This window comes from Acinetobacter sp. CIP 101934 (assembly GCF_000369585.1).
Classification (GTDB): Bacteria; Pseudomonadota; Gammaproteobacteria; order Pseudomonadales; family Moraxellaceae; genus Acinetobacter; species Acinetobacter schindleri.
This window is the reverse complement of sequence record NZ_KB850094.1, coordinates 1,877,198-2,089,516: the sequence shown is the minus strand read 5'-3', so window position 1 is coordinate 2,089,516 and position 212,319 is coordinate 1,877,198. Positions and strand designations below refer to the sequence as shown.

The 212,319-nt window shown below is 42.4% G+C and carries 206 protein-coding genes, 1 tRNA gene and 3 pseudogenes; 124 read left to right on the top strand and 86 right to left on the bottom strand.

Annotation, left to right across the window (positions count from 1 at the left end):
• Window positions 1–939 (bottom strand): annotated as a pseudogene (locus F899_RS15810) (hypothetical protein); the annotation flags it as partial.
• A 359-nt stretch (window positions 940–1,298) separates the two neighbouring features.
• Between F899_RS15810 and F899_RS10265 the strand changes: the two are divergent.
• Window positions 1,299–1,769, top strand: coding sequence for an Lrp/AsnC family transcriptional regulator (locus F899_RS10265; RefSeq protein WP_004815486.1), 471 nt, complete (start codon window positions 1,299–1,301; stop codon window positions 1,767–1,769).
• A gap of 135 nt (window positions 1,770–1,904) precedes the next feature.
• Here F899_RS10265 and F899_RS10260 read toward each other — a convergent pair whose 3' ends face one another.
• Complete coding sequence (locus F899_RS10260) at window positions 1,905–2,654, bottom strand: YebC/PmpR family DNA-binding transcriptional regulator (RefSeq protein ID WP_004815488.1); 750 nt, start codon at window positions 2,652–2,654, stop codon at window positions 1,905–1,907.
• A gap of 257 nt (window positions 2,655–2,911) precedes the next feature.
• Window positions 2,912–3,472, bottom strand: a complete 561-nt coding sequence (locus tag F899_RS10255) for a 1-acyl-sn-glycerol-3-phosphate acyltransferase (protein WP_005222602.1) — start codon at window positions 3,470–3,472, stop codon at window positions 2,912–2,914.
• A 778-nt stretch (window positions 3,473–4,250) separates the two neighbouring features.
• Between F899_RS10255 and F899_RS10250 the strand changes: the two genes are divergently transcribed.
• A tRNA-Ile gene (locus F899_RS10250) sits at window positions 4,251–4,327 on the top strand.
• Between the two features lie 201 nt (window positions 4,328–4,528).
• Window positions 4,529–5,701, top strand: coding sequence for an iron-dependent methanol dehydrogenase (gene mdh / locus F899_RS10245; protein ID WP_005222600.1), 1,173 nt, complete (start codon window positions 4,529–4,531; stop codon window positions 5,699–5,701).
• Window positions 5,702–6,141: 440 nt separating this feature from the next.
• Here the strand turns inward: mdh and F899_RS10240 are convergent, their stop codons facing one another.
• Entirely contained in the window at window positions 6,142–7,323 is a 1,182-nt protein-coding gene (locus tag F899_RS10240) for a hypothetical protein (protein WP_005222598.1), read from the bottom strand.
• Between the two features lie 206 nt (window positions 7,324–7,529).
• Between F899_RS10240 and F899_RS10235 the strand changes: the two genes are divergently transcribed.
• Both F899_RS10235 and F899_RS10230 read left to right on the top strand, forming a co-directional pair.
• A complete protein-coding gene (locus F899_RS10235) occupies window positions 7,530–9,041 on the top strand; it encodes an acetaldehyde dehydrogenase ExaC (protein ID WP_005222596.1) in 1,512 nt (503 codons plus the stop codon).
• Window positions 9,042–9,535: 494 nt separating this feature from the next.
• Window positions 9,536–9,775, top strand: a complete 240-nt coding sequence (locus F899_RS10230; RefSeq protein ID WP_005222593.1) for a hypothetical protein — start codon at window positions 9,536–9,538, stop codon at window positions 9,773–9,775.
• A gap of 158 nt (window positions 9,776–9,933) precedes the next feature.
• Here F899_RS10230 and F899_RS10225 read toward each other — a convergent pair whose 3' ends face one another.
• Both F899_RS10225 and queG read right to left on the bottom strand, forming a co-directional pair.
• On the bottom strand, window positions 9,934–10,143 hold the full coding sequence (locus F899_RS10225; protein ID WP_005222592.1) for a hypothetical protein: 210 nt from the start codon (window positions 10,141–10,143) through the stop codon (window positions 9,934–9,936).
• A 106-nt stretch (window positions 10,144–10,249) separates the two neighbouring features.
• Window positions 10,250–11,344, bottom strand: coding sequence for a tRNA epoxyqueuosine(34) reductase QueG (gene queG, locus F899_RS10220; protein ID WP_005222590.1), 1,095 nt, complete (start codon window positions 11,342–11,344; stop codon window positions 10,250–10,252).
• Between the two features lie 23 nt (window positions 11,345–11,367).
• Here queG and F899_RS10215 point away from each other — a divergent pair, with 23 nt between their 5' ends.
• Window positions 11,368–12,840, top strand: coding sequence for a bifunctional ADP-dependent NAD(P)H-hydrate dehydratase/NAD(P)H-hydrate epimerase (locus tag F899_RS10215; RefSeq protein WP_005222589.1), 1,473 nt, complete (start codon window positions 11,368–11,370; stop codon window positions 12,838–12,840).
• A gap of 7 nt (window positions 12,841–12,847) precedes the next feature.
• Entirely contained in the window at window positions 12,848–13,138 is a 291-nt protein-coding gene (locus F899_RS10210; RefSeq protein ID WP_005222587.1) for an acylphosphatase, read from the top strand.
• Here F899_RS10210 and ruvC read toward each other — a convergent pair.
• Window positions 13,135–13,677, bottom strand: a complete 543-nt coding sequence (gene ruvC / locus F899_RS10205) for a crossover junction endodeoxyribonuclease RuvC (RefSeq protein ID WP_004815506.1) — start codon at window positions 13,675–13,677, stop codon at window positions 13,135–13,137. The genes F899_RS10210 and ruvC overlap by 4 nt on opposite strands.
• A 120-nt stretch (window positions 13,678–13,797) precedes the next feature.
• On the opposite strand from ruvC, the gene F899_RS10200 reads away from it, so the two are divergent.
• Together F899_RS10200 and F899_RS10195 are read left to right on the top strand one after the other, a co-directional pair.
• Window positions 13,798–14,364, top strand: a complete 567-nt coding sequence (locus F899_RS10200) for an FxsA family protein (protein ID WP_004892709.1) — start codon at window positions 13,798–13,800, stop codon at window positions 14,362–14,364.
• Between the two features lie 132 nt (window positions 14,365–14,496).
• Entirely contained in the window at window positions 14,497–15,135 is a 639-nt protein-coding gene (locus tag F899_RS10195; RefSeq protein WP_005222585.1) for a LysE family transporter, read from the top strand.
• A gap of 5 nt (window positions 15,136–15,140) precedes the next feature.
• Here the strand turns inward: F899_RS10195 and F899_RS10190 are convergent, their stop codons facing one another.
• The 3 genes from F899_RS10190 to ahpF form a co-directional block, all read right to left on the bottom strand.
• Window positions 15,141–15,332: a hypothetical protein gene (locus F899_RS10190; RefSeq protein WP_005222584.1), complete on the bottom strand. Its 192-nt coding sequence runs from the start codon at window positions 15,330–15,332 to the stop codon at window positions 15,141–15,143.
• A 174-nt stretch (window positions 15,333–15,506) separates the two neighbouring features.
• Window positions 15,507–15,755, bottom strand: a complete 249-nt coding sequence (locus tag F899_RS10185; RefSeq protein ID WP_005222579.1) for a hypothetical protein — start codon at window positions 15,753–15,755, stop codon at window positions 15,507–15,509.
• 299 nt (window positions 15,756–16,054) lie between these two features.
• On the bottom strand, window positions 16,055–17,620 hold the full coding sequence (gene ahpF / locus F899_RS10180; RefSeq protein ID WP_005222577.1) for an alkyl hydroperoxide reductase subunit F: 1,566 nt from the start codon (window positions 17,618–17,620) through the stop codon (window positions 16,055–16,057).
• A 235-nt stretch (window positions 17,621–17,855) separates the two neighbouring features.
• Here ahpF and F899_RS10175 point away from each other — a divergent pair, with 235 nt between their 5' ends.
• Window positions 17,856–18,074 (top strand): DUF1653 domain-containing protein, encoded by a 219-nt coding sequence (locus tag F899_RS10175; RefSeq protein ID WP_005222572.1) that lies wholly within the window; start codon window positions 17,856–17,858, stop codon window positions 18,072–18,074.
• A gap of 27 nt (window positions 18,075–18,101) precedes the next feature.
• Window positions 18,102–18,692, top strand: a complete 591-nt coding sequence (locus tag F899_RS10170) for an O-methyltransferase (protein ID WP_005222567.1) — start codon at window positions 18,102–18,104, stop codon at window positions 18,690–18,692.
• Window positions 18,693–18,715: 23 nt separating this feature from the next.
• On the opposite strand, the gene F899_RS10165 is transcribed toward F899_RS10170, so the two are convergent.
• A complete protein-coding gene (locus tag F899_RS10165) occupies window positions 18,716–18,922 on the bottom strand; it encodes a KTSC domain-containing protein (protein WP_005222566.1) in 207 nt (68 codons plus the stop codon).
• Between the two features lie 310 nt (window positions 18,923–19,232).
• On the opposite strand from F899_RS10165, the gene F899_RS10160 reads away from it, so the two are divergent.
• Window positions 19,233–20,324, top strand: coding sequence for a zinc-binding metallopeptidase family protein (locus F899_RS10160; RefSeq protein WP_005222565.1), 1,092 nt, complete (start codon window positions 19,233–19,235; stop codon window positions 20,322–20,324).
• A 66-nt stretch (window positions 20,325–20,390) separates the two neighbouring features.
• On the opposite strand, the gene ahpC is transcribed toward F899_RS10160, so the two are convergent.
• A complete protein-coding gene (gene ahpC / locus F899_RS10155; RefSeq protein WP_005222564.1) occupies window positions 20,391–20,954 on the bottom strand; it encodes an alkyl hydroperoxide reductase subunit C in 564 nt (187 codons plus the stop codon).
• Between the two features lie 690 nt (window positions 20,955–21,644).
• On the opposite strand from ahpC, the gene hrpA reads away from it, so the two are divergent.
• The 6 genes and pseudogenes from hrpA to F899_RS10125 all read left to right on the top strand — a co-directional run bounded on the left by hrpA (window position 21,645) and on the right by F899_RS10125 (window position 31,779).
• Window positions 21,645–25,532 carry an ATP-dependent RNA helicase HrpA gene (gene hrpA / locus F899_RS10150; protein WP_034434259.1) on the top strand — a complete coding sequence of 1,296 codons (3,888 nt, stop codon included), beginning with the start codon at window positions 21,645–21,647 and terminating at the stop codon, window positions 25,530–25,532.
• Between the two features lie 30 nt (window positions 25,533–25,562).
• Window positions 25,563–26,675, top strand: a complete 1,113-nt coding sequence (locus F899_RS10145) for a beta-ketoacyl-ACP synthase III (RefSeq protein ID WP_004892730.1) — start codon at window positions 25,563–25,565, stop codon at window positions 26,673–26,675.
• 15 nt (window positions 26,676–26,690) lie between these two features.
• Window positions 26,691–27,458 carry a lysophospholipid acyltransferase family protein gene (locus F899_RS10140; protein WP_005222562.1) on the top strand — a complete coding sequence of 256 codons (768 nt, stop codon included), beginning with the start codon at window positions 26,691–26,693 and terminating at the stop codon, window positions 27,456–27,458.
• A 149-nt stretch (window positions 27,459–27,607) separates the two neighbouring features.
• The gene (locus tag F899_RS10135) at window positions 27,608–29,653 is read left to right on the top strand and encodes a hypothetical protein (protein ID WP_005222561.1); all 2,046 of its coding nucleotides are present in this window, start codon (window positions 27,608–27,610) and stop codon (window positions 29,651–29,653) included.
• A gap of 53 nt (window positions 29,654–29,706) precedes the next feature.
• Window positions 29,707–31,422 (top strand): AAA family ATPase, encoded by a 1,716-nt coding sequence (locus F899_RS10130; protein ID WP_005222560.1) that lies wholly within the window; start codon window positions 29,707–29,709, stop codon window positions 31,420–31,422.
• 30 nt (window positions 31,423–31,452) lie between these two features.
• Window positions 31,453–31,779, top strand: a pseudogene (locus F899_RS10125) (gamma-glutamylcyclotransferase family protein).
• Window positions 31,780–32,067: 288 nt separating this feature from the next.
• On the opposite strand, the gene F899_RS10120 reads toward F899_RS10125, so the two are convergent.
• On the bottom strand, window positions 32,068–32,520 hold the full coding sequence (locus tag F899_RS10120; protein ID WP_005222558.1) for a DUF441 domain-containing protein: 453 nt from the start codon (window positions 32,518–32,520) through the stop codon (window positions 32,068–32,070).
• A 137-nt stretch (window positions 32,521–32,657) separates the two neighbouring features.
• On the opposite strand from F899_RS10120, the gene F899_RS10115 reads away from it, so the two are divergent.
• Window positions 32,658–33,365, top strand: coding sequence for a pseudouridine synthase (locus tag F899_RS10115; RefSeq protein WP_005222557.1), 708 nt, complete (start codon window positions 32,658–32,660; stop codon window positions 33,363–33,365).
• Window positions 33,366–33,375: 10 nt separating this feature from the next.
• Here F899_RS10115 and F899_RS10110 read toward each other — a convergent pair whose 3' ends face one another.
• From F899_RS10110 to F899_RS10100, 3 genes are all read right to left on the bottom strand, one after another.
• Complete coding sequence (locus F899_RS10110; protein ID WP_005222556.1) at window positions 33,376–33,819, bottom strand: GNAT family N-acetyltransferase; 444 nt, start codon at window positions 33,817–33,819, stop codon at window positions 33,376–33,378.
• Window positions 33,820–33,912: 93 nt separating this feature from the next.
• Window positions 33,913–34,257 carry a type II toxin-antitoxin system RelB/DinJ family antitoxin gene (locus F899_RS10105; RefSeq protein WP_004892749.1) on the bottom strand — a complete coding sequence of 115 codons (345 nt, stop codon included), beginning with the start codon at window positions 34,255–34,257 and terminating at the stop codon, window positions 33,913–33,915.
• A 114-nt stretch (window positions 34,258–34,371) separates the two neighbouring features.
• Entirely contained in the window at window positions 34,372–35,274 is a 903-nt protein-coding gene (locus F899_RS10100; protein WP_005222555.1) for a pseudouridine synthase, read from the bottom strand.
• Window positions 35,275–35,401: 127 nt separating this feature from the next.
• On the opposite strand from F899_RS10100, the gene tsaE reads away from it, so the two are divergent.
• The 4 genes from tsaE (at window position 35,402) to hfq (ending at window position 39,427) form a co-directional block, all read left to right on the top strand.
• Window positions 35,402–35,881, top strand: coding sequence for a tRNA (adenosine(37)-N6)-threonylcarbamoyltransferase complex ATPase subunit type 1 TsaE (gene tsaE / locus F899_RS10095; RefSeq protein ID WP_034434048.1), 480 nt, complete (start codon window positions 35,402–35,404; stop codon window positions 35,879–35,881).
• A complete protein-coding gene (gene mutL / locus F899_RS10090; protein WP_005222553.1) occupies window positions 35,871–37,862 on the top strand; it encodes a DNA mismatch repair endonuclease MutL in 1,992 nt (663 codons plus the stop codon). The genes tsaE and mutL overlap by 11 nt, the downstream gene beginning before the upstream one ends.
• Before the next feature lie 6 nt (window positions 37,863–37,868).
• Entirely contained in the window at window positions 37,869–38,813 is a 945-nt protein-coding gene (gene miaA, locus F899_RS10085; protein WP_005222552.1) for a tRNA (adenosine(37)-N6)-dimethylallyltransferase MiaA, read from the top strand.
• Window positions 38,814–38,905: 92 nt separating this feature from the next.
• The gene (gene hfq, locus F899_RS10080; RefSeq protein ID WP_004892762.1) at window positions 38,906–39,427 is read left to right on the top strand and encodes an RNA chaperone Hfq; all 522 of its coding nucleotides are present in this window, start codon (window positions 38,906–38,908) and stop codon (window positions 39,425–39,427) included.
• 114 nt (window positions 39,428–39,541) lie between these two features.
• On the opposite strand, the gene F899_RS10075 is transcribed toward hfq, so the two are convergent.
• Entirely contained in the window at window positions 39,542–40,846 is a 1,305-nt protein-coding gene (locus F899_RS10075) for a peptidylprolyl isomerase (RefSeq protein WP_004892764.1), read from the bottom strand.
• Window positions 40,846–43,305, bottom strand: a complete 2,460-nt coding sequence (locus tag F899_RS10070; RefSeq protein WP_034434044.1) for an LPS-assembly protein LptD — start codon at window positions 43,303–43,305, stop codon at window positions 40,846–40,848. The genes F899_RS10075 and F899_RS10070 overlap by 1 nt, the downstream gene beginning before the upstream one ends.
• A gap of 121 nt (window positions 43,306–43,426) precedes the next feature.
• Here F899_RS10070 and F899_RS10065 point away from each other — a divergent pair, with 121 nt between their 5' ends.
• The 29 genes from F899_RS10065 (at window position 43,427) to F899_RS09925 (ending at window position 66,029) form a co-directional block, all read left to right on the top strand.
• Window positions 43,427–44,440 (top strand): aminoglycoside phosphotransferase family protein, encoded by a 1,014-nt coding sequence (locus F899_RS10065; protein ID WP_005222545.1) that lies wholly within the window; start codon window positions 43,427–43,429, stop codon window positions 44,438–44,440.
• The gene (gene murU, locus F899_RS10060) at window positions 44,441–45,130 is read left to right on the top strand and encodes an N-acetylmuramate alpha-1-phosphate uridylyltransferase MurU (RefSeq protein WP_005222544.1); all 690 of its coding nucleotides are present in this window, start codon (window positions 44,441–44,443) and stop codon (window positions 45,128–45,130) included. It begins immediately after the preceding gene.
• 85 nt (window positions 45,131–45,215) lie between these two features.
• Window positions 45,216–45,848 (top strand): 16S rRNA (guanine(527)-N(7))-methyltransferase RsmG, encoded by a 633-nt coding sequence (rsmG, locus tag F899_RS10055; protein WP_005222543.1) that lies wholly within the window; start codon window positions 45,216–45,218, stop codon window positions 45,846–45,848.
• A 25-nt stretch (window positions 45,849–45,873) separates the two neighbouring features.
• Window positions 45,874–46,656 carry a ParA family protein gene (locus F899_RS10050; protein WP_004815561.1) on the top strand — a complete coding sequence of 261 codons (783 nt, stop codon included), beginning with the start codon at window positions 45,874–45,876 and terminating at the stop codon, window positions 46,654–46,656.
• Window positions 46,653–47,540: a ParB/RepB/Spo0J family partition protein gene (locus F899_RS10045; RefSeq protein ID WP_005222541.1), complete on the top strand. Its 888-nt coding sequence runs from the start codon at window positions 46,653–46,655 to the stop codon at window positions 47,538–47,540. The genes F899_RS10050 and F899_RS10045 overlap by 4 nt, the downstream gene beginning before the upstream one ends.
• A 29-nt stretch (window positions 47,541–47,569) precedes the next feature.
• Window positions 47,570–48,208, top strand: coding sequence for a MotA/TolQ/ExbB proton channel family protein (locus tag F899_RS10040; RefSeq protein ID WP_005222540.1), 639 nt, complete (start codon window positions 47,570–47,572; stop codon window positions 48,206–48,208).
• Between the two features lie 8 nt (window positions 48,209–48,216).
• The gene (locus F899_RS10035) at window positions 48,217–48,639 is read left to right on the top strand and encodes an ExbD/TolR family protein (RefSeq protein WP_004815566.1); all 423 of its coding nucleotides are present in this window, start codon (window positions 48,217–48,219) and stop codon (window positions 48,637–48,639) included.
• The gene (gene msbA, locus F899_RS10030; protein WP_005222538.1) at window positions 48,639–50,366 is read left to right on the top strand and encodes a lipid A export permease/ATP-binding protein MsbA; all 1,728 of its coding nucleotides are present in this window, start codon (window positions 48,639–48,641) and stop codon (window positions 50,364–50,366) included. The genes F899_RS10035 and msbA overlap by 1 nt, the downstream gene beginning before the upstream one ends.
• Window positions 50,367–50,368: 2 nt before the next feature.
• Window positions 50,369–51,373 carry a tetraacyldisaccharide 4'-kinase gene (gene lpxK, locus F899_RS10025; RefSeq protein ID WP_005222536.1) on the top strand — a complete coding sequence of 335 codons (1,005 nt, stop codon included), beginning with the start codon at window positions 50,369–50,371 and terminating at the stop codon, window positions 51,371–51,373.
• Between the two features lie 12 nt (window positions 51,374–51,385).
• Window positions 51,386–52,147 carry a 3-deoxy-manno-octulosonate cytidylyltransferase gene (gene kdsB, locus F899_RS10020; protein ID WP_005222534.1) on the top strand — a complete coding sequence of 254 codons (762 nt, stop codon included), beginning with the start codon at window positions 51,386–51,388 and terminating at the stop codon, window positions 52,145–52,147.
• Between the two features lie 14 nt (window positions 52,148–52,161).
• Window positions 52,162–53,145, top strand: a complete 984-nt coding sequence (locus F899_RS10015; RefSeq protein ID WP_005222532.1) for a hypothetical protein — start codon at window positions 52,162–52,164, stop codon at window positions 53,143–53,145.
• Between the two features lie 17 nt (window positions 53,146–53,162).
• On the top strand, window positions 53,163–53,504 hold the full coding sequence (locus F899_RS10010) for a PilZ domain-containing protein (protein ID WP_005222530.1): 342 nt from the start codon (window positions 53,163–53,165) through the stop codon (window positions 53,502–53,504).
• Window positions 53,505–53,531: 27 nt separating this feature from the next.
• Window positions 53,532–54,305, top strand: coding sequence for a TatD family hydrolase (locus tag F899_RS10005; protein WP_005222522.1), 774 nt, complete (start codon window positions 53,532–53,534; stop codon window positions 54,303–54,305).
• Window positions 54,306–54,345: 40 nt separating this feature from the next.
• On the top strand, window positions 54,346–54,960 hold the full coding sequence (locus F899_RS10000) for a TetR/AcrR family transcriptional regulator (protein ID WP_004892793.1): 615 nt from the start codon (window positions 54,346–54,348) through the stop codon (window positions 54,958–54,960).
• A gap of 9 nt (window positions 54,961–54,969) precedes the next feature.
• Window positions 54,970–55,527: a type II secretion system protein gene (locus F899_RS09995; protein WP_005222521.1), complete on the top strand. Its 558-nt coding sequence runs from the start codon at window positions 54,970–54,972 to the stop codon at window positions 55,525–55,527.
• A gap of 169 nt (window positions 55,528–55,696) precedes the next feature.
• Complete coding sequence (gene gspI / locus F899_RS09990) at window positions 55,697–56,245, top strand: type II secretion system minor pseudopilin GspI (protein WP_171063882.1); 549 nt, start codon at window positions 55,697–55,699, stop codon at window positions 56,243–56,245.
• The gene (gspJ, locus tag F899_RS09985) at window positions 56,242–56,877 is read left to right on the top strand and encodes a type II secretion system minor pseudopilin GspJ (protein WP_005222519.1); all 636 of its coding nucleotides are present in this window, start codon (window positions 56,242–56,244) and stop codon (window positions 56,875–56,877) included. Before gspI ends, gspJ begins: the two co-directional genes overlap by 4 nt.
• A gap of 9 nt (window positions 56,878–56,886) precedes the next feature.
• The gene (gspK, locus tag F899_RS09980; RefSeq protein ID WP_005222518.1) at window positions 56,887–57,834 is read left to right on the top strand and encodes a type II secretion system minor pseudopilin GspK; all 948 of its coding nucleotides are present in this window, start codon (window positions 56,887–56,889) and stop codon (window positions 57,832–57,834) included.
• A gap of 147 nt (window positions 57,835–57,981) precedes the next feature.
• Window positions 57,982–58,578, top strand: a complete 597-nt coding sequence (locus tag F899_RS09975; protein WP_004892805.1) for a 6-pyruvoyl trahydropterin synthase family protein — start codon at window positions 57,982–57,984, stop codon at window positions 58,576–58,578.
• Between the two features lie 45 nt (window positions 58,579–58,623).
• The gene (gene ung, locus F899_RS09970) at window positions 58,624–59,340 is read left to right on the top strand and encodes a uracil-DNA glycosylase (RefSeq protein ID WP_005222516.1); all 717 of its coding nucleotides are present in this window, start codon (window positions 58,624–58,626) and stop codon (window positions 59,338–59,340) included.
• Window positions 59,337–60,461 carry an enoyl-CoA hydratase/isomerase family protein gene (locus tag F899_RS09965; protein ID WP_005222514.1) on the top strand — a complete coding sequence of 375 codons (1,125 nt, stop codon included), beginning with the start codon at window positions 59,337–59,339 and terminating at the stop codon, window positions 60,459–60,461. The genes ung and F899_RS09965 overlap by 4 nt, the downstream gene beginning before the upstream one ends.
• Before the next feature lie 3 nt (window positions 60,462–60,464).
• Window positions 60,465–60,986, top strand: coding sequence for a tRNA adenosine(34) deaminase TadA (gene tadA / locus F899_RS09960; protein WP_004815596.1), 522 nt, complete (start codon window positions 60,465–60,467; stop codon window positions 60,984–60,986).
• 51 nt (window positions 60,987–61,037) lie between these two features.
• A complete protein-coding gene (locus tag F899_RS09955; RefSeq protein ID WP_004892812.1) occupies window positions 61,038–61,469 on the top strand; it encodes an SRPBCC family protein in 432 nt (143 codons plus the stop codon).
• A gap of 17 nt (window positions 61,470–61,486) precedes the next feature.
• A complete protein-coding gene (cmk, locus tag F899_RS09950) occupies window positions 61,487–62,170 on the top strand; it encodes a (d)CMP kinase (RefSeq protein ID WP_004892814.1) in 684 nt (227 codons plus the stop codon).
• Window positions 62,171–62,285: 115 nt separating this feature from the next.
• The gene (gene rpsA, locus F899_RS09945; protein ID WP_004815604.1) at window positions 62,286–63,962 is read left to right on the top strand and encodes a 30S ribosomal protein S1; all 1,677 of its coding nucleotides are present in this window, start codon (window positions 62,286–62,288) and stop codon (window positions 63,960–63,962) included.
• Window positions 63,963–64,125: 163 nt separating this feature from the next.
• Window positions 64,126–64,431: an integration host factor subunit beta gene (locus tag F899_RS09940; RefSeq protein ID WP_004815605.1), complete on the top strand. Its 306-nt coding sequence runs from the start codon at window positions 64,126–64,128 to the stop codon at window positions 64,429–64,431.
• A gap of 15 nt (window positions 64,432–64,446) precedes the next feature.
• Window positions 64,447–64,812: a lipopolysaccharide assembly protein LapA domain-containing protein gene (locus F899_RS09935; protein WP_004815608.1), complete on the top strand. Its 366-nt coding sequence runs from the start codon at window positions 64,447–64,449 to the stop codon at window positions 64,810–64,812.
• Window positions 64,813–65,063: 251 nt separating this feature from the next.
• The gene (gene pyrF, locus F899_RS09930; protein WP_005222508.1) at window positions 65,064–65,744 is read left to right on the top strand and encodes an orotidine-5'-phosphate decarboxylase; all 681 of its coding nucleotides are present in this window, start codon (window positions 65,064–65,066) and stop codon (window positions 65,742–65,744) included.
• A gap of 87 nt (window positions 65,745–65,831) precedes the next feature.
• Window positions 65,832–66,029 carry a hypothetical protein gene (locus F899_RS09925; RefSeq protein WP_005222507.1) on the top strand — a complete coding sequence of 66 codons (198 nt, stop codon included), beginning with the start codon at window positions 65,832–65,834 and terminating at the stop codon, window positions 66,027–66,029.
• A gap of 154 nt (window positions 66,030–66,183) precedes the next feature.
• On the opposite strand, the gene F899_RS09920 is transcribed toward F899_RS09925, so the two are convergent.
• Both F899_RS09920 and F899_RS09915 read right to left on the bottom strand, forming a co-directional pair.
• Window positions 66,184–67,092, bottom strand: a complete 909-nt coding sequence (locus F899_RS09920) for a LysO family transporter (RefSeq protein WP_005222498.1) — start codon at window positions 67,090–67,092, stop codon at window positions 66,184–66,186.
• A 60-nt stretch (window positions 67,093–67,152) separates the two neighbouring features.
• Window positions 67,153–68,637 (bottom strand): flavin-containing monooxygenase, encoded by a 1,485-nt coding sequence (locus F899_RS09915; protein ID WP_005222496.1) that lies wholly within the window; start codon window positions 68,635–68,637, stop codon window positions 67,153–67,155.
• A gap of 154 nt (window positions 68,638–68,791) precedes the next feature.
• On the opposite strand from F899_RS09915, the gene F899_RS09910 reads away from it, so the two are divergent.
• From F899_RS09910 to F899_RS09890, 5 genes are all read left to right on the top strand, one after another.
• Window positions 68,792–69,799: a helix-turn-helix domain-containing protein gene (locus tag F899_RS09910; protein WP_034434039.1), complete on the top strand. Its 1,008-nt coding sequence runs from the start codon at window positions 68,792–68,794 to the stop codon at window positions 69,797–69,799.
• An 85-nt stretch (window positions 69,800–69,884) separates the two neighbouring features.
• Window positions 69,885–71,036, top strand: a complete 1,152-nt coding sequence (gene zapE / locus F899_RS09905) for a cell division protein ZapE (protein ID WP_005222492.1) — start codon at window positions 69,885–69,887, stop codon at window positions 71,034–71,036.
• Between the two features lie 359 nt (window positions 71,037–71,395).
• Window positions 71,396–73,561 (top strand): malate synthase G, encoded by a 2,166-nt coding sequence (locus tag F899_RS09900; RefSeq protein WP_005222491.1) that lies wholly within the window; start codon window positions 71,396–71,398, stop codon window positions 73,559–73,561.
• A 182-nt stretch (window positions 73,562–73,743) separates the two neighbouring features.
• The gene (locus tag F899_RS09895) at window positions 73,744–75,189 is read left to right on the top strand and encodes an aldehyde dehydrogenase family protein (protein WP_005222489.1); all 1,446 of its coding nucleotides are present in this window, start codon (window positions 73,744–73,746) and stop codon (window positions 75,187–75,189) included.
• 79 nt (window positions 75,190–75,268) lie between these two features.
• Window positions 75,269–75,928: an SOS response-associated peptidase gene (locus F899_RS09890; RefSeq protein ID WP_005222488.1), complete on the top strand. Its 660-nt coding sequence runs from the start codon at window positions 75,269–75,271 to the stop codon at window positions 75,926–75,928.
• A 93-nt stretch (window positions 75,929–76,021) separates the two neighbouring features.
• On the opposite strand, the gene F899_RS09885 is transcribed toward F899_RS09890, so the two are convergent.
• Window positions 76,022–76,486, bottom strand: a complete 465-nt coding sequence (locus F899_RS09885; protein ID WP_005222487.1) for a MarR family winged helix-turn-helix transcriptional regulator — start codon at window positions 76,484–76,486, stop codon at window positions 76,022–76,024.
• Window positions 76,487–77,307: 821 nt separating this feature from the next.
• Here F899_RS09885 and F899_RS09880 point away from each other — a divergent pair.
• Both F899_RS09880 and F899_RS09875 read left to right on the top strand, forming a co-directional pair.
• Window positions 77,308–78,834: a TerC family protein gene (locus tag F899_RS09880; protein ID WP_004892844.1), complete on the top strand. Its 1,527-nt coding sequence runs from the start codon at window positions 77,308–77,310 to the stop codon at window positions 78,832–78,834.
• A gap of 425 nt (window positions 78,835–79,259) precedes the next feature.
• Complete coding sequence (locus F899_RS09875) at window positions 79,260–79,991, top strand: hypothetical protein (protein ID WP_004892847.1); 732 nt, start codon at window positions 79,260–79,262, stop codon at window positions 79,989–79,991.
• Between the two features lie 26 nt (window positions 79,992–80,017).
• On the opposite strand, the gene thiM is transcribed toward F899_RS09875, so the two are convergent.
• From thiM to F899_RS09855, 4 genes are all read right to left on the bottom strand, one after another.
• Window positions 80,018–80,845, bottom strand: a complete 828-nt coding sequence (thiM, locus tag F899_RS09870; protein WP_034434257.1) for a hydroxyethylthiazole kinase — start codon at window positions 80,843–80,845, stop codon at window positions 80,018–80,020.
• Window positions 80,846–80,877: 32 nt separating this feature from the next.
• Window positions 80,878–82,038 (bottom strand): hypothetical protein, encoded by a 1,161-nt coding sequence (locus tag F899_RS09865; protein ID WP_004892852.1) that lies wholly within the window; start codon window positions 82,036–82,038, stop codon window positions 80,878–80,880.
• Window positions 82,039–82,192: 154 nt separating this feature from the next.
• Window positions 82,193–82,450: a hypothetical protein gene (locus F899_RS09860; RefSeq protein WP_004815641.1), complete on the bottom strand. Its 258-nt coding sequence runs from the start codon at window positions 82,448–82,450 to the stop codon at window positions 82,193–82,195.
• 255 nt (window positions 82,451–82,705) lie between these two features.
• The gene (locus tag F899_RS09855) at window positions 82,706–83,152 is read right to left on the bottom strand and encodes a hypothetical protein (protein ID WP_005222485.1); all 447 of its coding nucleotides are present in this window, start codon (window positions 83,150–83,152) and stop codon (window positions 82,706–82,708) included.
• A 223-nt stretch (window positions 83,153–83,375) separates the two neighbouring features.
• On the opposite strand from F899_RS09855, the gene pepN reads away from it, so the two are divergent.
• Both pepN and F899_RS09845 read left to right on the top strand, forming a co-directional pair.
• Window positions 83,376–85,982 (top strand): aminopeptidase N, encoded by a 2,607-nt coding sequence (pepN, locus tag F899_RS09850; protein WP_005222483.1) that lies wholly within the window; start codon window positions 83,376–83,378, stop codon window positions 85,980–85,982.
• A gap of 200 nt (window positions 85,983–86,182) precedes the next feature.
• Window positions 86,183–86,392 (top strand): hypothetical protein, encoded by a 210-nt coding sequence (locus F899_RS09845; RefSeq protein ID WP_034434255.1) that lies wholly within the window; start codon window positions 86,183–86,185, stop codon window positions 86,390–86,392.
• 57 nt (window positions 86,393–86,449) lie between these two features.
• Here the strand turns inward: F899_RS09845 and F899_RS09840 are convergent, their stop codons facing one another.
• Both F899_RS09840 and F899_RS09835 read right to left on the bottom strand, forming a co-directional pair.
• A complete protein-coding gene (locus tag F899_RS09840; RefSeq protein ID WP_004815649.1) occupies window positions 86,450–86,896 on the bottom strand; it encodes a universal stress protein in 447 nt (148 codons plus the stop codon).
• Between the two features lie 123 nt (window positions 86,897–87,019).
• A complete protein-coding gene (locus tag F899_RS09835) occupies window positions 87,020–87,463 on the bottom strand; it encodes a universal stress protein (protein ID WP_004892860.1) in 444 nt (147 codons plus the stop codon).
• Window positions 87,464–87,730: 267 nt separating this feature from the next.
• On the opposite strand from F899_RS09835, the gene F899_RS09830 reads away from it, so the two are divergent.
• Entirely contained in the window at window positions 87,731–88,756 is a 1,026-nt protein-coding gene (locus tag F899_RS09830; RefSeq protein ID WP_005222479.1) for an alpha/beta hydrolase, read from the top strand.
• 10 nt (window positions 88,757–88,766) lie between these two features.
• Here the strand turns inward: F899_RS09830 and F899_RS09825 are convergent, their stop codons facing one another.
• The 4 genes from F899_RS09825 to F899_RS09810 form a co-directional block, all read right to left on the bottom strand.
• A complete protein-coding gene (locus F899_RS09825) occupies window positions 88,767–89,939 on the bottom strand; it encodes a benzoate/H(+) symporter BenE family transporter (RefSeq protein WP_005222477.1) in 1,173 nt (390 codons plus the stop codon).
• Window positions 89,940–90,063: 124 nt separating this feature from the next.
• Window positions 90,064–90,714, bottom strand: a complete 651-nt coding sequence (gene leuE, locus F899_RS09820) for a leucine efflux protein LeuE (RefSeq protein ID WP_005222476.1) — start codon at window positions 90,712–90,714, stop codon at window positions 90,064–90,066.
• Between the two features lie 67 nt (window positions 90,715–90,781).
• A complete protein-coding gene (gene tal / locus F899_RS09815) occupies window positions 90,782–91,765 on the bottom strand; it encodes a transaldolase (protein ID WP_005222474.1) in 984 nt (327 codons plus the stop codon).
• Between the two features lie 88 nt (window positions 91,766–91,853).
• Window positions 91,854–92,744 (bottom strand): HTH-type transcriptional regulator AceR, encoded by an 891-nt coding sequence (locus tag F899_RS09810; RefSeq protein ID WP_005222469.1) that lies wholly within the window; start codon window positions 92,742–92,744, stop codon window positions 91,854–91,856.
• A 98-nt stretch (window positions 92,745–92,842) separates the two neighbouring features.
• Here F899_RS09810 and aceI point away from each other — a divergent pair, with 98 nt between their 5' ends.
• Window positions 92,843–93,274 carry a chlorhexidine efflux PACE transporter AceI gene (gene aceI, locus F899_RS09805; protein ID WP_004815658.1) on the top strand — a complete coding sequence of 144 codons (432 nt, stop codon included), beginning with the start codon at window positions 92,843–92,845 and terminating at the stop codon, window positions 93,272–93,274.
• Between the two features lie 73 nt (window positions 93,275–93,347).
• Here aceI and F899_RS09800 read toward each other — a convergent pair whose 3' ends face one another.
• Window positions 93,348–94,862, bottom strand: coding sequence for an acetyl-CoA C-acetyltransferase (locus F899_RS09800; RefSeq protein ID WP_004815659.1), 1,515 nt, complete (start codon window positions 94,860–94,862; stop codon window positions 93,348–93,350).
• A gap of 240 nt (window positions 94,863–95,102) precedes the next feature.
• Between F899_RS09800 and F899_RS09795 the strand changes: the two genes are divergently transcribed.
• The 5 genes from F899_RS09795 (at window position 95,103) to dnaX (ending at window position 101,639) form a co-directional block, all read left to right on the top strand.
• A complete protein-coding gene (locus F899_RS09795) occupies window positions 95,103–96,494 on the top strand; it encodes a 3-oxoacyl-ACP reductase (protein ID WP_005222466.1) in 1,392 nt (463 codons plus the stop codon).
• A gap of 191 nt (window positions 96,495–96,685) precedes the next feature.
• Window positions 96,686–97,540 carry a MaoC family dehydratase gene (locus F899_RS09790; RefSeq protein WP_004815662.1) on the top strand — a complete coding sequence of 285 codons (855 nt, stop codon included), beginning with the start codon at window positions 96,686–96,688 and terminating at the stop codon, window positions 97,538–97,540.
• 93 nt (window positions 97,541–97,633) lie between these two features.
• Window positions 97,634–98,884, top strand: coding sequence for a serine hydrolase domain-containing protein (locus F899_RS09785; protein ID WP_005222463.1), 1,251 nt, complete (start codon window positions 97,634–97,636; stop codon window positions 98,882–98,884).
• An 83-nt stretch (window positions 98,885–98,967) separates the two neighbouring features.
• Window positions 98,968–99,417 carry a copper resistance protein NlpE N-terminal domain-containing protein gene (locus tag F899_RS09780; protein ID WP_034434252.1) on the top strand — a complete coding sequence of 150 codons (450 nt, stop codon included), beginning with the start codon at window positions 98,968–98,970 and terminating at the stop codon, window positions 99,415–99,417.
• A 128-nt stretch (window positions 99,418–99,545) separates the two neighbouring features.
• Window positions 99,546–101,639, top strand: coding sequence for a DNA polymerase III subunit gamma/tau (gene dnaX, locus F899_RS09775; protein WP_005222460.1), 2,094 nt, complete (start codon window positions 99,546–99,548; stop codon window positions 101,637–101,639).
• A gap of 3 nt (window positions 101,640–101,642) precedes the next feature.
• Here the strand turns inward: dnaX and F899_RS09770 are convergent, their stop codons facing one another.
• Both F899_RS09770 and F899_RS09765 read right to left on the bottom strand, forming a co-directional pair.
• The gene (locus F899_RS09770; protein ID WP_004815666.1) at window positions 101,643–102,092 is read right to left on the bottom strand and encodes an acyl-CoA thioesterase; all 450 of its coding nucleotides are present in this window, start codon (window positions 102,090–102,092) and stop codon (window positions 101,643–101,645) included.
• Window positions 102,093–102,144: 52 nt separating this feature from the next.
• Window positions 102,145–103,305: an iron-containing alcohol dehydrogenase gene (locus tag F899_RS09765; RefSeq protein ID WP_005222457.1), complete on the bottom strand. Its 1,161-nt coding sequence runs from the start codon at window positions 103,303–103,305 to the stop codon at window positions 102,145–102,147.
• Window positions 103,306–103,421: 116 nt separating this feature from the next.
• Here F899_RS09765 and F899_RS09760 point away from each other — a divergent pair, with 116 nt between their 5' ends.
• The 4 genes from F899_RS09760 to F899_RS09745 are packed head-to-tail and all read left to right on the top strand — an operon-like array spanning window position 103,422 to window position 107,157.
• A complete protein-coding gene (locus F899_RS09760) occupies window positions 103,422–103,934 on the top strand; it encodes a low molecular weight protein-tyrosine-phosphatase (RefSeq protein WP_005222455.1) in 513 nt (170 codons plus the stop codon).
• Between the two features lie 3 nt (window positions 103,935–103,937).
• Window positions 103,938–104,972 carry a UDP-N-acetylmuramate dehydrogenase gene (gene murB / locus F899_RS09755; RefSeq protein WP_004815672.1) on the top strand — a complete coding sequence of 345 codons (1,035 nt, stop codon included), beginning with the start codon at window positions 103,938–103,940 and terminating at the stop codon, window positions 104,970–104,972.
• Between the two features lie 11 nt (window positions 104,973–104,983).
• Window positions 104,984–106,114 (top strand): YdcF family protein, encoded by a 1,131-nt coding sequence (locus F899_RS09750; RefSeq protein WP_005222452.1) that lies wholly within the window; start codon window positions 104,984–104,986, stop codon window positions 106,112–106,114.
• The gene (locus F899_RS09745; RefSeq protein WP_005222451.1) at window positions 106,114–107,157 is read left to right on the top strand and encodes an alpha/beta hydrolase; all 1,044 of its coding nucleotides are present in this window, start codon (window positions 106,114–106,116) and stop codon (window positions 107,155–107,157) included. The genes F899_RS09750 and F899_RS09745 overlap by 1 nt, the downstream gene beginning before the upstream one ends.
• Window positions 107,158–107,219: 62 nt before the next feature.
• On the opposite strand, the gene F899_RS09740 is transcribed toward F899_RS09745, so the two are convergent.
• Both F899_RS09740 and F899_RS09735 read right to left on the bottom strand, forming a co-directional pair.
• A complete protein-coding gene (locus F899_RS09740; RefSeq protein ID WP_004815676.1) occupies window positions 107,220–108,890 on the bottom strand; it encodes an FMN-binding glutamate synthase family protein in 1,671 nt (556 codons plus the stop codon).
• A 459-nt stretch (window positions 108,891–109,349) separates the two neighbouring features.
• Window positions 109,350–110,351: a helix-turn-helix transcriptional regulator gene (locus tag F899_RS09735; RefSeq protein ID WP_005222449.1), complete on the bottom strand. Its 1,002-nt coding sequence runs from the start codon at window positions 110,349–110,351 to the stop codon at window positions 109,350–109,352.
• 233 nt (window positions 110,352–110,584) lie between these two features.
• Here F899_RS09735 and F899_RS09730 point away from each other — a divergent pair, with 233 nt between their 5' ends.
• The 5 genes from F899_RS09730 (at window position 110,585) to F899_RS09710 (ending at window position 114,798) form a co-directional block, all read left to right on the top strand.
• Window positions 110,585–112,144 (top strand): circularly permuted type 2 ATP-grasp protein, encoded by a 1,560-nt coding sequence (locus tag F899_RS09730; RefSeq protein WP_005222447.1) that lies wholly within the window; start codon window positions 110,585–110,587, stop codon window positions 112,142–112,144.
• 23 nt (window positions 112,145–112,167) lie between these two features.
• Complete coding sequence (locus F899_RS09725; RefSeq protein WP_004892897.1) at window positions 112,168–112,770, top strand: alpha-E domain-containing protein; 603 nt, start codon at window positions 112,168–112,170, stop codon at window positions 112,768–112,770.
• Window positions 112,767–113,549: a transglutaminase family protein gene (locus F899_RS09720; protein ID WP_005222444.1), complete on the top strand. Its 783-nt coding sequence runs from the start codon at window positions 112,767–112,769 to the stop codon at window positions 113,547–113,549. The genes F899_RS09725 and F899_RS09720 overlap by 4 nt, the downstream gene beginning before the upstream one ends.
• A 12-nt stretch (window positions 113,550–113,561) precedes the next feature.
• Window positions 113,562–114,296, top strand: a complete 735-nt coding sequence (locus F899_RS09715; RefSeq protein ID WP_005222442.1) for a proteasome-type protease — start codon at window positions 113,562–113,564, stop codon at window positions 114,294–114,296.
• A gap of 73 nt (window positions 114,297–114,369) precedes the next feature.
• Complete coding sequence (locus tag F899_RS09710) at window positions 114,370–114,798, top strand: BLUF domain-containing protein (protein WP_004815687.1); 429 nt, start codon at window positions 114,370–114,372, stop codon at window positions 114,796–114,798.
• A 44-nt stretch (window positions 114,799–114,842) separates the two neighbouring features.
• Here the strand turns inward: F899_RS09710 and alr are convergent, their stop codons facing one another.
• The 12 genes from alr to ppsA form a co-directional block, all read right to left on the bottom strand.
• Entirely contained in the window at window positions 114,843–115,913 is a 1,071-nt protein-coding gene (gene alr / locus F899_RS09705) for an alanine racemase (protein ID WP_005222437.1), read from the bottom strand.
• 230 nt (window positions 115,914–116,143) lie between these two features.
• Window positions 116,144–117,583: a replicative DNA helicase gene (dnaB, locus tag F899_RS09700; RefSeq protein WP_005222435.1), complete on the bottom strand. Its 1,440-nt coding sequence runs from the start codon at window positions 117,581–117,583 to the stop codon at window positions 116,144–116,146.
• A 217-nt stretch (window positions 117,584–117,800) separates the two neighbouring features.
• Window positions 117,801–118,247, bottom strand: a complete 447-nt coding sequence (gene rplI, locus F899_RS09695) for a 50S ribosomal protein L9 (RefSeq protein ID WP_004815692.1) — start codon at window positions 118,245–118,247, stop codon at window positions 117,801–117,803.
• Between the two features lie 9 nt (window positions 118,248–118,256).
• Window positions 118,257–118,484: a 30S ribosomal protein S18 gene (gene rpsR / locus F899_RS09690; protein ID WP_004278792.1), complete on the bottom strand. Its 228-nt coding sequence runs from the start codon at window positions 118,482–118,484 to the stop codon at window positions 118,257–118,259.
• A 12-nt stretch (window positions 118,485–118,496) separates the two neighbouring features.
• Window positions 118,497–118,883, bottom strand: coding sequence for a 30S ribosomal protein S6 (gene rpsF, locus F899_RS09685; protein WP_004278789.1), 387 nt, complete (start codon window positions 118,881–118,883; stop codon window positions 118,497–118,499).
• Between the two features lie 506 nt (window positions 118,884–119,389).
• The gene (cyoE, locus tag F899_RS09680; RefSeq protein ID WP_005222432.1) at window positions 119,390–120,268 is read right to left on the bottom strand and encodes a heme o synthase; all 879 of its coding nucleotides are present in this window, start codon (window positions 120,266–120,268) and stop codon (window positions 119,390–119,392) included.
• A 10-nt stretch (window positions 120,269–120,278) separates the two neighbouring features.
• The gene (locus tag F899_RS09675; RefSeq protein WP_004815696.1) at window positions 120,279–120,605 is read right to left on the bottom strand and encodes a cytochrome o ubiquinol oxidase subunit IV; all 327 of its coding nucleotides are present in this window, start codon (window positions 120,603–120,605) and stop codon (window positions 120,279–120,281) included.
• Window positions 120,605–121,225 (bottom strand): cytochrome o ubiquinol oxidase subunit III, encoded by a 621-nt coding sequence (cyoC, locus tag F899_RS09670; protein WP_004815698.1) that lies wholly within the window; start codon window positions 121,223–121,225, stop codon window positions 120,605–120,607. Before cyoC ends, F899_RS09675 begins: the two co-directional genes overlap by 1 nt.
• A 4-nt stretch (window positions 121,226–121,229) precedes the next feature.
• On the bottom strand, window positions 121,230–123,218 hold the full coding sequence (gene cyoB, locus F899_RS09665; RefSeq protein WP_005222430.1) for a cytochrome o ubiquinol oxidase subunit I: 1,989 nt from the start codon (window positions 123,216–123,218) through the stop codon (window positions 121,230–121,232).
• Window positions 123,219–123,221: 3 nt separating this feature from the next.
• Window positions 123,222–124,310: a ubiquinol oxidase subunit II gene (gene cyoA / locus F899_RS09660; RefSeq protein WP_005222428.1), complete on the bottom strand. Its 1,089-nt coding sequence runs from the start codon at window positions 124,308–124,310 to the stop codon at window positions 123,222–123,224.
• 302 nt (window positions 124,311–124,612) lie between these two features.
• Window positions 124,613–125,407, bottom strand: a complete 795-nt coding sequence (locus F899_RS09655; RefSeq protein ID WP_005222427.1) for an RDD family protein — start codon at window positions 125,405–125,407, stop codon at window positions 124,613–124,615.
• 383 nt (window positions 125,408–125,790) lie between these two features.
• On the bottom strand, window positions 125,791–128,163 hold the full coding sequence (gene ppsA, locus F899_RS09650) for a phosphoenolpyruvate synthase (RefSeq protein WP_004892929.1): 2,373 nt from the start codon (window positions 128,161–128,163) through the stop codon (window positions 125,791–125,793).
• 154 nt (window positions 128,164–128,317) lie between these two features.
• Here ppsA and F899_RS09645 point away from each other — a divergent pair, with 154 nt between their 5' ends.
• Window positions 128,318–129,154: a posphoenolpyruvate synthetase regulatory kinase/phosphorylase PpsR gene (locus tag F899_RS09645; protein WP_004815709.1), complete on the top strand. Its 837-nt coding sequence runs from the start codon at window positions 128,318–128,320 to the stop codon at window positions 129,152–129,154.
• A 261-nt stretch (window positions 129,155–129,415) separates the two neighbouring features.
• On the opposite strand, the gene F899_RS09640 is transcribed toward F899_RS09645, so the two are convergent.
• The 4 genes from F899_RS09640 to F899_RS09625 form a co-directional block, all read right to left on the bottom strand.
• Window positions 129,416–129,970, bottom strand: a complete 555-nt coding sequence (locus tag F899_RS09640; protein ID WP_005222425.1) for an NAD(P)/FAD-dependent oxidoreductase — start codon at window positions 129,968–129,970, stop codon at window positions 129,416–129,418.
• A gap of 419 nt (window positions 129,971–130,389) precedes the next feature.
• Window positions 130,390–131,394, bottom strand: coding sequence for an LLM class flavin-dependent oxidoreductase (locus F899_RS09635; RefSeq protein ID WP_005222423.1), 1,005 nt, complete (start codon window positions 131,392–131,394; stop codon window positions 130,390–130,392).
• 169 nt (window positions 131,395–131,563) lie between these two features.
• Window positions 131,564–132,028 carry a glycine zipper domain-containing protein gene (locus F899_RS09630; protein WP_005222421.1) on the bottom strand — a complete coding sequence of 155 codons (465 nt, stop codon included), beginning with the start codon at window positions 132,026–132,028 and terminating at the stop codon, window positions 131,564–131,566.
• Between the two features lie 245 nt (window positions 132,029–132,273).
• A complete protein-coding gene (locus F899_RS09625; protein ID WP_005222420.1) occupies window positions 132,274–132,702 on the bottom strand; it encodes a glycine zipper domain-containing protein in 429 nt (142 codons plus the stop codon).
• Window positions 132,703–133,043: 341 nt separating this feature from the next.
• Between F899_RS09625 and prfA the strand changes: the two genes are divergently transcribed.
• Window positions 133,044–134,132, top strand: a complete 1,089-nt coding sequence (prfA, locus tag F899_RS09620) for a peptide chain release factor 1 (RefSeq protein ID WP_005222418.1) — start codon at window positions 133,044–133,046, stop codon at window positions 134,130–134,132.
• Entirely contained in the window at window positions 134,132–134,950 is an 819-nt protein-coding gene (gene prmC / locus F899_RS09615) for a peptide chain release factor N(5)-glutamine methyltransferase (protein ID WP_005222416.1), read from the top strand. Before prfA ends, prmC begins: the two co-directional genes overlap by 1 nt.
• Window positions 134,951–135,005: 55 nt before the next feature.
• Here prmC and F899_RS09610 read toward each other — a convergent pair whose 3' ends face one another.
• From F899_RS09610 to F899_RS09600, 3 genes are all read right to left on the bottom strand, one after another.
• Window positions 135,006–135,833, bottom strand: a complete 828-nt coding sequence (locus tag F899_RS09610; RefSeq protein ID WP_004892943.1) for an ABC transporter permease — start codon at window positions 135,831–135,833, stop codon at window positions 135,006–135,008.
• Window positions 135,833–136,804, bottom strand: a complete 972-nt coding sequence (locus F899_RS09605) for an aliphatic sulfonate ABC transporter substrate-binding protein (RefSeq protein ID WP_005222414.1) — start codon at window positions 136,802–136,804, stop codon at window positions 135,833–135,835. Before F899_RS09605 ends, F899_RS09610 begins: the two co-directional genes overlap by 1 nt.
• A gap of 301 nt (window positions 136,805–137,105) precedes the next feature.
• Entirely contained in the window at window positions 137,106–137,459 is a 354-nt protein-coding gene (locus F899_RS09600; RefSeq protein WP_004815725.1) for a hypothetical protein, read from the bottom strand.
• A gap of 312 nt (window positions 137,460–137,771) precedes the next feature.
• Between F899_RS09600 and F899_RS09595 the strand changes: the two genes are divergently transcribed.
• A complete protein-coding gene (locus F899_RS09595) occupies window positions 137,772–138,542 on the top strand; it encodes a 3-hydroxyacyl-CoA dehydrogenase (RefSeq protein ID WP_005222411.1) in 771 nt (256 codons plus the stop codon).
• A 184-nt stretch (window positions 138,543–138,726) separates the two neighbouring features.
• On the opposite strand, the gene F899_RS09590 is transcribed toward F899_RS09595, so the two are convergent.
• On the bottom strand, window positions 138,727–139,239 hold the full coding sequence (locus F899_RS09590) for a pyridoxamine 5'-phosphate oxidase family protein (protein ID WP_004815728.1): 513 nt from the start codon (window positions 139,237–139,239) through the stop codon (window positions 138,727–138,729).
• A gap of 478 nt (window positions 139,240–139,717) precedes the next feature.
• Window positions 139,718–140,359, bottom strand: a complete 642-nt coding sequence (locus tag F899_RS15805) for a hypothetical protein (RefSeq protein ID WP_005222407.1) — start codon at window positions 140,357–140,359, stop codon at window positions 139,718–139,720.
• A 155-nt stretch (window positions 140,360–140,514) separates the two neighbouring features.
• On the opposite strand from F899_RS15805, the gene F899_RS09575 reads away from it, so the two are divergent.
• The 5 genes from F899_RS09575 (at window position 140,515) to F899_RS09555 (ending at window position 145,062) form a co-directional block, all read left to right on the top strand.
• On the top strand, window positions 140,515–141,243 hold the full coding sequence (locus F899_RS09575; RefSeq protein WP_171063880.1) for a HesA/MoeB/ThiF family protein: 729 nt from the start codon (window positions 140,515–140,517) through the stop codon (window positions 141,241–141,243).
• Window positions 141,244–141,300: 57 nt separating this feature from the next.
• Window positions 141,301–142,599, top strand: coding sequence for an ABC1 kinase family protein (locus F899_RS09570; protein ID WP_004892962.1), 1,299 nt, complete (start codon window positions 141,301–141,303; stop codon window positions 142,597–142,599).
• Between the two features lie 148 nt (window positions 142,600–142,747).
• Entirely contained in the window at window positions 142,748–143,128 is a 381-nt protein-coding gene (folB, locus tag F899_RS09565; protein WP_005222405.1) for a dihydroneopterin aldolase, read from the top strand.
• Window positions 143,085–143,531 carry a 2-amino-4-hydroxy-6-hydroxymethyldihydropteridine diphosphokinase gene (locus F899_RS09560; RefSeq protein ID WP_005222404.1) on the top strand — a complete coding sequence of 149 codons (447 nt, stop codon included), beginning with the start codon at window positions 143,085–143,087 and terminating at the stop codon, window positions 143,529–143,531. Before folB ends, F899_RS09560 begins: the two co-directional genes overlap by 44 nt.
• 829 nt (window positions 143,532–144,360) lie before the next feature.
• A complete protein-coding gene (locus tag F899_RS09555) occupies window positions 144,361–145,062 on the top strand; it encodes a DUF1003 domain-containing protein (protein ID WP_005222403.1) in 702 nt (233 codons plus the stop codon).
• A gap of 88 nt (window positions 145,063–145,150) precedes the next feature.
• On the opposite strand, the gene coq7 is transcribed toward F899_RS09555, so the two are convergent.
• A complete protein-coding gene (gene coq7, locus F899_RS09550) occupies window positions 145,151–145,786 on the bottom strand; it encodes a 2-polyprenyl-3-methyl-6-methoxy-1,4-benzoquinone monooxygenase (protein ID WP_004815744.1) in 636 nt (211 codons plus the stop codon).
• 3 nt (window positions 145,787–145,789) lie between these two features.
• Window positions 145,790–147,106, bottom strand: coding sequence for an MFS transporter (locus F899_RS09545; protein ID WP_005222402.1), 1,317 nt, complete (start codon window positions 147,104–147,106; stop codon window positions 145,790–145,792).
• A 176-nt stretch (window positions 147,107–147,282) separates the two neighbouring features.
• On the opposite strand from F899_RS09545, the gene F899_RS09540 reads away from it, so the two are divergent.
• From F899_RS09540 to F899_RS15670, 3 genes are all read left to right on the top strand, one after another.
• The gene (locus F899_RS09540) at window positions 147,283–150,036 is read left to right on the top strand and encodes an autotransporter assembly complex protein TamA (RefSeq protein ID WP_005222401.1); all 2,754 of its coding nucleotides are present in this window, start codon (window positions 147,283–147,285) and stop codon (window positions 150,034–150,036) included.
• A gap of 38 nt (window positions 150,037–150,074) precedes the next feature.
• Window positions 150,075–154,592, top strand: coding sequence for a translocation/assembly module TamB domain-containing protein (locus F899_RS09535; RefSeq protein ID WP_005222400.1), 4,518 nt, complete (start codon window positions 150,075–150,077; stop codon window positions 154,590–154,592).
• Window positions 154,593–154,750: 158 nt separating this feature from the next.
• On the top strand, window positions 154,751–154,900 hold the full coding sequence (locus F899_RS15670) for a hypothetical protein (RefSeq protein WP_004892982.1): 150 nt from the start codon (window positions 154,751–154,753) through the stop codon (window positions 154,898–154,900).
• A gap of 125 nt (window positions 154,901–155,025) precedes the next feature.
• Here F899_RS15670 and xseB read toward each other — a convergent pair whose 3' ends face one another.
• Together xseB and xseA are read right to left on the bottom strand one after the other, a co-directional pair.
• Entirely contained in the window at window positions 155,026–155,223 is a 198-nt protein-coding gene (gene xseB / locus F899_RS09530) for an exodeoxyribonuclease VII small subunit (RefSeq protein ID WP_004892985.1), read from the bottom strand.
• Window positions 155,216–156,475, bottom strand: coding sequence for an exodeoxyribonuclease VII large subunit (gene xseA / locus F899_RS09525; RefSeq protein WP_005222399.1), 1,260 nt, complete (start codon window positions 156,473–156,475; stop codon window positions 155,216–155,218). Before xseA ends, xseB begins: the two co-directional genes overlap by 8 nt.
• A gap of 227 nt (window positions 156,476–156,702) precedes the next feature.
• Here xseA and F899_RS09520 point away from each other — a divergent pair, with 227 nt between their 5' ends.
• The 7 genes from F899_RS09520 (at window position 156,703) to gltS (ending at window position 163,548) form a co-directional block, all read left to right on the top strand.
• Entirely contained in the window at window positions 156,703–157,131 is a 429-nt protein-coding gene (locus F899_RS09520; RefSeq protein ID WP_004815758.1) for an I78 family peptidase inhibitor, read from the top strand.
• A 112-nt stretch (window positions 157,132–157,243) separates the two neighbouring features.
• On the top strand, window positions 157,244–157,603 hold the full coding sequence (locus F899_RS09515) for a hypothetical protein (protein WP_004892990.1): 360 nt from the start codon (window positions 157,244–157,246) through the stop codon (window positions 157,601–157,603).
• A 203-nt stretch (window positions 157,604–157,806) separates the two neighbouring features.
• Window positions 157,807–158,076 carry a hypothetical protein gene (locus F899_RS09510; RefSeq protein WP_005222398.1) on the top strand — a complete coding sequence of 90 codons (270 nt, stop codon included), beginning with the start codon at window positions 157,807–157,809 and terminating at the stop codon, window positions 158,074–158,076.
• 294 nt (window positions 158,077–158,370) lie between these two features.
• Window positions 158,371–161,010 (top strand): bifunctional aconitate hydratase 2/2-methylisocitrate dehydratase, encoded by a 2,640-nt coding sequence (locus F899_RS09505; protein WP_005222397.1) that lies wholly within the window; start codon window positions 158,371–158,373, stop codon window positions 161,008–161,010.
• A 137-nt stretch (window positions 161,011–161,147) separates the two neighbouring features.
• The gene (locus F899_RS09500; RefSeq protein ID WP_005222395.1) at window positions 161,148–161,969 is read left to right on the top strand and encodes a hypothetical protein; all 822 of its coding nucleotides are present in this window, start codon (window positions 161,148–161,150) and stop codon (window positions 161,967–161,969) included.
• 9 nt (window positions 161,970–161,978) lie between these two features.
• The gene (locus tag F899_RS09495; RefSeq protein WP_005222393.1) at window positions 161,979–162,200 is read left to right on the top strand and encodes a hypothetical protein; all 222 of its coding nucleotides are present in this window, start codon (window positions 161,979–161,981) and stop codon (window positions 162,198–162,200) included.
• Window positions 162,201–162,324: 124 nt separating this feature from the next.
• Window positions 162,325–163,548, top strand: a complete 1,224-nt coding sequence (gltS, locus tag F899_RS09490; RefSeq protein WP_005222389.1) for a sodium/glutamate symporter — start codon at window positions 162,325–162,327, stop codon at window positions 163,546–163,548.
• 348 nt (window positions 163,549–163,896) lie between these two features.
• On the opposite strand, the pseudogene F899_RS15425 reads toward gltS, so the two are convergent.
• Window positions 163,897–164,544, bottom strand: a pseudogene (locus F899_RS15425) (IS3 family transposase); the annotation flags it as partial.
• Window positions 164,545–164,746: 202 nt separating this feature from the next.
• On the opposite strand from F899_RS15425, the gene F899_RS09480 reads away from it, so the two are divergent.
• Window positions 164,747–165,757 (top strand): sensor domain-containing diguanylate cyclase, encoded by a 1,011-nt coding sequence (locus F899_RS09480; RefSeq protein ID WP_005222387.1) that lies wholly within the window; start codon window positions 164,747–164,749, stop codon window positions 165,755–165,757.
• A gap of 34 nt (window positions 165,758–165,791) precedes the next feature.
• On the opposite strand, the gene F899_RS09475 is transcribed toward F899_RS09480, so the two are convergent.
• Window positions 165,792–166,661 (bottom strand): alpha/beta hydrolase family protein, encoded by an 870-nt coding sequence (locus F899_RS09475; RefSeq protein WP_005222386.1) that lies wholly within the window; start codon window positions 166,659–166,661, stop codon window positions 165,792–165,794.
• Between the two features lie 116 nt (window positions 166,662–166,777).
• On the opposite strand from F899_RS09475, the gene F899_RS09470 reads away from it, so the two are divergent.
• On the top strand, window positions 166,778–167,236 hold the full coding sequence (locus F899_RS09470) for a hypothetical protein (protein ID WP_005222384.1): 459 nt from the start codon (window positions 166,778–166,780) through the stop codon (window positions 167,234–167,236).
• A gap of 107 nt (window positions 167,237–167,343) precedes the next feature.
• On the opposite strand, the gene F899_RS09465 is transcribed toward F899_RS09470, so the two are convergent.
• Both F899_RS09465 and brnQ read right to left on the bottom strand, forming a co-directional pair.
• The gene (locus tag F899_RS09465; RefSeq protein ID WP_004893017.1) at window positions 167,344–167,559 is read right to left on the bottom strand and encodes a hypothetical protein; all 216 of its coding nucleotides are present in this window, start codon (window positions 167,557–167,559) and stop codon (window positions 167,344–167,346) included.
• Window positions 167,560–168,145: 586 nt separating this feature from the next.
• Window positions 168,146–169,432: a branched-chain amino acid transport system II carrier protein gene (gene brnQ, locus F899_RS09460; RefSeq protein ID WP_005222381.1), complete on the bottom strand. Its 1,287-nt coding sequence runs from the start codon at window positions 169,430–169,432 to the stop codon at window positions 168,146–168,148.
• A gap of 349 nt (window positions 169,433–169,781) precedes the next feature.
• Between brnQ and map the strand changes: the two genes are divergently transcribed.
• Window positions 169,782–170,576, top strand: a complete 795-nt coding sequence (gene map, locus F899_RS09455) for a type I methionyl aminopeptidase (protein ID WP_005222379.1) — start codon at window positions 169,782–169,784, stop codon at window positions 170,574–170,576.
• Window positions 170,577–170,917: 341 nt separating this feature from the next.
• Here map and F899_RS09450 read toward each other — a convergent pair whose 3' ends face one another.
• The 4 genes from F899_RS09450 to F899_RS09435 form a co-directional block, all read right to left on the bottom strand.
• Window positions 170,918–171,817: a LysR substrate-binding domain-containing protein gene (locus F899_RS09450; protein WP_005222377.1), complete on the bottom strand. Its 900-nt coding sequence runs from the start codon at window positions 171,815–171,817 to the stop codon at window positions 170,918–170,920.
• 83 nt (window positions 171,818–171,900) lie between these two features.
• Window positions 171,901–172,608 (bottom strand): SIR2 family NAD-dependent protein deacylase, encoded by a 708-nt coding sequence (locus F899_RS09445; RefSeq protein ID WP_005222375.1) that lies wholly within the window; start codon window positions 172,606–172,608, stop codon window positions 171,901–171,903.
• Window positions 172,609–172,625: 17 nt separating this feature from the next.
• Window positions 172,626–173,555 carry an alpha/beta fold hydrolase gene (locus F899_RS09440; RefSeq protein ID WP_004893031.1) on the bottom strand — a complete coding sequence of 310 codons (930 nt, stop codon included), beginning with the start codon at window positions 173,553–173,555 and terminating at the stop codon, window positions 172,626–172,628.
• Window positions 173,556–173,579: 24 nt separating this feature from the next.
• A complete protein-coding gene (locus F899_RS09435; protein WP_005222373.1) occupies window positions 173,580–174,131 on the bottom strand; it encodes a PadR family transcriptional regulator in 552 nt (183 codons plus the stop codon).
• A 167-nt stretch (window positions 174,132–174,298) separates the two neighbouring features.
• Here F899_RS09435 and F899_RS09430 point away from each other — a divergent pair, with 167 nt between their 5' ends.
• From F899_RS09430 to F899_RS09420, 3 genes are all read left to right on the top strand, one after another.
• Window positions 174,299–176,323 (top strand): NADPH-dependent 2,4-dienoyl-CoA reductase, encoded by a 2,025-nt coding sequence (locus tag F899_RS09430; RefSeq protein ID WP_004815791.1) that lies wholly within the window; start codon window positions 174,299–174,301, stop codon window positions 176,321–176,323.
• 271 nt (window positions 176,324–176,594) lie between these two features.
• Entirely contained in the window at window positions 176,595–176,999 is a 405-nt protein-coding gene (locus tag F899_RS09425; protein ID WP_005222372.1) for a nuclear transport factor 2 family protein, read from the top strand.
• Between the two features lie 74 nt (window positions 177,000–177,073).
• Window positions 177,074–178,222, top strand: a complete 1,149-nt coding sequence (locus tag F899_RS09420) for a YheT family hydrolase (protein ID WP_034434246.1) — start codon at window positions 177,074–177,076, stop codon at window positions 178,220–178,222.
• A gap of 25 nt (window positions 178,223–178,247) precedes the next feature.
• Here the strand turns inward: F899_RS09420 and F899_RS09415 are convergent, their stop codons facing one another.
• Window positions 178,248–178,682, bottom strand: coding sequence for a hypothetical protein (locus F899_RS09415; protein WP_008304156.1), 435 nt, complete (start codon window positions 178,680–178,682; stop codon window positions 178,248–178,250).
• Window positions 178,683–178,909: 227 nt separating this feature from the next.
• Here F899_RS09415 and F899_RS09410 point away from each other — a divergent pair, with 227 nt between their 5' ends.
• The 7 genes from F899_RS09410 (at window position 178,910) to F899_RS09380 (ending at window position 185,581) form a co-directional block, all read left to right on the top strand.
• Window positions 178,910–180,550, top strand: coding sequence for a CTP synthase (locus F899_RS09410; RefSeq protein WP_005222370.1), 1,641 nt, complete (start codon window positions 178,910–178,912; stop codon window positions 180,548–180,550).
• 30 nt (window positions 180,551–180,580) lie between these two features.
• Entirely contained in the window at window positions 180,581–181,438 is an 858-nt protein-coding gene (gene kdsA / locus F899_RS09405; RefSeq protein ID WP_005222369.1) for a 3-deoxy-8-phosphooctulonate synthase, read from the top strand.
• A 64-nt stretch (window positions 181,439–181,502) separates the two neighbouring features.
• Window positions 181,503–182,792 carry a phosphopyruvate hydratase gene (gene eno, locus F899_RS09400; protein WP_004893069.1) on the top strand — a complete coding sequence of 430 codons (1,290 nt, stop codon included), beginning with the start codon at window positions 181,503–181,505 and terminating at the stop codon, window positions 182,790–182,792.
• Window positions 182,793–182,805: 13 nt separating this feature from the next.
• Window positions 182,806–183,192, top strand: coding sequence for a septum formation initiator family protein (locus tag F899_RS09395; RefSeq protein ID WP_005222368.1), 387 nt, complete (start codon window positions 182,806–182,808; stop codon window positions 183,190–183,192).
• Window positions 183,161–183,874, top strand: coding sequence for a 2-C-methyl-D-erythritol 4-phosphate cytidylyltransferase (ispD, locus tag F899_RS09390; protein WP_005222367.1), 714 nt, complete (start codon window positions 183,161–183,163; stop codon window positions 183,872–183,874). The genes F899_RS09395 and ispD overlap by 32 nt, the downstream gene beginning before the upstream one ends.
• Before the next feature lie 101 nt (window positions 183,875–183,975).
• Complete coding sequence (rodA, locus tag F899_RS09385; protein ID WP_004893075.1) at window positions 183,976–185,112, top strand: rod shape-determining protein RodA; 1,137 nt, start codon at window positions 183,976–183,978, stop codon at window positions 185,110–185,112.
• Between the two features lie 115 nt (window positions 185,113–185,227).
• Complete coding sequence (locus tag F899_RS09380; protein WP_228127801.1) at window positions 185,228–185,581, top strand: hypothetical protein; 354 nt, start codon at window positions 185,228–185,230, stop codon at window positions 185,579–185,581.
• A 106-nt stretch (window positions 185,582–185,687) separates the two neighbouring features.
• Here F899_RS09380 and yddG read toward each other — a convergent pair whose 3' ends face one another.
• The 11 genes from yddG to F899_RS09325 form a co-directional block, all read right to left on the bottom strand.
• Entirely contained in the window at window positions 185,688–186,572 is an 885-nt protein-coding gene (gene yddG / locus F899_RS09375; RefSeq protein ID WP_005222364.1) for an aromatic amino acid DMT transporter YddG, read from the bottom strand.
• Window positions 186,573–186,716: 144 nt separating this feature from the next.
• Window positions 186,717–187,019: a cyd operon YbgE family protein gene (locus F899_RS09370; RefSeq protein WP_004815813.1), complete on the bottom strand. Its 303-nt coding sequence runs from the start codon at window positions 187,017–187,019 to the stop codon at window positions 186,717–186,719.
• A 3-nt stretch (window positions 187,020–187,022) separates the two neighbouring features.
• The gene (gene cydX, locus F899_RS15420; protein ID WP_004278713.1) at window positions 187,023–187,124 is read right to left on the bottom strand and encodes a cytochrome bd-I oxidase subunit CydX; all 102 of its coding nucleotides are present in this window, start codon (window positions 187,122–187,124) and stop codon (window positions 187,023–187,025) included.
• A 25-nt stretch (window positions 187,125–187,149) separates the two neighbouring features.
• Complete coding sequence (cydB, locus tag F899_RS09360; protein ID WP_004815815.1) at window positions 187,150–188,295, bottom strand: cytochrome d ubiquinol oxidase subunit II; 1,146 nt, start codon at window positions 188,293–188,295, stop codon at window positions 187,150–187,152.
• Window positions 188,292–189,917, bottom strand: coding sequence for a cytochrome ubiquinol oxidase subunit I (locus F899_RS09355; RefSeq protein WP_004815816.1), 1,626 nt, complete (start codon window positions 189,915–189,917; stop codon window positions 188,292–188,294). The genes cydB and F899_RS09355 overlap by 4 nt, the downstream gene beginning before the upstream one ends.
• Window positions 189,917–190,108 carry a cytochrome oxidase putative small subunit CydP gene (gene cydP / locus F899_RS09350; RefSeq protein ID WP_005222361.1) on the bottom strand — a complete coding sequence of 64 codons (192 nt, stop codon included), beginning with the start codon at window positions 190,106–190,108 and terminating at the stop codon, window positions 189,917–189,919. Before cydP ends, F899_RS09355 begins: the two co-directional genes overlap by 1 nt.
• Window positions 190,109–190,564: 456 nt before the next feature.
• Window positions 190,565–191,644: a porin gene (locus F899_RS09345; protein WP_004815820.1), complete on the bottom strand. Its 1,080-nt coding sequence runs from the start codon at window positions 191,642–191,644 to the stop codon at window positions 190,565–190,567.
• A gap of 316 nt (window positions 191,645–191,960) precedes the next feature.
• Complete coding sequence (locus tag F899_RS09340) at window positions 191,961–192,374, bottom strand: HIT family protein (protein WP_004815822.1); 414 nt, start codon at window positions 192,372–192,374, stop codon at window positions 191,961–191,963.
• A gap of 31 nt (window positions 192,375–192,405) precedes the next feature.
• On the bottom strand, window positions 192,406–192,648 hold the full coding sequence (locus F899_RS09335) for a YARHG domain-containing protein (RefSeq protein WP_372510725.1): 243 nt from the start codon (window positions 192,646–192,648) through the stop codon (window positions 192,406–192,408).
• 109 nt (window positions 192,649–192,757) lie between these two features.
• The gene (locus tag F899_RS09330; RefSeq protein ID WP_005222360.1) at window positions 192,758–193,630 is read right to left on the bottom strand and encodes an NAD(P)-dependent oxidoreductase; all 873 of its coding nucleotides are present in this window, start codon (window positions 193,628–193,630) and stop codon (window positions 192,758–192,760) included.
• A gap of 55 nt (window positions 193,631–193,685) precedes the next feature.
• Window positions 193,686–194,783: an alpha/beta fold hydrolase gene (locus F899_RS09325; protein WP_005222359.1), complete on the bottom strand. Its 1,098-nt coding sequence runs from the start codon at window positions 194,781–194,783 to the stop codon at window positions 193,686–193,688.
• A gap of 143 nt (window positions 194,784–194,926) precedes the next feature.
• Here F899_RS09325 and F899_RS09320 point away from each other — a divergent pair, with 143 nt between their 5' ends.
• From F899_RS09320 to trpB, 9 genes are all read left to right on the top strand, one after another.
• Window positions 194,927–196,108: an O-succinylhomoserine sulfhydrylase gene (locus tag F899_RS09320; protein ID WP_005222358.1), complete on the top strand. Its 1,182-nt coding sequence runs from the start codon at window positions 194,927–194,929 to the stop codon at window positions 196,106–196,108.
• Between the two features lie 29 nt (window positions 196,109–196,137).
• Window positions 196,138–196,467: a YbaB/EbfC family nucleoid-associated protein gene (locus tag F899_RS09315; protein ID WP_004815831.1), complete on the top strand. Its 330-nt coding sequence runs from the start codon at window positions 196,138–196,140 to the stop codon at window positions 196,465–196,467.
• Between the two features lie 13 nt (window positions 196,468–196,480).
• Complete coding sequence (gene recR / locus F899_RS09310) at window positions 196,481–197,077, top strand: recombination mediator RecR (RefSeq protein WP_004815833.1); 597 nt, start codon at window positions 196,481–196,483, stop codon at window positions 197,075–197,077.
• 191 nt (window positions 197,078–197,268) lie between these two features.
• Complete coding sequence (locus tag F899_RS09305; protein WP_005222357.1) at window positions 197,269–198,411, top strand: ribonuclease D; 1,143 nt, start codon at window positions 197,269–197,271, stop codon at window positions 198,409–198,411.
• A 151-nt stretch (window positions 198,412–198,562) separates the two neighbouring features.
• Window positions 198,563–198,868, top strand: a complete 306-nt coding sequence (locus F899_RS09300; RefSeq protein ID WP_026056700.1) for a YcgL domain-containing protein — start codon at window positions 198,563–198,565, stop codon at window positions 198,866–198,868.
• Between the two features lie 21 nt (window positions 198,869–198,889).
• Entirely contained in the window at window positions 198,890–199,273 is a 384-nt protein-coding gene (locus F899_RS09295) for a hypothetical protein (protein WP_004815838.1), read from the top strand.
• A gap of 21 nt (window positions 199,274–199,294) precedes the next feature.
• The gene (locus F899_RS09290) at window positions 199,295–200,146 is read left to right on the top strand and encodes an AAA family ATPase (RefSeq protein WP_004815840.1); all 852 of its coding nucleotides are present in this window, start codon (window positions 199,295–199,297) and stop codon (window positions 200,144–200,146) included.
• A 13-nt stretch (window positions 200,147–200,159) separates the two neighbouring features.
• Window positions 200,160–201,347, top strand: coding sequence for a vWA domain-containing protein (locus F899_RS09285; protein WP_005222354.1), 1,188 nt, complete (start codon window positions 200,160–200,162; stop codon window positions 201,345–201,347).
• Window positions 201,348–201,455: 108 nt separating this feature from the next.
• Window positions 201,456–202,664, top strand: a complete 1,209-nt coding sequence (trpB, locus tag F899_RS09280) for a tryptophan synthase subunit beta (RefSeq protein WP_005222352.1) — start codon at window positions 201,456–201,458, stop codon at window positions 202,662–202,664.
• A gap of 107 nt (window positions 202,665–202,771) precedes the next feature.
• Here trpB and F899_RS09275 read toward each other — a convergent pair whose 3' ends face one another.
• The 3 genes from F899_RS09275 to F899_RS09265 all read right to left on the bottom strand — a co-directional run bounded on the left by F899_RS09275 (window position 202,772) and on the right by F899_RS09265 (window position 204,058).
• Window positions 202,772–203,203: a CBS domain-containing protein gene (locus tag F899_RS09275; protein WP_004815846.1), complete on the bottom strand. Its 432-nt coding sequence runs from the start codon at window positions 203,201–203,203 to the stop codon at window positions 202,772–202,774.
• An 87-nt stretch (window positions 203,204–203,290) separates the two neighbouring features.
• Window positions 203,291–203,674, bottom strand: a complete 384-nt coding sequence (locus F899_RS09270) for a DUF2750 domain-containing protein (RefSeq protein ID WP_008304198.1) — start codon at window positions 203,672–203,674, stop codon at window positions 203,291–203,293.
• A 150-nt stretch (window positions 203,675–203,824) separates the two neighbouring features.
• On the bottom strand, window positions 203,825–204,058 hold the full coding sequence (locus F899_RS09265; RefSeq protein ID WP_004815850.1) for an SEL1-like repeat protein: 234 nt from the start codon (window positions 204,056–204,058) through the stop codon (window positions 203,825–203,827).
• Window positions 204,059–204,277: 219 nt separating this feature from the next.
• On the opposite strand from F899_RS09265, the gene F899_RS09260 reads away from it, so the two are divergent.
• Both F899_RS09260 and F899_RS09255 read left to right on the top strand, forming a co-directional pair.
• Window positions 204,278–204,637 (top strand): hypothetical protein, encoded by a 360-nt coding sequence (locus tag F899_RS09260; RefSeq protein WP_004815853.1) that lies wholly within the window; start codon window positions 204,278–204,280, stop codon window positions 204,635–204,637.
• Between the two features lie 111 nt (window positions 204,638–204,748).
• Window positions 204,749–205,072 carry a hypothetical protein gene (locus F899_RS09255; protein ID WP_004815854.1) on the top strand — a complete coding sequence of 108 codons (324 nt, stop codon included), beginning with the start codon at window positions 204,749–204,751 and terminating at the stop codon, window positions 205,070–205,072.
• Between the two features lie 3 nt (window positions 205,073–205,075).
• Here F899_RS09255 and F899_RS09250 read toward each other — a convergent pair whose 3' ends face one another.
• A complete protein-coding gene (locus tag F899_RS09250) occupies window positions 205,076–206,593 on the bottom strand; it encodes a M16 family metallopeptidase (protein ID WP_005222350.1) in 1,518 nt (505 codons plus the stop codon).
• On the bottom strand, window positions 206,590–207,975 hold the full coding sequence (locus F899_RS09245) for a M16 family metallopeptidase (RefSeq protein WP_171063238.1): 1,386 nt from the start codon (window positions 207,973–207,975) through the stop codon (window positions 206,590–206,592). Before F899_RS09245 ends, F899_RS09250 begins: the two co-directional genes overlap by 4 nt.
• A gap of 198 nt (window positions 207,976–208,173) precedes the next feature.
• Between F899_RS09245 and ftsY the strand changes: the two genes are divergently transcribed.
• From ftsY to F899_RS09225, 4 genes are all read left to right on the top strand, one after another.
• Entirely contained in the window at window positions 208,174–209,280 is a 1,107-nt protein-coding gene (ftsY, locus tag F899_RS09240) for a signal recognition particle-docking protein FtsY (protein WP_004815860.1), read from the top strand.
• 175 nt (window positions 209,281–209,455) lie between these two features.
• Window positions 209,456–210,145, top strand: a complete 690-nt coding sequence (locus F899_RS09235) for a nitroreductase family protein (RefSeq protein ID WP_004815863.1) — start codon at window positions 209,456–209,458, stop codon at window positions 210,143–210,145.
• A 190-nt stretch (window positions 210,146–210,335) separates the two neighbouring features.
• Window positions 210,336–210,929, top strand: a complete 594-nt coding sequence (locus tag F899_RS09230) for a nitroreductase family protein (RefSeq protein ID WP_004815864.1) — start codon at window positions 210,336–210,338, stop codon at window positions 210,927–210,929.
• 198 nt (window positions 210,930–211,127) lie between these two features.
• Window positions 211,128–211,790 (top strand): DUF2057 domain-containing protein, encoded by a 663-nt coding sequence (locus F899_RS09225; protein ID WP_004815866.1) that lies wholly within the window; start codon window positions 211,128–211,130, stop codon window positions 211,788–211,790.
• The last annotated feature ends 529 nt before the right edge of the window (window positions 211,791–212,319 follow it).

Here is a 212,319-nt window from a genome sequence, read left to right as displayed (position 1 = left end):
AACCAAGCCTGCAATTGCCCCGATGTCGATACCTTCAAGACCACCAGAGCCACCGATTAAGCCACCAACGAGTTGAGCGATCTGCGCGATATCAATATCACCATTCCCGCCAATCAGATTGCCGACTAGTCCTGCAATTGCACCAATATCAACACCTTCAAGACCACCAGAACCATTAATTAGGCCACCGACAAGCTGGGCAATTTGCGCGATGTCGATGTCACCACCTTGGATTAAGCCGCCAACAAGACCTGCGATTGCCCCGATGTCGATACCTTCAAGACCGCCAGAACCACCAATTAAGCCACCAACGAGTTGAGCGATCTGCGCGATATCAATATCACCATTCCCGCCAATCAGATTGCCAACTAGTCCTGCAATTGCGCCAATATCAACACCTTCAAGACCACCAGAGCCACCGATCAGGCCACCGACGAGCTGAGCAATTTGCGCGATATCAATGTCACCGCCTTGCAGAAGGTTACCAGCCAGGTCAGCAATTTTACTGAGATCTAAATTACCGGAACTACCACCAATTAACCCACTGACTAATTTAATCACGGCATTTAAATCTAAATTTGATGTATTGCTACCCATTAAACTACCCAGCAGATTACTGATCGAACCCAGATCAAAACTGCCGCCGTTGGCTTGAGTGAGTTTGCTAATTAAACTGTTAATATCGAGTTTTGTAGCATTCGAACCGGTAAATTGAGTAATTAAATCAGTCAGGGAGCTTGAACTTAAACTCTTACCTGAAAGTAAGCTATTTAAGAGGGAATCTAGGGAAGGAGTAGCGGGAGTAGAACCCGTGATAGAACCAATAATGCCAGAAAGACTGCCACCTAAAAAACCGCTAAGTAAACTCTTGTTTTGCGTCTCTGTCGTGAGCACCGGGCTGAGTTTACTTTTAATTGAACTAAAAATACTGAAAGCCATAACCGTTCCTTGCGTTTTTGTCTTGTTTTGATTATTTTGCGTTGTAAATAAAACGACTAATTTTTATTCAATTTCTATACAAGTGTAAATCTAAGCATGAATAATCACGTTTTGAAAATAGTATTATTTGCCTGGATAAAGCTTTAAACAGATTAATTTATGATAAATAATAATGGTTTATTAGATATTTGCGTTTATCTAAAATATATTTTATGCGATGAATGGCTATCGAAAGGACTTAAATTTCCTCTAGATCATCATCTGGTATTTTTTTGCAAATATCTGGTAATTTATGAAAAAAATATCAATATTATGCGTAAAATAATGAGGTATTTTAATAAAGTGGCAAGAGATTAAAGATGGAATTAGATCGTTTTGATAAGCACATTCTTGAAATTTTGACCCATGAAGATGTCAATTTGAATGAACTCTCTGAACGGGTGAATCTTTCGGTCAGCTCGGTTCATCGCCGTATTAAACAGTTGATTGACCATAATATTATTAGTGGTCTAAAACGGGAAATTAATTATCAAAAGCTTGGTTTCAGTCTGCATGTACTTTTGCAGGTTTCCTTAAGCAAACATGATAGTGACACTTTTGCCAAATTTCTGGGTGAGCTGGAAAGTATTCCTGAAGTGATTAATGCCTTTCTGGTAACAGGGCAGTCGGCAGATTTTATTGTCGAAGTAGTTGCACGTGATATGGAAAACTATAGTGAGATCCTGCTTAACAAGATCGGCAAGATTGAACATGTGGTCGCACTGCATTCCAGCTTCGTGATCAAGGAATATAATGTTTTTAACTGCAGTGGCTTACTCAATAAAGTTTAATTGAAGAGATTGCACTATCTAAATATTTGTCTCCGAATAACTAAGTAAATTGATTGAAATCACCTACAAAATGATTTAATAAGATAGATCAAAATAAAAAACGCACCCAAAAGTGCGTTTTTGTTTTCCTGAAGATTAAGCGTCTAGCTGAGCCAATACTTCTTCAGAGAATTCAACGTTGGTATAAACGTTTTGAACATCGTCCAGATCTTCAAGCATATCAATCATTTTCATGATTTTTTTCGCTTGATCTATATCCGTGATTTCAGCTTTGGTGGAAGGGCTCATCACAACTTCAGCATTATCAGATTTTAAACCTGCAGCAGCTAAAGCATCCTGAACTGTACCGAAGCTTTCTGGTGTAGTAATGACCAGGATTTCATCTTCATTAACTTCGATGTCTTCAGCACCAGCTTCAAGAGCGACTTCCATGATTTGATCTTCTAAAGACACATCTTCAAAAGTAATCTCACCACGTTTGGTGAACAGGAATGCAACTGAACCATTAGTCCCTAAGTTACCATCAGTTTTAGAGAAGCAGTGACGTACGTCAGGTACAGTGCGGTTCAGGTTGTCTGTCATTGTTTCTACAATTACGGCAACACCACCTACGCCATATCCTTCGTAAGTTACTTCTTTAAGATCGTCGTTATCTTCGCCGCCTGCGCCACGTTGAATCGCACGGTTGATCACATCACGTGTCATGTTTACAGACAATGCTTTTTCGACAACAGCACGTAAACGTGGGTTGCTACCCGCATCTGGTCCGCCGAGTTTTGCAGCAGTAGTTAATTCACGAATATATTTGGTAAAAAGTTTACCGCGGCTAGCATCTTGTTTTGCTTTACGATGCTTAATATTGGCCCACTTGGAATGACCCGCCATGCGAAATATGCTCCTTGTAGATTGGCTGTATGCCTATCGAATTGGGCAAATTCTACCATAAGGGCTTTTTTTAAAAAAAGAGCCTGGTTTTTAGATTTAACGATAATGACAAAAAAATAGACGCACTGAGAAATTTATTCGGGGATTAAAGGTAATAATTTAGTTTAAAAATAAAAAAATATTTATTGTGGAAAAGAGTATAGAAGGAGAAGAAGAAATGAGATGCTAGGTCATGCATAACATCTCATGGACATACATTATTTTTTTTCAGGGATCACGATATCCAGACCGACATTGTCTTTATAAAGCTGTTTCATTAAAGCCAAGTCATGTTCAAGGTCTGTTGGATAAATTTTTCCGAAAATGCCACCCTGTTTGGTTTTAGAGTTGGCATACATGAGTACAATCGGCACATTCGCTGCTTTGGCAATATGCCAAAAACCGGTACGAATTGGTCGACGCTCTTCACCATTTTTGGCACGAGTCGCTTCAGGTGCAATCACCAAATTGAATTTTTCATTACTCTGAAAAAGTTCAACCATCTGGGTCACAATATCCTTGCTCGATTTACGATCTACCGGAATACCGCCAATGCTTTCTAATAATGGCTTAAATGGACCTTTAAATAATTCTTTTTTAATCAAAGTATGAATTTTGATGTCGTATATCTGAAATAAGGCCAGAGAAAGCACGGCATCCATCATTGAAGTATGCTCAAAGCCCACAATCACTTGCTTGTCTTCAAGCACATTTGGTTCAACGTGATATTGCCAGCCTGCAAGTTTAAACGCAGATTCGCCAATGAATTTCTTAAACATAGGGGATGGAGTGTGTGAAAAAAAACATAATTTGTGCTTGTTCTTATATTTCGTCAAGTGGAATTAATTTAAAAGCCTTAAATACCTTCAAAAAGCAAGTAAATAAATATATTGAGTAATGGTTAATTAAGATCTAAAAACAATAACAAAATTAATGTTAATTAGTTAAATGTCTTATAAGAGATAAAAATACTCTTAAAAATGCTAAAAAATGGCTGTTCAGTACAAAAAATAGTTATTAGACTTTTGTCGAAGCCTAAGGATATGTTTCGGCTTTAAGACACTTCCAATCATGGTCGCGAGAGAGGATAAAGAATGACTTACTTAACGGCTTTGGTGCTCTCATTGTTCATTTTTGCACTCATTGTTGTATGGTCTTTGATCGAAATTTATCTGGATATGCGCAAAGAAGAGAATTTGGAGCACGAAGCTTAAGCTTTTAATTAATTTCATAGCTGAATTGATCCGGATATAAAAATTAATTCAGCCATTCAAAGTATTTAAATAATTATATATAAAAAGTATAAAAGCATAGTCGAAAGTTAATTTTTAAATATATTTTGATAGCAGCTCTGTTTTGTAAAGAAATGGAAATTTTCCTTCTGAATGACTATGAGAGCCTTCTAAAGTATGAGGAATTTCCAAAGTGTCTATTTTTTCTAATTTATAATTGCTGATGAAGTGTGCAAGTGGGCATAAAAAGGCTTGTCTTTTAAAAAAATCTTAGCTAGTATTCTTGTCGCCTAAACCTATTGATAAATAAGGTTTTCAGCATATAGGGCCTATAGCTCAGTTGGTTAGAGCAGCGGACTCATAATCCGTTGGTCCACAGTTCAAGTCTGTGTGGGCCCACCAAATTCTTAAGCACTTAGAAGTAAATGTCTAGGTGCTTTTTTATTTATCCCTTTCATCAAACTAACTATCTAAAATAATTAAAAATACAAAGTCTTATAAAAGGTTGGATTTTGGTAGGTAGGATTCTTTTATTGTTCATTGAATACTCAAATCACGGTGAGGGTCACCGATAATAAGATGAATGGTAGAAGGAATCGCACCATGGCTTTTAAGAATATTGCAGATCAAACCAACGGTTTTTATATCCCTTGTGTTTCACTTTTCGGTCCAGGATGTGCCAAAGAAATTGGTGTTAAAGCCCAAAATCTAGGTGCCAAAAAAGCCCTGATTGTTACCGATGAAGGCTTATACAAATTTGGTGTCGCAGATACCATCGCAACTTATTTAAAAGAGGCTGGTGTAGACAGCCATATCTTCCCGGGCGCAGAGCCAAACCCAACTGATATTAACGTCCATAACGGCGTGCAAGCTTACAATGACAATGGCTGTGATTTCATTGTCTCGCTAGGCGGCGGTTCATCACATGACTGTGCCAAGGGTATTGGACTAGTCACAGCAGGTGGTGGTCATATCCGCGACTACGAAGGTATTGATAAAAGTACAGTGCCGATGACGCCACTGATCGCCATCAATACTACAGCAGGTACAGCTTCGGAAATGACCCGCTTCTGTATCATTACCAATACCGATACCCATGTCAAAATGGCAATTGTGGACTGGCGTTGTACACCGCTAATCGCAATCGATGATCCTAAACTGATGATTGCTAAGCCTGCCGGACTCACTGCAGCAACTGGTATGGATGCCTTGACACATGCGGTAGAAGCTTATGTATCAACTGCGGCCAATCCGATTACCGATGCCTGTGCAGAAAAAGCCATTACCATGATCAGTGAATGGCTGAGTCAAGCAGTAGCGAATGGCGACAATATCGAAGCGCGTGATGCGATGAGTTATGCGCAGTATCTGGCAGGTATGGCATTTAACAATGCATCTTTAGGATATGTGCATGCGATGGCACACCAGCTCGGTGGCTTCTATAACCTGCCGCATGGTGTATGTAATGCCATTTTGCTCCCACATGTATGCGAATTTAACCTGATTGCCTGTCCAGATCGTTATGCAAAAATCGCTCAGCTGATGGGTGTCAATATAGAAGGACTAACAGTCACTAAAGCAGCCTATGAAGCAATCAATGCCATTCGCCAGCTTTCAGCTTCTATTGGAATTCCATCTGGTCTGGCAGGACTCGGTGTAAAAGAAACAGACCTTGGCATCATGGCAGAAAATGCGCAAAAAGATGCCTGCATGCTGACCAACCCTCGTAAGGCCAGTCATGCGCAAGTGGTCGACATTTTTAAAGCGGCAATGTAATGCCTCAATGTAAGTCATCTCTCCACTCGGCAGACTTACATTTTTTGCAACCCTGCTCGCACTTCTTATGAAGTGTGCCAAGACAAGCGTATCCCCATATGTTTGTCTTGGCTTATCCTAAATCCTTGAGAGGATAAGGAGCAGACGTTGCTCTTTTTTTTGCTTAAAATATCAGTTACTTCGAAGATATATCAACGGTTATTCCATCTGGGAGTGACAGATTAAGAGAGGATGAGTGATTTTTCAAAAATAAAAATGATTAAATAATATACCTTGCTACAAGGTGATTCTTGTCATGGATTCAGTGAAAAAGTTTTATAAAAATTATAATTTTAAAGTGTTTAATGACTTTTTATATTGAGCTAAATTAAAAAATTTATTGTTAGATAAATCAAATCTATTGTTGACTGAAAAGTTAAAAGCCCAACAAATTCTGATGTTTAAATATCTTGAAACTTAAGTAGTGTCTGATGCACTGGATGGTTTTTCGGCATCAATTCAATCAAACGTTCTACTGCATCAATCGCTTCAGGAAAACGTGCCACATGCTTGAGTAGTACATCAGTTTCATTGGCCTTGAAAATGGCATCACTAAGACGTGATTCCAGACAATCCCGCCAGGCACATAAAAATGGACTTTCGGTTTTTGCCAGAAATACGCCAGTATAGAGTTTTAAGGCAGAATCGATATAACCAGCATCTAACGACTGTTCTGTTTGCAGGAAATCCGCTTCCACATGGGCGAGTAAACGATAAGGTCTGGAACCGAGCATACCGCCTAATAGATCTCGCAGTTGTGACATTTCCGCTTTTAAGGTGCCGATGCTGACTTTACGTTCTCCATAGAGTGCCTGGTGCAGACTATCCAGACTTAGACCTTGTGGACATAAAGCTAGAATCGCTAAAATTTCAGTTTGACGAGGTGTTAAGACCAGCGCCTTGCCATTAAAAATTACCTGAGGCACTGAAAAAGCCCGAATATACAATCGCTGTTTCTGGTATTCCAATAAGGCTGATTGAATAAGTGTGGAGCAATGCTCAGCAGCAAGCAGCCCTAAATTGTTATGTTTATGCCAGGTTGTTGACAGATCAATCACACCCAGGATTTGTTTCGAATAAGGATCAATAATCGGTGCGGCATAACAGACCAGGTCATGTGCTGATGACATGTAATGTTCACTGGAAAACACACAACTCGACTGCTGGATTTTGATCGACAGGGCGAGGGCATTGGTGCCGACCAGTTCCTCCCGCCATTGACCACCTTCGATCAGGTGCACATTTTCAGCAACTTTGCGCATTTCAGGACAGGATGCTGTCCAGAGAACGGTGCTACCAATATCTCCCACAGCCAATACCATAGAAGACTGTTTGGCAATATGCCTTAGATTTTCAGCACAATATTGTAAAGCATGGCTTAAAGTCGAGGATGAACCGACTTTCTGGATATCGACCAGTGGGGCGGCCAAACGATCCTTCGGTATATCTGCTGAAGATGAGCGTTGCCAGGAGCTGACAATGCTCTGTTCTAACTGTGCAGCATGCAATGGCGATAAACTGCTGCTTTGACGTAGCTGGTCAATTTTTTGCCTGTGTTGTATCAAATTCTGCTCTGTCATCATTCCTTATCCTCACAATAATTCATGATTTACATCCGATGTAATTATTATTGTTTTTATGAAGAATCAATAGAAATGTAAACCTGCTGAGTTCCAACCTTTCTCCAACCTTATACAGGTTATGTTAATCAAATAATGTACGGGTGTACCTTATACCAAAGCTGTAGATGCGGCTTTTTTATAGATTAAAATAAGCAAAGGAAATACATATGCGTTATATCGATCCGAATCAGCCTGGCTCAAAAGTTCATTTCAAAGCCCAGTATGAAAATTTTATTGGAGGGCAATGGATCGCTCCAATTAAAGGCGAATATTTTGATAATCTCTCACCTGTAGACGGTAAAGTATTTACCCGAGTGCCGCGTTCCAGTGTAGAAGATATTGAGCTGGCGCTAGATGCTGCGCACAAAGCCAAAGTGCAATGGAATAAATCTTCTCCAACGACGCGTTCTAATATTCTGTTAAAAATTGCGGATCGTCTGGAAGCCAATCTTGAGCAGCTGGCAGTTGCTGAAACTTGGGACAACGGCAAGCCGATCCGTGAAACCCTGGCGGCTGATATTCCTTTAGCAATTGACCATTTCCGTTATTTTGCTGGCTGTATCCGTGCACAGGAAGGCGGCATTTCAGAAATCGATGAAGATACCATTGCCTACCACTTCCATGAACCTTTGGGTGTGGTCGGTCAGATCATTCCATGGAATTTCCCGATTCTTATGGCAGCATGGAAACTGGCACCGGCTTTAGCTGCGGGCAACTGTATCGTACTGAAACCGGCTGAGCAGACACCAGTCAGCATCCTAGTGCTGGTAGAGCTGATTCAGGACCTGTTGCCAGAAGGCGTATTAAACATCGTTAATGGTTACGGTGTAGAAGTGGGCCGTCCACTGGCGACCAATCCGCGTATCGCGAAAATTGCCTTTACCGGTTCTACCGCTGTGGGCCAGCAGATCATGCAATATGCCACTGAAAATATTATTCCGGTAACGCTGGAGCTGGGTGGAAAATCACCGAATATTTTCTTTGAAGATGTCATGGCACAGCAGGATGATTATCTGGAAAAAGCCTTGGAAGGCTTTACCATGTTCGCCCTGAATCAGGGGGAAATCTGTACCTGTCCATCGCGTGCGCTGGTACAAGAAAGTATCGCAGATCAATTCCTGGGACTGGCAATCGACAGAGTAAAGCGTATTAAAACCGGGCATCCGCTGGATACTGAAACCATGATTGGCGCTCAGGCATCTCAAGAGCAACAGGACAAAATTCTGGGCTGTATTGCCACAGGCCGCGGTGAAGGAGCTGAAGTTTTGGTAGGTGGCGGTGCACGTCATGAAGTAGGTCAGGGGTACTATATTGAACCGACCATCTTTAAAGGTACCAACGACATGCGTACTTTCCAGGAAGAAATTTTTGGACCAGTGCTTGCAGTCACTACCTTTAAGGATTTTGACGATGCGATCAAAATTGCCAACGATACTATCTATGGTCTAGGAGCTGGTGTATGGTCACGTTCAACCCATACTGCTTATCGCGCTGGTCGTGCCATTGAAGCGGGTCGTGTCTGGACTAACTGCTATCACATCTATCCGGCACATGCGGCCTTCGGTGGTTATAAAAAATCAGGCATTGGTCGTGAAAACCACAAGATGATGCTGGATCATTATCAGCAGACCAAAAACCTGCTGGTCAGCTACTCGACCAAACCGGCTGGTTTCTTCTAAAAATAATGCAAAAAGCGGACTTCGGTTCGCTTTTTTATCCTGGTGATTCTTCAATATGTAGCAGTTGCGATGTTTATCACAGTTGCTGTTTAAAAGTATGAATCAATTGAAATTTAACTTTATCGGAAAGTTGAAAAAATGCATGAAATTGATTTTACATTTCGAAAAAAGATGATTATAAGTAAGAGGTGGTTTTTTAATCAAAACAACAATAGACACTCAGGAAGAGTGGGCTACAGAAGCGTATTTAAATAATGATGAAACGGGAGTTTTGACAATGCTTCAGCTTTTGAAAAAAATATTTTGCTTGCATATTTATGAATATCAACACATGGAAGAAATTGGCACACAGCGAGAATGTCGCAAGTGTGGCATCAGTAAAGATTAAAACCTAACCCTAAGAAAAAGTGAGCATTTGCTCGCTTTTTTTATACCTGAAATTAAGAATATTCCGTTAAAATACGACATATATAAAGAGCTTAAATTGGTGTGCAATGAGCAAAGATTTTCAGGCTGAAACCTATATTGTCGATGAAAATCTGGCAGATACTTTACATTGGCTGAGTCTGCATCAGGAGAGTTTTGATTCATTCCATTATGATGCAATTACTCAGACACTTACGGTAGAACATGCCAGTGGCAGTGATGTGATTCGGATAGGGGATTATCTTAATGCGAAATATGGCATCCTGATTACAGCACATAATTTTGCTGCAAGTGGAAGTCAGAAATAACAGACCTATTAAAAACTTTATTTGATTTAAGTTGAAGAAACTAAATAACTGACTTTATACGTGATTAATATCGTTGTTGTTTTCATATCAATGAATTTTATCTTTCTCTAAAAGCGAAGCCCACAAAAAAAGTGGGCTTTGCTTGTTCAGTAAATCGATTATTTACTATGGTTGCCATGCGTGTCTTGTCCATGTAGATCTTTACGGTGCTGTTTGTTGAACACGCGTTGATCCTGTTCATGCTGGTTATTTTTTGGGGAATTAATCGGCCCATGTTGAGGCTGCTGTTGCTGCTGCATTTGCTCTTTCTGATGTTCCTGCTGCAACTGTTCCAATAGCTCTTGATTTGGATTTCTTGATGACATCATCGTTCCTCCATTTCCTTTCTGAGACTGTTTAAATTTATGACATAGTCTGGAACAGAGGTGTGTAAGACTTTTAATGGAATCTGTGACACCAGGTAAAGATAGAAAATTATCTGGATTTGGAAAGTTGTTCCTGAATCGACCAATCGATATGTACCTGTACAACTTCATCATGTTGAGCGCGAGAGTTTTGCAAGGCCTGAATAATCGCTGGATTAAACGGCGCATTGCCTAAACCAATAGCAATATTGCGCATAAAGCTTTGATAACCGGTACGCCGTAGTGGACTACCTTCTGTCGAAGCTAAAAAGGTGGGCTCATCCCATTGCCATAAATCCAGCAGGCTGGCTTGATCCAGTCCATGCCGTGGATGAAAGTCTGCAATGGTCGTCGTCTTGGCAAAGCTGTTCCATGGACAAATCAACTGACAGTCATCACAACCAAATACCCGGTTACCAATGCCACGACGAAGATCCTCAGGGATAATACCTTTATATTCAATGGTCAGATAGGCAATACAGCGCCGTGCATCCAGCATATACGGCTCAACAATCGCCTGTGTCGGGCAGATATCGATACAGGCCGTACAAGAACCACAGTGTTTGGTCGTCGGTTCATCAAATGGCAGTTCCAGTGAAGTAAACAGTTCGCCGAGTACAAAGAAAGAACCGGATTTTTTATGAATCAGCAGCGTATGTTTACCAGTCCAGCCCATACCGGCATTTTCAGCCAGAGACTTTTCAAAAACGGGTGCTGAATCGGCAAAAGGACGTGATTCAAATTCTCCGACTTTTTCTTTGATTTTAGCCGATAGCATTTTTAGCCGACCACGCATGGTCTTGTGATAATCACGACCACGGGCATAGCGGGCAATAATCGCCGAGTTTGGCGCATCTGGGACCATTCGCGGTTCAGGTGTTTCGACCAGATAATCTATACGAACACAGATGATTGATCTAGTATTTGGAATTAATAGCGTTGGATCAGCGCGTTTTTCCAGATTTTCTTCCAGAAATTTCATATCGCCATGATAACCACGCTCCAGATATTCCTTCAGGCGTGGCAATTCTGCTTGAGCATCCGGCCGGGCAATGACACAATCAGAAAAACCCAATTCCAGCGCTTGTACTTTGATCCATGCTTTGAGGACTTCTGGATCCTCTTGAAAAACCTGAATTTGCGCGGGAGAATCGGGTGTAGTCATAAACCGGGAACAGGGAATAAAAAATGCAGCAACGAGTTTACCATAGCCCCGTTTATCATAGCCAAAGTATTCAAGCTTGGGAGCAGCGTTGGTTTGCCCGAAAAAACAGTTCTTATGGTCTGATGCAGCAAGTGGCCTGGAGCATTGTACAGCGCCTGATTCCTTTATTTGTTGAAGAGAATGTTCAAAAGGTCGCGGTCTGTTGTGGGCAGGGTAATAATGCCGGAGATGGATATCTGGTCGGGAAGTACCTACAGCAGGCTGGTTTTGAGATAGAGATTTATGCAGCAGAAAAGGGTGGTTCACAGGATCTGGCTTCGGCGAGTCAGGAAGCACTTGATGCAGGCATAAAAGTCTATCCGCATTTTGATTTTCAGACTGAATATGATGCCTATATTGATGCGTTATTTGGGATAGGTCTTAACCGTGATCTCAATGACACATGGCAACAGATAATTCTAAGTATTAATGCTCAAAAGGGCTTAAAAATCGCAATTGACATTCCAAGTGGTCTCCATGCTAATACTGGGCAACCTTTGCCAGTCGCTATTCAAGCTGATTATACTTATACGGCACTGGGGCTTAAAACAGGTTTGTTTACCGGGCAGGCGAAAGCCTACGTTGGGCAAGTGGAATGTATATCTGCAATTCCAACCGATGCTGAATTGAAACCTGTTGCTCAATTATCTGGTACTCACATCCATTTACCCAAACGTCAGGCCTTTGGACATAAGGGCAGCTATGGACATGTACTGGTGATTGGCGGTCATGCTGATATGGGTGGTGCAGTAATCATGTCAGCTGAAGCTGCATTTGCAGCAGGAGCGGGTAAAGTGACTGTTATTTGTGATGCCAAACATCATACGGCAATCCTTTCACGGGCACCAAATATCATGCTTCGGGATATGAATGCCCTAGATGAAAATCAGCGTGACAATCTGTTGCAGCAAGTAGATGCCGTTTGTTTTGGTATGGGCTTAGGACGTGATCTCTGGGCTGAACAGCAGTATCAGTTCTGGTTTTCTGCACTTCAGCAATCAGAACTGGAAATCATATTAGATGCAGATGCACTCTGGTTTCTATCAACACAACCAGAACAATTAAATCCACGAACCTATTGCACCCCTCATCCGGGCGAAGCCGCGACTTTATTGAAATCTAAAACTCAAGAAATCGAAGCTGACCGAATCGCTGCCATTCATACCTTACAGCAGAAATTCCAAGGACAGTGGGTCTTGAAAGGCTCAGGTAGTCTGATTCTGGAAGATCAGCTGTATATCTGTACGGCTGGCAATCCGGGTATGGGCACTGGAGGGATGGGTGATGTACTGGCTGGCATGATTGCCAGTCTGAAAGCCCAGTTGCATGAGGATATTCATCTGCATGAAGTCGTGACTTTACATGCCTTGGCCGGAGATGAGTTGGCAAAATATGGTCAGCGTGGTTTGCAGGCACAGGATATGAAACAAGCCATTTATAAAGTGGTTAATCTTTAGGGAAGTCATGATGCAGGCCGTGAAACTGATTATTTCAGGAACAGTGCAGAAAGTAGGCCATCGAAATTGGTTTGAAGTTCAGGCAGTAGAACTGGAATTAAAAGGCTATGTACAAAATCTGCCAACTGCACAGGTAGAGACTGTAGTGGTTGGAGATGAGAGGAAAATTCAGGAGATGATTATACGTAGTCAAAAGGGACCAATTCATGCGGATGTAGCTGATATTCAGCAACTTGAATTAAATCCTGCTGAATATCAGTTTGACAATTTTCAGATCAAACGTTCATTTAATGATTAACGACGTCTGCTGACACGGCTACGTCCACGTGCCATGCCACCTAAAGCATTCAGTACTGCCATCTTGCTCATGCTACCCGAAGCATGGGCATGACAGATTGCCGCAGCCAAGGCATCCGCTGCATCCTGTTGGGGTTTGATGCTGAGGTTTAGAATTTTCATGACCATCATCTGTACCTGTTCTTTTTCTGCTGCACCGTAGCCAACCACAGACTGCTTGATCTGACGTGCCGTATATTCAGCGACTTGCAGATCCAGATTGACCAGTGCTGCAATGGCCGCACCACGGGCCTGGCCGAGTTTCAGGGCAGAGTCCGGGTTTTGTGCCATAAACACCTGTTCTACGGCCGCTTCTGTCGGACCATAGAATTTAACAATACGTTCAACCCCGGCAAAAATTCGCTTTAATCGCTCAGGCATTTCCGCAGTTTCCGTCCTGATGGTTCCTGCATCCACAAAAGACAGTTTGGAACCTTCTTTTTGAATAATGCCATACCCTGTAAGACGTGAACCTGGGTCAATCCCAATAATTAATGACATGCCTGCACTTTAAAAATAAAATAATGCCCATATTGTTACATAAGCGTATCAAAAAAGCTTGATCCTGATGAAGCAGTTGATTACATCCTTAATTATTGAATAGAGATTAGATTAATTTTCATGAAATTATTTCTTATTATCCTTGCTGGCGTAATCCTGGAAGTATTTGTGTGGATTGGCGTGGGCGACCTCGTCGGGAGCATGTGGTACGTCTTTTTCTGGTTTGTGGCCGCATTCTTTATCGGTATGAACCTGATTCGTAAATATGCCACCGGACTCATGCCGCAGATGCAACAAATGCAAATGGGCCAGATGAGTGCCGATCCGGCCATGACCAATAATCTGCCGAAAATTCTAGCTGGTTTTTTCCTGCTGATTCCAGGTCTGATTACAGACGTGTTGGCGGTATTAATGCTGATCCCCGCTGTACAACAGGCATTTAAAGCGACGATGATGAAAGTCATGATGAAACGCCAGCAAGCCATGATGGAAAAAATGATGGGTGGCATGATGGGCGATATGGGCGGTGCTCAAGGTCAGAATCCATTTGCAGAAATGATGCGTCAGATGCAGGAAATGCAAAATCAGCAAGGTGGTCGTGGCGATTCAACCATTATTGATGGTGAAGCACGTGAAGTGACGCCAGAAGCGAAAAAGATTGAAATGAAAGATGTGAATCCAAAATAATTTCGATTTACATTTATGCAGCCGGATCCCATGATTCGGCTTTTTTATGTGAGTAAATTAAGATAAAAGTACTGCGAAAATTTAAACAAAAGTTATAATGCTGCGGTTTCAGTCATTGCTAATAGAAGAAATATGTCTTTGTTGTTAACCATTTGTGGTTTGCATTTTATTGCTCAACTGAGCCCCGGACCGGACGTCCTGCTGATTGCACGAAGTGCAGCATCTACTACCCGTGCCAATACCTTAAAAATTATTGCCGGCATTTCGGCAGGGATCGTGGTTTGGGTAGTGCTGACCCTGGCTGGTTTTACCGTGCTGATTGACCAATTCCCCTGGATTCAGCAAGTACTCATGATTGTGGGTGGAGCATTTCTGGCAAGAATGGGCTGGGCGATGCTCAAAGGCGGATTACAGGCATTTAAACAACGTCATGAAACTAGCGACGATCAGATAGTAATGAATGAACCGAAAAATTATTTTACTTTGGGTTTATTGACCAATCTATCTAATCCTAAAACACTAATTTATTTTAGCAGTGTATTTTCGCTGGCATTGAGCTCATCTGCTTCAGATTATTTGAAATCACAACTGGCGGTGATTATTCCATTACAAACCTTTTTGACTTTTGCTTTACTGATGCTGCTTATTTCACAGCCTAAAATCAAAGTGCTGTACCAACGTGCGGGCAACTATATTGATCTGATTTCAGGCGTACTGTTCCTGATCTTTGCGATCTGGCTTTGGTATGATGCATTAGTATTGATGAATTAAGACGATCAATCCTGACGAGATGAATCTTGATCAGCCGGAACAGGGGAAACCGCAGTTTCCTCTTTTTTTTCTTCTGTTTTTTGTGAATTGCTGTATCGGTTTGGCTTGAGCGTGGCTTCTGTATTTTCTGAACCCTGATAGCTACGACTGCGATTGGCACGTTCTCTTAAACCACCTTTGCGAATTAACTGCACCATACTCAATACCTCAATAAGACTCGCATTATTGTAAATCAACTAGGCAGAGTGTTGCTGAATTTCTAAGGGATATAGCTAGGCTTTTGAGAATCAGTGTTTATAAAATGATTAGGCCTGATACTCAATATCAGGCCCCTGAGGAGAACGAACCGTGAAAATGAATCGTTATTAGAATTATGAAGATTGTTGTTTTACTTCAAGTTGTAATGCATTAAAAATCACATCTTTGGTGGGTACATCCTGATGTTCTTGTGAATAGACATGAACCACTTTAAACACGACTGCTGCAGCTAAGCAGGTCAATAAGCAAAACATCCAGAAACCATAGGGACTTCTGATGCTATGTGAGCCACAATTCGGGCATGAAGTATCAGTGGATGTAACAGCTTTATTGCAGCATGCACAATGATATTGATACTGCATATTTTTCTCCTTATTTTACTAGTTTTTATGGTTATTATTTTTAAACATCAATCCTTGGATGTTTGTTTATATTATGTGAGAGATTGTTTGTATTCGATAGCGTGTAATGAGGTTAAACGTGTAAGCGATTGTGGACAATCCTTTATTCAGAAAGAATGCTGCTTGAATTTAATGATTTGATAGTTAAAAGAATAATTGCCAAGAAATTATAGTCACTTAATTCAATTATGTCGTCCATTTAGCATGATCTCGAAATAGCAAAAAGCCTGCATAAAGCAGGCTTTTTGTTTCGCTCTGGCTTATTGACCAGAACGGATGATGTAATCAAATGCAGACAGTGATGCTTTAGCACCTTCACCTGTAGCGATAATGATCTGCTTGTAAGGCACTGTGGTACAGTCGCCTGCAGCAAATACACCTTTCACATTGGTTTCGTTACGTTCGTTAATCACAATCTCGCCACGGTTAGTTAACTCAACTTTAGTTTCTTTTAAGAAATCAGTGTTAGGTAATAAACCGATCTGAACAAAGATCCCTGCAAGCTCAACAGTGTGCTCTTCATCAGTCGCACGGTCTTTGTATTTCAATGCAGTCACTTGTTGACCATCACCCACCACTTCAGTCGACAAGGCATTTTTAATGACTGTTGTGTTTGACAAACTGTTCAATTTGTCTTGCAGTACTTGGTCAGCACGAAGTTTAGTGTCGAACTCCACCAGAGTCACATGCTCAACGATACCAGCCAGGTCAATCGCCGCTTCTACACCTGAGTTACCACCACCAATCACGGCAACACGTTTGCCTTTGAACAGTGGACCGTCACAGTGTGGGCAGTATGCTACACCACGAGTTTTGTATTCCGTTTCACCTGGAACATTCATTTCTCTCCAGCGTGCACCAGTAGACAGAATCACAGTTTTGGATTCAAGTTTTGCACCATTTTCTAAAGTGACTTCAACCAGACCGTTGGCAGTTTCATCTGCACCTTTGATGTTCGATACACGTTGCAGGTTCATGATATCAACACCATATTCACGAACGTGTGCTTCCATCTCAGCCGCAAATTTAGGACCTTGAGTCTTTTGCACTGAAGTGAAGTTCTCAATGTCCATGGTATCCATTACCTGACCGCCCATGCGTTCAGCGACGATCCCGGTTTTAATGCCTTTACGAGCAGCGTAGATTGCAGAGGTATTCCCTGCAGGACCACCACCGATCACCAATACATCAAATGCTTCTTTGGCATTGAGCTTTTCAGCATCTTTGGCTGCAGAGTTGGTATCCAGTTTGGCTACGATTTCTTCCAAAGTCATGCGGCCTTGACCGATATGTTCATTGTCCTGGAACACCATTGGCACTGCCATGATTTTGCGTTCTTCTACTTCGTCCTGGAAGAAAGCACCATCAATCATGGTTGCTGTTGTACCTGGGTTATAGATCGCAATCAGGTTCAATGCCTGAACCACGTCTGGGCAGTTATGGCAGCTAAGAGATACGAATACATCAAAGTCAGATTGAATGCCTAGACCTTTAATAGATTCCAGAACTTCAGCAGACACTTTTGGTGCATAACCTGAAGTTTGTAACAATGCCAAGATCAAAGATGTGAACTCATGACCCATCGGCAGACCTGCGAAGAACACGCGAGGCTGTTCACCGGCTTTTGCCACACCAAAGCTTGGTGCACGTTTGTTAGTACCATCAAAACGGGCAGTCACTAGGTCAGAAAGAGCAGCGATTTCCTCTACAAGTTCTTTGATTTTTGCAGATTTATCTGATGCATCTAAAGTAGCTACCAGTTCGATTGGACCTTCAAGGCGTTCTAAAAGGGCTTTTAATTGAGCTGTTGTATTTTGATCTAACATTGCTAACTTCCCCATAGGAGTAATAATTCATTCGATGAAGTCATATTACGTGAAATAGATGAATAGGTAAAACAGGTAGTTTTTATTTATTCAATCGGATTTGCAGATAAAATGAAAATTTCATCATTTATTTCAATCTTCTATATGTGGGTAATGTTGGAAATTTCAAGTGTTCTGCTGGTCTGAAACGGATTTTCAGTTAAGATGAGCACTACCGGAATTAGTGAGTATAACTATGGAACTTCAGCGCGGCATTTATCAACATTACAAAGGTAAACTTTATCAGGTCTTGCATGTAGCAACCCACAGTGAAACCGAAGAAAAGCTAGTGGTTTATCAATGCCTATATGGTGATTATTCGATCTGGGTACGTCCACTCAGTATGTTCACTGAAACAATCACTTTAGATGATGACCGTGAACTAGAGCGCTTTAAACTGATCACGCCACTATAAAAAATAATTTGAATAAGAGAGTAAAGCATGGAGCAGCTAAATAATTTTCAGAACTACGTCAGTGGATTATATGCGCGCTTTAGTGCGCATGATGCTGGTCTGAGCGATCGACTACAACGCTATCGTAATATCGAGCCGGAATCAGCGCAGTTCCTCTCTATTCTTATTCGTGCTCAGCAATCTAAACGAGTTTTAGAAATTGGAACTTCTACAGGTTATTCCACTTTATGGCTGGCTGAAGCCTTATCGGATACCCAAGGTCATATGGTGACTTTGGAGATTGATGCCGAACGCTCGAAAGAAGCTGAGCAACATGCCCAGCATCTAAAGCTGGATCATTGTATTGATTTTCAGGTAATGGATGCTTTGAACTATTTAAAGTCCTGTCAGAAACAGTTTGATTTTATTCTGCTCGATGCTGAGCGTGATGCGTATGTTGAGTATTGGAATTACCTGCCGCAACTGTTGCAACGGCAGGGTGGATTGCTCGTGGTAGATAATGTACTTTCCCATGCGGAACAAGTGGCAGAATTTAAGGCATTGGTCGATCAGGATGAGCGCTTTGTGTCTTCTACAATTAATATCGGTGCAGGACTACTACTGATCACGTTCCAATAATAGTATTTAATAAATGACCGGTTTTAATCACTATAAATCCGGGTAAAGTTAAGATCATATTCTAGGTATTTTTTCACAAAAGCAGCTTTGTCACGCCTCCTGAGCAGATTGTCATAAATATATTCAGGCACTGGGTGATAAAGCTCGGTCAAGCCATTGTCATAGAAAATTTTAAGGTGGCGGCTAGAAGGATTATATTTCCAGGAAATTACCGTTAAAAGTAGAGCCATACTGCACCTCCAATAGATAGGAAGATTTAGATTTAATTCTTATTGGTCTATGTCTTGAACTTAATTCAAGGGCACTGATTTCTATATAGTCGCTTTGTAAATTGTGTATCTTTCTCAGACTTTCCAAAATCATTAATTTAATAAATACAGCATGGCAAAGTCTTTATCAAGAAACTATACATTTCCATTAAGCAAAAAATATGCAAACTCTTGATACCTATTGCAAGAAAATGCTACAAAAAATTTAAAGTAGGCCAAAAAAACTGCTTTAAGATGAAGGGAAAACAAGAACGAATCAGAGTTTTTTAACATGCAATTATTCAAGTGCTCCCACTGTCATCAACCTGTTTATTTTGATAATAATTACTGTACTGCATGTCAGCATATGCTGGGCTTTGATAGCTCGACCATGTTGATCGTGGCTTTAGAACCAGATACAGATGGATCAATTTTGACAGAGCCGGATACGCAGGCTAAATACCGTTATTGTTCCAATGCTGAATATGCTGTGTGTAACTGGGTCATTCCGCAAGAAGATCCGCATGACTTTTGTCTAGCTTGTCGTTTGAACCGTGTCATTCCCAATTTAAATGAACCGCAATATCGACTGCGCTGGCATAAAATTGAACTTGCGAAACATCGTCTAGTATATTCCTTATTACGCTGGAAGTTACCGTTGCAGTCCCGACAGGAAAATCCTGAATCTGGTTTAGCTTTTGATTTTAAAGCCAATCCAAATAGCCCAGATGAACCTAAGGTGATGACAGGACATGATAATGGCGTGATTACCCTGAATATTGCAGAAGCGGATGATGTCGAGCGTGCCATGGAGCGCAAGAATATGGAGGAGCTTTATCGTACCTTGCTTGGGCATTTCCGGCATGAAATTGGGCATTATTATTGGGATGTGTTGGTCGATAACACCGAGTTTCTGGAACCCTGTCGGCAATTGTTTGGTGACGAACGTATGGATTATCAGGAAGCTTTAGACCGACATTATCATCAAGGGCCCCCTGCAGACTGGATGGAGCGTTATATCAGTACTTATGCCACCATGCATCCATGGGAGGATTGGGCAGAAACCTGGGCACATTACCTACATATCGTTGATGTTCTGGAAACGGCAGATTCCTTCGGCATGCAGATTCGTCCGCATGTCGTCGAAGAACGTGATGATCAGTTAATGACATTAACGAAACGGATTAATCCTTATTACACCTCTAGCTTTGATGAAATTTACCAGGCCTGGTTACCCGTAGCATTTGCCATGAATAGCCTAAATCGCAGTATGGGGCAGGAGGATTTTTATCCTTTCCTGATCAATCCGGTGGTGCAACAGAAATTGAAATTCATCCATGATGTGATTCAGAAAACAGCGGGTGCGCAGCGTAAAGTTGCTTAAAATCTTGCCAATAAAAAAGCCACGCAAAATGCGTGGCTTTTTCGAATCAGTTTAATCTAATACAGATTAGATTTTACCAACTAGGTCGATTGAAGGAGCAAGAGTTGCATCGCCTTCTTTCCATTTAGCTGGGCAAACTTCGCCTGGGTGAGCGTGTACGTATTGAGCTGCTTTAACTTTACGAAGAAGTTCTTGAGCATCACGACCGATACCACCAGCGTTGATTTCAACGATTTGGATTTTACCTTCTGGATCGATAACGAAAGTACCACGGTCAGCAAGGCCGTCAGCTTCGATTAGTACGTCGAAGTTTTTAGCAAGAGTCCAAGTAGGATCACCAACCATTACGTATTGGATTTTTTTGATTTCTTCAGAAGAATCGTGCCAAGCTTTGTGAGTGAAGTGAGTGTCAGTAGAAACTGAGTAGATTTCAACACCAAGTTTTTTGAATTCTTCGTAGTTGTCAGCAAGGTCACCAAGTTCAGTTGGGCAAACAAAAGTGAAGTCAGCTGGGTAGAAGAATACTACAGACCATTTACCTTTAAGGTCAGCTTCAGTAACTTCAACAAATTGGCCATTTTGGAATGCAGTTGCTTTAAATGGTTTAACTTCAGTATTAATCAAGCTCATCATTGTCTCCATGATTGAGGTTAGTCTTTAATTTTGAATAAGAATAGCGAACTTTGGGTCTTAGCTAAAATGGTATTTTTACATTACAAGAATCGGAAAAACCGAATTATGTAACTGACGCCAGTTTACCCAAGTCTTCTTTATGTACATTCGGCACAGCCAAAGCTGTCTGGATGACAAATCATGTTCGGTCATCAACCCGCATAAGAACATGATGTTTTACGAAGCAAAATTCAAGGGTAAAACTTAAAAAATTCATATTTTTTTTAAATAAATTTATCGGATTTGGAAATATTAATAGATACAAACTACTGATTTTATGAATATATTTCATTGTTATAATAGGTGAAAAGTGAAGTATGTTAGACGTAAGCAAAGGTGTCTTATTTAAATAGCCTAAGCATTATTATCGCTTATTTCAAATTTTGACTTGAAATGAATAGTTCGAGGTATTGAAAAAGAGGGTGGAGTATTTGTTTACTTGCTGTAATATTTTAAAAATACGAATCAGCTCCAGATCCAAGCGCAATGTAAATCATGGCTTTTAGTCACGCGGCGACAACTGAATTACGATCTAAGTGCACATAAGTACATTGGGAAAATGCATGAAAGTGAGTAGAATACTGTGTTTTAGAATAGTTGTAGGGCGCTGACTTGGCTGCGAAAGGTTTAAATGTCGAAAACTGGGTGATGGCACGTGACCTTCATCGTTTAAATCGTTTACGTAAAGGTAAGGACGCCAATGAAAAACAATACCAAGAATTATTCGAAAAATCGCATTTAAAAGTTTTGGAACGTGTTGAACGCATTCCCAATATCAAGCTGAATCAGGATTTGCCGGTTACCCAATATGCTGATAAACTGATTGAAGCCATTCAAAAGCACCAGGTCATTATTGTTGCCGGTGAAACCGGTTCTGGTAAAACCACGCAGTTACCCCAAATTGCCATGCTGGCAGGACGAGGCCTGACTGGTCTGATTGGTCATACCCAGCCACGTCGTCTGGCGGCACGTAGCGTATCACAGCGTATTGCGGAAGAAGTGGGAGAAACGCTCGGTGAGTCGATTTCCTTTAAAGTCCGTTTTAATGAGCAGGGTTCACAGGACTCTTTAGTTCGTTTGATGACAGACGGTATTCTGTTAGCAGAGCTGGCGAATGACCGCTTCCTGACCAAATATGACACCATAATTATCGATGAAGCGCATGAACGTTCATTAAACATCGACTTCATCATGGGTTATCTGAAGCAGTTGCTGCCACGTCGTAAAGACCTAAAAGTCATCATTACGTCGGCCACGCTGGATGTAAATCGCTTTAGTAATTATTTCAATGGCGCGCCAATCTTTGAAGTAGAAGGCCGTAGCTATCCGGTTGAATTGCGTTATCGCCCAATTTCAGAAATGACCATCGGTGGCAGTGATGACGATGAATTTGATGATTTCGAAGAAAACCTGCCCCGTGCAGTCGTAGCCGCTGTAGAAGAATGTTTTCAGGATGCACAAGATAAAGGTCATCCGGAACATGCAGATATCCTGATTTTTGCCAGTACTGAACAGGAAATTCGCGAGTTACAGGAAACCCTGATCAAGCATGGTCCAAGACATACAGAAGTTCTGCCTTTGTATGCACGTCTGGCTTTGGCTGAACAGCAAAAAATCTTTAATCCATCTGGTGGCGGGCGACGCATTATCATCGCGACCAACGTGGCAGAAACTGCGCTCACAGTTCCGAATATCCGTTATGTGATCGATAGCGGTTTTGCTCGTATTTCGCGCTATAACTATCGCTCACGTGTTCAGCGTCTACCGATTGAAGCGATTTCCCAAGCAGCAGCGAACCAGCGTAAAGGCCGTTGTGGTCGTATTGCACCGGGTGTGTGTATTCGCCTTTATTCCGAAGAAGACTTTTTAAGTCGTCCGGAATTTACTGAACCGGAAATCAAGCGTACCAACCTGGCATCGGTGATTCTGCAAATGCAGAGCCTGAAACTGGGTTCACTGGAAGAATTCGATTTTATTGAACCACCAGATCACCGTCTGGTGAATGATGGTCGCAAACTCTTAATTGAGCTTGGGGCGATGACGGAAAAGAATCCCCCTAAAGTTGCCGACGAAAAGCAGTCGACAACTTCTTCCCCCTTTAACAAAGGGGGAACACAAGGGGGATTAACCAAAATCGGCTATCAAATGGCGAAAATGCCGATTGATCCACGCTTGGCGCGAATGATTCTGGGTGGAGCACATTTCGGTGTTTTAAATGAAGTGCTGGTGATTGTTGCTGCGCTTGCCGTGCAAGATCCGCGTGAACGTCCCGCTGATAAGCAGATGCAGGCTGATCAAAAACATGCACTTTTCCGTGAAGCGGATTCCGATTTCCTGTTTTATATCAAACTGTGGGAAACCTTACATAATAACCGCGAAAGTATGAGCGAGAATAAACGCCGTACTTTTGCGCGTAATCATTTCCTCAGCTGGCTGCGTCTACGTGAATGGAAGAAAACCCATGAGCAATTGGTTGACCTCGCGAAGGGACTGAATCTGTCCTTTAATGAAAAGAAAGCCAGTTATGAAAATCTGCATCGTGCATTGTTAACCGGTTTGTTATCTTTCATTGCCAATAAGACCGATGAGCGTAACGTGTTTATGGCCGTGCGTCAGCAGAAGGCGCGTGTCTTCCCGGCATCTACTTTGCACAAGACCAATACCCCTTGGGTGATGGCTTTTGAAATGGTCGAAACCTCGCAGGTGTATTTGCGTACGCTTGCCAAGATTGAGCCGGAATGGATTTTGCTGGCTGCACGAGATCTGGTCAAACACCATTACTTTGAACCACATTGGTCGAAGAAAGCCGGTGTAGTGAATGCCTATGACCAGATTTCGCTCTTCGGTCTGATCATTGAACCGAAACGTCAAATTAATTATGAGAAAGTGGATCAGGAAGCTGCGCATGAAATCTTCCTGCGAGATGCACTGACCACAGGGTATTTGGGTATTACTCCGCCATTTTTAAAGCATAACCTGCTCAAACTTGAAGAAGTGGAACGGGTAGAAGACAAACTGCGCCGTCGCGATCTGGTGGTGGATGAAGAAACTATTTATCAGTTCTATGCCTCCAAAGTACCGCCAGAAGTGGCAAGTCGTCGTAGCTTTGAGGACTGGCGGGCTACGGTAGAACCGCAAGATCCCCGTTATCTGTTTATTGATGATGATGCCTTGTGGCTGAATGATCGTCCGACCACACAGCAATTCCCGGACTATCTGCGTAATGGTGAATTGCGTCTGGCGGCCAGCTATCGTTTTGATCCAAGCCATGATGAAGATGGGGCGACCGTTCGTATTCCGCTACAGGCCTTGCCGCAGGTAGATGAAAACCTCTGGTCTTGGGGAATTCCAGGCTGGCGTCAGGATCTCATTGAAGCCTTGTTAAAAGCTTTACCAAAAGACAAACGCCGTAATCTGGTACCGATTCCGGATACAGCACGTAAGCTGATGGCACGCATTGATGCGACCGATTTGCAAAAGCATATCTTTAGCTTCCTGGCATTCCAGTTGCGTGGTGAACAGATCACTGAGAAAGACTTTTCACTGGAACGTGTCGAGCAGTATCTATTGCCTTTAATCAAGGTGATCGATGAGAAAGGTCGTGTAATTGAACAGGGCCGTGATCTGGAAGAGTTAAAAGCCCGTTGTCGTACAGAAACGCATAGTCCAGTCAAACAGCTGAAAGGCGAACACAAAACCTTCCCGGAAAGCTTTGTCTTTGAAGCATCGCAAAAAGTGACAGGCGTGGTGGTGAAGCAGTATCAGGCACTGGTACCAACTAAAGACTTTGCTGCGCTAGAACAGAAAGATGAATCTGGTGTGGTCATTCAGACCTTTAATGACCAGGCTGAAGCGATTCGTCAGCACCGTGCCGGTGTCATTCGTCTGGTGCACATGCAGCTGGGTGATCTGATTCGTCAACTGAAAAAACAGATTTCCAAGCCATTGGCATTGGCATATTCCCCATTGGGTGATAAAGCCAAATTGGAACAAATGTTAGTTTATGCCACACTGCAGATGGCAATAAAAGAGCTTCCTGTCAATGCGCAAGAGTTCCAAAAGTTGTTGGAAGATGTAAAAAAATCTTTCTTAACGCATGGTCAAACTGCCTTGCGCGATATCACTGATATCTATACCCAGTGGCAGGAAATACGCCGGAAATTGTTGGTTTTAGACGGTTCTGTCTTTGGCAAGAACATTGATGACATTGAGGATCAGCTGGATTTGATGAATCTTTCTGACTTTGTTTATTCAGTGCCAGCGGATGTCTGGATTGAATTTACACGTTATCTCAAAGCACTGATTTTGCGTCTTGACCGTTTGCCAAATAATTTACAAAGGGATGATTCTGCCATTGATCAAATTGACCCTTGGATGGAAAAATTGTTCCAGTTTAAAAATGACGCTCGCCTGAAAGAACTGTATTTCATGGTTGAGGAATTGCGGATCTCTTTATTTTCACAACCGATGAAAACTAAAGCACCAGTTTCTCCGAATCGCCTACAAAAAGTATGGGATCGTCTTGGAATCAGTTAACATATAGGTAATTTCTAAAAGGAGTTTTACATGGGCATCCGCATTACAGGTACTGGTCTGTTCCATCCAACAGATTTCATTACCAATGAAGAGTTAGTTGAAAGTTTAAATGCTTATGTGGAACAGTATAACCTCGAGAATGCTGACAAAATCGCTGCGGGCGAAATTGAAGAATTGCGTGGTTCGAGTGCAGAATTTATTGAAAAAGCTTCTGGCATCAAACGCCGTTATGTCGCTGAGAAAACTGGTATTCTGGATCCAAAACGTCTTCGTCCTTTACTGCATGAACGTTCAAATGATGAATTGTCTATTCAGGCAGAGTGGGGCGTGGCTGCAGCGAAACAGGCGATGGAAAATGCAGGTGTAACTGCAGAAGACATCGATGTTGTGATTCTGTCATGTTCGAATATTCAGCGTGCTTATCCAGCGCTTGCAATTGAAATCCAGACCGCTCTGGGTATTCAAGGCTATGCATATGACATGAACGTGGCATGTTCTGCAGCAACTTTCGGGATTAAGCAGGCCGCTGATGCGATCAAGTCTGGTGCGCGCCGCGTATTAATGGTAAATGTTGAAATCACCTCTGGTCATACCGATTTCCGTTCACGTGACTGTCACTTCATCTTTGGTGATGTCGCTACTGCTTCAATCATTGAAGAAACTGAAACTAAAACTGGTTTCGAAATTGAAGATATTGAACTGTTCACCCAGTTCTCAAACAACATTCGCAATAACTTTGGTTACCTGAACCTAAGCGAAGTGGATGCTGATATCGATAACAACCGTTTCCGTCAGGACGGTCGTAAGGTATTTAAAGAAGTTTGTCCGCTGGTTGCGAAGATGATCACCAAGCAGCTGGAAAAGAACCAGATTGAACCGACTAATGTAAAACGTTTCTGGTTGCACCAGGCGAACGTGAATATGAATGAGCTGATTCTGAAACTGATCGTAGGTAAAGAACACGCGAAGTCAGAACTGGTACCATTGATTTTGGACGAGTTCGCAAATACATCTTCAGCAGGTGTCATCATTGCATTGCACCGTACGGCAAATGAAGTAAATGACGGCGAATATGGTGTGTTATGTTCATTCGGTGCGGGCTACTCTGTAGGCTCAATCCTGGTGAAAAAGCACGTCGCTTAAGCTAGAGCAGACATCTTGCAGGTTCAGCATGATGCAGCCTGGATCAAACGCTTAAGCGGGTTGTCCAAACTGTATTTTACGCCGACTTTTTTCGGTGCTGAGCACATTGATGCTTCACGACCAGCAATGTATGTCGGTAATCATTCGATCTATGGGGTGTTTGATTCACCCATGATTATTGATTACCTGTACAACGAACATAAAGTGGCTGTGGTCAGTATTGCGGACCATAGCCACTTTTATATTCCGCTCTGGCGGGAAATCTTCAGGAAGTTTGGTGCGATTGATGGTGTGCAGGAATATGTACGCGAAGTTATGCGCCAAGGTTATTCGATTCTGGTCTTCCCGGGTGGGGGGCGAGAAGTGCTGAAACGTCAAGGCGAGCAGTACCAGCTGATCTGGAAACAGCGTTATGGCTTCTTAAGGCTGGCGCAAGAATTTGACTACGATATCATACCGTTTGCTGCTCTGGGCGGTGATGAAATTTTCGAAATTGGCTTTGATGCCCGTCATGTCGTGGAAAATAAATATTTCCAGAAATTACTCAAAGTTTCTGCACTTAATAAACTCTTGCGTAAAGGGGATGTCATTCCTTCCTTGCCGAAAAGTCTTTTTCCAAAACGGTTACCTTTCTATTTTCAGTTCCAGCCAGCTTTATCTGTCTCTCATATCCAAAGCCAAGAAGATATGACACTATTCCGTGATCAGATTCAGCAACAGATCTATCAGGCAATTGAAGAATTAAAAAATATCCGGGCATCCGAGCTATCACCTAAATCCTGAAAAATAAAAATGAACTGGGTTTAAATGCGAGCTGTTTATCTGATTTATTTTATTTTGTGAATTATTTTTCTATATGAGCTATTTTACTGGTCTGTGTCAGATGACTTGAATATGCTTAAATGAGTTTATAGTCCATTTTAGGTGCGTGTATGGAACAGGAGAGTTTAGTACCGCAGTATCAGCAGCTCGCCAAGCAGTTGCTTCGTATTTCAGATTGCTTGCATGATATTTATCAGGATCAGTGGGACATTGTGGGGAATTTAAATGCCCAGAATATGTTCAAGCTGGATCATGAGCGATATCGGATCGTCTTGGCAAATGGCCTGTTTCATATCCAGCTGCATACGCCTCAGCACATTCAGCAGGGCACAGCGCAATTGCTGGCAGAACCACATTTTAGTGTGCAGCATCACAAGTCAGACACTCTGGAAGAGTTCTTTTTACAGGATATCCATTTCCTGACTGGTGATTTAAAACCCCAGCATTCCCTATTCTTGCGTGATAAAGCGCAACAGTTAAGTAAACTGCTGTTCGAACAGGTCTATCAATGGGTCAATGGGCCTGCACGTGTGCTGAAATTCGTGCAGCAACTTTCCGTTGTGCAGGCAGAAATCATTGATCATCTGATGAGAAGAGCGGGTCTGTATACCACGCCAGTAATGAGTGACTATGTCTTATATGGAAAAGAACCATCTCAAAACATCTTGCAGCAAATGCAGAAGATTTTTTCCTTAGAATATTTAGCGCCCGCTGACTTTCTTTCGATTCAGGGACTCATGCACAGTCTGGATGAATTCTGTTTTAGCGCAGCACAATTTCTGCATCCGGCAATCTACCGTATTATGAGTTTATCCTTTGAGGAGCGTTTTAATCTGCATGAGTTGAATGATCATGTAAACGATATTGAACTCCTGTTCAGGCACACCTTGGAGCATAGCAATATGCTGGGTTTCGTGCGTTTGATGAACCGTGATACCTGGGGACGGGATGATCTGCTGAGCAAGAAGCATTTTCTGGAAAATAATCATCAGTTATGGCAGAAAAAAGTCGCGAAACTGCCATTGTTTGACTGTAATCGGGCGATCAACTGGCTGTTCAAGCAGTCTGCTGAAGTGTTGGACTGGATTAGTACGAATATTCAGCACAGTAGTGTACGGGTTACAGTCACGGCGATCAGTTTCCTGAATACTCATCAGGTTCATCCACAGGTGCTGCTGGCGACCTTGCAATATTTTCAATATGCTTCGGCGCGGTTATTTATTCATAGTGTGCATCAGCATGCCATACAGTATAAATGGTTCACGCATCCGGATAATAAATCCGTAGTATTAAAAGGAACACGTCAGGCGATTAATGACCACCGTATTGCTATCAGTCCGTCAATTCTGTATCTGGACGAGTGGATCGGCCTGATGCGCGAAGTAGTCAAGATGGATGATTGCACCACCAAGAAGGTATATATGGGTTTAAGCCGGGTCATGCAGGCCTATATGCAGCATTTACATAAAGCAACTTCTCATCTGCCTGAAGCGGTACAGCAATATATTAGGCCAGCTACTCAACAAAATCGTGATTTTTATACCGAGTTGCAGCGTTATCGGATTCAGTTGACTGAGTTTCGACAGCTGTTTTATCTGCAAGATGCCAATGTGCGCGAATCAATTTTTGACAGTTATGTACGTGACTATCTGGCAGAATATTTTGCTATATATAAAAATATTCCAAAAAGTCTGACCTGGAAGGGTTTGTTTATTCAGGCCATTGCCTGGCATGACCAGATTCAGAAGCAGGAAATTATTGCCCGACTGAAAAAGGACTTTGCACTTAAGGACTGGAAAACTCTGACGAATGAAGCAAATTTCTATTATTTTGACTGGAAATTTGAAGAGTTAAAAAATATAGACCAGATTATTGAGGAAGCTCGGATTTTTCAGAACTGTCTGGCCGCCAGTTATGCACAGCGGATCATAGAAGGGGAATATGTTGCTTTTCATGTCAGTCATGCAGAATTATCTACGCCACTGCTCTTGGGTTGTCATATACAGGATCAGGAAATTATTTTTGATCAGCTGGAATATCCCCACAACCAAAAAGCAGATCCGCAATATATCGATATGGCAATTCATTTCATCAGCTGGTTTAACAGACGACTGCATACGTCGTGTATAGATTCTGATTTGGACCTGAATACTTAACTTTTGCCGGAAAAGTCGTTAGGCTATAGCCGTTCTTTCACGGTATAGGTCATATGAAACAGGAAACTGCACTTAAGTTACTCAAAGCGGGCGAAAATGTATTTTTAACAGGCTCGGCTGGTGCAGGGAAAACCTATACCCTGAATCAATATATCAATTATTTGAAAGCACGTAAGGTATCTGTTGCGATTACAGCGTCTACAGGTATCGCGGCAACGCACATGAATGGCATGACCATTCATACCTGGGCCGGTATCGGGATTAAGGACTTCTTGTCAGAAGAAGACCTGAAGCGTATGAAAGAGCGCAAATATCTGAAAGAGCATCTGGAAAATGCTCAGGTACTGATTATTGATGAGATTTCTATGCTGCATGCCAAGCAGCTAAATCTGGTTAATCAGGTATTAAAGTATTTCAAAGAATCTGATGAAGCTTTTGGTGGCATTCAGGTGATTGTTGCTGGCGATTTCTTTCAGTTGCCTCCAGTGGGTAAAAATGATGAACGCAACCGGGATAAATTCTGCTTTATGTCAGATGCCTGGGTCGAAGCCAAATTTCGCGTTTGCTATCTGACCGAACAGCACCGTCAGGGCAATGACTATCTGAATGATATTCTAAATGCAATCCGTGCGCAGGCGATTGGTACAGAACATCGAAATGCCTTGCAAAGAACACGTCATCAGGAGATTGGCGACACTTATACGCGTCTGTATACGCATAATATGGATGTGGACAGTATCAACTTCCGGCATTTAAATGAAATTGATAATGAGCCGCGCCAGTTTGATGCCCAGTGCGACGGCAATGACAAGTTGATCGAAACACTGAAATCTTCAGTGCGTGCACCAGAAACCTTAACGCTGAAAAAGCATGCTAAAGTCATGTTTGTCAAAAACAATTTTGACTTGGGTTATATCAATGGCAGTTTGGGTGAAGTTATTGGTTTTGAAGAAGATGATGAATTTGGGGTATTGCCTAAAGTCAAACTCACAGATGGGACGACGTTGCTGGTTGAGCCAGAAACCTGGTCAGTAGACAATGAAGCCGGTAAGACTATTGCCAGTTTCCAGCAAATTCCCTTACGTTTAGCGTGGGCGATTACGATTCATAAATCACAGGGTATGACCTTAGAAGCTGCCGAAATTGACTTGAGTCATACTTTTGAAAAAGGACAGGGCTATGTGGCACTTTCGCGTTTAAAAACTTTAGATGGTCTACGTCTAAAAGGTTTTAATGAGCAGGCATTGGAACTGGATAGTCTGGCAATTAAGGCAGACCGCCGTTTTCAGGAGTTGTCGAGTGAAGCCGAAGAACACTTTGAAAATATTGATTTAACCAAACAACATAATGCCTTTATCCGTCATTGCGGTGGTACGCTGAATGAAACTGAAATTCAGCGTAATGAAAAAAAACTGGCGAAAAATGGCGGCAAGCAGAATTATGCTGCTGCAACGCTGGATGAAACGCGTGAGCTGTTTGAAGAAGGTTATGATATTGCCGATATCGCCACTGAGCGTGGCTTAACACCGGCAACGATTATCAACCATTTAGGTCGACTGCATAAAGAGCAAGGTTTAGATATATCTGTAGCTCATCCGGGTGAGGAAGTGGTTGAACAAGTGCGTAAGATCTATAAACGTCTGACTAAGCGACAGGATACCGATCATTTCAATGATGATGGGTCTATTAAACTGCGTCCGATTGTCGAGTTAACCAGTCCACGTATGGGTTATGACCAGGTGCGTTTGGCGCTACTATTTGTGGAATAATCATCAAGATTATATTTAAGAGTTCTTAAGATGCACAGTTTATTTGTATACGGCACGCTTCGTCCGCAGCAACCCAATGCCCATGTCATGGAAGGGATTGGAGGAAGCTGGAAAGCCGATTATATTTGTGGACATTTGCAGCAGCGTGGTTGGAGTGCTGAACTGGGTAGCCCGGGTATTCAGCTCAGTGATTTGGGAGAGACTGTTCCGGGTTAGGTATTCATATCCGAGAACCTTCCCCAATATTGGGATGAGCTGGATAAGTTTGAAGGTGATGAATATCAACGTATTCCGGTTAAAGTATATTTGGAAAATGGCGAGATGATAGAAAGTCTGGTCTATGCTTTGAAAGATTAGACTGGTATGTATCATTTATTGAATTTCAAATTTTTATCAGGTCAACGCTTTTAAAAATCATTCACTTTATTTTGCTTGAATTTCGAAAGGTCGAATTAATAAAGTATTCTGTTGATCTGATAGTATCTTCTGAGCAAGCCTGAAGTACTGCTTTATAGCTTGCGTAAGGTAATCAATGTGCAACCTCTATGTCGCTAGTCATATAATTTGATCTCTAAATATTTTTAGAAATCCGAGAAAGGTGGATGTTTGAATTCGTGTTAACTGAATAGAAATTTTATTTTAAACTTATTGCGTACTAATCAACAAAGATAAAATCCCAGCCGCAATTAAAGGACCGACTGGAACACCGCGTAATACTGCTACACCTGCTACTGTGCCTAATAATAGTCCGGCTACCACATCTGGCTGATTGGACATCAGCTTCACTCCACGTCCGCCCAGCCAGGCGACAAAGACGCCAATGACGATTGCTAGTAAAGACTTCCAGCTCAGGAAAGATTTGAGAATACTTTCTCCTGGAATTTTGCCACTGGCAATTGGTGCTAATACGCCAATGGTTAAAATAATCACGCCGATATTCAGGCCATGTGTCTGGACATAGGGCAGCATTTCATTCAGCGGTGTGATTTTTAATACGAGCAGCACACCTGCAGCAATCGTCACAGCGGTATTGTGGCTGAAGATACCACACGCCAGTAAAATCAAAAGTACCAGCAAATTCAGATCGAGTTGAGGCATAAGATAGGAGTTGAGAGAATAATCACGCTATTGTAGCCATTTTCAGCAACCGAAACTAACCTTATATAAAGCTGAATCCAGAGTGCACGGTTTCGGTATAGAATAGAGCTTGAATGAAATATCAGAGATTGAAGTTTATGCTTCTGGAAAAAATGTTGCAGTCACAAGGTTTTGGCTCGCGTAAGTATTGCCAGCAACTGATCAAGAATGGCGCTGTGAGCATCCAGGGTGAAATCATTGATAATCCAAAGCATAAACTTGATTTGGATCAGCTAGAGTTCAATGTGTATGACGAAATCTATCAATATCGGGAAAAAGTCTATATTGCCTTAAACAAGCCACAAGGTTATGAGTGTTCGCATCAGGCAACCCATCATTTTAGTGTCTTTGAGCTGTTTGATGACTTGCTCATGAATCGTGGAATTCAGTGTGTAGGTCGTTTAGACCAGGATACGACAGGCTTGCTGTTACTGACTGATGATGGTCAATTTTTGCAGGCATTAACTCATCCTAAAAAGCATGTTGCCAAGATTTACCAGATGGATACCGCAGACCCTGTTACGGATGAGCAGATCAAGCAGCTAGAACAAGGTGTTGAGTTACGCAATGAAAAAGGTATGTATGCTGCTACGGATGTCATTCGTCTGGAAGAAAAGCGTTTGCAAATGACAGTGCATCAAGGTGTTTATCATCAGGTGAAACGTATGCTGGCAGCTGTGGGGAATAAAGTTGAAAAACTACATCGGGCTCAAATAGGTCAATTGACTTTGAATGATTTGCCAGAAGGTGAGTGGATTTATTTAACTGAAGATCAAGTGATTCAAGCTAAATACCGTGCCGAATAAAGCGCTGGATTTACTTGAGAAAACAATGAAAAGTGACAAATTCATCATCTCGCATAAATCCCATTGATTCATAGAGTTTATGCGATTGGTGGTTGTTTTTCTGGGTATCCAGGCTAATACGCAGTGCATTTTCATGTCGGGCAAATAAAATAGCGGTATCAATCAGTTGTCGTGCAGCGCCATGACGGCGATACAGTGGAGTGATATACACATCATCCAGCACATAAAACTTTGAACAAGCTACTGAGGAAAATCTTAAATAAAGCAGAATAAATCCGGTAAAAATATCATCCTTGGTGTTGATAAAAATCACTGTTTGCTGGTCTTCAAATCGCTGTTTTAGAAACTGATAAGAAAGTTCCTGATTTGAGGAAGCTCCATAAAACTGGCGATATTCATTAAATAAAACTGAAAGCTGTTGCAGGTCTTTTACCTGAGCACGTCGAACAAGCATTCCTTACTCCATGTCTTATTATTATGTATTCATGGAGCATAACGAAATTTTGGGGAGGAGTAGCGTATGAAATTGTTTGAAAATGCGACAGTGTTAAATTTTGTCACTTTCACCCAGAATGGCATTCAGTTCTTCAAATAAATCAAAATGATCATCATCAGCATGTAGATCCAATGCTTCCTGTTCTGCAGTGTCTGCAATCAATCCGGCAGATGCAGGTTTGGATTCGCTTTGCTTTAGTTTGCGCAGCTTGATTAATTGTTCCAAGTTGATATTCTGATTTTCAATAGAGAAGGGGATAGATTTAGTCAGCACTACCTGCTTAAAAAACAGGCGGACTGCTTGAGCTGGTGTAATTCCCAATTGCTTAAATACGGCAAAGGCTTGTTTCTTTTCTTGAGAATCCAGGCGTATTTGGTAGACTTCAGTTTTTCTCATAATATATTCAAGACTTTAAAATACTTAACTTTTCGCATTCATTTTAATCCATTACATTTGAAATACAATCCTTATACGAATCAATTCTGAAAATAAATCGTAATGACAGCTGCATTACAGTGTCAGCACTTGCTCGGAAGAAAATTGCATCAATTGCTGGGTAATAGGGTCAACAAACTGGATATATTTGGCCAATAACTGTAAGGGCGCAGAAAAATCATTATCTGCTTTATGTGCAACGCTAGGATAAAACGGATCATTCAGAATCGGTATACCCAAAAAGTTTAAGTGCACACGTAATTGGTGCTGCTTGCCAGTATGCGGTTTCAGTTCGTATTTGGCTAAATGATCTTGCTGTTCTAATAAGGTGATTTCGGTTTCACTATTAGGCTCACCTTCCAAAACCTGCATAGTATAGAAAGGCTGACCTTTATCCATGCGTAAACGCACAATTTGCGGAAAGCGAAATTCTTCACGGTAACCTGCAATCGCATGATAGGTTTTCTGTACTTGGCGTGTAGCAAACAACTGCTGATAAAGTCCACGCGATGCTACATTTTTAGAGATAAGCACTACGCCAGCCGTCTCCCGATCCAGTCGGTGAATCGGAGTTAGGTGCTCAATCCCGGTCTGTTTCTTTAGACGAACCAGCAGGGTTTCCTGTACATATTGTCCGGTCGGGCTCATGGTTAGAAAATGTGGTTTATCAATCACCATAAAATGTTCATTTTCGAACAGGATTTGGTGTTCGAAAGGAACATGCACTTCGTGTCCCAGAAAGCGATAATAAAAACAGTGGCTATTCGCCTGAAAGAGGCTATTTAGATTTAAGCTATTTCCCTGTGCATCATAAACCAGACCCTCCTGAAAACGAGATTGCCATTCACTGGTCTGGATATGCGGAAACTGTGTACATAAATAGTCATAGACTGTTGCAGCAGTGGATGGTTGCAAGAAAACTTTGCTGGCACTGACGCCGTTGATCATCGGTGGGATAAATTCAGCAGAAGTATTCATATGGGGAAGTGGATCTCATTCAGGAAACAAATGCTATGAAAAAATACAGTTTCTCATGCGGCGGAATAGGCTTTTAAACTGCGGCGATGCTATCATATTTGTTCCTTTGAATCATGTCGTGAGTCATATGCCTTATTCATTTACTGTCACCTTAAATCATGAAGAAGATACCCAACAGCTGGCTAAGGTATTGGCCGCGAATTTTAGTACGGGAGTGATCTATCTGATCGGTGATCTGGGAGCAGGCAAGACGACATTGACGCGCTATTATTTACAACAGCTCGGTCATGAGGGTTCGGTCAAAAGTCCAACCTATACATTGGTAGAACCTTATAATATTCAAGGGAAGGATATTTTCCACTTTGACCTGTACCGTTTAAATGATCCCTATGAACTGGAACTGATGGGTATTCGGGATTATCTTGAAACCCCAAAGGCATTATTCTTGTTTGAATGGCCATCTAAAGGTGGTGATGAAATACCTGAAGCAGATCTGATCATTGAAATTCTTAAATCCGAAGATGAGTTGACTCGTACTGCAACGTTGACTTCATCAAACTCAGTATTACAGCAGGCTTTGGAGCAGCAATTCCCATATGTCGAATGATTTAAGCGTACGCCGTATCCGTTCACTTGATCCTGCACTGGCGAACCAGATTGCAGCGGGTGAAGTGATTGAACGACCTGCATCTGTAGTGAAAGAACTGCTCGAAAACTCGATTGATGCTGGTGCGACTGAACTGGTGATTCGTGTAGAACAGGGCGGTAGTACACTGATCGAAATTATTGACAATGGTCGAGGAATTCACCCGGAAGATTTAGCGCTGGCGGTCATGCGTCATGCCACCAGTAAAATTCAGACAGCAGAGGAATTGCATGCCATCACCAGTCTGGGTTTCCGTGGTGAGGCGCTGGCTTCGATTGCAGCCGTATCGCGTCTAACCTTGACCAGTAGCCAAAGCGAAGATGGCATTGGTTATCAGGTTGAAGTGAATGGTACTGCTTTTGACCATCAGGAAATTCAGGCAGTTGCTACTTCACGTGGTACCCATATCCGGGTGCAGGATCTGTTCTTTAATGTACCGGCACGTCGTAAATTTCTAAAAAAACCGGGCACTGAATTTGGTCATATTGAAGAGATTGTACGTCGTCTGGCACTGACCCATTTCGATATCCGTTTTGTGCTGGAACATAATGAAAGTATCAAGCTGAATCTGCCTGTGGCAGACAGTGGAGCATTACGTTTCCAGCGTGTGCAGCAGTTATTGGGGCGCCAATTTACTGAAAATGCTTACTGGATGGATGCAGATAGTATCAACATGCGTTTGTCTGGCTGGCTCGGTCATCCTTCGGATGCGCGTGCGCAAGCCGATATGCAATATGTCTATGTAAATGGTCGTATCGTAAGAGACAAGACCATTTCTCATGCATTGCGTATGGCGTATGACGGCATTCTGCATGGAAACCAGCATGCAGCTTATCTGCTGTTTCTGGAAGTAGATCCGGAAAATATTGATGTCAATGTACATCCAACTAAACATGAAATCCGTTTCCTGAATCAGCGTGAAGTACATGAGTTTGTACGTCATTATGCCAAAGAAACGCTAGCACAGTTCCAGACCGCAACAGCTAATCTGGCTGATGCAATGAAAACTGAGGAACCTGCACCACTTACGCCTCAGCCGCGTTATCAGGAACAGTTTAGCCTGCATCAGGCTGCACCGCAGTCCCCTCCTGAACCTTATGCAGTTCAGCAGCATCTACATCCTCGTAATACGCATAAATATATAGAAGCTGAAGCTTCAGATGTGCTGACTGACTTTGAATCTTCGCGTCCACAAACTGTGCATTATGTGCAGGATTATACCAAGCCTTATAGTGGTTCACAGCAGCTTAACAATGCCTTACAAAGCTATTTGGCACCACTTAGAGCAAACTCCGAAACTGAGCAGCTGAGCCCTGAGCAGTCTTTTCAGACACATGTGCAGGCCAAAGTAGATGAGCATCCTTTAGGCATTGCGATTGCACAGCTGCATGGGATTTATATCCTTGCACAAAACACAGAAGGTCTGATTATTGTAGATATGCATGCAGCACATGAGCGTATCGTCTTGCAGCAAATGAAGTCTGCCTGGGATAAACCGGAGTTCTGGACATCGCAGCAGCTTTTAATTCCTAAGGTGGTGTCTATCAGTCGTATGCAGGCCATGCGTGTAGAAGAGTTGAAGGAACAGCTGGCCCGATTTGGTCTGGAGATTGACCAGTATGGTGATGAACAGGTGATCGTGCGCGGAGTTCCTGCGATCCTGCACAAGGCAGATTTTGATGCCTTGATTCCTGAATTACTGGATGATCTGGACCCAACGGATCAGGCGCAAGGCCTGTTGCAAAAGCGTGACCAGATCTTGGCGGGCATGGCCTGTCATGGTGCGGTACGTGCAAACCGTATTTTAAGCCTGTCTGAAATGAATGCCTTATTGCGTCAGATGGAACAAACTGAATTTGCCAGCCAGTGTAATCATGGACGTCCAACATGGCGTGCTTTCCCACTGGCTCAACTAGATAAACTTTTTGCTCGAGGAGAGTAGTGGTACATGTCAAATCAATTGCCGGTCATCAACTTAATGGGACCAACTGCAAGTGGTAAAACCGCTTTGGCATGTGAACTCTATGAGCAAGGAAATTTTGAGCTGATTTCCGTCGATTCTGCACTGGTTTACCGGGAAATGGACATTGGTACAGCCAAGCCAACCAAAGCGGAATTAGAGCAATATCCGCATCATCTGATTGATATTATTAGTCCTTTAGAGGTCTATTCAGCAGCCAATTTTGTCGAAGATGCCTGTCGCCTGATTGATGATATGCATGCACGTGGCAAAACTCCAATTTTGGTTGGTGGAACAATGCTTTATTTCAAAGCATTGCTAGAAGGATTATCTGATAATCTACCCAGTGCAGATTATAAGGTACGTGCGGAAATTGAAGCAAAAGCCGAACGGGAAGGGTGGGAAGCAGTTTATGCGGAATTATGTACGGTAGACCCAATTGCAGGGCAAAAATTTAAAGTAAGTGACAAACAGCGCATTATTCGTGCTTTAGAGGTTTATAAGCTGACTGGCCAAGCTATAACAAAACTACAAGCAGAACAACCAAAAAATCAACCATATCGTTACAGTTTTCATAATTACGCGCTGATCCCAGACCGAGTAGAATTACACAAGCGTATTGAAAAACGATTAGAAATTATGTGGGAAATCGGTTTTTTAAATGAAGTGGAAAACTTGATGAAAAAATACGATTTTGATGAAAATCTTCCATCCATGCGTTCCGTTGGTTACCGTCAGGCGATCGAATTTATAAAAAACAGTGAGCGAAGTATTGAAAAACAGCGAGAAATGGAAGACAAGGCATTGTTTGCAACACGACAACTGGCTAAACGTCAATACACATGGTTAAGATCTTTGCAAGATAAGCATAAATTTACTACATATTTTACCGCACAGCAGGCTCAAGAAGACTTGCGAAACTGTTACGGATAAAGCAAAATTTACAGACTATCTTTTTTATAATTTTTAATTGAAAAATAAAGATAGTTTTTTGCGCTGATTTTAAAATTTTTTGGAGTTATAACATGTCTAAAGGTCAAACTTTACAAGATCCGTTCTTGAATTCCCTACGTAAAGAACGTATTCCTGTTTCTATCTTCCTGGTTAACGGTATCAAACTACAAGGTCATATCGAATCATTTGACCAATACGTTGTATTATTAAAAAATACTGTAAGCCAAATGGTTTACAAACACGCGATTTCTACCGTAGTTCCTGCACGTAACCCACGTCCTGCTGGTGCTCCTGCTGGTCCTCAAGGTGCTGGCTTCGGCGGTCAAGGTGGCTTCGGTGGCGGCCAACCTGGCGGCTTCGGTGGTCAAGGCGGCTTCGGTGGCGGCCAACCTGGCGGCTTCGGTGGTCAAGGAGGCTTCGGTGGCGGTCAACCTGGTGGCTTCGGTGGTCAAGGCGGCTTCGGTGGCGGCCAACCTGGCGGCTTTGGTGGACAAGGTGGCTTCGGTGGACAAGGCGGCTTCGGTGGTCAAGGTGCTGGCTTTAGTGACGATGCAAAATTCGAAGATTCTCAAGATGACGAAAACAACCGTTAATCTGATTTAAGAATCTAAAAAACCTCTCAGAAATGAGAGGTTTTTTTATGGTAATAGTCTTATATAGATAATAAAAAACCGGCCAAAAGCCGGTTTTTTTAAAGATGCTGAATATTAATTCTTTTTACGGTCCAGTTGTGGATCTTTAATCTCAACAAAGGCATTACTGCGGGTCTCACGTAACCAGCTATCCAGTTCTGTATCAAACTGACGTTCGCCTAAAAGCTGACGTGCCATACGTTCCTGGTATTCTGAAGTCATATCCTGTTGGCGCGTATCTGTCACCTGTAGAATATGCCAGCCAAACTGAGACTGGAACGGTTCACTGATTTGGCCCACAGGTGTTTTTTTCATACGTTCTTCAAATTCTGGGACCATCACACCTGGATTCACCCAGCCTAGACTACCACTGTCACGTGCTGAACCAGGATCATTGGAGAAGGTAGCCGCCAGTACGGCAAAGTCTTCACCATTTTTTAGGCGGGTATACAGACTGTCAATCATCTGTTTGGCATTTTCAGGACTCACTACTTCCGAAGGCTGAATCAGAATATGACGCGTCTGATATTGTTGTACGAGTGCACGCTTTTCACCCGCTTTACGATCAATCAGCTTAAGAATGTGAGCACCATCGCGGGCTTCAATCAGTTCAGAGGTTTGACCAGGCTGAAGGCTGGTTACACGTGATGCGAGCTCATCTGGAATATCTGAAATATTACGGAAGCCCATGTCAGCAGCTTCAACTTTGACACCATTTTTGGAGTATTTCTTCTCAATTGCTTTCAGGTCGGTAGAGCTTTCTAACTCTTTCTTTACCTCTGCTGCAACTTGAGCTGTATTGTCACCAGAAACACGGACATGTTGTACATGAACCTGACTACCGAGTAATGCCTGACCTTGCGGGGTTTTCAGGAAGTTTTCCACATCCTGATCGCTGATTTTGATACGGGAAGTCACAATCTGTTGACGTAAACGGTTAATCGCAAGGTCTTCTGCGATACGGTTACGTAGAGCAGCATAAGTATTTGGTGCAATTGAATCCAGCTTTTGCTGGAAAGCTTCCAGGCTGGAAGAACCAGAGTCGCGTGCAACTTTTAATACTGCATCATTAAGCGCTTTTTCATCAGGACGAACATTATAACGCTTTACCTGTTCAAGTTGAGCCTGACGTAAAATCAGTTGCTCTAAGGCTTGTTGTTGCAGGATTTGTTGTGACGGTGCAGGCTTCTTTTGCTTTTCGAGTTGATGAGAAATCTCTGCAATGCTTTGATCCAGGTCACTACGAAGAATCACGCTATTGTCGACAACAGCTACAACTTCATCCTTGGTCTGTGCAACAGCAAAAGTAGGTATTGCTGCAGAAAGGCATAGCGCAAGTGTGGTTGCTTTAAAAAAATGTTTTAACTGTTTTGTCTTCATTAACGTTCTGTCCAAGTCTGATTGATATTATTAAAGCCCAGAATACGGTTTTCCAGTAGTGATGCCAATTTATTGTTGAATCCACCTAAGCCTCTAAGGCTGAGTTCTGCCATGATCATGCGTTTTGGTTTAACACCCGCTTCATTGATGTCATCCAGATCATTGTAATATGAGCGGCCATAGACGGAAACACCCCAACAGCATGACTCATAGTTCACGCCAAGTAAATATTCACGTGCAACGTTGTTTTCCAGATCGTATTGAGCATGACCAATCAGACGCCAGTTATTGAAAACAGGCTGAATGAATGAACCAACCACCTGATCATAGCTTTTTTGACGGTCAGTAATTTCTTTGCGATAGAAATAGCCTACATTGTAGAGATTACCTTGTTCACCAGTGTAATAGGCTTGCACATCGCGCTGTGCATTCTGACCATTCGACATCCATGCTGAGTTAAAGTTGACATGGAAATTATTGGAAAGCTGGCTGGATAGTTGAATTACAGGACCAGTATGCGTTTCACGGTCATATTCATCAATATCCCGTTCTAAAGTCACGCGACGGTCTTCGAAGAAGAAACTTTGGCCTATACTGGCACGCAGGCGTTCTAAACCAACATCATTGAACAGGCTGTAGCTTAAGCCTACGGATGCAAAGTTATTGTCTTCTAAACGGTCATGACCATAGAAACGACGTGGGCTGAATAGCTGATCATAGCTGATCGAAGCATTCACTGAGTCAAAATTTGGCTGATCTTCTTGATTCTCGTAAGGTGCGTAAGCATAAAACAGACGAGGTGTTAGTGTCTGTAAATAGCGTCCTTCTTTTTCAAAAATCAAACCAGCATCGAGAGTGAATTCTGGCACTACAATAGATTTATCTTCACTTGAAGAATTAGTTTGGTTCTGGTCTAAAAGATCAATCGTGTCCTTGTCATAGAAGGTATTAATGTTGCGCAAGGACAATTGAGGAAGCAGGAATAAACCAGGTGTTCGATGATTATAGCGAACTGCTAGATCGTTATAGATACGTGTACCACTCGGTTCGTAACTGCCTGTAGCTGGATTTATATTATTAACATCTTTTTTGAAATAGGCAGTATCGTGATTGGCTTCGAATTGCCAACCGAGCGGGTTGCCCGTTTTATAGTTGACTAGGAATTGTGGCAAACGCGCATAAGGACGGTCTTCATCTGCAACTTCTGGGTCTAGGGTCTGGAAATCTTCTACTTTTAACTGTGCTTTCAAGCCTGGAATACCATTTTTATAGTTAATTTCCCAAGCACGACGTAAATTCAGATCAGTTTTAGAATTTGGATTATTATTGAGATCTGAGAAGAAGTCTTTATCTGAAGCATAGTTATATTCAAGATTGGTTGAGAACTGCTCGTTAATCTGCCAGTCATGACGGAAATGCAGGTCTTTACGGTCTTGATCATCATAGCTACGATCTGAAGGTAAAATGCCCCCCCAGATTTGACCATAGCCAAAGTTCTCGGTTAAATAACGGAACTGACCATCCAGCATTGCACCACGGTCAGCGATATAACGTGGTGTAATGGTAGCATCGTAATTTGGTGCTAGATTTAAATATACTGGAACGCCCAGTTCTAAGCCACCATCATTGGTAAAACCAAAACTAGGGGTCAGAATCCCGGTGGTGCGACGATCATCAATCGGGAAGTTAAAATAAGGTACTGCAAGAACAGGCACATCTTTAACGTATATTTTGGTATTACGAGTTTCACCACGCCCAGTTTCCTGATTTAACTTGATACGATCTGCCTGAATTTTCCAGGTTGGCTTCTGTTCAGGTGGGCAAGTAGTATAGGTCGCATTTTCCAGTTCAACTGTTTCAGTGGAGGTTCTGGCGATTTTTTCTGCACGTCCATGCGCATGTTGTTCTTCTGCAATATAAAAGCTGTTATTTAAGTCGCCTTGTTGGGTTTTTAGGTTGTAATTAATGTCATCACTTTGTGAGAGCAGACCTGCTTGTGCCAGCTGTACTCGACCTTGAGCTTTTGCGTAGGTCTGGGTCTGGTCAATGGTCACTTGATCTGCACGAATCTGACGACCTTGCTGATCAATGATGACATTGCCTTCTAAGTAAGAATCGCCATTCGGATTATAGTGGCCATAGTCAGCAGTAACGGTAGAAGTCGCTTGATCTGGAGCAACTGCTTCAACTGCAGGTGAAACCGGAGTAATCCAGGTGCCTTGACAATAGGCAGAACTTAAATACTGTCCCTGTCGTTGTTGTGCTTCAGGCGTGGATTTGTCAACATAATATTGAGAGAAAAATGCTTCACCAGGATAGGTTTCCTGTAAGCTTTGTTTAAGCTGCTGATTGTTGCTGTTGGATGAGTCATTTTCTGCAGCATAGCTTGAAATTGAGCTACCACATAACAAAGTTAAGATCGCAGTCGCTAAAGGATTATATTTAAACTGATGCTTCATTTGTCTCATTAACCAATCATGCTTTTATCGCAATTAATTATTGTCGCATCATAGAGAAAAAGTTGATAAGTAGCTACACTTAGCACTTTAAAAACTCAGCCTGTACTAGAATTTATTGCAAATGAATACTCAACGCGAACAATTGATACAATCTTGGATTGCTTCTGTACTCGGTTCAGATCAATTTGAAACTCATTTTTTAGCAGGCGATGCCAGTTTTCGTCGTTATGCACGAATCAAACTGAATAATAAAACATTTATGCTAATGGATGCACCACCAGAAAAAGAAGATTGTGTGCCTTTTGTGACGATAGATGAATTTTTTGATGCGAATGGTGTTCGCGTGCCGCACATTGTGGCGAAAGATCTGGAAAATGGTCTATTACTGCTCGAAGATTTCGGCAATGTGATGCTGTCTGATCTGCTTAATGACGCCACTGTCGATGCTTATTATGAACAGAGTTTTAAACAGTTAGTTCAGTTACAGTCTATTCAAGGCCAAGGTCATTTTCCTGAGTATTCTTATGAAAAACTGATCTCGGAAATGGAATTGCTGACTGACTGGATGTTGCCCGCTTTAAAAGTCATTCCGACCGCAGCGGAAAGTGCGCTGATTAAGCGTACCTTTGCCATTCTGGCGAATGCAGCATTAGCTCAACCTCAAGTGATTGTGCACCGTGATTTCCATAGCCGTAACCTGATGCAGATTGCAGGTGAAACAGATCTGGGCGTGATCGATTTTCAGGATGCAGTCATTGGTGCGGATACTTATGACCTGATCTCGATTACCCGCGATGCCTATGTACAGTGGAATGCTGACCGTGTCTATCGCTGGTTTGAAACTTTCTACAATTTATTGCCGGCTTCTGCCAAAGAGGGTCGTGATTTTGGACAGTTCAAGAAAGATGCCGACATGATGGCCATTCAACGTCATATCAAGATTTTAGGTATTTTTGTGCGCCTGTTTGAACGTGATGGTAAATCGGGATATTTGAAAGATTTGCCGCGTGTGATGTGGTATCTGCTGGAAGAAAGTAAACCTTATGCAGAATTGCAGCCGTTTATGCAATTTATCAATGAGCGCGTATTGCCAGCTTTTGAAGAAAAATATGGTTCATATGAGGTGGCTGCATAAATGAAAGCGATGATTTTGGCTGCAGGCCTAGGTAATCGCATGCGCCCTTTAACGCTGCATACACCAAAGCCACTTTTGGAAGTAGGTGACAAGCCTCTGATCGTCTGGCATATCGAAAAGTTGACGGCGATCGGTGTGAATGAAATCGTCATCAATACCGCATGGTTAGGTGAAAAACTTGTGGAAGCTTTGGGTGATGGTTCGCAGTTTGGTGTCAAGATTTTATGGTCACATGAAGGTGAGGGACTGGAAACTGCTGGTGGTATTATCAACGCTTTGCCTTTATTAGGGGATCAGCCTTTTATTCTGGTGAATGGTGATGTCTGGACCACCATGGATTTTGCGCCATTATTGACAGTGGAGCTGGGTGAAAACCTGGCACATCTGGTGTTGGTGCAAAATCCACCTCAGCACCCACAAGGTGATTTTAGCCTGGCTGAAGGTAAAGCTTATACCTTTGATCAGAATGTTCAGGGTGAAAATCTGACCTTTAGTGGTGTCTCTTTGATTGACCCGAAAATGTTTGCAGGTCTGGAAGCAGGTAAGTGTCCACTGGCGCCATTACTCAAAGAGGCGATGCTGGCAAATCAAGTCGCTGCCTCAAAGTTGATTGGTGACTGGGTTGATGTAGGGACGCCAGAGCGTTTGGCTGCACTGGATGCTGAAATTCGTGAAGGGAAATATGCTTAAGTGAATATTCACTAAGCACTCCCTACTGTGCCAATATAGAGAAAGCGGTATACTTTCTTCTAATTTTTTCGAGCGTTAATTGTTTATGCATACGTTTTTTCAGGAATTAAAGCAGGGTAGCCAGGCTTTAGGTTTAGCATTGAGTGATGAAACTTTAAATTTATTACTCAAGTACCAAGACGCTTTGGTACTGTGGAATAAGGCATACAATCTGACTGCCATTCGTGATCCGAAAGAAATGCTGGTCAAGCATCTGCTAGACAGCTTAAGTATTTTAAAGGATTTGCCATCAGGCCGTTTGCTCGATATTGGTACCGGCGGCGGGATGCCGGGCATGATCATTGCATTATGTCAGCCGGAACGTAACTGCGTACTATTAGATTCAAATGGCAAGAAAATCCGTTTCCTGAAGCAGTTTATTGCTGACTTGAAGCTAAAAAATGTGATTGCGGTGCAAACACGCGTTGAAAATGAAGACAGTATTAATGAACTCGGTCAGTTTGATGTGATTACCAGTCGTGCCTTTGCATCATTGACCGATTTTGTAGATGCATCAAAACCTTATATGCATGAGCAAAGTATTATTGCATCGATGAAAGGTTTAATTCCTGAAGATGAAGTTAGTGCTTTAAAAGATGAATTTAGTTGTGAGATTATTGAACTTAAAGTTCCGCGCTTAGACGAACAACGTCATTTACTTTTATTAAAACGTATTTAAGATTTTCAAAGGAATTGGGGTCAACATGGCACAAATTATTGCGATTGCAAACCAGAAGGGTGGCGTTGGCAAAACCACAACCGCAGTAAATTTGGCGGCATCTCTCGCAGTATTAAAAAAACGTGTGCTGCTTGTGGATATGGATTCACAAGGTAATGCTACGATGGGCTCGGGCATTCAGAAAAATGATTTACTTTATTCAGTAACGGATGTGTTGCTTGGTGAAGTGCCGATTGAAACGGCAATTACTAAGGCGGAAGTTGGATATAAAGTATTAGGCGCTAACCGTGATCTGGCAGGTGTAGAGCTGGCAATTGCCGAACAGGAAGGCCGTGAATTTATTCTGCGTGATGCCCTGCAGGAAATTGAAAAATCATTTGATTATATTATTGTAGATTGTGCACCAAGTTTAAGCCTGATTACCGTGAACGCCTTGGCTGCCGTCGATGGCGTGATTATTCCAATGCAATGTGAGTATTATGCATTAGAAGGATTGGCTGATTTGACTCAGACCATTGACCGGATTCAGCAGGCTTTAAATCCTGATCTGCAAATCGTGGGTGTATTACGTACCATGTATGATGCGCGTAATGCACTGACACGTGATGTCTCTGAAGAATTACAACAATATTTTGGCAAGAAACTTTACGATACCGTGATTCCACGTAATATCCGTCTGGCTGAAGCACCAGCACATGGTTTGCCAGTGATTTATTTTGAAAAAAGTTCCAAGGGTGCAGTTGCTTACCTCAATCTGGCGGCTGAAATGTTAAAGAAAAGCAAAGTGAAAAAAGGAAGTAAAGCATGACCGTGAAGAAACGTGGACTCGCCAAAGGTCGTGGTTTGGATGCATTACTGGGGTCAATTCAAAAAGAAAAATTACAGCTTGAAGCACAAGGTCTGGATCATGGTCAGCTGAAGCAGATTGATGTGAATCTGTTGAAACGTGGCGAATACCAGCCACGTCGCTATATCAATGAACAGGATTTGCAGGAACTGGCTGCTTCAATTGAGAAGCATGGCATCATGCAGCCGATCGTCATCCGTCCGGTAGATGATGAACGCCATCCTTATGAAATTATTGCGGGTGAGCGTCGCTGGCGTGCAGCACAATTGGCAGGCCTTACAGAAGTTCCTGCGATTGTACGTGATCTGAATGATCAGGTGGCAATTGCGCTGGCTTTGATTGAAAATATCCAGCGTCAAGATCTGAATCCAATTGATCAGGCAATGGCGCTGCAACGTTTCCATGAAGAATTTGGTCTGAGCCATCAGGAGATTGCCGATACAGTAGGCAAGGCGCGTACGACAGTCAGTAATTTACTGCGTTTGCTGACCTTAGCTGAAGAGGTCAAAGACTTTATGCAGCAAGGGCTGTTTGATATGGGGCATGCGCGTGCGATCCTGACTTTGAAAGCCAAAGACCAGCTGAAAGTGGCTGAAATGGTAATTGAGAAGAGCCTGTCCGTACGCCAGACTGAGCAATTAGTGCGTGATTTTAATACTCCAAAACAGGATAAACCAAAGCCAGTCGTAGCGCCGGATATTCAACAACTGACACAACGTCTGTCAGAACGTTTTAGTGCAGAAGTAAAAATTGATTATAACAAGCAGGGCAAAGGCAAACTGGTCATTAGCTATCATTCACTGGAAGAGCTAGACGGTATTCTTTCGATCCTGGATGACGAATAAAACTTGATTCTTGATTGGGGATAAATCAGATGTGGGAATTGGTAAAAGCAGGTGGGTGGCTGATGCTACCCCTCGTATTATGTTCGATTTTCATGGTGGCCATCTCGTTAGAGCGATTTATTCGCCTGAAAAAGAGCCTGATATTACCTAAAGCGCTTTTGATGGGTCCCGGGCAAAATGCCAATCAGGTGATGCAAAAACTAAATGTAGATAAATCCCTGCAAGGGAGTACATTAGGCCGTGTTTTTGCAGCAGGTGCTGCCAGCCAGCAACAGACCGAGCAATATGCACGTGCCCAGATGGAAGTCGTTGCTTCGCAGGAAATTGGTTATCTGGAAAGAAATATTAATTTTTTGGGAACTTTAAGTGCAGTTGCACCTTTGCTGGGTTTGCTCGGTACAGTGATCGGAATTATTGAATCTTTCCTCATGATCGATGTGGGTACCACCAGCGATCCAGTACTGATGATGCCGGGGATTTCCAAGGCGTTAATTACGACAGCTGCCGGGATGCTGATCGCGATCCCTGCCTTATTTGCACATCGTTATTTCCAGCGTCTGGTACAGGAATATGTGGCCGAGCTGGAGCAGCAGGCCACTTTATTTCATGCTGACCTGTTTTATTCGCATGCTTCAGAAGCGGATGAAAGTCTTCAGAAGGCGAGCTGAGGTGAGTCATGAAATTCAAACGCAATCAGGTTGAAGATGTTCATATCAACCTCACTCCGATGATTGACTGTCTGTTATTTATCTTGGTATTTCTATTGCTTTCTACGACTTTCAGTCAACTCAGCCGTATGAATTTGACCTTGCCAGACGCGCAAGGAGTTCCACCGAAAAACTTTGATCAAAAGGTTGAAGTCACTGTGGATGCAAATGGGCACTATGCAGTGAATGGGCAGTCATTGGCGAGCAAAGAAGTGGCTGATTTAAATACCGCAATTAAACAGATTTCTAACGAACGACGTGATTTAATGTTCGTGATTGCTGCTGATGCAAAAGCAGCACATCAGGATGTGATTCGCGTTATGGATGTTGCAGGGCAACTTGGCTTTGTGAACATCAACATCAGTACGAAAGTACCTACCCGAGGTTATTAGTGAAGCAAGATTTAAAAGTCTATTTACGTCTTCTCAGTTATTTAAAACAATTTTGGGGATTGGCCTTACTGGTTATCCTGGGTTTTGCCATCAATGCTGCAACAGAAGTCTCCGTTGCCAAGTTGCTGGAATATATTATTGAAGCGATTCAGACTCGTGATCAGGGTTTTACAACGATCTTCCCGTTTCTGGTGGTCTTGCTGATCTTTTTCCGCGGTGTAGGTTTGTTTTTGGGTGGCTATTTTACTGCAGTCATTTCCCGAAATCTGGTCTTTAATATTCGTCAGGAAGTCTTTGCCAAGCTGATGCGTCTGCCTTCGCAATATTTTCTGGATAATACCAGTGGTCATATTACTGCTAAAATCATGTATAACGTTGAGCAGCTGACTGCTGCCTCAAGTGATTCACTTAAAGTGATTGTGCAGCAAGGTTTAATCACAATCGCGCTGATTGGCTATCTGCTTTATACAAACTGGCGTTTAACGTTAATTATTCTGATTTTTGCACCGATCATTGGTCTGCTTATTCGCAAAGCTGCACAGCGTATGCGTAAGCTGTCCAAGCAAGTGCAGAACACCATGGGGGATGTGAACCATGTGGTACAGGAATCTGTAAATGCCAATATGGTGGTAAAAGCCTTTGGCGGTCAAACGTACGAGCAGGAACGTTTTAGAAAGCACTCTCTAGAAAACTTGCGTCGTGGCTTGAAAATGGTTGTGGTGAAAGAGCTCAACAGCCCGATCGTACAGCTCATTATGTCTATTGCGCTGAGTATTGTCATGTTCCTGGCTTTGCGCCCGGAAATTTTACGTGACACGACTGCAGGTGAATTTGTCGCTTATATTACCGTGGCAGGTATGTTGTCTAAACCGATCAAGGCACTTACTGAAGTCAATGAAAAAATTCAGCGTGGTATGGCGGCAGCTTATTCAGTGTTTGAATTACTGGATATGCCGGAAGAAAAAAATGCAGGTACTTTTAAAGATACTTTAAAAGGTAATATCCAGCTGAAAAATGTGAACTTGACTTATTCTGATGGGTATCAGGCATTAACCGATCTGAATCTTGATGTAAAAGCCGGACAAACAGTAGCATTGGTAGGTCGCTCAGGTGCAGGTAAAACTTCACTGGTGAACCTTTTAATGCGCTATCAGGAAGCAAGCTCCGGTCAAATCCTGTTTGATGGCAAAGATATTGAAGATTTTGAGCTGAATGCTTTGCGTACCCAGATTTCGATGGTAAACCAGCAGGTGGTGCTATTTAACCGTACCGTGCGTGAAAACATTGCTTATGGTCAGCTGGAAGATGCTGCAGAAGAAGATATTATTGCCGCGGCTAAAGCTGCTTATGCCCATGATTTTATTATGGCTTTGCCAAATGGTTATGATACTGAGCTGGGCGCACAAGGTCTGAATCTGTCTGGCGGTCAGCGCCAGCGTATTGCGATTGCGCGTGCTATTCTGAAAAATGCACCAATTTTAATTCTGGATGAAGCAACCAGTGCGCTGGATAATGAATCTGAATACTTCATTCAGCGTGCTTTTGATGCGGCAATGCAGGATCGTACCACTATCGTTATTGCTCACCGCTTATCTACGATTGAAAATGCCGACAGTATTGTTGTCATGGATCAAGGTCGCATTCTGGAGCAGGGGACCCACCAGGAATTGATCAACCGCAAGGGTGCTTATTACCAGTTGCATCAACGCAACTTCGAGGAACAATAAGTATGTCACTGGCACAGGTCATTCAGGATGCCTGGAATACACAGGCTAAATGGCTGATTGTATTTCGACCATTGTCCTGGCTGTACCAGATCGGATTTAGCTTAAATAAAGCCTTATATGATAAAGGTTTTAAAGCAAGTTATACCGCACCTGTACCTGTGATGGTGATTGGTAATATTACTGTGGGTGGGAGTGGGAAAACTCCATTACTGATCCATTTGGTTGAATATCTAGAAAAACAAAATGTCCGGGTTGGCGTGATCAGCCGGGGTTATGGAGGTAAAGGTCCATTTCCTTGCTATGTCGATACGCAGGCGACCGCAGAAAGTGTGGGGGATGAACCCACACTGATTGTCCAGTCGACGGGTGTACCGATGGCTGTTGGTCCTAATCGTCAGCAGAGTATAGAGCTGCTATTGTCCAAACATAATCTGGATTTGATTATTTGTGATGATGGTTTACAGCATTGGGCTTTGAATCGTCAGATTGAGTGGATCGTACTGGATAATAATCGTGGTCTGGGCAATCAGAAACTTCTGCCTGAAGGTTATTTACGTGAGCCGGTTGAACGTCTAGAAACTGGTACTGTAATTGAACATACGGCTTATCCGCAATCTGACTTGCATATGCATTTGGCTCCCTCACAGCCTTATTTACTCAATCGGGCAGGGTCGCAGACTTTTGATCCAAACTTACCTTTTTATGCCGTCGTCGGGATTGGTTTTCCACAGCGTTTCTATCAGACCTTGGAAAGCCTGGGTATTCAGCAATTCCAGTGCCATGAATTTCCAGATCATCATGACTATGAAATTGAAGATCTGCAGTTTGAAGATAATTATCCGATCATTACCACTGAGAAAGATGCAGTAAAGATTATGACTTTACTCAAACAGAATCCGGAATTTAATCGTGATATCTGGGTGGTGCCTGTTGAGGCAATATTATCGCCAGCCTGTTATGCGACCTTGCAGCAACAACTTGGTGAATACGGTATTTCTATTTCTTAAGGTTTATTCATTATGAAACACATTGTTATTCCTGCACGCTTTGCCAGCTCACGTCTGCCGGGTAAACCTTTATTAGAGATTCATGGTCATCCAATGATTCTGCGTGTGGTTGATCAGGCGCGTAAAGTAGAAGGTTTTGATGATCTATGTGTGGCGACGGATGATGAACGTATTGCAGCAGTATGTCGTGCTGAGGGTGTGGATGTTGTCATTACTTCACCTGATCATCCATCGGGAACCGACCGCCTAAGTGAAGTAGCAAAAATTAAAGGTTGGGCAAGTGATGATATTATTGTCAATGTGCAAGGCGATGAACCGTTATTACCTGCGCAACTGGTTCAGCAGGTGGCTCAGCTACTGGTCGATCAGCCAGAATCGTCTATGTCGACACTTTGTGAGCCGATTCATCAGCTTGAAGAATTCCAGCGTGACAGTATCGTGAAAGTGGTGATGTCAAAGCACAATCAGGCGCTGTATTTTAGCCGTGCAACGATTCCTTATGATCGTGATGGAGCAAAACAAGCTGAGCAGAAACTGCATGATCAGGCCTATCGTCATTTGGGGCTGTATGCTTATCGGGTGAAGTTGCTTCAGGAATATGTAACCTGGGAAATGGGTGTTCTGGAAAAGCTGGAATCTTTAGAACAGTTACGAGTGCTGGAAAATGGTCACCGTATTGCCATCTCTGTTGCTGAAGTGAGTTTGCCCCCTGGTGTAGATACCCAGCAAGATCTGGATCGTCTGAACCAGCTTGATCCATCTGTATTCGCCTAATTTGAGAATTTAGCATGCCGCTTGATGCCACCGCAGAAATTTATCCTTGGCAACAACAAGTCTGGGATACGCTTACTGGGCGTTTTCCCCAGCTTGGGCATGGACTACTGTTTTATGGCAAAAAGGGCTGTGGTAAGGAAGCTTTTACCCAGCAATTTCTGGCATGGGTACTATGTCAAAATCGTCATATACGCAATTTGCCATGTGGTGAATGTGGCAGTTGTCAGTGGCTTAAAGCAGATACTCATCCCAATTATGTTTACATCAGTACCGATGAAGACAACAAAAAACAGAATGCCAAAATCAAGATTGAAAAGATCCGGGATTTATTGCCATTTGTGCAGCAAACTGTTGATGGTTGGCGTGTTATTGTCATAGAACCCGCTGAAGCACTGAATATTGCCTCTTCCAATGCTTTGCTGAAAACCCTGGAAGAGCCAGGTGAAAATATTGTCATTATGCTGCTGGCTGATCATTACTTAAAATTACCCGCGACAATTCGCAGCCGTTTACAGCATTTTGCATTGGATCGCATTACATCAGATCAGGCCACAAATTATTTAAACGAATATTTACCGGATGCAGGATCTTCCCAACAGCAATTATTAATGAATCTGGCCAATCAGATGCCGTTGCAGGCGATTGAAGTGGCTCAGAGTGCCTGGATGCCGATGCGTCAGGATTTTTTGCAAGACTGGAAAAAACTGGTCATAGAAAAAAATATGCCGATCGCAATTGCGACGCGATGGAACAAAAGCCTAAGTTTTAATGATTTTGGGCAGATGTTTGAATACTTGTTGTCGGATTTGATTTGTGTCAAGCTAAATCAAGCCGTTAAAAACATCGATTTGGAATTTGATGTATTGGCTGAATATTATTCATTAGAACAGCTTTTTGATATTTATGGGGAATTTCAGCATTCCAAACAGTATCTGGAACAGAATGTACAAAGCAATCTGGTTCTGGACCAACTCTGTATTCGACTGATGAATCTTTAACGAACAAGGAGAAGAATATGCAATCACGTATGGGGGGTATTATTCAAGCGAATATTCCTGATATTGAAACTCTATTTGCCAGCTATATGCCATTTGTTGCAGGCGGCGGTCTTTTTATTCCTTCCAATCAGACAGTAAAGCTCGGGGATGAAGTTTTCGTCCTGACTACTTTACCTGAACAATCACAAAAAATTCCTTTAACCGGTAAAGTCATCTGGGTATCACAAAAACAAAATGGCATTAAACCACAAGGTTTTGGTATCCAGTTAAGCGGTGATAAAGGCATTTTCTTTAAAAATGAGGCAGAACGACTGATTACGGGGCTTAAATCTGCAGGGCGTAGAAGCTACACTATGTAGATTCTCCCTGCTGAAAAGGACTGCACCGTGTTTGTAGATACGCATTGTCATTTAACTTTACTCGACCTAACGCCTTACAGCGGTGATCTGGATCTGGCATTGGCACAGGCACGTGAAGCAAGTGTTTCCAGGTTTATGAGTATTTCGGTAGATCTTGATGATCATATCGAACTGGCCAAGATTGCGGCGCGACATGCTGATGTAGGCTATACCGTAGGTGTGCATCCTTGTGAAGATGCTGCAACCATGGCGCGCGCAACTACGGATTATCTGGTTGAACTGGCACAGCCAGAAAAAGTTTGGGCTTTAGGTGAAACAGGTCTAGATTATTTCCATAGCACTGATTTTATCCAAGAACAGAAAGAATGTTTTGCACGCCACATCCATGCTTCACAAGTCGTGAAAAAACCGGTGGTGGTCCACACCCGTTCAGCCAAGCATGACACAGTAGATATCATTCGCGCTGAAAAATCTACACATGGCATCTTGCACTGTTTTACCGAAGACTGGGAAACAGCCAAAGCAGTTCTTGACTGTGGTTATTATGTCTCTTTCTCAGGCATTGTTTCTTTCAAAAATGCGCAGGATTTACGTGATGTGGCAAAACAGGTTCCACTGGATCGCGTGTTGATAGAGACAGATAGTCCTTATCTGGCACCCGTGCCTTATCGGGGTAAATCAAATGAACCGAAATACGTTCCATTTGTAGCCAAAGCCTTATGTGATGTATATGATAAGAGCTTGGAAGAAATGGCTGCAATCACAATGCAGAATTTTGAAAATCTTCTAAGTTTTAAGTAATACGAATTAAATAAGAGCAGAAGAGAGTTATAGGGTGAAGATGGATCGTCAGGCTCAGTTTCGAGCAAGAGAAACCTTGATTTTTCAAGTGGCAGAACAGCTGCTACTTGAAAATGGTGAAGCCGGTATGACGCTAGATGCGTTGGCTGCAGAACTGGATTTGGCTAAAGGCACACTCTATAAACATTTCCAAAGCAAAGATGAGCTGTACATGCTGCTCATTATCCGTAATGAACGTATGCTGCTGGAAATGATCCAGGATGCGGAAAAGGCTTTTCCAGAACATTTGGCTTTCTTCATGTTGCATCATCTGCATCATCCGGAGCGTACGGTACTGTTTCATCAGATTGAGGAGCGCTTATCGACGACTGGGGTGGGTATTCAGCAATTATTTACTGAGCTTTACCAGATCCGGAAACAGCGTTTACGTCTGATTATTCGCATGACAGAAAGCTATCTGGAATCAATTCAAAGCAGTATGCCAGTACGTGATTATCTTGCTTCGATCTGGTCGCTAACTCATGGTGCAGCTGCAATCCTGAACTCCAGTTTCTATCAGCGTTACCTTGGTTCTCGTGATACTTTACGTGTGGCCTATATCGACCAGGCTCTGGCTTTACCCAAAAAAATTAATTCGGTTGAGCAGTTTGCTTAAAGGCATTCCATGAAAATCCAGTCTCTATCATCAAATCGTGGTTTTACACTCATTGAATTGATGGTGGTGATTGTCATTATGGGAATTCTGGCATCTCTGGTGATGCTGAATATAGGTGGGGTAGATCAGCGTAAAGCGATGCAGGCACGTGAAGTGTTTATGCTGGATTCACAACGCATTTTACGTGAAGCGAATGATCAGGCGCGGGTGCTCGCCTTGCAGACCCAGCCGGCAACGGATGTCAGCCCATTTCAGTACACTGTGGTGGAATATCAAAAAAATTCTGCCAATACTGATTTTAGCTTAAGTAGCACATCACAGAAATGGATTCACTATACTGAATTTAAGACCCAAGCTTTGCCAGATAAAGTATCTTTGCAGATTCAGCTCTTGGACCAGCGTTATGAAAATGCACAAAACCGGGATTTGACCATGCAGGATGCGCCAAAATTGATTTGGCTCGGCAATGGGGAAGTGAAGCCGGTACGGATTCAGTTTTATCTTGATAATAATGAAGTCGGCTCTGCGATTGAAATCGACCACCTGGGTAAAATCAATGAAATTTAAATATTTCAAGCAAAGTGCTGGAGCTGATGCAATCAAGTCATTTAAGACGAGTACTGATCGATTTCATTATGTGTACCTCGAGCATAGCTCTTTATCTTACACAGCGGTGAAGCAGCATTACACTCATCGCAGTTCCTCAAGCACAGCTTTCGGACTTTCTTGTGCGACAATGCCGCTCAAGTCGAGTATTGCTCGATTTAATCGTATGCACTCCGAACAGAGTTCGTCATCTTGCGCTCGAACGAAACGTTGTTTTGTTTATCGCTGCTCCTCAAGCATAGCTTTCGGACTTTCTTGCGCGACGATGCCGCTCAGGTCGAGTGTTACTCGACTTAATCGTGCCTCAGGTTTTACTTTGCTGGAAGTCATGGTCGCACTGGCAATCTTTGCTACCGCAGCCATGGCACTGACTAAAGTGGCAATGCAATATACCCAGTCGACTTCCCATGCCATCTTACGCACCAAAGCTCAGTTTGTTGCTTTAAATGAAGCAGCACAAATGGAAGTCAATCAGGAATGGCTAACAGGAACTTCATCCCGGCAGATTACCCAGCAGGGTGAGTCCTGGCAGATTGATAAGAAATCTGAACCAACTATTAGCCCAAATGTACAGCGTGTTGATATTCAGGTCGGTATTGTCGATGCTGATACTGGGCAACTGGAATCTGGTGTCAGTAGTCTGGTGTTTTTTAATCATCGGGTGAATCAGATACAATGAAAAAAAATGGATTTACCCTGGTTGAGCTGCTGGTTGCGATTGCGATCTTTGCCGTATTGTCTGCATTAGGATGGCAGGTCTTTGATCATATCCGGGTCACGCGCGATCAAAATACCCTTCATGAACAAAAGTTAAATCAATTACAGCAGGGCTATCAGCAGATTCTGCGTGATATGGTGCAAACAGTACCCTTAACCGCAAATGTAAATGGTGATATTCAGCCAGCTTTAGTATTGCAAGATGGTCGTTTTAATTTTAGTAAGACTGGTGTTAAGGATCCACTGGAACAAGGCATTGCACCGGATGAGCGGGTAGAATATCAATATCGGGCGGATGAGCAAAAAGTCTATCGGCTTAAATTCAGGAACCTGAACCAGACCGGACGCGATCAACCGGAATCGAGCATATTGCTGAGCGATGTAGAACAGTTTCAAATTACTGCACTGAATCCAAATGAAATCACACAATGGCCGGAAAGTGGACTGGATTTAAATCGTACTGAAAACAAGCAGCTTTTACCGAAAGGCATCAAGATCAATCTGATTGTACAGGGTGTGCAATATGAATGGTTGTTCAGTCTGCTGAACACAGATTATCTGTCAAATAATACCAATAATATAGGCAGCTCATAGGATCGAAGTATGAAGCAGCAACAGGGCATCGCATTAATAACCATTCTGGTGATGGTTGCACTGGCAACCATCCTGGCGGCAACGATTGCCAAACGTCAGGCTGCGACTGCGGAAAGTACAGCTTATCTGATGCGCCAGAATCAGTCCTTGATGTATGCCAAAAGTGCTGAAGCCTTCTTTTCCGAATTGCTTGTAAATGACGCTGAAAATGCCGCTGATATTGATCATCTGAACGAAACCTGGGCACAACAGATGCCTCCTTTTCCTGTGGATGATGGCTATATTGCTGGCAGGCTAGAGGATGAGTCGGGCAAGTTTAATCTGAACAGTCTGGTGGCTGAAGATGGAACCGTAAATGAACCGGCGAAAAAATGGTTTGAACTGATTTTGAAACGGGTTGGATTACCGGAACAATTAAGTGAAGCAGTGATTGACTGGCAGGATCAAGATGAACTGCCAATTGGTGCTATGGGAGCAGAATCCATTCATTATCAAGGTTTGCCAAATGCTGCATTGCCACCCAATGCCAATTTTCATAGTATAGAACAACTCAAGCTGGTACGAGGTTTTGAAGAGAGCCGCTATAAACTGCTGCTAAAATACGTAACGGCAGCCCCGCTAAAGGATACGCAAGTGAATATCAATACGGCACCAGCGGCTTTGCTGGCAAGTCTGGATGACAAGCTGGATGTGAATGCTGTGCAACAAGCTTTGGATCTTAAATTTGGTAAACAGGAGCACTTTGCTAATGTATCTGAACTTTGGCAAGTTGCTCCTTTTGATCAGATAGCTGCTGAAAATCGTAACCAGTTTGCCACATTATTGGGCGTAAAGTCCCAGTTCTTTAAAGCACGGATTGAAGTGATGCTGAGTGAACGTAAGCGTCAGTTTAGCAGTGATCTGATACGGCAAGATAAGCAAGTCTATGTCTCGTATCGCAGTATGGCGCCATTTTAAATTATATTCATACTTCAGCCAGAGTGCGTAGAAGCTGTATATGATCCGTTTTGTCTATTAACGTGAACTGCAAAATTAATCCTCCTTCTTCTAGTTTTGCTTTATAATTGTAGTGAATTCACCTATTTTTTGACGACATTACGGCACATGTTAATTCGTAAGCTATTTAAGTTTGAAAATGCTCATATCGTGCGAAATTGCACATCGGATCGCTGTAAGCGTTCGATCCATGGTCATAGTTATAAAGTAGAATTATTACTGAAAGCCTCTAAGCTCGATCATGGTCAGATGGTATATGACTTTGGCTTGCTAAAAGGTGTCATTAAGGACTTTTTTGATTCATTCGATCATGCTATCTGCTTTTGGCAGGACGATAATCCCGAATACATTCAGGCCTGCAAGAATTTTAGTGCACGTTGGGTGTCATTGCCAGTATCGCCGTCTGCTGAACAGTTCTCGCGTATTTTCTTCTTTTTAGCGCAGCAAGTGCTGGCTTCAACCATTACCCAGAATGGTGAAGGAGATGTCGAGGTGTATTCCGTGATTGTGCATGAAACCGATACCGGTTACGCGCAAAGCTTTTTGGAAGATATCGAAAATGAGCAAATGGGGCTACTTAACCTGGATCAGATTGAATTTTCTGAACAGGTACAAGCTGAATGGACTGATCCTGATATGTTCAGCAAGTTGAAACAGGGGATTCCATTCCACAATCCAACCGTAGACTTACAGGTAAAAGTTTAAGCTGTTTCAGTTTTAAACTGCATGACATCAATTTAGGATGAAAAAATGTCTTTATTAACTGAACAGCAAATTGCAAAACTGAATAAAGTCCAGCTGGATGAAAGCTGGAAATATAGCCTGAGTGATTTTTTACTCGGTGCAAAAATGGATGCACTTAAAAATTTTCTGATTGAAGAAAAAAAAGCAGATAAAGTTATTTATCCACCGAATCATCTGATTTTTAATGCGCTAAATACGACACCGCTGGATCAGGTGAAAGTGGTGATTTTAGGGCAAGATCCTTATCATGGTCCAAATCAAGCACATGGCTTGAGTTTCTCGGTGCAAAAAGGGGTTGCATTGCCTCCATCTTTGCGTAATATTTTTCATGAGTTGCACTCGGATCTGGGCGTGCCTATTCCTAAACATGGCAACTTGACCCATTGGGCAGAGCAAGGTGTATTGCTCCTGAATGCAGTATTAACCGTAGAAGCGGGCCAGCCGACTTCACATCAAAAACGTGGCTGGGAAGAATTTACTGATCACGTGATTGATGTCATTAATGAACAACGTGAAAATGTAGTCTTTATTCTTTGGGGTGCTTACGCGCAGCGTAAAGGACAACGCATTGACCAGAATAAACACCTTGTACTTAAAGCCGCACACCCGTCGCCGTTGTCGGCAAACCGTGGCGGATTCTTTGGTTGTAAGGTATTTTCCAAAGCAAACAATTATCTTAAACAACATGGCATTGAGCCTATAGATTGGCAGCTGGACGCATGACATATTCTCCTGTATCAAAACAATATCACTCGGATCTGATTGTCGAAGAAGCCCAAAATGGATGGCGCATCGTTCGATTAAATCGTCCGAAATCACTACATGCACTGGATGAAACCATTGCATCGGCCTTGCTTGAGGTTTTTGAAGATTTTCATCACGATGACAATGTAAAAGCAATCTGGTTCGATTCGACTACCCCTAAAGCATTCTGTGCAGGTGGGGATGTACGTAAATTGCGTCAGTTAGTCATTAATGACGAAGTTGCAACTGCGAACAAATTCTTTGAGCAGGAATATGCTTTAGATCTGTTGCTACATAACTATGCCAAACCAGTGCTGGTATGGGGTGAAGGTTATGTGATGGGTGGTGGTCTAGGTTTATTTATGGCGGCACCGTTCCGTCTGGTAACGCCATATTCCCGTCTGGCCATGCCTGAAATCAATATCGGTCTGTATCCAGATGTTGGTGCAACGCGTTTCCTAGCAGACCGTGGTGCGATTGGTTTATTTACCGGTTTAACTGGTTCAATCATGACTGCGGCTGGTGCTTATGGTATTGGCTGGGCAACCCATATCTGCGATATGCAGCGCGATGCCGTTCTGCACAAAATGGTCAATGTTGACTGGGATCATTATCCGGCGGGAGATTTCCGCGCTATTGATGATACGTTAAACAGTATGCATCGTCCTGTAGGGCCTGGACCATTGCAAAATTCACTTGATGTTATTCATAGTGTCTGCCGTGGCGTTAATTTTGAACATGATTATGAAGCTATTGTTGGTTTAAGGGATGCGCGCAGCGACTGGCTGCGTCAAGCCAGTGAAAATCTTCAAAAAGGCTCTCCAGCAACTGCTGCTTTAACTTGGCTATTATGGCAATGGGGTAAACAGGTACATTCCTGGAATGAAGTTTTTGAGCTGGAAATCCAGATTTCTGACTGGAAAATTCGTCATCCGGACTTTGTCGAAGGTGTGCGTGCACGTCTGGTCGATAAGGACCTATCTCCGGAATGGGAGAAAGGTGCTGACCTGAGTCTGAAAGGTATCTTTGGCAATAATCCGCCAGTTACTCAAATTGACAGCTGGAATGCGCTATTAAGACAGTATGGTGTCATTAGCTGATTCATGACTGAATATATTAAAACCGATGCAGAATGGATGCAGTTTGCCTACGAGCAGGCTGCATTAGCGGCAGCGCAGGGAGAAATTCCTGTGGGTGCAATTATTGTCAGTAATAACCAGATTATTGGTCAAGGCTTCAATTCTCCAATTTCATTGAATGACCCTACCGCACATGCAGAGATTGTGGCCATTCGTGAAGCCTGTCAAGCTATTCAAAACTACCGTCTACCTGATGATGCAGTTCTCTACGTGACTTTGGAGCCTTGCACCATGTGTGTAGGGGCACTGGTACATTCACGGATTTCCCGCGTGGTTTTTGGTACCACAGAGCCGAAAGCAGGCTCACTGATCAGTGCACGTAAGCTCTTTGAAACTGGCTACTACAATCATGTTTTTGAGTTTGAATCGGGATGCTTGCAAGCTCAGTGTGCCGGGCAGCTCAGCGATTTCTTTAGAATGCGCCGGGAACAGAAAAGACAATTAAAGTTACAAGAAAGGCAAATGAATGCTCAGAATCAGGCCTGAATTCTGTTTAATATTAACCCTTAAAAATAACAACCCCAACCAGGACTTATGATGAACGCCATACAAGTAAAAAAAGAATTTCCTGCACCTTTAGCGCAGGTGTTTGACCTGTTGTCTAAACACGCAACTTATAATGTAGCCTTTGCCCCGATTCAGGTGGAACGTATCAAGGATTCTGCGGATCCTGAACGTCCTGATGGTCTGGGGTCAATTCGTAGCCTGGGCATTGGGCCGATCAAACCGTTAAAGGAACAGATCACACTGCTTGAGCCGAATTCGCGGATTGAATATAAAATTATTAAAAATCCGCTGGTGAAACATCACTTGGGTATTATTGAGTTTGAAGCAGTTTCAGATGATAAAACGCTGGTGACCTATACTATTGAATTACAGACTCGTGCACCCTTTGTCAGCAAATTAATCCTTGCACAGCTAAAAGCAGGGATTAAACTAGGCTTCGCGAAACTCGCAAAATCTGTTTAAACAACAATGGAAAAGCAATGACAGTTCAAATTATTACCATTGATGGACCAAGTGGTTCGGGCAAGGGGACACTCGCTGCGAAAATTGCAGCACATTACGGTTTCCATCTGTTAGATTCAGGTGCGTTATATCGCCTGCTTGGATTGTCATTGCAGCAGCAGGATTTGCTGGACTCATTAGATAATGAACTGGAAAAATGCGTACACATTGCTACAAATTTAGACATCCAGTTTACAAGTACTGCAACCGGAATACAGGTATGGTTAGAAGGTGAGGATGTGACCCATACTATCCGTACTGAACGTGTTGGTGAGTTTGCCTCAAAAGTTGCCGCAATTCCTGAACTTAGAGCTGCTTTAGTGGGTCGTCAGCATGCTTTTGCACAAGAACCAGGTCTGGTGGCAGATGGTCGTGACATGGCAACCAGTATCTTTCCGAATGCCCAAGCCAAGATATATTTGACCGCATCGGCTGAATCACGTGCGAACAGACGAGTAAAGCAGTTGCAGGGCATGGGGCTGGATGCTAAAATAAGCGACATTTTAGCTAATATACAGGCTCGAGATAAAAGAGATATGGAACGCACGGTCGCTCCGCTCAAGCCGGCAACAGATGCTTATATCATCGACAGCTCAGAACTGGGTATCGATGAAGTATTTAATCTGATGACCGCTTATATCGACAGCCAGTTAGCTCATTAACCGAATTATCAAATTCAGCAGACGCATAGCTCGATCAGTTTTATATGGGACTATGTAGACGCTTAACTAAACCGGCCTTGTCTGATCCAAGACCGCTGACTTTATCGGAAATATCATGACCGAATCTTTTGCAGCCCTCTTTGAAGAAAGCGAATTAAACCTCAACGTTGAAAAGGGTGCAGTCATCCAAGGCGTTGTAGTAAGCATCGACTCTGACTGGGTAACTGTTGACACTGGCCTTAAATCTGAAGGCGTTGTTGACCGTGCTGAGTTCTTAAATGAACAACGCGAACTTGAAGTTCAAGTTGGCGACACTGTAGACGTAGTTGTTGAAGCACTTGACAACGGTATGGGTCAAACTGTTCTTTCTCGCGAAAAAGCTAAACGCGCTGAGACTTGGACTAAACTTGAAAAAATCTTTGAAGACGGCGAAATCGTTACTGGTGTTATCTCTGGTAAAGTTAAAGGCGGTTTCACTGTTGACATCGGTCCAGTACGTGCGTTCCTTCCTGGTTCTTTAGTTGATACTCGTCCTATTCGTGATACGACTCACTTAGAAGGCAAAGAGTTAGAATTCAAAGTAATCAAGCTTGACGCTAAACGTAACAACGTTGTTGTTTCACGTCGTGCTGTTATGGAAGCTGAATCTTCAGCTGACCGTGAAGCGCTTCTTGCTCAGCTTGAAGAAGGTCAAACAGTTACTGGTACGATTAAGAACCTTACTGACTACGGCGCGTTCGTTGACCTTGGCGGTATCGACGGTCTTCTTCACATCACTGACATGGCTTGGAAACGTATCAAGCACCCATCAGAAGTTGTTGAAGTTGGTCAAGAAGTTACTGTTAAAGTACTTAAATTCGACCGCGAACGTAACCGCGTATCTTTAGGCCTTAAACAATTAGGCGAAGATCCATGGTTAGCGATCATGAGCCGTTACCCTAAAGGTTCTATCGTTAAAGCTCGCGTAACTAACCTAACTGACTACGGCTGTTTCGCAGAAATCGCTGAAGGCGTTGAAGGTCTAGTACACGTGTCTGAAATGGACCACACTAACAAAAACATCCACCCATCTAAAGTAGTTCAGATCGGTGACGAAGTTGACGTTATGGTTCTTGAAGTAGACGAAGAGCGTCGTCGTATTTCTCTTGGTATCAAACAAACTCGTGCTAACCCATGGGAAGAGTTTGCTAAGAACCACGACAAAGGCGAGAAAGTATCTGGTACGATCAAGTCTATCACTGACTTCGGTATCTTCATCGGTTTACCAGGCGGTATCGATGGTCTAGTTCACTTGTCTGACATCTCTTGGAACGAACAAGGCGAAGAAGCGATTCGTCGTTACAAGAAAGGTGACACAGTTGAAGCGGTTATCTTGTCTGTAGATGCTGAAGGCAACCGTATCAGCCTTGGTATCAAACAATTGAACAGCGATCCATTCAACGATTTCTTAGCTGCTAACGAACGCGGTGCGCTTGTTAAAGGTACTGTAACTGCTGTTGACGCTAAAGGCGCTACAGTTAAGTTAGCTGACGAAGTTGAAGCGACTCTTAAAGCATCTGAAATCAACCGCGACCGCGTTGAAGATGCAACTAAGTTCCTTGAAGTTGGTCAAGAAGTTGAAGCTAAGATCATCAATGTAGATCGTAAATCTCGCTCTATCAATTTGTCTATCAAAGCGAAAGACGAAGCTGAAGAGAAAGAAGCTGTTGCTAACTTGAAAACAGCTGCTGCTGGTCAAGAAAATGGTCCTAAGACTATTGGTGACCTGATCAAGGCGCAAATGAGCAACTAAGTAAGCACAGGAAATGTATTGTTAATGTAAGTTAACTAATATTTTCTGAACGATTACTGTAAACGGTAGCGTAGTATTTAATTATTGCGCTACCGTTTTGTATTTAAACAGGTTATTATCGCCATAGAGAGTCCAAGTAGCTTGATAATTAAAGAGGTCGCAGATGACTACTGAAGCACTTAATAAGTCTGATTTAATAGAGCGTATTTCCCTAAAGAACCCGCATTTAGCTGAGCCTTTAGTTGAAGAAGCTGTGAAGATCATGATCGATCAAATGATCGAAGCATTATCGACAGACAACCGTATTGAGATTCGTGGGTTTGGCAGCTTCGCATTGCATCATCGAGAGCCACGTATTGGCCGAAACCCGAAAACCGGTAAGTCTGTTGAAGTCGCAGCAAAAGCAGTTCCACACTTCAAACCAGGTAAGGCACTACGTGATGCTGTAAACGAATCAGCAAACAAATAATTCAAGGGGCGTGTTATGCGTTACGTACTCGTCGTTTTATTACTCGTTGTATTTGGGTATTCACTGGCACTGGTATTGCAAAATGGAACTGAACTATCTGTAGACCTGTTATTTACTCAGGTTCCTGCAATGCGTTTAGGCCTGTTATTGTTGTTGACACTGTCATTGGGTGTCATTCTTGGCCTACTGCTGGGTGTACAGGTATTTAAAGTTTTCCAAAACAGCTGGGAAATTAAGCGACTGCGTAAAGACATAGACCATCTTCGTAAAGAGCAGCTGAATACAGCGAAACTGATGGCAGCAGAAGCAGCTGCTCATTCACGCCATGAAAAGACAGTTGTTGATATCCATCCTCAGGATCGACCTTCGACACCTTTATAAGGATGTGATGTCATAACTTTGACTATTTAAACTTCTCCTGATTATATTTAAAGCACTCTGAGTCTTGCTCAGGGTGCTTTTTTATGCCTTTAAGTTTTATAAACCCATTGAAAATAAAATTAATTAAAAAAATTGTTTTACAAATAAGAGATTTAAATTGAATTAGGAAACGGTTTTCATAATTTATATATTTGTTCATACAGCTGAAATCCGTATAATGCCTTAATTTTGTCAATTTGAAGGGTCTTGTTATGAGTATTATCGTTGCCTTGGATGCAAAAAGCCAATATGACGCATTAACGATTGCCGAGCAATTAGACCCTGAGCTTTGCCGTGTAAAAGTTGGTAAAGAGTTATTTACCCATGAAGGCCCATCAGTCGTCAAAGCACTGCAAGATAAAGGTTTTGAAGTTTTCCTTGATTTGAAATTTCACGATATTCCAAATACTACTGCGCAGGCAGTATGTGCAGCCGCAGACCTGGGTATATGGATGGTGAATGTACATGCTTCTGGCGGTCGTAAAATGATGGAAACCTGTGTCGAGCGTCTTAAAGCTGGGAATTATAATACTCAACTGATCGCGGTAACGGTATTAACTTCAATGGGTCGTGAAGATTTAAAAGATATTGGTCTGGATATTGAACCCTTTGAGCATGTGAAACGTCTTGCTACTTTGACCAAAGACAGTGGTCTAGATGGTGTGGTGTGTTCAGCACAAGAAGCAAAAATGCTACGTGAAACTTTAGGACAAGATTTTGCTTTGGTAACGCCGGGGATCCGTCCGGAAGGCTCAAATGCAGACGACCAAAAGCGTATTGTGACACCGAAACAAGCAATGTTGGATGGTTCCACACATTTAGTGATTGGTCGTCCGATTACCAAATCTGAAAATATGCGTCAGACTTTAAAAGATATTCTGGCAACCTTGTAATTCTATCAATCCGATAAAAAGCCTTTCAAACGAAAGGCTTTTTTTATACATTGAAAAAACAGTATAAAAATAAAAAAGGAATTTACAGTGAAAACGCGAGAACAAAAATTACTGGAACAAAATCATGAATTGGAAAAAATAGCAGATCAGCTTGAACGGCAAACACTTCAGAAACAGTATAACTCTGCGAGTTCATGGAATTGGATGGCACGTCTTGATGGCGTTGATATTGTAGAGCTGGCTTCAGAGATGGTTGATACAGTGGAAGAGCTATTAGGAGATTAACTTAAGTATTTGAAAATGATTCTTCAATATTTTCCCTCACCTTTGCGAACTCAAAATATATTTTGAGGCTCCTCATTTCCCAAGGGGGCTTCTTCTATTATTTTAAAAGCTTCACTTCTCTCCCTTTGGGAGAGATTTAAAGAGAGCTAATGCATTAGATGGCTGCTAAAACACTGACCGTCATCGGTGCCAATACCGACAAAATAAAACCGCTTAACATGGCATGCGGAATAAAATCATTCCCACAGGCCTGTTTTACCATCGGTAAGGTGACATCCATAGATGTTGCACCTGCAGCTGCAATTGCGGCACGTGGATAGCGCCAGCCAAGACAATACATCAGTAAAATTGCAAAGATTTCCCGAAACAGATCATTCATCAGTGCAATACTGCCCAATTCAGCATTTCTGAGTTCAGTTATCACAATACCGCTCATCGAGTAGAAGCCATAACCTTGCGATAGCATAATCAGGTCTTGAAGTCTGATATCAGATTGCCATGTCGCATAGAGCAGTACACTCAGTAGTGAACCGAGAATACAACCGAGTGGTACCAGCAGAATTTTCCAGTTTAGCCATGAGCGGTCGAGTGGGGAATAGGCAAGATCGAGTCCGATCAGGAACATAAATACCAGCAGTAAATGCCAGGTACTGATTTGTGCCTGAATATTTAAGCTACCTAAACCCGCATGCAGCAAATAACCTATGCCGAGCGCAATAAAGGCATAACTGATATTGATGAGTGATTTAATTACCAGTTGTGTAGAAACCCGTCCTGAGGAAGGTTGATAGCCTGCCCACTTAAACAGTAGATAACAACAGGTAAAGGCACCCAGTGAAGTGATTGCTGCAATACTGAGAGAGGTACTCAGAATTTGATAAGGGTGCTTTAGTTCGTCGAGAAGTTGTGAAAACTCAAAAGCTATCGCGATCAGTAGCACATAACTAAAATAGGGTAGAACGGCAAAAGATACTTTAACAACAGTTTGAGGTAACTTTCTGGCACACAAAAAGCCGATCGCCAGACAGAACAGTAATTGGAAGATAAGCCAAAAGGATTGCATAATCGGGAAAAATAAAAATTTTCTATATTATGCCATCCCTTTAACGAATATGTTGTTGCTTTAACTGGCTTTACTCAGTAAGTGGTAATCTGATGGATTAGCCCACTTGGTTTTCAGCCAGTATTTCCAGGTGTAGGTGGGCCATAAGGCAAAATTTTTGCCGCCATCCTGTTGATACCAGCTCACGCAGCCCGATTGCCAGACAGTATTCTCCATCATGTGTTGTACCTGTGCGTTAAACTGCTCATGTACTTCATCTTTGACCAAGATTGCCTCAGTATGCGATCGTTCAACCATCTGGATTAACTGCAGGATATATTCTATTTGTGACTCGATCATAAACAGTACCGAGTTATGCGCCAGCACAGTATTTGGACCAAGCAGTTGGAACAAATTCGGAAAACTCTTGATACAGATACCATAATAGCTTTCCGCACCATCTTTCCAGACCTCATTGAGCTTGATGCCATTTAGACCAGTGCATTCAAAGTTTTTCAGATAAATACGCGGATCAGTAATAAAACCTGTGCCATAAATCAGGCAGTCAATCGGCCGTTTTTTACCATCTGCAGTAATAATGCTGTCTTCTGTCAGTTCCCGAATTGTGTCAGTGACCAGTTCGACATTAGGTCGATTAAAGGTGGGGAAATATTTATTGGAAACCAGAATCCGTTTACAACCCATGATGTAATCTGGGATTAACTTTTGTGCAACTTCCTTATCTTTGACCTGATAGCGGATATAAGCTTCAGCCAGTTTCTGTGTATATTTCATCACGGTCGGTTTTACGATGGGGACGACACGAGATTCATTCGACCAGTACAGACGAATACGATGTAATTTACGAAACCAGTCAAAGCGTGTAAAAAGCTTCTTTTCAAAATCATGATACAGCCGCTCATCACGTGGAATCACCCATGCTGCGGTTCGTTGCATCACATAGAGCTGTTTGCATTGTGGAGCGATTTCTGGAATGTACTGAATGGCACTGCCACCTGTTCCAATCGAAGCGACATTTTTACCAGTGAGGTCATAGCTGTGATCCCATTGAGAGGAGTGAAAGATTTTACCTTTAAATTTTTCGATTCCGCTAATCTTCGGAATTTGCGGTACATGCAAAGGGCCGGATGCAAAAATGACATATTGTGCTTCCAGCTGTTCATCTTTATTTAAAGTTAATGCCCAGCGACAACGCTTTTCATCATAATGTGCAGCTTTAACTTCGGTATTTAGACGGGTAAATGCAGGAACATTGAATTCTTTGACCAGTTGTTGAATATAGGCAAAGATTTCCGGCGCTTCCGCATATCTTTTTGACCAGTCAGCTTTCGGTGCATAAGATAGAGAATACATGTGAGATTGCACATCACAGGCTGCACCTGGATACTGATTTTCACGCCAAGTACCGCCAAAATCATTGGACTTTTCAAGAATTATAAAGTCTGTAATTCCTTGTTGTTGCAAACGAATGGCCATTGCAATTCCGCCAAAACCTGCACCAATAATAGCAATTTTGGTTGTGTTATTTTTCTTTGTAGTATTCATGCTGTGCAATCCGTGCATATTCAGATTTATTAGAATATTGTAAAGTTCTAAGATCAAACATGATTAATAAGACGACAAAATTGATCAAAACGGCAATAGAGAATTTGTAAAATTTATAGTAAAACAGGAACAATCCTATTAAATTCAAATCGCAATGAAGAGATCGATACTCAGTTTGATGTACTTGATTCAGGGGATGCGCAAGGCAGGCATTGCATTGGAGCATAAGCTGGACAATATCGGGCTGCGTATAGATGACCTTGATCCTACGTCGATCATTCATCCCAGTCTGGAATATGATGTACTCAAAGTTGTAGGTGAGGGAGTTGCACCAGAAAAAGGGATCTTGATCGGACAGCATTATGCACTGGCAGGATATGGCCCGCTGCTCATGCTACTGGTGACTAGTCCTACCGTGAGAGATGCACTAGTTCATGGTATCCGTTTTCAGCAGTTAACCCATCTGACTGGGGAAATGAGTTTCAAGCAGGCTGGGCATCGCATTGCACTTTGCTATTGTCCAAGTAATGTGCAGGACCAATTAGGTCAGCTGGTCGCGCAGGCTGAAATCTCTGGGACTTACAAGTTTATTCAGGACCTGTACAAGATGATGGGGCTTTCGGTGCCTGAAGTAAGGATTGAATTGCCATTTCCAAAGCCGGAAGAGTTAAAACAGTTACAGCTTTACCATGATTATTATGGGCATCAGGTACAGTTCAATACCGATCAGGCTGCTTTCTGGTTTGATGAAGCGGTGTTAAATGTCAAGATTCCTTCAGCAGATGAGATGACCTTCAAGCTGTATGAAAAGAAGTGTATTGCTGAACTGGAACGATTGCGTGAAGATGAAAAGACACCTTCATTAATCCAACGGGTGCAGGACTATCTGGAGCTGCAAAGTGGAGGAATGCCGACCATGGCAGAAACTGCGCAAGCCTTGAATATTCCGGAACGGACCTTACGGCACCAGCTACAGCAGCTGAATACCAGTTATAAGCAGATCCGTGAAGATATCATTAAGGATAAAGCCTTAAGAATGATTGAATATAAACAATATTCAATTGAAATGATTGCAGAACTGCTAGGATATTCTGAACCGGCGGCGTTTAATCACGCATTTAAACGCTGGTTTGGTCAGAGTCCGCGTCAATATGTAAAATAGCCTAAGTTTGCTAATGCCAAAGTGTTATGGCTTGAAGTTAAATCTTCGCTATAATTTTTTATGAATCTCAATAGTAATGAACCTTATGTCCGACTTAAATTCACATCAGCACAACGCCTTTAGCCCCTTATCTCCTGCAGAACGTTATGCACAGGCACTGTCTTCGGGTCAGTTCATGCCGGATGATGCACAAGCGATTGCAGTACATGAGCTAGACCGTGTCTGGGTGGAGTTAATTCAACGCTTTAAGGCTTCCAAGAAAGCATTCCGCCGTTTCCGCCGTCAAACCTCACCGAAAGGTGTGTATATGTGGGGTGGTGTAGGTCGTGGTAAAACCTGGCTGATGGATCAGTTCTACGATTCCATTCCATTTCGCCGTAAAATCCGCATGCATTTTCACCACTTTATGCAGCATGTGCATCGTGAGCTGAACAAATTATCCGGTCAACGTAACCCGCTAGATTTAGTGGCAGACCAGATTTATAAAGATGCCGTGGTCATCTGTTTTGATGAATTTTTCGTATCGAATGTAACCGATGCCATGATCCTTAGTGATCTGTTCCAGAAACTGTTTGAGCGCGGCATTACCTTGGTCGCGACCTCGAATATTGCCCCAGATGGCCTATATAAAAATGGCATCCACCGTGACCGTTTTATTCCGACCATTGAGCTGGTAAAAAAGAATTGTGTAATTCTAAATGTCGATGCAGGTGTGGATTATCGTTTGCGTGTACTCAAACAGGCACAGTTATTCAAGTTCCCGTTAACGCATGATAATAAAAACTGGATGGCACAGCGTTTTAGCGCACTGACCCAGACCCAGCAGCATTCCGATGAACCGATCATCATCAATAATCGTATTGTCGAAACTGTGGCACATACCGAAGATGTATTGTGGTGTGAATTCGCAGAACTGTGCCTGAAACCGCGTAGTCCAGCTGACTTTATTGAAATCGCCAATATCTATAATACTGTGCTGGTCAGCAATGTGCCGCACCTGACCGACTTCTTGAATGATGGTACACGCCGTTTCATTTACCTGGTAGATGAATTCTATGACCGTGGTGTGAAATTGTTACTCACTTCTGAAGACAATATCGTCGACATCTACCAAGGTGAAAAACTGGCTTTCGAGATTGAACGGACCCGTTCACGTCTGCTGGAAATGCAATCAGATGAATACTTGCATTCGGAGCATCGTCAGATTGAGAAAATTGCCTCCAGCAATACTGAATAAAGCTTCAAAAAGCGTCGGTTAACCGGCGCTTTTTTTATGCAAAATTACTGGGCAGTTTATCGACAATAAGCACATTTCATGGCTTAATCGGACTTCAAGAATGACAATGTATATGGAAATGCGTGATTTTTGCGCGAAAATCTGAACTTAAGTCTAATTTCTACATTTCGAAAACTTTATACACTGTCATTAGGGTATTTAGTGAATTGATGACGAAACATTCTGATCAATATTAGCGGACATGAGGGTGACGCTAAATAAAATGATCATTATTTAGGAATGTGATAGTACTATTCAGCTAAATTTTAATCGTTATACTAGAATCTCTTGTATAAAAAGTAGCAATATCAGGAAAGACAATGACTGCACGTATTCAAAAAGGCAAGTTAGCGATTGCTAAAGAACTTTACGATTTTATCGAAAATGAAGCACTACCAGGTTCTGGTTTGGACAGCGAAACATACTGGAAGAACTTTGAACAAGTCGTTGTTGATCTTAGCCCTAAAAACAAAGCACTTTTGGCTAAGCGTGATGACATTCAGGCGAAAATCGATGAATGGCACCGCAATAACACATTTGAATTACAAGCTTACAAAGCTTTCTTGTCTGAAATTGGCTACTTGCTACCAGAAGTAGAAGATTTTCAAATTACGACTGAAAACGTAGATGAAGAAATTGCACTATTGGCAGGCCCACAGTTAGTGGTACCTGTACGTAATGCACGTTACTGCTTAAATGCGGCAAACGCACGTTGGGGTTCATTATATGATGCACTTTATGGTTTTGACGTTATCTCTGAAGAAGATGGCGCAGAAAAAGGTAAAGGCTATAATCCAAAACGTGGCGAAAAAGTTATCGCATTTGCGAAAAACTATCTTGACCAAACTTTCCCATTGGCAAATGGTTCACATGCCGATGCAACCAAATATGCGGTTGAAGGAAATGCGCTTGTTGTAACTTTAAAAGATGGCTCTACAACAACTGTTGCAGATGCATCTAAATTCGTCGGTTATAACGGCGAAGCTTCTGCACCAACAGAAGTTGTACTTAAAAACAATGGTCTACATGCAATCATCCAAATTGATGCAGCAAGCGCAATTGGTCAAACTGATGCAGCTGGCGTAAAAGACGTAGTTCTTGAAGCTGCTGTAACGACAATCCAAGACCTGGAAGACTCAGTTGCAGCTGTTGATGCTGAAGAAAAAGTAGAAGGCTACCGTAACTGGTTAGGCTTGATGCGCGGTACGCTTGAAGAGTCAATTGAAAAGAATGGTAAGACAGTTACCCGTAAACTGAATGCTGACCGTACCTTCAAAAATCTTGAAGGTGGTGAGACAAAAGTTCATGGCCGTTCATTGATGTTACTTCGTAATGTAGGTCACTTGATGACTAACCCGGCGATCTTGGTAGATGGCGAAGAAATCTATGAAGGCATCATGGATGCATTGGTTACTCCGCTTCTTACGATTGCTGACATTCGTGGTGAAAACACGATCAAGAACTCACGCAAAGGTTCGATGTACATCGTGAAGCCAAAAATGCATGGCCCTGAAGAAGTGGCATTTGCAGTTGAACTGTTCGAGCGTGCTGAACAAGCGCTTGGCTTGCCTGAAAAAACCCTGAAAATCGGTATCATGGATGAAGAACGCCGTACTTCTGTTAACCTGAAAAACTGTATTGCTCAGGCCAAAGACCGCACGATCTTCATTAATACCGGTTTCATGGACCGTACTGGTGACGAAATCCATACCTTCATGGAAGCAGGTCCATTCGTACGTAAGGGCGAAATCAAAGGTCAAAAATGGTTCCCGGCTTATGAAAACCGTAACGTAATGATCGGTTTGCAAACAGGTTTACGTGGTAAAGCACAGATTGGTAAAGGTATGTGGCCGAAACCGGATATGCTATTAGACATGTACAAAACCAAGACTGAGCATCCAGAAGCAGGTGCAAGCTGTGCATGGGTACCGTCTCCAACAGGCGCAGTGATTCACGCGATTCACTACCATCAAATTAATGTGGCAAACCGTCAGCAAGAATTACTTGCAACTGAAGCATTGCCTCTTGATGACTTGTTAACACCACCATTGGCGGCCAACACCAACTGGACAGAAGAAGAGAAACTGAAAGAACTGGAAAATAACTGTCAGGGTATCCTGGGTTATGTGGTTCGTTGGGTTGATCTGGGTGTGGGTTGTTCAAAAGTGCCTGATATTAACGATGTAGGTTTGATGGAAGACCGCGCAACTTTACGTATCTCTTCTCAACACGTTGCAAACTGGTTACGTCACGGTATCGTAACTCGTGAACAGGTTGAAGAAGTGATGCAGCGTATGGCAAAAATTGTGGATGAGCAAAATGCCAATGATCCATTCTATACGCCAATGGCAGCTGACTTTGATAACAATATTGCATTCCAGGCTGCTTCTGACCTGATTTTCAAGGGTGGTGAGCAACCTGCAGGTTATACAGAGCCTTTACTTCATGCAGCGCGTTTAAAATTGAAAGGTTATACAGGTGACTAATCCTGTCTGATCTAAAAAAGCCTCTTCGGAGGCTTTTTTGTTGGCTGTCTAAAATGAATCAGTTATTAAAAATAGAGAACATATAAATTTGTCGATAAAAGCGTAACAATTCGTCGCTCAGCTCTGATCTATAAAATTGTTCTGATAAAGTAGAGAAAAATTCACAAGTTGTAGGGATGGAAATGACAGCCTATCAAAATCTAGATCAACAATTTATTGGCGGGCAATGGCAGCAAGGCGGCTCGATCCACACGATTCAAAATTTTAATCCCTATACTCAACAGGAAATTTTTACCTTGCAGGCAGCAAGTACTGAAGATGTAGATACTGCTTATCAGGCAGCGCTGGCAGCGTTTGAGCAAGGTGCCTTAACTTCGGTTCAGGTGCGTAAAGGGCTGATCCAAAACCTGGCCAATATCATTCAGCGGCGCCGTGAAGAGATTGTAGACTGGTTGATCCAGGAATCTGGTAGTACGCGCTTTAAGGCAAATCTTGAAGTAGATGCATCGCTGGGAATCATTCAGGAAAGTGCCAAATTCCCGGATCTAATCCAGCCAGAAGAGCTGGAAAGTCGAGATCCTGCACGTAAAAGTATTGTGATACGTAAACCGCTTGGTGTGATTGCAGTAATCAGCCCTTGGAATTTCCCTTTTCATTTATCCATGCGTTCAGTTATTACCGCAATCGCTTGCGGAAATACGGTGGTACTCAAGCCGGCCAGCGATACGCCAGTCACGGGTGGAACACTGCTTGGAAAATTATTTGAAGAAGCGGGTACACCACATGGCGTCTTTAATGTGGTAGTCGGTGCTGGTAAAGAAATCGGTGATTATTTTGTCGAACATCCTATTCCAAAAATGATTTCATTTACCGGTTCAACTGAAGTTGGGCAGGGTGTGGGAAGTAAAGCACTGTCAAGTTCGCGTATGAAACGTCTTGCACTGGAATTGGGTGGTAATGCACCACTAGTAATTCTGGATGATGCGGATCTGGATCTGGCAGTAGAACTCACCGTGATGGGACGCTTTATGCATCAAGGACAGATCTGCATGAGCACCAATCGGGTCATTGTTGATCAGAGCCTGCATGATGCTTATGTAGATAAACTGATAGAGCGGGTGAAAACCATCCCTGTGGGTAATCCAGACTTGCCAGAAACCATCATTGGACCAATTATTAATCAGAGCCAAGTTGAAAAGCATCGCAAGGTTATCGAACATGCTAAACAACTAGATGCACAGTTGGTCTATGAAGGCGGTATAGAAGGAAATGTAGTGGCACCGCATATCTTTACTCATGTCGATCCTTACTTTGAAATCGCTCAGGAAGAAAGTTTTGGTCCGATTCTACCGATCCTAAAAGCAGATGATGAAGAACATGCAGTGAATTTGGCAAATAACTCTCGCTTTGGGCTTTCCAGCGCAGTCTGTACCTCAAATATTGAACGCGGTGAACGTTTTGCTGCTCAGATAGATGCGGGTATGACGCACATTAATGGAATTACGGTTGCAGACCAACCAAATGCACCATTTGGTGGGGAGAAAAACTCAGGTCTGGGGCGTTTTAATGGACGTTGGATCTTTGAGGAATTTACCCGTACACATTGGATGACCTTGCCAAAACAATAGTCCTGTTAGCAAAAACACACAGGTCTGTGATCACCGAAGTATTATAATATTTCGGTGATTTTTTGTTTTTAAAGATTTTATGTGCGCTAACTTTAAACCGCTCACCTTGCAGCAACTGCATGACCTTAATCTTCCTGAAATTCCGTTTGAATATCCAGAAGAAGTCTATCCCAATTATCAGCTGCCTTTATTATTCAAGTCAGAATTTGGTTTGGAATGGCGCTCGGTGAATTTTGGTTTGATTCCAAAATGGGCTGAGGATAAAACCATCGGAACTCGCACTTATAATGCCCGTAATGAAACCTTGCTACAGAAGCCTAGTTTTGCCGAGGCAACAGCGAAATGTAAATTTGGCGTAATCCCGGTAACAGAGTTTTATGAGTCTAAATATTTCGATAATAAGCCACAGCGCTGGGGTGTAAGACGTAAGGATGGGAAAGCATTTTATATTGCTGCCCTATATGAAATTGCGCGCGTGCAGGATGAGATCGTACGTTCAAGCACCATGATTACCATGGACGCAATTGATCATCCTATGATGAAGGATTTCCATGAACCGGGAAATATCAAGCGTTCTGTTATTGTGATTCCACATCAGCGTATGGATGAATGGCTAAATCTGAAATCACCGAATATACAGTCTTTTGTTGAGGGATTTCCCGTAGAGGAGTTTGAGTGTTCACATGTACCCAAGGAGGTGATCAAAAAATTCAGTCCCCAAATGAATTTTTTTGAATGATTCCTGGAGAAGCAGAAAGATAAATCTAGCCTATGAATTCATCTTTCTGCTTAAGTCACGCTAGTGCCTGATCAGTTTTTTATAATTTTTAGATCAGCGCGCAAGGTTTTTGAAGATGTGACGTAAACTTTCCATGGTTTTTTCGATTTGAAGTGGTGTTAGGCCTTCAAATGACTGTTCCAGAACAATGTTAGTCAGGTCATTAATCTTATGGAACATCTCATGCCCTTTTTCTGTAAGAACCACACGCGTAATACGTGCATCGTCTTCACAAGAATAAGTATCAACCAGGCCTTCGTCTTTAAGACGATAGACGATTTTCGTGGTGGTCGACATTTTAGAAACCACCATCTCGGAAAGATCAGACACGCTTGCATGTGGTTTCGCTTTTAAGGCAAGCAGAATACGGCGACGTGAATTGTCAACGCCATATTTCTTGAGCGCGTGATCAACATTTAAAACATATTGTGCGTGGACTTGAGTAACCCAATAGTAGGGAAAATTTTCTAAAGTAAATTCTTCTGTTGAAGGTAAAAACTTCGCATACTTTTTAGTCATGGTAGATTCCTTGTATTTATTTTTGTAAGGCAGTTACATTCTATGAAAATGTTTATATAAGTTTCAACCATTATTTTTAAAAAATGCGACAAAATGTGAATCAATGTTTTTAATAATGCTAATAATTGACACAAATTATCGGCTGGTCGAGAAAGACCTAAGTTTACCTATTTTTAACTCATCTGTTACCTATTCACTTCTGCCATACATCGGGAAATTTGTTATGAATTTTGATCCAATTAGAAATAAAATTATATGAAAGAAAGATTTAGTAATAAGAGTTAAACTTGAAGGTGTATTTAACCCGATGAATGTCATTTTAATTTTTAAAATAAAATAAGAAAACGTGGGGAAGATCACTGATGTGAGGATAGTGCCGTCTTTATTAAGTCATTCTTCATTCCGCTATTCAGAAATTTGTTACTAAAACTATTTATGAAAATATCTCTAAGTGTTATCTCTATTTAGGGATATATCTGAGAAAAGCTGGTACTGATATTGATGATGAGAGGGTGATTGTTTACGAAAACTGATGAGTGACTTGGAAAGCAACATTTTTTTCGTATATCAGCTAAATTAATACGACGACAGGGATTAAGTGAAGCACTGAAGAACAATCCTGGCTATTAATTACTGACCAGTTTGCATAGACTTCTATATAAACAAGTATTTACCGAATTAATATAAAAAGACCATTACAAATTAAAAGCTTTGTGCATAATAAGAGAGTCTTAAGTCAAAAAGGTTAAAATTATGGATCCCTCGCCGTGCGTTGATCTTCCATCTTTATTTCTAGCTTACTCGAACGGGGTAATTCTCTAATGGAGTTTTTATTAGATCCCGGAATCTGGGTGGGTTTAATTACACTTATTATTCTTGAAATCGTTTTAGGTATTGATAACCTAGTCTTTATTGCCATTCTGGCTGAAAAATTACCTCCTGAACAACGCGATAAAGCCCGTGTGATTGGTTTATCTCTGGCGTTGTTTATGCGTTTAGGATTGTTATTTGCAATCTCTTGGTTGGTTACCTTAACCGAACCTTTAATTACCATATTTGATAAAACATTCTCTGGTCGAGATCTGATTCTCTTGGGTGGTGGCTTGTTCCTGGTCTACAAGGCTGTGGGAGAGCTGCATGAGAAGATGGAAGGCAAGCCCGAAGTCAAAGTCACAACGAATGTCGTCTATGCAGGTTTTACTGCCGTTGTTGCTCAAATTGTGATTCTAGATGCAGTCTTCTCGCTCGATTCGGTGATTACCGCAATTGGTATGGTCGACAACATCTATGTGATGATGGTGGCAATGGTTGTCGCAATGATGGTGATGTTGCTTGCATCCAAACCTTTAACTGCCTTTGTCAATCGTCATCCAACCGTCGTGATTTTGTGTTTAAGTTTCTTACTGTTAATCGGTATCAGCTTGATTGCAGAAGGTTTTGGCTTCCATATTCCAAAAGGCTATATCTATTCAGGTATTGGTGTTGCTATTGCTATTGAGGCGTTTAACCAGTTTGGTCAGCGCAATGTTGCAAAACATGAAGCAAAAATTCCATTACGTCATCGTACTGCCGACTCAATTTTAAAATTGATGGGTGGCCGAGTAGAAACCAGCAGTCCAGATATGAATGCTGAAGCACAAGAAACCTTTGCAGATGAAGAGCGCTATATGATTGGTGGCGTGCTCACTTTAGCGGAACGTTCTGTAGCATCTATTATGACACCGCGGGGCCATATTTCCTGGGTAAATCTTGATGATAGCCCAGAGCAGATTCGTGAAAAAATCTTGTCAGTACCGCATAGTCTGTTTCCAGTCTGTCGTGGCAGTCTGGATAAGGTGATCAGCGTTGTTCGTGCCAAAGAATTGCTGGATGTACTGGAAGAACCAGAAGCGTTAAAAGCATTGATTAAGCGTCATCGTCCTATCTTTATCTTTGAAAATATGAAGGTTATTGATGCAATTAATACCTTGCGGACTTCTAAAGGTTCTTTGGTTCTGGTGAGTGATGAGTTTGGTCATGTACAGGGTCTGATTTCACCACTAGATGTATTTGAAGCGATTGCAGGGGAATTCCCGGATGCAGACGAACAGCTGGATTTAGTTCGTGTGGATGATACGCATTGGATTGCTTCAGGCATGCTGGATCTGTATCAGCTGGAACTAGAGCTAGGTATGCTGGATCTGATTGAAGAAGATGCTGGTTATATCAGTGTTGCAGGTCTGATTCTGGATAAAACCAATGGTCATGTAGAAGTTGGTACAACACTGGAGCATCAACAGGTTACTTTCCAAGTGACTGAAATGGAAAACAATCGTATTAAGTCGGTGAATATCCATTACCAAGGTTAAGTTTGATGTTCTGACTTAAACTGGTTTATCCAGGAAAAGCCAGCAAGTAGTTACTTGCTGGCTTTTTTATGCCTAAATACTGTGATACAGACAGTAGAATAATTTTAAGCTTGGAAATTAGTCAGTCAGCTAAAAACTATAAAAATTGCTTATTTTCTTCAAAAAATTAAGGTTAAAAATACATAATTAAATAAAAGCTTGATACAGGTCTCATAATTTATATATAATAACTATTAAATTCAATAACTTAAATTTATAGTGAACTATTTGGTAACTGATAAGTCTGATATTGTGTATAAGAACTTAAAAATCCTATGCTAATCTGCCAAATCAGAAGATTTACTAATCACACGCTTTTAGCTCGGAATCAGTAGAAAAGTATCATGAATTAACTGATCTGCCTGCCGCTTCAATGGATGACATACATGAAAATCAGAGAAACCATCATTGATTTTGCAACTTTGCCAGCCCAGCAGAAACATGATTTTTTTCAGCAGATGCTGGAATTTGATCAACTCATTTTTCCCTTTGCGCCTGTTGAACAGCTATATCAATATGTACATGATCCAGAAGCAGTTTCTGTACCAGTCATACAGTATTTCGTCGGAGAGCGGCTGATTGGCCAGAATATTATGCCAATTCTCAAATTGCAGCTGCAGGACAAGCCTGTTTTTGTGGTGACTTCACGTGCCGGCGTACTGGAACAGTATCGTCGTAGTAATCTGACTTTAAAGACTGCCATTCGTGTGGCTTTGCGCTATCGTTTACGTTATCCGGCCATTCCACTTTGGTTTGTCACCACCTTGATGCAGCCGAAGGTCTATACCTTGTTTGCCTCACGTAGTCGTTATTTTTATCCAAGAAAAGGTTACACCATGCCGACTGCTCATCAATCCGTACTTGAGCTGATGCACAGATACAAGTCTCAGGTAGATAAACGTGGGCAGGGTATTTATGTTGCACCGGCACTGATGCCTAAAGTCACGCCAGATCAGTTGATTCGACTGCGCAAACGCAGTGATGTTCATTACCAGTTCTTTATGCAGCACGTGCCAGACTATTTTGATGGGAAAGGATTGATGTGTGTTTGCCGCTTAGATTTCAAAACAATTTCTGAAACAATTATGAATCTGGCTTTCGGGAAATCTGTGCACTAGACATAGCTTTCCTTAATGATAATAAATTAAAGCAGCTCAAAATCAGCATATTGTTGAATAATTTCAGGATTCAACAGATGAATCTGATCGATAAAGGCAACATTAAAGCTGCCCAGTGTAGAGGTAATTTCAGCAGCCCTTTTACCGGCAATCGCGAAATGCAGATGTGCAGCAGTTGCCGCAATTACCGGGTTAGCCACAGCACTATAAGCTGCAATCAATGCACCCAAGGCACAACCTGTTGCAGTCACACGTGGCTGTAATTCTGATCCGCCCATCACCTTAATCACAGGATAATTCTGGGAGATGATGTAATCTGATTCTCCGGAAATGGCGATGCACTGGCATTGTGCCAGTAATGATTTAGCTTGTTGATAGACTTCTGAGCTGTCTAATGTCGTACCTACACCTTTGCCTGTAACCTGTTTGCCTGCCAGAGTACCGATCTCGGAGGCATTGCCACGTACGATAGTTGGCTGAAATGCCATTAATTGATCAGTCACTTCTGAGCGCCAGTGCAGAATTGAACCATAACCAACGGGATCGAGCACCCAAGGTTTTTTAATCGCATTCGCAGTCTGTGCAGCAATCAGCATGGCCTGAACTTGTTCAGATGTGGGTGTTCCCAGATTCAAACTGACGGCCGCTGCAATTCGGGCAAAATTTTCAGCTTCAAAAGGATTGTCAATCATGGCAGGTGCAGCATTCGCAGCCAGCAGAACATTCGCTACATAATTACTGGCAACAGCATTGGTCATGATATGCACTAAGGGTTGCTGTTGTTGTAATGCTATCCAGGCATCACAAACACCTTCTAGAATGTCATGGTGCAGTTGAGAAAGATTGGTATTCATATTGATATTCACAGTGCGTCTGGCTGAATCCATCAGCGGGTAAAATAATGGTCTTGATGTTTGCAGTTGCGGCAGCAGAGACTGACATAGTCCGTGGCATCATAATCCACGGTCAGTTCCTCAGAACCACAATGCATACAGCGTTTATTGGAATAGAATTTTAAACGAGGCTCAATCTGCTGCCATGAACGCCAGATTGGCTGGAAGAAAATATTTTCATCATAGCCAAGAAAATGAAAGAACAGAATTGCACTCATTTTGCTTAAAGGCAATTGTGGTGGGCGCGGCAGGGTAGAGGTTTCCCATTTTTCGTTGATGGCACGTTCACGGTACTGCTGCAGGGTTTTTTTTAGCAAATTGGTATTGATGAAATTTTCATTGCGAGCTTGCAAGGCTTTCTGTTTGTATAAGTATTCCAGCGCCGTTTGTACCAGATAATAAATCTGGCCGACTGCCAATACATCCAGCATACGGTAGCAGAAAGTCTGAAAACTTTTATTACCCGCAATCTGAATGCCCCAGCTACGACAATAAAACTGGGCAAATTGAATCACTTCCTGATACAGCAGAAAATATAGGGTTTCTTTAACTTCATCTGCACTTTTAAAAGGCACGCCTTTGCTTAAGTTCTCAAAGAACCAATGGCGTAATTGCTGGGTAATGCTGAACAGGCTCGGCTCTGAATAACCATCCAGACGCACATTAATATAATAGTGCTGCTGATCGGCATTAAAGTCTTTCAGACTTAGAATATTTTCCTTGCTGAGGCGTTTAACCAAAGCATTTTGCATCAGATAATTTGGACTGATGTTGTGATATTTGATCTGATCCCAGTCTATATATTCAGCGTGCTGACTGTGCTCATGTACATGATCATCCAGAATCGCTAACAGAAATAACTTGTTTAAAAAGCTGAGCTGACCTAATTCATATTGATGTACATCTTTTTTACTTTGATGCTGGCGATTTTCCTGCAGACGTGTTTCCTTCATTTGACGTCTACGATTGGCCAGACATTTTTCACAGAAGCAATTATGTTTTTGGTCAGGATAAAGCTGATGATGACAGTGACTGCATTCGTGATAATTCAGTTCCTGATCAAATTGTTCTGCCTCGACCCAGTACATTGCTGCCTGACACAAGGGACATGCGGTACTTTCATCAAGCTGTTTCTGCAAAACATTAAGCGTCATATCAACTAGCAATCGTAAAATGAAGAAGGAAAATCATTATACACAGTGCAGCTTGGGCGAGTGTGGTTCAGGCTAAAGTTTTCATCATGAGCTGATAATCAAACATGCAAGAGGACCACTTAAGTGGCCCTCTATTTATTGTTGAAAATGGTCTTTAGACTGGGCAAGGCAGGGTTTCGTCCTCTTCACCCAGATGTTTGGCATTAATTAAAGCTTGGACTTTTTTAGGCTGAACCTTTTTGGAACCAAGTGCATTATAGCTGTTCAGAATAGCACCCACTTCATAGGCTTGCATCTTGATGCCCTCACAGCTCATAAACAGTGCAATTACTTTATGGTCAATATTGGCTTGATCGAGTGCTTGCAGGGTCTTGATGTTTTCAACACGTACGATATGTTCTTTAAGATACATAGTTCACCTCATTTTTTATTGTAGATATAGTTGTGTAATCTGCACGTTTAAATAAAAGCAAGAAGTATGCACAAAACTGTTTTTATGTATTGAACTTTTGAAATACAGAATAAATTGAATGTAGGATATTGATTTATTTAATATTAAAAATATTTAAAATCATTATTGAAATGAATGGTTTCTGGCTTGGAGATACTTAATTCCATATTAATGTGCTTTTTCAATGCAGCCTTGCGCATGAAAATGTACATAGGCTTAAATACATGTACGCAACTGATTGGCTAGCTTGCGATTCAGTGCTTCCTTTCTTGCCAGATTTAGCTGTATTCCAAACGAGATTGGCATACTCAGTTGTGGGCTGGTATACACGGCAAAAAGAATTTTATTGTCTTTATTTACAGCAAAAGTATATTCACCTGTCTGTTTTTCTTTGATCATTTCAAAGTAGGAATAGTGTATGAGCAGAGGCGGATTCCCCACACCCATCGCAGAGTCGTAGGACAGGTTAATCTTTTTTAAATGTGGAAAATACATCACATCCTGAATCTGGTCAGGTTCAGAGTTGGCGACACTGATCATAAGAATTGTATTGGTTTGTGTGGAAGCCAGACATTGATAGGGTATTTTCCCTGAATAGTTTGCAGCCTGAACAGAAGCGATATGGAAAACAGAAAAGCCGGCAAGCATTAGAATTTTTTTCATATTTATTTTAGTAATATCTTAAGACGGCATATTTTTGTTTATTGTTTAAATATAAGTCAATTACTTTCAGTAATTTAAATACCTGAATTGAAATAACTCCAGTTTAGTCCCATATATAAAAACACAATGAAATGCACAGACAGGCAGATTAAGTTGTCGTATGATCAATATGATTAACATTTTTTGCTTTACATAAGCTGTGTAAAAAGATCAGGACATTAATATGAATATTGCGGCTAATCCAGCGATCGAAGCAGATCAAACCATTTATTTAAAAGACTATCAAAAACCTTCTTATATCGTTGACTCGGTTGAGCTCAATATTCAGGTTTATGCAGATCATACGCTGGTCAGCGCTACACTGGTAATGCAGCGTCAGACTGAAGGTGAGCTGGTTTTACTCGGTCGTGATCTGGAACTGCAATCAATTCATGTTAATGGTAAGCCACTTTCTGAAAGTGAGTACAAGCTTGATACTGAACAGTTAGTGATTGGCAATGCACCGGATCAGGCTACGATTGAAACTGTTGTTCGTATTCATCCTGAATCCAATACCCAATTAGAAGGCCTGTATCAAGCCAGTTCGGATCTGTTTGTGACTCAGAATGAACCAGAAGGCTTCCGTAAAATTACCTTCTATCCGGACCGTCCAGATGTCCTGTCTGTTTTTACTACACGTGTTGAAGCAGACAAGAAATTCCCAGTACTTCTTGCCAATGGTAACCTGATTGAAACGGGTGAAGCGGGGGAAGGCCGTCACTATGCAATCTGGCAAGATCCAACCAAAAAACCAAGTTACCTGTTTGCCTGCGTGATTGGTGATCTGGCGGTGATGAAAGATCGCTATACCACTTCTGAAGGCCGTGATGTAGCACTTGAAATTTATGCTGAAGAGAAAGACATTCCAAAGTGTAAAATTGCCATGGAAGCCTTAAAGCACTCTATGCGTTGGGATGAAGAACACTATGGTCGTCCTTATGATCTCGATAATTACATGATTGTTGCCACGAGCGCGTTTAATATGGGCGCAATGGAAAATAAAGGTCTGAATATCTTTAATACTTCATGTGTACTGGCAGATGAAGAATTTACCACTGATGCTGCAATCATGCGGGTACAGTCAGTGATCGCACATGAATATTTCCATAACTGGACCGGTAACCGTATTACCTGCCGTGACTGGTTCCAGTTGTGTTTAAAAGAAGGTTTGACTGTCTTCCGTGACCAGTCTTTCTCTGAAGATCTGCAGTCTGCAGCCGTACAGCGTATTGATGATGTTGCAGTGCTTAAGGCGCATCAGTTCCCTGAAGATTCAGGTCCATTGTCGCATCCACCGCGTCCAGACCATTTTGTAGAAATTAATAACTTCTATACTGCGACGGTGTATGAAAAAGGTGCGGAAATTAACCGTATGATGGCGACCTTGCTCGGCAAAGCCAAATTCCGTATGGGTACAGATGAATATTTCCGCCGTCATGATGGTGAGGCAGTGACGGTGGAAGACTGGGTTGCAGCATTAAGCGCAGGTTCTGGTGTCGATCTATCTAGCTTCCTGATCTGGTATAACCAGCCAGGTACCCCAAAGCTGGAAGTGCATGGTGAATATGATGCAGAAGCACAGACCTATTGCCTGAACTTTAAACAAAGCCTGAAAGCACACCCGAAATATCCAAATCTGCAAGCTGTCCCGATTCCGGTGGCATTGGCCCTGTTTGATGCAGAGAGTGGTGAACAACTGACTTTGAATTCAACAGCGCTGTTTGAAAATGGTGTCAAAGATGGGGTGTACCTGTTTGATCAGGAGCAGTCACGTATCGAATTTACTGGGGTAAAAGCAAAACCAGTGGTGTCATTACTGCGTAACTTCTCGGCACCAGTCAATCTGGAATTTAACTATTCGGATAAAGAGCTGGCCTTCTTGCTACAGTATGAAACCAATGGTTTTAATCGCTGGCAGGCGACCCAGACTTTACTTGAGCGTATTCTCCTGAATGATCAGCCTGCGGACATTTATGTTCAGGCGATGTTGAATACCTTGCCGGGGGTAATTGAACAGGATCCGTTATTGGCATCTCGTCTGTTTGATGTGCCAACTGAGGGTTATCTTGGCAGCCGGATTGATGTGGACTATCGTCCAAGCAAAATTCAGGAAAAACGTAACGCCTTACTGAATAAATTGGCACGTGCTTTTGCTGATACTGCCAAAGAAATTTACCTGTCACTTGATCCAGATCTGCAATCTGATTTCTCTCAGGCAATGGGTACCCGTGCATTAAGAAATATCATGCTTACCATGATCGCACGTCAAGGGGATGACTCTGCTTTTGATTTGGCTTATGAGCAGTATCATACCGGGAACATGTCTGAACGTCTGGGAGCGCTTAAAGTCCTGGTCTGGAATGATGCACCACAAGCCCAAGAAGTTCTAGTAGACTTCTATAGCCGTTTTGAAGATGAAGCTTTATCTTTAGATCAATGGTTTATGGTGCAGGCGGCGCATCCTCAAGCAACTGCTGAAACGATTGCTTATCTGACACAGCATCCTGATTATGATCTGGCTGTGCCGAACCGTATTCGTGCTGTAAGTGGTGGTTTGAATGCAAATCCGGTCAATACTTGGGGTTTTGGTGTACAGCACTATATTACTTTGGCGAAATATCTGGATGAGAAAAACCCGATTGTCGGTTCACGTCTGCTTCAAGTTCTCTCTCGTTGGTATACTCTGGCTGAACCACAACGTAGTGAAGTGAAAGCTCAACTTGAAGCTCTGAAACCCCTGGTAAAATCTAAAAATGTTTGTGAAACCTTGAACAGTATGCTCAGTGTTTAATTAAACCTTGTTGAAAAAGCCGGGTTTAATATCCGGCTTTTTTATTTAGAGCATCAGTAATATTTATTCAATATGTTATTAAAGAAAGTATGTATTAAATTTTGCTTTACTATAGCAACACATATCGAAGTATGTGTGACGCCAATTTCAGGCGCTCACAATGTAAAGATCAAGATGATCTGATAATTGGGCGAATTGAAATGTTATTTAAAATTGAGGATGGATTTTATTTAAATACTCAACACATTATTGCTGTGCGAGTCATCAAGGACAGTGCGCGTGGAGTATTCGAACTTCATCTGGAATACACTCCAAATTCGGTACAGAAATCTGGTGAATATATCAAAGTGTTCAGCTCCCAGTTGGAAGCGGAAATGTTCCTCAACCAATTGAACCAGAAAATTCGCTAGTTTCTAGAAAATCAAAAAGCCTGTCATTAAGACAGGCTTTTTGATGAGCAAGGGTATTTATTCTTTGACAATTAGTATTGGAGTTTCAGCCAAGCCGAGTACATTTTGTGCCACGCTGCCTAAAATCAGTTTTTGTAATCCTTTACGCCCATGTGAACCCATCACAATCAAATCTACAGGTAATTCATGACTGGTCTGCAGAATGCCTTCCGAGGGTGACATGCCGTGTAGAATCCGAATATCCAGATCTATACCTTCACGCGTAAAGGTATGTTTTAGATCATTAAGCCTATCCAGTGCATTTTGCTCGGCCTGCATAAAATAATCGGTGACAGCTGGGGCAACCTTATAAAAATCTACTCCAGAAAAAGGATCAACTGCAATGACGCTGATTAAGGTCACTTTGCTGCCAAAAACTTTTGCAATATCGAGCGCATGTTCTGCAGCCGCATAAGAGATAGGCGATTCATCAATTGCGACCAGGATATGTTGATAATGCTTCATAAAAATTCCTGATAATGATGCACGCTTGGAAACAGGATACAGCTGTAGCTGGCGTGATGAATAATAGCAGTGCTTTAAAGCATGATTTATTGTCATGCGCATCAAGGGATGCGCAGAACCAGATTATTTTTTAATGATCAGCACTGGAGTTTCCGACACACCCAGAACATCTTGTGCAAAGCTGCCCAGAATGATCTTCTGGAAGCCTTTACGACCATGTGAACCCATCACAATCAAATCTGCACCAGTTTCTTCTGCAGTATTTGCGACATGCTCGGCATTGACCAAACCAGTCACAATATGTGTTTCGGCTTCCACACCTTCCTCTTGGGCAATGATGCTTGCTTGTTTCAATGCTTTTTTGGCATTGGCATGTGCTTCAACAAAATATTCTTTCATAATGGCAGAGCTATAGTAGAAATCTGCCTCAGTAAAAGGATTTTCTGCAATCAGACTCACGAGTGTCAGTCTGCTACCAAAAGCTTTCGCAATTTTTGCAGCATGACGTACTGCTGAAAAGGAAATTTCTGAACCGTCCACAGGGACTAAAATATGTTGATAGGCCATCTTATTTATACTCCGGTTTCGTTTTTGTCTTGCTTTAAACTATTGATAGCACAGTGACGGAGGGGGTTCAATTGCAAAATATAAAAAAATCTGAAAATTCATTAAATTACAGTGATATATTTACAAAAAACTGTAGACTGATTGGCAGATAAAACAGACTGGAATACCCGGATTTTAAGCAGGTTTGCTCAATCTCTATTAAGCTGGTTGGGTTAAAATATATAGAACGTTGAAACTTGGAAAATTATTAGTGGAAATATTCAAGATATGGTGAATACACATATAGTTAAAGCTGGAAAAGGGTTATTAGGATTAATACTTTTATGTGGGTTATATGGCTGTCAGAGTACGGCACAGAACAGTAAAATTATTGCCACTGCTTTTAATATGACGACAGCTGTACAGCAGAAAATCATGGATCGTTATGCACCGGATGATGTCATTGTGCAGCAAAATATTCTCTATGATTCTGATCGGCGGTTGGGTTTGGACTTATACCAGCCACAAAATATGACTCAACTAGAACAACGCCCAACAGTGATCTGGATTCATGGCGGTGGCTGGATTTCCGGATCTCGGGAACATGCACAGGGTTATTTTAAACTGCTGGCATCAAAAGGTTATAACGTGGTGTCTGTGCAATATCAGCTTGCTCCTCGGTCAACTTATCCAAGCCAGCTACAGCAAATTAATATGGCATTGGCTTATCTCCAGACGCATGCTTCTCAATACAAGATTGATCCAGATCAGCTTTATCTGGCTGGCGATTCTGCCGGTGCCAATCTCGCCAGTCATTATGCGGCCTTGTTAACCAATCCGGTTTTTGCCCGCAACTCTGACTTTGTGTCATCAATCCAGCCTGCACAGCTTAAAGGGCTGATTCTACACTGTGGCATTTATGACCTGAACGCGTTTGTGGATACGGCACCAGAAAAAATCAAACTGATTGAATGGGGAGTTCATAATATGGTGCAGGCCTATACAGGTGATCGCCGGCATGATGCGGATTTCCTGAAAAAGATCTCACCTATTCAGCACATTACTCCAAATTATCCACCTGTGCTAATCAGTGGTGGAAACAAGGACTTTCTCACAGAAACACAGTCCTATCCATTTGTGCAAGTCTTGAAAGCGAATCAGGTGCCGGTAAAGGCAATCTTTTATCCAGAATCAAAAACATGGCTGATCCATGAATATCAGTTTTATATGGGGAAAAAAGAAAGCCAGCAGACCTTTGAACAGACACTTCAATTTCTGCAATCACCTACTGATATGTTATCCACCCCTAATTGAGATAAAGATCTTAATAAGTTTTACGCCATTTAAAGAACAAATGTACCACCAGGCCAAACAATAGTCCCCAGAATGCTGAACCGATGCCTAGGAATTGCACTCCTGAAGCACTAAACAGGAAGGTTAATAATGCCGCCTCGCGTTCATCCATGTGGCTGAACGCGAGTGTAATGTTATGTCCAATGGTGCCCAACAGGGCAATACCTGCCAGTGCAGTAATAAACACGGTGGGGAAAGCTAAAAGAATACTGGTCAGTGTGGCTGCAAATAAGCCCATGAGGATATAGAAGAAACCACAGCTCATACCAGCGATATAACGTTTCTTGCTATCCGGGTGGGCCTGATCATCGAGGCTGATCGCTGCGCTAATCGCTGCAATATTGACGGCGAAACAGCCAAAAGGAGCCAGTAAGGTTTGAGCAGTGCCAGTCCAGCCAATCAGCTGATTAACATGTGGCGTATAACCATAACTTTTAATCATTGCCAAGCCTGGTAAATATTGCGATGCCATATTAATAACAAAGAGTGGCAAGGCCAGACCAAGAATCGCAGTCCAGGAGAATTCAGGGCTCACCCAGACTGGATGAGCTAGTGACCAATGCAGGCTCGGTGGATTAAAGTCCAGAAATATGGGACATAGGGCGACACCAGCAATTACGGTAACCACAATGCTATAACGAGGCGATAGCCGCTTGGCAATGATATAGGCAGCGAGTAGACACAGGATAAAGCCCAGCTCATGTTGCAAGCTGGCAAACAGACCAATCCCGAATTTAAGTAAGACTCCTGCCAGCATTGCGCTGGTTAGACTTTGCGGAATCGCATGCAGGACTTTCTCAAAAATACCTAAAAAACCCAATACTGCAGTGACAAGGCCGCAGACCAGAAAAGCGCCCAAAGCTTCAGGCAGGCTATAGCCTGTGCCGGTTGCCAGGATTAAGGCCAGACCTGCGGTTGACCAGGAAGTTGCTACTGGATATTTAAACTTCCAGGAAAGAATAAGCCCACAAAGACCAATCCCGATCCCTAGGGCCCAGAACCAGGAAGTAATTTCAGCTGTGTTCGCGCCTAAGAGCTGTGCAGCTTGAATTACCAGCACAGAGGAAACACTGATCCCAACTAAAAAAGTAATAAAACCGGCAAATGCTGCGGGTAGGGAGAAGTCTTGAAGGAATTTTTGCATATCCGTTGCAGAGATAATCAGTATGATTGAAAAGTGCACTTATCATACGCGCTTCACTAATGCTGTTAAAGGCAAAAACAACCTAAATCACGTAGGGTTATAAGTTGTTGGGACGTCATGCATTTCATAAAGTTGAAGTCGCAAGTTTTAGCCCAAAGCCACAAAACAGGATTGCCACACTGGCTACACAAAGTGAAGTCAGACGGTAACGATGCCTAAAAAATTGAGCCAGCGTAGCACCTGAAAAAATCAGAATACTGAGATAAGACATGCTGATGATCTGCAAAATAATTGCCAGAATCGTAAAAGTCAGTGCAGGGTATGAATAGGATGGATCAACAAACTGCACAAAGAAAGACAGATAAAACAGAATCGCTTTGGGATTCAGAATGCTGATGGTCATCGCGGTACGGAAGGGATGTAATTGCTCCAGATTCTGCTCGGCTTGCTGGATCTGTGCCTTGCTATGTACGGTATTCCAGGTGTGGTAAGCCGCAATCAACAATTTAATACCCAGATAGCTCAGATACACCGCACCAATAATTTTCAGAATAGTAAACAGGACCGGAAAAGCATGCAGTAAAGATGCTGCACCGAGTGCGGTCAGGAAAATTAAAACCATATCTCCAGCATAGACACCGAATGCGGCCCGATATCCGGTTTTAATCCCGTAGCGAGAAGCTACCGACATGACGTAGAGGGAATTCGGTCCGGGTAACATCACAATTAACGCTGTTCCAATGATAAAGGTCGTTAAATCAGTGATACCAAACACGCAAAATCCACATACAAAAAAGCCGATGCGGCATTATACCTGCATCGGCTTATAGCTGAATTAAGATTTAAGCCTTAATTTCTGAATCTGTTGTAAAACTTTGGCTTAACAGGGTAGATAGCTGTTCACGTGCTTTAATAAAGCCTTGAATACCCGCTTCCAGTAATTGGGAAGCCATTGGATCTTGTTCTAGTTGCTGTTTAAAGTCTTCCTGGCTAATTGGAGTTAAAGCCCCTTGCTTTGGCACATGGTCCGAAGACAACTGCGGCTCAACAACACGGTTATCCTGTTCAAGCTGATCGAGCAGGTTTGGTGCAACAGTTAACAGGTCGCATCCAGTCAGACCCAGTACCTGATCAATACTACGGAAGCTGGCACCCATCACTTCAGTCTGTATACCGTGTGATTTGTAGAAGTTATAAATACTTTTTACCGATAACACACCTGGATCTTTTTCAATCGGATACTGATCTACACCCTCAGCCTTTTTGTACCAGTCCAGAATACGGCCAACGAATGGCGAAATCAGGGTAACTTTGGCATCTGCACAGGCATGTGCCTGATGCTGACCAAAGAGCAGGGTCAGGTTGGTATGAATGCCTTCGGCTTCCAGCGCACGTGCGGCCTGAATACCTTCCCAGGTCGATGCGATTTTGATCAGGATACGATCTGAAGCAACGCCGTACTGTGCGTACAGTGCCAGTAATTCTTTGGCTTTGGCAATCGTCGCTTCAGTATCATAAGACAGGGAGGCGTCTACTTCAGTGGAAACACGGCCTTCAATCAGTTTAAGAATTTCCACACCAAATTTAACCGTAAGAATGTCAATAGTACGTTCAATCAGTTCATTACCCACATAACCTTCGGTTTTAGCCTGCGCATAGGCGTCTGCAATCAGAGCTTTGTTTTCAGCCTGATTGGCTGCAGCAGTAATCAATGAAGGATTGGTGGTTGCATCGAGTGGACGGAATTTTTCAATCGCAGCTAAATCGCTGCTGTCCGCAACAATGGTGGTGAATTGTTTTAGTTGGTTTAACGCACTTTGTGTCATTTGGATCTAGTTCTTAGGTTATTGCTTATGCATTCTGTTATATCACAAAGTGCTTATTTCCCAAGTGTTCACCGACTATTTTCAGTAACTAATCTGTGTTTTTGCGTTGATTTCTGATGTGATTAATCAAAAAATGCGCAGCCTGACCGAGTTTTGTTTCACGACTCCAGACCAGATCGACAAAATAATCAAACTTTGGGGTGAAATCATACAGATCCAGAATATGCAGTTGTTCCTGAATATGTGGATGTTCATGCAGCATTTCCATCGGTAAAATCCCCCAGCCAAGACCCTGTTTAATCAGTCGATAGGCTGAGTGATGGTTATCGGTACGCCAATAGTTTCTGGAAAATAACAGTTCTGGCTTGATCTGATGATCACGGCTGGCAACTACAATCTGGCGACTATTCAAAATCTGCTCATAGCTGACCTGATCAAGCTGACTTAAAGCATGGGATTTCGCGGCAACGGCAACCAGTGTTTCTTTTTTCAGCTCGACAAACTGCTCCCGGGTCTCCAGTTGCTCTCGTTCAAACATCAATGCAAGTTGGGCAGCACCTTCAAATAGCAGTTGGTGAGCATCTTCTTGCGGGGCAGAAAATACATTGATTTGTAAATCCGGAAACTGCTGTTCCAGTAAGACTACATAATCGGTCCAGCGCGTGTGTAGGAGCTCAGATACGATGACAATATTCAGTTCAGATTCTAGCCCTGAGCTTAATGCTTGAGCATGTTGCTTCCACTGATTCATTTCTACCAATAGTTGTTCAGTCTTTTCATACAGCACTTGAGCTGCTGTTGTAGGCTGTGGCTCACGGCCAATCCGTTTAAAAAGCTGTAAATCCAGATCAATTTCCATGTTGGCAATGGCCATACTTACAGCAGAGGGCACTTTGCCAAGCTTGCGTGCGGCTGCCGAGAAGGAGCCAGTCTCTATCACTGCTTTAAACAGCAGTAATTGTTCCTGATTAATATTCATATTTTAATCTGTCAATATTTTTGAAAGATTCTAACTCGAATAATCAGATAATAGGAAATAAACTAGGCACTATTATTAAGCTATTTGAGTAAGCAGAGATGTTAATTTCAAGCAGAAGGATAGTGCATGCGCTGAGCTATGAGATCATTCTGTTGGTCATCATTGCCATTGCCCTGAGTTATATCTTTCAGTTGCCAATGGAAGTGACCGGAACTTTAGGTGTTGCCATGGCAGTCACATCCGTAGTCTGGAATATGCTGTTTAACCATTATTTTGAAAAGATCGAGGCGAAACATCAGCTAAAAAGAACCATTAAGGTGCGTATTGCACATGCTATCGGTTTTGAAGGTGGCTTGATGCTGGCGACCATTCCGATGGTGGCATATGCCTTAGAGATGAGCTTGTGGCAGGCAATTTTGACAGATCTGAGTTTAACGCTATGTATTCTGGTCTATACCTTTATTTTCCAGTGGTGCTATGACCAGATTGAGATCAAAATGGGAATTCGCACTGAATATGCTAAAAGTTGATTTGTCTTAAAGCATTGCGTGACTAATAAAAAAGCACCTCACTTGAGGTGCTTTTTTAAATCAGGTGTAAAGATTATTTTTCAATAATCGCAGTCACACCTTGACCGCCAGCCGCACAGATCGACACCAGTACACGACCTGAACCTTTCTGGTTTAATAGTTTCGCAGCAGTCGCGATGATACGGCCACCTGTCGCAGCAAATGGGTGACCCGCTGCCAGTGAAGAGCCTTTTACATTCAATTTGGCACGGTCGATTGAGCCCAATGGTGCATCTAGACCTAAACGCTCTTTACAGAATTTCGGATCTTCCCACGCTTTTAAGGTTGAAAGTACTTGCGATGCAAATGCTTCGTGGATTTCATAGTAGTCGAAGTCTTGAAGTTTCAGACCAGCACGCTCCAGCATACGTGGAACGGCATAAGCAGGTGCCATCAACAGGCCTTCTTTCTTCTCTACAAAATCAACTGCCGCAGTTTCCTGGAAAGTTAAGTAAGCCAGTACTTCATGACCATTGGCTTTCGCCCATTCTTCAGACGCTAGCAGTACACAAGATGCGCCATCCGTCAGCGGAGTAGAGTTACCCGCAGTCATGGTACGTGCATCGCCCTTACCAAAAGCAGGTTTCAATTTTGCCAGTTTTTCAACTGAAGAATCTGGACGCAGGTTATTGTCACGCTCAAGACCTAGGAATGGTGTGATCAGGTCATCAAAGAAACCTTCTTCGTATGCTGCTGCCATTTTCTGGTGTGAAGATGCAGCCAGTTCATCCTGTGCTTCACGAGAAATGCCCCATTCCAGTGTTGTGATTGCCTGATGGTCGCCCATAGACAGGCCGGTACGTGGCTCACCATTTTTCGGTGCATCCATCAGGTCTTTCACATTAATTTTGGTTAAAGCTTTCAAACGATCTTTTGCTGTTCTAGCAATGTTCAGTTCAAGTAAAGCTTTACGTAAACCATCACCAAATGCGATTGGCGCGTCAGAGGTAGTATCTACACCACCAGCCACACCGACTTCGATTTGACCTAATGCAATTTTATTGGCAACCAGGAATGCAGCTTGCAGACCAGTACCACATGCCTGCTGAATGTCATAAGCCGGAGTTTCAGGTGCAAGGGCAGTGTTCAGTACGCACTCACGCGTCATGTTAAAGTCACGGCTGTGTTTCAATACTGCACCAGCTACGACTTCACCCAGGCGTTGACCTTGTAAATTAAAACGTTCAATCAGGCCATTCAGGGCTGCGGTGAACATATCAGTATTGGATGCCGTAAAGTAAGCACCGTTAGAACGTGCAAATGGAATGCGGTTACCACCGATAATAGCAACGCGGCGAACTGTATTTTGGCTCATGTTTTGGTCCTGTTGAACAGAAATCTGTGTTTTTGGTGTTAAGGTTTTATTGCTTGAAGTCGTATTTTCCGCACGATTAGACGCAGCACGGGGGCGCGTGGTTTTCGTCGGACTTTTTTCTGCAGACGTTGCGCTCGTCGTTTTGCTTGTGCGCTTGCGTGCTGTTGATGGTTTTGACACGCTCTCGGCTACAGGATTCTCGACCGCTGGATTTTCTTGAGTTGTTTTGCTCATAAGGCTTTACCAGGCAAATTGATCATCTTCTTGGTCGCTACATTAACATAGAAGGCTATAGGCTGAATTGACTAGAATGACATTACAGAGTGCGCTTAGGTCAAGTCATCTGTTTATTATCTCAAGTATTATTGACCAGAATCTGATGGATCTATTGAATTATAAGTATCTGACATTATATTGAAGTTAAAGCATAACTTTAGATCGATCAAAAATTAATTTGTATGAGAGATAATAATCATGACTGACCAGTACCAAGCGTTCGCAAAATCTCCTATTGGTAAATTTGTCATTAAAAACCTAGGTCTTCCATCCCCAACCTTCCTTGAGCGCTATGACTCTGCAACTCCTGTAGTCAAAGGCGCCGTTTTAGTAGGTGCTGCACCTGGCAGTACTTTGACTGGTTCAATTGCACAAGTTTTGGCAAATATTCATGCCAATAGCTATGCGGGAAATAATGCTGAACTGCAACAGGCAGCTGCACAAGCGGGTCTGAACCTGGGTGCATTTAATCAGGGCGACAAAGAATCAAAATTTAAAGTAGCAATTTTTGATGCGTCTGGTATTCAGAATTCGGACGATTTAAAAGCGTTATATGATTTCTTTAATCCGATCGCGCGTCAAATCCAGGCATCTGGTCGTGTGGTGATTGTAGGAACCACTCCTGAATCTGCAACGTCAGTGAAGCAGGCGATTGCACAACGTGCGCTTGAAGGTTTTGTAAAATCAGTTGGTAAAGAATTCAAGAAAGGCATCGCGGCGAACCTGATCTATGTGGACAATGGGGCTGAGGCAAATCTCGAGTCTGCACTGCGCTTTGCGATTTCTCCACGTTCTGCCTATGTGTCTGGTCAGGTGATTCGCGTATCTCACGCAGCAACTCACGATGTGGACTGGACTAAACCTTTGGCAGGCAAGACAGCTGTAGTCACAGGTGCTAGCCGTGGTATTGGTGAAGCGATTGCTCATGTACTGGCACGTGATGGTGCACATGTGATCTGTCTGGACGTTCCGCAACAGCAAGCAGATCTTGACCGTGTAGCAGGTGAGATCGGTGGTTCTACCTTGGCAATTGATATTACTGCAGCTGATGCTGGTGAAAAAATTAAAGCTGCGGCAGCTGCGCAGGGCGGTTTAGATATTATCGTGCATAATGCCGGTATTACCCGTGACAAGACTTTGGCAAACATGAAGCCTGAGCTTTGGGATCTGGTAATTAACATCAACCTGTCAGCGATTGAACGCGTTAATGATTACCTGTTGAATAATGATGGTCTGAACGCTAACGGCCGTATTATCTGTGTATCTTCAATCTCTGGTATTGCGGGTAATCTGGGGCAAACTAACTATGCAGCTTCTAAGGCAGGTGTAGTCGGTATTGTGAAATATACAGCTCCAACTTTAAGCAATGGTATTACCATTAACGCCGTTGCTCCTGGTTTTATTGAAACTCAAATGACTGCTGCAATTCCTTTCGCAATTCGTGAAGCTGGCCGCCGTATGAATTCAATGAGTCAAGGTGGTTTACCAGTCGATGTCGCTGAAACGATTGCAATGTTCGCTTCAACTGCATCTACAGGCTTGAATGGCAATGTGGTTCGTGTCTGTGGTCAGAGCCTGTTAGGGGCTTAATTCTTTCTGAAAAGTTCTTTTCTCTCTCTACGTTAACCCGTAGAGTAGATCAAGAATTCCCTCTCCTCGTAGGAAAGGTTAAATAAATTAAATAGAAGGTAGGATGAGATATTATCCTCATCCCAGCCTTCTCCCAGAGGGAGAAGGGGCTTTCAATCCAAATTGAAATAAAAATATTCCAAAGGTTCAGTATGCATACTCGCCATTTTAATCAACTTCCAAAGCCGTATCTTGCTTATCCAAAAATCATTCAGGGTCTCATTTCAAAAAAACCAAAGGGTGAAAAGGTCCTGCCGCAAGTTGAATACGTGGTAGATTCATTCAAGGTCGATCAAAAGCATTTAAAAGCTTACAACGCCGTCTGTGGTTTTAAGAATAATGGTTATATCCCGGCGATCTATCTGGCAGTACTTTCACAAAGCCTGCAAATGCATATGATGACCTCGGAAGCTTTCCCATTTCCAATTCTAGGATTGGTGCATATCCGCAATCAGGTCAAGCAATACCGTAAAGTGGGTGTGAATGAACAGCTGACTTTATCTTGCACGTTCGGTGAGTTGCAGCCACATGACAAAGGCGTACAGTTTGATTTCATTACTACAGTGAAAGTCGGTAATGATGTCGTGGTTGAAGCATTAACCACTTATTTGTCCCGTCAAAAAACTGATGCAAAAGCATCTGCAAAAACCACAGAAAGCAAAATACCGAATTATAAAGTGAATGCTGAATGGGACATTTCTGAAAATACTGGTCGTCGCTATGCCATGTCTTCAGGTGACTTTAACCTGATTCACATTCATGCACTAACAGCTAAAGCCTTCGGTTTTAAACAGGCGATTGCCCATGGTATGTGGAGTAAGGCGAGAGCTTTAGCCAGCCTGACCCTGCCAGATGCCTATGAAGCGGACGTGTGGTTTAAGCTACCGATGTACTTGCCATCTAAAGTGCAGTTCACGACTGCGAAATCAGACAATGATACTGAATTCCTGATCCGTAATGCGAAAAGCCAGAAACCGCATGTTTCAGGTAGCATCAAAGCTTTATAATGATCTAAAAAGCCTAAACTTGATTTAGGCTTTTTTTATTTCAGCCTGTACAAATATTAGATCTCATTTGAAACATGTATCAAGGAAGGACGCATGAAACCGATTAAACAATATCTATCTGCCAGTACCGAAAACTATCAAGGTTATGTTGATCCTCGCTTTCAGGATCTGGCCGTGCAGTTTAGTCGTTTTCAGGATGCCCGTGCCGAACAGGGGGGTGCTGCACTGGTGGTCTATCATCAGGGTGAAAAAGTCCTGGATATTTATACCGGCAAAAAATCTGAACAGGAACTGTGGCAACCGGATACGCTGTCAGTGTGTTATTCCACTGGCAAAGGTGTCTTAGCGACCTTGGCACATATCCTGGTCAGTCATGGACTGATCAGCTATGACACACCTGTAGCAGAATACTGGCCAGAGTTTGCCCAGCAAGACAAAGACCAGATCACGCTGGCACATATACTCAGCCATCAAAGTGGTTTGTATGATATTCGCAATATCATCGAGGATGCCCGGGAAATGGTAGATTGGCCGCATATACTGCAACGCGTTGCCGCAGCCAGACCACGTTTTGCTTTAGGAACGGATGCAGCTTATCAGCCGCTCACTTTTGGCTGGCAGGTCGGTGGAGTATTGGAAAAAGCGACTGGCAAAACCCTTGCTGAGTTGATGGATCAATATCTGGTGCAACCATTACAGCTAGATGGTGCTTACTTTGGTGTGCCCGAGCATGAATTGCTACGTGTTGCTCGTCCGATTCACCGGAAAAAAGAACAGACTCGGTCACGCGCAGATCAAACTCATCAACCAAGGAAGCCTAATCTGATGGAACGCGCCTTAGAGCTGAGTGGTCAAAATCCGCAGGATTTTCAAGATGCCATGATTCCTAAAGGTATGAAGCATCTCAACTTCTTTAGTGATGAAGGGCTTAAAGCCATTATTCCTGCAGCAACCGGGGTATTTACTGCTCAGAGTCTGGCAAAAGTCTATGCCATGCTGGCACAACAAGGCCAATGGCAGGGACAAGACCTTATTTCCCAACAGACTTTTACACGTTTAAGTACGGTGCAATATACCCATCGTGACCGGATTATGCCGTTTCCGATGCATTGGCGTCTGGGCTACCACCGCATCCTGACCTTAGGAAAATCAACAAAAGGCTTTGGTCATGTCGGTTTTAATGGCTCTGGAGCCTGGTGTGATCCGGAACGTAAACTGAGTTTTGCTTATACCCATAATTTTCCTACTGCTTCCATTACTGGAGATTACCGTCTGTGGGGCTTAACTCAGGAAGCCTTACGTTGCGCTGATCAGATCCAGACCGGACGTAAGGGCTGGTTTTAAGATTCCCGACAAATTAATGCAATTTACCTCACGGTATTCACTATGGTATGTTGCCGCATAATCAACATGCTGAATCTAGAATCATGAAGAAAGTTATTTTGATTCCACTCGTGGCAACGGCGGCACTATGGGGTTGTCAGGATTCCAAACAGGATAAAGCCCAAACTGCAATTGAAGCTCAGGCGATGCAAACGGCCTGGGCGGGTGAATATCAGGGCACAACACCGTGTATGGGGTGTTTATCCAGCTGTGAAGATTGTACGGGAATGGCTGTAAAACTTCGACTGAATGAAGATGAAACCTTTGTGCTGGAACGTGAGAGTCTGAGTGGTCATAATGAGATTGAAACGATTAGCGGTAAAATCCGTTTTCAGGATGACAGTCGACAGAAGATTGAATTGCTCAACGTCGCTAAACGAAATTTACTGTTTGTTGATCTGGAAAAGGGTTTACTCGAAATTCGTGAAGATCAAACAGGCAAACGCTATCAGATGCAAAGTGATTTTATTTTAGCTGAAAGCCTAAATTCTTGATAAAAGTTTTTGTTTTATATCCCTTTTTTTATCTGAATAAAAAAGGGATTTTTATTTATTCAATTCCTGCATTTATTTCACTATTTATCAAAAAAACAGTATGCTTAGACCTGTGAAAAGGAGCATACATGTATCAGGTACTTGCACGAAAATATCGTCCTCGTAATTTCAATGAATTGGTGGGTCAAAACCATGTTTCTCGTGCCTTAACCAGTGCGCTCGAACGTGGCCGTCTGCATCATGCCTATTTGTTTACGGGCACGCGCGGTGTGGGTAAAACGACGATTGCACGTATTCTTGCAAAATGCCTGAACTGTGAAACAGGGGTGACTTCAACGCCGTGTGAGGTCTGTCCAACCTGTACTGCCGTGAATGAAGGCCGTTTTATTGACCTGATCGAGATCGATGCAGCTTCCCGTACAAAAGTTGAAGATACACGTGAACTGTTAGATAACGTTCCCTATGCACCCACTCAAGGGCGCTTCAAGGTCTATCTGATCGATGAAGTACACATGCTCTCCACCCATTCTTTCAATGCCTTGTTAAAGACGCTGGAAGAACCTCCTGAACATGTGAAGTTCCTGTTTGCAACCACAGATCCGCAAAAACTCCCGATTACGGTTATTTCGCGTTGTTTACAGTTTATTTTACGTCCATTAGCAGTCGATGAAATTACTGATCACCTAGGGCATATTTTACAAAAAGAAAGTATTCAGGCTGACCAAGATGCAATCTGGCAAATTGCTGAATCTGCACAAGGTTCATTGCGTGATGCACTGTCGCTGACCGATCAGGCCATTGCTTATGGTCAGGGTGCGATTCAGCATCAGGACGTGAAAGAGATGCTGGGCCTGATTGACCGCACCATTATCTATGACCTGATTTTGGCGGTTCACCAGAATCAGAAGGCCCGTGTCAGTGAACTTTTACTCCAGTTCCGGCAGCAGGCACTAGATGTATCTCTAGTATTAGATCAGCTGATTTCGACCTTGCATGAACTGGCACTTTTACAATATTTGCCAGATTTAAGTCTGAAATATAGTGCTGAAATTAACCAGAAAATCATGCAGCTCTCAGGACTGATTTCGGCACAAGATCTGCAGCTGTATTATCAAATTGCCTGTAAGGGTCGTGCTGATCTGCAAATGGCAGTAACGCAGGAGCAGGGCTTTGAAATGACGGTGCTGCGCTTGCTGGCTTTTCGTCCATTACAGCCAAATGAGATTCCAGCCAATACTGTACCAGTACAGCAAGTGACACCTGTATCTGCACAGCCAAGTATTGTACCCCAACAGGAAAGTGCTCCAGTTGCATCACCGGTGGTCGAAGATTTTCCATTAGATGATGGTTATGAGGATGAGCCAGAATATAGCTCAGCCACTGCGCAGTCTGAATCATCTTCTGATGATTTTCTCGATGTGGAAGATGAACCAGATTTACATACTGCGCCTGTCGAAGCACAGGCAGCAGAACCTACGACAGTTAAGCAACCAAGTACGGATCAGATTATGTTTGATCCAAGTGTGGATGATGGACTGTTTGGTTTTGATGATGTGCCGGCGGAACCAGCTATAGCAAGCACAGAAGCCTGTAGTGATGATTTCCTGTTAGAAGAATATCTTCCTGAAAATCGTGCTGCTGCGCCTGTAGAACAGAATGAGCCTGAATTCAGTTTGTTTGCAGCAGCACCTGAGCCAGAAACTGTTGAAAATATTGCAGTTGAATCCCAAGTAGCGCCTATTGCACCGACAGAAGTTGGACATGTCCAGATAGCAAATGCAGATATTTCAACAGATCGTAATCTAATGCCACAGGATATCTTGCAAATTCCGGTACAGGACATGCAAGGTGAATGGACTGTAGAAAAATGGGAATTCTGGTTCCGCAATAGCCAGCTTTCACCAGCGGTACAGGAGCTGGCACAGTACGGCATTATGACTGGGCAGATTGATGGAGAATCAGTTTTTCATATTCCGGAGCGTTACCAGCAGTTACTCGGTCAGTTGCAACATACCCTAGAAGAAGCCTTAAAACAGCAATGGACAGGTACGCAATTCAAGGTGAAGTTTGAAGATGTCAATGAACTGACACCTTATACCATGCAGCGTGAACGTAAAGTGCGTGCATTTAAACGTGCTGAGGAGTTGCTACATGCAGAGCCTGCTGTGAAAGATCTGGTACAGAACTTCGATGCAGAATTGAAGAATATTCAGCTGAAATAAGTTCTAGATTTCACAGCTACTGTGCATAAATGGACATAGGGCATCCCGCATTTTATTTGAAATCGGGGTGCTTTTTCGTGTATGACGATCGACAAAAACATGTACAAAACTGCCTTGGGCAGCAGCCTGGTCGTTGCCTTGCTTAAAAATAGCCAGGTCATAAGTCAGGGAAGAGCCTCCTAGCTTGGCGATATTGACACCAACTTCAATCACTTCAGGATAAGACAGTTCCTGATTGAACTGACAACAGGAATTCACCACCAAACCGATATTCGGAGACGTTCGTGGGTCAAAACCGGCATGCTGGATCAGCAGGGCATTGGCTGCGGTATCAAAATAGCTGTAATAGGTGACATTATTGACATGACCATATAAATCATTGTCCGCCCAGCGGGTCTGGATGCTGAGGAAAAAAGTATATTGCTCACGGGTTTTGACAGGTGCTTTGCTCATGAATCATTTCTTATAAAAATTGAGATTAATTTAAGCTTCTAATTGGTAAACATTAGGCATAAATCGCCTGATAGATCTGTAAAGCATCCTCTACAGTCATATCACGTGGGTTGTTTTGCAGTAGTCGAGTTTGTTTCATGGCATCTTCAGCCAGCATCATTAACATATGCTCAGGAATATCCAGCTGAGCAAGTTTTAAAGGTAAACCACTGCGTTGCAGATGATTATTAAAATGATCAATAAACAGATCAGTTAAGCCATCATGACAGCCTTTACTGTGGGGATCGAGCCAGGTCATTAGTTCGGCATATTTCTGTTTGGCAGCAGGGGCATTAAACTTCAGTACTTCTGTCAGCACAATCGCATTGCTATGCCCATGGGACAGATGAAAATGCCCGCCAAGTGGATAAGCCAGTGCATGTACCGCACCAACAGGTGCGTTGGCAAAAGCCTGACCAGCCAGCATGGAACCGACCAGCATATTCTGGCGTGCTTCCAGGTCATCTCCATTATCCAGAACACGAGTCAGATTGTTGTTCAGGAGCTTTAATGCCTGTTTGGCCAGCATATCCGAATAGGGATTTTTCTTGATTTTCGATGTATACGCTTCTATGGCATGCACCATCGCATCAATGCCAGTCGCTGCCGTAATATGTTTAGGTAAACCACGGGTAAAGCTGGCATCCAGAATTGCAATATCAGCAAACAGCAAAGGCGAAACAATTCCGGTTTTGGTGGTTTCACCTGTGGTCACAATCGAAATGGGGGTGACTTCCGAACCGGTTCCTGCCGTAGTCGGGATTAGGATCAGTGGTAGACGTGGGCCTTCAACTTGATCGATACCATAGAGTTCATTCAGGCATTGGGTTTGCTGTGGATGGCTCAAGACCGCAATAATCTTGGCCACATCCAGTGAACTGCCACCACCAAAACCAATCACCACATCGATCTGTTCCTGACGGGCGAAAGAAATGGCATCCGCTATGATATGTTCTGGTGGATCTGCTTGCACATCGGCATAGATGGCATAATCCAGACCTGCTTCATTGATAATGTATAAAACTTCCTCATGCAGATTCTGCGCAATCATGCCTTGATCGGTCACCAGTAGCACGCGGACATATTTGCCTTTCTGTAGAATTTGGTGCAGCTCACGAATCGTGCCAAGTCCGGCAATGATGTTGGGAACAGTCTGAAATTGAAATCTTTGCATGGCTGCTTCCTTAATTTTTATCCAAATTCATATTATTGTGGCGTTGTGATATAGGATTCACTATACAAATAACTTAACATAAGAATCCTGAAAATAAAGTAGTGCTGAGGTTGTTTATGTCATCCAGAACGCCATTTAAGGTGTTATGTGTTTGTCTGGGAAATATTTGTCGTTCTCCCACGGCAGAGGTGGTCCTCAGACATTATTGCGATGTACATAATCTCAATATCATGATTGATTCGGCGGGAACCAGTAATTATCACCCGGGTAAAGCGCCTGATCTGCGTAGTCAGGAACATGCCCTAAAGCGTGGTTATGATCTGTCTGCATTGCGTGCCCGTCAGCTGACTCTACAGGATTTCCTTGATTTTGATCTGATGCTCGCGATGGATGAAGACAATCTCAGGGATATTCTTGCACTTCAGAAACGTGCTCAACGACAACTTGGCCAATTACGTGCTGAAGTCGCCCTGATGAGTGAATATGATTCTGACTATCCAAAACAGGCAGTACCCGATCCTTATTATGGCGGTGCTGAGTGTTTTGAACGTGTACTCAATCAGTGTGAATCCAGCAGTCTTGCGTGGATCGATGTCTTTAAAATGCAACAAAAAGAGCTTAAGGTTTAAGTCATGCAAATCCAAACACAGGTTCAACTTAAACCTTTTAATACTCTCAGTCTGGATGCAATTGCATCACATTACTGCAAAATTCAATCAAATGATGATCTGATTCAGGCTCTGGATTTTGCCAAACAGCAACAGCTGAATGTTCTGATTCTGTCTGGTGGTAGCAATATGCTTTTACCGGAACAGATTCATGCACTGGTATTGCATATGGACATTCAGGGCATTGAACTGCTGGATGCGGATGATCAGGTGCAACGCCTTCGTGTTGGAGCAGGCCAGAGTTGGCATGATTTTGTATTATGGACCACACAGCAAGACTTTTATGGCCTGCAAAATCTGGCTTTAATTCCAGGTCTTGTTGGTGCTTCGCCAGTACAAAATATTGGTGCCTATGGGGTAGAGGTCGGGGAATTTATTGAAAGCGTTGAAGTCTATGATCGTGAAAATCACAGTTTTAGCTCAATCAAAGCAGCAGATTGTGACTTCGCCTACCGTCATAGTATCTTTAAAGATCATCCGGGTCGTTACATTATTACCCATGTCATCTTCCGTCTGTTGAAACAGCCGGAGCTTAAACTCAATTATGGTGACCTGAAAACAGCAGTGGGTGAGGAACAGACGCCAGAAAATCTGGAGCGCCAAGTGATTCAGATTCGTCAGAGCAAATTGCCTGATCCTAAAGAATATCCAAATGTGGGTAGTTTCTTTAAAAATCCAGTAGTTGATTTACAATTCTTTGACCAAATTGCTCAACAATTTCCGAATTTACCTCATTATCCACAGCCAAATAATCAAGTTAAAATGGCAGCCGGCTGGTTAATTGACCAAAGCGGATGGAAAGGTAAACAGCTGGGGTCAGTCGGTATGTTCCATAAGCAGGCGCTGGTGCTGGTGAATTATGCCAATGCCTCGCTCAAGGACGTGCGTGCAACCTACCAAGCCGTACAGGCGGATGTTCAGGAAAAATTTGGGGTTCTGCTTGAACCGGAGCCAGTTTTATTTGCTGAAAATGGCATGATCCGCTCACATCAGGATTAAAGGATAAATAGATGGATAAAGCACACTGGATGGTTCGAATAGTTCAAGTAGTCTCAGTACTATTTGTGCTGTGCGCACTGTTCGTAGTCTTTCTTTATTCGCCGTTTTATTCACATCTGGTGGTCAAAGGACTGAACTATTTTGTTCCGGTCGAGGTCAATCAGATCGCGGCTGAAAGCCAGAAACAGGCTTCCTTAAGTGTTAATGAAACACTGGAGCCAGGTTCTGAGCTATGGATTGCGCGTCAGGCCTATCTCAAGGTGATGGAAGAAGATATTTCCAAAAATCAGTCACAGAACCTGTCACTGATTCAGGCACGCTATAAAGCTTTACAGCAGTTACTTGAAGATGAACGTGAAGCTGAGGCAGAAAAATCTGAACAGCAGAAAGTTCAGGTACCATTGCTGGTGACTGAAACAGAAGCAGCTGATGTAGTAGAACCAGATGATCTGACTGAATTGTTAAGCTTGAGCAGTGATGAAAATGCTGCCCAGATGGGACAGTTTATAGAATTCTTGAAAAGCTATGATGTTGAACAGCATCAGCAAAATATTGCGCAAATGACCAATGTGGAATTTGCCGAAGACCTCGCGACTTTAAATCATGGCCAAAAGCCAGTGCAGGATGAGATGTCCAAACCTTATGCTATTGTGGTCTTGGGCGGCGGTTTGACCCTGCATGAAAATGGCAAAGATATTATCGTCAATGACTATACTCGTCTGCGCCTGGAAAAAACCCTGGAAACCGAAAAACAGTATGATCTGCCGATTGTTTTGAGTGGTGTAGAAGCACCGTATATGCAACGCTGGTTGCAGGCCTATGACGTAGATGCCAAACTTCTTGAAGACCGTAGTATGAATACCTGTGAGAATTCTCGTTTCAGCTCATTGCTGTTACAGAAGAAGGGTGGAGCCCCTACGGTGATCTTGATCACGGACCGCTATCATATGCCGCGTACACGCCGTCTGTTCGCACTTAACGGTATTCAGACCATTCCGGTGGAAGCGCCAATGCCAAATTCACTTACTACATGGCGTCCAAGTGTTAAAAACTATGATCATAGCCGACGGGCTAACTATGAACTCTTAGCAACACTTCGGGATGTGTGGTTTGGATCAAGTGACTGTCGGGAGGTACCTTAATGTCAGATATCCCATTTTTAAACCCGACAATTCTCAAACAGCTGGAATTACCAGTCCCCAACCGGGATATTACACCACAGCTGTTGCAACCATTAAATCTGAATCGGGACATGCAGTCTACGCTGGAATTACAGGCTTACCGGAAACTGTATGGTTTTGACCTGCTCAATGCGAAACACTGGCAAGGTTATGTGCAAATGCCATTGTTTAAATTGCATGTGCAAGTCTTTGAGCCGGATCTGACCGAAAGCCGTTTTGATAAAATTCAGGGAACGGTGTTTCTATTGCATGGCTATCTAGAACATAGCGGGATCTATCAGCCAATTGTCAAAGAGCTACTGGAAGAAGGGTTTAGTGTACTCACCTTTGATTTGCCGGGGCACGGTTTGAGTAATGGTTCATCAGCCAATATTCAGAACTTTGACCATTATCAGCAGGTATTGCATGCAGTACACCGTTATGTACGTCATGCAACGCAGTTGCCTAAACCATGGTTAGGTATCGGACAAAGTACTGGTGGTGCAATCTGGATGCACCACTTGCTGGAGTTTGCAGAACGTCGTGAAAATCCCTTTGTAGATCGCGTACTGCTACTTTCACCACTGATTCGTCCAGCTAAAACAGCATGGTGGCATAACTCTGTAGGTCTCGGGATTATTCGCCGGATTAAGCGTGAAGTACCACGCCATTTCAGACGTAATAACCATAACCCTGAATTCCTGCGCTTTGTACGTTTAAAAGATCCATTACAACCCCGTATGATGGGCATGGACTGGATTCTCGCGATGTCACGCTGGATGCAGCAGATGGAAGACCGGCCAGCTTGCCGTATTCCGGTATGGCTGGCACAGGGTGCGCAGGATCAGACGGTGGATTGGCGTTATAATATCGAATTTATTCGGCGTAAATTCCGCCTGCAGACATTGTTGATGTTAGAGGAAGGTTCGCATCAGTTGATTAATGAGCGCGCTGATATTCGTGCGGCACTGACCGGTCTGATTCCAGCCTTTCTGCATGCGCAGGGTGGTCGAACTTATTATTAAGTTCAGATGATGAATAGTAGATAAGGCGATTCTAAAGAATCGCCTTTTTCATTTAGAAGTACTTAAAATTTTTCTGCAGTTGCGATATTCCACATACGGTAATAAAAGTTTTCTTCATCACGATTTTCACAATGGAGGAGCTCATTTTCCTTCATCCAGAAGTGCAATTGTGCATAGTTTTTAATCTCATGGCTGTTGATGCGTTGAGCCAGTTGATGAGGTTTAATACCAGATGGATGACAAACACCAGCAGAAGCGATCATTTCGGAGAGGGCTTTAAGGGTGCTTTTATGATAATTATAAACCCGTTCTGCCTTGCTTGGCACATGTAGCGCCTTTTGGCGGCTCTTATCCTGAGTAGTGACACCAACCGGACACTGGTTAGTATGACAGCTTTGCGCTTGAATACAGCCAATAGCAAACATAAAACCACGCGCTGAGTTGACCCAGTCTGCACCAATGGCGATCGTACTGGCGATATCGAATGCACTAATGATCTTGCCGCTTGCACCAATTTTGATCTGTTTGCGTAATCCTGCACCCACTAATGTGTTATGAACGAACAATAAGCCTTCACGTAGGGGGACACCAATATTATCAATCATCTCAATCGGTGCTGCACCTGTACCGCCTTCTGAACCATCGACCACAATGAAGTCTGGCAGGATTTTGGTATGCAGCATCGCTTTGACGATACTCATAAATTGCCAAGGCTGCCCCAGACATAGCTTAAAACCAACCGGTTTGCCACCAGACAGCTCACGTAATTGCTGAATGAATTCCATCATTTCAATTGGGGTGCCAAACGCAGGATGACTGGCTGGCGAAACACAGTCATGTTCGCGGCTAACTCCGCGAATCTCGGCAATTTCCTCAGAAATCTTGGCTTTTGGAAGAATCCCACCGTGTCCTGGTTTCGCACCTTGAGACAACTTGATTTCAATCATTTTCACTTGTGGAATTTTGGCTTTCTCCGCAAATTTGACCGGATCAAACTGGCCGTCCAGTGTACGACAACCAAAGTAAGCACTACCAATTTCCCAAACCAGGTCTCCGCCATTTTCCAGATGATAAGGGCTAATACTGCCTTCACCCGTATCATGGTAGAAATTGCCCATTTTGGCACCCAGATTAAGCGCGCGGATGGCATTGGCACTCATACTGCCAAAACTCATGGCGGAAATATTCATGATTGAAGCACTATAAGGCTGCTTGCATTGTTCATTGCCAATCGTAATCCTGAAAGTTGCTGGATCTGCGGGTGGGCAAGGGATAATCGAATGCGTGACAAACTTATAGTCATGGTTATAGACATCAATAATTGAACCAAAAGGCTTGTCAGAATTTTCATTTTTAGCGCGTTGATAAACCAGACTGCGCTGCATACGGGAAAAAGGCAGGGCATCCTGATCGGCTTCAATAAAGTACTGGCGAATTTCAGGGCGGAACTCTTCAAATAGGAAGCGGAAATGACCCATAATCGGATAATTCCTGAGAATAGAATGCCGGTGTTGTAGTACATCATATAGCCCCACCACACTCAGAACAGCGCTAATAATCCACAGCGTATTGACCAGCGTTTGAGGCATGAAATAGTAAATATAGCGGGGCGAATAGCCGATATGAAAGCCGGTAAATACCAACGCAATAAAGATACAAAGGAACCAGATGGAATAGCGTGAAAAGAAGGTATTCAGCAGTTTATGCCGGACAAGTTGAGCTGGATTTGCCATAAAATCTTGATTCCCTGTTGTTCTTATCAGACCTTCAGATTTTCAAGGCTTGGCGGTTTTATACAAGAACAAAATTGTTATTCGATTTTATAGGTTTAACTTGGAAAGATGGTTTGGATTGAAAATTAATCAAAATGGATATGTTTAGCAGGAAAAATCCTATGAAAAAAATCTGCAAAAGGCATCGCTTCTTTTTATTTCACATGCAGGAAAAGCTGGTTTAAAGTTATTTTATCCAATAGCGGGGGAGATGGTATGACGAAGAAATCAATCCGGTTCAATACTGCAGAGCTGGCGTGCTCATGTATGTAATGCCCTTAACTATGAAACTTCCTTACTGCATATATCTGGGGGAACAAGACAGATATATGCAGGATCAGCAGCCGATTAACCAGAACAATAACAAAAACAATATAAAAAATTATGAGTCCCGGGAATGGGACTTTTTTATGTCAGTTTTTATGCTTCGTCTTGTTGATATACGGCTCGGGAAACGTGCTCAGGTTCAATTTTTTGAATTTTGTTACCAAAGCTGCGTAGCCACCATACCAGCTGTGAAGTAAAAGGAACCGTGGCACTAATAAGAGCCATACCATGATCAAGTTTTTCAATCTGTTGGTCGCGGCTGAGCTGGCTTTCTTCAAAATAATGTGCATCTGCTTCAGGCATGTGCAGCTTCAGCATGACATTTTCAGTAGGCTGGTCAAAGTTGACCCGGAAGCCCAAAGCACCGGATTCAATATATTCATCAATATCAAAGTTCACCGGATGCAGGGCACGCGTATTTAAAACATTCGCAGACTTAAAGCGGTGCAAGGCAAAGGTCTGAATATCGGATTTGTCATGACGGGTACATACCAGATAAATGATCGAACCTTTCTGTACTAATGCCAGCGGATTAAGAATATAGGTTTTTTCTTCACTATTTTGCCCACGACCCTGATAGATACATTCCAGCTGCTTGTCCTGTAACAGACCTTCATAAACCGCCTGTTGTGCCTGACGGTCGACAACAGGTGGAATCAGCGGCTGAGTCGCAGGAACGATACGGACCCGGTTAATCCATTGTCGTACATTGTTCTGGGTTGACAGGCTGCGACGTGCGAGATCAAACCAGGGATTCATTTCTTCAATCAGACTGGGTGGTAACAGATGTTTGAGATGTTCCTCAACCATCATAAACGTCACTGCTTGTGAACTGGTCATGTGCGGCAGACTTTGAATCGGTGCATCGGAACGCCAACGCCAGCCCTGTGGAATAGTTTTGCTGCTTTCAATGGGAAAACGCTGCGCAATCTGATTCAGGTCACGCTGAATAGTGCGCAAACTAATTTCCACACCTTCACGTTCCAGGATTTCCTGCAATTCGCGAGTGCCCATCCATTTCCCGGTCGTCAGGCGCGATAAAATTTGCCATTGGCGATAAAGGCTATTCGAAGTTTCTTTTTCTTGTGCGGTCATAAGCTGAAATCAGGATCTGCAAATTGAGAAAAAATCATTAACACAATAAAAAATCTCTATTTTTTTCGCAAGTATTTTAAGTAATCGAGAATAGCAGAATAGATACACATTGGTGCAAAAATGCCATTGAGTCACTTGGAATTAAAGGGATTAATGGTAAGTACAAAAATACCGCATGGCATGGATATTGCTTTGTTAAATATACAATTTGATTACAATACGACGAGGTTTGTATGCTAAAAGAAACCCAGGATACAAATATCACAACGACTATAGAAAATTTTACAACAACGGCGATTAACACTAATTTTACAGAATCGAAGGACACGGTAGCAACTCACACAGGCAAACCTCTACAAGTGCTGCAGCAGATGGCATCTAAATTCTTTAATGAAATGCGTGATGACCAGAATATGAATGGTCTGGCTGGGCAAAAAATCGAAGAGTGGCTGTCAAAGCATACTTTAGATGAGCTTAACACCCTGAATAAATTGGCAAAAGAACATTTTCTTTATGAAGGAATTACCTTCACGGTTTATGGAGATGAAGAAGGCACCGAACGTACCATCCCTTTTGACATTATTCCACGCGTGATTGCACGCAAGCAATGGAATATGGTGGCACTCGGTTGTGAACAGCGTGTTAAAGCCCTGAACCTGTTTTTGCATGACATCTATCATCAGCAGGACATCCTCAAAGCTGGGATTGTGCCTGAGCTGCAAGTGCTGACCCATGAGGCTTATCAGCCACACATGTATCAGCATAGTCTAAAAGGCAGCATTTATAGTCAGATCAGTGGCATTGATATTATCCGTGACTCAAAGGGTGAATTCTATGTACTTGAAGATAACCTAAGGACCCCTTCAGGTGTGTCTTATATGCTGGAAAGCCGCAAGATCAGTGAAAAGCTGATGCTGGGCCTGTTTGAACAGACACCTATTGCTGGTATAGAGCAATACCCACATTTACTCAAAGAAATTCTGGCAGAAAACTCAGCTGTCGATAATCCCTTTATCGTGGTCCTGACTCCGGGCCGTTTTAATAGTGCCTACTATGAACATGCTTTCCTGGCAAGGGAAATGGATGTGCCATTAGTGACATCACGTGACCTTTATGTAGAGAACGCGAAAGTTTATGTAAAAACTATACGTGGTCGTCAGCAGGTAGATGTTATTTATAGACGTGTCGATGATGCCTATATCGATCCGCTTTGTTTTAAACCTGATAGTACCCTTGGCGTACCAGGCCTGATGTCTGCCTATTTGCAGCACAACGTTGTTATTGCGAATGCACCGGGAACCGGTGTAGCAGATGACAAGTCGATCTATCCTTATGTGGATAAGATGATTAATTTCTACCTTGGCGAACAACCCATTTTGAAGAATGTTCCAACTTATCAATGCCGTGAGGCTAAAGATCTCAGTTATGTATTGGCGCATCTTGATGAGCTGGTTGTGAAAGAAGCCCAAGGTTCAGGTGGCTATGGCATGCTGATCGGTCCACAGGCGTCTAGACAGCAGATTGAAACCTTTAGAGAGAAAATCATGGCTGCGCCACATTTATATATTGCCCAACCAACGCTGGATCTGTCCGTCAGCCCAACCTTAACCAATTATGGCATTGCAGAACGTCATATTGATTTGCGTCCATTTGTACTCAGCTCACCTTATCGTACTGAAATCGTACCAGGTGGACTGACACGTGTAGCAATGCAAGCAGGTTCGCTGGTCGTGAATTCCTCCCAAGGCGGTGGCATTAAAGACACCTGGATTGTTGATAACCTCCATTCATAAAAATAGCAAAGAAGGAATTTGTCATGCTCTTACTTAATTCCAATGCGCAACACATTTTTTGGTTGGGTCGCTACTTATCAAGAACACAGTTTTTATGTGCCCATTTTCCATTTTTAGAAGATGATGCGGCAGTCGCATATGCGCATGCATTCTGCCTGCCAGCCTTTGATGCCAGTTCGCTAAATGAACTGGTGCTGGATCCGGCTCAACCTTATTCATTCCATCAACAGTTTAAAGTGGCCCGTGACAATATTCAGGAACTACGTGGTGTACTGTCTGCCAAAGCTTATGCAGAACTGAACCGCCTGATTCGTACTGCTGATCAGAATGCCGGTTATATCTGTGATGTCGTGACAGATTGTCAGGATATTCTGGAAGGTGAAGCTCCGGATGTGTTTCTGTTTTTTAGTCTGGGTCAATGTCTGGAAAAGCTTGATCAGGAGCTACGTCTAGGTGAAGACACCACCACTACAATTGCAAAAATTGATTATGTGATTGAATCTTTGGTTGAGATGGGCTGGTCAGATCTGAATGAATACTGGAACCAGCTACGTGACCATACAGACCTGATCAATTTTTATCAATTCAGTGATTATATTCATCATATGTTTGAGATTAATGTATGAAGTTGATGGTGAATCACCAAACACATTATAGTTATACCGAGACTGTCACCAGTAGTATTCAGTACATTAAGATGATGCCTTCCAGTAATGTACATCAGCAGGTACATTCCTGGGATGTCAGCGTGCCGGGCAGTCGGGAGCTGAGCCGGGATGCCTTTCATAATTTGTGGATTACCAGTACTCAGCGCACACCTTATCAGTACTTAATCATTATGGCGCAAGGTATAGTCGATTTAAATCCCTTGAATAATGATCAGGGAATGAATGATCAGATCAATCCAAACCTGTTCTTGCAGCCGACTTCAACTACTCAGTGCAATGAGGAGATGAAGGACTTTGTAAAACAGTATGTGCCAGTTTCAACACGTCTAAATCTGATCGCCTTGGCTCAGGCGGTATTGGAGCATGTACCGTATATAACAAATAGTAGCTCGGTACATGGATCCGCCATTGATGCTTTTGAGGCGAAACAGGGTGTCTGTCAGGATCATGCTCATATTTTCATTGCCATGTGCAAATATCTGGGCTTACCGGCACGTTATGTTTCGGGTTATTTGTATGCTCAAAATACTTCTCATCTGGCCAGTCATGCCTGGGCAGAGGTATTTATTGACCAAGCTTGGTATTGCTTTGATGTAAGTAATCAGTTATTTGTACCTAGTGCACATATTTATGTTGCCATTGGGCGCGACTATTGGGACGTCGCGCCGGTACGTGGGGTAAGAGAAAAGGGCGGAGTGGAATCCATGCATTCCATCGTCCAGGTTCTAAGTTGTTAGTAAGGACAAAAAATGACTTATTGTTGTGCGCTTCGTTTGGAGCAGGGGATGGTGTTCATTAGTGACACTCGGACAAATGCGGGTGTAGATCATATATCGGTGTTTCGCAAATTATATACCTTTGGTATTCCGGGTGAGCGCGTCATTGTTATTCAGGCATCAGGAAATCTGGCTACGACACAAGCGGTGATCGGGCATATTAAAAATCAGCTGGAACTGAATCAGGAACCTAATATTCTCAGCTTGCATACCATGTTTGAAGTCGCGGAACTGGTCGGCCGTACCTTGAAGCATGTGATTGAAAGTGTAACTACAGATACCATGGAGCAAAGCAACTATTATTGCAGCTTATTGGTGGGAGGTCAGATTGCCGGACAAGATATGCAGCTCTATCATATTTATCCACAAGGCAACTTTATCTGTGCAACCAGTGATACGCCGTATTTCCAGATCGGGGAAAGTAAATATGGCAAGCCAATTCTGGATCGGGCACTCAGCTATGATATGCCGCTAGATGAAGCACTGCGATGTTCACTGATTTCTTTCGCTTCGACTTTACGTTCCAATGTTTCCGTAGGTATGCCGTTGGATGTGCTGGTTTATCATAAAGACACATTTGAAATTCCGGCAGGTAAACGCATTCAGGAAGATGATGAATATTTCACCAAAATCAGTAAGCAGTGGTCGGATACTTTGAAGAAAGGTTTACAGGAATTACCTAAGCCAACTTTAGATTATTTTCAATAAAACTATCTATCTGTTTGATATCACGTTACAGTGGCATGGTAAATTTAAGAAAATTTAAATTACAGAGGTTAGCATGCATCATTTTTGTTATGCCAGTCAGAGTACCTCTGATAAGTCGAATTTGCTCGATGACTTAACGGATATTCTGGCCGAAGCACGAGATTTTAATTATCGTCACGATATTACTGGGGCGTTATATTTTGCAGATGGCTATTTTTTTCAATGTCTTGAAGGTAAATTGGAACATCTGAATGTATTATTTGAAAAGCTAAGTAAAGATCCACGGCATGAGAATATCAAACGTTTTGAAATGCGTCCGCTTGAGCAGATTAATTTTGCCGGCTGGTCGATGAAGTATATTTCACGACGCGATGAAATCCGGGACTTTTGTACAAATATGGGTTTTAATGACTTTACACCACATAGTTTTGAACAAGTGCATGTAGACGCGCTATTAACTCAGCTACAAACTCAAGACCAAGAAGAAACTACAGAAAATTAAATTAAAAAGCCCAATTAATATTGGGCTTTTTAATGCACGGTATTTTAAACCAGTTTTCGGACTGGGCGTGCAGACATACGACACAGCAATTCATAGCCGATAGTGCCATTTGCTTCAGCGACATCATCGACCAGACGGGTTTTACCCCACAGTTCTACTTCAGTGCCAAGCTGCAGACTGAGATCAGTTGCATCTATCGCGATCATATCCATTGCGACACGACCAATCACGCGAGTCTGTTGTCCATTAATTGTGACATAATTCTGTTTCGGGAAGGCGCGTGGATAACCATCACCATAGCCAATTGAAACAATAGCCAATGTCATGTCCTGATCTGCGGTGAAAGTTGAACCATAGCCGACATGTTCACCCGTTTTGATATTATTCAATGCAATCACTTCGGCAGTAAACGTCATGACTGGTTTTAGATCCAGATCATGTACAGTTTTGTCTGCGAATGGAGTCGCGCCGTAGAGCATGATGCCCGGACGAACAAAGTCAAAATGCAATTCTGGATATTTATAGATCGCAGCTGAGTTACAGCAAGAACCCATTAAAGGTGCGCAGTCATTTTTTACTTCAAGAAACTGCTGGATTTGCTGTTCATTGAGTGGATGTTCCGCATCAGCATTGGCAAAGTGCATCGCCAGCACGCAGGTAAAACCTTCTGCTTTTAATTGATTGATCACATTTTTAATCACATCAATTTTAAAACCAAGACGGTTCATACCGCTGTTGAGTTTTACCCAAACTTTTAAGCCTTTCGCAATATAGGCTTCTTTATTTGCCAGTAACCAGTCCAGTTGTGGCTGATGATGCACAATGACTTCAATATTCTGAGCGATCACAACCTGCATTTCATCTGCAGAGAAAATGCCTTCGATTAGGGTAATGGGTTGCTGATAGCCGAGTGCACGAATTTCCAGTGCTTCCTGAAGGCAGGCGACACCGAAGGCATCGCTATCTTTTAAGGCTGCTAAGCAGTCTTTAACTCCATGTCCGTAAGCATTGGCTTTAACCATGCTGACGATTTTAGCGGTTGGGGCAAGTTGTTTGACACGGTTTAAATTATATTGCAGTGCTGTACTGTCAATATAAACTGTTGCTTGGCGCACCCTAGATACTCCTGCGGGATGACAAAATGATGTTGTGTGAAATACACAAAAGAGGGAGAGAAATAACTGTTTTGATAAAACAAAATCAGTCATTTCAAAACTGTAAATATTGTAGTCCTATCTGCCACAAATGGACATGCTCATTTATATAATTTCCTCCAAGGTATACTTAAGCAATAAAAAAAGAGACCATTTGAGTCTCTTTTTTTAATCAGGTTTAAGCAGAATATTTACTCTTCATCATCATACTGCGCATAGAACTCAGGAGAGAGGTTACTAAAGCGCGTGTATTGACCTTCAAAAGCCAGACGCACAGTACCAATTGGACCATTACGCTGTTTACCGATAATAATTTCGGCAGTCCCGGCTTCTTTAGATTCCTTGTTATAGACTTCATCACGGTAGATAAACATGATCAAATCGGCATCCTGCTCGATCGCACCAGATTCACGCAAGTCAGACATGACTGGACGTTTGTTTGGACGGTTTTCCAGAGAGCGGTTCAACTGCGATAAGGCAATGACAGGGCACTGCATTTCTTTAGCGAGCGCTTTTAAGCTACGAGAAATTTCCGAAATCTCGCCGACACGGTTATCACCCATGCCAGGCACTTTCATGAGCTGCAAGTAATCGACCATGATACAGCCGAGCTTACCGCCATGCATTTTGGCAATGCGACGCGCACGCGCACGAACTTCCGTTGGTGGCAGAGCAGAGGAGTCATCGATATACAGGTTCTTTTCTTGCAAATGCACAATGGTGCTGGTGACTTTAGACCATTCATCACTGTCCATTTTACCGGCACGTAAATGACCCTGATGCACACGACCAAAGGATGAAATCAAACGCATGGCAATCGAGTCGGCTGGCATCTCCATCGAGTAAACCAGAGCAGGCAGGTTATTGTTAAACAGTACACTTTCGACCAGATTCATGGCAAAGGTGGTTTTACCCATCGATGGACGGGCTGCGACAATAATCAGGTCACCAGATTGCATGCCGGAAGTTTTGTTGTCGAGTTCGACGAAGCCGGTGGTGAGACCGGTAATCGAACCTTCCATTTGTGAAAGTTCATTCAATTTATCAAAGACATCTGCAACAACGGTATTGATTGCCTTCGGCCCTTGTGCCTTGGCATTATTATTATGTTGCTCGGCAATCGAAAAAATATTGGTTTCTGCCAGATCCAGAATTTCACTGACGCTACGACCTTTGGTATCATAGGCATTTTGCAGGATTTCAGAACTGACTTTAATCATGCTACGTAGAGTCGAGAATTCCTTGATCTTGTTGGCGTAGGTTTCCAGGTTGTAGAAACTTGATGGCGAGTCAGCCATGAGCTGCATCAGGTATTCTTCACCACCGATGGCATCCAGCAGATTCTGTTTAATCAGCCAGTCATGCACCAGTACGGCATCGTAAGGAGAGTTGTCCTTGGACAGCTGATCAATCGCACGGAAGATGTATTTATGGCGGGTTGCATAAAAATCGTTCTCAGTAAGCACATCACCGACTTGTTCAAAAGATTCGGCAACCGTCATTAAGGCAGCAAGTACAGCTTGTTCAATCGCTAAATTGTGCGGAGGTGTGCGAAACTCCTTGAGCTGAGTATCAGCAACAATTTCTGGTTTAGCGCTGTTCTGCTTAGTGCTGGCATTCGCCTGTGACATATAAAGCCCTGAATTTTAATACAATGGTTTAAATATTCTCGGAGATGGATAGCAACTATCAACTACGAAGTGAAATAATACGCGTTCCGTTAAAAAATGCGAAGTGTATTTTTAAAATTACGCGAATAATAAAATGAAAGTGAGATATACCATATCTTCGAATTATTTTAGATAAAAAAAGAGCATGCCAAAGCATGCTCTTTTTCTTGGTGAGAAATTACTCAGCTACGATAGTAACTAGAACTTCTGCAACAACATCATGGTGCAATTGGATTGCGATGTTGAATTCACCAGTGTTACGAAGTGCGCCATTTGGAAGACGTACTTCTGCACGGTCAACTGTAAGACCAGCATTTGTCAACGCGTCAGCGATATCACGAGTACCGATAGAACCGAACAGTTTACCTTCATCACCAGCTTTCGCAGTGATTACGATATTTACTTCGTTCAATTGGTCAGCACGTGCTTGAGCAGCAGCTAAAATATCAGCTTCAGCTTTCTCAAGTTCAGCACGACGAGCTTCAAAAGCCGCAGTGTTTGACTCAGTAGCAGCAACTGCCATACCTTGTGGGATCAAGAAGTTACGGCCGTAACCAGCTTTAACTGAAACTTTATCACCAAGTTTACCAAGGTTTTTAATGCGTTGTAATAAGATAATATCCACAGCTCAACCTCACTTATGATTGTCAGTGTAAGGGATCAAAGACAAGTAGCGAGCTTGTTTAATAGCAAGCGCTAATTGACGTTGGTAACGAGCTTTAGTACCTGTAATACGGCTAGGAACAATCTTGCCGTTTTCAGTGATGTACTGTTTTAAAGTGTCGATATCTTTGTAGTCGATGTACGTAACGTTCTCAGCTGTAAAGCGGCAGAACTTGCGACGACGGTAAAAACGTGCCATGTTAGGTTCTCCTTATGCTTCAGCAGAGTCTTGAGCGTGTTGTGCTTCTTCACGTTGAGCTTTACGCGCGCGTTTTTCTTCAGCACTCTTAGCCAATAGTGACTCTTCAGTGATAGCGTTTTCACGACGGATGATAAGGCTACGAATGATTGCGTCGTTATAACGGAATAATTCTTCAAGCTCATCAAGAGTAGTTTGACCACACTCAACATTCATAAGAATGTAGTGAGCTTTGTGGATCTTGTTGATTGGGTAAGCCAATTGACGACGGCCCCAGTCTTCAAGACGGTGGATTTGACCTTCAGCTTCTTTGATGTGAGTTAGGTAACGTTCTACCATACCCACAACTTGATCGCTTTGGTCTGGATGTACCAATAGTACGATTTCGTAGTGACGCATTGTCAGCTCCTTACGGTTTAAACAGCCCCAATTTTTAAGTCAATTGAAGCAAGGAGTCACAACCAAGGTTGTGTCGCAATATTTGCGAAGCGTGAAGTTTAGTGGGTTTTGGGGAGAAATACAACCAGATTGGCAAGAATTGCATAATTAAACAGCGGTTTTGTACGGGCTGGAATGAGTAGCACAGAAAAGAGAAGAGAAAATTGACTGAGATTAATTAATTGGTGATTTAATGATGGTTGGTAATGAGATAATTCTAATCTCGCCATCTCGCCATCTCGCCATCTCGCCATCTCGCCATCTCGCCATCTCGCCATAATGAGTATCTTTTTACTCAAGTAGAATTCTTATTTTATGCGTTAAATGCACTTTAGAAAGATTGAAGTGTATTTTTGCAGTTGGTTTCAGAAAGACAGGATTTTAAAAGGCAAGAGTAGAAGTATTTAAAAGAGAGTCGAGGGAAATAACAGGCTTAAATAAAAAAAGATAGAGTAAAACTCTATCTTTTAAAAAATGATGTATGGCATTTGGGGAGCAGTCGATGTAAAGCAGAACAGAATACTGATCACAGTAATCAGCTTCACAGAATACATAAAATACTGCTTGGCCCACGCCTCATCATCTTTAGCCTTAAAGCCCTGAATACTTAAATAAATCCAGTACAAGGTTAAGATGTTCAACACCGCCATATAGAGCCAGTTGGCATAGCCAAAGAAAAACAGGCCATTCATGACAACCCCAAACAGAATCACATAAATCAGCGATTCGACCTTGGTGCGGTGAATTGAACGTGCTACAGGTAGAATAGGAATACCTGCATTTTTGTAATCTTGAAAACGGTAAACTGCAATTCCCCACGAGTGAGGCATTTGCCAGAAGGCATACCCAACGAAGATCAGCAGGGCACCTAAGTCAAACTGATTTGCAACTGCGGTATAACCAATCACAGGCGGAGCTGCGCCGGAAATACTGCCTACCAGAGTCTGGTGAATAGTTGTTCGTTTTGTCCATAAGCTGTAAAAACCAACGTATACGACAAAACCAATAACTGCGAATAGGAAAGCGTATGCATTTACCCAAAACCAGAGAACACTAAAACCGACCAGGCCTAATACAAAAGCAAAGGCAAGTGCGACAGGTTCAGAAATGGTTTTTTTAACAAGAGCACGATTTTGTGTGCGCTGCATTTTCTGGTCGATGTCCTGGTCAATTACATTATTGACCACACATCCTGATGCTACAACGAATGTAGTACCAAAAAGGGTAAGGAGCAGGAGAAGGAAATCTACAGAACCTTGAGCGGCTACAAAGTAGCCGCCCAAAGTGGTAACAAAGTTACCAAAGAGAATTCCTGGCTTAGTCAGGAATAAATACTTTTTCAGCATGACAACCAGTTTAGATCATCATGTTGTAGTGAAGGTAGTTCATGATCCATACAGAACCTACTAAAAGAATAGCAATGGTTAAGATGGTATACACAAATGCAATTACGTTCCAGCGTTGCTCTGAAGAAGAGTTCATGTGCAGGAAGTAAATCAGCTGTACAAGAATCTGAGCAACCGCAGTGATCGCGATGACAGTAATCAAGATACCACGGCCAAAACCGCCCGCCATAACCATACCGAATGGAATTACAGTAAGGATAACAGACAGGATGAAGCCGATAGTGTATTGCTTCACGTTACCGTGTGATTCGCCAGCAGCGTTATGATCATGACTCATTACAGAACTCCCATCAAGTAAACTACGCTGAATACACAGATCCATACGATGTCAAGGAAGTGCCAGAACAAGCTTAGGCAAGCTAGACGACGCGTGTTTGCAAGAGTCAAACCATATTTCTTGATTTGAATCATAAGCACGATCATCCAGACCAGACCAGAAGTTACGTGAATACCGTGCGTACCTACCAAAGTAAAGAACGCAGATAAGAACGCACTTGTGCTTGGACCGTGACCCGCATGAACTAAGTGATTGAACTCATATAGTTCCATGCCGATAAAGATAGCACCGAATACCCAAGTAATCGCTAACCAAGTCAGTACTTTTGCAACGTCTTTTTTGTATGCAGCAAGAACTGCAAAACCAAAGGTTACAGAAGAGATCAGAAGGGCGAAGGTTTCAGTAAGAACGAAACCTAAAGAATCGCCAAACAGATCTTTCGCACTTGGAGTGCCCACAGGAATGTGGCTACTCAAAACAGCGAATGCAATGAAGAGTGTACCGAAAAGGACAAGGTCACTCATCAAGTAAGTCCAGAAACCAAAGACAGTGATGTCAGTATCATCGTGATGATGATGCTCATCGTGTCCGTGGTTGTCGTGATGAAGTACTTCAGCCATGGTCTTAGTCCTTCTTCAAGTGTTTTTCAAGGATCGCATAGCGTTCACTTTCGATACGCTCAACTTCAGCAGCTGGGACATAGTAATCCACTTTCTTGGTGAAAGAAGAAACGATGAAGCTGATGATAGATGCAACGAAAGTAACAACTACTAACCACCAGATGTGCCAGATTAACGCGAAGCCCATAACAGTGATGAACATGGCGATAACGAAACCAGCAGCACGGTTAGTCGGCATATGGATGTCTTCGTACTTGGTTGGTTTTGCGTATGCAACACCATTCTCTTTGTCAGTCCAGAAAGTATCAATACCATTGATCTTTGGAAGGTAAGCAAAGTTATAGAATGGAGATGGAGACGAAGTAGCCCACTCAAGTGTACGACCATCCCAGATATCGCCTGTATAGTCCATATTTTGTTCGCGTTGCAAGAAACCAACAACGATCTGCATAACGAAGCAGGCAATACCTAGTGCAATAAGAATCGCACCGAACATCGCGATATTTACATATGGGTCCCATTCTGGGTTGTCAAATGTATTCAGACGACGAGTCATACCCATGAAACCAAGGATATAAAGTGGCATGAATGCAAAGTAGAAACCGAAGAACCAGAACCAGAACGCTGCTTTACCCCAAGTTTCATTTAGCTTCCAACCAAACATTTTTGGCCAGTAGTAAATGATACCTGCGAACATTGCGAATACTACACCGCCAATAATTACGTTATGGAAGTGAGCAATCAGGAATAAAGAGTTATGTACCAGGAAGTCCGCTGGTGGAACTGCCATCAATACACCTGTTAAACCACCGATACCGAAAGTCACAAGGAAGCCAAGTGTCCATAGCATTGGAGTGGTGTAAGTGATGCGGCCCTTGTACATGGTGAACAACCAAGAGAAGATTTTTACACCAGTCGGGATCGCAATAATCATGGTCATGATACCGAAGAACGCGTTAACGTTGGCACCAGCACCCATTGTAAAGAAGTGGTGAACCCAAACAACCAGTGAAAGAACACCAATTGCTACAGTTGCGTACACCATAGATTTGTAGCCGAACAATGCTTTGCGTGAGAACACTGAAGTTACTTCTGAGTAAATACCAAAAGCTGGTAATACCAAGATATAAACTTCTGGGTGACCCCAAGTCCAAATCAAGTTCACGTACAACATTGGGCTACCACCCATGTCATTTGTGAAGAAGTGGAAGCCGAAGTAACGGTCAAGAGACAGCATTGCAAGTGTTGCAGTTAACACCGGGAAGGTTGCAACGATTAATACAACTGTTACAAGCGAAGTCCAAGTGAAAATCGGCATATCCATCATCTTCATGCCAGGCGCACGCATTTTGATGATGGTAACAAAGAAGTTAACACCAGTAAGAAGCGTACCTAGACCTGAAACCTGAAGTGCCCAGATATAGTAGTCAACACCAACACCTGGAGAATATTCAATGCCTGATAGTGGAGGGTATGCCATCCAACCAGTTGCAGCGAACTCCCCAAGAGCCAGAGACACCATCATCAGACCCGCAGCACCAGCAAATAGCCAAAAGCTTAGAGAGTTCAATAATGGGAAGGCAACGTCACGTGCACCGATTTGAAGCGGTACAGCTACGTTCATTAAGCCAACTACAAGACCCATTGCTACGAAGAAGATCATGATCACGCCGTGCGCGGTAAAGATCTGGTCATAGTGTTCTGGGTGCAAGTAACCTTCACCACCACCTTTTGCAAGGAACTGCTGAAGACGCATCATGATCGCATCGGCGAAACCACGCACAAGCATGATAATCGACACGAAGATATACATGATACCGATTTTTTTATGGTCTACAGATGTGAACCATTCGTTCCACAGGTAGCCCCATTTTTTGAAGTAGGTGATACCAGCAACAACTGCGATACCGCCTAAGATCATCATTGCAACAGTAACCAATACGATTGGATCGTAAGGAATTGCATCTGGACCTAACTTACCTAATAAGTTCATGTCTTATTCCCCTTGAGAAGCAGTCGCATGTGCATCAGCTACATGTGCTTCAGAAGCAGCAGCTTCTTCGTGCGCAACACCGTGCTCTGCAGCAGGAGCTGAGTGGTCAGCACCATGGTAGTTGCTCATGTAGTGATTAATCACAGATTCAAACAAACCTTGCTCTACAGAAGAGTAATAAGTCACTGGATGTGGCTTAGTTGGGTAAGGCTTCATAGCTTCAGCAGCAGCCTTCTCTTCAGGAGTATTTGCTTTTGCGATCAGCGCTTCAATCTGGTGTTTACCACGGTTGCCGTCACGCAGAGATGCGAATTCAGCCTGGTCTAATACAGATTTCTGAACAGCTTCTGGATTTACTGAAGTACCATTACCTGCTTGAACAGCAGAAACCCATTCAGCAAACTGAGCGTCAGTCACAGAGTGAGCGCGGAAGCGCATTTGTGAGAAGCCATAACCAGAATAGTTAGCAGAGAAACCGCGGTAGCCTTCAGCTGGGCTAGTTTCGTCTGCCAACAGGTTCAGGTGAGTTTGCATGCCCGCCATTGCATAGATCTGACCACTTAACGCCGGGATGAAGAAAGAGTTCATCGTGAAGTTAGACGTAATACGAAGGCTAACCGGAGTTTTTTCTGGGAAGCGCATTTCGTTAACAGTGGCAATACCTTGCTCAGGATAGATAAAGATCCATTTGAACTGTTCAGCAATAACTTGAACGGTTAATGGAGCCTTGTCAGATTCAAGCGGACGGTATGGGTCGTACTTGTGGGAACCCCACCAAGTTAACCAGGCAAGAATAGCAATAATAATAACTGGGATACCCCAAACTACAATTTCAATTGCAGTAGAGTGTGCCCAAGTAGGTTTATAGTCTGCGTCTTTATTCGATGCGCGATATTTCCAACCGAACCATAATGCCATGATTGCTGATGGAATAACCACCAGAAGCATTAAGTAAATCGCAGTCATCATCAGGCTACTTTGGCCTGCTGCAACTGGACCTTTAGAGTTCAGAAGTACTAAATCACCACCACACCCTGTTAAAAGTGCGGACATCGCAGATAAAGACAATACAGCTAAAATCGTTTGTCTCATTTTACAACCTCGGTGAAGAGTCCCATTCCCTAAATTAATATGGGATAGCGATTAAAGTGTCGCATGATTAAAAAGATTCATTTGTTAACAAAAAATCTTCCTAATCATGAGACACCGCTACGTTGTAGGGCATTATGCCTGATTACAACAAACTAAGCTATATATAAAGAGGCTTTAAATGACTGTAATAAAAACCGATTTTACTGCTCGGGATTGTCGAATATTTATAGTAATTTTATTTTAATTTCAAAGTTATGAGCGAAAAAAGGGATGCAGAGCATCCCTTTAAAGAGAACTTAATTTTATTGCTTGATCACCTTGGTTTTCGCCAGTTTATCGTGCAAAGTCTGACGGTTTTTGCCCAAACCGAAAATCCAGTCCACAAGCGAGAACAATGGAATAAAATAAATTGTAGGCAAAATGAACACGATACTGCGCAAAGTAAAGGCACGCATGAGTGAAGTTTGAGTACCAGTTTCCGCGTCTACAATCTTAATTTTAGTCAGTTTTTTACCAATGCTTTGACCAGATTTTGCAATCAGGTAACCTTGGATAACCAGCATGATCAGCAGATATAAACCTGCTGCTGTCCAAGCCTGAGTAGAGAACATATCCAGCATTTGAGACTGCAATTCCAGCACGCGGTTCTGATCCGCACTGCCACCCATAGCTTGCGTCATGATCTGCTCATTTAGCTGAGTAAAACGCAGTTTTTCTTCAGCTGTGAAGAAGGCAGTCAAAATGAAAGTTGCTGGAATCCAGAGCAGCAGATCGACGAACTTGGCAAAAATACGCGCAGGAATACTCGCCAGTTCAAATGTATTCGCTTTTGGTGCAGGACGTGCATAAGTATTGGTTTGTGCTGCAGGCTGCTCAAATAGTGCTGCTGGCTCGGCAACTGGTGCAGGTGGAATATAACCTTCAGGTTCATAAACGAATTTACCCTGCGTGAGCTCACCCAAAGCTTTCCATTCGGTCATGCCTTGGTGCCAGGCCAAATCAGTCAATAATACCTGCTGGCTTGCAAGCATCTGATTTAGCTGTTCAAGCGTATATGGTCCAGCTTGTTGATTGTTTCGTGCCAGGTAAATCTGCATAAAGACTGAATCTCAAAATGTACGTTGAAAAGGTTTAGCTTCGATTTTATTGAATTATAGCCATAACACAAACAAAATCTTAAGCCAAACATGCGCATATGTCGGACATTTTTAGGTGAAGTACAACCAAAACAACACAAAATAAAACGAATTTGATTTAGGAAACTAAAAAATCCAAAATTTTTAGCCATCTACATAAAATAAAGTATCCAAGATTGGTGGTTTAAAAACTGTAATTTTAATGTAATGACGAAAGATTTTTTGCTGATAAATATCAAAGGAATGATTAGTTAACTCTAATATCTTAAATTCATATAAAATTTATTACTGAAATAAAAAAAGACCCTCATTTGAGGGTCTTTTTTTATTTACTGAATTTCCGCTTATTTAGCTTCTTGATCAGCAAGGAAGAACCAGGTATCCAATACTGAGTCTGGATTCAAAGATACAGATTCAATACCTTGTTCCATTAACCATTTTGCAAGATCTGGGTGATCTGAAGGACCTTGACCACAGATACCTACATATTTACCTGCTTTACGGCAAGCTTGGATCGCCATAGAAAGAAGGACTTTTACAGCAGCGTCACGTTCATCGAACAGGTGAGATACGATACCAGAATCACGGTCTAGACCTAGTGTTAACTGAGTCAAGTCGTTAGAACCGATAGAGAAGCCATCGAAGTGTTCAAGGAATTGATCAGCTAACAGCGCGTTAGTTGGCAATTCACACATCATGATAACTTTTAGACCATTTTCACCACGTTTCAGGCCATTTAATGCCAGTAGCTCAATGACACGTTTCGCCTCGTTTACAGTACGTACAAAAGGAATCATGATTTGTACATTAGTCAAGCCCATTTCATCACGAACTTTTTTCAATGCACGGCATTCAAGTTCGAAGCAGTCACGAAAGTTGTCAGAAACGTAGCGGCTTGCACCACGGAAGCCCAGCATCGGGTTTTCTTCTTCTGGTTCATACAACTTGCCACCAATCAGGTTCGCATATTCGTTTGACTTGAAGTCAGACATACGTACGATCACTGGCTTGTCAGCGAATGCAGCAGCAAGGGTAGAAATACCTTCAACCAGTTTTTCCACATAGAACTCGATTGGAGATGCATAACCTGCAGTACGCGCCATCACAGCAGCACGCGTTTCACGAGGCAGGCTGTCAATGTTCAGCAATGCTTTAGGATGTACACCGATCATGCGGTTAATGATGAACTCAAGACGAGCAAGACCAATACCTTCGTTCGGAATTTGTGCGAAGTCAAATGCACGATCCGGGTTACCTACGTTCATCATGACTTTGAATGGAAGTTCAGGCATAGATTCGATTGAGTTCGTTTGAACTTCAAAATCAAGCGCGCCTTCGTAGATGAAACCAGTATCACCTTCAGCACAAGATACAGTCACTTCCTGACCGTCCACCAGTACTTCAGTTGCATTACCACAACCAACGATTGCTGGAACACCCAGTTCACGTGCAATGATTGCAGCGTGACAAGTACGACCACCACGATTGGTTACAATTGCAGCAGCACGTTTCATCACTGGTTCCCAGTCCGGGTCAGTCATGTCAGATACAAGTACGTCACCGTCTTGTACTTTGTCCATTTCTTTAATAGACGTTACGATGCGGACTTTACCAGAACCGATACGTTGACCGATTGAACGGCCTTCACATACTACCGTACCTTTCTGTTTCAACAGGTAACGTTCCATTGTGCCAACGTTTTCACGGCTTTTTACAGTTTCAGGACGCGCCTGAACGATGTACAGTTTGCCGTCATCACCGTCTTTTGCCCATTCGATGTCCATTGGCGCACCGTAGTGTTTTTCAATGATCAGTGCTTGTTTAGCTAGTTCTTGAAGTTCCTGGTCATTTAAAGCGAACTGTTGACGTTCAGCTTTTTCAACATCTACTACAACTACTGATTTACCAGCAGCGCCTTCTTCACCATAAATCATTTTCTGGTGTTTAGAACCAAGATTACGACGAAGGATCGCGTGCTTACCAGCATTTAGAAGTGGTTTAGAGATATAGAATTCGTCAGGGTTAACTGCGCCCTGTACAACCATTTCACCCAGACCGTAAGAAGCGGTGATGAATACTGCATCACGGAAGCCTGATTCAGTATCCAGTGTGAACATTACACCAGCTGCGCCAGTTTCAGAGCGAACCATACGTTGTACGCCAGCAGAAAGGGCAACCACGTCATGGGCAAAGTTTTGGTGTACACGGTAAGAGATTGCGCGGTCATTGTATAAAGATGCGAAAACTTCTTTGATCGCGATCAATACATTGTCGATGCCACGGATGTTCAAGAAAGTTTCTTGCTGACCAGCAAAAGACGCGTCTGGTAAATCTTCTGCAGTTGCAGATGAACGAACGGCAACCGCGATGTCAGGGTTGCCGTTAGAAAGTGCGTCAAATGCTGCACGAACTTCTTGTTCTAATGCTGCAGTAAGCGGAGTCTCTACAATCCATTGGCGAATTTTAGCGCCAGTTTCAGCAAGAGCGTTTACATCATCAACGTTTAGGCTAGCAAGCTCTGCATTGATTTTAGCGTTTAGGCCGCTTTGCTCGAGAAATTCACGATATGCACCAGCAGTTGTTGCAAAACCGCCTGGTACAGATACGCCAGCGTTTGCTAGGTGGCTGATCATTTCGCCCAAAGATGAGTTTTTCCCACCAACAAGCTCAACATCGTGTTTCCCTAATTTTTCCAGACCAATTACGCGCGCTTCCAAAGTTGTTACTCCACTTTTGCAGTATTAATCATTATCTTGGCATGAGAGTATAGCAAATCACCTAGGTGGATGATTTTACTAAGCGACAGTCATGTAAGATCGGTTTACTATAAAGATTATATAGTACGAAGACAAATGTTTGAGGAGAATTTTAATGTCGGAAGGTAAACAGATAAAGCGTAGTGTTTTCTTCATTTCTGATGGTACTGCGATCACCGCAGAGACGCTGGGACACTCACTTTTGGCACAGTTCCCTCATGTCGATTTTGATATACATATCATTCCCTATATAAGCTCCGAAGAAGCTGCGACCAATGTCGTTGCCGAGATCAATGCACGTGCCCACGAGGAAGGACAGAAACCACTGGTTTTTGATACTTTGGTGGACCCATATGTGCGTGATATTATTAATACGGCTAATGCAGTAAATCTTGATGTATTTGAAGGGCTTATTAGTAAACTATCCGAAGAGCTAGGTACAGATCCAACGACGCTGGTAGGACAAACTCATGCGGTAACCGACTCTGCTTCCTATAAAGCGCGTATTGATGCTGTACATTTTGCTCTGGATAATGATGATGGCGCGCGTACTCGTCATTATGACAAGGCCGATCTGATCCTGATTGGGGTATCACGTTCTGGTAAAACACCGACTTCGATTTATCTTTCTCTACAGTTTGGAATTCGTGTTGCAAACTACCCACTGACTGAAGAAGATCTGGATGATAACCGTCTGCCAGCCGTGCTGCGCCCGCATAAAAACAAGCTTTTCGGCCTTATGATTGATGCTGATCGCCTTGTGGCAATCCGTACTGAACGTAAGGCAAATAGCCGTTATGCCAGCTTTAGTCAGTGCCAGATGGAACTGCGTGCGATTGAAGGAATTTACATTTCAGAGGGTATTAAATATCTGAATGTTTCCGAGATGTCGATTGAAGAAATCTCGACGCGTGTACTGCAAATGACCGGTTTAAAACGTCGTATTGGATAAAGTCCTAGTTCATGGAGTCAAAGCTGGTTTTTGACTCCATTGGTTATCAAAATTTATATATTAAAATAATTAATGATAGGAATTAACGATGATAAGATAGTTGATATCAATCGGTACTATTTCGCTACGAAATACCTCATAGAAAAAATATAGACGTATTTTGATGCTAAAATTGTATAAAAATCGATCAATAAAATTTAGGGCTTTATTCTTTTTTAGTATTTTTTATGGAATATATATCAGAAAAAAATAAATAGATTTTTATTTAAAGGTTTGAATAATGACCTCAACCGGATAATTTTCACCATGTATGCAATGAATTGCATGATCAGAAATTTTCAAAATTGGCCAAGTAATAAGCTGGCAGTTTTCACGTTGCAGGGCGATATAGAAGCTATCTGACTTAAAGTAATGACGATTAGAGGCTGCCAGATTAGGCATGAGCTGGCGTCTTAACCAGGGATTTTTGACCTGCTGTTCTAAAAAGCGTAAAGACAATAACCCTTTAATCCGGTTACTAATGAGATTTTTATTTTTGCTGATTAGCGGATGATTCAATACGCGTTGAAGCGTGCGGCTGGTACTCGGCATCACAAATTGCGGTTCAATCTGAAAGACTTTAACAGATGCCGCTTGCTGGCAAATGCGGTCAAGATGACTCACACTAAACTGGTCAAGCCCAATTACTGCCACATTTAAATCCTGAAAATCCATATCTTTAAGGGCGGCAGAATCGACTTTAGTCCCATTAAAGCTTGTAAAGTGCTCAGGGTTGTTTTGAAAAATACCGGCACCTGTATCCTGCTTAACGCCCATATTGATATCCTGTAATTATTTAATTTTTATTCTGTTGTGATAGATATAGACAATATCGGCAGGGGCGTAAAGTCACTTTCATGGAATCTCGAGTCATCAATAATTCGACATTTTAACATCCACTTCAGTTATGGATTTTCGGAATTATATTGATGTAATTTTTCTTGAGCTTTTTAAAGGTTGTGTTCATACAGTTTAATATCGTAAGTAATAGCGCCAATAATTAAAGTGTCCAACCTGCTGCAACAAAGGTTGCAGTCGGTTTGTTAATATAATGATTGATGTTTTTATCCTGAACGTATAATTGTTAGTTTTTTTATTTGAATGCAGATTGCATTTAATAAAGCAATGGATTACCTCCTAAAAAGAAACCGCTGACTGGCAGCGGTTTATTGAAAGATATTTATAAAAGGGAAATTTTATAAGCCCTGCTTAGCCTGCATTAACAAATCGAAGTTATATAGACGTTTTTCAGTGTCATAGATATCACAAGTAAAAATAAATTCATCTACATCATATTTGGCTAAAAGTGCTTCCAGTCCTGCCTTGACTGTTTCCTTGGAACCGACCTGTGCCATGGCAAAGAAATTATCAACGGACATTTTTTCAGGTGGTGACCAGAGTCCTTCCATTGAATCAATAGGTGCTTTCAGTTTCAGGCTTTGACCACGAATCAGGGAAAGTACACGCTGGTAGGCGCTGGTTGCCAGATATTGAGCTTCTTCATCCGTATCTGCGACACAGGTCGGTACGCCCATAGAAACATAAGGACGATCCAGGTATTCAGACGGTTCAAAGTTTTCACGATATAACTGAATAGCCTGGCCCAGCATACGTGGGGCAAAATGCGAAGCAAAGGAATACGGCAGGCCAAGTTTCGCTGCCAACTGAGCACTAAACAGGCTAGAACCAAGCAGCCAAACCGGAACATGAGTACTTTGACCCGGAGTAGCTACAATGCGTTGGCCCGGAATCGGATCTTTAAAGTACTGCAAAATTTCTAGTACATCTTGAGGGAACTGATCTTCAGTTTCCTGACGACCGCGACGCAAAGCACGCATGGTCATCTGATCGGTGCCGGGTGCACGTCCCAGACCAAGTTCAACACGCTCAGGATATAAAGTCGCTAAAGTACCAAACTGCTCAGCTACGACTAAAGGTGCATGATTCGGCAACATAATGCCACCTGAGCCTAAAGTTAAGGTTTTAGTATTTGCCAGTAAATAGCCAAGCAGGACAGCGGTTGCTGAACTGGCAATACCATCCATATTATGATGCTCAGCTAACCACATGCGGCGGTAACCCAGCTTTTCTGCGGTTTGTGCCAGTTCCAGAGCATGTTGCAGGGAGAATTGAATGGTTTTATCGTCACGAACAGGAACCAGTTCAAGAATGGAGAACTGAGTATCGTTAAGCGTACGCATAATATTACTCTTTATTTGACATGACTAAGAGCATACGATGTTCAACCGGATTTGTATATCGAAAAAAAACGATATAAGTGTAAACGAAATGTATAGGCAAAAAAATAAGCATCCGAAGATGCTCAAAAGAGGGAAGGTTGTAAAAGAGATTAAGCTTTGTATTGAACGCTTAACGACGGCCACGGTTGTTATAGCGATAGTCGTTATAACGGTAATTACGTGAGGAATTATAACGGCGGTCATAACGGTCATCATAACGACGGTCTTCACTTACTTTCTTGCCAAGTGCAGAACCACCCGCAGAACCCAATGCTGCACCAATCAGGCCACCATTGTTACCACCCATATTTTTACCTACGGCATAACCTGCACCGCCACCCAGTGCGCCACCAATAATGGCACCGTTACGGTCACGTTTATTCGCTGAAATGGCTGCACCTGCACCACCACCGATTGCAGAACCGATTGTTGCGCCAGTTGTACCACCAACTCTATTACCTACTGCAGCACCAACTACGCCACCAAGTGCAGAAGCAAGAGCAGTATTCGTTGTATTACCCGCATTCGCTGTTGTCATACCCATGCCCATAGCTGAGGTAGCAACAACCGCGATCATTAGAGATTTGTAGTTCATGAGTACACCTTTTATATATATGGCTGTATTTGTCTATGAGTTAAATTTAATCTAGCAAGAGCGAAACAGCATGGAGAGTCTGTAGATGAAATGTGTTTTTTATCTCCTTAATTTATTCATAATTAATAAACAATATTTTTCACGTATTACAAGCAGTTAGATTCATTTATGAGCAATTAAAAAAGCACCCGAAGGTGCTTTTTATATCAAATGTAAGATGCAATTGAGAGCCTATAAAGGCTGAATTAACGGTAGCGCTTTTTCCAATGTTTCGCACGTTTTTCAGCTCGACGGTCTGCTGTTTTGTCTTTGGCAATTTTATTACCTAAAGCTGCACCACCTGCTGCCCCTAACGCAGAACCAATGTAACCACCGTTGGAGCCACCCATGCTTTTACCTACGGTATAACCAGCACCGCCACCTAAAGCACCACCAATGGCAGACTCAGTACGGTTTTTCTTGTTACTTGCTACAGCTGCACCACCAGCACCGCCAAGAGCTGCACCAATTGTTGCACCTGTGTTGCCCCCCATGTTTTTACCCAAAGCTGTACCAGCCACACTACCTAATGCACTTGCAGCAGCAACACGAGCAGTGCTGTCGGCATGAGCATTAACGGTCATCATTGACCCTGCGGCTAAAACGGTACTTAATAAAACTGCGCTCAGTTTCATGCTGGAACTCCATATCCGTGATCGGATTATATTGTGTATCGATGGCGGAAAATGTAACAAAAAATCGTCATTACATTGTGAAGAAAGATCTCCATATTTAGATGCTTTATTTGCGAGTTTGTAAAATAAGTAAAGAATGCGGATTAAATTGATTAAAAAAGAGGCGTTAGGTTGATTTTAATCGTATGGAAGTTAATTATCTGGATGCTTTAGCCGCAGAAAGCTTGTACTGAATAAAGATGTTCTTTATGCCTGAGAATCGTTAAACTAGGCGCAATTTTTGATTTCGCTGTGCTAAGACCTTTATTTAGCTATAGCCTTAGTTTGAGATACTTTAAAAAATGAAAGAATCGTTACGTTTACGATTAGACCAGCTCTCCGACCGTCACGAAGAACTCACTGCCTTATTAGCAGATGCGGAAGTCATTTCAGATAATAAACGCTTTCGCCAGCTTTCCCGCGAGCACAATGATCTGACCGAAATTACTGAAGTATGGACCAAATATAAACAGGCTGAAGAAGATATCGAGACTGCTCAAGCCATGCTGAGCGATCCTGACTTTAAAGAAATGGCTCAGGAAGAGATCAAGGAAAATAAAGCCCTGATCGAAAAGCTGGAAGCAGATCTGAACATTTTGATGATTCCGAAAGATCCGAATGATGCGAACTCGGCTTATTTGGAAATTCGTGCAGGAACCGGTGGTGACGAAGCAGCGATCTTCTCGGGTGACTTGTTCCGTATGTATAGTAAATATGCAGAGAGTCAGGGCTGGCGTATCGAAATCCTGTCCGAAAATGAAGGTGAACACGGCGGTTATAAAGAAGTGATCTGCCTGGTCAATGGTGAAGGTGTCTATGGTCGTCTGAAATTCGAAAGTGGCGCACACCGTGTACAACGTGTCCCAGCAACAGAATCCCAAGGCCGTGTACATACTTCAGCATGTACAGTCGCGATTCTTCCTGAGGTTGATGTGGATACTTCAGTTGACATTAACCCGTCAGATTTGCGTATTGATACTTATCGTGCATCAGGTGCCGGTGGTCAGCACATTAACAAAACCGACTCTGCAGTACGTATTACCCACATTCCAACGGGGACTGTGGTGGAATGTCAGGATGAGCGCTCACAGCACAAGAACAAGGCTAAAGCGATGGCGCTTCTGGTGTCACGTCTGGAAAATGCCAAACGTTCAGCTGCAGATGCGGCAACGTCGGAAATGCGCCGTGACCTGGTGGGTTCGGGTGACCGTTCAGAACGTATCCGGACTTATAACTATCCACAGGGTCGTATGACTGATCATCGTATTAACTTGACTTTATATAAACTGGATGCGGTGATGGAAGGTGATTTGACCGAACTGTTAGATAGCCTGCACCGTGAATATCAGGCGGATCAGCTTGCCATGCTCGCACAGCAGAATGGTGGATAATGAATATTTTACAAGCGCTGGCTTTGCGTGGTGAACCAGAGAGCTATGAACGTCAGGAAAATGCCTGGTTGCTGGAACACATTACCAAGATTGATTCTTTTGATTTGGTGATGAAAAAGGATCAGGAACTGACGTCTGAACAGGAACAGGCTTATGTTGATGCTCTGGCGCGTATTGCTGCAGGTGAGCCATTAGCTTATGTGACTGGTTCACAACCGTTCTGGACACTGGATCTAAAAGTCACCAAAGACACGTTGGTGCCACGTCCCGATACAGAAGTACTGGTTGAAACTGTACTTAAGCTGGACTTGCCTGAAGATGCCCGTGTGGTCGATCTGGGGACAGGTACTGGCGCGATTGCCTTATCCTTGGCTTCGGAACGTCCAGCGTGGTCTGTGACTGCAACGGATATTTATGAACCGACTTTAGAGGTGGCCAAGTTTAATGCTGAACAGCATGACTTGTTGCAGGTACAGTTCGTATTGGGTTCATGGTTCAAACCATTGGGGCGTCAGTTCTTTGATGTGATTGTTTCCAATCCACCGTATATTGATGCAGCCGATGAGCATATGCATGATCTGGCGACTGAACCAAAACGTGCTTTAGTAGCAGACAATAACGGTTTGGCTGATTTAGAGCAGATCATCGCTCAAGGCAAAAAACACCTGACTGTGAATGGTTGGGTAGTGCTTGAACATGGTTATGATCAGGGGGATGCAGTCCGTCATCTATTTACCCAGGCTGGTTATAAACAGGTGCGTACTGTTAAAGATTATGGCGGTAATGACCGAGTGACCTTGGCTCAGTGGCCACATTGATTTCCCAAATCTTATTTTTAATAAAAAAGCGACCCTCAAGGTCGCTTTTTTAGTTTCAGGATTTTTTGATGACATCGCGCCAGCGCAGCAGACGATGTTCAAACAACTTCATAATACTGTCAGTAATCTTACCCAACACTGCCAGTAGAATAATGGCAATAATTACAATATCCGGTCGAGAGGTCTCCCGGCCATCACTGAGTAAATAGCCAATTCCTTGAGTCGCTGCAATCAGTTCTGCTGCAATCATAAACATCCAGGACAAGCTTAAGCTGTTTCTTAAACCTGTGAGAATTCCCGGTGATGCCGCAGGTAACACAATCTGATGAATCTGTTGCCAATATTTCAGCCGGTAGACTCTGGCCACTTCAATCAGCTTGCGATCCACGCCCTGAATGGCAGCAACGGTATTGGTATAAGTAGGGAAGAAGGCACCAATTGCAATCAAGGTAATCTTGGAGCCTTCATCAATGCCTAACCATAGTAACAAAAGTGGAATCCAGGCCAAACTCGGAATAGATTTGATTGCAGAAAATGTTGGTTCCAGGAAGTCTTCGGCATGACGATTTAACCCGACTAAGATCGCAAAAACTAAGCCCAAGCCACTCCCAATGCCAAAGCCTAAAAAGACACGCCAGCTACTTGCCCAGAGATGCTGCCATAGATCACCTTCAGCCAGTTCGGTCAGCGACTGCCATAAACTGCTGGGTGCAGGCAGTAAATAAGGCTCAATTACACCATTGCGAACCAGAATTTCACATAACAAGATCAGGATCACCGGAATGGTGGTCCCTTTCAGCAGACGAATACCACGGGGAAGGGCAACAGATTTAGGTTGATCTGCCTTCACAAGTTGTTCGGAGATAGTGTTTGGTGCAGACATTACTTCTTAACAACCTTTTGCGCATATTTGCTATCAAAGAGCTGAGTTACGACCTGATTGACATTGGTGCCTTTACGTACCAAATCTTCTTCAGTCAGAATAGAACCTGCTTTTTGTAATGCAGCAATATGTTTTGCTGTTGGAATGTTTTGATCCAGATTGGTACGGCTTAGCTGTAATTTCGCCACTTCAATTGGCAGTTTGGCTTCACGAGCTAACAGTTCAGCCAGCTTATCCGGATTGGCTTTGGCCCATTTACGTGCCTGTTCATAGACTTTAATGACTGCATCAACGGCTTCAGGACTTTGCTTGGCGAAGTTTTCTTTAATACTGAGTACACTATATGAGTTAAAGCCGACATTGCGATACAGCAATTTCGCACCCGACTGCACCTGCGCAGAAGCCATCAGCGGATCAAGACCCGCCCAAGCATCGACCTGTTTACGCTCTAAAGCTATTTTTCCATCTGGGTGTTGCAGGTGTACCAGCTCAACATCACGTTTACCTAAGCCGACGGTATCTAAAGCCTGTAGCGTAAACAGGAATGGATCGGTGCCTTTGGTGGCAGCAATTTTCTTGCCTTTTAAATCCTTGAGAGATTTGATATTGGAATCTTTGTTAATGACCAGCGCGGTCCATTCAGGCTGGCTTTGAACATAAACCGTTTTAATTGGGCTGCCATTGGCACGACTAAGTACTGCCGCTAAACCTGCGGTTGAAGCAAAATCTGTACTACCACTGTTCAGATATTCAAGCGAGCGATTACTGCCTTGGCTAAATACCCATTTAATTTTGGTTTTAGGCAGTGCTTTTTCCAGTAGTTTTTGCTCCTTAACCACCAAGCTGGTAGGCGCATAATAAGCATAATCCAGTTTTAATTCGCTTGGAATTGCCGCGACTGTCAACCCGCTCACTAGAGAGATAGAAATAGTAATTAAGCCTAATTTTGTTGTTGCTAAAGTTTTTTTCATGAGGAGCTCTAATTTATTTAGGAAATTTTCGACATAAATAGCGGTAAATGAATAAACAGACAAAAAAGAAAAACAGATAATCAAATCAACAAATAAAATATAAAGGTGTGAATTTTAATAAGTTATTGTTTATAATTAATTTAATTGTAATGAAGGTGATTTTTCTAGACTTAGCTGAAATTTCTACAAGATTATGGCTGGATTTGATAAGCAAATATTTTTAAATCTCATTGCATTGATTCTGCACAGGATAAACCTCTATAAAAAAGCGACCCTCAAGGTCGCTTTTTTATTTATATTTTTACATTGGATAATCTTGTAGACAGTCAGAAACTTCAACCTGATCCAGTGTATTGGTTTCCATTGCCAGACATAGGGTTACCACTTTCAATGTGTCTGCAATGAACTGCTCATCTTTCAGTGCAATCCCTTGTTTCAGGCTTTCAATACGTTCAGCAGAGATTTCAAGTGCCGCCGCTGCGTCAAGAACATCAATACGATTGAGGAAAGTCACCACTGCATCTTTCAAAGCTGAATCAGATGCGTTCAAAATCCCTTGATTGAGCTGTTCAGAAAGAAGGTCCGCAGAATGAAATAAAGCATTAGAGAAGTTTTGAACCAGGTTTTGGCCAAGAACATCAGTCATGTTTAACATAAGAGTACCTTAAGTAGGGAGAGGAATGAGCAACTAAATAGATGCATCAAATTGTGTGAAAAATAATCTAAATTAACGATAAATACAAAGGTATTGGGATGACCGTAGAGTCTCATTTTATTTGATGATATAGCTTGAAAACCAGATGTTCTGCAAAATTAAAAACTTAAATAGAAAAAGCTGATATTAATTGTTTTTAAGTCTAATAGAATATATTTAATTGATAATTAAACTGCTGCGGTCATAGTTTGATTTGCTTCCTATTTGGGCAAAGATTAGTCTAAGAAAAATTCAAAATGACATGGATGAGCTATGAATATTCAAAATAAAGTCTTTGTAGTGACGGGTGGAGCTTCAGGACTCGGTGCCGAAACATCACGCTATCTGGTGGAGCAGGGCGCTCAAGTCGTACTGGTCGATATGAATCTTGAACTTGGGCAGAGTCTCGCACAAGAACTTGGGGAACAGGCGCAATTCCAGCAATTAGATGTGACTGATGAAACAGCTGCCAGTGAATTTTTTAAGATATTAGAACAGACGCATGGGCAACTCAATGGATTGGTAAACTGCGCCGGTATTGCGCCGTCTGCTAAAGTACTTGGTCGTGATGGATTTCATGACTTGGCGATGTTCCAGCGTGTGCTGAATATCAATGTCACGGGCACCTTTAATATGCTGCGCTATGCTGCTGAGCTAATTTCGAAATATGAATTAAAACAGGGCGAAGAGGAACGTGGTGTGATCATCAATACCGCCTCTGTAGCTGCATTCGATGGACAGATTGGACAGGCTGCTTATTCCGCATCTAAAGGGGCAGTAGTTGCCATGACTTTACCACTGGCACGTGAACTCGCTAAAAATTCGATTCGTGTCATGACGATTGCTCCGGGAATTATGGAAACACCGATGCTGAAAGGTTTACCGCAGAATGTACAGGATTCTCTTGGGCAGATGGTACCGTTTCCTCCACGTTTAGCTAAGCCATCTGAGTATGCAAAATTAGTTGGACATATTCTTGAAAACACTTATCTGAATGGTGAAGTCATTCGTTTAGATGGAGCAATCCGGATGGCAGCAAAATAGTCTAAGCTATATTAATTCCTTAAGTTACCGTTTAATGCTGATCCTAAAATAAGTGTAATGGATTAAAAGGAATTCAACTTTTTTCGAAATGTGAGCTTCTAATAAACTAAAAATATACTTTCACCATGCAAAAATTTAGCCTCTTAGATAAGAGGCTAAATAATAAATAAATTTGCTTTAATTTTTATAATTGTACTTTTGCATGATCAGTATCTGGCTCTTCAGGCTTGCCAGTAATATTGCCTTTTAAGACTTTCAGTAGATGAGTAACTTTATTGTCCTTCACATTCCAGTACTCTGCGCTGACTGCTTTGGCAATAAGCACACGTACACTCGGATCATCCTTGCCTTCGAACCAGTTTTCTGCCCAAGGGTTCCATAATTCTTCAATCAGGATACGGTCGGTACTGATTTCGCCATGAGCACTGATAGAGACATAGATATCATCTGATGGTTTGGCAAAGGATAAACCAAGATGCTGACGACCTGCATTAATTGCTTGGACAATATCATTGGTGTCTTTCATGATGAAATACAGATTCTGACTTTCATGCATTTTTTCTGAATTAAGCATAGTCATTGGCTGGGAGTGAATTTCTTGAGTTTCAGCTTGATGGCTGATCATAGTGAAACGTACATCTTTGATGAGTTCCCATAATTTTTCACGGTCATTGTGTTCTGAATATTGTTCTGTCATATGCTGCTCCATATTCTTGTTAAAGGTTAAATTTGGATAACGTTAAGCAGCTTAATCATATTTATAGCAGGATGCTGTAACTCTCACTGAACTCGTACATTTACATACTTAAATTGAGAAGAGCACTACACGAATTACCATTAAACAGGTTTCAGTTACAGCACAGTAAAAATTATCCGATAAATTTTTTAGATAGAAGCTAATAAGAGATTTGGAGCAAGCAAGGTCTAAAAATAATGATAAATTCTGCAACCTCATTGTAATTTAAATTAATTAGTTAATTTTGATATTGCATTGTAATTACAAATAATGGACGTTTTTGAGTGTTTCAAAATAAATACCTGATTTTATATTTTTCAAAAAGAGACTTTTAGCTAGTTTAAGTACTTATTCTTTAAGAAAGCATCAACCGAATTTTTGAAGCAAATAAACAGAAAAGGAGATCCGGATTAAGAATTCTGTCGATCCTATATAAAACCTAATTTAGGAAGAATGCGATATCTTTGGGGTCAATATAGTGCAGGGATTTTTGTTTTCCATTGACCATAAGAACGGCACAAAGATTTTGACCACAGAGAATTTTATAGGCTTCCTGATTTTCTTGAGATTTAAGTTGAACTTTTCTTAATTTTTCTGAGTAATTCATTAAATCATTTTGAGCACGTTGCTTTGCTTCAGTTTCGATATAAGATAAATATTTTACTGAGCCTAACAATAAGACCAGAATAAAGTAGGAGGCAAAAAGCTTACGATTAAATTGTCTTTCATTTTCTAATTCAAAAGAGCTGTTATGGATCACCGGTCTATGCTTTGTATCCTTATGAATAGCGACCCTTAAATTTTGTAATTTTTTATGGAGCCATATATTGCCTCCAAAATTATTAAAGATGGAAGGTACAGCAATAAAAAGTACAAATAAAGCCAAAGTAAAATACAGTGTATGAACAAGGCTCTTTAAAAAGCCATAATACAATTTATCTTGAACGGTAAGATTTAGTACAGTAATGTCGGCGCCAAATATACTGATATAACCTGCAAGAAATACCTGAGCTACAAGATAAAGTAGTGCAGTTAAAGCAGTAATGATCAAGGCGGCATCTAATGAAAAATTAAATTTCATTTTATCTAAGTTATTTTTGTTGAATGCTTTATTAAATGTTATTCATTATTTTAAATCAACAAGATGGATTGAAATTATAGATTCATCTTTTAAAGAACACGGACGGTATAGTGGTAGACGCTTTAAACACTGAATTCGAACTCACCGATGCGGAAATGCATTTGTATGCACGTCAAATCCTGTTAGAAGGCTGGGACATCGAAGCACAGGAAAAACTGAAATTTTCCGATATTTGTATTATTGGCTGTGGGGGAATTGGCTGTGCACTCGCGGAGTTACTTGCCCGTGCAGGTGTGGGGAAAATTACCCTGATTGATCCGGATACGGTTGAGATCAGTAATTTGCAGCGTCAACTCGCATTTACCCCACAAGATATCGGCTTTTATAAAGCAGAAACGCTAGCGAAACGTTTACAACAGATTAATCCGCATGTGCAAATTGAATATTATAATCAGGCAATATCTATCAATAATGCACAAGACCTGATTCAGCATCAGGATTTGGTTTTGGATGGATGTGATCAATTTGAAACCCGTTATCTGGTGAATCAAATCTGTCGACAGTTTGATGTAGCATTGATCAGCGCATCTGCGATTGGTCTACAAGGCCAACTGTTTATGGTGGAAGCTGATTCTGCCTGCTATAACTGCCTGTTCCCGCAAGAAGATCAAACTGATACAGCCATGCGCTGTGCGGATTCTGGTGTGCTGACGACAACACCGAATGTCATGGCAAGTCTGCAAGCACATCATGCTTTGCTTTATCTGGGACTTGGGAAAATGCCATTACGACAAAAACTGCTGTTATGGGATGGTCAGAGCATGCAACAACGTATTCTCAAATTTGAGAAAGATACGAATTGTCCAATTTGTCAGGCAAGATAGAACAGATCAGCCTGAATATTTGTTACACTCGAGAAAATTTGAAATTACGCTGACATTATGAAAAATAATATCTTCCTGGATGGTTTGCGTTCTGTGGCACGTGTCGGTGAAACCGCCGTCATTGCTGCACGTGCAGGCATCAAGTATGCGACTGAAAAACCAAGTAATGCTAAACTGATGCGTGAAACCTTTGAATCCTTAGGTTCAACATATATTAAATTAGGGCAGTTTATTGCCTCTACACCCTCTTTATTTCCTCGTGAATTTGTCGAGGAATTTCAGGGTTGTCTAGATCAAACTCCAAGCCTGCCATTTAGCTATGTACAGCAGGTGCTGGCATCTGAGTTTGAAGGCCGTAATCTGGATGAAATCTTTGCCTCGATCGAGGAAACGCCATTGGCTTCAGCATCTATTGCACAAGTACATGCTGCCAAACTGGTTTCTGGCGAAGATGTAGTGATTAAGGTGCAAAAGCCAGGTGTAGAAACCATTCTTTATACGGATCTGAATGTACTGCATTGGGCAACCAAGCTGCTTGAAAAAGCCGTGCCAAAAGTGAAATTTGCATCTTTGGCAGATATCGTTGAAGAAATTAAAACACGTATGGTGCGTGAAGTTGACTTTATTGAAGAAGCTAAAAATCTGGATGACTTCGTTAATTATCTGAATGTCACCAATAATCATGCAGCGACAGCACCAAAAGTCTATCATCAGTATTCCACGCGTCGTGTACTGACCATGCAGCGTTTGTATGGCGTGTCATTGACCGATTTTGATGTAGTGAAGAAAGTGGCTAAAGATCCTTCTCAGGTGCTGATTACTGCAATGAATACTTGGTTTGGCAGCCTGATGATGTGTGAAAGTTTCCATGCAGACTTGCATGCCGGTAATCTGATGCTACTCGAAGATGGCCGTGTTGGTTTTATCGATTTTGGTATTGTCGGTCAGCTGAATCCGGAAGTCTGGACAGCATGTATGGCCTTTATGGATGCACTGCAAAATACCAATTATGATCTGATGGCAGAAAACATGCTGAAAATGGGCATGACTGCAGTTGCCATTGACACGAAAGTATTGGCCGCAGATCTTGAGCGTTTATTTAGTGGTGTAATTATGGCAGATCCACAAGAATTGCTAAGTTCCAATCCAAGTGACCTTAATGACGTCATGATGGATATGGTCGCCGTTGGTGAACGTCATGGCATTCGCTTCCCGCGTGACTTCGCCTTGCTGTTCAAGCAAATGCTGTATTTCGACCGTTTCATGCGTATCCTTGCGCCATATACCGATATCTATGCGGATCAGCGCTTACAGATGATTCAGACAATTGACCCGAATTTATTGTTGAAGCATTAATTCTAAAAGATGAATTCCTCCCAACCTCCCTTTGAAAAAGGGAGGAGCTACACGCTCATAAAAATACTTCGAGATGTAGAAGTCCCTCTTTCATAAAGAGGGATTTAGGGAGGTTATTGAAGTGATTTTAAAACTCCTGAGCAGAAATATGGACGCAATTATCATTGAAGGTTTGAAGGTTGAAACAGTAATTGGCTGTTTTGACTGGGAACGTCAGATTATTCAGCCTTTAATGCTGGACTTGGTTATTCAGACAGATTTGGAACAGGCATCCAATTCTGATGCCTTGGCAGATACACTAAATTATGCCGAGATCTGTGAAATTTCTGCACAGGTAATTCAGCAGGCACAGCCAGAATTGATTGAACATGCAGCAAAGTTAGTGCTAAACGCACTTTTTACTACCTTTACAGCAATTGAATCGATTAAAATTACTATTCGTAAGCCTGCCATTATCGCGCAAGCCAATTCTGTAGGGATACGTCTTGAACGCCACCGAAACGATATTCGCCTTAGCACTGGCGAGTAATTGTCATCCTCAGCAACATTTTCAAGCTGCACAACAATGCATTTCTACTTGGGGAGAAGTTCAATTCTCTCCCATCTATATTATTCCGTGTCGTGACGGGATTGGTGAGAATTACTGGAATTCAGCATGTCTATTACAGGTTGAAATGACAGTTGAAGAAATGCTTCAGCAGCTTAAACAGATGGAAGCGGATTCAGGACGAGTGCGTCCCTCACATCAGATCAGCCTGGATATCGATCTGATTGCCTGGGGCAGTGATTTAAGTCAAATGCAGTTTAATCCAAAAAAGTTACCGTTGGCTTTAGATGTCAAAATTCCAATGCATGAGATCTGGTCACATCCGGCATTCGAATATGACCATCAACTCCAGTACCCACAGGTTAAACTTAACGCAGTGCTATAAATCCTGATGCTAAACCTTGTGCAAAATAGGGTTTAGAAAGAGGAGTGGAAGCATATGCTGGTATATTAAACGAAGTTTTTTCTAGGGTTAAACCTTTAGCAGTTGTGCTGATGTGGAGCACATGTTTTGTCGGTCTAAAACGGAGTTGCAATCAGATTAGTCCCTTATAAAGCAAAAGATAAATGGTTTCATAAATTAGAAAATTGTCAGATATATATGCTGGTTTAACAACTGTCTAAAGAAGAGTGCGATGGTGATATTGGCTATATGTATGAACTGAAAATTCAACCGGAACGGATCAAATTCAATTAGTATAACGTGAGGTCTAGACGAGCACGCTTAAAATCTAAGCTTGGCTAATCAGCGCATTTTTTATATTAAATAACAAGAATTGACCAAAACTGGTTAAAGAAAAGCGCGCTGATTATTTTTTCTTGTTATAAAAAATAATCAGTAGTACGGTAATGACCGCTAATATGACAAGAATTATAACTGTTTCCATAACATGACCTTAATGAATATTTTTATTTTAAGCTTTTAAATTAGCAATAAAAGGATGTGAATGACCAGCAACCTTATCTATTTTATTAGCACTCCCGGAAAAAACAGGATATTTGAAGATAGTAAAATTATAACATCTATTATCAATCCGCTTCTTTAAGAAAATGTGACGGTCTATGAAGAGGTGGGATAGAAACTCGCTTATCTATATGACCTATAAACGAATAACAGAGCTTAACTTTTTATATTTGTTACTAAAATTACCAATACAAATAATAATTTAGAGCAAATTTATTGTTGAACTGGCGTCACGATAAAGAGAATAATCATGAAAGAAAAAAATGCAACTTATCCATGCTTGGTATGTGGAAAATATTATTCCTTAAAAAATCTTACCCCGATGGGAACGGTGAGAAAAGTCATTACCGAAGAGATTGCTAAAGATATTCCAGACTGGTCACCTGACCATTATATTTGCCAGACAGATTTGACCAAATATCGCGTACAGTATGTTCATGCATTGTTAAAGTCTGAAAAGGGTGAAGTCACTAATCTTGAATATGAAGTGATCAAGAGCATGCGCCATCATGAGCTGATTACCAAAGATGTAGAAGCCTCGTTGGAACAAAAGTGGACTTTTGGTGAAAGGCTGGCTGATAAAATTGCTTCTTTTGGTGGAAGCTGGTCATTTCTGATCTGTTTTACTGTTTTTATTACCCTCTGGATCGGAATGAATACGATGGTTATCGTAACCAAACCGGTTGATCCTTATCCCTTTATTCTTTTAAATCTGATACTTTCCTGTATTGCAGCGATTCAGGCGCCGGTCATTATGATGAGCCAAAATCGGCAAGAAGCCAAAGACAGATTGCGTTCCCAAAATGATTATCAAATCAACCTCAAAGCTGAACTTGAAATCCAGCATTTACATGAAAAACTGGATCATCTTCTTCAGCATCAGTGGGAAAGACTGGCTCAGATACAGGAAATACAACTCGATCTGCTTTCTGAGATGAGTAAGAAGTATTGAGTATAGGAGCCTGAAACCTTTGTAGTATTTAGTGGATTGAATACGCATAAAAAAGCCCACATCAGTGTGGGCTTTTCTAGCTTAGTTGTTAAATATAATAACTGGTCTTGGTCATTAATTTAGAAATGCCGGTCATGGCAATTTTGACCGGTAAAGGTAGATCTACACCACCCGCTGCTAATGCTGTATCACGGTGATGCAATTCATCTTCATTCATCTGTTCCAGAATACGGCGTGAACGCTCATCATGCGGTGGTAACTGGCTGATATGGTGTTGCAAATGCAGGCTGACCTGACGTTCTGTTTCAGCAACAAAGCCAAGGCTGTATTTGTCGCCAGCAATTCCGGCAATGGCACCCATCCCAAAAGAAAGACCGTACCAAACCGGATTCAGCAAGCTGGTATGACTTTCTAATTCTTTTAAACGATCTTCACACCAGGCCAGATGATCCTGTTCCTCAATTGCTGCCTGTTCCATTTCACGACGGACATTTGGCAGTTTGGCGGTCATCGCCTGACCATGATAAAGCGCTTGTGCACAGACTTCACCACTGTGATTCACCCGCATCAGACCCGCAACATGACGAGCATCAGAAACCGCCAGTTGGCTATCAGTATTTTCAGCAGGATTAGTGCGCTGTGCAGAAGTCGTACCTGGGACAAGACTACGTAATGCCTGGTCAAAAGAATGAATGAGCTTATCGACACCTGTAAATTGACGCATGCATTAATCCTCCAATGATGCTTGTGCAGAGTTGATCATCGGTTTAAGGCGCAGTAATAACCATAAGGTAAATATGCCGCATAAGACCGCTGTAATACAGAAAAGTATTTTAAGATCAAACTTTAAGACACTTAAAATAATAATCGAGAATATAGCAGAAGATACCATGAAAACTGCATTCAAAATGTTATTTGCTGCAACCACCCGTGCACGATGTGAGCGGGGAGAGTGTGCTTGCATCATGGCATACAGCGGAACAATATAAAAACCACCACTGATACCCAATAAGGTCACGGCAAACATCACATGGTAATAGCTCCAGCCCTGACGGAATACATCTGCCAGACCCAGCAATTCGCCAGTACGCTCAGGTATAAAGGCCATGCTGACAGCCAGATAAATAGCAAAGACGGTCAGTCCAACTGCACCAATTGGCACCATACGAATATTAACTTCAGTCCCACCTAATCTACGGCACAGATAAGATCCCAAGCCAATCCCGATCGAGAAGAAAGTTAGCAGTAAACTTGCAACATTTTCAGAAGCATGCAGGTTCTGCAGGGTCAGTTGTGGAATCTGGGTTAAATAGGTCGCGCCATAAAACCAGTACCAGGAGTTACCAAGCAGAATCAGAAAGATCAAAGGCAGGCTTTTGGCATATTTCAGGGTTTGAAAACTGGTACGGAAAAAGTTCCAGTCAATTTGAATATCAGGTGCAGGAATGCTTTGCTTTAAAATAAAGCGGCTTGATAAATAACCGAGGATGGCAATAACCACTACGGTTAAGCTGATCCAGAGTAAATTGCCAGCCGATGCTGCAATCACCGCCCCCCCCAGAATCATACCGAATAGGATCGCCAGGGAAGTTCCAGACTGAAAGAGTGCATTACCTGACATCAATTCCTCTTTCTTGAGCACTTCTGGCAAAATTGCATATTTAATCGGACCAAAGAAAGTCGATTGCGTCCCCATTAAGAACAGCGCAAACAGTAGAATCCATAGATTACCCATCAGGAAACCGATAGTACCGAGAATCATCACCACGATTTCCAAGATCTTTAAATAACGAATCAATTGGGAACGTTCATATTTATCGGCAATTTGTCCGGCAGTCGCAGAAAAAATAAAATAAGGCAAAATAAAGAGTAATGCAGCAAGATTATTTAAGGTGCTAATGCCCGCACTTTGCTGAATCCACCCATACGTAATGACCAGTAATAATGCCTGTTTAAATACATTATCATTTAACGCCCCGAAGAATTGCGTCAAAAACATGGGTAAAAAGCGACGAGAGCCTAACAAATGTTCGTTATTGTTCATATTGGACGTGCTACATTAAGATTTATTAAGAAATGTCAGTGATGCGTGAACATCTTGAAAAATCATGTAAGATACCTTTGACCACGGAAATGGCAAAATCCTATAGATTCAAGTTTCTTAGCTTATATTTTTCGGTCAAATAATCAATTAAAGAATGTATTTGTTTAGAGTTTGCTATGCCTGCAAAAATAAAATTTAAAGAAACGATACTGAGTCAGAGCATGAGTCCACTCATATCTGCACCTACAGGCAGCTGCCTGTGCATGAGTATTTTCTTGATGATGTTGGCCCAACATGGCATGGCACAAACTCCAGAAACGGAAACACCCGTGGCAGTTTCACAGGCGGAAATGATTGATGAACTGTCTAAGCAGGCGGTGCAACAGGGTGTAGCTAATTCCGAAGACGAAGCTGCCGAGAAAATTGAACAGGCTTTGCAGCCAGAAAATGAAATAGACAGCCTGGAAATGCTGCAACAGCAGGAACAGCAAGGCGCACAGCTGGATGTATTTAAGCCGATTGAGTTTGAAGACCTAGAAGAATTACCGGTTCAACCGATTGATCAGGCGATGGCGGATGAAATTTACCGAGTGGCTGAGCAAGCCAAGCAGGAAGCACAAAGCTATCGCCAGACCCAGCAGACAGAAACCGTGGTTGCCGATATCAGCCAGCAGGAACTGGTGGAAATCAATCAGGCGCCAGTCAATGTTGATCAGCTGATGCAAAGTATTCAGTCTGACAGCCAGATCATTGTGCAGGCGAATGAAATAGGCAGTACCTTGCCGGAAATTCCTCCGCAGCAACTTACGCCAGCAGATGACAAGAAACCGAATATTTTTAAACGACTCTTTTATAAAATCCGTCCGCCACGCCAGATCATGACAGCTAGTGTGCCGCGGATTGATGCAGACGTGGTTATACGTAATGGTGAAAGCAGTACTCAAACGAGCAATGGATTAAGTTCGGCTGCACGTATACGGGCCTATGAAAACCTGGCAGAGAATATTGAAAATAAACTGTCGAGTTTCACTCAGGAATCCTTTAGCGATTTTCCATCTGCATTGCCACAATTACGTAGTCTGTCTAACCAGGCTGCTCAGGCAGTTGGCTTCTATAATACCGAATTCCGTTTTGAAAAACTTTCTGAATCACGCGTCAGGGTGCATGTAACTCTGAATGAGCCAGTCATCATTCAAAGCCAGAACCTGGAATTTACCGGTGCTGGTGCTGAGCAACCACAGTTCCAGGTCATTAGTGTATTGCCGGATCAGGAAGTGGGTGATGTGTTTAATCATGGTGAATATGAAAAAACCAAGGAGCGAATTGTCGAAGCAGCGAGTAATAACGGCTATTTCGATGCGCACTGGCGGCTGCATGATGTCAAGGTCGCACAGCCACAGAATACGGCAGAAGTAAATCTGCGTTATGAAACTGGCGATCCTTATAAACTTGGACCGGTGACCTTCCGGATGAGTGATCCGGATGAGGAATTCCCGCTAGATCCAGATATCTTGCAAAGTCTGGTGCCTTGGGAAGAAAATGCTGATTACCGTTTCTGGCGAGTAAACACACTAGCCAATAACCTGACCAACTCACGATATTTTAACTATACCTTGGTCGATGCGGTAAAACCGGATCCAGTTGAAGTGGAACTTGAACTGGCGCCTGATCTGCAGTTGCTGGTCGATCAGCAAAAAATCTCTGAAGGGGCTTTGGCCCAGGAGAAAAAAGCGGAGGCTTCTTCCAGGGAAGTTACCCAAAACGTGGTTGATGAAAGCCAGTTTGCTGGTAGCCGTGAGGAAGAAAACCCGGATATACGCGCCATGCGTACTGCGCAGGAAACCAAGGCCAATGAGCAGGAACGTTTAAAAGCCCAGGCACGTGAAGAGAAAGAAATTCCGGTGATTGTGACTTTGAATGCTGACAAGAAAAACAGCGCTGAAGTCGGTCTAGGTTATGGAACCGATACCGGGACACGTCTACGGGGTCAGTACCGCCGTGCCATCGTTAACAAACGTGGCCATTCTTTTGATGCCAACCTCGAGCTTTCAGGAATCCGTCAGTCTATTGATGGCCGCTATAATATTCCGTATAAACACCCGCTCAATGATTACATCAGTATTGTCGGTGGTTATGAGCGTGAAGAACGTGATGATGTTGCACAAGGCGATGGACTCTTGATCGAATCTGCCGTAATTGGTGCCGATCGTTATATTAAAAATCCACGAGGAAGCTGGCAGCATACTTATGGCATGCGTTACCGTCTGGATCAATTGACTCAGGATGGTACTGTGAATGCTGATGATATTCCGGATGCATTCCTGGTCAGTACTGCAGAAACCCAAGAGTCTTTATTATTCGGTTATGAAATTGCTCGTACTACCAGTGACCGTCGGGTAAACCCGACCAAAGGCTTTAGACAGACCTACAAGATTGAACTGGGAAGTGAGGCACTGTTGTCCGATGCAGATATGGCGATTGCCAATGCTGGCTGGCGCTTTATCTATTCACTGGGTGAAAATGCTGATCATCAGTTTGTCGGTCGTGCCGATGCAGGCTATATTTTTACTGAAGATTTTACCAAAGTACCGTATAACTTAAGATATTTCACTGGCGGTGACCAAAGTATTCGTGGTTTTGATTATAAGAGTCTGTCACCAGAAATCGATGGCTTTAAAGTAGGTGGACAGGCCCTGGCCATTGGTTCCTTGGAATATAATTATCAATTCAGGGAAGGCTGGCGTGCGGCAGTATTTGCAGATGCCGGAAATGCCTATGACAAGGACTTTAGTAATCCGACTGAATATGGGGTAGGTCTCGGCGTGCGTTGGGCATCGCCGATTGGTCCGATTCGTATTGATGTGGCCTCAGGCATTTCGGATGATAACCATCCAATCCGCGTGCATTTCTTTATTGGCTCACAGCTATAAAATAAACTGATTAAAAATTTTAGATATTTGGGAAGAACATGGTCGAGAACCAGCAACCACAAGAAGTAGAGCCGGAAAATACACCTTTACCTAAAAAGCGCCGTATTTTAAGAAGTATCTTACTGTCGGTGCTGTTTTCTATTCTGTTTTTACTCGCGGCATTGGCGATCATGTTCTCGACGGATCGTGGCAGCAAGTTTTTACTGGATCAGGTACTGCAACGTCAGCAGATTATTCATTATGAATATGAAGGCGGTAATCTGTGGCGCGGGATTATTGTGCGCAATGTGCTGGTGACGCTCAAATCGGTTGATGTCAAAATTGACCGTGCCGATGTCATTCTAGGCTGGCGGGCAATTCTCAAACGGGAAATTCATTTAAATAATGCAGATATGCGCAATCTGCAGGTCATTAGCAAGAATCCGCCAAGTGATAAGCCGTTTTCTTATAATGATATCCGTTTACCATTTGTATTGCGGGTCGATCATCTGGATCTGGATCACCTGCTAATTAAAACACACAGTTCCTCAGTTGATTTTTATGATGTGGTAATTAATGAGGGACTTTGGTCGGGAACCAAGCTGACCTTCGAAAATTCGCGCATGAATATGGGCTATCTGTATGTTTATGATGCCACGGGTGATATGGACTTCCATGGTAAATATCCACTGAATGCGACCGGCGTACTGAATATTCCATCATTAAATAATAGTCTGAATATTCGTGATATTCGTGTAGCAGCCCGAGGTACCTTAGAGACTATTGAAGCCGGTGTTGCCACCTATACGCCAGACTTGCTGACTGGCTGGGCCGTGATTCATCCGATGAATTCACATGTGCCGATGTTTGGTAAACTTAAATTTGAGCAGTATCACTGGCCAATATTGGAAGATCAGAAACTATTCTCCAAAGATGGTATGGCGGAATTTAATGGCGATATCAAAAAACTGAATATTAATCTCAATACAGACCTGAGCGGCAAGGATATTCCGGAAGGCCAGTACAATGCCATGATGCATACCGATCTGGTCAATCAGCTGAATATTACTGACTTTAATGGACAATTAATGAAAGGTTCGGTCAGTCTGGCAGGTATGGTCGGCTGGCATGATCAGGTGACCTGGGATGTGTCTGGCCGTGTGAATCGTCTTAACCCTAAAGATAAAGTGATTCCACAGGTCGTGCAGGACTTTCTCCCACCAAGTCTGGATGGAAATATCGCTTCTAAAGGGACATTGGAAAAAGGTTTACACCTGACAGCGCTGGTTGATTTCGATCGTTATGAAACCTGGAGCATCAAGCTGGATCAGAACGAAGCGAAAAATAAAAAAGCCCAGCCGATGCTGATGAATGTGGCATGGAAGAATATCGACCGTGCAGTGCCTTATGTAGGCTGGTTAAAGAGCGAATCCGGAGATGTAAATCTGGCGCTAACCGAAGGTCAGCAGGACATCTTTGTAGCAACGCAGGTGGCTGCCCATGAGCAAGGTATGCTGCCAACAGGTATGTATCAGGCGAAACTGAATCTGAAGAATAACATTCTCAAAGTGCCAAGCTTTAGTTATGCTGCGCAAAGTGGTGGCCTCACCGGTAACGCCGTAGTAGAACTGCCGGATAAAAAACGCCAGTTAAAATGGAGCGCTGTGCTAAATGCCAAAGATCTGAATACGCAGGCACTGGCAGCAGCATCACCAGTCGATCGCCTCAATGGTCGCGTTACAGCGAGTGGTTATGCCAAGCCAAATCAGCAGATTATCAACTTAAAAGCGATCGATCTGACAGGACGCCTTGCTGGTCAAAATGAAACAGTGCGACTGACCGGTACCAGTACGGCAGCATTGTTATTCCATGATGAAAAACGGGGCGGTGGCTTCAAGGGCTATGCAGTCAATTATGATGGCAATTTAAATGCCAGCCAGTTCGCTGCAAGTAAAGGTCTACTCAAATTCAAGGTATCCGGTACACCTGAATTATTGAAAATCAATGAATTCAGGCATGATGGTATTGCAGGGAAGATCAATGCCAGTGGTCTGGTGAACCTGGCGAATGGTTTTGGCTGGGATATTAATGCTTCACTGGTTCGCTTTAAGCCACAATATTTTGCTTCCAGTGTCAAAGGTGAGCTATCGGGAAATGTGAAAACCCGTGGCGTATGGTCAGATGCGTTGAAACGTATTCAGATTGAACGTCTGAATCTTGCCGGAATACTGAATAACAAGCCGGTACGTGGTACAGGTAATCTGTCGATGATTATTGATAACAAACAGAGCGGATTTGTACCACAGCAGTTTGAAGCCAATAATCTGTTCCTGTCTTATGCCAGTAACCAGATTCAGGCAACCGGTAATGCACAGAATCTTCAACTCAAGGTGAATGCGCCAGCGCTCTATGAGTTATATCCAGGACTGCGTGGTCGTGCATATGGTTATATCAATATGCAGGCGCAGCCACGTTTGCGTGCTTCAACCAACCTGGCGGTTGATGATTTTGCCTTTAATAATCTGTTTAGCGTGCAGAAAATCCGGGTACAAGGCCAGTTGCCAACTTCACAAAACACACCAACCTTGCTTACCGCAACCATGGATAACCTGCGTAGTGGTAATCGTCAGATTACCCGCGGTGAAATATCTCTAGCTGGGACACGTGCAGCGCATATTTTAAAAGTTCAGGCAGAAAACAAACTGTCCAAGTTTTATGTACAGTTGGCCGGTGGTTTTAATGCGCAAAATAACTGGCTGGGGCAGATTCAAAATGGTGATTTCGATTCCCTGCGTACGCGTCTGGTACAGCGTCAGAATGCCTCTGTGATCTATAACACAGCACAGTCAGATCTGTTTGTCGGTGCGCATTGCTGGATGAGCCAGCAAAGTCAGTTGTGCTTTGACCGGCCAATACGTGTCAACAAGACACGTGGTAGCGTCTCATTCCAGACCCAGAACCTGGATCTGAATGATTTCAGTGCGTTCATGCCTGAAGGGTTGGCAATTACCGGTAAGGTCAATGGCTACGCGCGTGCAACATGGGCGCAAGGTGCGAAACCGAAGATTGATGCCCGACTTGTCACCCGAAATGGTGTGGTGGGGCTAGCTGCTGAAGATCCGCAATATCTGGGGCAAACCCTGAAATATGATGAAGTCGGATTGGTCGCGAAAAGTGTTGCAGATGGCTTGCAAATTCGTCTGGATGTGAAGACACCGGATATTGGAACGGGATATGCCAATGTCATTATTGATCCATATCGTGACAGTAAACCGATGCGTGGTGAAGTCGCTTTTAACGAAGTACAGCTGAAAGTATTCAAGCCATTTATTCAGGATGTGCGTACGCTGGAAGGCACCTTATCTTATGCGGGTAAGATCGGCGGTACATTAACCCAGCCATTATTAAACGGTGAGATTCGCGTAAAAGATGGGGCGATCAGTATGATTTCCCTGCCAGTGAATCTGACCAATGTGCAACTGTATTCATCTGTACGTCAGGATTCTGCGACAATTAATGGTGCATTTAACAGTGGTCGTGGTGTAGGCCGCTTGACTGGTTCGGTGGACTGGAAAAACGATCCACGTGTTCAGTTACGTCTCAAAGGTGAAAATCTGCTGATACGCCAGGCACCACTGATTACAGCTGTCGTCACGCCAGATTTGGCTTTGGACCTTTATCCATTTAACAAGAAACTCAGTCTGAATGGTTCAATAGAAGTTCCACGTGCTTTGATTTCTATGCCGGAAGCGTCTAAACCAGTTGTTAATATTTCTTCAGATGTCCGTATTGTACAGGAAGGTCAGGATCAGCTGGCAATTCTAAAATCAGCACGTCCATGGGATATTCGTGCTGATGTTGCGGTGTCACTGGGTAACCAGGTGATCTTCCAGGGCTTTGATAGCCGTATTCCATTGATTGGACGGGTCAACCTGTCTCAACGTGGTCTGGAAACAGCGATGCGTGCCAATGGTGCGATTGGTGTGTCCCAGCGGGTAAAAATCGAAGCGTATGGTCAAAGTCTGGATCTGAACCGTGCCATTGCCCGTTTTAACGGTCCATTGTCTAATCCGACCCTGGATATTGATGCCAACAAATCTGTACAAGGTAGTGTCGTAGGTGTACGTGTTACCGGTACAGCCTCAAGTCCTGCTATTCAGGTGTATAACGATGCCGGCTTGTCTGAACAGGAAGCATTAAATGCCTTGATCACCGGCCGGATCAATGAAGGTAGTTCAGCATTAAGCCAGTCTGAAAGTTTCAGGTCTGATGTTAACAATACCATTGCCGCTGCGGGGATCAGTTTGGGTCTAGGTGGTACCCGCGCATTGACCAACCAGATTGGTCGTACTTTTGGTTTAAGTGGTCTGGCATTGGATGCACAGGGTACAGGCGATGATACCCAGGTATCAGTTACCGGTTATATTACGCCAGACCTGTATATTCGCTATGGTGTAGGTGTCTTTACCCCAGTGAATAAACTGACTTTGCGTTATCAGATGAATCAGCGTCTATATCTGGAAGCGAGTCAGTCTCTCGAACGAGCCATCGACTTGTTCTATAACTGGCGTTTCTAAAAGAAAAAAAGCCCTTCAAGTGAGGGCTTTTTTTAATTGTGGAGTTGAAGCAACTCTTGTCTTTTTAAAATGATAAAGATGTATAACATTTCTAGCCTTAATGTTGGGTCCCAATCTGTCATATCTATGGGTTAAGCATATTGAGTAAAGGAACACATATGACAAATCTATCAGAGCAATCAGATAAAGATGTTACGCCACATAAAGAATCCAACGATGACAAGGGCAATCAGGCTTCTTATAAGAATGTTAAGCCTGAGAAAAAACCCAATGCAGAGCCTGAAAATCCGCTAAGAGAGCAAAAATAGACTGTTCTCATCTAAAAAAGCCTTCTTCATGAAGGCTTTTCATATTCTGAAAATAGCCTAAGTTATATTTTAAACCTTATTACTTGCTCTAAAAAATAAACATAATAGGAGATAAAACTTAAATTTTATTCCTTAAAAGTGTCATCTAATGCTTGCTGTACTGCATCGACACGTGTTTTACAGGCTTTATAGGCTGCCATGGATTCCTCAACAATCTTCATCAGATTATCAATATCCGGTTCCTGCTGGGCATCCAATAATTCCGCATTTCGTTTCAGAATTTCATAGCCTTCTTTAAAACTTAAAGTATTGTCATTATTCATGTGGATTTACCTGTGTGATATTGGCTACAAAAGTTCCATCCTGCATTTCGACCTGAACTTCACTTTCAAGTTCATGGACTGAACGCACAGCATGACCTTGTTGACGGACGATGGCATAGCCTTTGGAAAGTACTGTTTTCGGATTCTGGATCAGCGTTTCACGTAACAAGGCTTCAATCTGTTGTTGTGCAATTCGGGTTTGCTGGCGGGCCAAATTGCTGATATTAGATTTCAATTGAGTAACTTCTTTGAAAGCATCCGAGACTTTGGCATTGGCAATACTTTGAATCAATGTCATCAATTGATCATTCTGGTTTTGATAGGCCTGAATCTGCTGCCGGGAACTACGCTGAATAATTTGCAGATTGGTAATGACATCCTGCACACGCTCCACAATGTGATTGCGAATCCCAGCGATGACTTTACTCGGGGTATCATAGGAACGATGTGCAATTTCATCCAGAATGGTCCTGTCTTTTTCATGACCAATACCAACCCAGATTGGCACACTACGCTTACACAGTAGGGCAGCCAGTTCATAATCATTCAGGTAGGCCAGATCATTGACTGCACCACCACCGCGGATAATCACGATTAAATCAGGCGCCGTTGTGTAATCTTCTGCCCACTGTTTCAGCCCTTGTGCCAGGCTTTGGCGAATACTTTGTGGTGCAGTATTTCCCTGAAAAGTCGCCGAGTGATAAACAAACTCGCATACCTGTGCATCCGCTAGTGCATCTGCATCCTTTTTAAAGTCACCTAAACCAGCAGCATTTTCAGGAGCAATCACCAGAATCCGGTTTAGGTCGAATGGTGTTGGTAATTGCCGGTTGCGTTCAATCAAACCTTCTGCCGTGAGTCGTTGTACGATTTCCTGATAACGTCGGGCGATATCACCGAGGGTATAACTGGAATCTATTTCAACGATATTCAGGGAAAAGCCATATTGCGGATCAAAACTGGCTTTGACCTTAATCAGAACATTTAAATCACGACTTAACTCAATCCCAGTTTCCCGTTCAAACGGGGTCACAATTTTCTGTGCAGCAAATTTCCAGATGGTGGCACGGCAACTGGCAATCACCTGATCATTGTCAGGATCTTTTTCTGCCAGTTCCAGATAGTAATGACCTGCCTTGATATTCAGGTTGCGTATCTCTGCCTTGACCCATACCGGTGTATCGAAGGTGAGTTTAATCACCTCCTGCACGGTAGAGAGATATTCCTTAAGCGAGAATTGGGGATCTTGCATAGCCGCAGAAAAGTTTAAAATTCAAGCAAATTTTAGCTTAAACCTGCATATCACTCAAACCAGATTACTAAGTATTCTTGTGGCTTAATTGCAGCAGGGCAATATAAAAGCATCATGATTTATCGCTGATAGTAGCTTCAGCATTGATTTACATACATTTAGATAAACTTTCTTGAGTATGACTATGTTAAATTAAGTCGGAATGGTCCTTTAGAAGAAGATCGCCAATGAAAAGAATCATGTATCTGGGCATGTTGATCGCCGTATTAACAGGATGTGCAGCACAGCAACCAGAAGAAACACCGCGTATTGGCATGCCGAATCCTGCCAGTGCTTATTGTGTGGATCAGGGCGGTAAGCTTGATATCCATAATGAAGTGGATGGTCAGGTGGCCTATTGCCATCTGCCAGATGGTAAAGTGGTGGAGGAGTGGGCATTGTATCGTAGCAATCAGGACATCTGCCTGTCTGAAGCAGCACATAGTCTGATCGGTCAGTCTGGTCTGAGTGAAGCGCAAATCAAAGCCAAAACCAAAGCTAAAATTGTGCGTATGATACAACCGGGACAAGCAGTAACTATGGATTTCCGTGAAGACCGTGTTACGGTCACCGTAGATCCAAAAACTGGAAAAATTGTTCAGTCCAGCTGCGGCTAAATCATTTTGACAACAAAGCCCTGTAGAGGGCTTTTTTGTTGCAGCCGGACTTGGCAAATTAAATGACAAATACGCTGTGATCTTTTATATTGCCCTGCGTAAGGAGAAGTTCATGAAAAAGTTATTTGCTTTATCTGTTTTGGTGGCTTTGGCTGGCTGTGCCGAAAAGAAACCACTCACCCCTGAAGAGCAGTGGCAAGGTTATTGTCGTAGTGTGGGCAATGCTGCACGCAGTATCATGCTGGACCGTCAAAATGGCATTGAGAAAGAAAAAGCTGTTGAACATGCCAGCAAGGTTGAAGATGAAACTACCAAAGCATTCGTCATGACCATTATTGATGACGTTTATAAAATGCCATTGGATGAAATCACCAAAGATGTGAAAGAATCGCGTGAAAAAATCCGTGCTGAATATACTGAAAAATGTATTGCGACACCGCATGACGAATTGCCAGATTATAAACCGTTCTAAGGAACGGTTTTTTTATAGCTTTGCCATATTCAAATTATTTTATGCAAGCGTGAAGAAGTTATTTATCTAATACTAATTTCTTATAAAAATAGCCTAAGCGGCTTGTACAATTTGTGACAAATTCTAAATCTAAAATATAGCAATACTTATCTAAATATCGAATAATGAAAATATCTCCAAAATAATTAGAAAGGAGCAACATTATGAACGTTGTGGGATATTTACATCATGCAGATCTGTTGCTCGAAGATGAACAGGGCATGGCGATCATTGGTGGTGGAAACTACGTGCTGAGCGTTGGTGATAAAGTCAGTTTAAAACGTATTCTTGATCAAAATAAAAAACTCTATCTGGTGCATATTTCCTTTGCCAGTAATAATCATAACGGCACCTACGAAGACCAGTGTGTACTTAAATTTGAAGGCTGTCGTGATGCATTTAACCAATATTTGAGCACAAGCACAGTACACTAAGGTGGAGTATCTTTTTTCTTATAACTCAGGCAACATTCGTGTTGCCTTTTTTATAAGTGAAATTCAGCTAAAAGTGCTCAATGAGAGCTTAATTTATGCAAGAAAACAGATTTTTGATTATCAAATAATCATTATGCACATCATTTATTTACAAAATAATGAGCATCACAAAGAAACACTTTACTTGCATTAACTTTTAACTGGAATTTTAGTAAAATTTGAGAGTCCATATTATTTGTGAAGCTTTATAAAGTAGGAATTCACAGATAATTTTTTAAAAAAGAGGAATAAACCGTGCTAGAAGCTTACCGCCAACACGTTGAAGAACGTGCTGCACTCGGAGTCCCACCGAAGCCACTTGACGATGCTCAAACTGCTGCATTAGTTGAATTATTAAAAAATCCACCAGCGGGTGAAGAAGCATACCTAGTTGACTTGCTTGAAAACCGTGTTCCTGCAGGTGTTGACCAAGCTGCATACGTAAAAGCTGCGTTCTTAGCTGCATTGGCAAAAGGCGAAGCGACTTCTCCACTAGTTTCTAAAGAACGTGCGGTTTACTTACTGGGCACTATGCTTGGTGGTTATAACGTTGCTCCTTTAGTAGAACTTTTAGACGACGCTGCACTAGGTGAACTTGCTGCAGAAGCGTTGAAGAAAACTCTTCTTGTATTTGATGCGTTCCATGACGTTGCCGACAAAGCACGTGCAGGCAATGCAAATGCGAAAGCAGTTCTTCAATCTTGGGCTGACGCTGAATGGTTCACAAACCGTAAAGACGTTCCTGAAGAAATCAAACTGACAGTTTTCAAAGTAACTGGCGAAACGAATACTGATGACCTGTCTCCAGCACAAGACGCTTGGAGCCGTCCAGACATTCCATTGCACGCAAATGCAATGTTGAAAAACGTACGTGATGGCATCAACCCAGAAGTTCCTGGTGAAGTTGGTCCATTAAACCAGATCAAAGAACTGATCGCGAAAGGCAACAAAGTTGCTTACGTAGGTGACGTTGTTGGTACAGGTTCTTCTCGTAAATCTGCAACTAACTCTGTACTTTGGTTCTTCGGTGACGAAATTCCGCACATTCCGAACAAGAAAGAAGGCGGTTACTGCTTAGGTTCTAAAATTGCTCCGATTTTCTTCAACACCATGGAAGACGCTGGTGCGTTACCAGTTGAAATCGACGTAGCAAACATGAACATGGGCGACGAGATCACCCTGAAGATCGACAAAGCTGCTGCTAAAGTAACTGCGTTCAAAGACGGTGCTCAAATCGCTGAAGCTGAACTGAAAACTCCGGTACTTCTAGACGAAGTTCGTGCGGGCGGTCGTATTAACCTGATCATTGGTCGTGGTTTGACAACTAAAGCACGTGAAGAGCTTGGTCTTGAGCCTTCAACTCTGTTCCGTACTCCAGTACAACCTGCTGACACTGGCAAAGGCTTCACCCTTGCTCAGAAGATGGTTGGTCGCGCTTGTGGTCTTCCTGAAGGTCAAGGTATCCGTCCAGGTACTTACTGTGAACCACGTATGACTACAGTTGGTTCTCAAGATACAACTGGTCCTATGACTCGTGACGAATTGAAAGACTTGGCTTGCCTAGGCTTCTCTGCTGACCTGGTAATGCAATCTTTCTGTCACACAGCTGCGTATCCAAAACCAGTTGACGTTCAAATGCAACACACGCTTCCTGACTTCATCATGAACCGTGGTGGTGTTTCTTTACGTCCAGGTGACGGTATTATCCACTCTTGGTTAAACCGTATGCTTCTTCCAGATACTGTTGGTACTGGTGGTGACTCACATACTCGTTTCCCAATCGGTATTTCATTCCCAGCGGGTTCTGGTCTGGTAGCGTTTGCTGCAGCAACTGGTGTTATGCCACTTGACATGCCAGAGTCTGTTCTTGTGAAGTTCAAAGGTAAAATGCAACCTGGTATCACTCTACGTGACCTAGTACATGCGATTCCTTACGTAGCGATCCAAGAAGGTGACCTGACTGTAGAGAAGAAAGGTAAGAAAAACATCTTCTCTGGCCGTATCCTTGAGATTGACCTGACAGAAATGGAAACTGACCTGACTGTTGAGCAAGCATTCGAACTTTCTGATGCTTCTGCTGAACGTTCTGCGGCTGGTTGTGCGATCACGCTTTCTGAAGATAAAGTTGCTGAATACCTACGTTCTAACATCACTATGCTGAAGTGGATGATTTCGCAAGGCTATGGCGATGCTCGTACTATGGCGCGCCGCGTTGAGAACATGGAAAAATGGTTGGAAAACCCATCACTTCTTAAAGCTGATGCTGATGCTGAATACACTAAAGTGTACGAAATCGACCTTTCTACAATTACTGAACCAGTTCTTTGCTGCCCGAACGACCCAGATGATGCAAAATTGCTTTCTGACGTTCAAGGCGTGAAAATTGATGAAGTATTCATTGGTTCTTGTATGACCAACATCGGTCACTTCCGTGCAGCTGGTAAACTTCTAGACAAAGTACCTGGTGGTTCTTTATCTACTCGTCTATGGTTAGCTCCTCCAACTCGTATGGACGAACACCAGTTGATGGAAGAAGGTTTCTACAATACTTATGGTAAAGCTGGCGCTCGTACAGAAATGCCAGGCTGTTCACTATGTATGGGTAACCAGGCACGTGTAGCGCCGAACACGACTTGTGTATCGACTTCTACTCGTAACTTCCCGAACCGTCTAGGTCAAGGTGCGAACGTTTACTTGGCATCTGCTGAGCTTGCATCTGTTGCTGCTGTATTGGGTAAATTACCTTCTCCAGAAGAATACCAGCAGTACGCTGCTCAAATCGACAGCATGTCAGCTGACATCTACCAATACTTGAACTTCGACAAGATGAGCGAGTATACAGATGCTGCTAAAGACATTGATACTAAGAAAATTGCTGCTGCTCAATTAGCTTAATGAGCGAGGAGGAGAAAAGTCGAAAGGCTTTTCCCGAGCGCAAGGGTAAATCTATGATTTACTTTGAAAATTAAGCAATAAGTAGTTTAAGATAAGGGCTGAGTAATCAGCCCTTATTTTTTTGAGCATAATTATTAATGGAATTATCAAATTTATCAGTTTGGTTTTTTAGTACATTAGGATCTGCAGGCGTTCTTGTAGGCATTGGATATTTTTCTAAAGATATTATTCTTAAATATTATGAAAAGAAAATTAATATTAAATTTGAAAAAGAAATGGAAGAATTCAGACAATCGATAAGAGAAAAAGAAAGTCATATTGCATTAATAAATAGTTATTTAACTGATTTAGAAGCAAATCGTTCAAAAGTAAGGAATGATAAGCAATTAATTGCTGCGGAAGATTGTCTAAAATTAATAAAAGTGCTTAAAAAAACAAATTTACTTATTGAGATCTTAATAAGGCTTAATTTTAAGAAAATATATGCTGAAAAAAGAGAGCTAGAATTACAAGGAATGAGTGAACAGTTATTTCGAGATTGTAATATTGAAAATATTTTGCGTGAAGTAAAAGAGTTGGACGTTAACTTTTTAGATCTCTATTTGGATAGTGAGAGTTTAAATAATTTACGTATTTTTCAAGGAATCACATTTTTTGCAATAATTCTAATAACTGCATTTAAAGATAAAACTACTGAATTTTTAAGGAAAGAGAATAATGAAATTGTAAAGTCAATTATTAAATACTTACCAGATTCCAAAAAATCATTTGAAGAGTATGGCGATGAGCATATGTTTGTTTGGCATAATTATTTTGCTGAAAAAACTTTAAACTCTTTACGAAGTTTTGTTAATGGTGAAAAAAATAATGTTGATATTATTAATATCCAAAAAATAACAACGGCAGCTAGAAAAAATTATAGTGATTTACCTAGTGATTTAAAAATTCAAAGAAGTTGATGTAAGTACATGCCCAAACAATCCCGATTCCTCTGTATTGGTGGTTTCCTTAATGGAACACAAGTCAAAGACCAAGGCGACAGCTTTGTCTGCGTCGAAAATGGTAAACAGGTGAATTACCATAAAAAGGAAATCTTCCATCAAGATGCTTGGGATCATGATTATTATGTTTGTGAAACTACGACTGACCAGCAAGCACGCAACTGGGTCTATGATATTGCACCGCATTAATTGAATCCATTCAGGCTGTAAATTAAACAATTACTAGAAACAGTAACTTGCATAACATTTCTAAAATTGATTTTTCATACTTTTTTCCTAAAACTGTATAAAAATAAAGCCAATAGGGAATGTTATGAATTATGAAATCGATGCCTTTGGCACCTTGGTAATTGCAGTATTTTTTCTTTTTATTGGGCGGTATCTGGTTAGTAAAATTGGCTTCTTTAGAAACTATAATTTACCTGAACCCGTGATCGGCGGTTTAGTCGCAGCGATTGCGGCTTTTATTCTCTATAAATTTTTTAATATCAGTGCCACATTTAATTCAGAGATTCAAACCATCCTGATGCTGATGTTCTTTACCTCCGTTGGTTTAAGTGCTGACTTTTTGAAGCTCAAAGAAGGCGGAAAATCCCTTTTGATCTTTCTGGTCTGTGTCATTTTATTTGTAGTCGTACAAAATGCGGTTGGCATGAGTTTAGCAACAGCACTTGGACTTGATCCATTAATTGGACTGATTGTCGGCTCGATTACTTTAACGGGTGGACATGGTACTGCCGGTGCCTGGGGTGAGGTTCTGGAAACTCAACATGGAATCCAGGGCGCAATTGTCCTTGGTATGGCAAGTGCTACCTTTGGATTAATTATTGGTGGACTTGTCGGTGGTCCGGTTGCCAAATACCTGATTAAACGCAATCAACTGGCTGAAACAGTGGCGCAGGAAACCAATGAACAGCAACTCGATGCTAACATTAACACCGCACCCTTTGAATATCCAAAGAAGACCCGACTGATCACAGCCAGTAATGCGGTATCAACTTTGGGGATGTTTGCCTTATGTATTTTTGTCGCCAATCAGATGACAGAAATCAGTCAGGGAAGATGGTTTGAACTGCCAACCTTTGTTTGGGCTTTAGGGACAGGAGTGATTGTACGTAACATCCTGGAGCATGTGCTAAAAGTTGATATCTTTGATCGCGCCATTGATGTATTTGGGAATGCATCATTATCCTTATATTTATCTATGGCTTTACTGTCACTGCAACTCTGGTTATTGGCCGATCTGGCAGGCCCGCTTATTACGATTTTATTGGTACAGACAGCGGTATTGATCCTATTTACTGCAATTGTGACCTTTAGAATTATGGGGAAAAATTACGATGCAGCGGTATTGGTGGCAGGGCAGTGTGGTTTTGGTATGGGGGCAACACCGACCGCAATTGCAAATATTCAGGCAGTAACCAATAGCTATGGTCCATCACATAAAGCCTTTTTAATCGTGCCGCTGTGTGGTGCATTTTTTATTGATATTGTGAATGCTGTGGTGATTCAGAGCATCATTGCATTTTTTGGTTAAAGGTTGATACGACTTTAATATCATGCAGACATGAAAAAGCCCCATGGTTAGGGGCTAGTCGTATGCACATCTAAGGTACATACTGTAAGAGGCTCATCTCATACTGTAAGCATTAAAACATAAATCTCCAGTAAAAGATAATGAAACATCAACTGTTTAAAATGATTCAATGTAGGAACATCATTTTAATTTAAGTTTGTTCAAACTATAAAATTCAATTTAAATACTTTAGCTTAATATTGAAGATGATTTCTACATTCTCTGCCAGCAAAGGTTCGGATACTGAGCCGTACCAATTTCAATCAAAAGTGAACCGTACCGGGTTTGTCGGAGACTTTTTTATTTAAGTTAAGCTACCTGACCTAACAGGTTAATCTTATCATCGAACATTGTTTCAAACTCAAAAGGTGGCACATAACCTAGCGCACTAGGTACACGTTCTTTATTAAACCAATCCACCCAATTTAATGTCATAAGTTGTACATCTACTAAACCTTGCCAATCTGCATTTAAATATTCAATCACCTCTGTTTTGTATCAGCCATTCACCGTTTCAGCCAGTGCATCAAGCACCATATCTGTATTCTTACGTGTCGATACTTTCTAGCCAACAATTGCACATGAAAACACACCAATAATAAATGCGGTTTAGACCCAACCTGAATGAGTTTGAATATACGTGAAGTCAGCGACCTGAGAAGCACTGCTTCGCAAGGGTTTGCATGATCAGTATTAAAATTGCGTTTTACCAAGTCATCCGCTTGTTTTTGATCATCTCGGCTACGGGTGGTTTGTTTATTCTTATCACGCCATACAACCTTGTATTTCAAGCTTTTGCATCAATCGAGCAACTGTACAGCGTGCAATAATATAACCTTCACGTTTCAGTTTTTGCCAGACTTTACGAACGCCATACCGCCTCGAACTTTCTTTCCAAATTCGTTTAATTTGTTCAGCATGATGCAGGTCATGCAGATCTCGTTTCGCTCGATGTTCCCTTGCGAAGCGATGCTTCTCATCTCAGGAAAGTTGGTCTCCGACAAACCCGGTACGGTTCAAAAGGTTGAGAGAGATTATATTTCTAAAATTTAAATGAAAAGAATTGCTTTTAAATTAAACAATAACATCAAAAGTTTGCTATACAAAGCCTGACCGAGTTCTTAGAATAGCGGCTATTTTTCAATCTTAAAGCGCATTGATGCCAACCCAAGAACAGCTTTTATCCGTCATTCATACCCAAACAGAAATTATAAAACTAGGCCATGATCTGAATGCAGTAATGACACTGATTGCAGATAAAATTCAACAGATTACTGGTGCTCAAGGTGCTGTGGTGGAATTGGATGAAGACGAAGATATGGTCTATCGCGCAGTGTCGGGCGGGGCAGCATATTTATTGGGTTTACGCCTTGCAAGAGAGAATAGCTTGTCCGGCTTATGTATCGCAGAAAACCGTATTTTATATTGTGAAGATTGTGAAAATGATCCACGGGTAGATCGTCAAGCTTGTCATCGAGTCGGCCTACGCTCTATGGCAGTCGTGCCTTTAATTCATGCCAATGAAGTAGTCGGTGTACTTAAAATCTATTCTGATCAAGTTGCAGCATTTAAACTTCGTGATTTAAAATTATTAAGCTTGATGTCCGAAACATTTGCCGCAGCGATGTATCATGCCACCAAATTTGATGCACAAGTATTATATAAAATGGCAACTCAAGATAGTCTAACCGGACTTGCCAATCGGGCATTATTTTTAGATTGTCTACGGCAACGCATGAACCAGGCGGAACAGCAATCACTAAACGTTTGTATGCTGGATATGGATAGACTGAAATCAATTAATGATCAGTATGGGCATCGAGTAGGAGATGCAGCATTAAAAGAAATTGCAACACGACTAAAAGCAACACTAGACGATGAGGTTGTCATAGCTCGGCTGGGTGGGGATGAGTTTGCACTTATTTTAGACATGAATACTGACCGAAATCAGGCTCTATTAACGATGCAAGATATTTCTCAAGCCTGTGATGCAGTTTTTAATTTTGAAGAAATGAGCTTACAGATTGGTCTAAGTATCGGGCTGTCAGTTTATCCTGAAGACGGTGTGGAAATTGAGACATTATTAGAGTGTGCCGATTTACGCATGTATGCGCAAAAACACCAACGTAAGCAACAGGGCATAAATAAAAACCATCAGGTTGGCTTATAGGCCTGATAGTATAAATCAACAAGTTGAAAAAGCATTAGATTGAAGCCATTTCCCGCTCAATCACAGGCCATAAATTCTGATGGCTACGTTTAAACATCAACATATGACCAATCGCTTTATGTCCAAAAGAGGAAGGTTTAAGTTCTTTATGACTGGTTTGGGCGTTTGGATATAAACGGATCAAATCTTTGACATTGGCTTCAGTGGCAATTTCATCATCCGAACTCCACAGTACCGTAATCGGGCAAGTGATCTGTTCATGGTGATTTGCTGTCTTTGCAACTGTATTACCAATCGCATTGAGAATATAACCCGGTTTACTACAGAACTGCGCCCACTGTTTAGCCACATCTTTAGGCAGGTTTTCCCCCATACCAATCTTGCTGGTCGGTCCATAACCCAGCGTAAAACGTGACAGTGGAAAAATTACATCAAACATCACAGGAGCAAGTAGTTTGGTTCGACCTTTTAAGCCTTTCACATGACCGGTTGAGCCAGATACAGCTATAACTTTGGCTACTTTGTCATAGTTCGGTACGATCCCGAGTAACTGCCCACCAGCACTATGACCGACCAAAATGACTTGTTCAGCTTTGGTTTTATCTCTCAAAGCGTCAATCGCAGCGGGAATATCTAACTGTCCCCATTGCACGATGCTGGCTTTAGATTTTTTTAAAGAACCATTCAGGGACTGACCAATACCGCGAAAGTCAAAACACAATACATCATATCCTTGTGCCTGAAGCCACACATTAAAACTGTGATAGAACTTTGCTGTAATTCCGGTCGCCGGGCAGATTAGTATAGGTAAAGCTTTTCGGCTAGCTGCATTGGTGGCGTAAAAACGTGCTGTCAATGGATAGCCATCCTTGCACTTAATGGTCAATGTTTCAAATTCGGACATGCGCTACACTATATTTTTGGGATCATTATCAAGAATTAATCTACACCAGTTCCGGGCAGGAGCGGTTTTAAAACATGACTAAAAAGTCAAAATAATGAACATAATGGAATTAGGATATGCAGCTAATCGAGCTTAATCTGGCAGTTAAACTGGCAATTTTATTTAGTGGAATTTTCTTATGGGTAGGGATGTTGACAGGAGTGTGGAAATATCTGCAGATCCGCAATTCAGCCCAGTCACGGGCACATTATTATGTCGATATTGCCCATCGTAGCAGCTTACTGTATGCACCAGCAGCAATAATTCTTGCGGTATTGGCTTATTATTCTCAATTTTCAGAGACTATAAATCTGATCTGTGTAGTATTGAATCTGGCTTTTTTCAGCTTCTCAATTGGGGTTTATATTCTGCATGGCATCCTAAAAGACACCACCAACCAATTCAAAAAACCGCATCAATTGGGCAAGGTTCAGTTACCGGGCATATTAATGACTTTGGCGATGATCGGGTTAATTGTGGCAGAACTAGGTGGAACAGGAATCTTACTTTGGGGCGCAACACAGGGGCTGTTTTAGATTATTTTTATTCTGATTAGAAGGAGAAATACTTGAATTGGACTTTTTTTTCTTCTACCACATGGATGAGTGGCGAATTCATCCATGTGGTTCAACATCAAGGTTGATTAGCGATATTTCTGGTCAATGACCACCCATAGGTAAAATGCAGCCGAGACGATCAGCGCATACGCTAAATACTCTGGCTTTAAATTGCCTTGAATTACGCAGTGAACGATTAAAGTCAACATTAGCGCAAAGGTGGTGCTTAGAAACACCACAAGGTTAGAATTGGCTTTAAGAGCGTCAATGAAGACTTGCTTTTTGAAATGTACTGATAACATCTCCATCCCTCCTATTTTTAGTGTTATTGATGTCCAAAACTGAGTGGATTGATCAGAATTGAACATACAGTTGTACTTCGAATATTAGAACTTTTCAATAGCTCCGGATGACTGTTCTGGTGAAATACAGCAACTTTAGTCGTAGAGCTATAAAAATTATCAAAGTACAGCAATTTACCTGGACCATTTAAATGTTTAAATTAGGATTTAAGGCAGTGCTGGGTGATAAAATTTAAATGGCACAAGCGGAAAAATGCAAATTTTACGCCATAATATGTAGTTTACTCGGCAGAGAATGTAAGCACGTGTATACGGGATGCTGAAGAATTATAAAATTTGTTAGAATATTGATATAAGTAAATGAAATTGAATAATTTTGGAAATGATTAGGGTAGTTTAGCTAAACGAATGGTTAAATTGTGTATCAGCTAAATTTTTATCTACTTTTAACTGAACGCTTGCTTACTGATATTCATGCAGTGAATTGAACCAATAAATGTCCGTTTGGGTAAAACCTGACAATTATTGATCACGCTTAAATCGTATTCTGGGTAAAAAGACGATTTATTGACACTGCGCAGAAAGATTAGTTTCTGATACGGTCAATCACAGCTGAAATCACGAGAACAATCAGGGCTGGGATAAGCCATGCCATGTTTTGCTCAGAAAGCGGCAAATTCTGAAGTGCAGCAGGTAAATCAAATCCGGCAACTTTAAGACCATCAAATATACCGAAAATAAATGCAACCAGTGTGGTTGGTGCAACAACTTGAGCAGGCTTTTTAAAGAAATGTCCACAGAAGCTCAGCAGGATCACTGCAATTGCAGGCGGATAAATCGCGCTCAGTACAGGCACAGAAACGGCAATCAGTTTGGTCAAACCGAGGTTTGAAATCACCAGCGAGAAGCCAACCAGAACAAATACAAAGGCTTTGTATGGTAAACGAGTAATCGATGAGAAATATTCAGCACATGCACAGGTCAGGCCGATCGCAGTTACCATGCAGGCAACAAAGATCATGATTGCAAGGAAATAGGCACCCATATCACCAAAGGCATGTTGTACATAAGCATGCAGAATAATCGCACCATTGGCAGCATTTGGGGCAACTTCATGACTACCCAGACCCAATTTAAACAGGCTGAGGTAAACCAAGGTTAGGCCGATCCCGGAAATAATGGCAGCATTTACCGCATATTTGGTAATCAGCTTACGGTCAGTGACCCCACGAGAAGTAATTGCACGCACAATCACGATACCAAAGACCAAGGCACCCAAAGTATCCATGGTCAGATAACCATTGACGATGCCCTCAGTGACCGGGCTAGAAACATAATTACCAATCGCAGCAGGTGGGTTACTGGCAGGAATAAGAACTGCGGCCACCCCTAAAATGACCAAGGCGATAATTTTCAATGGAGACAGGAAGTAACCCACAGTATCCAGAATTTTATTTGGATACAGTGAAACCAATGTCACCACAGCAAAATAGATCACGCTATAGATCAGCAGATTACTTGGCTCATTGCCAAAATAAGAGGAGAAACCAATTTCGTAGGAAACGGTTGCAGTACGTGGCGTTGCGAATAAAGGTCCAACAGTGAGATAACAAACTACGGTCAGTAAAAGACTTGCAGCTTTACCTAAAGGTGAACTTAAGATCTGGATTGAACCTTCAACACGAGACAGTGCCACGATGGTGATAACAGGCAGGCCAACTGCAGTAACCAGGAAACCTAGAGCAGCTAACCATACATGCTCACCGGCTTGTTGAGCCACAATCGGTGGAAAGATAATGTTGCCGGCACCGATGAACAGTGCAAAGGTCATAAAACCTAAGGCAACAATATCCCGAGTACGGAGACTTGTCATAGAGGGAGAATAAACGAACAAAAGAAAGCGATTTTAAAGGAAATATGCTGATTTTTGGAGCACATTTTGGTTTGAGCTTCGATGAATTTCCTTGAGTAATTTTCTGTTTAACTGATAGGTAGAACTTTGGTGAAAATAAATTTATGAATTCAATCAAATAAATTTATAAATTGTAAAAATCATCATAAATTATCAATATTTCTAAAAAATCCTGAATAGTTTTATTTGTTTAATCTATAAGCAATACATATTTTAAATATACATTTTCCGATCGCTGTTATTGGAGGAATTTACCGCATCTTTCAGAAAAAGGGTCTATAATTCAAGGATTGACCAAGAGGATGAACACATGAGAGCTTCGACGATAAGTCTTAAAACTGAACAGGATATCGAAAAACTTCGTATATCGGGCCGTCTGGCTGCTGAGGTTTTAGCAATGATCGGAGAGCATGTGAAGCCGGGTGTCACGACAGAATACCTGGATGACATCTGTAATGATTTTATTGTGAATAAACTCCAAGTCATTCCGGCGAATGTGGGTTATTACGGTTATACCAAGACTACCTGCATTTCACCCAATGAAGTGGTGTGTCATGGCATTCCATCAGCAACTACCGTATTAAAAGACGGCGATATCATCAATATCGATGTTGCGATTATTAAAGATGGCTATTTTGGTGATACCAGTCGAATGTACTATGTTGGTACGCCTTCGGCTGAAGCAAAAAAACTGGTTGAAACCACTTATGAAGCAATGGTCGCCGGTATTCATGCGGTTAAACCGGGTGCAACCTTGGGTGATATCGGTTATGCAATCCAGTCTGTGGCACATCGCGAAGGTTATAGTATCGTACGCGAATACTGTGGTCATGGCATAGGTAAGGTGTACCATGAACAGCCAAACATTTTGCACTATGGTCAACCGGGTCAGGGTCTGGTGCTAAAAAAAGGCATGGTATTCACTATTGAGCCAATGGTGAATCTGGGTAAAGCGCGTGTTAAAGAACTTAAAGATGGCTGGACAGTGGTGACTGCAGATAAATCGTTATCTGCGCAGTGGGAGCATATGGTTTATGTGACTGACACTGGCTTTGAATTGTTATCTCCATGGCCAGAAAGCACGGGCTCTTATCCTACAATTTAAATAAAAGACAAATCTCTGATTGTGAAACACTGATTTTTAAAAAATCAGTGTTTTTTAATTGTAAATGAGCATACACATACGTTTTCAAAACGATACAAAATACTACGACTTGCAGTGGTGCAAATGAGATTCATTCTCTATATTTATATGAGTTAGATAGATATCTTGTATCAATCTCTTTTATTTATTAGTTCACATATAATTTAAGAAATAAGAGAGCAATATATTTTTTGATTTATAGAGTAAATATTGTTGCCCCTTAATGCTGTAGTGACTCTGACTAGCTCATCCTCCTTAGATGAGCTTTTTTTTACCTATTTATTAATAAGTACAAATTCATATTAGTTGTGATGCAGGTGCTCAACCAGATAATCGATAAAGACCCGAACAGCAGGTAACAAGCCACGACGTGACGGATAAACCATATGGAAAATACCATGTGCTGCTTTCCATTCTGGAAGTACACGTACCAGTTCACCACGTTCGACATATTGCTGCACGACGTTATCAGGTAACAGGGTAATACCACAGCCTGAAGTAGCCAGTTGTGCCAGCATACTCAGATCGGAGCCAAGCACTGTTGGCATAACGCGAATCTTTTTCTGTTGTTGCATATTATTGTGCAATATCAAAAACTGTTCAGTATGTTCATCCGCCATGCTCAGGATTTTATGCTCGGACAATTCTTCCGGATTTTTCAGATGACCAAATTCATTTAGATAGCCCTGACTGGCAAATAGATGCTGTTCGATCTGGTCAAACTGGCGAATCACCAGATTTGGATCATCATCCAGACTGGAACGGACACGTAGGGCAATATCAAAACCTTCATTGATGATATCCACACGACGATTTGTGACCATCATCTGAATTTTGATTTCAGGATATTGTTTCAGGAATGCAGGGAGAATTCGCGCGATTTCGTTTTGTGCAATGGATACTGGCAGGCTGAGTTTAATAATGCCGCGTGGTTCAGTACTGAGATGATCGACCAGATCATGGGCGGCTTGGGCGGCACTGAGCATAACCTGGGCATGACGGTAAATATTCATACCGATATCAGTCACAGCAAAATGACGTGAGCTACGTTGAATTAGCCGAACACCAAGACGTTCTTCCAGATTATAAACCCGGCGACTGAGTTTGGATTTGGGAATGTCAGTGGCGCGTTCTGCTGCACTAAAGCCACCATGTTCCACCACTTGGGCAAAACAATAAAAGTCATCCAGATCTGTCAGCATGAGTTCATTCCATATACGCAACAATAAGGTGATTAAAGAATTATTGTTGCAATGTGTCAATGCTGACTTTGTCTTTTTATTGACTATCTAGCTTCATTGAGCAATTTATCTTTCAGATATTGCATGCCTTGGGTAGCAGTCATGGCAATTTTCTCAAATTGAGGAGGTAAGTGCTGCTGATTGGCTTTAGGATCAATATAGTAAGCGCTGCAATTTGATGGAATCTCATGAATCAAGCCAGCAACCGGATAAACCTGCAAGCTGGTACCAATCACAATAAAAATATCAGTATTCTGCACACAGTCCTGTGCTTCTGCATAAGCAGGTACAGCTTCACCAAACCATACAACATGCGGACGCAGTGGATAGCCATCCGTACAGAGGTGTTTATTAAGATCCAGTTCAGCTCCATCAATTGGATAAAACTCGGTGGTGTATTGCGCTTTTGGTCCAGACGTTTTTGCCAGCCGGATATTGCCATGCAGGTGAATGACTTTTGAACTTCCAGCACGTTCATGTAGATCATCAATATTCTGGGTAATCACATGTATGTCATAAGCAACTTCCAATTCAGCAATCATTTGATGCGCAGCATTGGGTTGTGCAGCCAGAATCTTTTTGCGCCGTTCATTATAGAAGCGCTGTACCAGTTCGGGATCACGTCGCCATGCTTCTGGTGTTGCCACATCTTCTACGCGATGCTGTTCCCAAAGACCATCACTGTCGCGGAAGGTATTGATTCCGCTTTCAGCACTCATACCTGCACCAGAAAAGACCACCAGTTTTTTCATTTTGTTTCTTTTTTCCTCTAAGCTGCGTGATTGCTGTGCTTAGCACTGGCTTTTAAGAATGCCGCGATTTCCTTGCTAAATTTTACCGGTTCAGTCAAAAGTGGAGTATGCCCGGATTTTTCAAAACGTACCTGTTTGGCATGTGGAATGCTTTGGGTAATCAGGGTTTGACCTTCAACTGGATAAAGTTTGGATTGTGAGCCGCTAAGGAAAGTCACCGGGCATTTTAGTTTTTGAATCGCCGCACGGTAATCTTCTCGATGGTAAAGATAATTATTGATATACCAGGCCATATAGTCGACCCGGTTTGATGGTAATAGCAGACTTTGCAGGCGTGGCTGATTCATAATCCATTCAAAGGCTTTCAGGCTGTATTTATTGTTATTTTGCAAGCCAATAAACTGCAGCCAAAGTTTGGCAATCTGATGGCGAGTGTTACTGTCCAAATCTTTAATGTATTTTACATTCTGATGTGGTGCCAGTAATTCTGAAATCTGGGTCAGAATAGAAATAAATACCGGATGATGTTCACCAAACAGGCCATAGCCCCAACTGTCATCTACCGGGATTTTTGGGGTCTGGTCAATATGCAGATAAGCAGTGATATGCTCGGCGAAATCAGCATAGTGCATACCATGCATGGCCGTAGTAGCACCCATGGAATATGCAATCACCATCACCTTATCAAGATGTAATTGCTGGATTACCGACTGCACATCCAGCCAGTGACTGGAAATCGCATCCATATCTGGAATCTTGCAATCACTGGAAGCACCAAAACCGCGCCACTCCGGAATAATAAATCTGAACTGATGCCGATGCGGATAGAGGAAAGCCGCCCATTGCCAGCTCAACATCCCCAGGCCGGACAACACCAGTACCGGCTGACCCTGTCCATATTCGCGTACAAAAAGCATTTCGCCATCGGGCATTTTGTAATATGACATCGACTGAGTCCTTATTTTTATATGCTAGCCAGCAGCTGCATTATTAAATTGTTTTAATTTTAGAATCATGATTTCTAACCAGCTAATCCAGCCTACTTCCAGATCGATACCCAGTTGCAGAATCATTTTATGAATATACAGTGTGCGGTTATTTTCGTCAGCTGTTGCAAAATCTTTGGCAAAAATCTGTCGGTAAATATTCAGTTTTTCCCGGTGCAACTCTAGATGCCTTTCCAGTTCTGGCAAAATAGTATTGCTGCCCATTTGGGCTTCAGCACGTAAGCGTACCATCAATTCTTCACGTAGTTGAGCCGGTGGACTTTGTTCCAGCATCCAGTTGGCCAGTTCTTCACGTCCTGGACGTTCTACCTGATAAGTCTTTTTACGTGAACCGCTGTCTTCATCTTCTATGGTGGAGATCCAGCCTTTTTGTAACATGGCATTCAGTTCACGATAGATCTGCTGATGGGTGGCATTCCAGAAAAAGCCCATCGAACGGTCAAAACGGCGTCCTAACTCAATACCGGTACTTGGTTTTTCCAGTAAACTGGTCAATAGAACATGCGATAAAGACATAAACGTCTCAAGAAAAATGACTCGAGATTATTATGCAACATGTTGCATAAAAATCAATTCTGAACTATAAATTAATGCAACAAGTTGCATAAAAGCTGATGACTGAGGGGAATTTCACATCAGCCGATATAAAAATAGCCAGCTGACAGGCACGCTAAGGAGTCGAAATGTCAAAGTATCCGCATTTACTTGCCCCATTAGATCTGGGCTTTACCACATTAAAAAACCGGGTTCTGATGGGTTCTATGCACGTCGGGTTGGAGGAAGCCCCGGGTGGTTATGATCGTATGGCGGCATTCTATGCTGAACGTGCCAAAGGGGGTGTGGCCCTGATTGTGACTGGTGGCATTTCGCCAAATGATCACGGTGTGACTTTCCAAGGTGGCTCCAAGCTCGATACGATAGAAGAAGCTGAGAAGCACAAGGTAATTACTCAAGCAGTGCATGAAGCTGGCGGCAAGATCGCCATGCAGATTTTGCATACCGGACGTTATTCCTATCAGGCTGAAAATGTCGCGCCGTCTGCGATTCAGGCACCAATCAATCCGGTCAAACCGCATGCCTTAACTTCGAGTGAAGTCCAGCAGACTATTGATGATTTTGCCAACTGTGCACGCTTAGCCCAATATGCCGGTTATGATGGTGTAGAAATCATGGGATCAGAAGGCTATCTGATCAATGAATTTATTGCCGCACGTACCAACCACCGTGATGACGAGTGGGGTGGTAGTTATGAAAACCGTATCCGTTTCCCGATTGAAATTGTGCGCCGGACCCGTGAAAGCGTAGGTGAGAACTTTATTATCATCTATCGTCTGTCGATGCTGGATCTGGTTGAAGGTGGTTCAACGCTAGAAGAAGTGATTCAGCTGGCACAGGAAATCGAAAAAGCAGGTGCAACGATTATCAATACAGGGATTGGCTGGCATGAAGCGCGTATTCCAACCATTGCGACCAAAGTGCCACGTGCAGCTTTTACCTGGGTAACTGAAAAGCTAAAAGGTTCAGTCAAGGTTCCTTTAATTACCTCAAATCGTATCAATACTCCAGAAATGGCAGAATATGTCCTGGCTGCCGGTCATGCGGATATGGTTTCCATGGCGCGGCCGATGCTGGCGGATGCAGAGTTTGTGGTAAAGGCGGAGCAGGGCCGTAGTGATGAAATCAATACCTGTATTGGCTGTAATCAGGCCTGTCTGGATCATATTTTCTCGATGAAAATTGCGACCTGTCTGGTCAATCCGCGCGCCTGCTATGAAACTGAACTGATTTTCAAAGAAGTGTCTACACCAAAAAATATTGCAGTAATTGGTGCGGGTCCAGCTGGTTTAAGTTTCGCGATTTATGCTGCAGGTCGTGGTCATCATGTCACTGTCTTTGAGGCATCCAATCAGATTGGCGGTCAGTTTAATATTGCCAAAACTGTTCCGGGCAAAGAAGAATTCTACGAAACCATTCGTTACTTTAAACGCCAGATCGAATTGCAACCCCGTATTCAGCTCAAACTGAATCATACAGCGACTTTTGAGCAGCTGCTGTCTTCAGAATTTGATGAAATCGTCGTAGCGACTGGGGTGAATCCACGTCAGCTGGATATTCCAGGCATTGATCATCCAAAAGTGCTGTCTTATCTGGATGTACTAAAAGAGCGTAAGCCTGTGGGTCAGCATGTCGCCATTATTGGTGCAGGCGGTATTGGTTTTGATACCGCGGAATATTTAAGCCATGAAGGTGAAAGTGGCAGCGTCAATCCGCAGAAATTCTATGATGAGTGGGGAATCGATACCGATTATGACAATGTCGGTGGTTTAAAACAGCCAAGTGTAGAGCAGCCAAGTCGTGAAATTTACTTGATGCAGCGTAAAGCAAAATCCGTGGGCGCAGACCTGGGTAAAACAACCGGATGGATTCATCGTACAGGTCTGAAACACCGCCACGTAAAAATGATCCCTGGTGTCAGCTATGAAAAAGTGGATGATCAGGGCTTGCATATTACAGTCAACGGTCAGCCAACGTTGCTTGAAGTAGATAATGTCATCATCTGTGCAGGTCAGGAATCTTATACTGCCATGTTTGATGAACTGAAACAGTCAGGCAAGAGCGTGCATCTGATCGGGGGAGCTAAAGAAGCCGGTGAACTGGATGCCAAGCGCGCGATTCGTCAAGGTGCTGAATTGGCAGCAGTGATTTAAAAATATTAAAAACTGCATTTCCGTTTTTTGTTTGCAAACCAAGATTTGTAGTGATGTAAACAAATGGATATGTAATTTTCCCTCTCCTTTAATAAAGGAGAGGGTTAGGGAGAGGATTTAACTATTAAATATATGACTCCTCCTTGCGAAGTAGTACTTCTCACCTTTAATAAAGAGGGAAACTGCTTTCTAACAGAAGGGATATCATATTTAAAAGCATCAATCTTTATCGTTTATATGCGGAAATTAAAAAACAAAAAAGGACCCAAAAATGACTCTACAAACCACCAAAGCTTCACTCGCATTCTGGCACGAAATGTTGGAAAGCCGTGACATGAATATTCTGAATGAACTGCTGGCAGATGAAGTGGTATTTTGTTCACCAGTGGCATTTAATCCATACTCAGGTAAGCCTGTAGTCTTTTTTATTCTGACTAATGTGATTCAGGTCTTCGAGAACTTTACGTATCACCGTACTTTCTATTCAGAAGACGGTAACCATGTTGTACTTGAGTTTTCTGCCAATGTGGGGGATAAGAAATTAAAGGGTATCGATATGATTCAGTTCAATGATGAAGGCAAAATTATCGACTTTGAAGTGATGATTCGACCGAAGTCAGGTCTTGAAGCGCTTGCTGCACAAATGGGACAGCGGATGATGGCCTTCCAAAACTAGTCTGATTCAGGAGCCATCATATAACCCGGCATGAAATTTGTAAGTCACTGAAGGACAACTGGATGGAAAGACAAATGAAAATGTTGATAAAAAAAGTAGTTCAGCTTTCAGGTGAGTATTTGGACCGTGTAATTGGTGCGGACACGCCTACTTTATATTACAACCCGAATGGTGTATTTCAGAACCTGATTGATCATTTACCACAATTAAAGCAAAAATACCGTCCTACACCGTGGCTATGCAATGCGCATGCTCATATTCTGTATTTTGACCTGATCAAAAAGAAAACCATCAAACTAAAATACGATGCAATTGAGCAGCTGAACATGTCTGATGGCGGAATCACTGGTATTGCCTGGTATGGACTCGACCTGCCAGTAGATACGCCAACGATTGTTTTACTGCATACCATTACCGGTTCACCAGAATCAATGGGTGAGCTGGTCAGAGATCTGCATCTGCATACGGGTTGGCGAGTGGCATTATGTTTACGCCGTGGTCATGCCAATTTGCCGATGCCTGTTCCGAAAATGAACCTATTTGGTTCCACTCAGGATTTACGTGAACAGTTACTTTATATTCAGGATAAATTCCCGCAATCCGAACTATATGGTATAGGTTCTTCCGCTGGAACAGGTTTGTTAGTGCGTTATCTGGGGGAAGAGGGTGAACAGACCCCACTCAAAGCAGCCTTTGCACTGTGTCCGGGCTATAACACTGAAAGTGGTTTTGCTTATGTGCATCCATTTTATAGCAAGGTTATGGCTAAAAAATTACTGAAAAAATTTATTCATCCTTATCAGGACACCTGGAAAAATATACCTTCTTGGGAGCAGATTCTTTCCGTTCAAAATCTGGCCGATTTTGAGAAGCTGTATTTTCAGTTGGCTGGCTATGAAGACTATGAAACCTATACCAAAGCCACGAACCCAATTTATGTCTTTGAAAATGTCAAAATCCCATTGATGATTCTGAATGCAGAAGACGACCCAGTCTGTCATATTAATAATCTGCATCCATATAAAGACCGTATCCGTGCCATGCCGAATATTATTGTAGTTACTACGAAAAGGGGCAGTCATTGCGGTTTTTATCAGGGCTTAACCAGAACTGAATCATGGGCTACTCGTCTTATGGCACAGTATCTGAAGCAGCTTTCTATGGCCGCGGCAGCAATAGAAGAAGCAGAACCTGAATACGTAGCATTAAAAAACCCAGCATAAGCTGGGTTTTTTAACTGAAAAATAATCAGTTTTCAAGTGCTGGCGTAGCAGCTGCAATGGCTTCTGCCACAGCATCATCCTCTGACTGTTCTGCACCTGAATTGGTTTTAGGCTTGTATTCAGTCTCAGAATCCTGGGTGTTTGGTGCTTGAGCAGGTTGTGATGCTGCCGGTGCTGTAGCAGGAGTACTTTGAGCAGGTCGAGTTTCACGACGAATTTCAGTTGTGGTATTCGGCGTTTCTTCACGAATCACTTCAACTGTTTCAGGAATTTCCTCAATTAAAGGCTGATCTTGTTCTGCTGGTTCCAGTGTTTCGAAATTCGGCTGTTCTACTGGGGTTGCTTCCGATGCTGCAGCAACTTCAGTCTGTTCCTCTTCCTTTGGAGCTTCTTTCTTTACACATGCAGTAAGTAAAAGTCCGGTTGCAAGCGCGCCACAGATTAAAAGTTTCTTATTCATCATTACTTCATAGGTAAATGTAGAGGGGATTACAATATTATAGCAGTAAATTAGCAGATAGAAATGATCTGAACTTACTCTAATTTTTTATCGGAAATGCTGCTAGAATAGTCAATTGTTTATTGTTCTTTGAATTGATGCGGATTGACTTTGCTTTCTAGGTGCAAGGTAAAGTAAAATTGCGCAACATTGCAGGCCTATTTAGGCTCGATTGTACGAGAAACCCAATGACCCATTTTATTTTCGTTACTGGTGGTGTTGTATCATCACTAGGTAAAGGTATTTCAGCTGCTTCTGTTGCTGCACTTTTAGAAGCCCGTGGTTTAAAAGTGACCATGGTAAAAATGGATCCATACATTAATGTCGATCCGGGGACCATGAGCCCATTCCAACATGGTGAAGTTTTTGTTACAGAAGACGGTGCTGAAACAGACTTAGACTTGGGTTACTACGAACGTTTCTTACGTCGTGCGAAAATGACCAAACTGAATAACTTCACATCAGGTCGTGTTTACCAGGATGTTCTGAATAAAGAACGCCGTGGTGACTACCTGGGTGGTACTGTGCAAGTTATTCCACACATTACTGATAATATTAAAGAACGTGTACTTCGCGCTGGTGAAGGTTATGACGTTGCGATCGTTGAGATCGGCGGTACAGTAGGTGACATTGAATCTCTCCCATTCATGGAATCTGTACGTCAGTTAATGGTTGAACTTGGTCACAAGCGCACGATGCTTATGCACTTAACGTTACTCCCATACATTAAGTCTGCAGCAGAATTAAAAACCAAACCAACACAGCACTCTGTTAAAGAACTTCTGTCGATTGGTATTCAGCCAGACATTCTGATCTGTCGTACTGAACACGATGTTGATGCAGATACTACGCGTAAAATTGCACTGTTCACTAACGTTGAAGCACGTGCAGTTGTCGTATGTAAAGATGCGCGTACGATTTATCAGATTCCACGTACTTTCTATGAACAAAATGTTGACGATTTAATCTGTGAACGTTTTGGTTATAACGACCTTCCTGAAGCTGACTTAACAGATTGGGATAACGTTGTAGAAGCTTTACTGAATCCTGAATACACCGTACGTGTTGCAATGGTCGGTAAATACGTTGAACTTCCAGATGCATATAAATCTGTGAATGAGGCACTTTTACACGCAGGGATTCAAAATCGCGTTAAAGTTCAGATCGACTATGTTAATGCTGAAGAGCTTGAAAGTCAGGATGTAAGCGAAGTGCTGAAAGATGCTGACGCGATCCTGGTTCCAGGTGGTTTCGGTGAACGTGGTACTGAAGGCAAGATGCAGGCAATTAAATACGCCCGTGAAAATGGCGTACCGTTCCTGGGCATCTGCTTGGGTATGCAGTTGGCAGTAATTGAATATGCACGTAACGTTGCCGGTATTGCTGACGCAACATCGACTGAATTCAACCGTTCAACCAAATCTCCATTGATTGGTCTGATCACTGAATGGTTAGATGAGCGTGGTGAAGTGCAACAGCGTTCTGTAGATTCTGACCTTGGTGGTACCATGCGTCTAGGTGCACAGAAGTCTGAACTGGTACCAGGGACCAAGACTGCTGCTGTGTACGGTTCTGATGAAATCATCGAACGTCACCGTCACCGTTACGAAATGAACAACCGTTATATCCCAGTGCTGGAAGAGAAAGGCATGAAGATTTCTGGTTATTCACCAGTACAACATTTAGTAGAAACTGTTGAAATTCCTGAACATCCTTGGTTTATTGCGGTACAATTCCACCCGGAATTTACAAGTTCACCACGTGATGGTCATCCATTATTTGCTGGCTTTATCGACGCTGCGAAAAAACAGCATCAAAAAGCGCAATAATCGGTGTCAGGACACAACTAGGAAGTTTAAATGTCGCAGTTAAAACCACAAGAGATTGTATGTTTAGGCGATATACAAATGGCAAATCATTTGCCATTTGTACTATTCGGCGGGATGAACGTACTCGAGTCCAAAGACCTGGCTTTTGAAATTGCAGAAACTTATGTAGATATCTGTAAACGTTTGGGAATCCCATACGTATTCAAGGCAAGTTTTGATAAAGCCAACCGTTCAAGTTTGAACTCTTTCCGTGGCCCAGGTCTGGAAAAAGGTCTCGAGTGGTTAGCGGACATTAAAAAACACTTTAATGTGCCGATCATTACCGATGTACATGAGCCGTATCAAGCGGCTCCTGTGGCAGAGGTTGCCGACATTATTCAGTTGCCAGCTTTCTTAAGTCGTCAGACTGACCTGGTTGAAGCAATGGCAAAAACTGATGCCATCATCAACATCAAGAAAGCCCAGTTCCTTGCTCCACATGAAATGCGCCACATTCTGCACAAGTGTCTGGAAGCAGGAAATGACAAACTGATTCTTTGTGAACGTGGTTCAGCATTTGGCTATAACAATCTGGTTGTAGACATGCTGGGCTTCGACATCATGAAAGAGATGAATGTCCCGGTGTTCTTTGACGTTACCCATGCGCTGCAAACTCCGGGCGGTCGTGCTGACTCTGCTGGTGGTCGTCGTGCCCAGATCACGACACTTGCACGCGCGGGTATGGCAACAGGTCTTGCAGGCCTGTTCCTGGAAGCACATCCGGATCCGGAAAAAGCCAAGTGCGATGGTCCTTGCGCATTGCGCCTGTCACAGCTTGAGCCTTTCCTGGCGCAGCTGAAAGAATTAGATACCTTGGTCAAAGGTTTCGCAAAGCTAGATACACATTAATTCAATACACATTGATGCGTCTTTTTTGACGCATCATTTTTATTAATCAACTGAGGAATAGTTCATGAGTCAAATCGTTGACATTCGTGCACGTGAAATTTTGGACTCTCGTGGTAATCCAACCATCGAAGCAGACGTTATCTTAGCATCTGGCGTAGTTGGCCGTGCATGTGCACCATCTGGTGCTTCAACTGGTTCTCGTGAAGCTTTAGAACTTCGTGATGGCGACAAGGCACGTTACCTGGGTAAAGGTGTTAAAACTGCGGTTAACAACGTAAACACTTTAATCCGTGAAGCTTTGGTTGGTAAATCAGTATTTGAACAAAAAGACATCGATAACACGATGATTGCTTTAGATGGTACTGAAAACAAAGAAAAACTAGGTGCAAACGCAACTCTGGCAGTTTCGCTTGCTGCTGCACGTGCTGCGGCTGAAGAAAAGAAAATCCCACTTTTCCAATACATCGCAGACCTTCGTAACAACAGCATTCTGACAATGCCTGTTCCAATGATGAACATCCTGAATGGTGGTTCACATGCGGACAACAACGTTGACATTCAAGAGTTCATGATTGAGCCTGTAGGTTTCACTTCATTCTCTGAAGCACTTCGCGCTGGCGCTGAAATCTTCCATTCACTTAAATCAGTACTTAAAAAACAGGGTTTAAATACTGCTGTTGGTGATGAGGGTGGTTTTGCTCCGAACTTACGTTCAAACGAAGAAGCGATCACTGTTATTCTTGAAGCAATTGAAAAAACTGGCTACAAAGCGGGTTCTGACATCATGCTTGCGCTTGACTGTGCGTCTTCAGAATTCTACAAAGATGGTCAGTACATTCTTGCAGGTGAAGGCAATAAAGCATTCACAAGCAACCAATTCTCTGACTACCTTGCAGGTCTGGTAAATCAGTACCCGATTATCTCGATTGAAGATGGTCTAGATGAATCTGACTGGGAAGGCTGGTCTTACCTGACTTCGATTCTGGGTGACAAGATCCAGCTGGTTGGTGATGACCTGTTCGTTACGAATCCTAAGATTCTGCAACGTGGTATCAATGAGAAAGTAGGTAACTCTATTCTAATCAAGTACAACCAGATCGGTACTTTGACTGAAACTTTAGATGCAATCTACCTTGCAAAAGCAAACGGTTACTCTACTGTAATTTCTCACCGTTCAGGTGAAACTGAAGATTCAACTATTGCGGATCTTGCAGTAGGTACAGCAGCAGGTCAAATCAAGACTGGTTCACTTTGCCGTTCTGACCGTGTAGCGAAATATAATCAATTACTTCGTATCGAAGAATTGACTAATGCTGCATATCGCGGTAAAGCTGAATTCAAAGGTTTGAACTAAGCGATTATCGTTGATGTTAAATGTATTCGACTCTTTGATGAGTAAAGTACTGTTGGGCCTTGCGATCCTTATGATCGCAGGGTTTCAATATTTATACTGGTTTGGTGAGGGTGGCTATCAAGACCATCAGGCACTGACACAGAAAATACAACAACAAGTAGAACTGAATGAAGAGCTGAAAGAGCGCAACCGTGTGCTGGCAGCTGAAGTTTATGATCTGAAAAATGGTGATCAAGCCATTGAAGAACATGCACGTCTGGATCTGGGTTTAATTAAGCCGCATGAGACTTTTGTGCAGATGAGTACCATCAGTACCCAATATAAACCGATTTATCTCGATCAAAATTCTAAAGTAGACCTGCGTACCAATGAGTCAGCTGAAAATTCAAGCACACCATAAATTATGGGCTATCATTCCAGCTGCAGGTTCGGGTAGCAGATTCTCTAAAACAGAACTAAAGCAATATCAAATGATTCAGGAGCGTACTGTTCTTGAACATACGGTTGCACGTCTGAATCAACTTCCGCTGACCGGTTATGTGCTGGCGATCGGTAGTCAGGATGATGTTGCTATAACCTTGCCATTTTCCAATCAGGATAAAGCCCATTTTTGTGCCGGCGGTACAGAGCGGGTCAATTCTGTCCTCAATGCCTTAGCTTACCTAACTGAAATCACTTCAGAAGAAGATTGGGTATTGGTACATGATGCGGCACGTCCATGTGTCAGTCAAAATGCATTGATTGATTTGGTCAATACGGCGACTGAAACTGATCAAGCTGCCATTTTGGCAATTCCAGTCCGCGATACCTTAAAGCGCGTCGTACAAGGTCAGGATATCGAAACTACAGTAGACCGTTCGACTCTCTGGCAGGCTCAAACACCACAAATGGCCAAACTGGGCCGGTTAAAACATGCTATTGAACAGGCATTACAAGATGGTGCCAATATTACCGATGAAGCCAGTGCACTTGAGCATGTAGGTGAAACCGTACGTGTGGTACAGGGGCGATCTGATAATCTCAAAATTACCTATCCGGATGACCTGGAAATGGCTCGTCTGATTCTGGCAGCACAAGCCTAAATTTATTTGAAGAAATACATAATAAATAGAGCACTGGCGATCAATTCTCCGCTGCTTTCACTTATAATTTCGCCATTGTTAGTTTTGAACCTTTTGTCACAATGATACCTTCACAGCAGTATCGTTTTTTACGACAATCCGCACGTGATGGATTGAGTATAAAACACGATTCCTCAAGATGGACCAAGCTACATCTGGACCCGTGGTTGCTATGTTTCCTGTTACTGAATGCTGCCTTGGGGTTGATGGTGGTTTATAGTGCAACCTCTGAAAATTCTGGCATGGTAATCCGTCAGGCAATCAGTTTCGGTGTCGGTTTTGTGGTGATGTTTATCTGTGCGCAGGTTCCGCCAAAAGTGTATCAAGCCGCAAGCCCGTATTTTTATGCCTTCGGGATTTTTATGCTATTGCTGGTCTTTGTGATTGGTGAAAGACGACTTGGAGCAACACGCTGGATTACTTTGCCGGGCGTGGGAAGTATGCAGCCGAGTGAAGTGATGAAATTTGCCATGCCACTGATGATGGCCTGGTACTTCGCGCGTAAGCCATTTCCACCCAAGTTTATGCATATCATCGGTGCCTTAATTTTGTTGGGTATTCCTTTTGTGCTTGTGGCATTGCAGCCTGACTTGAATATCGGTCTGGTGATTCCGGGGATCTTTGTTTTATTTCTGAGTGGTATGTCCTGGCGCTTGATTGGTGGTGCAATGGCAGCATTAGCTGTGGTCGCACCATTAATGTGGATGTTCCTGTTACAGGAATATCAGAAAAAACGTGTCTTGACGCTATTTGATCCTGAATCAGATGCACTCGGTGCAGGCTGGAATATTATCCAGTCTAAAATCGCCATTGGTTCTGGAGGAATGACTGGCAAAGGTTATTCGCAAGGGACACAGTCACATCTGGGTTATCTGCCAGAGCATCATACTGATTTTATTATGTCGACTTATGCCGAAGAATTTGGCTTTATCGGTGTATTTTTATTATTTAGTCTGTTTACCGCTATTATTATTCGTTGCTTGATGATCGGAATGAACAGCTTTCATAACTTTGGCCGTCTATATGCGGGTGCTACAGGTCTAACCTTTTTCTTTTTCGTATTCCTGAACTCAGGCATGGTGAGTGGTATCCTTCCAGTGACAGGCGACCCATTACCACTGATGAGTTATGGCGGAACCGCTGTGATTTCTTTGCTCGCCGGTATGGGTATTGTGATGTCAATCCATACCCATCGCTAAATAATAGAAGAAAAGAAAAAGCCAGATTTATTCTGGCTTTTTTATTGCTTGAGATTTGATGTTATAAATATTCAATAACTTAGATAAATAACTATATTTACATATTGGGGTCGAGATGAAGAAGTTAATGTTGGTGATTGGACTTATGGGATTGTCAGCAACTGTATCGGCAAAGCCATTGAGTTCAGCGGAATTTAAATCTCAAGTTAAGCAGCATTATGATGCATTAGAGTTAAAACAGGCTGCACTCAATGTGTCGGTGGATCGTCGCGAGCATCCAACAATTATGCTTGCTAAAGCATGTGAATATTCTAAAGGTCTAAAACAGCTTAAGCAGTTTTCCGAACAAAATCTGCATCTGGCTGGAGCCAAGAATGAACTGCAATTTATTCGTTCATTGGATACAAGCTTTAATCAGTCCTTCATTGATTTGGGTACTACTTATGAAACGGGGTGCCTAAAACGGTAGGGGGTGAATTCTACCTATACGGTTCACAAAGGCTCTAAAGACGCTTTAAAAATGGCATTTTTATTTGATTAAAAGTTAGACTTTGCATTGGTTGGTTTTGTCGGGTCTATGATTTTGCTTTAGTCGCCATCCAGCAAAGCAGTGAACCAAAACACACCATCAATGCACCTTTCCAGAAGCTGAAGGTTAATTGTGTGCTCAAAATCAATGCTGAAACCACAGAAGAAAAAACCGGGATAAAGTATGAAGCTGTTGCCAATACAGTCACATTTCCATGCATAATTCCGATATTCCATGCCCCATAGCCAATGCCCATTGCAAAAGCAGCTAATACCAGATAAATGCTGGAATTCAATTCGAAATTCGGTATGGGCTCAGCAGAGAAAATCCATTGGGTCCATAGTACAATCGACACCCAAATAAAGAATAAGGTAATACCATTTTTACCATTGGCAGCACGAGCAGTCAGGGTACAATAGGCAGCCCATAGAAAGACACCGGTTAAAGCCAGTCCATAACTCAGTGGATTGGCCTGTATATTGGACAGCATTGTTTTAAAGCTAAATCCAGCTTCACCACCAAGCACCAGACAGATCCCTGCCACAGATAAACATATCCCGGGAAAGATAAGAAAATTGGCTTTTTGCCTGTTAAAAATAATTGAAAATAGAATCGTGGCTGTCGGCCACAGATAATTCACCATTCCGATTTCTATGGCTTGTCTGTTATTGGTTGAATAACCTATAGACAGGGCAAGACAAATTTCATAAGCCACAAAAAGCAGGCTTCCCCAAATCAGATATTTAAGGGGGAATTCTTTCAGATGTGTCCAGCCAAATGAGAACAATAGAATAATCGAGGCGCATGAATAGATTAACGCAGCTCCCCCGATCGGTCCAAAGTAATGACTGACTTCTTTGATGAGAGCAACAATGAGACTCCATAAGAAAACTGCCGTAAGACCAATCAATGTCGCTTTGTTTGAGTTCATTACTCTTGTTCAGGATAAATTTAGAAGATAGTTTAGGCCAAAATTGATAAAAATATCATTGTTCTTTTTAAAAATATGAGAGTAAAGATCTTGTATTTATCAAATTTAAGCTCTCCGAAAAGAGCTTAAATTTTGTTTGAATGCTCAGGCGATGAACCAGGTGTAATAGCCCCAGATCATTAAAGGCCATGCTAAAAATGGACTAAAGAGCCATTTCCAGAACCAGTGGCGTGGCATAAAGCCTACACCATGAACAAAGCCTCCAGAAATACCAATCATAATAAACATCATGGCTCGATGACTATATGCACCATTGTCATCCAGCATCGCAGCTGGATGTACCAGTAACACCGCTGCGAGTGGAAATGCCAGCAGGCAGGAAATCACCATCGCAAATTTGTTGGGTTTCTTGTCTATAACGGGTTTCTCTAGCGCAGCTTCAGTCATGATTTATTCCTCATCCAGGTCTTGGTGCTGTTCCATGTAAATTGCAGCAATCACACTGGCAAAACACGCCATAAGTACCCCTAGAATCCATGCAAAATACCACATAATTTCGTCTCCTTAGGACACAGTCTTAGTACAGGCTGTGTGAATTCTCTTGAATGTGTTTGTTGGTGATTACGCCCCACATCTTGTAGTAACACCAAGTGGTGTAAAGCAGGATAATTGGAACAAAGATACATGCAGCGACAGTCATTACCGTCAAGGTATTTTTACTGGATACTGCATCCCACATGGTCAAGCTGGCAACAGGGTTAATGCTAGATGGCATTAAGAATGGGAACAGGGCAAAACCGGCAGTCAGGATTGCACCGATCACCGCCATAGATGAACCTAGGAAGCTCAGGCCTGCTTTGGCTTTAGATGCAGCCAGCACGACAATAATACCGCCAAGGATACCCATAATTGGCGCAATCATGGTAATTGGATAAGTTGTATAGTTATTCATCCAGCCAGGGTTGCTATTGATCAGTACTTCTTTAGCCAGTGGATTTGCAACACCATTGGTGTCATATGGAGTCACCAGTGTATAACCTTGAATACCGCCGAAATATAACCATGCGCCAGCAGCAAGGAAAGTCACCAGATAAACCAGTCCCATAATTTTGGTTGCTTGAGCAGAACGTTCACGTAATGCACCATCAGTACGCAGCATTAACCAAGCGCCACCGTGTGCGCACAACATAGACAAGCTTACAATACCGCACACTAAAGCAAACGGATTCAGAAGAGCGAAGAAACTGCCGGAATAAGTTGAACGAACAGTTTCATCTAGAGTGAATGGTACGCCCAGGAACATGTTGCCGAAAGCGACACCGAAGACTAATGCAGGAACCGCACCGCCAACAGCTAGGCCCCAGTCCCAGGAATTACGCCATTTGGTATTTTCCAACTTGGAGCGGTAGTCAAAGCCGACAGGTCGCAGGAACAATGCAAATAGTACTAAGAGTAGCGCCCAGTACATGCCAGAGAAAGCAGTAGCATAGACCATTGGCCATGCTGCAAACAGGGCACCACCTGCAGTGATGAACCAGACTTGGTTACCATCCCAGTGTGGGGCAATTGTATTGATTGCCGCACGACGTTCCTGATCATTTTTACCTACAAATGGCATGATCGCCATTGAGCCCATATCGAAGCCATCAGTCAGTGCAAAGCCAATCAGCAAAACGCCAACCAATACCCACCAGATAATTTTGAGCAGTTCATATTCAATCATGATTTCACCTCGCCAGTTGCACCTTCTGGAAGAGCTGCAGCTGCGTCTTCTTGCTCGGCAGTTACTTGAGAATTAGGTTTTTCGAAATGGTATTTGCCAGTATGTAATGAGCTTGGTCCCAGGCGAGCGAACTTGATCATCAGGTACATTTCAATGATCAGTAATACTGTGTAGAACGCTGCCAGTGCCAGGATTGAACCCATAACATCGCCTGTGCTTAAAGTAGATGCAGACAGGTGGGTAGGTAATACTTCACCAATGGTCCAGGGTTGACGACCTACTTCAGCCACATACCAGCCAGTTTGTGCAGCAATCCAAGGCAGTGGTAAAGCAAACAGGGCAAATTTTAATAACCAAGGTTTGTTTTCAGCATTGCGTTTCGCTACAGCAAAAGTCGCTAATACGAACAGCAGCAACATCAGGAAGCCAGAACCTACCATGGCACGGAATGCCCAGAACAGACTTGGTACATGTGGAATAGTGTCTTTGGCAGCAGCTTTGATGTGTTCGTCAGAAGCATCGACGACATTTGGAGTGTATTTTTTCAGAAGCAGACCATAACCAAGATCTTTTTGGGTATTTTCAAATGCTGCTTTTACTTCAGGAGATTGATCGCCTGCACGTAATTTTTCAAGCTGTTCGTATGCCAGCATACCGTTGCGGATACGACCTTCATGTTCAACCAGCAGGTCCTTGATCCCTATCACTGGAGTATCTATTGAACGGGTTGCAATGATCCCCATGACATAAGGAATTTTGACTGCATAATCTGTACGCATGGTTTCCTGATTTGGGAAACCAAACAAAGTGAATGCAGCTGGGGCTGGTTCTGTTTCCCATTCTGCTTCAATCGCAGCCAGTTTAGTCTTTTGTACATCACCAATTTCGTAGCCAGATTCATCACCTAGTAAAATCACTGAAAGTGTAGAGGCCAGACCAAAAACTGCAGCAATAGCGAAAGAACGGCGGGCAAAAGGCAAGTCACGTTTTTTTAGCAGATAGAAGCTTGAGATTGCCAGAACGAAAATCGCACCTGTTACATAACCTGCAGAAACAGTGTGAACAAATTTTACTTGAGCGACCGGGTTAAAGATCAGTGCACCAAAATCAACCAGTTCCATACGCATGGTTTCATAGTTGAATTTAGAACCCACCGGGTTTTGCATCCAGCCATTGGCAACCAGAATCCACAATGCAGACATGTTGGAGCCGAGTGCCACTAACCAGGTTACACAGAGATGCTGAACCTTAGACAGACGATCCCATCCAAAGAAGAACAGGCCAATGAAAGTAGATTCCAGGAAGAAAGCCATTAAGCCTTCAATCGCTAGTGGTGCACCAAAGATGTCACCTACATAGTGCGAATAGTAGGCCCAGTTGGTACCAAACTGGAATTCCATGGTCAGACCGGTAGTTACCCCGAGTGCAAAGTTAATCCCGAAGAGTTTCCCCCAGAATTTGGTCATGTCCCGATAAATTTCCTTACCGGAAATCACATAAGTGGTTTCCATAATGGCCAGGATAAAGGCCAGGCCTAAGGTCAACGGAACGAAAATAAAATGATACATCGCAGTCATAGCAAACTGGAACCGCGAAAGATCGACCACGCTTTCAGCAATCATCAACGTGTCTCCTTGATTTGGGAAGGACTGCCGGCAATATGCTCGGCAACTTGAGAGTCAAAATTTTTGGGAATCGTAGGCGCATCAAACCAAATATGTTTGATTGTCAGTAGTAGAATGACCTTGATGATTAAAATCAAAGTGATCTCTCTTACAACTTTTTGATTTAGATTTTCTGGAACTAAGCTCATGTAAATAAGCCTGTCTTTATAACGTGTTAATTTATTATTAATCTAATATGATAAAAAATAAATAGACTAAACAGTTTAAATAAACATATATTTATAACTATTTGAATATTAAATAATTAAAATTATAGTTTTTTAAAGAATAATCAAAATATTTGTGATTATTTTGTGTAAACATAATTATTTTTAAATCCGACTTTTTTACTTATATTTAAAAATTAATATCCTATTAAAATGGTTGGATTAAGAAAAAAATAATATTTTAAATCTTGATTATTTTACTTGGTTTATTATATTTTTATTGAAAATGAGAATAGATTAAAATTTTAGGGATTAAAACGAGAAGGGTATTTCGTGGAATCTAAAGGTGAGGTGGATTCTTATTATTGAGAAAAAGCAGGCAAAAAAAAGAACATACATGCAGCATGTTCTTTTTAAGCTTTTGGAGGAGAGTAGAGCTTAGAAGTCGTAACGCATACCTACAGACAAGCCCATTGCAGTTTCACCTGCTGCATTTACACCTTGGGATGAACCTGCTTTATTACTACGTGCTTGTGACCAAGGTGTCAGGTTAGCAGCGTCATCATTCAGCATGGCTGCCAGGTTGCCATAAACACGGAACTGTTTATCTAGGCGATGCTCTAAGCCCAATGCAAGTAGGGTTGAGTTAGCATCAGCTGTATCAATATCACGGTGGAAAACGTGACCGCGTAATGTATTTTTATCTGTTAGTTTATATTCCGCGCCTACACCGAAAACATTAGCATCCGCATTGGTGCCACTGCCATCATCCAGTGCAGTAAACTGGTAAAGTGCGCCCACATTCAGTTCAGGCGTTAATTTATAAGCTGCTGCTAAACGGATACCATCTCGTTCACCGCGGCTCACATCTTCTGCATAATGTTCATAAGCAGCCGCGACATCCCAGTTACCCGCGTTATAATTTAAACCTAGGTCATACGCTTGAGATTTTTCATTACTATCCTCAGTCGTATCATTGCTGATCATCGTGCCATCATGTAAAGATAAAGCTGCTGTTGCAGTGAAACCACCACCAAATTTTGGTGTTTTATACTCAATCGTATTCGGGTTACGTTCATCGAAGCGGTGATTGTAAGCACGAGTGATATTACGCAAGTCGCCGACCTGGTCACCAAAGAAGTTTGCCGGACCACGTGCCGCTTTAAATGGGCTGTCAAAACGGCCCACTTTAACTTGACCAAAGTTACCTTTGACTCCGACATAAGTATCTCGGGTAGAGAAGTTTATAGAATCCTCACTATCATCCGATCCGCTAGAAAAGTTGATTTGCTGTTCGATCTGAGCGAATGCAGTCAGATCTTCATTAATCTTGTGATCGACTTTAAAGCCTAAGCGTGATGAGTTTGAGGATAAAGCCACCTCATTATAGTCCTTGCCGTCATCCAGATAATCCAGAGAAACGTGTGCACGACCATATACTTTAACGTCAGCAGCAGCTGCCATTACTGGTGTTAAAATTGTTGCCCCAACTGCCAATGCGCAAAGAGTTTTTTTCATGTGTAGCTCCAATAAGACTTGTTTTGGTCCTAACAAGGATGTTGTGGTAGCTTTGTTAAATTTTGCTACCGTCCTGTATTGGTGCTAAGTATCGATTACAAATAAGACAATAAGATTAAGGAAATATTTCAAATATATTAAATGTTTCGTTATGTAAAAATATGAATAGTATATGTTTTATTTTAATAAAGTTATTATTAATCAATATATTAAATTGTTTTATTTGTCGGCTTTCACAAAGATTAATATTTTACATTTTTTGGGTGGTAGAAAAAAAGGAGCCGAAGCTCCATTTCTATATCGGTTTAATCTAGCATTATAACGCTGCTTTGATTTTCTCAGCTAGCGCCTTGATTTTCTCCTGATCACCCATGACCAAGGCATGTTTGCCCAGATTGTGCAAAGAGGTAGGAACCAGATGGAAATGTACATGGGGTACGGTCTGACCCGCTGCGGTACCTGATAATTGCATCAGCACGATACCCTCTACACCTAGGCCTTTTTCGATGGCTTTGGCAACCTTTTGTACGATCTGAATGGTATATGCAGCCACTTCAGGATCCAGATCAAGTAGCGTCACCGCAGGCGATTTAGGAATGACCAAAGTATGACCGTCTGCCTGAGGCATGATGTCCATAAATGCAAGAACCTGGTCGTCTTCATACACCTTGATTGCAGGCAGTTCACCGCGCAGAATTCGTGCAAAGATATTTTGATCATCGTAAGTCATGAGGGCATTCCTTGAGCGTCATTGAATTAAATTATTTACAGTTCAATTCTTTCTGACGATCTTTGATCGCGTCAAGACGTTGTTGCTCTTTTTCTGAAAATTTTGGCTTGGTTGTGTAGCAATTGTCATTACCATACTTTGCTTTGGCATCTGGATCTTTAAAACAGAAGCCCTTGGAAGCATAAATCACATCATGATCATTTTTCAGTTTTTTGCATTCTTGTTCAGAAGCTAAAACTGAAGTTGAAGCCCCTAGCAATGCTGCAAAACTCATCACTGTCGCAACAGTCAATTTTTTCATGCGGGTTTCCTCTGGTGTTGAATCATGTGTCTATACCTAAACACAATATTGGGTTTTGTTCTCACGATTCAATGGCGATATATTACTCAATAGTAATTTTACTCCATGATTCATACATTTTTATTGCAGCAGAAAAGTCACTATTTTCTTCTGCCTGAAGGTTAGCTGCCTGAATCAGGTTCTGGGTTAGCGATAGCAATGGTGCAGACAGCTTGGCATCACGAACCAGATCTACCGCAATCCCTGTATCTTTGGCAAGTAACGGTAATGCAAAGGTAAGCGGGAAACTGCGGTTCAAAATACGCTGCGGCATCACGGTCTCAGTTACGTTACTTTTACCGCTTGATGCATTAATACATTCCAGTGCTTCATTCAAACTTACACCATGCGCTTTCAGCGTCACAAAGCCTTCTGCAACTGCACACAGGTTTACAGCCATTAACATATTATTGACTGCTTTCACTGCAAAGCCCGCGCCAGATTCACCAACATGCTTGATCAGCTTGCCGAAAGCCTGAATCGCGGGAAGGGCTTGTTCAAAACCTGCTGCACTACCACCAATCATAACAGTTAAAGTGCCATTTTCAGCACCGATCGTCTGACCGCTGACGGGTGCATCCAGAAAAATCACGCCTTGATCTGCTAAAGTTTCTTCCAGACGACGAGCTGCATCAGGTACACCACTGGTGCAGTCGACCCAGATACTGCCTGCTTTTAATTCCAGACCTTGGACTAAAGCTTCAACATCAGCACTGGTGGGTAAGCAGGAGAAGATTATATCTGCCTGGATGGCCTGTTCCAGACTTGCTGCCTGTGTACCATATTCAGTTGCATGCTGCTCTGCCTTGGCAGCAGTACGGTTCCAGACATAGACCGTATCAAAATGCTTTGGTAAATGCGCAGCCATGCGATAGCCCATAGCACCCAAGCCAAGAAACGCAACTGATTGAATCATGATAACCCTCAAAATCTTTTAATTAAAAATTATAAGCTTGAAGGCATCTCTCGAATTATTGCGCTAGTCGAGTAGAACGCTGCTCAAGCCAGGTGGTTAGTTTAGGCCAAAAAGTGTTGGCTGTCTTTTGATTTGACATTAAACCAAGGTGTCCACCTGGAATCAGGGTAAAAGTAATATCTTTGCTGCTGGTCAGCTGGGTGAGTGGTTCTGCAGCTTCTCGGGTAACAATCTGATCCGTCAAACCAGCACCGACCATGAGTGAGCAGGAAATATTTTTTAAATCAATCTTATTGCCATGCAGATTAATCGAACCATCTTTAAGAGGATTCTGTAACCACAGGTGCAGCACCATATCCTGATTGATTCCACCCGGGTAATCGATCATTTTATTCAGGAAATGACCCATGGTGGCGTGTTCATAGACATAGTCGGGTTTTTCCAGATTCAGCAAAAACTGTTTCTGACTTTTAAACCAACCCACAGGATCCAGCAGTTTAAAGCCTAAGGCATTCAAAATACCTGGCGTATGAATATAGTGTTTGGGGATTAATCCCTTATGTACGGTATTTCGCAGGGCTGGATTTTGTGAAATCAGTTTATTGGTGGTTTCAAACAGTTTACCGATGCGGCCAGAGGCATAGCTGTCAATTGGACTGCCCATGACCATCAGGTTTTTCACATGCTCTGGAGAGTGTAGCGCGGTATATAGGGTGACAAAGACACCTGCCATACTCCAGCCATGCAGGGAAATATAAGGACTGTCTGCATGTTCGCAAATATGCTCTATGGCATCTGGAATAGATTGATCGATAAAGGACAGAAAATTCAGCTCTTTGTGTTTGAAGCTGAAACGGTTCCATTCCACCAGGTATACTTCAAAACCGCTATGCTGGAAATGCTTTACTAATGAACGGTAGGGATACAGATCATAAATACCCATGTTAATCGCCAGCGGCGCAACAAATACCAAAGGTTCCTTAAACTTTCTTTCAGGTGCTGGATAATGCCGGACTTTATATAATTCAGTTTCCTTGATGTACTCAAACGGGGTTTTTTGAGACAGTACCAGTGAGGAGCTGTTGAAAAACCGCGCACGCAGGTGCTTGAGTTTTTTCTGTTGACGTTGCAGATTTTGTTTTAACTGAATCATAAAGATAAATTGTCCGTGTCCGGTAGGGAGTGATCGAAGTCTAGGCAATAATTGCTTATTATGCCTTGACCTGAAATAGCATAGGCGCTCAAAATGTTGGCAATTTTTTACAACAGGCAGTCCGCCAGGGCTGAATTAGAGCAATGAGCCAACAAGACGATTATCAATTAGATACTTTAGCCATCCGTACAGGTCATACACGTAGCTTTGAGGGTGAGCACGGAGAACCGATCTTCCTGACATCTTCTTTCGTCTATGAAAATGCGGCTGAAGCGGCAGCAAAATTCTCAGGTCAGGAACCTGGCAATATTTACTCACGCTTTACCAATCCTACGGTCGCAATGTTTGAAAAACGTCTGGCTGCGCTTGAAGGTGCTGAGCGCGCCGTAGCGACCAGTTCGGGTATGGCTGCGATTATGGCAGTGGCAATGGCCTTCCTGAAAGCAGGTGACCATGTGATCTGTTCACGTGCAGTATTTGGTTCTACGGTTTCTCTGTTTGAAAAGTATGTAGGCAAGTTCGGTGTGGCAGTTGATTTTGTGGACCTGACTGATGTCGATGCCTGGAAAAATGCAATCAAGCCCGAAACGAAACTGTTCTTTGTAGAATCTCCATCTAACCCACTGGCTGAAGTGGCTGATATTCAGGCGCTTTCAGATCTTGCACATGCTCATGATGCATTACTGGTAATTGATAACAGCTTCTGTACACCTGTATTACAACAACCAATCAAATTTGGTGCTGACCTCGTTGTATATTCAGCTACGAAGTACCTGGATGGGCAAGGTCGTGCATTGGGTGGTGCAGTTGTCGGTAATCACAAATTGCTTGAAGAAATCTTCGGTTATGTGCGTACCACAGGCCCATCTATGAGTCCGTTCAATGCCTGGGTGTTCCTAAAGGGTCTGGAAACCTTACGTCTGCGTATGCGTGAACACTCCGCAAGTGCACAGAAACTCGCTGAATACTTAAATGCACATCCAAAAGTAGAAAAAGTGTACTACGCAGGTCTGCCTGAGCATGTAGGTCATGAACTGGCGGCAAAGCAGCAAACCGGCTTTGGTGGTATCGTATCATTTGAAGTGAAAGGTGGTCGTGAAGAGGCCTGGAAAGTCATCGATAATACTCAATTCATCTCGATTACCGGTAACCTGGGTGATGCGAAATCAACGATTACTCACCCGGCAACGACAACGCATGGCAAACTTTCACCTGAAGCAAAAGAAGCCGCAGGTATTCGTGAAGGTTTAATTCGTGTTTCTGTTGGTTTGGAAGATATTGATGATATTATCCGTGACATTACACGCGGTTTAGATTTAATCTAATTTTTATAAATTTATGTTCGGAGATTTTTATGAACATTAATATGTTGATGCAGCAAGCTCAGCGCATGCAAAAGGAAGTAGAAACCAACCTGAAAAAAGCCAAAGAAGAGCTTGCGCTGGTAGAGGTTCATGCTGAAGCAGGCGGTGGTCTGGTAAAAGTAACGATGACTGCACGTAATGTGGTAAAACGCATTCAGATCGATCCAGAACTTCTACAGGATGATCCGGATATGATTGAAGATCTGATCGCGGCTGCAATGAATGATGCGGCACGCCAAGCTGAAGCAATTTCAGAAGAACGTATGAAGTCTGCAAACCAGGGCATGGGCTTACCTCCAGGTCTGGCTGGCCTGTTCTAAGGAAATTTGCGCAATGTTTAGTGATCGTTTTGATCAACTGGTTCAAGCATTACGCATCTTGCCAAGCGTTGGGCCGAAATCGGCCCAGCGTATGGCATTGCATCTGATCATGAAAAACCGTGAAGGTGCGATTGGTCTGGCACATGCATTGACTGAAGCAACCAACCATATTCATGAATGTTCAATCTGTCATTCACTCACTGAAGATGAAGTCTGTAATATTTGCACCTCAACTGAACGTGATGATGAGCTGCTTTGTGTGGTGGAATCACCAGCGGATGTGATGGCTATTGAGCAGAGTGGCAGTTTTCGTGGTAAATACCATGTATTGGGTGGACATTTGTCACCACTAGATGGAATTGGGCCTGAAGAAATTGGGATTCCATATCTACTCGAGCGTTTAAATAGAGGTCAGATTCGTGAAGTGATTCTGGCTACGAATGCAACTGTAGAAGGACAGGCGACTGCGCACTACCTCATGGAAGCCAGCAAGCATTTACCGATTCAGATTACCCGGATCGCCCAAGGTGTACCACAAGGTGGTGAACTGGAATATGTAGACAGCCATACCTTAAGCCAAGCTGTACATAACCGCATGCGGATGAAATAAACCTGTTTCTCTGCATGCGTTTTACTAAAAAGAAGAACAAGTTAGAAAAAATACGAGAATATTCATTTAATTTATCGATATTGTTATTGCCAAATTTTATAGCTAAATGTTTATTTTTTTATCATAAATATTATAAATATCAGTTAAGATAACTATATTCGGACATCCACATTACGCTAATTCAGTCATTTATGTTTCAATTTATTCAAGATCAAGCTGGACTCGATCAAGTACTCGCACAAATGGATCAAAGCTCGGTTTATGCTTTGGATACAGAGTTCATCAAGGTCGATACTTTATGGCCGAAACTTGGTGTGTTCCAGATTAATGTCTGTGGCAATGTCTATCTGCTCGACGGTACGACGCTGGATCTGACCGAGTTCTTCAAGCGTCTCTTTGCAGCACAACAGAACATTTTCCATGCCTGTGGAGAAGACATTGATCTGATCTATCACTATACCCAGCAAAAATCTCTGAGTAATGTTTTTGATACCCAAGTAGGGATGGCGTTTCTGGGGCATGGTTTACAGGTCAGCTATCAGAATGCCTTGAAGCAGATGCTGGATGTGGAAATTGAAAAAGATCAAACCCGTTCAAACTGGTTGGCACGTCCTTTAAGTCATGAACAATTGTTGTATGCAGCCAATGATGTGCATTATCTGGTGCACTTGGGTGATCAGATCAAGCAGGAGTTGAAACGAAAGCACCTGTTAGACTTGGCACTGGAAGATTGCCGCTTCATGACCCGGGAAATTGGCGAGGAAACACCAACAGCCTTGTTATATCAGGATGTTGGTAATTATCGTCATTCACGCCGTCAGCTGATGCAGCTACAGCAGCTTGCAGTATGGCGTGAGCAGATTGCCAAGGCACTGAATATTCCGCGCAGTTTCATCATGAAAAACTCTACCATGATTAATCTGGTGGAAAAGAACCCTAAGAATATGTTCCAGCTCAGCACTGTGAAAGATCTGCGTGCCAATATTATTCGTGATCATGGCAAGATGATTCTGGACCTGCTGAAATTCTTGCCAGATCAATCCGAGTGGCCATTACGTCTGGCACGTCCAATCCGTCATTCTTCAAGTGAAGTCGGTACAAAAGTTGATGCCATCATTCAAAATGTTGTAGATGAAACTTCTATCCCGAAAGAAGTCCTGATGCGCAAAAAATGGATGAATGCGTTGTACCAGCATGTTGTTTTCCACAATGATGAACAGGATTTGCCGGAATTTTTACTTGGCTGGCGTTATGATCATCTGACCAAGCCACTGGTTGAGCTGCTACGTCAGGATGAATCCTATCTTTCTAGACAGATGAAAGTTGTCGACTAAAGCCTGGATAGAAACTTAACTACAAAACTGATTAAAGAAAGAGCAATTATACAAAATCACGACTGATGCGTTAATTATGGCTAATGCCTCAGGTGACGTTTTAAGGTATCCTTGCTACTGATTTTTCTAAATTGTTGTCTAAATCAAAATCATGCAAGTGTCTATCTACAAATCGAGCAAAAAGGATGAAATGTACCTTTATGTGGCTCGTCCAGCTGAAGAAAATGAAGCTGAAACTTTCGATCCACTTCACGTACTGGGCGAAGCTGTCCGCGTAGCATTTGGTCGTGCGACTTTTGTCATGCATCTTGAACTGAGCGAAACCCGCAAGCTGGCACGTGCTAATGTGCTGCACGTGATCGACTCGATTGAAACCCGTGGTTTCTTCCTGCAAATGCCGCCTGAAGGTTTGATTAACCCGAATGCTGTAGAACCAGAAGGTCTTCGTGGTGCTTAATATTTATTCAGGAGTTGTGAAATGAATGGTTATGTAACTGTATTAGATTCAATTCCTGAAGAATCGATTGCCATCGCGGTATACCTGATAGGCAGTATAATTGCACTGTTGTGCTGGTATGGCGTGACTAAGCGCCTGCCAAAACCGGCAGGTGGCTTTCTCTGGATTTTAGTGTTTGCCATCCTGCTAACGCCGACAGTATCCGAAGGTCCGAATGCCTCATTAGCCCCGGCGATTTTCGGACTGATATTTGGTGTATTGACCAAGGAACAAGAACTGGTCTGGATCAATGCCTCACTCATTCTGTTTGTGATTGGTATTGCTTCACTGATCGGCTATTGCTGGTCAAGCTATGTAACAAATAAAGCAAAGATTGCTGTAAACAAAAAAACTTCACCACTGTAAATAAAAAAATAAGGTTAAATCATGTCTGTGGATCATCAACAGTTTTCTGGTACAAGTCAGTATATTGCAACTGATAGTTTAAAATTGGCTGTCAAAGCCGCACGCAGTTTACAAAAACCGCTGCTGGTCAAAGGTGAGCCGGGCACAGGTAAAACCCTGTTGGCAGAACAGGTGGCTGAAAGCCTGGGAATGAAACTCATCACCTGGCACATCAAGTCCACCACCAAAGCCCAGCAAGGCCTTTACGAATATGATGCAGTATCGCGTCTGCGTGACAGCCAATTGGGTGATGACCGTGTCTATGACATCAAAAACTACATCAAGCCAGGAAAACTGTGGGAAGCATTTAGCAGTGAAGAGCGCTGTGTATTGCTGATTGATGAAATCGACAAGGCAGATATTGAATTCCCAAATGACCTGTTACATGAGCTCGATAAGATGTCGTTCTTTGTGTATGAAACAGGCGAAACTATTACTGCAAAACAGCGTCCAATTGTCATCATCACCTCAAATAATGAAAAGGAATTGCCGGATGCTTTCCTGCGCCGCTGTTTTTTCCATTACATCGAATTTCCTGATGAAGCAACCATGCGTGACATCATTGATGTGCATTTCGAGAATATTTCAGCAACCTTGGTAAATGAGGCATTGCAAGTATTCTTTAAATTACGTCAGGTTCCGGGCCTGAAAAAACCACCTTCAACTTCCGAATTAATTGACTGGTTAAGTCTGTTAATGGCAGATGATATGCCAGAAGATGTATTGCGTAATGCCGATAAATCTAAAGCCATTCCACCGCTGTATGGTGCGCTGATCAAAAACGAGCAGGATGTCCAGCTGCTTGAACGCCTAGCATTCATGTCACGCCGTTAAGGGAGAAACACGCATGTTCGTGCGACTGTTTTATACCTTACGCAAATACGGCGTACCGGTATCGACCCGTGAGCTGATTGATCTGAATCAGGCAGTTGCCGCAGAACTGGTCTTTGCCGATCAGGACGAGTTCTATCAGCTGGCCAAAACCGTCATGGTCAAAGACGAGCGCTATTTCGATAAGTTCGATCGTGCCATGAAGGACTATTTTGATGGGATCGCCACTTTCGATCTGGATGAATTGCTGAATCAGGTGCATAAGCTGCCCAAAGACTGGTTTGATCTGGAACTATTGGAAAAGCATCTGACACCAGAACAGCGTGAAGAGCTGAAAAAAGCCGGTTCACTAGAAGAACTGATGAAAATGCTGGAAGAGCGCTTGCGCGAGCAGCATAAAAAACATCAGGGCGGCAATAAAATGATTGGTACTGGCGGCACTTCACCTTTTGGTGCCTATGGCGATCATCCTGAAGGTGTGCGTATTGGCGGGCCGGGGCGTAAGCGTTCAGCAGTCAAAGTCTGGGAACAGCGTCAATACCGTAATCTGGATGATGACCAAATTTTGGGTAGCCGTCAGATGCAGTTGGCACTGCGTCGCCTGCGTAAGTTTGCCCGTCAGGGTGCTGCTGAAGAACTGGATATTGACAGTACCATTCGTGAAACAGCCAAGCAGGGCATTCTGGATGTGCAATTGGTGCCGGAACGCCGTAATCGCATCAAAGTGCTTATGCTATTTGATGTTGGCGGCTCCATGGATGCACACATTACCCAGTGTGAGAAACTGTTTAGTGCTGCCAAAACCGAGTTTAAGACTTTGGAATATTTTTATTTCCATAACTGTTTGTATGACTATGTCTGGAAAGATAATTTTCGCCGTTCCAGCACCCGTATGAATACCTGGGATCTGCTGAACACTTATGGTCGCGATTATCGGGTAATCGTGGTTGGTGATGCCAGTATGGCGCCATATGAGCTGCATTCAGTGGGAGGCTCGGTGGAATATATGAATGATGAAGCAGGACAGGTCTGGTTGCAGCGTCTGCGACAGCATTTTGAAAAAACAGCCTGGTTAAATCCGGAAGAAGAGCGTTACTGGCACTATACGCAGACCATCGGATTGATTCAGCAGATCTTTGAAAAGCATATGTATCCAATGACCCTAAAAGGCATTGAAGATATGACCAAATATCTGGCGCGCTGATTCCATTTATCTATTGATGACTTTATTTATAGTTATTAGTCCTTTAAAACAAAACATTTTAATATAAAGTAGTTTTTATAAATTTAGTTCAGATTGTTAAGGATCGCTATGGATCATCAAATTAATGGTATTGCATTGCCAAATGAAGAGGGTTTTTTTGGGAACTACGGCGGTCAGTTTATTCCGCCAGATCTAAAACAGGCAATGGATGATATTAATGTTGCTTACCAGGAAATTCGTCAAACTGCTGAGTTTCAGAATGAATTAAAAGACCTGTTTGCAAACTATGTTGGTCGTCCGAGTCCATTATTTCATGCCAAACGTCTATCTGATCAACTCGGTGGGGCGCAGATCTACCTAAAACGTGAAGATCTAAACCACACAGGTGCGCACAAAATCAATCACTGTCTGGGTGAAGCATTGTTAGCAAAATACATGGGTAAAACCAAAGTGATTGCTGAAACAGGTGCCGGACAACATGGTGTTGCTTTGGCAACGGCGTGTGCATTGGTTGGTATTCCATGTGAAATTCATATGGGGCAGGTGGATATCGAGAAAGAACACCCGAACGTGGTGAAAATGAAAATTCTCGGTGCCAAACTGATTTCAGTCACTCGTGGTACAGCTACCTTGAAAGATGCGGTAGATAGTGCTTTTGAGGAATATTTAAAAGATCCCAAAAATTATATCTATGCCATCGGTTCGGTGGTCGGACCGCATCCATTTCCAATGATGGTACGTGATTTTCAGTCGATTATTGGTGATGAAATCAAGGTACAAAGTAATGATCGTTTTGGTGCAAACCCGGATTATGTCGTAGCTTGTGTAGGGGGCGGTTCCAATGCGGTGGGCGCATTTACTGCGTTTTTAAATGAACCAGAAGTAAAACTGGTGGGTGTAGAGCCGGCAGGTCATGGTCTGGATACTGACAAACACTCTGCAACGCTGACTTTAGGTAAGCCCAGCCAGATTCATGGTATGGCATGTTATGTATTAGAAGATGAGCAGGGTGAACCTTTACCAGTGCATTCAATTGCATCTGGTCTGGATTATCCAGGTGTCGGTCCGCAGCATAGTCTGCTTAAAGATTTGGGTCGTGTGGAATATACGACGGCAACAGATCAGGAATGTCTGGATGCCTTTATGACTTTATCACGTGTAGAAGGTATTGTGCCTGCGTTCGAAAGTTCACATGCGGTGGCTTGGGCGATTCGTGAAGCAGGTAAATTGCCAAAAGATGTGAAAATTGTTGTGAATCTATCAGGTCGTGGTGATAAAGACTCTGACTATGTGGCTGAAAAGTTAGGTCTCAACTAATCTAGCTATATCTGTAAATAAAAAACCGCTCAAATTGAGCGGTTTTTTATGTTTATCATTTCTTTGTCAATCTAATGTCATTACAAAATGGCTTTTTGAATTAATATTTAACCCGAAATATATTGTTGTAGTTGATCAATCAAAATTTGCTGATCATTCATGGCTGCTTTAACTAAGTCACCAATTGAAGCCAATCCCACCAGTTTTCCTGCTTCTACCACTGGTAAATGACGCAAATGTTTATTGGTCATTAAGCTGAGACAGTCCGGCACAGAAGTGTGGCAATCTACCGTGATTACATTAGAAGTCATGATCTGGCTGACAGTCGTATCAAAGGAAGTACGTTCCATCAGCACAATCTTTCGAGTGTAATCACGCTCGGAAAGAATTCCGACCACTTTATCTTCTTCGACCACTACAATCGCACCGATATCTTTATCTGCCATTAAAGTAATGGCTTCAAGAACCGTTGCTTCTGGATGAATGGTATAGATTTCTTGAGAGGGCTTGTCTTTGAGTACTTGCGCTACATTCGTCATTATTAAGTCCTTAGCTGTTATTATTTATCCTGAAGTTTAAGCTGTTTATCTTCAGGTAATTGCTGTACTGACTCTATAAATAACATGTTATGCAGCGAAGTGCAGCCCTTGTCCTGAAAAAAAGAAATGACGCACCTGTCCAATTGTCAGCTTAATTTGTTTGCCACTGCCACGTACCAGGACAGGAGTGACATTCAGACGATGCAAGGTGGGTAACAGTGCCCGCTCAAAATCCTCAGGCGTGATTTTGCGCGGAGTATAATTTGGCCAGTTCTTTTTGGCGTAATTTGCCGCATGAGATGAATTAAGCCAGAATGGGAACAGGGTTTCATCCTGATCGCGCATCATGCCCCAGCCTTCATGGAACAGTCCCCAAAGTACCCCGCAGTACATCATCGATTTCAGGATGGTGATTTTGACCGCAAGGTCTTTAGGCAGTGGTTGGATATCTTTAATATTTGGCATTTTCATTATGATCAAGCTATCGTAGAACAACGCTGTCATTTTAAGAAAACTATATGAAATTACTGTTTCAGCTTTGCAAGAAATCGTTATGTTAATGCTTCATCATGTATAAGTAATATTGTAAATATAAAAAAACGCCACCGGGGTGACGTTTTTTTAGGCTTGCATGGTGGCCATGTTTTGCCAGTATTGGGCTTTCATTGAGTCGCGCTCGACACGGAAACCTTGATAATAAAGTTCAGCTAAAAAAAGCGCCGCTTTACCATGGCCTGCACGTGCAGCATCTTCAAGTTGTTTGACAGCATCTGAAAAATTCATTTGTGACTGGATTGTATTCACAGCTTCAGCATACAGATGTTCAAGTTCATGTGGAGAGAATTGTTGAATCATATAAAAACTCCTTAATTTTAATTATGATTACGGATAGACTTTTTAGTCTAACTACAAATATAACTGAGTAATGTTAAACTAATATTACAGAATGGTTGAAAAGTCAATTATTTCATCGAATTTTATTTTTGTTATGTAGTTTACATGATTAAACTATCATCAAATATATTTTTTATTACTATAAGAAGTAACTATTAAGCTAACAACAAGGAGAATAACATGTCGCGCACATTAGATGGAATTGATTTTGATATTCCCCCGACAGCTGGCCAAGTAATGGCATTGGCGCAACTGCACCGGAAAAAATTAGATGCAGCTATTTTCCATAAAGAAATCCATCTAGGGGAGTATAGTCTGGCACAGCGTAAAGCAGTCTATGATTTTACCCGTCAGCTAGACGAGAATCAGCGTGAACAATTCTACAAACTTTATAATTCAGAACTGGTACGTCTTGCCGATCCCGACCGCCTGCACCCAGCCAGTGCAGAGTCTGGGCTGAGCAAGTTTGCTATCTTCCTGATTCTGGCAATTACTGCTGGTATGCTGGGAAGTACCGTTTTTATCGCTTTATTTAAATAGAACAGGCAATACTCAACTAAAGTAAGCCGTCTGCAAATCAGGCGAATTTCCGGTTGATTACTTGAACTTATTGCAATGCAGCCATACACTACTTTGAATTAGAGGTAGTGTATGGCTATTGACGTAGAAAAAATCAGGATATTTCTGTCCAAATTAACGCTGGAGCAAATTTATAACAGCGTTTTTATTTTTATTTTTTTATTTATTATGGTGCTGGCAAGTATTGCACTTTATCGTCCTGTCACTACGGTTCAATCTGAACAAATTCAGCAACTTTCCATACAGCAACAATTACCACAAACGCAAGATATGGCTATAGCCTTGCTTGAACGGCCAGCGGTTTATCGTGGACAATATCTTAAACTGATGCAGGCATACCAGCAGGAATCAGTCCGTGCACACCAGCTACCTGCAGTAAAAGCGGATCAGCCTTAAAATTTAAGGTGTGAGTATTAATTTTTCAGTCGTAACCGTACTTGTTAAATTCGCTTTTAAGACTGTTTTTAGTTTATCTTTATCCAGTGCCTGACTGACCACCACTACGGTTAAACGGTCTGGATGCAGATGTTTGTGTACTGCATTTTCTACATCTTTTGCAGTGATTTTGGCTAATCGTTCTGGATAGGTGGCGAGATAATCGCGCGGCTCTATATAAAATCCTATCGTTCCGAGCTGGGCGTTAATGGTGGCATTGCTACTGTAGTTATTTGGAAATGCCCTTAACATGCCAGATTTAGTTTCTTCCAGTCGTTTAGTATCTATCGGCTGATTTACAAAGCTAATCAATGCCTGATGCGCGACCTGAATACTGTCTAATAGCTGGTCTTGACGGGTCGAATAGCGGAAATTAAATACACCCGGTGCCTGAGTAAAGCTAAAAGTGCTATAGGCAGCATAAGTAAAGCCACGCTTGACTCTTAACTCCTGCATCAATACCGCATTAAAGCCACTACCACCAAATATACGATTCGCAACTTCTAAAGCCAGCCTATCTTTGTTAAAGCGACTGGGTCCGATATGCCCGAACATTACATGAGCCTGACTTGAGTTATAGGGAATATGGATTACCTCAATATCATTTTTTAGCTGTGGATCAGGCAATGACTTTGGTCGTGTGCCTTGCTTGAGATTTCCTGCAATGCGTTCTGACAGGTCTAAGGCCTCTTTGGGGCTAAGTTTTCCGGTAATCGCAATATTCATATTTTGCGCAACCAGAAACTGATCACGGAACTTCTTTAAATGTTCAGGATTTACTTTTTGAGTGCCGCCAATGGTACCTGTAATTGGCTGTGCGTAAGGATGCTGACCATATAGGGTTCTATAAAAGCGGATATCCATTAAGCGGCCTGGATTTTCCTGTAGCTGTTTTTGACCAACGTTGGTGTTGCTAACAGCCAGGCTGATGCTCTGATTTTTAAAGGAAGCATGTTTAAGTACTTCCATCATCATTGCCAATGCGGGTTCCAGTTTTTTCGGATCAGACATTACACGTAGGCGGATGACGAACATATCCCGATATGCCTGGGCACTAAATTGTGCGCCACTTTGATCAAAAACAGCCGCAATTTCCCGCGCAGTATATGTATCGGTTCCTTCCCGGATCAGTTTGGCTGCCATACTGGACAAACCAAACAAACCCTTCTGAATTTCCTCATCCCGTGCTGCACCAGCATTAAAGGTTAGTTGAATATCGACCATCGGCAGATCTTTGGTTTCGACAAACAGCGTACGTACTTTGTAGCGATTATTCAGCTCATGTACATAAGGTGCCTGAAAATGTCTTTCATTCTTGAGATTTTTTAAACTTTGTAGCAAAGGAATAGATTGCAACTGGGTGGGATTATCTTCCGGTATAACTTCTGTATTTTGAACACTTTCGGCCCAGACCACAGAAGCACAGTTCAACGCAACAATTAATAAACTATTCGAACATGCAGACTTGAACTTGATCATCATTGTGCTTTTGTTTCCGGTGCGAGGTATAAGGTGCTGAGATTTTCACGAATAAAATAGCTATTCGCGACACGCTGAATATCGCTCATACTGACATTTTCATAATATTTAGGAAGTTCATCCATCAGTCGGTAACTTAAGCCGTTCACTTCCAGATTGCCGATCATTTTAGCCTGACCAGCAATACTATCCTGATTATAAATAAGGTTGGAAACAAATCGGGTAGTGATGCGTTCAAGTTCATGCTTGGGAATATCTTCAGTTTTTAATGCATCAACTTCTGCCTGAATGGCTTTTTGCGCATCTTCAAAACTGATGCCATTTGCAGGTAATGCAGAAATACTAAACAGGCTGTCACCACGGTTATACGGATCATACGATACACTGACAGAAGTCAGTAGCTTGCGATCTCGTACCAAGCGATCTTGCAGCCGTGAGGAAATACCACTGTCCAGCAAACTCCGGATAATTGTCAGAGCATAAGCATCCTGCGGATTGATTGCTGAAGCCAGTGATTTGACATTCCAGGTCATGTACAGGTTGGGCACTTGCACATCGGTATTGATTTCCATGTGACGATAGCCCAAGTATTCAAACTCAAGTACATCATTGCGTTGCGGTGTGGCACGTGAAGGTGTGTCAGCAAAGTATTTCTGTACTTGTAACAGCGCTTGTTCAGACTCTACATCACCAACAATCACCAGAATGGCATTGTTCGGCGTATACCAGGTCTTGTACCACTGCTTTACATCATTAAGCTGGATATTGTTCAGGGTTTTCATATGACCAATCACCGGTTGGCGATAATGGCTGGTGGGATAACTGATCCATTTAAAACGTTCAAAGGCACGTGAACGAGGATTATCCTCGGTGCGCTGGCGGCGCTCTTCCATAACCACTTTGATTTCTGGCTCAAAATCCTTTTGACGTAGCAGCAGATTACTCATACGGTCTGCTTCGAGTTCGAGCGCCATCGGGAAGTAAGCCTTGGGATAAAGCTGATAATAATTGGTGTAATTGGTAAAGGTTGCAGCATTGATACTGCCCCCATAAATCCGGCTAATCCGTGTAAATTCATCGTTTGGAACTTTGCTGGTGCCCTTGAACATCATATGTTCCAGCACATGTGATATACCCAGAGTGTTACCGGATTCATCCGCACTGCCGATTTTATACCAGATCTGGGTCATGACCATCGGCGCACGGTGATCTTCTCGGATAATGACTTTTAGACCATTTTTCAGGGTGGTTTCAAAGGTACTACGCGTCAGTTCAGATTTGGATTTTTCTATAGTTTGTGCCTGAATCTGACTGCTGCTTAAACATATCAGTATTGTACCAAGCGAATACATGTATCGCTTAAACTGGATTGGACAGGCGTGCATAAAAATAAGTGATTTGAACACTGGATATTCCAAAATAAGCAGATGTATTTATAAGCCATTTTAAGAATTGTGCAATTGAAAGCAAACCGGTGCTGTTGCTTTTTGGTGTAGTAGAAATGGAATTTTAATCTAAAGCTAAAACCTTATAACTTATGGTAGAATCCCATTTTTTAACGCAATGCTTTTCAAGGATTCGGCATGCAACAGCAATCTAATGAGCAAAACAAATTTTTGATTGATGCTGATATCGGAGATGACGATGTCACATTACCGAGTTTACCTGCGGTCAATGTGCCAATTATAGAAACGCCACGCGAACAAGCCGTTGTTTCAGCGCCTGCCGCAACAGAAATACCGAGTGAAGAATCTGCTCCTAAAGGCGGTTTCTTTAGCCGTATGAAGGAAGGTTTAACCAAGACCCGCAAAAACTTTGCAGATGGTATGGTCAATATCCTCATCGGTGGTAAAGAAATTGATGACGAATTACTAGAAGAAGTAGAAGAGCAATTATTGGTTGCAGATATTGGTGTAGATGCAACCAAGACCATTATTGCCAATCTGACAGAGCGTACAGCACGTGGAGACCTGATTTACTCTCATTCATTATATAAAGCGCTTCAGGAAGAACTGGTGGCTTTATTGGCACCGCGTGTAAAACCGTTACATATTGACCCGAACAAAAGTCCTTTCGTGATTCTGGTTGTGGGTGTAAATGGTGTTGGTAAAACCACTACGATTGGTAAACTGGCGAAGCGTTTACAAGGTGAAGGCAAGAAAGTCATGCTGGCAGCGGGGGATACCTTCCGTGCTGCGGCAACTGAACAGCTGCAAATTTGGGGTGAACGTAATAATATCGCCGTAGTTGCTCAGGGTCATGGTGCCGATTCTGCTTCTGTCATTTTTGATGCTTTTGAAAGTGCACGTGCCAAAGGTGTAGATGTCCTGATTGCTGATACAGCAGGCCGTTTGCATAACAAGAGCCATCTGATGCAAGAGTTGACCAAAGTGAAACGTGTAATGCAGAAGATTGATGCAACTGCACCGCATGAAGTGATGCTGGTTGTAGATGCTGGTACGGGTCAGAATGCCATTAATCAGGTAGAAATGTTTGATGAAGCAGTCGGTCTAACGGGTATTACGATCACCAAACTGGATGGGACTGCGAAAGGGGGCGTGCTGTTTAATATTGCCAGCCGTACTCATGTTCCAATCCGCTTTATTGGTGTAGGTGAAAAGATTGACGATCTTCGTCCATTCTCTGCCAAATCATTTGTTGCTGCATTATTTGAAACTGAAAATAAATAATCGTGTAATAAGTCACATAAACTCCGCTTAGCGCGGAGTTTTTTGTTTTTAGGTCGATTGTTTGCTGTAAAAAGCAACAGGCTTGAAAGCTTATGTCATAAGCCTTTTAGTCAAAACCTTTACAATCAACAAGTCCACCTATTGGTAGGCATGTGTTGATTGGGGGAAAGTGTAAATGGCGTTATTAAATAAGATTGGGCATGTACTTACGGCAGACCTGACGAAAGATTTTAAATTTTCAAAAAAAAGCAAAACTGTACAGGGAGATGAGCTGACTTTTATTGATCAGCTGAAAAAGCGCCGTAGTATTTATGCTTTGGGGAGACGAGTTCATTATAGCCAGGCGTATATTGCTGAACTGATCCAAGCTGCGGTACGTAGTTGTCCTTCAGCATTCAATTCACAAAGTGCACGAATCGTGATTCTGTTTGGTGATTCACATTATAAATTCTGGGAAATCGTGAAAGAGGTCAAACGTCAGGAAATGCCTGTTCAGGTATTCGAAGGAATTGAAATCAAGCTTGATCAATGTGCTGCTGCCTTTGGAACTGTTCTATTTTATGAAGATCAGACAATTATTCAGCAGTTACAAAAGAAAATGCCAATGAGCGCTGAAGATTTTCCGGTCTGGTCTGAGCAAACTTCGGGTATGGCGCAGTTTGCTGTCTGGACAGCACTTGCAGATTCAGGATTAGGAGCATCCTTACAGCACTACAATCCAATGGTGGATCAGGCAGTTGCAGCACATTTTAAAATAGATGAAAACTGGCTGCTACGTGCCCAGCTTTGTTTTGGTTCTATTGAGCAGCCTGCAGAAGCCCGTCCAGATCCTAACTTTCAGGATCGCTTCCGCATATTTACCTAAAATCATAAAGACCAAGAACCCGCTGGAAATGTTTGCCAGTGGGTTCAATACAAATATTAAACGTTAAAAATCCTCTTATTGTTCTATAAATAAAACACTACGTTTTTTATATACGCCTGTTTTTGGGTGATAAAAAGATTAATCTCTCTTTATCAACTTTGAACAAGACAAGATATACAAGAGGTTCTTCATGGCATTTTTAGATCAGATCAAACAACGTCGCAGCATCTATACAATTGGTAATAATGTAAGCCTAGATCAGACAGAAGTTGAAAATACAATTAAGGAAGCGGTACGTCATAGCCCATCTTCTTTTAACTCGCAAACATCCCGCGTGGTGATCCTGTTTGGTGAATCGCATCAAAATTTCTGGAATATTGTTCGTGATACTTTAAAGAAAATTGTGCCAGCTGATGCGTTTGAAGGAACAAATAATAAAATTAACAGTTTTGCAGCAGGTTATGGTACAGCCTTATTTTATGAAGATCTGGAAGTAGTGAAAGAGCTGCAAGCACAATTCCCATTATATGCAGATAATTTCCCGGTATGGTCAGAGCATTCTTCAGCAATTGCCCAATTTGCCACTTGGACAGCGCTGGCGGAGAAAAATATTGGTGCCTCTTTGCAGCACTATAATCCGATCATTGATGATGAAGTTTCGATTGCTTTTGATGTGCCTTCAAACTGGAAGCTACGTGCCCAACTCGTGTTTGGTTCGATCGAAGCACCAGCAGGTGAAAAAACCTTTATGGATGATGCAGAGCGTTTTAAAACTTTTAATTAATTGAGTTAAATAATAAAAAAGGAGTGCTTCGGTGCTCCTTTTTTATTTTGTATTCATTTAAGACCAAGTGTTTAGCTGAATGAATCAGATGGATATATGCTTAAAGTCTTGGCTATTTGTCTAAGTGATTTATCATAAAATTGTCACGTATACTCGGCATAGTGCAAGCAGACTTAAATAATCAGGAAAAAGAAGCGAATGAATTTACGTATTATGATCGCAGTTGCGACTTTAATGGGAAGTACTTCTGTTTTTTCAGCAGTGATCTTGACGGCACCAGAAGAAATCAAAATTGTCGGGGTGAATGAGCGAGAAGTGAATAGTGGATTAATCCGTAAAAAACAGACTTATAAGCTAGATCCGGGTTCAAACAGTATTAGTGTACGTTATATCGAATTCTTCCAGCATAATGATAATAGCCATGACATTTTAAAATCGGATGTAGTAACAGTTAAAACACCTGAATTAAAAGATGGCGAAAGTTATCGTTTGGCTTTGATTAATGCACCTAAAGATTTTGATACTGCACAAAAATATAAAGACCAACCGATTATTGGTTTATACGACGCCAGAAATCAATTGTTGGTACAACAGTCAGGCGCAAATAGTGAAACCAAACCATTATTGGGTAAAAGTGTATTAGGTAAAGCACTAGACTTGACAACTAAAACAGTTGCTCCTGCAAATCAGCCTGCGCCTGTTTATGCACAGGCAGCGGTATCACCAGTGGTAGCAAATCTAAATTCAGCTGAAACAGCAATAAAAACTTCTACTGACCAAAAGCTGATTCAGCTTTGGCAACAAGCATCTAAAGAAGAGCGTCGGAAGTTTATGTTATGGCTAGCAGAGCAAGGGAATTAAAAAAAACATGAAAAAGATCGGTTTATACCGATCTTTTTTAGTTTGAGAGCTAAACGTTACACTTTGAAAATATATTTCAGGCCAGAATGATGGATTTACACACCTAAACCTGCTAAAAATACGCATTCAGAGTAAAAAATGAACGACCAAATTATATTTTCATATATTTTTATGAAAAGAACTTGCGCTCATTGTGAAACTGTATAGAATACGCAGCACACCAACGCAATGCATGAAACGAAAAGTTAAGTGATTGGGTTGGAGCTTATAACCGACGAGGTTTTAAGTAAGATCATTAAGAGATTATGAAGAACAACTTGTGTGGATTTTTACTGGTTGATTGATCGAAATTATTTTCATTGATTGATGGTAGAAATTACTCGAAGTTTATTTGAGAAATGAATGTCAGAAAATTGATGAGCCAGATTTGGTGTTTTGAATAAAGCACTATTGATTTTAAACTGAAGAGTTTGATCATGGCTCAGATTGAACGCTGGCGGCAGGCTTAACACATGCAAGTCGAGCGGGG

What these genes read in the sequence shown, in the direction of transcription:
- F899_RS09245 (WP_171063238.1), bottom strand. Translation starts at nt 207,975, where the DNA reads ATGCACGCCTGTCCAATCCAGTTTAAGCGATACATGTATTCGCTTGGT.
- F899_RS09900 (WP_005222491.1), top strand. Translation starts at nt 71,396, where the DNA reads ATGACTGCACGTATTCAAAAAGGCAAGTTAGCGATTGCTAAAGAACTT.
- tadA (WP_004815596.1), top strand. Translation starts at nt 60,465, where the DNA reads ATGACTGAATATATTAAAACCGATGCAGAATGGATGCAGTTTGCCTAC.
- F899_RS09355 (WP_004815816.1), bottom strand. Translation starts at nt 189,917, where the DNA reads ATGATTGCTGAAAGCGTGGTCGATCTTTCGCGGTTCCAGTTTGCTATG.
- F899_RS09800 (WP_004815659.1), bottom strand. Translation starts at nt 94,862, where the DNA reads ATGAGCAAAACAACTCAAGAAAATCCAGCGGTCGAGAATCCTGTAGCC.
- F899_RS09225 (WP_004815866.1), top strand. Translation starts at nt 211,128, where the DNA reads ATGAATTTACGTATTATGATCGCAGTTGCGACTTTAATGGGAAGTACT.
- F899_RS09445 (WP_005222375.1), bottom strand. Translation starts at nt 172,608, where the DNA reads ATGAAAAAACTGGTGGTCTTTTCTGGTGCAGGTATGAGTGCTGAAAGC.
- F899_RS09860 (WP_004815641.1), bottom strand. Translation starts at nt 82,450, where the DNA reads ATGTATCTTAAAGAACATATCGTACGTGTTGAAAACATCAAGACCCTG.
- F899_RS09595 (WP_005222411.1), top strand. Translation starts at nt 137,772, where the DNA reads ATGAATATTCAAAATAAAGTCTTTGTAGTGACGGGTGGAGCTTCAGGA.
- F899_RS09305 (WP_005222357.1), top strand. Translation starts at nt 197,269, where the DNA reads ATGTTTCAATTTATTCAAGATCAAGCTGGACTCGATCAAGTACTCGCA.
- F899_RS09720 (WP_005222444.1), top strand. Translation starts at nt 112,767, where the DNA reads ATGAAGTTGATGGTGAATCACCAAACACATTATAGTTATACCGAGACT.
- cyoB (WP_005222430.1), bottom strand. Translation starts at nt 123,218, where the DNA reads ATGAACTTATTAGGTAAGTTAGGTCCAGATGCAATTCCTTACGATCCA.
- F899_RS09770 (WP_004815666.1), bottom strand. Translation starts at nt 102,092, where the DNA reads ATGAGCAAAGCACCTGTCAAAACCCGTGAGCAATATACTTTTTTCCTC.
- yddG (WP_005222364.1), bottom strand. Translation starts at nt 186,572, where the DNA reads ATGAACTCAAACAAAGCGACATTGATTGGTCTTACGGCAGTTTTCTTA.
- F899_RS10190 (WP_005222584.1), bottom strand. Translation starts at nt 15,332, where the DNA reads ATGGTGCAGTTAATTCGCAAAGGTGGTTTAAGAGAACGTGCCAATCGC.
- F899_RS09570 (WP_004892962.1), top strand. Translation starts at nt 141,301, where the DNA reads ATGAAAAATAATATCTTCCTGGATGGTTTGCGTTCTGTGGCACGTGTC.
- F899_RS09635 (WP_005222423.1), bottom strand. Translation starts at nt 131,394, where the DNA reads ATGCGTACGCTTAACGATACTCAGTTCTCCATTCTTGAACTGGTTCCT.
- F899_RS09450 (WP_005222377.1), bottom strand. Translation starts at nt 171,817, where the DNA reads ATGCTGACAGATCTGGATGACTTTTATTGTTTTGCCCAAGTGGTGGAA.
- dnaX (WP_005222460.1), top strand. Translation starts at nt 99,546, where the DNA reads ATGTATCAGGTACTTGCACGAAAATATCGTCCTCGTAATTTCAATGAA.
- F899_RS10010 (WP_005222530.1), top strand. Translation starts at nt 53,163, where the DNA reads ATGCAATCACGTATGGGGGGTATTATTCAAGCGAATATTCCTGATATT.
- mdh (WP_005222600.1), top strand. Translation starts at nt 4,529, where the DNA reads ATGGCTTTTAAGAATATTGCAGATCAAACCAACGGTTTTTATATCCCT.
- F899_RS09480 (WP_005222387.1), top strand. Translation starts at nt 164,747, where the DNA reads ATGCCAACCCAAGAACAGCTTTTATCCGTCATTCATACCCAAACAGAA.
- F899_RS09395 (WP_005222368.1), top strand. Translation starts at nt 182,806, where the DNA reads ATGTTAAATGTATTCGACTCTTTGATGAGTAAAGTACTGTTGGGCCTT.
- F899_RS09235 (WP_004815863.1), top strand. Translation starts at nt 209,456, where the DNA reads ATGGCGTTATTAAATAAGATTGGGCATGTACTTACGGCAGACCTGACG.
- F899_RS09710 (WP_004815687.1), top strand. Translation starts at nt 114,370, where the DNA reads ATGCATCATTTTTGTTATGCCAGTCAGAGTACCTCTGATAAGTCGAAT.
- F899_RS09555 (WP_005222403.1), top strand. Translation starts at nt 144,361, where the DNA reads ATGAAAGAAAAAAATGCAACTTATCCATGCTTGGTATGTGGAAAATAT.
- kdsA (WP_005222369.1), top strand. Translation starts at nt 180,581, where the DNA reads ATGTCGCAGTTAAAACCACAAGAGATTGTATGTTTAGGCGATATACAA.
- miaA (WP_005222552.1), top strand. Translation starts at nt 37,869, where the DNA reads ATGTCAAATCAATTGCCGGTCATCAACTTAATGGGACCAACTGCAAGT.
- cyoA (WP_005222428.1), bottom strand. Translation starts at nt 124,310, where the DNA reads ATGAGACAAACGATTTTAGCTGTATTGTCTTTATCTGCGATGTCCGCA.
- F899_RS09435 (WP_005222373.1), bottom strand. Translation starts at nt 174,131, where the DNA reads ATGTCTTTATCGCATGTTCTATTGACCAGTTTACTGGAAAAACCAAGT.
- F899_RS09335 (WP_372510725.1), bottom strand. Translation starts at nt 192,648, where the DNA reads ATGAGTTTTGCAGCATTGCTAGGGGCTTCAACTTCAGTTTTAGCTTCT.
- F899_RS09955 (WP_004892812.1), top strand. Translation starts at nt 61,038, where the DNA reads ATGAACGCCATACAAGTAAAAAAAGAATTTCCTGCACCTTTAGCGCAG.
- F899_RS09885 (WP_005222487.1), bottom strand. Translation starts at nt 76,486, where the DNA reads ATGACTAAAAAGTATGCGAAGTTTTTACCTTCAACAGAAGAATTTACT.
- rpsF (WP_004278789.1), bottom strand. Translation starts at nt 118,883, where the DNA reads ATGCGTCACTACGAAATCGTACTATTGGTACATCCAGACCAAAGCGAT.
- cydB (WP_004815815.1), bottom strand. Translation starts at nt 188,295, where the DNA reads ATGATTGAATATGAACTGCTCAAAATTATCTGGTGGGTATTGGTTGGC.
- F899_RS10145 (WP_004892730.1), top strand. Translation starts at nt 25,563, where the DNA reads ATGGGCATCCGCATTACAGGTACTGGTCTGTTCCATCCAACAGATTTC.
- F899_RS09510 (WP_005222398.1), top strand. Translation starts at nt 157,807, where the DNA reads ATGAACGTTGTGGGATATTTACATCATGCAGATCTGTTGCTCGAAGAT.
- F899_RS09630 (WP_005222421.1), bottom strand. Translation starts at nt 132,028, where the DNA reads ATGAACTACAAATCTCTAATGATCGCGGTTGTTGCTACCTCAGCTATG.
- F899_RS10000 (WP_004892793.1), top strand. Translation starts at nt 54,346, where the DNA reads ATGGATCGTCAGGCTCAGTTTCGAGCAAGAGAAACCTTGATTTTTCAA.
- F899_RS10040 (WP_005222540.1), top strand. Translation starts at nt 47,570, where the DNA reads ATGTGGGAATTGGTAAAAGCAGGTGGGTGGCTGATGCTACCCCTCGTA.
- F899_RS09380 (WP_228127801.1), top strand. Translation starts at nt 185,228, where the DNA reads ATGAAGAAGTTAATGTTGGTGATTGGACTTATGGGATTGTCAGCAACT.
- F899_RS09935 (WP_004815608.1), top strand. Translation starts at nt 64,447, where the DNA reads ATGCGTTACGTACTCGTCGTTTTATTACTCGTTGTATTTGGGTATTCA.
- lpxK (WP_005222536.1), top strand. Translation starts at nt 50,369, where the DNA reads ATGTCACTGGCACAGGTCATTCAGGATGCCTGGAATACACAGGCTAAA.
- F899_RS09880 (WP_004892844.1), top strand. Translation starts at nt 77,308, where the DNA reads ATGGAGTTTTTATTAGATCCCGGAATCTGGGTGGGTTTAATTACACTT.
- cyoE (WP_005222432.1), bottom strand. Translation starts at nt 120,268, where the DNA reads ATGCTGAAAAAGTATTTATTCCTGACTAAGCCAGGAATTCTCTTTGGT.
- F899_RS10035 (WP_004815566.1), top strand. Translation starts at nt 48,217, where the DNA reads ATGAAATTCAAACGCAATCAGGTTGAAGATGTTCATATCAACCTCACT.
- F899_RS09545 (WP_005222402.1), bottom strand. Translation starts at nt 147,106, where the DNA reads ATGAACAATAACGAACATTTGTTAGGCTCTCGTCGCTTTTTACCCATG.
- xseB (WP_004892985.1), bottom strand. Translation starts at nt 155,223, where the DNA reads ATGAATAATGACAATACTTTAAGTTTTAAAGAAGGCTATGAAATTCTG.
- coq7 (WP_004815744.1), bottom strand. Translation starts at nt 145,786, where the DNA reads ATGCGTCAATTTACAGGTGTCGATAAGCTCATTCATTCTTTTGACCAG.
- F899_RS09330 (WP_005222360.1), bottom strand. Translation starts at nt 193,630, where the DNA reads ATGATTCAATCAGTTGCGTTTCTTGGCTTGGGTGCTATGGGCTATCGC.
- F899_RS09255 (WP_004815854.1), top strand. Translation starts at nt 204,749, where the DNA reads ATGGCTATTGACGTAGAAAAAATCAGGATATTTCTGTCCAAATTAACG.
- rpsR (WP_004278792.1), bottom strand. Translation starts at nt 118,484, where the DNA reads ATGGCACGTTTTTACCGTCGTCGCAAGTTCTGCCGCTTTACAGCTGAG.
- F899_RS10130 (WP_005222560.1), top strand. Translation starts at nt 29,707, where the DNA reads ATGAAACAGGAAACTGCACTTAAGTTACTCAAAGCGGGCGAAAATGTA.
- F899_RS15805 (WP_005222407.1), bottom strand. Translation starts at nt 140,359, where the DNA reads ATGAAATTTAATTTTTCATTAGATGCCGCCTTGATCATTACTGCTTTA.
- F899_RS09340 (WP_004815822.1), bottom strand. Translation starts at nt 192,374, where the DNA reads ATGACTTACGATGATCAAAATATCTTTGCACGAATTCTGCGCGGTGAA.
- F899_RS09790 (WP_004815662.1), top strand. Translation starts at nt 96,686, where the DNA reads ATGCATACTCGCCATTTTAATCAACTTCCAAAGCCGTATCTTGCTTAT.
- F899_RS09785 (WP_005222463.1), top strand. Translation starts at nt 97,634, where the DNA reads ATGAAACCGATTAAACAATATCTATCTGCCAGTACCGAAAACTATCAA.
- gspJ (WP_005222519.1), top strand. Translation starts at nt 56,242, where the DNA reads ATGAAAAAAAATGGATTTACCCTGGTTGAGCTGCTGGTTGCGATTGCG.
- F899_RS09285 (WP_005222354.1), top strand. Translation starts at nt 200,160, where the DNA reads ATGTTCGTGCGACTGTTTTATACCTTACGCAAATACGGCGTACCGGTA.
- aceI (WP_004815658.1), top strand. Translation starts at nt 92,843, where the DNA reads ATGTTAATTTCAAGCAGAAGGATAGTGCATGCGCTGAGCTATGAGATC.
- F899_RS09470 (WP_005222384.1), top strand. Translation starts at nt 166,778, where the DNA reads ATGCAGCTAATCGAGCTTAATCTGGCAGTTAAACTGGCAATTTTATTT.
- F899_RS09920 (WP_005222498.1), bottom strand. Translation starts at nt 67,092, where the DNA reads ATGCAATCCTTTTGGCTTATCTTCCAATTACTGTTCTGTCTGGCGATC.
- pyrF (WP_005222508.1), top strand. Translation starts at nt 65,064, where the DNA reads ATGAGTATTATCGTTGCCTTGGATGCAAAAAGCCAATATGACGCATTA.
- F899_RS09370 (WP_004815813.1), bottom strand. Translation starts at nt 187,019, where the DNA reads ATGACTGAAGCTGCGCTAGAGAAACCCGTTATAGACAAGAAACCCAAC.
- recR (WP_004815833.1), top strand. Translation starts at nt 196,481, where the DNA reads ATGTTTAGTGATCGTTTTGATCAACTGGTTCAAGCATTACGCATCTTG.
- map (WP_005222379.1), top strand. Translation starts at nt 169,782, where the DNA reads ATGAGAGCTTCGACGATAAGTCTTAAAACTGAACAGGATATCGAAAAA.
- ruvC (WP_004815506.1), bottom strand. Translation starts at nt 13,677, where the DNA reads ATGTCATTAATTATTGGGATTGACCCAGGTTCACGTCTTACAGGGTAT.
- F899_RS09520 (WP_004815758.1), top strand. Translation starts at nt 156,703, where the DNA reads ATGAAAAGAATCATGTATCTGGGCATGTTGATCGCCGTATTAACAGGA.
- F899_RS09810 (WP_005222469.1), bottom strand. Translation starts at nt 92,744, where the DNA reads ATGAATATTAATCAGGAACAATTACTGCTGTTTAAAGCAGTGATAGAG.
- ahpF (WP_005222577.1), bottom strand. Translation starts at nt 17,620, where the DNA reads ATGTTAGATCAAAATACAACAGCTCAATTAAAAGCCCTTTTAGAACGC.
- cydX (WP_004278713.1), bottom strand. Translation starts at nt 187,124, where the DNA reads ATGTGGTATTTTGCATGGATTCTAGGGGTACTTATGGCGTGTTTTGCC.
- F899_RS09540 (WP_005222401.1), top strand. Translation starts at nt 147,283, where the DNA reads ATGCCTGCAAAAATAAAATTTAAAGAAACGATACTGAGTCAGAGCATG.
- F899_RS09600 (WP_004815725.1), bottom strand. Translation starts at nt 137,459, where the DNA reads ATGTTAAACATGACTGATGTTCTTGGCCAAAACCTGGTTCAAAACTTC.
- cmk (WP_004892814.1), top strand. Translation starts at nt 61,487, where the DNA reads ATGACAGTTCAAATTATTACCATTGATGGACCAAGTGGTTCGGGCAAG.
- eno (WP_004893069.1), top strand. Translation starts at nt 181,503, where the DNA reads ATGAGTCAAATCGTTGACATTCGTGCACGTGAAATTTTGGACTCTCGT.
- F899_RS15670 (WP_004892982.1), top strand. Translation starts at nt 154,751, where the DNA reads ATGACAAATCTATCAGAGCAATCAGATAAAGATGTTACGCCACATAAA.
- pepN (WP_005222483.1), top strand. Translation starts at nt 83,376, where the DNA reads ATGAATATTGCGGCTAATCCAGCGATCGAAGCAGATCAAACCATTTAT.
- F899_RS09420 (WP_034434246.1), top strand. Translation starts at nt 177,074, where the DNA reads ATGAAAATGTTGATAAAAAAAGTAGTTCAGCTTTCAGGTGAGTATTTG.
- F899_RS09735 (WP_005222449.1), bottom strand. Translation starts at nt 110,351, where the DNA reads ATGACCGCACAAGAAAAAGAAACTTCGAATAGCCTTTATCGCCAATGG.
- F899_RS10170 (WP_005222567.1), top strand. Translation starts at nt 18,102, where the DNA reads ATGGAGCAGCTAAATAATTTTCAGAACTACGTCAGTGGATTATATGCG.
- F899_RS09780 (WP_034434252.1), top strand. Translation starts at nt 98,968, where the DNA reads ATGAAGAAAGTTATTTTGATTCCACTCGTGGCAACGGCGGCACTATGG.
- F899_RS10075 (WP_004892764.1), bottom strand. Translation starts at nt 40,846, where the DNA reads ATGAAGACAAAACAGTTAAAACATTTTTTTAAAGCAACCACACTTGCG.
- kdsB (WP_005222534.1), top strand. Translation starts at nt 51,386, where the DNA reads ATGAAACACATTGTTATTCCTGCACGCTTTGCCAGCTCACGTCTGCCG.
- rodA (WP_004893075.1), top strand. Translation starts at nt 183,976, where the DNA reads ATGATACCTTCACAGCAGTATCGTTTTTTACGACAATCCGCACGTGAT.
- mutL (WP_005222553.1), top strand. Translation starts at nt 35,871, where the DNA reads ATGTCGAATGATTTAAGCGTACGCCGTATCCGTTCACTTGATCCTGCA.
- trpB (WP_005222352.1), top strand. Translation starts at nt 201,456, where the DNA reads ATGGATCATCAAATTAATGGTATTGCATTGCCAAATGAAGAGGGTTTT.
- F899_RS09645 (WP_004815709.1), top strand. Translation starts at nt 128,318, where the DNA reads ATGTCGGAAGGTAAACAGATAAAGCGTAGTGTTTTCTTCATTTCTGAT.
- cyoC (WP_004815698.1), bottom strand. Translation starts at nt 121,225, where the DNA reads ATGGCTGAAGTACTTCATCACGACAACCACGGACACGATGAGCATCAT.
- F899_RS09325 (WP_005222359.1), bottom strand. Translation starts at nt 194,783, where the DNA reads ATGATTCAGTTAAAACAAAATCTGCAACGTCAACAGAAAAAACTCAAG.
- F899_RS09825 (WP_005222477.1), bottom strand. Translation starts at nt 89,939, where the DNA reads ATGCAAAAATTCCTTCAAGACTTCTCCCTACCCGCAGCATTTGCCGGT.
- F899_RS09965 (WP_005222514.1), top strand. Translation starts at nt 59,337, where the DNA reads ATGACATATTCTCCTGTATCAAAACAATATCACTCGGATCTGATTGTC.
- F899_RS10225 (WP_005222592.1), bottom strand. Translation starts at nt 10,143, where the DNA reads ATGATGTCATCAAGAAATCCAAATCAAGAGCTATTGGAACAGTTGCAG.
- F899_RS09715 (WP_005222442.1), top strand. Translation starts at nt 113,562, where the DNA reads ATGACTTATTGTTGTGCGCTTCGTTTGGAGCAGGGGATGGTGTTCATT.
- murB (WP_004815672.1), top strand. Translation starts at nt 103,938, where the DNA reads ATGCAAATCCAAACACAGGTTCAACTTAAACCTTTTAATACTCTCAGT.
- F899_RS10160 (WP_005222565.1), top strand. Translation starts at nt 19,233, where the DNA reads ATGCAATTATTCAAGTGCTCCCACTGTCATCAACCTGTTTATTTTGAT.
- prmC (WP_005222416.1), top strand. Translation starts at nt 134,132, where the DNA reads ATGAATATTTTACAAGCGCTGGCTTTGCGTGGTGAACCAGAGAGCTAT.
- F899_RS10100 (WP_005222555.1), bottom strand. Translation starts at nt 35,274, where the DNA reads ATGAATACTTCTGCTGAATTTATCCCACCGATGATCAACGGCGTCAGT.
- F899_RS09765 (WP_005222457.1), bottom strand. Translation starts at nt 103,305, where the DNA reads ATGCAAAGATTTCAATTTCAGACTGTTCCCAACATCATTGCCGGACTT.
- F899_RS10255 (WP_005222602.1), bottom strand. Translation starts at nt 3,472, where the DNA reads ATGTTTAAGAAATTCATTGGCGAATCTGCGTTTAAACTTGCAGGCTGG.
- F899_RS09465 (WP_004893017.1), bottom strand. Translation starts at nt 167,559, where the DNA reads ATGTTATCAGTACATTTCAAAAAGCAAGTCTTCATTGACGCTCTTAAA.
- murU (WP_005222544.1), top strand. Translation starts at nt 44,441, where the DNA reads ATGAAAGCGATGATTTTGGCTGCAGGCCTAGGTAATCGCATGCGCCCT.
- F899_RS10240 (WP_005222598.1), bottom strand. Translation starts at nt 7,323, where the DNA reads ATGATGACAGAGCAGAATTTGATACAACACAGGCAAAAAATTGACCAG.
- ftsY (WP_004815860.1), top strand. Translation starts at nt 208,174, where the DNA reads ATGCAACAGCAATCTAATGAGCAAAACAAATTTTTGATTGATGCTGAT.
- ahpC (WP_005222564.1), bottom strand. Translation starts at nt 20,954, where the DNA reads ATGAGCTTGATTAATACTGAAGTTAAACCATTTAAAGCAACTGCATTC.
- queG (WP_005222590.1), bottom strand. Translation starts at nt 11,344, where the DNA reads ATGACTACACCCGATTCTCCCGCGCAAATTCAGGTTTTTCAAGAGGAT.
- F899_RS09415 (WP_008304156.1), bottom strand. Translation starts at nt 178,682, where the DNA reads ATGAATAAGAAACTTTTAATCTGTGGCGCGCTTGCAACCGGACTTTTA.
- tsaE (WP_034434048.1), top strand. Translation starts at nt 35,402, where the DNA reads ATGCCTTATTCATTTACTGTCACCTTAAATCATGAAGAAGATACCCAA.
- F899_RS09475 (WP_005222386.1), bottom strand. Translation starts at nt 166,661, where the DNA reads ATGTCCGAATTTGAAACATTGACCATTAAGTGCAAGGATGGCTATCCA.
- F899_RS09610 (WP_004892943.1), bottom strand. Translation starts at nt 135,833, where the DNA reads ATGTCTGCACCAAACACTATCTCCGAACAACTTGTGAAGGCAGATCAA.
- F899_RS09915 (WP_005222496.1), bottom strand. Translation starts at nt 68,637, where the DNA reads ATGAATACTACAAAGAAAAATAACACAACCAAAATTGCTATTATTGGT.
- F899_RS10115 (WP_005222557.1), top strand. Translation starts at nt 32,658, where the DNA reads ATGCTTCTGGAAAAAATGTTGCAGTCACAAGGTTTTGGCTCGCGTAAG.
- F899_RS09265 (WP_004815850.1), bottom strand. Translation starts at nt 204,058, where the DNA reads ATGATTCAACAATTCTCTCCACATGAACTTGAACATCTGTATGCTGAA.
- F899_RS09740 (WP_004815676.1), bottom strand. Translation starts at nt 108,890, where the DNA reads ATGGCAAATCCAGCTCAACTTGTCCGGCATAAACTGCTGAATACCTTC.
- F899_RS09830 (WP_005222479.1), top strand. Translation starts at nt 87,731, where the DNA reads ATGGTGAATACACATATAGTTAAAGCTGGAAAAGGGTTATTAGGATTA.
- F899_RS10045 (WP_005222541.1), top strand. Translation starts at nt 46,653, where the DNA reads ATGACCGTGAAGAAACGTGGACTCGCCAAAGGTCGTGGTTTGGATGCA.
- F899_RS09590 (WP_004815728.1), bottom strand. Translation starts at nt 139,239, where the DNA reads ATGACAGAACAATATTCAGAACACAATGACCGTGAAAAATTATGGGAA.
- tal (WP_005222474.1), bottom strand. Translation starts at nt 91,765, where the DNA reads ATGACACAAAGTGCGTTAAACCAACTAAAACAATTCACCACCATTGTT.
- F899_RS09730 (WP_005222447.1), top strand. Translation starts at nt 110,585, where the DNA reads ATGCTAAAAGAAACCCAGGATACAAATATCACAACGACTATAGAAAAT.
- F899_RS09655 (WP_005222427.1), bottom strand. Translation starts at nt 125,407, where the DNA reads ATGCAGATTTACCTGGCACGAAACAATCAACAAGCTGGACCATATACG.
- F899_RS09890 (WP_005222488.1), top strand. Translation starts at nt 75,269, where the DNA reads ATGTGCGCTAACTTTAAACCGCTCACCTTGCAGCAACTGCATGACCTT.
- brnQ (WP_005222381.1), bottom strand. Translation starts at nt 169,432, where the DNA reads ATGACAAGTCTCCGTACTCGGGATATTGTTGCCTTAGGTTTTATGACC.
- F899_RS10070 (WP_034434044.1), bottom strand. Translation starts at nt 43,305, where the DNA reads ATGAAGCATCAGTTTAAATATAATCCTTTAGCGACTGCGATCTTAACT.
- F899_RS10200 (WP_004892709.1), top strand. Translation starts at nt 13,798, where the DNA reads ATGAAATTATTTCTTATTATCCTTGCTGGCGTAATCCTGGAAGTATTT.
- F899_RS10235 (WP_005222596.1), top strand. Translation starts at nt 7,530, where the DNA reads ATGCGTTATATCGATCCGAATCAGCCTGGCTCAAAAGTTCATTTCAAA.
- F899_RS09845 (WP_034434255.1), top strand. Translation starts at nt 86,183, where the DNA reads ATGTTATTTAAAATTGAGGATGGATTTTATTTAAATACTCAACACATT.
- F899_RS10165 (WP_005222566.1), bottom strand. Translation starts at nt 18,922, where the DNA reads ATGGCTCTACTTTTAACGGTAATTTCCTGGAAATATAATCCTTCTAGC.
- F899_RS10120 (WP_005222558.1), bottom strand. Translation starts at nt 32,520, where the DNA reads ATGCCTCAACTCGATCTGAATTTGCTGGTACTTTTGATTTTACTGGCG.
- F899_RS09675 (WP_004815696.1), bottom strand. Translation starts at nt 120,605, where the DNA reads ATGAGTCATGATCATAACGCTGCTGGCGAATCACACGGTAACGTGAAG.
- rsmG (WP_005222543.1), top strand. Translation starts at nt 45,216, where the DNA reads ATGCATACGTTTTTTCAGGAATTAAAGCAGGGTAGCCAGGCTTTAGGT.
- F899_RS09430 (WP_004815791.1), top strand. Translation starts at nt 174,299, where the DNA reads ATGTCAAAGTATCCGCATTTACTTGCCCCATTAGATCTGGGCTTTACC.
- F899_RS09640 (WP_005222425.1), bottom strand. Translation starts at nt 129,970, where the DNA reads ATGGGCGTTAAGCAGGATACAGGTGCCGGTATTTTTCAAAACAACCCT.
- F899_RS09840 (WP_004815649.1), bottom strand. Translation starts at nt 86,896, where the DNA reads ATGAAGCATTATCAACATATCCTGGTCGCAATTGATGAATCGCCTATC.
- F899_RS09855 (WP_005222485.1), bottom strand. Translation starts at nt 83,152, where the DNA reads ATGAAAAAAATTCTAATGCTTGCCGGCTTTTCTGTTTTCCATATCGCT.
- F899_RS10265 (WP_004815486.1), top strand. Translation starts at nt 1,299, where the DNA reads ATGGAATTAGATCGTTTTGATAAGCACATTCTTGAAATTTTGACCCAT.
- F899_RS09315 (WP_004815831.1), top strand. Translation starts at nt 196,138, where the DNA reads ATGAACATTAATATGTTGATGCAGCAAGCTCAGCGCATGCAAAAGGAA.
- F899_RS09995 (WP_005222521.1), top strand. Translation starts at nt 54,970, where the DNA reads ATGAAAATCCAGTCTCTATCATCAAATCGTGGTTTTACACTCATTGAA.
- F899_RS10195 (WP_005222585.1), top strand. Translation starts at nt 14,497, where the DNA reads ATGTCTTTGTTGTTAACCATTTGTGGTTTGCATTTTATTGCTCAACTG.
- F899_RS10135 (WP_005222561.1), top strand. Translation starts at nt 27,608, where the DNA reads ATGGAACAGGAGAGTTTAGTACCGCAGTATCAGCAGCTCGCCAAGCAG.
- F899_RS09745 (WP_005222451.1), top strand. Translation starts at nt 106,114, where the DNA reads ATGTCAGATATCCCATTTTTAAACCCGACAATTCTCAAACAGCTGGAA.
- F899_RS09500 (WP_005222395.1), top strand. Translation starts at nt 161,148, where the DNA reads ATGGAATTATCAAATTTATCAGTTTGGTTTTTTAGTACATTAGGATCT.
- xseA (WP_005222399.1), bottom strand. Translation starts at nt 156,475, where the DNA reads ATGCAAGATCCCCAATTCTCGCTTAAGGAATATCTCTCTACCGTGCAG.
- hrpA (WP_034434259.1), top strand. Translation starts at nt 21,645, where the DNA reads ATGGCACGTGACCTTCATCGTTTAAATCGTTTACGTAAAGGTAAGGAC.
- F899_RS09345 (WP_004815820.1), bottom strand. Translation starts at nt 191,644, where the DNA reads ATGAAAAAAACTCTTTGCGCATTGGCAGTTGGGGCAACAATTTTAACA.
- prfA (WP_005222418.1), top strand. Translation starts at nt 133,044, where the DNA reads ATGAAAGAATCGTTACGTTTACGATTAGACCAGCTCTCCGACCGTCAC.
- F899_RS09835 (WP_004892860.1), bottom strand. Translation starts at nt 87,463, where the DNA reads ATGGCCTATCAACATATTTTAGTCCCTGTGGACGGTTCAGAAATTTCC.
- F899_RS09725 (WP_004892897.1), top strand. Translation starts at nt 112,168, where the DNA reads ATGCTCTTACTTAATTCCAATGCGCAACACATTTTTTGGTTGGGTCGC.
- F899_RS09535 (WP_005222400.1), top strand. Translation starts at nt 150,075, where the DNA reads ATGGTCGAGAACCAGCAACCACAAGAAGTAGAGCCGGAAAATACACCT.
- folB (WP_005222405.1), top strand. Translation starts at nt 142,748, where the DNA reads ATGGACGCAATTATCATTGAAGGTTTGAAGGTTGAAACAGTAATTGGC.
- F899_RS09910 (WP_034434039.1), top strand. Translation starts at nt 68,792, where the DNA reads ATGAAGAGATCGATACTCAGTTTGATGTACTTGATTCAGGGGATGCGC.
- F899_RS10175 (WP_005222572.1), top strand. Translation starts at nt 17,856, where the DNA reads ATGGAACTTCAGCGCGGCATTTATCAACATTACAAAGGTAAACTTTAT.
- thiM (WP_034434257.1), bottom strand. Translation starts at nt 80,845, where the DNA reads ATGAATACCAATCTTTCTCAACTGCACCATGACATTCTAGAAGGTGTT.
- F899_RS09575 (WP_171063880.1), top strand. Translation starts at nt 140,515, where the DNA reads ATGCATTTGTATGCACGTCAAATCCTGTTAGAAGGCTGGGACATCGAA.
- gltS (WP_005222389.1), top strand. Translation starts at nt 162,325, where the DNA reads ATGAATTATGAAATCGATGCCTTTGGCACCTTGGTAATTGCAGTATTT.
- zapE (WP_005222492.1), top strand. Translation starts at nt 69,885, where the DNA reads ATGTCCGACTTAAATTCACATCAGCACAACGCCTTTAGCCCCTTATCT.
- F899_RS09410 (WP_005222370.1), top strand. Translation starts at nt 178,910, where the DNA reads ATGACCCATTTTATTTTCGTTACTGGTGGTGTTGTATCATCACTAGGT.
- F899_RS09290 (WP_004815840.1), top strand. Translation starts at nt 199,295, where the DNA reads ATGTCTGTGGATCATCAACAGTTTTCTGGTACAAGTCAGTATATTGCA.
- gspK (WP_005222518.1), top strand. Translation starts at nt 56,887, where the DNA reads ATGAAGCAGCAACAGGGCATCGCATTAATAACCATTCTGGTGATGGTT.
- ispD (WP_005222367.1), top strand. Translation starts at nt 183,161, where the DNA reads ATGAGTCAGCTGAAAATTCAAGCACACCATAAATTATGGGCTATCATT.
- F899_RS10015 (WP_005222532.1), top strand. Translation starts at nt 52,162, where the DNA reads ATGCCGCTTGATGCCACCGCAGAAATTTATCCTTGGCAACAACAAGTC.
- F899_RS10185 (WP_005222579.1), bottom strand. Translation starts at nt 15,755, where the DNA reads ATGCAGTATCAATATCATTGTGCATGCTGCAATAAAGCTGTTACATCC.
- F899_RS09760 (WP_005222455.1), top strand. Translation starts at nt 103,422, where the DNA reads ATGTCATCCAGAACGCCATTTAAGGTGTTATGTGTTTGTCTGGGAAAT.
- F899_RS09605 (WP_005222414.1), bottom strand. Translation starts at nt 136,804, where the DNA reads ATGAAAAAAACTTTAGCAACAACAAAATTAGGCTTAATTACTATTTCT.
- F899_RS10065 (WP_005222545.1), top strand. Translation starts at nt 43,427, where the DNA reads ATGAATACTCAACGCGAACAATTGATACAATCTTGGATTGCTTCTGTA.
- ung (WP_005222516.1), top strand. Translation starts at nt 58,624, where the DNA reads ATGTCTTTATTAACTGAACAGCAAATTGCAAAACTGAATAAAGTCCAG.
- dnaB (WP_005222435.1), bottom strand. Translation starts at nt 117,583, where the DNA reads ATGTCACAGGCGAATGCCAGCACTAAGCAGAACAGCGCTAAACCAGAA.
- rpsA (WP_004815604.1), top strand. Translation starts at nt 62,286, where the DNA reads ATGACCGAATCTTTTGCAGCCCTCTTTGAAGAAAGCGAATTAAACCTC.
- F899_RS09295 (WP_004815838.1), top strand. Translation starts at nt 198,890, where the DNA reads ATGAATGGTTATGTAACTGTATTAGATTCAATTCCTGAAGAATCGATT.
- F899_RS10105 (WP_004892749.1), bottom strand. Translation starts at nt 34,257, where the DNA reads ATGAGAAAAACTGAAGTCTACCAAATACGCCTGGATTCTCAAGAAAAG.
- F899_RS09625 (WP_005222420.1), bottom strand. Translation starts at nt 132,702, where the DNA reads ATGAAACTGAGCGCAGTTTTATTAAGTACCGTTTTAGCCGCAGGGTCA.
- F899_RS09440 (WP_004893031.1), bottom strand. Translation starts at nt 173,555, where the DNA reads ATGTCATATTACAAAATGCCCGATGGCGAAATGCTTTTTGTACGCGAA.
- F899_RS09250 (WP_005222350.1), bottom strand. Translation starts at nt 206,593, where the DNA reads ATGATGATCAAGTTCAAGTCTGCATGTTCGAATAGTTTATTAATTGTT.
- F899_RS09425 (WP_005222372.1), top strand. Translation starts at nt 176,595, where the DNA reads ATGACTCTACAAACCACCAAAGCTTCACTCGCATTCTGGCACGAAATG.
- F899_RS09320 (WP_005222358.1), top strand. Translation starts at nt 194,927, where the DNA reads ATGAGCCAACAAGACGATTATCAATTAGATACTTTAGCCATCCGTACA.
- F899_RS09230 (WP_004815864.1), top strand. Translation starts at nt 210,336, where the DNA reads ATGGCATTTTTAGATCAGATCAAACAACGTCGCAGCATCTATACAATT.
- F899_RS10050 (WP_004815561.1), top strand. Translation starts at nt 45,874, where the DNA reads ATGGCACAAATTATTGCGATTGCAAACCAGAAGGGTGGCGTTGGCAAA.
- F899_RS10230 (WP_005222593.1), top strand. Translation starts at nt 9,536, where the DNA reads ATGAGCAAAGATTTTCAGGCTGAAACCTATATTGTCGATGAAAATCTG.
- F899_RS10260 (WP_004815488.1), bottom strand. Translation starts at nt 2,654, where the DNA reads ATGGCGGGTCATTCCAAGTGGGCCAATATTAAGCATCGTAAAGCAAAA.
- F899_RS10210 (WP_005222587.1), top strand. Translation starts at nt 12,848, where the DNA reads ATGATGCAGGCCGTGAAACTGATTATTTCAGGAACAGTGCAGAAAGTA.
- gspI (WP_171063882.1), top strand. Translation starts at nt 55,697, where the DNA reads ATGCCGCTCAAGTCGAGTATTGCTCGATTTAATCGTATGCACTCCGAA.
- cydP (WP_005222361.1), bottom strand. Translation starts at nt 190,108, where the DNA reads ATGAGCTTAGTTCCAGAAAATCTAAATCAAAAAGTTGTAAGAGAGATC.
- F899_RS10110 (WP_005222556.1), bottom strand. Translation starts at nt 33,819, where the DNA reads ATGCTTGTTCGACGTGCTCAGGTAAAAGACCTGCAACAGCTTTCAGTT.
- F899_RS09495 (WP_005222393.1), top strand. Translation starts at nt 161,979, where the DNA reads ATGCCCAAACAATCCCGATTCCTCTGTATTGGTGGTTTCCTTAATGGA.
- F899_RS09795 (WP_005222466.1), top strand. Translation starts at nt 95,103, where the DNA reads ATGACTGACCAGTACCAAGCGTTCGCAAAATCTCCTATTGGTAAATTT.
- F899_RS10215 (WP_005222589.1), top strand. Translation starts at nt 11,368, where the DNA reads ATGCAGCAACGAGTTTACCATAGCCCCGTTTATCATAGCCAAAGTATT.
- F899_RS09875 (WP_004892847.1), top strand. Translation starts at nt 79,260, where the DNA reads ATGAAAATCAGAGAAACCATCATTGATTTTGCAACTTTGCCAGCCCAG.
- F899_RS09940 (WP_004815605.1), top strand. Translation starts at nt 64,126, where the DNA reads ATGACTACTGAAGCACTTAATAAGTCTGATTTAATAGAGCGTATTTCC.
- F899_RS09865 (WP_004892852.1), bottom strand. Translation starts at nt 82,038, where the DNA reads ATGACGCTTAATGTTTTGCAGAAACAGCTTGATGAAAGTACCGCATGT.
- hfq (WP_004892762.1), top strand. Translation starts at nt 38,906, where the DNA reads ATGTCTAAAGGTCAAACTTTACAAGATCCGTTCTTGAATTCCCTACGT.
- F899_RS09515 (WP_004892990.1), top strand. Translation starts at nt 157,244, where the DNA reads ATGAAAAAGTTATTTGCTTTATCTGTTTTGGTGGCTTTGGCTGGCTGT.
- F899_RS09260 (WP_004815853.1), top strand. Translation starts at nt 204,278, where the DNA reads ATGTCGCGCACATTAGATGGAATTGATTTTGATATTCCCCCGACAGCT.
- F899_RS09750 (WP_005222452.1), top strand. Translation starts at nt 104,984, where the DNA reads ATGGATAAAGCACACTGGATGGTTCGAATAGTTCAAGTAGTCTCAGTA.
- F899_RS09895 (WP_005222489.1), top strand. Translation starts at nt 73,744, where the DNA reads ATGACAGCCTATCAAAATCTAGATCAACAATTTATTGGCGGGCAATGG.
- F899_RS09300 (WP_026056700.1), top strand. Translation starts at nt 198,563, where the DNA reads ATGCAAGTGTCTATCTACAAATCGAGCAAAAAGGATGAAATGTACCTT.
- F899_RS09270 (WP_008304198.1), bottom strand. Translation starts at nt 203,674, where the DNA reads ATGAAAATGCCAAATATTAAAGATATCCAACCACTGCCTAAAGACCTT.
- F899_RS09975 (WP_004892805.1), top strand. Translation starts at nt 57,982, where the DNA reads ATGTTAATTCGTAAGCTATTTAAGTTTGAAAATGCTCATATCGTGCGA.
- F899_RS09275 (WP_004815846.1), bottom strand. Translation starts at nt 203,203, where the DNA reads ATGACGAATGTAGCGCAAGTACTCAAAGACAAGCCCTCTCAAGAAATC.